This window comes from Streptomyces sp. NPDC111606 (assembly GCF_055656945.1).
Window position 1 is genome coordinate 226,662 of record NZ_JBVKBY010000007.1, and the last position, 228,273, is coordinate 454,934.

Here is a 228,273-nt window from a genome sequence, read left to right on the forward strand (position 1 = left end):
GTGGTGCAAGCAGGTGATCGATGTGCTGGGGCAGATCGCGGCGGCGTCTCCTGCGGAGGGCTCAACCGTGGCCAAGAATGCGCGTAAGGCTGTGGACGGGCTGCTGCGGGGGGTTGTTGCCTACTCGTCGGTGGGGTGACGCGCTCGCCGAGCGGGCGCGGGTGCGTTTCTGGTCGCGCCCACGGGGCGCGGGGCCGCACATCGATGCGGACCCGCGCCCCTGAGCGGCATGTACGCGTCGTCTCTCAAGAGGTGCTGGTAAGGACGACCAGTTGCCGGGTCGCTCGCGTCATCGCCACATAGCGGTCCACCGCTCCCTCGATCCCTTCGCCGAAGTCCTCCGGGTCCACCAGGACGACCAGGTCGAACTCCAGACCCTTCGACAGCTCCGGGGTCAGTGAGCGGACGCGGTCCGTCGAGTGGAATGCCGGCGCGCCGATGACGCAGGCGGTGCCCTCGGCGTGGGCGGCGAGCCAGGTGTCGAGGATCGCGTCCAGGTCCGAAGCCGAGCCGTGTACGACCGGGGCGCCGCCACTGCGGATGGACGTCGGCACATTGGCGTCCGGGAGCGCCGCCCGGATGACCGGCTCGGCCTCCGCCATGATCTCTTCCGGTGTCCGGTAGTTGAGGCTCAGGGAAGCCAGGTCGATCCGGTCGAGACCGATCCGCTTGAGCCGTTCCTGCCACGACTCCGTGAACCCGTGCCTGGCCTGGGCGCGATCGCCGACGATGGTGAAGCTCCGGGACGGGCAACGCAGCAGCAGCATCTGCCATTCCGCGTCGGTGAGTTCCTGGGCCTCGTCCACGACGACGTGTGCGAACGGGCCGGCGAGCAGGTCCGGGTCGGCCGTGGCGATCTCGGACTCGTCGACGAGGCTGACCTGGGCGTCCTCACCGCGCAGCATCCTCACCAGGCCCATGCCGTCGTCGCCGTCGTCGCCGGAGTTGGCCACGGCCTCGATCAGGTTGTCGACGACCTGGGTCATGCGCTCGCGCTGGGCGGCGATGACGGCCGTGTGCCGGCGCTTGCTCCGTGCCGCCTCCGGGTCGCCGAGGCGCTGCCGGGCCGCGTCCAGGAGCGGCAGGTCGGACACCGTCCAGGCCTGGGCGTCCGCGCGCTGCAGCTTCTGCACCTCGTCGCGGCTCAGCCAGGGAGCGCACAGCCGCAGGTAGGCGGGGACCGACCACAGGTCGGAGACGAGGTCGGCCGCTTCGAGCAGGGGCCAGGCGCGGTTGAAGGCCGCCAGCAGTTCCCTGTTCCGCCTCAGCGACCTGCGGACCAGGTCGGCCGAGACGGCCGCGTCGTCACCGGAGGCGTCGCCCTCGTGCTTGTCCGCCAGGATCGTGAGCAGTTCCTCCCAGACCTGCTCGCGCGCCTCGTTGTGCGGAGTACCGGGCTCCGCCGCCTCGAACGCCACGGCCCAGTCGTTGGCGCTCAGCCAGATGTCGGACCAGTGGGTCGTGACCGTCATGCCCTTCGTGGGCGGCTCCTCGTAGAACCGCACGCCCTTCTCGAGCGCCTTCACCAGGTCCGCGGACGACTTCAGGCGGGCCACCTCCGGGTCGGTCTCGACGGTTGCCGCGGCTCCCTCGGCGACGAGGTCACGCAGGATGCAGGTCTGCACGCCCTCCTCGCCGAGGCTGGGAAGGACGTCGGAGACGTAGTCCAGGTAAGGCCGGTGCGGACCGACGAACAGCACGCCGCCCCGGCGGTGACCGAGTCGGGGGTCGGAGTACAGGAGGTAGGCGGAGCGGTGCAGGGCGACGACGGTCTTCCCCGTGCCCGGGCCGCCGTCGACGACGAGGGCGCCGCGCGAGCCCGCGCGGATGATGGCGTCCTGGTCGGCCTGGATGGTGCCGAGCACGTCCCGCATCCGTGGCGACCGGTCGCTGCCGAGGCTGGCGATGAAGGCGGACTGGTCGTCGAGCGAGGCATGGTGCCCCGCGAACCCGTCCGGGGTGAACACCTCGTCCCAGTAGTCGCTGATCCGGCCGCGGGTCCAGCGGTACCTGCGGCGGCTCGCCAGGCCCATCGGGTCGGCGTGGGTGGCTCCGAAGAACGGCTCGGCCGCCGGGGAGCGCCAGTCGAGCAGCAGCCGCCGGCCCGTGCTGTCGGTCAGGCCGAGCCGCCCCACGTACACGGGCTCGGAGTCGTCGGCGCCGACCATGTGACCGAGGCACAGGTCCAGGCCGAAGCGGTGCAGGGTGCGCAGGCGGGCGGTGAGCCGGTGGATCTCCGTGTCCCGGTCCATGGCATCCCGGCCCATGCCGCCGGGTGCCCTGCGCGCGGCGTCGAGGCGGTCGGTCAGCTCGGCGATCGTCTCCTCGAGGCACCGTGCGATGGCCGCGAAGTGCTGCTCGTCGGCTGCGATCAGCTTCGGGTCGGCCTTGGGGGAGAGACGGTCGGGAAGGTCGAACGCGCTGGTGGTCAGGTGTGTCATGGCAGTTGCTCCGAATGTGCGGTCGATGGCGACCATCGCGCGGCGAAAGGCGGCGCCTGGGAAGAACACGCGTGGTTCACGCGGACACGGGCGGCCAGGGTCAGCCAACCATGTCGAGCAGCAGCTTCGCGGCCACGTCCGCCCCGTCGGTGGGGATCGTCGCCGCCACGGCGGCCGCGCCGGCGCGGGTCTCGGCGGTCAGGGCCGTTTCGAGTACGGCCGACAGGGACTCGAAGGTCGGCGTCGGACCGTCGTGTGCCGTGCCGATGCCCAGGTCGGCCACGCGGCCCGCCCAGTAGGGCTGGTCGGCCAGCTGGGGCACCACGACCTGAGGCGCGCCGACCCGGGCGGCCGTGGACGTCGTACCCGCGCCGCCGTGGTGCATGACGGCGGCAACGCGGCGGAAGAGCGCCTGGTGGTTGGCCTCGCCCACGGCGAAGCAGTCGTCCTGGTCGTCGATCAGGGCCAGATCGGCCCAGCCGCGGGAGACGAGGATACGGCGGCCCTGCGCGCGAACCGCCTCGATGGCCACCTGGGCGGCGTCCGCCGCGGCATGCATGGGCATGCTGCCGAAGCCCACGTACACCGGCGCGGTGCCGGCGTCCAGGAACGCCTCCAGGTCGGCCGGGAGCGGACGGACGTCGGGCAGGACCCAGGCGCCGGTCTGGACGACGTCGAGGCCCGGCATCTCGTGCAACGGGTCCAGGACCGCATCCGTCGCCACCCAGGGGCTGTCGCCGAAGACGTGGTCGCGGACGTCGTCCACCGGCGGCAGGCCGTTCGACGCCCGGTTCGTGTTGAGCGCCTCCCGGAACAACTCGTTGATGCTCTGGGCGTCCAGGTCCCACAGCACCCGGTTGTCGGTCACCTCCGGGGGGAACGGACGGCCCCGGTACGCCAGCGGCCGACGGTTCGGCGACGGCAGGGTGAGCTGCTGGAAGGTCACGGGCACGGAGCGGATGCCCAGCTTCTCGGCCACCGACCGCGCACCTGCCGCGGCCGGCATCATGCCGGTCGCCACCAGCAGATCGCAGCCCTCGGCCGCCGCGGTGACCGCCTCGAACTGGGCGGCGATCACCTGGGCCGCGCGCTCGGGCATCGACGGCGGCGGCACCGCTTGCGTCAGCTCACGGGCCGACGGTCCGACCGGGACCATCGCCACGCCGACCTCGGCCAACCGCCGCGCGAAGTCCTCGTCCGGCGGCGCGCACACCCGCACCTCGGCGCCGAGTTCCCGCAGGGGCACCGTGAGTGCCGCGAGCGGTTCGACATCTCCGCGCGACCCATAGGTCGACAACAACACACGCACTACGTGACTCCCCGTTTCCGCAGGTCTTGGCCTTAGGCGGGAGATTCTGCGGCACGAGGGGGGCCTTGCCGCAAGCCCCCCGATGCGTTATAAGTTGATAGTGGCAAGGAGAGCGTTACGTCCTTGCCCTTCGTGTTTTCAGGGGTCGTTCGTGTGCTCCGTCGCGGTCGCCCCTGAGATACGCCCGCCAGCCGCCGTACGATGTGATGTCCTCGGCGCCCGCGAGAGCCGCGGGCTCGCACAGGAACCCCGGGACGTGGCTGCCGTCCGCCAGTTCCACGCGCCCCAGGGCCATCGGCCGGGGCAGGTCGGCGAGGAGCCGGCCGAGCCCCTCCGCCGGGAGCCGCCACACCTCCGCCTCGATCGCCGCCCCGCCCTCGTCGGGGCCGGCGCCCTGACCGACATGGACCAGGCCCGGCTTGGGCGGGGACGTGGGCAGCGCGTGCAACCGGTAGACGGGGGCCGTGGCGATCGTACGGTCGAAACGGCCGCCCAGGGCGAGAAGCTGCGAGTTCAGGGGCTGGCCGGTGAGGTGCGCCCCGACCACCGCGAGGCGGACCTCGGGCCGGAGCAGGCCGGCGATCCGGGCCAGCCGGTCGTCCGTGAAAGCGGCGCCGAGCAGCATCACGCCGAAGGGCAGGCCGTTCACCTCACCGGCCGGGACGGCGACCGCCGCCAGGTCGAACAGGTTCGTGGAGTTGGTGAAGCGGCCCAGCCGGGCGTTGGCGCCGAGCGGGTCGGCGGCCACCTCGGCGAGGGTCGGGTGGCCTGGTGCGGTGGGGATCAACAGGGCGTCGGCGTCGGCGAGTTCGGCCTCGGCGCGGGTGCGCAGGGCGGCGAGCCGGTCCTGGTCGGCGAAGAGCCGGTGGGCCGGGATGTCGCGGGCGCGGGTGATGATGCCGGCGACGGTGGGATCGAGGGCCGTGTCACCCTCAGCCATCGCCTTGTCGACAAAGCTCCCCACGGCCGTGTAGCGCTCGGCGACGAAGGCGCCCTCGTACAGCATCGCGGCGGCCTCGGTGAAGGGGGTGAGGTCGAGGGGGCGGATGTCGGCGCCCGCGGTTGCGAGCTGCCGTACGGCTGCCTCGTAGGCCTCGGCCCAGCCCTCGTCCAGTTCACCGAGCTGATGCGTCGGCGGGACCGCGATGCGCCAGGGCCCCGGCGCCCGCCCGGGGAGCGCGGGCAGGGCGCGGGCGGGCGGGGACGCCATGAACGACAGTGCCTGCTCGGCTTCCGGAAGGGTGCGCGCGAACACCGTCACGCAGTCGATCGACGCGCAGGCCGGGACGACGCCCGTCGTCGGCACCAGGCCCCGGGTGGGCTTGAGGCCGACGATGCCGTTGAAGGCGGCCGGGACCCGGCCCGAGCCGGCCGTGTCCGTGCCGAGCGCGAAGTCGACGATCCCGAGTGCCACCGCGACGGCCGAGCCGGAGCTGGAGCCGCCGCTGATCCTGGCCGGGTCATGGGCGCACCGGACGGCACCGTGGGGGGAGCGGGTGCCGACCAGGCCCGTCGCGAACTGGTCGAGGTTGGTGGTGCCGAGCACGATCGCACCGGCCGCGCGCAGCCGGGCGACGACCGGCGCGTCGGCCTCGGGGGAGTAGGCGTACGAAGGGCAGCCCGCCGTCGTCGGGAGGCCGGCGACGTCGATGTTGCCCTTGGCGGCGAACAGGCGCCCCGCGAGCGGGAGTCTCTCCCCACCGGTCACCCGCTCGTCGATCCGCCGGGCCTCGGCCTCCACTTCCTCCTGCGGGCGCAGGTCGATCCAGATCTCGGGGCGGTCCGTGGCCTCGATGCGGGCGTAGGCCGCGCGGACGCGGAAGAGAGTGGTGGACATGCGGTGCTCCTCGGCTTTCGACTCACCTGTCTGCGAGCTCGGTTGACGGGTCGCTTCCTCGGGCGGGCGCGAGGACGACCAGAGCCGTTCCCGCCTCCACCTGGTCCCCGGGTCCGGCCAGGATCTCGGCGACCACGCCGGCGACCGGCGCGTGCACCCTGGACTCCATCTTCATCGCCTCCAGGGCGAGCAGCGGCTGTCCGGCCGTCACCTCGTCACCCGGCCGGACGTTCACCTGCCAGACGGACGCCGCGAACTCGGCCTCGACGAGCCGGCCGCCGACCGGGACGGTCACCTCGGCCTGGGGTGCGGCGGGCGCGACGGCCGCATCGGCCCGCGCGAACTCGCCGGCCGCCTCCCACGCGTCCCGCTCCGCCGCGAAGGCCGTTTGCTGCCGGGCCCTGAACTCGGCGATCGACTCGGCGTGCTCGTCCAGGAAGGCCCGGTACTCGGCGAGCGAGAACGTGCCCTCCTCGACGCGCGGCACGAACCGCCCGGACGTGAGATCCGCCCGCAGCTCCAGAAGTTCCTCGGCGCCCACCGGGTACCACCTGATCCGGTCGAAGAACCGCAGCAGCCAGGGCGACCCCGGCTCGAACGCCCCGCGCTGCTGCCACCCCGACCACACCTGGGTCGTACGGCCCACGAACTGATAGCCGCCGGGCCCCTCCATGCCGTAGACGCACAGGTAGGCCCCGCCGATGCCGACCGAGTTCTCCGCCGTCCAGGTGCGTGCCGGGTTGTACTTGGTGGTCACCAGACGGTGGCGGGGGTCCAGCGGGGTCGCCACGGGGGCGCCCAGGTACACGTCGCCCAGCCCCAGGACCAGGTACTCCGCGTCGAAGACCGTGCGGTACACGTCCTCGACCGACGCCAGGCCGTTGACGCGGCGGATGAACTCGATGTTCCACGGGCACCAGGGCGCGTCGTCGCGCACCCCCGCCATGTAGCGGGCGATCGCCTCGCGGGTGGCCGGGTCGTCCCAGGAGAGGGGGAGATGGACGGTGCGGGAGGGGACCACGAGCTCGTCCGTGGGCGGCAGGGCGGCGACCATCTCCCTTACCCCGGCGAGGAGTTCATGCTGCGGCAGCCGGTTCGGATCCGTACGGATCTGGAGCGAGCGGATGCCCGGGGTCAGGTCGGCGATGCCGTCCCGGCCCGCCCCGGCCACCGTCTCCATCAGCGCGTGGACGCGCATGCGCAGGGACAGGTCCAGCTGCATCGGCCCGAACTCGACCAGCAGATTGTCGTCACCGCTGCGGCGGTACGTCACGTCGCCGTCGCGGGCGAGGATGCCGCCGTCCACGAGGGCCGGGCGGGGCGCGCCGGCCACGTCCACCGGCAGGAAGCGCACGGTGTCGCCCGGGCGCAGCTGGCCCAGCTTCCAGCGCTGGGTGCTGATCACGGTCGCCGGGCACACGAACCCGCCCAGCGACGGGCCGTCCGGGCCGAGCAGCACCGGCATGTCGCCGGTGTAGTCGACGGCTCCGACGGAGTACGGCGTGTCATGGATGTTGGACGGATGCAGGCCCGCCTCACCGCCGTCGGTGCGCGCCCAGCGAGGCCTTGGGCCGACGAGCCGGATGCCGGTCCGCGCGGAGTTGAAGTGCACCTTCCAGTCGGCGGCGTAGAAGTCGCGGATGTCGTCCTCGGTGAAGAACTCCGGCGCGGCGTGCGGCCCTTCGACGGCGGCCACCTGCCATACGGAGCCGAACGACGGGCGGTCCGGCACGGGAACCGGGGACCCCTCGGTGACCGCCCCGCCGTGCAGTACGTCGCCCGTCCGCAGCGTGCGTCCGCCGTGGCCGCCGAAGCGCCCGAGCGTGAAGGTGCTCGCGCTGCCCAGGAAAGCCGGGACGTCGAGACCGCCCGCGACGAGGACGTACGTCCGCAGACCGTGCTCGGCCGGCGCCCCGACCTCCAGTACGGCTCCGGCCGGCACCGTCACCGGCTCCCACTGCTCCGACGCCGTACCGTCGACGGTGACCGTGGCCGGGGCGCCCGTCACGCACACGGTGGTGGAATGCGTGAACCTCAACGCCGGTCCCTGGAGCGTGCATTCGAGCCCCGGGGTGCCCTCGGGGTTGCCCAGCGCCCGGTTGCCTAGCCGGAAGGACAGGTCGTCCATCGGGCCACTGGGCGGAACGCCGACCTGCCAGTAGCCGGTGCGGCCCGGCCAGTCCTGCACGGTGGTGAGGGTGCCGCCGGCGACGACCTCGATGCGGGGCGTCGGGTCGGCGACGGTGGCGAGGGTCGCCGTCGAGTGGGTGGCCTCGCGGAAACGGCGGTCGGCGAGTGCCGCGCGCACCAGACCGAGGTTCGTCTCGATGCCGTCGACCCGGGTGCGGGCCAGCGCCTCGTCCAGCCGGCGCAGCGCGTGCGCGCGGTCGGGGCCGTACGCGATGATCTTCGCGAGCATCGGGTCGTACGACGTCGTCACCTCGGTGCCCGTCTCGACCCAGCCGTCGACCCGCACCCCGCTCGGGAACTCCACCCGCGTCAGCAGGCCCGCGCCGGGCCGGTGCTCGCGCGCCGGGTCCTCGGCGTAGAGGCGGGCCTCGACGGCGTGGCCGCGCGGGGTGCCCGGGTTGCGGACGACGTCCCGCTCGCCGCGTGCCAGGCGCAGCATCCAGGCGACCAGGTCGACGCCGTAGATCTCCTCGGTGACCGGGTGCTCCACCTGGAGGCGGGTGTTGACCTCGAGGAAGTACGCCTCCTCGCGGGCGGCGTCGTACACGAACTCGACGGTTCCGGCGGAGCGGTAGCCGACAGAGGCGCACAAGGCATGGGCGCGGGAGGCCAGTTGATCGCGCAGGAGGGCCGGGAGGCTTGGTGCCGGGGCCTCCTCCACCACCTTCTGGTTGCGGCGCTGCAGCGTGCAGTCCCGGTCGCCGAAGGTCACCACCGCGCCCGCGCCGTCGCCGAAGACCTGGACCTCGATGTGGCGGGCTTGCTCGACGAGCCGTTCCAGGAAGACACCGGCCGAGGAGAAGGAGGCGGCGGCGACACGCTGGACGCGCTCCCAGGAATCGGTCAGTTCATCGGCGGAGCGACATGCCGACATGCCGATTCCGCCACCGCCTCCGGTTGCCTTGAGCATGACGGGATAGCCGATGACCTGGGCCTCCTGGAGTGCCTCGGCGAGCGACCCGAGCAGGCCCGTCCCCGGTGCCGGCGGTACGCCCGCCGCCTCGGCCGCCGCCCGCGCCGTGTGCTTGGCTCCGAACAGCTCCAGCTGCTCGGGCGTCGGGCCGACGAACACGATCCCGGCGTCCTCGCAGCGCCGGGCGAACGCCGCGTCCTCCGACAGGAAGCCGTACCCGGGGTGGATCGCCCCGGCCCCGCTGTCCTTGGCCGCCTTCAGGATCAGGTCGGCGTCGAGGTACGACTCCTTCGCGGGCGCGGGGCCGAGCCGTACGGCCCGGTCGGCGAGCCGGACGTGGGGCGCGGACCGGTCGGCGTCGGAGTACACCGCCACTGTCCTGAGGCCCAGTTCGTGTGCCGTGCGGATGATCCGGACCGCTATTTCGCCCCGGTTGGCGACCAGCAGCGTGTCGAAGCTCATGCGCTGCCCGCCTCGGTGACCGTCATCTGCACGGACGTCGGCTCGAATCCGTTGCAGGGGTTGTTGATCTGAGGGCAGTTGGAGACCAGCACCAGGACGTCGCGCTCGGCGCGCAGGGTCAGGGACAGGCCGGGTGCCGAGATGCCGTCGACAATGCCGAGGGTGCCGTCCTTCTCGACCGGCACGTTCATGTACCAGTTGATGTTGGAGACGAGGTCGCGCTTGCCGAGGCCGTGCCTGGCCCCCTCGGCGAGGAAGTTGTCCACACAGGCGTGCTGCCCCCAGGTGTGGTGGCCGTACCGGAGCGTGTTCGACTCCTTGGAGCAGGCGCCGCCGACCGTGTCGTGGCGGCCCACGTCGTCCGCGACGACCGTCATCAGCGGGGTGTGCTCGTTCGACATCAGCACACTGCCCGTGGTCAGGAAGATGCTCCCCTGGGCGTGGATGGTGTCGGGGGCGCTGTAGCGGACCGATGTGTCGTGGGCGTCGTGGACGAGGAAGTCGACGGCCTGGTTGCCGTGCAGGTCGGTGACGGTGAGCGTCTCGCCGGCGCGGACGACGTGCGACCAGGCGGCGCGGGCGGCAACGACGGCCTTCATGCGAGCCCCCTCGCGGCGAGGAACCCGGCGGTGTTGAGGAAGGCGCGGCGGCCCTCGGGCGTGGCGTCCCACAGGGGGTCGCCGGGCGCGGTCGCCCCGGCCCGCCAGGCGAGGACCTCCAGCGCGGTGCTGACGTACTCGGCGCGGGGATCGACCGGATGCGGCACGTTGGCGATCAGCACGGTCACGTCCTGCTCGGCACGCAGGGTCACGCTCGCGCCGGGTCCGGCCGAGCCGGTGAAGTCCAGGGTGCCGTCCTCGCGGACCTCCACGCCCTGGAAGAAGGACAGCGAGGGCGGCAGATCCCGGGGCTCCAGGCCGTTCTTCGCGGCGGCCAGCTTGAACAGTTCGCGGCCGGCGGGGGAGGGGGACTGCGGGGTGCCGTCGCCGTACCGCGAGGTGTTGCGTACCAGCGTGGAGGTGCCGCACAGGGCGTCGTGCCGGCCGGAGGTGTCGGCGATGACGGAGGCGAGGATGCGGCCCTGGTCGGAGAGCAGCAGGCGGCCCTCGCCGAGGTAGGCGTTCCACTGCACCTTCACCGTGTCGGCGACGTTCAGCCGCTCCCAGGGGCGGTCGGCCACGAACAGCAGCAGATGCGCGCAGCCGTCACCGCGCATGTCGGTCAGCCGCAGCTCGGTGCCGCGGGCGAGCACCCGGTGCGTGTAGTTGCCGCCCGCCACCGTCTCGGCCCACACCAGGTGGCCCGCCTCGCAGGGCGGGTCCGGCCAGTCGGTGGCCGGGACGACGGGCATCGCCTCGGCGCGGGCCCCTTCCTGGGCACGGGCATGGTCACGGGCTCCGTACGTGGTCGCTATCGCCATTCGCGGGACCTCCGGCTCGGGAGTGGGCCTGCGGGTTCATTTCTGTCGCGCGACAGAAATTAGGAGTCGGGCGGGTCGCCGGCGTTGCCCGGGTGTTGCCGGTCGGTTACCGAGCCCTCACGGAGACCCGCCCCGGGCGCCCGCGCCGCGCCGGAAGATCTCCTGGCCGGGGCCGTGTGCGAGGATCGAACGCATGGGAACAGTGGGTGGACCGGCGGGTCGCCGGGTCGGCAGGCCGCGGGCCGCGCAGCGGCCGGACAGCGGCCTCTCGCCCCGCGAGGAACTGCTGGCCGCCGCCGCGGAGTTGTTCACCACCCGGGGCTACGCCGCCACCACCACCCGTGCCGTCGCCGAGCGGGCGGGCATGCGGCAGGCGTCGATGTACCACTACGTCTCCGGCAAGGAGGAGCTCCTCGCCGAGCTCCTGGAATCCACGGTCACGCCCTCGCTCACGTACGCCCGTGAGCTCCTCGCCGACGATTCGGTCCCGGCCGAGGACCGGCTGTGGGAGCTGTGCCGCACGGACGTGGAGCTGCTGTGCGGCGGACCGCACAACCTCGGCGGGCTCTACCTGCTGCCCGAGGTGCGCGCCGAACGGTTCGCCGGCTTCCACGCCGTGCGCGCGGAACTCAAGGACGCCTACCGTCAGTTGCTCGACGCCACGGCCGCGGGCGGCGCACTCGCCAAGAGTGAGCTGGAGCTGCGTACGGATCTGCTGTTCGGTCTGATCGAGGGCGTCATCCTCGTGCACCGGTCCGATCCGGAGCGCCCGGTATCGGTGTTCGCCGAGGCCACGGCCGACGCGGCGCTGCGTATCGCCGGGATCTGAACCAGCCGCCGACCGGCGACCGGAACCCGACCTTCACCCGTCACGGTGAGTACTCTTCGCACACGCGTACGCAGTGACGCACCGTGTACGAATGTAATCCGAGCGTATAAATGGAGCCGAGCGTACTACCGCCGCGCGCCCCGTTTCAGGCGCTTGCTGAATATGACACAGCGATGATCCGGTCGGACTAAGCTCGCCCGCAGCGCACCGAGTTGAGGTGTAATCGTGCGCTTGTTCCCAAACATGCAGAAGATTCCGACATACCCATGACGTACCCCACTGCAAGCTCCCCCTACACCCACCCGATTCGTTTCAGAGGGCCCACATGGTGAGCGTTCAATCCCCGCCCAGACGCCGTGAACTGCCTTATGCGCGCGCACTGTTGCTCCCGGCGATACTGATGGCCGCGGCGACCGGAGCAGCCGTCGCCGTGGTGGCTGAACCGGCACGGACGGCCGTCGGTGTGAGCGGTGCCGTTGCCATGCTGCTGGTGCTGGCAGCCGTGGCCGAAGCGGTGCGCCGCGGTCGCACCCTGCGGGACGTGCGGGCCGAGCACGACCGTCACACTGCGTACCTGGAACGGCGTATCGCCTCCCACGACGAGGAGATGAAGCGCCTCGCCACGGAGATCACGCCCGCCGCGATCTACCGGCTGCGCTGCGACCATTCACCCCATGAGGTGATTCGCGACCTCGCCCTGATCGACCCCTCCTACGCCCAACTCCCACCCGCACAGGTGGAGTTGGTGAAGTCGATGCTCAACATCGTCGACCGCGAGGAAGCCCTGCGCGACTCCGCCCAGCGGTCCTTCGTCAACATCGCCCGCCGCGTCCAGTCGATCGTCCACCAGCAGTCCGAGGAACTCCGGGAGATGGAGGAGGACCACGGCCGCAACCCCGAGGTCTTCGACGACCTCCTGCGCATCGACCACGGCACCATGCTGATCGGCCGGCTCGCCGACTCCATCTCCGTGCTCGGCGGCGGCCGCCCCGGCCGGCAGTGGCCCAACCCCGTCCAGCTCTACAGCGTGCTGCGCGGCGCCATGTCCCGGATCCTGGAGTACCGCCGCATCAAGCTGGACTCCATCGTCGCGGTCAACGTGCGCGGTATCTCCGTCGAGCCGGTCATCCACGCCGCGGCCGAACTCCTCGACAACGCCACCCGGTACTCGCCGCCGCAGACCGAGGTGCACGTCACCGCCACCGAGGTGCAGACCGGCATCGCGATCGAGATCGAGGACGCGGGCGTCAGCCTCAGCGAGGAGGCCCGCGCCCGGGTCGAGAACATGCTGGAGCGCGCCAAGGAGGGCAGCGACCTCCAGGAGCTCGGCGAGTCCCCGCGGCTGGGTCTCGCCGTCGTGGGCCGTCTGTGCACGGCGTTCAACATGCAGGTCTCCCTGCGCACTTCCGCGTACGGCGGTGTCCGCGCGGTCCTCATCATCCCGCGCGAGATGCTGACCACCGACCCGGCACCCGGCTACGCCCACGGCATCGGCGCCGCCGCCGCGCCCGATCTCAGCCCCGGCGCCGTCGAAGGCCCCAAGCGCAGCGCCAAGAAGCGGCGGCCCACCAGCCCGAAGATCCCGGCCACGGTCGCCATGGAGGACGACGTCCCCGTGGTCACCGAGTGGACCGCCAACGGGCTGCCGCAGCGCCGCAGCCGGGTCAAGACCCCGCTCAGCAAGCGGATCGCCGAGCAGGCGGCCATCGAACAGGCCGAACGGGAGGGCAGGCCGACGATCTGGTCGACGGCCAAGCCGGAACCCGAGCCCGAGCCCGAGCCGGCGGTGGACGAGCCCGCGCCCGGTGCGTGGGTCGAGGCCTTCTGGAACGGACTCAAGGACAAGCCCGACCCCTACACACTCCAGCCGCGAACCCAGCCGGGCCGACCGGCCCGTGCCGAGGCCGACGACGAGGGGGACCTCAAGTGATCCAGCAGCGCGCCAACTTCGACTGGATGCTCAAGGAGCTCCACGACGGCGTACCGGGCATCGAGATGATCGTGGTGCTCTCCGCGGACGGACTGCGCATCGCCCGCTACGGCGGCGACCCCGACACCGCCGACCGCGTCGCCGCGGCCTGTGCCGGCCTGCAGAGCCTGGCGACCGCCGTCGCCACGGAGATCCCCAACAGCGACGGCAAGATGAAGATGGTCCTCATCGAGATCAACGGCGGCTACTTCTATCTCATGGCCGCCGGCGCCAACGCGTATCTCGCCGTGCTCTCCGACACGTTCGCCGAACCCGGACTGATGAGCAACCGCATGTCGGACCTCGTCAGCCGCATCGGGGCCCATCTCACCAGTCCGTCGAGGCGCAACGGGCAGACCGTATGACTCCTCCGAAACGCCAGCGGCGATTTCCCAAGGAGCCGTTGCCCCCGCCGCCACCGCCACTCCGGCCGGGTGTGAAGAAGAACCCGGAACGGCTCTTCGTGGTGGCGGGGAAGGACGGTGCCGAGCGCGCCGAGCTCGACCTGGTCACCTTAATCGTGGCGAGCGCCGTCCCATCGCCCTCCTCCGCGCCCGAGCAAACGGCGCTGCTCCGGCTCTGCACGACCCCTCTGTCCGTGGCCGAACTTTCGGCCTACCTGAATCTGCCGTTCAGCGCGATGACGGTCCTGCTCACCGACATGCTGACGGCCGACCTGGTGACGGCGCGCGCCCCCCTCGTGCGCAAGTCCGTCGCCGACCGGTCCCTTCTCGAAGCGGTGATGCATGGACTTCAAAGGCTCTGACACCATCCCCGGTCCACGGACCGAGGACCAGCTGCCGCACACGGCCGAGGCCGCGGTCAAGATCGTGATCGTGGGCGGCTTCGGGGTCGGCAAGACGACGATGGTCGGCTCTGTCAGCGAGATCAGGCCGCTGACGACCGAGGAGACCATGACGCAGGCCGGCATCGGTGTCGACGACAACTTCGGCTCGGACACCAAGACGGCCACGACGGTCGCGATGGACTTCGGCCGCATCAGCATCACCGACCAGCTCGTGCTGTATCTCTTCGGCACCCCTGGCCAGGAGCGCTTCTGGTTCCTGTGGAACGGGCTGTTCGAGGGCGCGCTGGGCGCGGTCGTGCTGATCGACACCCGTCGGCTGGAAGTCAGTTTCGACGTGATAGGGCGTCTCGAGGAGCGCGGCGTGCCGTTCGTCGTCGCCGTCAACTCCTTCCCCGACGGGCCCCGTTATCCCGTCGACGACCTGCGTGCGGCCCTCGACCTGGACCCGGAGATCCCCATCGTCGAGTGCGACGTACGCCGCCGGGCCTCCAGCCGTGACGTCCTGATGACCCTGATGCGCTTCCTGCACTCGCTCGCCATGTCGGGCGCGCTCAGGTAGACCCGTCCGCCGGATCGATCCCACCCCCGTGCATCCGGCGACCCCTGCGACCCCCTGCATCCGCATCCGCCCTGACTCCCCTGACACCGGATCCACTTCGGAGCGACCCCTGTGATGCCTGAATCCCATTCCACGACCGGTACGCACGACTCCCTGTCCACTCCGCCGCCCGGCTGCCCCGCCCACGGACTCGGACTGGGCCCCGGCGGACTGCACCGGCTCCACGAGGCGGCGGACCTGAGCGAGCTGTACGAGCAACTGCGCGAGCAGCACGGCGAGGTGGCGCCCGTACTCCTCCACGACGACGTGCCGATGTGGGTGGTCCTCGGCCACACCGAGAACCTGCACATGGTGCGCACGCCCTCGCAGTTCTGCCGCGACAGCCGCATCTGGAGCCCGCTCCTGGACGGCCAGGTCAAGCCCGACCACCCGCTGATGCCGCACATCGCCTGGCAGCCGATCTGCTCCCACGCAGAAGGCGACGAACACCTGCGGCTGCGCAGCGCGGTCACCGGCGCCATGTCCACCATCGACCACCGCGGTATGCGCCGGCACATCAACCGCTCCACGCAGCGACTCGTCAACCGGTTCTGCGAGGAGGGCCGCGCCGACCTGGTCAGCCAGTTCGCCGAGCACCTCCCGATGGCCGTGATGTGCGAGATCCTCGGCATGCCCGACGAGTACAACGACCGAATCGTCGAGGCCGCCCGCGACATGCTCAAGGGCACCGAGACCGCGATCGCCAGCAACGCGTACATCATGGACGCGCTGATGCGGCTCACGGCCAAGCGCCGGGCCCAGCCGGAGGAGGACTTCGCGACCCACCTCATCAACCACCCGGCGCGGCTCACCGACGACGAGATCGGCCAGCACCTGAGGGTCGTGCTCATCGCGGCCTACGAGGCCACCACCAACCTCCTCGCCAACGTGCTGCGCGTGGTCCTCACCGACCCGCGCTTCCGCGCCCAGCTCAGCGGCGGTCAGATGACGGTTCCCCAGGCGGTCGAGCAGTCCCTGTGGGACGAGCCGCCGTTCAGCACCGTCTTCGCCTACTTCGCCAAGCAGGACACCGAGCTCGGCGGCCAGCGCATCCGGCAGGGCGACGGGCTCCTCTTCGCCCCCGCCCCGGGCAACGTCGACCCGCGGGTACGCCCCGACCTGTCCGCCAACATGATGGGCAACCGTTCCCACCTCGCCTTCGGTGGCGGACCGCACGAGTGCCCCGGCGCGGACATCGGCCGTGCGATCGCCGAAGTCGGCGTCGACGCGCTCCTGATGCGTCTGCCCGACGTCGAACTCGACTGCGACGAGGGCGATTTGGAGTGGCGGCAGTCGATCGCCTCGGCCCACCTGGTGGAAATGCCGGCCCGCTTCGCGCCGAAGCCGCCGCAGGACATCAAGCAGCGGCCCGGTCGCGCCCCGGTCGCACCCCAGCGCCCGACCTGGCACGTGGGCACCCCGCAGGCGCAGCCGGCAGCCCAGACGGTCGCACCGCAACAGCCCGTTCCGACCCCGGAACCGGTCCGCCCGCAGGGCGCCTGGCGGCGCTTCCTGATCTGGTGGCGGGGCTACTGAGCCGACCCAGTACGCGGCTCCTCAGCCGCCCAACCGCCGTACGAGACCCAGGCCTCAAGGGACCTCGTGCTGCGGAACCGGTGTTCCGTCCCCGTGACCGGATCGGTGAACTCCAGGGCTCGCGCCAGCAGTTGGAGCGGGCGCCGGAAGTCGTCGGCCGGGACGGGGGCGGTCACCTCGGGGTAGAGCGGGTCGCCGAGGATCGGTACGCCCAGGGCGTTCATATGGACCCGCAGCTGATGCGTCTGCCCGGTGGCGGGCGCCAGCCGGTAGCGGGCCAATCCGTCGGCCCGGTGCTCGACGAGCTCGACCCCGGTGACGGCGTTCGGCTCGCCCTCGACCTCCCGGGCGGCGAGCACCCCGCGCTCCTTGAGGATGCGGCTGCGCACGGTCCGGGGCAGGGCGAGCGCGGGATCGTACGGTGCCACTGCCTCGTACTCCTTGCGCACCAGCTTGTCCCGGAACAGCGTCTGATACGCACCGCGCTCCTCGGGCCGCACCGTGAACAGGACCAGTCCGGCGGTGAGCCGGTCGAGCCGGTGCGCGGCGCCCAGCGCCGGGATGCCCAGCTCCCGGCGCAGTCGCGCCAGCGCGGTCTGGGTGACATGGCCGCCGCGCGGGGTGGTGGCGAGGAAGTGCGGCTTGTCGGCGACGACGATGTGCTCGTCGCGATGGACGACGTCCACCGCGAACGGCACCGGCACCTCCGCGGGCAGCTCCCGGTGGAACCACACGAACATCCCCGGCACATACGCCGCGTCCGGCGCCACCGCCGCCCCGTCCGCCCCGACGACCCGCCCCGCCTCGAACATCCCCGCGACGACGCCGGGCCCGGCCCCCGCGAGCCGCTCCACCAGATGCTCTCGCACGGTCGCCCAGGCCCCGTCGAAGGGCAGGCGGACCCGCACGGCGTCGATCCCGTCGCGCTGCGGCAGGGGAGAGGGCGGGGGCGGGGGACGGCGTCTCATCACGATCAAGCGTACGGCGCCGGAAAACCCGTTGGACCCGTCCGCACGGATTGGCAGGATCCCGCACATGCCCTTCCTGACCAGCCCCGTCCTGCCCGCCGGAACCCTGGCCCGCATCCCGCAGCCCACGCTCCCCACCGCTGACGGCCTGTTCCTGCGTCCATGGCGGGCCGAGGACGCGCCCGCCGTGCACGCCGCCTTCCAGGACCCGGTGATGCACCAGTGGCACGCGCGTGCCGCCGACTCCGTGGCCGAGGTCAGCGGCTGGATCGAGGAGTGGCTGACCGCCTGGACCGAGGAGCGGGCACCGCAATGGGCCGTCGTCGACGCGGGGAGCGACCGGCTGCTCGGGCGCGTGGCCCTGCGTGAGGTCCATCTCGACGACGGCACGGCCGAGGTCGCGTACTGGACCACCGCCGAGGCCCGGGGCCGGGGCGTCGCGGCACGCGCCACAACCACCCTGGCCCGCTGGGCGCTCGACGACATCGGCTTCCACCGCCTCGAACTGCTGCACGCGATCCGCAACGAGGCGTCCTGCCGTGTCGCCGGCAAGGCCGGCTTCCTGCTGGAGGGCACCAAGCGCAGCTCCGCCCTGCACAGCGACGGCTGGCACGACATGCATCTGCACGCGCGCGTTCAGGGCGACTGACCGGACGCTCCGCCGCGCGGGCCGCCGCGTCCGGCTATCCGGCCGCTTCCCCAACCGCCGCCTCCGGTACGGCCGTCGAGACCGCGCTGCGCCGGCGGTACGCCCGGAATCCCACTCCGGCGACCACTGTCACGCCCAGGAACAGCACGGTGAAGTACTGGAAGTACCAGTGCCCGCCCGCCGGGTCGTACACCGCCGCCCGCGGCCAGGCGAGGTTGACGGTCATGACGAGGCCGTACAGGAGCGCGAGGGCGTTGACCGGGACGCCCCAGCGGCCCAGGGAGAACAGGGGGTTGCCCGTCTCGTCGGTGCCGTCGGTGGTGAACCGGCCGCGCAGGCGGGCCACCAGCAGCGGGCCGGTGACCATCGCGTACGCCAGGTACAGCAGGACGATGCAGGTCGTGCCGATGGCCAGGAACGCCTCCGGCGAGGCGAAGTTGAGCAGCAGCAGGGCCGCGGCGAGGGCACCGACCACCACGGCGGGTGCGCCGGGCATGCCGGTGCGCGGATTGACCCGGGCGAGGCGGCGGGAGAAGGGGAGTTGGCCGTCGCGGGCCATCGAGAACAGCATCCGGCAGGCTGCCGTCTGGATGGCGAGGGTCGCCACGGTGATGGCCACGACCACGTCGGCCAGCAGGGCCCTGCCCACGCCGTCGCCCAGGCTGCTCGTCAGGACGTAGCTCAGGCCGTCGACCGCCAGCCGGCCGTCGGTGAGGCTGGGCGCGGCGAGCAGTCCGCCGAGGACGAGCAGGCCACCGAGCAGGCCGGCGGCGCCGAGCGCGGTGAGGATCGTGCGGGGCGCGGTGCGGCGCGGGTGGTGTGTCTCCTCGCTCATCTCACCCGCGCTGTCGAAGCCGATCAGCACGTACGCCGCCGTGAACGAGCCGACCAGCAGCGCGCCCAGCAGACCCGACTCGGCGGCGCCCGCGGTGTGGAAGGTGATGCCGGGGGTGCGCTCGGAGTGGGTCAGCAGCAGCGCGACGATCAGTACGGCGCCGATGATCTCGGCGGTCACACCGACCCGGTTGATCACCGACATCACGCGGTTGTCGAGGAGGTTCACCAGCGTGGTGAGCGTCAGCAGGACCACGCCGAGCAGGGCCGCGTTGGCCGCGCCGTCCGCCGACGTCGGTGCGGGGTCGGTGCCGATCAGCTGGAAGCCGGACCAGAGTGCGGGCAGCACCATCTGCAGGGCCAGCGCCGCCGCCGCGACCACCACGATCTGCCCGATCACCATGACCCAGCCGGCGAACCAGCCGAAGGTGACGTTCGACAGCCGTGACGACCACTGGTAGATCGCGCCCGAGATCGGATAACGCGCGGCCAGTTCCGCGAAGCAGGCGGCCACCAGCAGCTGCCCGGCGAGCACCACCGGCCAGGCCCAGAAGAAGACGGGGCCGCCGAACGCGTACCCGAACGCGAAGAACTGGAAGAGGGTCGTCAGCACGGAGATGAAGGAGAAGCCCGCCGCGAAGGAGGCGTACCGGCCGAGACTGCGGTGCAGTTCCTGCCGGTAGCCGAACGCGGCGAGGGAGCCTGTGTCGGGGTCGTGTTGCGGTGGGTCGGGGCGGATGTGGGCGGGGACGGTGCTCGTCATGGCGGCAACCTGCTTTCGCACAGCGGCGCGAGAGTTCCTGTCGGGCGACAGAAATTAGGGACGCGCTGTTTCGTCCGCATGACGTGGGCATGTCCGGGGCGGGCCCAAGTCCTCACGCCGCCGAGGGCCTTGCGATCGTCCGGGGAGGGCGCTCGCGATCCTCCGGGCAGGGCGCTCGCGCTCCTCCGGGCACGGCGAAGGGGCGGCACCTTCGAAGGTGCCGCCCCTTGGAGGTGCGCAGGCCTACGCGGCCGGTGCCGACCCCTCCTGCTCCGCCTCGATCCGCGCGTTCCAGTCCCGCTTGGAGGCCTGCCAGCCGTCCTCGTTGTGACCGAGGCGCCAGTAGCCGGAGATCGACAGGTCCTCGCGGGGCAGGCCGCCCTCGACCCGCAACAGCTGACGCAGTTCCTTCACGAAGTGCGCCTCGCCGTGCACGAACGCGTGCACCCGGCCCTCGGGGAAGTCCAGCGTGCGCACGGCCTCGACCAGGGCCTCGCCGACGGGGCGCGAGCCGCGGTGCAGCCAGATGACCTCGATGTCGGAGTCGATCTTCTGCTCCTCCTCGGGCCCGGCGATCTCCACGAAGGCGTACGCCTTGGCGCCGCCGGGCAGCGATTCGAGGGAACGGGCGATCGCGGGCAGCGCGCTCTCGTCCCCGACGAGCAGATGCCAGTCGGCCTCGGGATCGGGGGCGTAGGCGCCGCCTGGGCCCATGAAGCGCACGGTCTCGCCCGGCTGGGCGCGCATCGCCCACGGGCCGGCCAGGCCCTCGTCGCCGTGCAGCACGAAGTCCAGCGTCAGCTCACGGTGTTCGGGGTCCCACGCGCGCACCGTGTACGTCCGCGTCACCGGCCAGTGCTCGCGCGGCAGCTCCTCGCGGATGCGCTCCAGGTCGAAGGGCTCGGGGTAGCTCACGCCCGTGGGGGAGAACAGCATCTTCACGTAATGGTCGGTGCACGTGTCCGCCGCGAATTCGGCGAGCCCGTCGCCACCCAGCACCACACGCTGCATGTGCGGGGTCAGCCGTTCCGTGCGGATGACCTGCGCGCTGTGGGGCTTCCGCGGCTTGCGGGCAGGGCGTAGTGCCATCACTGGCCTCCCTCGTTCCAAGCTTAGGTTTACCTAAGTTAGCATCTCCTCCTGGCGAATGCCGCTATGAACGTTCATGAAATGGTGCATGTCGCGCACGCAGGGACCGACTTCCCCACGTCACGAGCCCCATGCGCACGTTCGGGACGCTCTGCGCGCCCCCGGTGTTCTCACGCCCCCAGGGTCACCAGCAACCGCTGCAGCGACCCGCCCAGGCCCCACCGCACCGCCAGCTCGTCCAGCCCCGCCGGATCCCGGGGCGTGCGCGGCAGCGCCGTGTCGACGTCGGGCAGCGGGACGTCGGCCGCGACCCGCACGACCGTCGGGGCGACGGCGACGTACGGCCGCGACTCGTCCAGCCGCTTGCGCTGCGAGGGCGTGAGCTTCGCGGTCCGGTCGTCGACCGCCGCCATGATCCCGGCCAGGTCGCCGAACTCGGCGAGCAGCTTCGCGGCCGTCTTCTCGCCGATCCCGGGTACGCCCGGCAGGCCGTCGCTCGGGTCGCCGCGCAGCAGCGCCAGATCGGCGTACCCGCGGCCGTCCACGCCGTACTTCTCGCGCAGCCACGCCTCGTCGGTGAGCTGGAGGGTGCCCACACCCTTGAGCGGGTACAGCACCCGGATTCCGCGCGCGTCGTCCACCAGCTGGTACAGGTCGCGGTCGCCGGTGACGATGTCGACCGGGCCCTTCGCCCGCGCGGTGAACGTGCCGATCACGTCGTCCGCCTCGTACCCCTCGACCCCCACGCGCGCGATGCCGAGGGCGTCCAGGACCTCCTCGATGACCGGCACCTGCGGCGACAGGGTGTCGGGCACCTCCTCCTCGTCCGGCCCCGCCTCGCGCTCCTCGGCCACGCGGTGCGCCTTGTAGGAGGGGATCAGATCGACCCGCCACTGGGGCCGCCAGTCGGCGTCCATGCAGGCGACCAGGGCGTCCGGACGGTGGTCCTTGACCAGGCGGTCGATGAAGTCGAGGAGCCCGCGCACGGCGTTCACCGGCGTGCCGTCCGGGGCCTTCACCGAGTCCGGGACGCCGAAGTAGGCGCGGAAGTAGAGCGAGGCGGTGTCGAGGAGCATCAGTCGTCCGGTCACGCCACGCATCATGCCGTACCGCACTGACAGTGGCCCCGACCGACAGCGGCTGTGGCCTGGACCACTTGCGCGTTTGTGTCCGGGGAAGCAGGGCAGGCGCGCTCCCGGAGTGACGTCGCTTGCGTATTCAACTGTTGCGCCCGTCACTCCCTTCCTTTGCCGTCGAGACAAGAGGTACACGTGTCATCCAGGCTTGAAGCCGAACAGCTCTACAAGGTGTTCGGGAGACGACCGGACGAGGCCGTGGCGCGGCTCCGCCAGGGAGCCGACCGGGAGGAACTGCGCGCGGACGGCACCACCGCCGCCGTCATCGACGCCTCCTTCACCGTGGAGCCGGGCCAGATCTTCGTCGTCATGGGCCTGTCCGGGTCCGGCAAGTCCACGCTGCTGCGCATGCTCAACGGGCTGCTGGAGCCGACCGCGGGGCACGTGCGCTTCGACGGCCAGGACCTGACCTCGATCAGCGACCGCGAGCTGCGCGAGGTCCGCGCGAAGAAGATCAGCATGGTCTTCCAGCACTTCGCGCTCTTCCCGCACCGCAGTGTGCTGGAGAACGCCGCCTACGGCCTGGCCGTGCAGGGCGTGCCCCGCGCCGAGCGCGAGAAGCGCGCCGGCGAGGCGCTGGCCCTGTGCGGTCTGGCCGGGTGGGAGAAGTCCTGGCCCGACGAGCTGTCCGGCGGCATGCAGCAGCGCGTGGGCCTCGCCCGCGCGCTCGCCACCGACGCCGACCTGCTCCTCATGGACGAGTCCTTCAGCGCGCTCGACCCGCTGATCCGCCGCGACATGCAGGACCAACTGCTGGAGCTGCAGCGCTCCCTGAAGAAGACGATCGTCTTCATCACCCACGACCTCAACGAGGCCATGCGCCTGGGCGACCGCATCGCCGTCATGCGCGACGGCCGCATCGTGCAGACCGGCACGGCCGAGGACATCCTCCTGCGCCCGGAGAACGACTACGTCGCCTCCTTCATCCAGGACGTCGACCGCTCCCGGGTGCTCACCGCGAGCGCCCTCATGGACACCACGGTCACCGCCGACGCCCCCCTGTGCGCCTGCGAGACCGCGACCGGCGAGACGACCTTCGCGGAGCTGTGCGCCATCAGCGCCCGGCTGTCGCACCGTGTCTCGGTCGTGGACGCGGACAACAAGGTCATAGGCGTCGTGCCGCAGCAGCGGCTGGTCGGCTTCCTCGGCGACGAGAGTGCCGATCCCACGCCCTGCGACACCCCGGACGGGAAGGTGGCCGCTCGTGCCTAGGCTGAATCTCGGTGACTGGGTCGACTCCGGCGTGGACTGGCTCGTCACCCACATGTCCTGGCTCTTCGACGCGATCAAAGCGGTCGTCGAGGGCATGTACAACGCCGTCAACGCCGTCCTGACCGCCCCCGAACCCCTGCTCCTCGCGGGCATCCTCGCCGTGCTGGCCTGGTGGCTGCGCGGCCTCGTCCCGGGCGTCCTGGCCTTCGCCGGCTTCGCACTGGTCGACTCGCTCGAACTGTGGGACCGGGCCATGTCGACGCTGGCCCTGGTGCTGGTCGCGACCGTGATCGCCCTGGTCGTCTCGATCCCGCTGGGCATCTGGGCGGCCCGCTCCAAGGCGGTCAGCGCCGCCGTACGGCCCGTCCTGGACCTGCTCCAGACGATGCCGTCGATGGTGCTGCTGATCCCGGCCATCCTCTTCTTCGGCCTGGGCACCGCCGCCGGCGTCATCGCCACCCTGATCTTCGCGCTCGCGCCCGGCGTCCGCATGACCGAGCTCGGCATCCGCCAGGTGGACGCGGAACTGGTCGAGGCCGCCGAGGCGTTCGGCACCGCGCCGCGCGACACCCTGCTGCGGGTACAGCTGCCGCTCGCCCTGCCGACCATCATGGCCGGCATCAACCAGGTGATCATGCTGAGCCTGTCGATGGTCGTCATCGCCGGCATGGTCGGCACCGGCGGCCTCGGCGGCGCGGTCAACGAGGCCATCGGCCAGCTCGACATCGGCTTCGGCTTCGAGGCGGGCGTCGGCATCGTCGTCCTCGCCATCTACCTGGACCGCATCACCGGCGCGCTCGGCGCCCAGATCTCCCCGCTCGGCCGCCGTGCCGCCGCCAAGGCCCGCGCCGCGGGCGGCGTCAAGGTCTGGAACCACCGGCCCCGCCCGGTCGTCGCCGTCGCCGGCGTCGCCGTCCTGGCCCTCGTCGCGGGTGGCCTGGGCGTCTTCGGCCCCTCCGCGGGCACCGCGGAGGCCTCTGCCACGAACGTCGGCAAGGGCAAGGAGATCAAGCTCGGCTACATCCCCTGGGACGAGGGCATCGCCTCCACGTTCCTGTGGAAGGAGATGCTGGAGCGCCGCGGCTTCGAGGCCACCACCAGCCAGTACTCCGCGGGCCCCCTCTACACGGGCCTCGCCACCGGTCAGATCGACTTCGAGACGGACTCCTGGCTGCCCACCACGCACGCCGAGTACTGGAAGAAGTACGGCAAGCAGCTCGAGGACCTCGGCTCCTGGTACGGCCCCACCTCCCTCGAGCTCAGCGTCCCGTCGTACGTCAAGGGCGTCGACTCCATGGAGGACCTCAAGAACAACGCCTCCAAGTTCAAGGGCAAGATCATCGGCATCGAGCCGAGCGCCGGAATGATGGGCATGCTCAAGGACAAGGTCCTCAAGGAGTACGGCCTGGAGGACTCCTACGAGGTCGTCGACGGCTCGACGCCCGCGATGCTGGCCGAGCTCAAGCGCGCGTACGCCAAGAAGGAGCCGATCGCCGTCACGCTCTGGTCGCCGCACTGGGCGTACAGCGACTACGACCTGACGAAGCTCAAGGACCCCAAGGGTGCCTGGGGCAAGGGCGACGGCGTGCACACGCTCGCCCGCAAGGGCTTCGCCCATGACAACCCCGAGGTCGCCGAGTGGCTGAAGAACTTCTCCATGACGGAGAAGCAGCTCACCGGCCTGGAGTCGCAGATCACCAAGGCCGGCAAGGGCAAGGAGCAGGACGCCGTCCGCTCCTGGCTGAAGCAGAACCCGGGCCTGGTGGACAAGTGGGCTCCGGTCGCCGGGTCGCAGAAGAGCCAGGCGGCCGGGTGACCTGACAGCCCCGGACCGCCGCCCGAGGGGTGGGTCCCGCCGTACGTCTTCCCCTGCGTACGACGGACCCACCCCTCGCGGCATGCGGGCCCGCAGAGGCACCTGGCATGCCTACGAAAAGGATCCGGCCAACCACGCAGCGCTACCCCGCCACCCGAGCCCGGCCTTGCCAACTCCGCGCCGCCGGCACCGACTTCAAGGCCGGTCCGCCACCCCCGCATCACCCCGCTGACCAGGCACTCCACCCATAGGAGACGAGGGAACACAGGGGGGCGCCGACGCATTGAACAGAACAGCAGCTCTCGCGTGCTGAGCGGGAGTCAGGGGCGGGACAGGGGTACCCGGTGCATCGGGGGAGCCGATCCGCTGGCGCGAACCGGTGGGTCGTACTCCCCCCGATGTGTCGTCGATGTGACAGGCGCATGAAACGGTTTGCCGAACATGCGTAGGGTGCAGAGAACCCAACAGAAGGTGTGCGCCGGGCGGCGGGTGCGAGGACCCTGGACCGACGAGCGAAGGAGGGAGCCGGAGCGATGGGCGACCACAAAGAACAGCCCCTTCGAGTGGGCGCGGCCGTGCGTCGGCGCCGTCGCGCGCTCGAGCTCACCCTCGCCGTCGTGGCCGAGCGCAGCGGCCTGTCGGTGCCTTTCCTGAGCCAGGTCGAGAACGACCGGGCACGCCCCAGCAGAAGCTCCCTCGAGAAGGTCGCCGACGCGTTGCGTACGACCGCCGTCGAACTCCTCGCCGCGGCCGACCCGGCATGCAGTGTCGACGTGGTACGGGCCGATGTGAGCGAGTGGGGGCCCGACCCCCGGGTGCGTTCCCTGGTGCGGGGTCACCACCAGATGCACGCCTCGGAGTTCACCGGCGACCATGACGCGGGCCGTGAATTCCAGTACCGCAACGACCAGTTGATGTACGTCGCCGACGGCGCCGTCGAGATCGAGGCGGAGGGCCGCGCGTACCGCCTCGGCCGCGGCGACACCCTGTACCTCACCGGCGGGGTGCGCCACCGCTGGCGGGCGACCGTGCCGGACACGCGCGTGGTCGTCGTCGCGGTGGCCGAACACATCGAGGCGGTCCGGGACCGGCCGGGGCGCTGATGCGCGTCGTCTCCCTGGTGCCGTCGCTCACCGAGGCCGTCGCCACCTCGGCCGCCCCCGGCGTCCTCGTCGGCGCCACGGACTGGTGCAGCCACCCCGCCGGCCTGGACGTCACCCGCGTCGGCGGCACCAAGAACCCCGGGGTCGACCGCATCGTCGCCCTTGCCCCCGACCTCGTGATCGCCAACGAGGAGGAGAACCGCGCGCCCGACCTCGCCGCCCTGCGCGCGGCCGGCATCGAGGTCCTGGTGACCGAGGTGCGGGACGTGCCGCAGGCCTTCGGCGAGCTGGCACGGGTCCTGGCGGCATGTGGAGTGGGGACACGCCCACGATGGCTGGACGAGGCCGAGCAGTCCTGGACGTCACTTCCGCCCCCGGACCGCCGTACGACGGCCGTCGTCCCGATCTGGCGGCGCCCCTGGATGGTGCTGGGCCGCGACACCTTCGCGGGCGACGTCCTGGCCCGCCTGGGCGTGGACCACCTGTACGCGGCGCACGAGGGCCGCTACCCGCGCATCCCCCTGGACGACCTGCGCGCAGCGGCCCCCGACGTCGTCGTCCTCCCCGACGAGCCGTACCTCTTCACGGCCGACGACGGCCCGGAGGCCTTTCCCGGCCTGCCCTGCGCACTCGTCAGCGGACGGCACCTGACGTGGTACGGCCCGTCACTGGCCGACGCACCACGAGTGCTGTCCGGGGCCCTGCGAGCAGCACGCCGCTGAGCAGACCGCGCGCGGTGCACACGAAGGCCACGGCCCAGGCGCCGACGAGTACGAAGTACAGCCCGACGGCGAGCCCCTCGTACACGACGAGCCCGGTGTGCCTGCCCAGTGCCTCGGCGCCGGTCACGCAGGTGCCGACCGGGAAGGTGAACGCCCACCAGGTCATCGCGAAGCCCATGCCGTGCCGCCGGGCGCGTACGACATGGGCGGTGGCGAGCCCGAACCACAGCAGGGCGAAGCCCATGACGGGGACGCCGTACAGGACGGCGAGAATGCCGAAACCCTCGCTGTACGGCTCCGGGACCACGCCCGGGGCGATGTCCGCGAAGATGCCGACGGCGGTGGTGGACTGCCCGAGGGGACCCAGCACCAGGAACAGCGTCGGAGTGAGGACGAGGGGCAGGGGACCGCCCGTGATCAGCCGCGCGAAGACGATCGGCAGCATCAGCAGGGTGGCGAGCAGACTGAGCCCGAACATCGCGAAGCAGGCCAGCAGCAGCGTCTCGCGGGCCTGCCCGGCCGGCAGATGCGGCACGAGCAGCGGCCCGAGTGCGGCGGACACCATGGGCGCGACGAGCGGCAGCAGCCACACGGGCGTGGCCTGCGAGGGCTCGATGCGATGGCGTACGGCCATCAGATACGGCACGGCGATCGCGGCCGCCAGCCCGATGACCGTACCGGCGCCGAACAGCACGGCGTCGAGCGCGACGGCTGCCCCGGTCCCGATCCAGTCCCGCCCGACGGTGATCGCACCGCCGCCGACGGCCAGCAGGGCCATGGCGAGGCAGCCGTAGAAGGGTGCCGTGGCCGGGTCGAGGAGGTGGGCGCGGGCCTGGTCACGGTGGTGGGTCCAGTGCAGGGCGCGGGCCGCGAGCAGGGTGGCGAGGAGGATCAGGGAGAGCGCCCAGACGGCTGTGCAGACGGTACGCAGACCGGGGACCTGGACCGGCAGTCCGGCTCCGGCGGTGGCGACGGCGGCGGTGCCCATGACGGCGGCGTACCAATGGGGTCCGAGATGACGGACAGCGGTGACCATGTGCTCAGCGTCGCGCGCTGTGTGGTCCACGACCAGGGAGTTTGGCTCTATGAGCACATAAACTGGGCTTATGACAGAGGCGGCGGAGGGGCAGTTTCGCGCGGGAACCCTGGCGCATCGCGTTCCGGATCTCGGTGCGCTGGAGTTGCTGCTGGCGGTGGCGCGGCTCGGAAGTCTCGGTGGGGCGGCGCGTGAGCTGGGGATCACCCAGCCGGCGGCGAGCAGCCGGATCCGGTCGATGGAACGCCAGCTGGGGGTGGCGCTGGTGGACCGGTCGCCGAGAGGGTCCCGGCTCACGGACGCCGGGGCGCTGGTGACGGACTGGGCGCGGCGCATCGTGGAGGCCGCGGAGGCGTTCGACGTGGGGGCGCAGGCGTTGCGGGACCGGCGGGACTCGCGGCTGCGGGTGGCCGCCAGCATGACGATCGCGGAGTACCTGCTGCCGGGATGGCTCCTCGCCCTGCGCGCGCAGCTCCCCGACACCGCGGTGTCCCTGCTCGCCGGGAACTCGGCGGCCGTCGCGGAGCGGCTGCTGGCCGACGAGGCGGACCTGGGGTTCGTGGAGGGGCTCACCGTCCCCTCCGGGCTGGACTCCGTCGTCATCGCCCACGACAACCTGATCGTGGTGACGGCGCCGGGTCATGCCTGGGCCCGGCGGCGACGCCCGCTGGAGGCGTCCGAGCTTGCGGTGACTCCGCTGATCCTCCGCGAGAAGGGTTCCGGCACGCGGCAGGTCCTCGACGTGGCGCTGGGCGGGTTGGCCCGGCCGCTGATCGAGCTGTCCTCGACGACTGCGGTCAAGGCTGCGGCGGTGAGCGGGGCGGGGCCTGCGGTGTTGAGCGAGCTCGCGGTGGGTGAGGAGCTCTCGATGCGGCGGCTGGTGAGTGTGCCGGTGGCGGGTGTGTCCCTGGCGCGGGACCTGCGAGCGGTGTGGCCGACGGGGCATCGGCCGGCGGGGCCGGCGAGGGAGTTGCTGTCGCTGACTCGGGGGTAGTTCTTCGCCCCCGGCGCCTCGTACCTGGGGGCTGCCGCCCCCAGACCTCCGCTTCGGCCTGAACGGTCTCGTCCTCGAACGCCGGACGGGCTGGACCGGCTGAACCGGCGCGGAAGTTCAACCGTCCCCGCGTCACGCACCACCCGCAGCCGCCGCCACCAACCCCCCCATCACCCGCACGTCCACCCCCATCTCCGGATGCCACTGCACCCCCAACACCCACCCGGCCGCCGACGGCAGTTCCACCGCCTCCACCGTTCCGTCCTCCGCATACGCCGACGCGACGAGCCCCGCGCCCAGCCGATCCACGGCCTGGTGGTGATACGCCGGCACCGACGTCTCCTCCGGCACAACGCCGCCGTACAGAGTCCCCGGCACCGGCTTGACGGTATGGCTGCCGAAGACGCCCACGACCTCCGCATGCCCGTCGAGGTGCTGAACCAGCGTGCCCCCGAGAGCGACGTTGAGGAGCTGCATCCCCCGGCAGATCCCCAGCAGCGGAACCCCCTCCGCGAGCGCAGCGTCGATGAGGGCCAGCTCCCAGGCGTCCCGCTCCCGCGCCGGCGGCCCGGTGCGGGGATGCGGCTCGGCCCCGTACCGCACCGGCTCGACGTCCGGCCCGCCCGCGATGACCAGTCCGTCAAGGCGGGCCACAGCGGCCGCGGCGTGGGCCGGGTCGTCCGGTGGCAGCATCGCGGCCAGTCCGCCCGCCCGCTGCACCAGCCGCGGATAGCCGGCCGGCAGGAGCGCCGCCTCCAGCTCCCACACGCCCCAGCGCGCACCGGACTCCAGATAGGTGCTGACCCCGATCAACGGCCTGCCCACGATGCTCGTACTCCTTCACAGCGAATTCACAGCGAAGCGTTCAGTCCCGTGCCAACTCTGCCTCGGCCGCCGCCAGCGCCGCGAACTCCTCCTCCGGCGCCTTCGCCACCAGCCGCTTACGGCTGTAGAGACCGAAGTACCCGACGGCCACCACGTACACCGCCAGCGCGATCAGGGCCGCCGTCACGTCCACCAGGAACGTCGCCACCAGCGCCGCGCAGGCCAGGACCAGGGCGACCGACGACGTCAGCACCCCGCCCGGTGTGCGGTACGGCCGTGCCAGCTCCGGCTCCCTGCGGCGCAGCACGATGTGTGACAGGGACATCAGCGCGTAGGAGATGGTCGCGCCGAACACCGCGATGTTCAGCATCCGCGCGCCGTCACCCGACACCGCCGCCAGCAGGAAGCCGATCGTGCCGGGCACCAGCAGGCCCAGGTACGGCGCCTTGCGGCGGCTGGTCAGGGAGAGGAAGCGGGGGAGGTAGCCCGCGCGGGACAGGGCGAACAGCTGGCGCGAGCCCGCGTAGATGAGAGAGAAGAACGACGCCACCAGGCCCGCCAGGCCCGCGTAGTTCACGATGCGGCTCAGCGTCGTCGCCTCGCCGTCCGGCTGGAGCGCCTCGACCAGCGGGTTGCCCGCCTCCTGGATCGCCGCGGAGCCACGTGCGCCGGCCGCCGCGAAGAAGGTCACCACGGCCAGCACCACCAGGATGGCCATCGACCAGCGGATCGCCTTCGGCAGCGTACGGGCCGGCTCCTTGGTCTCCTCGGCGGCCAGCGGCACCCCCTCGACGCCCAGGAAGAACCACATCCCGAAGGGGAACGCCGCCCAGATGCCGAGCAGCCCGAAAGGTAGCCAGGAGCTGGACCCCGCGGCCGAGGCGTCGACCGGGATGTCGTCGAGCGAGCCGAAGGAGAAGTGGGGCAGCGCCGCCAGCGCGAACACGATCAGGGCGAGCACCGCGATCCCGGTGACGACGAAGCTGAAGCGCAGCGCCTCGCCGACGCCCCAGAGATGGATGCCGAGGAAGATCGCGAAGCAGACCAGGTACATCGGCCAGCCGGACTCCAGGCCGAACAGGCCCAGCGATTCGACGTAGTCGCCGATGAAGATGACGATGGCGGCGGGCGCGAGGACGTACTCGATGAGGATGGCCGTGCCGGTCAGGAAGCCGCCCCACGGGCCCAGGGCACGGCGGGCGAAGCCGTAGCCGCCGCCCGCCGTCGGCAGGATCGAGGACAGTTCGGCGAGGGCGAAGACCATGCACGCGTACATCGCGCCCATGAGCACCATGGCGATCGCCAGGCCGCCGAAGCCGCCTTCCGCCAGGCCGAAGTTCCAGCCGGAGTAGTCGCCGGAGACGACGTACGCGACGCCGAGACCGGTCAGCAGCACCCAGCCGGCGCTGCCGCGGCGCAGTGCTCTGCGCTTGAGATAGTCGTCCGCCTCAGCGGCGGCGGGTGTGCTTGTGGATTCGAGGGACATGGCCAACTCCCCACGTGCGGTGGACACCGGTGCAGTTCCGGGCACGGTGGGGTCGACCGGGCTCCGGCTCAATGGAATGGATGCATACCTTTGCGGTGTCGGCCGCTCAAAGGCAATACCCTTGCGTTAATCGCCTGTAAATCCACTCGTCGGCGGGCGTGGCCGCGCTCAGCCCAGGAAGCCGCGCAGCAGCGCCGCCGTCCCCCCGCAGTGCTCGCGCATGATCTCCCGCGCGCATTCGGCGTTCCCCTCGATCACGGCCTCCACCAGGGCGGTGTGCTGGCGCTGGGAGTGCTCCAGATTGCGGACGAGAAGCGGAATGCAGTCGAGCAGATCGTTGACCGTCGCGCGTACGGCCGCGTACTGGGCGGTGAGGGTGGGGGAGCCGGACAGCTCGGCGAGCGTGAGGTGCAGCAGCGTGTCCAGGCGGCGGTACTCGGCGAGCGGGGCGTCGTGCGTGCGGGTCAGGGCCGCGCGGAGCCGGTCGGCCTGCTCGTCGTCCAGCCCGTGCGCCGCGCAGAGGCCGGCCGCGCCCACCTCCAGGACCTCGCGGAAGCGCAGCGTGTCCTCGACGTCGACGTCCTTCAGGCGGCGGCGCAGCTCCTCCTCGCCCGGTGTCACCGGCCGCGGCAGCACGAACGTTCCGCCGTAGCGCCCGCGCCGCGACTCCACCAGCCCCTGGTCCTGGAGCACCTTCAGCACCTCGCGCAGCGTCACCCGGCTGATCCCCAGCCGGTCCGCCAGCTCGCGCTCCGCGGGCAGCCGTTCGCCGCCCGGCACCAGGCCGAGCCGGACCACCTGGAGGATCTGCTCCAGGGCCTCCTCGAAGCCGTTGCCGGCCCGCACCGGCCGCAGGACCGACGTCAGCCGGTCGTCGGCCCCGGGCGCCCCGTGCTCCGTGTCCGCCTGCGACATGTGGCCGTACCCCCTTCCCAAGCAATGGTCATCAGCAATACCTTATGGCTCCCGGCTGACCGAAGTAGCCGAATGGAGGCTCTCCCGTGGCAGACCGCACACCCCCGCTGAGCGTCGAGGAGCTGCACGCCCTCGTCGCGAGCGGTGAGATCGACACTGTCGTCCTGGCCTTCCCCGATATGCAAGGGCGGCTCCAGGGCAAGCGGTTCGCCGCCCGCTTCTTCCTCGACGAGGTCCTCCACCACGGCACCGAGGGCTGCAACTACCTCCTCGCCGTCGACACCGAGATGAACACCGTCGACGGCTACGAGATGTCGTCCTGGGACCGCGGCTACGGCGACTTCGCCATGCACCCCGACCTGGCCACGCTCCGCCGCGTCCCCTGGAACGCCGGCACGGCCATGCTCGTCGCCGACCTCGCCTGGAGCGACGGCTCGCCGGTGGTCGCCGCGCCCCGCCAGATCCTGCGCCGCCAGCTGGAGCGCCTCGCCGAGCACGGGTACACCGCCAAGGTGGGTACCGAGCTGGAGTTCATCGTCTTCAAGGACACCTACGAGCAGGCCTGGGACGCGGGCTACAGAGGGCTCACGCCGGCGAACCAGTACAACATCGACTACTCGGTGCTGGGGACGGGCCGGATCGAGCCCCTGCTGCGTCGCATCCGCAACGAAATGGCGGGCGCCGGCCTTGTCGTCGAGTCCGCCAAGGGCGAGTGCAACCCCGGCCAGCACGAGATCGCGTTCAAGTACGACGACGCCTTGGTCACCTGTGACCAGCACGCGATCTACAAGACCGGCACCAAGGAGATCGCCGCCCAGGAGGGCGTCTCGATCACCTTCATGGCCAAGTACAACGAGCGCGAGGGCAACTCCTGCCACATCCACCTCTCCCTCGCGGACACGGCCGGCAACAACGCCATGCCCGGGGACGGCGAGGGCGGCATGTCGGACGTCATGCGCCACTTCCTCGCCGGGCAGCTCGCCGCGCTGCGGGACTTCTCCCTGCTGTACGCGCCCCACATCAACTCCTACAAGCGGTTCCAGCCCGGCTCCTTCGCCCCGACCGCGGTCGCCTGGGGCTACGACAACCGCACCTGCTCCCTGCGCGTCGTCGGCCACGGCCGCTCGATGCGCTTCGAGAACCGGCTGCCCGGCGGGGACGTCAACCCGCACCTCGCCGTGGCCGGCCTGGTCGCGGCCGGCCTGTACGGCATAGAGCAGAAGCTGGAGCTGCCCGAGCCCTGTCCCGGCAACGCCTACTCCGCCGACTTCGAGCACGTCCCCACGACCCTGCGCGAGGCCGCCGAGCTCTGGGAGACCAGCCCGATCGCCAAGGCCGCCTTCGGCGACGAAGTCGTCGCGCACTACCGCAACATGGCGCGCGTCGAGCTGGACGCCTTCGACGCCGCGGTCACCGACTGGGAGCTGCGCCGCTCCTTCGAACGCATGTGAGGCCCTCCTTGTCCGACCAGCTTCAGGTACTCAATCCGGCCACCGAAGAGGTCATCGCGACCATCCCGGCCGCCACCGCGGCCGACGTGGACGCCGCCGTCGTACGGGCCACGAAGGCACAGTCCGCATGGGCCGCCCTCGCGCCCGGCGAACGCGCCCGGCTGCTGCGCCGGTTCGCCGTCACGGTCGACGAACACCTCGAAGAGCTGGCCCGGCTGGAGGTCCGCGAGGCCGGGCACACCGTCGGCAACGCCCGCTGGGAAGCGGGCAACGTCCGCGATCTGCTCGACTACGCCGCCGGGGGAGTGGAGCGGCTGACCGGACAGCAGATCCCGGTTCCCGGCGGGCTGAACGTGACGATCCTCGAACCGCTCGGCGTCGTGGGCGTCATCGCGCCCTGGAACTTCCCGATGCCGATCGCGGCCTGGGGCACCGCCCCGGCGCTGGCGGCCGGCAACGCGGTCATCCTCAAGCCCGCCGAGACGACCCCCCTGACCGCACTGCGCCTGGCCGAACTCGCCCTGGAGGCAGGCCTTCCCGAGGGCCTCTTCCAGGTCCTGCCCGGCCACGGGCCCGTCGCGGGCAACGCCCTCGTCGAGCACCCGGGCGTCGCGAAGATCGTCTTCACCGGGTCGACGGCCGTGGGCAAACAGGTGCTGGCAAAGGGCTCGGCCCTGCTCAAGCGCGTCACTCTCGAACTCGGCGGCAAGAGCCCCAACATCGTCTTCGCCGACGCCGACCTCGAAGCCGCCGCGGCCGCCGCCCCCATGTCCTTCCTCGACAACTCCGGCCAGGACTGCTGCGCCCGCACCCGCATCCTCGTCCAGCGCTCCGCCTACGACCGCTTCCTGGAACTGCTGGGCCCCGCGATCGAGGCGGTGACCGTCGGCGACCCGGCCGACGAGAAGACCGACATGGGCCCGCTGATCTCCAGGGTCCAGCTGGAGCGGGTGCGTGCGTACGTCGACGAGGGCGCCGACGGCATCCGAGGCAAGGCCCCCGAGGGCCCGGGCTTCTGGTTCCCGCCCACCGTCCTCACCGGCGTCGACCCGCACGCGCGCGTGGCCGTCGAGGAGGTCTTCGGTCCCGTGGCCGTCGTCCTCCCCTTCGAGGACGAGGCGGAGGCGGTGACCCTCGCCAACGCCACCGACTACGGCCTGTCCGGCTCCATCTGGACCCGCGACGTCGGCCGCGCCCTGCGCGTCTCCCAGGCGGTCCGGGCCGGCAACCTGTCCGTCAACTCCCACTCCAGCGTCCGCTACTGGACCCCCTTCGGCGGCTTCAAACAGTCCGGCATCGGCCGCGAGCTGGGCCCGGACGCCCTGACCGCCTTCACCGAGACCAAGAACGTCTTCATCAGCACGGAGGGCCACGCACAGTGACTCAGGCACAGCCTCAGGCTCAGGAGAACATCTGCCGTCGGCTGGTCGGCCGCACGGCCGTCATCACCGGCGCCGGCAGCGGCATCGGCCTCGCCACCGCCCGCCGGCTCGCCTCCGAGGGCGCCCACGTCGTCTGCGGTGACGTCGACGAGCAGCGCGGCAAGGCGGCCGCGGAGGAGGTCGGCGGAACCTTCGTGAAGGTCGACGTCACCGACCCCGAGCAGGTCGAGGCGCTGTTCAGGACGGCGTACGACACCTACGGCAGCGTCGACATCGCCTTCAACAACGCCGGTATCTCGCCGCCCGACGACGACTCCATCCTGGAGACCGGCCTGGACGCCTGGAAGCGCGTCCAGGAGGTCAACCTCACCTCCGTCTACCTGTGCTGCAAGGCCGCCATCCCCTACATGCGGCAGCAGGGCAAGGGCTCCATCATCAACACGGCGTCCTTCGTGGCGAGGATGGGTGCCGCCACCTCCCAGATCTCGTACACGGCCTCCAAGGGCGGCGTCCTCGCCATGTCCCGCGAGCTGGGCGTCCAGTTCGCCCGCGACGGCATCCGGGTCAACGCCCTGTGCCCGGGACCGGTCAACACCCCGCTCCTGCAGGAGCTGTTCGCCAAGGACCCCGAGCGCGCCGCGCGCCGGCTCGTCCACATCCCGGTCGGCCGTTTCGCCGACGCCGAGGAGATCGCCGCCGCCGTGGCCTTCCTGGCCAGCGACGACTCCTCGTTCGTGAACGCCACCGACTTCCTGGTCGACGGCGGAATCTCCGGGGCGTACGTCACACCGCTGTAGGCACCCGACGGACAACCCCGGCGGTGCGCCCGGGCGGCGGTCCAAAGCCGTCGCCCGCACCGCCGCCGGGGCGGTCCGGCTCACAGGAAGGTGTGCCCCTCACCCCGATACGTCGGCACGGTCCCCGTCACCGTGTCGCCCTCGACGAGATGCAGCGTGTCGAACCGCTCGCACAGCTCACCGGCCTTGGCGTGCCGGAACCACACCTTGTCGCCGAGCAGGAGATCGTCGGCGGGGGAGCCGAGCAGCGGCGTCTGCACCTCGCCGGGCCCCTCCTGAGGGTCGTACCGCAGGCCCTCCGGCAGATACGGCACCGGCAGCCGGTCGCTCCCCGCCGCACCCGAGGCCGGGTAGCCGCCGCCGAGGACGGTCACCACCCCGACCCCCGGCCGGCGCACGACGGGCTGGGCGAACAGCGCGGCCGGTCGCCCGCTGAAGGACGTGTAGTTGTCGAACAGCCGCGGTACGTAAAGCCCCGACCCGGCCCCGATCTCCGTGACGCAGTCCTCGGCGGCCGTGAACTGCACACTGCCGGTCCCGCCGCCGTTGACGAACTCCAGCCCCGGGGCCACGGCCCGGACGGCCCGCACCACCTCGGCGCGCCGCTCGGCGAGTTCCCGGCGGGCGGCGGCCTGCATCAGCCGTACGCCACGCGACCGCAGCGGCCGCCCCGCCAGGGCGTCCCCGACCCCGGCGACGTGCCCCTCGTACGCCATGATCCCGACCACGTCGAAGCCCGGCCGCCGGGCGACGGCACGGGCCATGTCGGCGACCTGGGCGGGGGAGTGCAGCGGCGAACGCCGGGCGCCGACGCGCACCCGGCCGCCGAACAGCTTCAGCGAGGTGTCCAACTCCAGACAGACCCGCACCACTTCCTGCCCGCCGTCCCGGGCCTCGTCGATGAGCCGCAGCTGAGCCGGGTCGTCGATCATCACGGTGACGGCGGAGGCGAGCTTGGGATCACCCGTCAGCTCGGCGAACCCGGCGCGGTCGGCGGACGGATAGGCCAGCAGGACATCGTCGAACCCGGAGCGGGCCAGCCACAGGGACTCGGCGAGGGTGAAGGACATCACACCCGCGAAGCCGTCCCTCGCGAGGACGCGTTCGAGCAGGGCCCGGCAGCGTACGGACTTGCTGGCGACCCTGATCGGCTTCCCGCCGGCCCGGCGGAGCAAATCGTCGGCGTTGGCGTCGAAGGCGTCCAGGTCCACGATCGCGAGAGGGGCGTCGAGATGGGCGGTGGCCCGGTCGTAACGGGCCCGGTCGGCGGCGCGCGCAGTCATGAACGAAGCCTGCCATGCAGGATTACCGCAGGGTAGGGGGATGTTCCGGGCAGATGCACACGGGGTCCCGGACTGGTTCCCGTTCGCCCAGGATCAACCCGTAGAGTGACGCGCACGCATGTGGGGAACACCCCCGGCCGCACGGCACGCCGGGATGACGCTCCATCTGTGCGGGTATGCGTGCCTGGTCGGACGAGTCCGCGCCGGGCCAGGCACAGGGAAAAAGGCACGACGGTCCCGCGTACCAGGACGGGCCCGGACACGAGGAAACGGGGGGTGCATGAGCACGGAAGCACGGCGTGCCCCCATCCCTCCGCCCCCCTCGACACCGCCGCCGCCCGCCACCCCGCCCCGCCCGTCGACCCCGCCGAGACCCGCGGAGCCACCGACGTCCGCAGACACACAGGGTGAGCAGCAGGACGGCGGCCCCGCCGCCTCCGGCGCGCAGCCCCTCCAGACCCCGAGCACCGTTGCGACGGCCCCGCCGCCCCGGGCCTCGGCACGCTTCCCGGACACCCCGCCGACGGCCGGACGCCGGGAAAGCGGCGGAACGCCGCACCGCGAGAGCGCGCCCGGCGACACCCCGCCCCGCGCGCCCGAGCGTCCCGCCCCGCCCCGCGCGCCCGAGCGTCCCGCCCCGCCCCGCCGCACGGCGGCCCCCGCGGAAACGGCGGCGGAGACCACCTTCAGACTCCGCCCGATCCGAACGACCCCGCCCGCATCGCCGGAGCAGGGCAACCGTCCGTACGCCGAACGCCCCCAGCCGACCGAGCCTCCGCAGGCGGGCTCCGGCCGGGCACAGGGTTCTGCGGGCACGTCCCCGCACTCGGCCACCGCCGCCACGCAGGGCCCCGGGCCCATGCCCCCGCACGCGGCTCCCAGCCCCGCGCAGAGTTCCGTCGGCATGCCCCCCAAGCCCGCCACCCGTCCCGGATCCACCCCCGGCGAGCCCCCTCGCCGCGCCGCTTCCGTCCCGCTGCCCCCGCAGCGTCCCGCACACCGGCCCTCGGCAGGAGACGGGTCGGAGGCACGTGGATACGCGGCCTCGGCCCCCGCCGGGTCCTCGCCCGGCACCCAGCACTCCACGCACACCGGCCCCGTCACGAACGGTCACGGGTCCGCCGCGTTCCCGCCGGACCCCTCCCTCTCCTGGAGTGCCCCGATGGCGCCGGGCGGGACCCCGGGGACCGGGCGGCCGGTCGTGTCGTTCGGGCAGCCCGAGGGGTACGACGAGCAGGCGCGACCGCGGCCCCTGGGGCTGCGGATCCGGCCGCGGGTCGCCGTGGCGGCCGCCTGTGTCGTGCTGGGACTGGGTCTCATCGGCGGGGCGGTGACCGGGAGTTGGCTGATCGGCGACTCCGGGGACGGCGGCACAAAGGACACCTTCGCCGCGGCCGGAAGCCTCTGGCACAGCGTTCCCGTCGACCAGCTGTTCCCGCCCACCGTGATCGGGCGGGGCGCCGGTCCCGGTGGCGCCGACCGGACCTGGACGCGGATCGCGGTGGCTCCCGACACGGGCTGCGCGAAAGCCTTCGACCCGCTCCTGCGCAAGGCCCTGTCCACCGTCGGCTGCGAGCGCCTCCTGCGCGCCACCTACATCGACGCCACCCAGAGCTACGTCACGACGGTCGGCCTGCTCTTCACCACGGCCGACGCCACCGCCATGCGCTCGCTCGACACCCGCTTCACCAAAGAGGGCCTCGACCGCCGTACGGACCTGATGCCCCGCTCCTACGCCGCGAAGGGCACCCCGGCCGCCGGATTCGGCGACGAACAGCGTGCCTCCTGGACCGTCTCCGTCCTCACCGACGCCCCCGTCGTCGTCTACGCCGTCTCCGGCTGGGCCGACGACCGCACCGTCGACGAGCCCGAGCCCGCCAGGCAGGCCATGGAGTCCGGCGACACCACGGCCGTCGCCCAGGCCGGCCTCGGCCACGAGGCACAGGGTCTCGCCGACCGCGTCGAACGCTCCCTGCGCAAGAACGTCGGCACGTCCACGGAGCAGCCGTCATGAACACCGGCGACAACGCCGGTACGAGCACCGGTACGAGGACCGACATGAGCACCGGCATGAACAGTGCGGCGGCCGGGGCCGTGACCAGGACTGTGAAGACCTTCCTGACCCGCCGGACCGGCTCCCTCGCCGTCCTCCTCGGCGCCTGCCTCGCCGTCCTGCCTCCGACCGCCGCGCACGCCGACTCCATACGAGCCCAGCAGTGGGCCCTGGACGCCATGCACACCGAGGAGGCCTGGCAGACCACCAAGGGCAAGGGCATCACTGTCGCCGTCCTCGACACCGGCGTCGAGGCCGACCACCCCGACCTGGCCGGCAACGTCCTCGAGGGCAAGGACATGGTCGGCTTCGGAGCCGAGCGCGGCGACCGCGCCTGGGCCCGGCACGGCACCGCGATGGCCGGCATCATCGCCGGGCACGGACACGGGGCGGGCAACGGCGACGGCGTCATGGGCATCGCGCCCGAGGCCGCCATCCTCCCCGTCCGCGTCATCCTGGAGGACGGCGACCCCGCCCGCGCCAAGGCCCGCAGCAGCCGCGGCAACGCCCTCGCCGAAGGCATCCGCTGGGCCGCCGACCACGGCGCCGACGTCATCAACCTCTCCCTCGGAGACGACTCCAAGTCCGCCCACCCCGAGGCCGGCGAGGACGAGGCCGTCCAGTACGCCCTGAAGAAGGGCTCCGTCGTCGTCGCCTCGGCGGGCAACGGCGGCGAGAAGGGCGACCACATCTCCTACCCGGCCGCCTACCCGGGCGTCATCGCCGCCACCGCCGTCGACAAGTTCGGCACCCGCGCCTCCTTCTCCACCCGCCGCTGGTACGCCACCGTCAGCGCCCCCGGCGTCAACGTCGTCATCGCGGACCCCGACCACAAGTACTACGAGGGCTGGGGCACGAGCGCCGCGGCCGCCTTCGTCTCCGGAGCCGTGGCCCTGGTCAAGGCCGCCCACCCCGGCCTGACCCCGGCCCAGATCAAGAAGCTCCTCGAGGACACGGCACGCAACGCCCCCGCCGACGGCCGCGACGACTCCCGCGGCTACGGCTTCATAGACCCGGCCGCCGCCATCAAGGAGGCCTCCCGCATGGAGCGGAAGAAGCTTCAGCCGGCGGCGTACGGCGAGGAGTACTTCGGCTCGGGTCCCGACGCCTCCGAGTCGGGGGACGACGCGTCGAGCTGGACGGCCCCGCTGGCGGGCGGCGCCGGCGGCCTGCTGCTGGTCTCGGCGGTCGTGGTGTGGCGCGGCCGACGCGGACGCCGCGACTTCTAGCCGAAACACCGACACCGCCGCCCCGGCCGCCGCCTCGACCAGCGAAATCCCCTTCGCCTTCGTCGAGTTGCCGTCGGACAGCACCGCCACCAGATACGCGCGGCCGTCCACCGTCACCCGCCCGATGCTGTTGACGTCCCACAGCCCGGTGGCGGTGCGCGGCAGCCAGCCGTTCTTCAACGCCCACGCGGAGCCGTCCGCCACGGCCGACACCCCCCACTGCTGGTCGACGGCGATGTCCCCCATCAGCTCCCGCAGATATGCCCGCGAAGCCTCGTTCAGCTCCGAGTCCTCCCCGAACACCTGCTGCAACAGCCGGAGTTGATCGTCGGCGATGGTCTGCGTCAGCCCCCACAGCATCCCGTCACCGCCCTCGGTCCCGGTGAGCCCGAGCCGCTCGTTCGCGGCGTCCAGCCCCTGTGCCTCCCCGATCGCCCGCCACAGCTCCGATGCGGAGGCGTTGTCGCTCTTCTCGATCATCGCGGTCGCGTACGACTTCTCAGCCGCCGTCAGCTGCCGCCCCGCGTCCTGCGCCTGGAGCAGCAGCGCCGCCAGAATGTCGACCTTGACGATGCTTGCCGTGTCGAAGGCACCGTCCCCGTACGAAGCGCTCTCACCGGACGTCATGTCCAGCACCGCCACCGACACCTGGACGCCTTCGGGGACGTCCACCGCCTCCATGGCCGTCGCCAGCAGCCCGTCGAAGTCCACCGTCGGCTGCGCCGCAGGTTTCACCGAAGCCTCCTCGCTCGCCGACGGCGTCGCGGCCGACGATACGGCGCTCGTGCCGGAGTGTGCCCGCGCCTGCACGTACACGGTCCCGGTGGCTGTGGCACCCACAACGGCGATCGTGGCGAGGGCGCCGTACAGCAGCGAGCGGCGGCCGCGGCGGGCTCTGGAGGACTCCATCCCGCGATCGTCGAGGCGGCGACTGTGCGGGCCGTTAGACGGACGTTAGATGTGTGTCAGGGAAGACTGAGAATCCGGTGAGGGCGTCACAGCGAGGTTTCCGGGGCCGCACAAGCGCAGCAGCATCCCCCCGATAGGGTCGGTGACCGTGGCGAACAAGAACATTCCCGACTCCGGCTTCTCCGACGACGACGGCACCGCCGACCCCCGGCTGAGCGCCGCCCTCGCCGACTGGGCCGCGGACCGCGCCGCAGAGGGCCCGGTCCTGGAGGCCCTGAAGGACGCGCGGCTGCTCGTCCCCGTCGTGGCCGTGCTCGGCGAGGTCGAGGAGGACGAGAACGGGCTGCGCCGCGAGAAGACCAGTGACATGGCCGTGCCGACGCTGAAGGCCGGCGAGCGCACCGCCCTGCCCGCCTTCACCTCCACCGAGTCGCTCGCCCGCTGGGACCCGGCGGCCCGGCCCGTCGCCGTACCCCTGCGCCAGGCCCTGCAGGCCGCGGCGCACGAGAAGGCGGACACGATCGTGCTGGACATGGCCGGCCCGGTGCCGTTCGAACTGTCGGGGCGCTCGCTGCTGGCGCTCGCCGAGGGCCGTACGACGACCGACCCGCTCACCGACCCGGCCGTCCTGGCGGCCGTGCGTGCCGCCGTCGCCGCCGAGCCCGCCGTCCTGCGTGCCCACCTCGGCCCGGGGCAGGCCGACGGCACCCTGGCCCTCGTACTGGATCCGTCCGTACCCCCGGCCCAGGCCGCGCGGGCGGTGGCGGAGCGCCTCGCCGGCGACGCAACACTGAGGGCCCGCCTGGTGCACGGCCTCGACCTGGCACTGCTGCCGGCCGAGGCGACGCCACCGGGCGAGCCCTTGTTCGTACGCGGATGAGGCGGACGGACCCGCCGCCGGGCTAGCCGTAGATCGGGCCGGTGTACTTCTCGCCCGGGCCCTGGCCCGGCTCGTCCGGGACGATCGACGCCTCGCGGAAGGCCAGCTGCAGCGACTTCAGACCGTCGCGCAGCGGCGCCGCGTGGAACGAGCTGATCTCGGTCGCGCTCGCGTCCAGCAGACCGGCGAGGGCGTGCACCAGCTTGCGTGCCTCGTCCAGGTCCTTGTAGCTGTCGCCCTCCTCGGTCAGACCGAGCTTCACGGCGGCGGCGCTCATCAGGTTGACGGCGACCGTCACGATCACCTCGACCGCCGGGACCTCGGCGATGTCGCGGGTCATCTCGTTGAAGTCGGGCTGCTCGGCGGAGCCGGAGGGGGAGGTCTCACTCATGCCTGACACGATAGGTGCCGTGGCGGCCAGGCCCCCAGTTGGCCTCGGTTAGCCCTTCCCTTCCGGAGCTGCTAACCTTGTGTGACGACCGGCTGGACGACCCATGAGCAGTAAGGGTGTCCGGCCCACAAGTGGAGGCTCCGATCTCCCACCTGATCGTCCCCAGGGACGGCGGGTCACCCCGGTCAGGCGGCCACCATCGTTCCGTACGGACGATGGAGTCGCCCGAATGTGCGCCCCGCGGCCATCGCGGCGGTGCTCCGGTAGTGCTTAGGAGCCCCGCCTGTGATCGTCCGGGGCATTTTTTGTGCTTCGGCGCGGTTAGGTCTGTCTAACAGAGACATACGCGGCTGTCCGCCAGACCGCCGTGTGGTGCTAACCGAGGAGGATCCATCAGCGCCGAGCCCCGCATCAACGACCGGATTCGCGTTCCCGAGGTGCGACTTGTCGGTCCCAGTGGCGAGCAGGTGGGCATTGTCCCGCTGGCCAAGGCACTGGAGCTTGCGCAGGAGTACGACCTGGACCTGGTCGAGGTCGCGGCGAACGCCCGTCCGCCCGTGTGCAAGCTCATGGACTACGGGAAGTTCAAGTACGAGTCGGCCATGAAGGCCCGTGAGGCGCGCAAGAACCAGGCGCACACGGTCATCAAGGAGATGAAGCTCCGGCCGAAGATCGACCCGCACGACTATGACACCAAGAAGGGTCACGTCGTCCGGTTCCTCAAGCAGGGCGACAAGGTCAAGATCACGATCATGTTCCGTGGTCGCGAGCAGTCCCGGCCCGAGCTGGGCTACCGACTGCTGCAGCGGCTCGCGACGGACGTCGAGGACCTCGGGTTCGTGGAGTCGAACCCGAAGCAGGACGGCCGCAACATGATCATGGTTCTCGGTCCGCACAAGAAGAAGACCGAGGCGATGGCCGAGGCCCGCCAGGCTCAGGAAGCCCGCAAGGCAGACGCGAAGGCCAACCCCGGCAAGTCGCAGAACGCTGCGGAGTCCGAGGACGCCGCGGAGTCCGAGGACGCCGTGGATACCGAGGCACCTGCCGAGGCTTCCGCCGAGGCGTGATCCCGGGGGACGCGAGTCCCCAGGACGTAACCGATACAACAGCGACGTTCCACCGTGCCCGGTTTCACGACCGGGCACCGGAACGCCACCGACGAGGAGAGAACGGCGCTATGCCGAAGAACAAGTCGCACAGCGGTGCCAGCAAGCGCTTCAAGATCACCGGCTCCGGCAAGGTGCTCCGTGAGCGTGCCGGCAAGCGCCACCTGCTCGAGCACAAGTCGTCCCGCGTGACGCGCCGCCTGACCGGCAACGCCGAGATGGCCCCGGGCGACGCCGCGAAGATCAAGAAGCTTCTCGGCAAGTGACATCGCGGCGCGGAACGACTTCGCGCCTGATCTCTGACCGGGACCCAATCGATACCGGGTCGTGTGAGTCCAACCGCGGCCCCGCTACAAGGAGTTAAAAAGTGGCACGCGTCAAGCGGGCAGTGAACGCCCACAAGAAGCGCCGGGCGATCCTCGAGCAGGCCTCCGGCTACCGCGGTCAGCGTTCGCGCCTGTACCGCAAGGCCAAGGAGCAGGTCACCCACTCGCTGGTCTACAACTACAACGACCGCAAGAAGCGCAAGGGTGACTTCCGCCAGCTGTGGATCCAGCGCATCAACGCCGCTGCCCGCGCCAACGGCATCACGTACAACCGCTTCATCCAGGGTCTGAAGGCCGCCAACGTCGAGGTCGACCGCAAGATCCTCGCCGAGCTGGCCGTCAACGACGCGAACGCGTTCGCCGCGCTCGTCGAGGTCGCCCAGAAGGCGCTGCCGTCGGACGTCAACGCCCCCAAGGCGGCCTGACGACGACGCTCGGCCCAGCCGAAGTGACTGAGGGACCCGCAGGCCGAGAAGGTCTGCGGGTTCCGCTGTGTCCGCGAACCTCAGAACTCCAAGGTGAACCCATGCCCCCCGCCACCCCTGAGCTGATCTCCCCCCGCTCCCCCCGGGTCCTGGCCGCCCGGCGGCTGGCCAAGCGGAACTTCCGGGGCAAGGAGCGGCTGTTCCTCGCGGAGGGGCCGCAGGCCGTGCGGGAGGCGGCCGGGCACCACGGCACGCTGATCGAGCTGTTCGCCACGCTCGACGCCGCCGAGCGGTACGCCGACATCGTGGGGGAGGCCCGGGACGCGGGCGCCCGTGTCCACCTCGCCTCCGAGCAGGTCATCGCGGACGTCTCGACCACCGTCACGCCTCAGGGGCTCGTCGGTGTCTGCCGGTTCATCGACACCCCCTTCGAGGAGATCCTCGCCGCCCGGCCCAAGCTCGTCGCCGTGCTCGCGAACGTACGGGACCCCGGGAACGCCGGGACCGTGCTGCGGTGCGCCGACGCCGCCGGCGCCGAGGCGGTCGTCCTCACCGACGCGTCCGTCGATCTCTACAACCCCAAGGCCGTACGAGCCTCCGTCGGATCGCTGTTCCACCTTCCCGTCGCCGTCGGCGTGCCCGTCGAGCGGGCCGTGGCCGGGCTCAAGGACGCAGGCGTGCGGATCCTCGCCGCCGACGGGGCCGGTACGGACGATCTCGACGACGAGCTCGACAAGGGCAGCATGGGCGGGCCGACCGCCTGGGTGTTCGGGAACGAGGCCTGGGGGCTTCCGGAGGAGACGCGGGCGCTGGCCGACGCCGTCGTGCGCGTCCCGATCCACGGGAAGGCCGAGAGTCTGAACCTCGCGACCGCCGCAGCCGTATGTCTCTACGCATCGGCCCGTGCACAGCGCGCCTCCGCAGGGTGCCGCACCGTCACCGAAGGCTAGTAGGGTGACCAGTTCGGGGGCCCCTCAGCCGTCGTGAGAGGTGGGGTACGGGGATGAGTGTCGGCACGAGCAGCGCACCGGGGGCACGTGAGGTGCGGCGGCCGTCCGCGTCCCGGCCCGGTGATCTCGCCGAGCTCGGTATCGATCCCGACGACCTGCCCGACGGCCTTGTCGTCGCCGACGAGCACGGGCACGTCATCTGCTTCAACGCCGCCGCCGAGCGCATCACGGCCGTCCGCGCCGCCGACGCCCTCGGGCAGCGGCTGGAGAAGGCGCTGCCGTTAGAGGACCTGGAGGGGCGGCGCTGGTGGCAGCTGACGGATCCGTACGGCGGGCTCGCCATTCGCCGTCGGCAGCCCGAGCGCAATCTCCTCCTGCCCGGCGGTCGGGAGGTGCTCGTCTCGGTGCGGTACGTGCGTGGCGAGCCGACCGGGCCCGTCCGCCGCATCGTCGTCTCCCTGCGTGACACCGAGGCCCGCCGCCGCACCGAGCGCAGTCACGCGGAGCTGATCGCCACCGTCGCGCACGAACTGCGCTCGCCGCTCACCTCCGTCAAGGGCTTCACGGCCACGCTCCTGGCCAAGTGGGCACGGTTCACCGACGACCAGAAGCGGCTGATGCTGGAGACCGTCGACGCCGACGCCGACCGGGTCACCCGGCTCATCGCCGAGCTGCTCGACATCTCCCGCATCGACTCCGGCCGCCTCGAGGTGCGCCGCCAGCCCGTCGACATAGGCGCGGCCGTCGGGCGGCACATCCAGGCGTACGTCGCCGCCGGCCAGCCCGCCGACCGGTTCCTGCTGCGCGTCGAGCAGCCGCTGCCCGCCCTGTGGGCCGACCCCGACAAGATCGACCAGGTGCTCAGCAACCTCATCGAAAATGCCGTGCGGCACGGCGACGGAACGGTCACCATTGACATCACGGCCACGGCGTCCCCCCGCGAGGGCGAGGACACCGGCACGTCGGTCACGGTGAGCGACGAGGGGCCCGGCATCCCGGAGGAGTCCATGAACCGCGTCTTCACCCGCTTCTGGCGGGGTAGCAAGCGCGGCGGCACGGGCCTCGGGCTCTACATCGTCAAGGGCATCGTCGAAGCTCACGGTGGCGCCATTGAGGTCGGCCGCGCCCCCGGCGGTGGCGCGCAGTTCCGATTTACGTTGCCCGTGGCGGCACCGGCGTATCTCACCTGAGATCCCGCCCCGGCCCCACGGGCGCATTCGCATTCCTCAACCCCGTTAGACTCGGCCTTTGGCACCTTTGTGTCCCAAAAACCGTGACGATCTGTCCACGAGTCGGTACGGGGACCTTCAGCCAGCCAATCGGAAGCACGGGAAGAGATGTCGGCACCGAATAAGTCGTACGACCCTGTCGAGGTCGAGGCGTTGAAACCGGAAGAGATCGAGCGCATGCGGGACGAGGCGCTCGCCGCCTTCGCCGCCGCGGACTCCCTCGACGCGCTCCAGGAGGCCAAGGTCGCCCACACCGGCGGCACGTCCCCGCTGGCGCTCGCCAACCGCGAGATCGGCGCCCTGCCCCCGCAGGCGAAGGCCGAGGCCGGCAAGCGCGTCGGCCAGGCCCGCGGCGCCGTGAACAAGGCGCTCGCCGGCCGTCAGGCCGAGCTGGAGGCAGAGCGGGACCAGCGCGTGCTGGTCGAGGAGGCAGTGGACGTCACGCTGCCCCACGACCGCGTACCGGCCGGCGCCCGCCACCCGCTCACCACGCTCTCGGAGCGCATCGAGGACGTCTTCGTGGCCATGGGCTACGAGGTCGCCGAGGGCCCCCAGGTAGAGGCCGAGTGGTTCAACTTCGACGCCCTCAACATCGGCCCGGACCATCCGGCGCGCGGCGAGGCCGACACGTTCTTCGTGCAGGGCCCCGACGGCGGCACCGAGTCCGGCGTCGTGCTGCGCACGCACACCTCGCCCGTCCAGATCCGCTCGCTGCTGGACCGTGAGCTGCCGGTGTACGTGATCTGCCCCGGCGTGGTCTACCGCACCGACGAGCTGGACGCCACGCACACCCCGGTCTTCCGCCAGGTCGAGCTGCTGGCCGTGGACGAGGGCCTGACCATGGCCGACCTCAAGGGCACCATGGACCACATGGTCCAGGCCCTGTTCGGCGAGGGCATGAAGACCCGGCTCAGGCCGAACTTCTTCCCGTTCACCGAGCCGTCCGCCGAGATGGACATGGTCTGCTACGTCTGCCGCGGCGAGTCCGTCGGCAACCCCGACCGGCCCTGCCGTACCTGCTCCTCCGAGGGCTGGATCGAGCTCGGCGGCTGCGGCATGGTCAACCCGCGGGTGCTGAAGGCCTGCGGCGTCGACCCGGAGAAGTACAGCGGCTTCGCCTTCGGGTTCGGCATCGAGCGGATGCTGATGTTCCGCCACAACGTCGAAGACATGCGAGACATGGTCGAGGGTGACGTCCGGTTCACCCGGCCGTTCGGGATGGAGATCTGATGCGGGTCCCGCTTTCTTGGCTGCGGGAGTACGTCGACCTGCCGGCGACGGAAACCGGCCGCGACGTCCAGGAGAAGCTCGTCTCGGCCGGCCTGGAGGTCGAGACCGTCGAGCATCTCGGCGCCGACCTCAAGGGCCCGCTCGTCGTCGGCCAGGTGCTGACCATCGAGGAACTGACGGAGTTCAAGAAGCCGATCCGCTTCTGCACCGTCGACGTCGGCCAGGCCAACGGCACCGGTGAGCCGCAGGAGATCGTCTGCGGTGCACGGAACTTCCAGGTCGGCGACAAGGTCGTGGTCGTCCTCCCCGGCGCCACACTGCCGGGTGGCTTCTCCATCTCCGCGCGCAAGACCTACGGCAAGACGTCCCACGGCATGATCTGCTCCAGCGACGAACTGGGCATGGGCGACGACGGCACCAAGGGCATCATCGTGCTGCCGCCGGAGACCGAGGTCGGCAAGGACGCCATCGAGCTGCTGGAACTGGTCGACGAGGTCCTGGACATCGCCGTCACCGCCAACCGCGGCGACTGCCTGTCCATCCGCGGCGTCGCCCGCGAGGCCGCCATCGGCTACGGCCTCCCGCTGCGTGACCCGGCCCTCATCGACGTGCCCGGCCCGAACGCCTACGGCTACCCGGTGCAGGTCTCCGACCCGATCGGCTGCGACCGCTTCACCGCCCGCACGGTGACCGGCCTGAGCCCCGAGGCGCGCTCCCCGATCTGGCTGCAGCGCCGCCTGCAGAAGGTCGGCATGCGCCCGATCTCGCTCGCCGTCGACATCACCAACTACGTGATGATGGAGCTCGGCCAGCCGCTGCACGCCTACGACCGCAACCTGGTCCAGGGCACCATCGGTGTGCGCCGGGCGCAGGAGGGCGAGAAGCTCGTCACCCTCGACGGCACCGAGCGCAAGCTGCACGCCGAGGACCTGGTCATCACCGACGAGCGCGGCCCGATCGGCCTCGCGGGCGTCATGGGCGGCGCCAACACCGAGATCGCCGACCACGACGATCTGGAGAACGCGTCGACCGAGGTCGTCATCGAGGCCGCCCACTTCGACCAGGTGTCGATCGCGCGCACGGCCCGCCGCCACAAGCTGTCCTCCGAGGCGTCCCGCCGCTTCGAGCGTGGCGTCGACCCGGCTGCCGCGGCGGCCGCCGCCCAGCGCACCGTCGACCTGCTGGTGCTGCTCGCGGGCGGCACCGCCGAGGGCGGTGTCACCGAGGTCGTCACGCCGTCCGCGCCGCACACCATCACCGTCCCGGCCAACCACCCGGACAAGGTCGCGGGCGTCGAGTACGGCCGCGAGACGGTCGTACGCCGGCTCCAGCAGATCGGCTGCGACGTTTACGGGCAGGACGAGCTGATCGTCACCGTGCCGTCCTGGCGACCCGACCTGCTGGAGTCGAACGACCTGGCCGAAGAGGTCATCCGCCTGGAGGGCTACGAGAACCTGCCCTCCACGCTGCCCAAGCCTCCGTCCGGCCGTGGCCTGACCCACCGTCAGCGGCTGCACCGCCGGGTCGGCCGCGTGCTGGCCGGCGCGGGCTACGTCGAGGCGCCGAACTACCCCTTCGTCAGCGAGCAGGTCTTCGACCAGCTCGGCCTGGCGGCCGACGATCCGGCCCGCCGCGTCGTGAAGCTGGTCAACCCGCTCAACGACGAGGAGCCCGCGCTGCGCACGTCGCTGCTGCCGGGTCTGCTCGGTGCGCTGCGCCGCAACGACGGCCGCGGTTCGCACGATCTGGCCCTGTTCGAGACGGGCCTGGTCTTCCAGCCGCGTGAGGAGCAGCGCGTCGCCGGGCACCTGCCGGTCGACCGCCGCCCGACCGACGAGGAGATCGCCGCGCTGAACGCCGTGCTGCCCGAGCAGCCCCGGCACGTGGCAGTCGTCCTCGCCGGTGCGCGCGAGCGGGCCGGCTGGTGGGGCAAGGGCCGTCCGGCCGACTGGGCCGACGCGGTGGAGGCGGCGCGTGCCGTCGCCCTCGAAGCGGGCGCCGAACTGACCGTGCGGGCCGGGCAGTACGGGCCGTGGCACCCGGGCCGGTGCGCCGAGCTGGCGATCACCGTCGACGGTGCGCAGCGGGTTGTCGGTCACGCCGGTGAGCTGCACCCGAGGGTGCTCAAGGCCCTACACCTTCCCGCGCGAACCTGCGCGATGGAGCTGGACCTGGACGCGCTGGAGCAGGTCGGGGACGGTACGCCGCAGGCGCCGGGCATCTCCACGTTCCCGGTCGCCACGCAGGATGTCGCCCTCGTCGTCGACAAGCCGGTGCCGGCCGCGGAGGTCGAGGCCGCGCTGCGTGAGGGGGCGGGCGTACTTCTCGAGGGGATCCGGCTGTTCGACGTGTACGTCAATGACGAGCAGCTCGGTGACGGGAAGAAGTCGCTGGCGTACGCGTTGCGCTTCCGCGCGGGGGACCGGACGCTGACCGTCGATGAGGCGTCGGCTGCCCGGGACGCCGCGGTGGCCCTCGCGGGCGAGCGGACGGGTGCGGTGCTCCGGAGTTAGTTCGCCCAAGGGGCGGGGGCTGCGGTGGTTCGGCGGCTGCGGCACAGTTGTGCCTGGTCGCGCAGTTCCCCGCGCCCCTGTCGGGGCGCGTTGCGGTCACCTCACTCAAAAGGGTGACTTCTCTGGGTGATCTGGTACTTCCGGGTCCTCTGTCGACAGAATCGGACCGGCCTTTCGGGGTCGGTCCGTCTGCGTTGTCAGGGCCTATTGGGGGGCCATCGGCATGTTCCGCATCAAGGGTCGGATTCCCCGCAAGGTGCTTGCGTGGGGGCTGCCCACCGCCTGGGGCGCGATGGCCATCACGTACAAGCTGACCTGCCCGCTCGCCCAGCAGGACAGCCTCGGTGCCCGGGTCGTCACCAGTGCCGTCTTCTTCGCCGTGGGTACGGGGCTGATCGTGCACGTCCGCCAGGCCCTGCTGCGTGAGCTCCGACAGGTGCGCAAGGTCGCCGGTGCCGCGCAGAGCGCGCTGCTGCGGCCGCTGCCCGCGCGCATCGACGGGCTGGACGTGGCCGCCGCCCAGCTCTCCGCGGATCGCAGCGCCTGTGTCGGCGGTGACCTGTACGAGGTGATCGCCACCGAACACGGCGTACGGGCGGTGATGGGCGACGTCCGAGGCCATGGCATCACCGCCATCGGCACCGTGGCGGCGGTCCTCGGCAGCTTCCGCGAGGCCGTCCACGACGAACCCGACCTGGGCCGGGTGCTGCACAGACTGGACCGGGCCCTGGCCCGCCATGTGCGCGAGAGGTGCCGGGATCCGGACAGTCCGGCCGCCGAGGAGTTCGTCACCGTACTGCTGCTGGAGATCGGGCAGGACGGCGAGATCACCGTTCTCAACTGCGGTCATCCCTGGCCCTACTTGCTGAGCGGCGGGACCGTCGAACCCCTCGCCCGAGCCGACCCCCTGCCACCCCTGGGCCTGTTCCCGCTTCCGCCCGAACCGACGCCCCTGACCTGCGGTTCACTCCTGCCCGGCGACTCGCTCGTCCTGTACACGGACGGTGTCGAGGACGCGAGGGACGCGAGAGGCCGGTTCTTCTCGCTCCAGGCGGCGCTCATCGACGTCGTGCGCAATCACACCATCACCCCGCAATCGGTCCTGCGCACACTCTTTGCAGCCCTCCTTCGCCACACGAGAGGAAGGCACGCAGACGACATAGCGCTACTGGTCCTACGGAACGACAGAACCCGCGTGCAGTGCAGCGCCCCGATAGGGGCGCGGGGAACTGCGCGACCAGCCACAACCAACCCGCAGCCGACCAACCATCTTCAGTGCAACGGCCCTTAGCCGCCCGGCGTAGCCAGCGCGGCGCCGGGGTCGCCATCCGCCCAGCCACGGAGTGTCGGGCAGGCAGCTGGGCGGACGGCGCGGATGCGGGCCGCCGCACTGTACGAGGGGGAGCCGGCGGCCCGGCCGGCCTCTTGCGAGGCATTTCAGTCAACCGGTCGGAAACTCTCCGCAACAGCGCGCGCACACTACGGATTCGCGTACTCCGTTCACACCCCGTGTGAAGCGGTTCGCACTACTCTGACGACACCGAGCCACCCGGGGGGCATTCATGCAGCCCAACACTTTGCTCGACGCGATCCTGGACGAGGCGGGGGTCTCGCACGCGGGGCTGGCCGCACACGTGAACCAGGCGGGGCGGGCGCGCGGGCTTGCGCTGAGATACGAACACACCGCCGTCGCGCGGTGGTTGAAGGGACAGCGGCCACGCGGCCAGGTGCCCGACCTGATCTGCGAGGTGCTCGCCGCCCGGCTGCACCGTACCGTCACGCTCGACGACATCGGCCTCGGCGTGCCCGGCGAGCAGTCCGCCACGCACACCACCTCGCTGTCCGGCTTCGTCGAGCGGGCCACCGCCCTGTGGCGCTCCGACGAGCAGCAGCGGCCCCACATACTGGGCGCCCCGGCGGTCACCGGCACGCCCGCCGTCATGCCCGTGTGGGAGTGGGAGAACCCGCCCGAGGACGTGGACGTCTCGCGCGGCGGCCGGCACCGGGTCACCCCCGCCGACCTGGAGATGCTGCGCTCCGCCCGTACGCACTACGAGCAGATGTACCGCAAGGCGGGCGGCATGGCGACCCGCACCCGGATCGTCGGCTTCCTCAACGCCGAGGCCGCCCCGCTGCTGCGCGGCAGCTACACCGACGCGACGGGGCGTCAGCTGCACCGGGCGACGGGCGGGTTGGTGGCCATCGCGGGCATCTGCGCCTACGACTCCGACGCGCACGGGCTCGCCCAGCGGTACTTCCATCAGGCGCTGCGGCTCGCAAAGGCCAGCGGGGACCGGGGACTCGGCGCATATGTGATCGCGCTGCTGGTCAACCAGGCGCTGTTCATGCGGGAGTTCCGGCAGGCCGTCGCCTTCGCGGAGGCCGCCCTGCGGGCCGCCGGCAAGCACATCACCCCGGCGCTCGCCTCCGACCTGTACGCGATGCAGGCGAAGGCGTACGCCCACCTCGGTGACGGCACGAGCGCCCTGTCCTGCATACGGCGTGCCGAGCAGGCCGCAGATCGCATCCGGCGCGGATACGAACCCGACGAGACCGGCTATGTCCAGCCGGGGCTGGTCAACGTCCAGGTGGCGGAGGCGCTGCTCAGTCTCGGGGAGCTGGCGGCCGCGGGGGAGCATGCCGCGGCCGCCGTCGACAATCCCGCGCACGACCGGGGCCGGGTGCACCGGCTGGCCATGCTCAGCACGATCGAGCTGCGCCAGGGCAACGCCGACAAGGCGGTGGCCATCGCCGTGCAGATGGCCGAGCAGGCCCGGGGAATGGAGTCCCAGCGCCTGCGCGACAGACTCCGGGCGGTGCGCGAACACCTGGTGCGCAACGGTTGTGCGGGCACTGCCGAGGCGGCCGAACTCATCGACGGAGCACTGCGCGTACCGCTGTAGCCCGGCCACGACGGGGCACCCGAGCACCGACACTTCATAGTCCCTGCTGCGATATTGCCACTTACTCGACGGAAGGTGGCAGAACCGTGCAGTGGACGAAACAGAGCGAACAAACTGTGTATGAAAACCGCTGGTTCACCGTCAACCTGGCAGACGTGGAACTGCCGGACGGTCGGCACCTGGACCACTTCCTGATACGGATGCGGCCGGTCGCCGTGGCCACGGTGGTCAACGAGGCGGGCGAAGTCCTCCTCCTGTGGCGCCATCGCTTCATCACCGACAGCTGGGGGTGGGAACTCGCGGCAGGCGTCGTCGAGGACGGCGAGGACATCGTCCGCGCGGCCGCCAGGGAGCTCGAGGAGGAGACCGGCTGGCGGCCGGGACCCCTGCACCACCTCATGAGCGTGGAGCCCTCCAACGGGCTCACCGACGCCCGGCACCACATCTATTGGGCCGACCATGGCGAGTATGTCGGGCATCCCGTGGACGACTTCGAGTCGGACCGCCGGGAATGGGTTCCTCTCAAGCTCGTCCCCGACATGATCGCCCGGGGGGAGGTCCCGGCCGCCAACATGGCGGCCGCGTTACTGATGCTGCACCATCTCAGGCTCGGCCAGGACGTCCTGCCCTGATCGACGTCCCGCGGCCTGGAGCTAGTGCCCCACCGCCTGCCAGATCGTCACGACGAGGGCACCCACGGCGGTGAGGGCGGCGACCGCGGGCAGCGGCCAGCGCGCGTGCTCCAGTGTGTGGATCCGGGTGTTCAGCTCGTCGAGTTCCTTGGCGGTCTCCTCGGTGCGGTGCGTGAGCAGAGCCAGCCCGCCCTCCACACGGGCGTAGGCGACGTCGAGGCGACGTCGTAACTCTGCGAGTTCCCCTTGTACGACGGGATGCTCGGGATCGACGGTCACTTGTCCGCTCCTTTCCGTAGTCATCTCACATCCCTTGCATGCGCAGGGAAAGTGAACTCGCCTGGTGGGCACGTGGGGAGAGTGTGCGAGGGGCATATGCGAGCCCGGAGCGCACACGGTGTGTGAATGACGCGGGCCCGGCACCTTCTCGGTGCCGGGCCCGTGCGCTTGGCCGGAATCTGACCGTCCGTAATCAGCCGTAGGTGTAGAAGCCGGAGCCCGACTTACGGCCCAGCCGACCGGCGTCCACCATGCGCTGCAGCAGCGGGGGAGCGGCGTACAGCGGCTCCTTGAACTCGTCGTACATGCTGTCCGCCACCGAGGCGACCGTGTCCAGGCCGATGAGGTCGGACAGCTTCAGCGGGCCCATGGGGTGGGCGCAGCCGAGCTCCATGCCGTTGTCGATGTCCTCGCGGCTGGCGATGCCCGACTCGAACATCCGGATCGCGGAGAGGAGGTAGGGGATCAGCAGCGCGTTCACGACGAAGCCGGACCGGTCCTGGGCGCGGATGGCGTGCTTGCCCAGCAGCTTCTCGGCGAACGACTGGGCGCGGGCGATCGTGCCCTCGGAGGTGGTGAGCGCCGGGATCAGCTCGACGAGCTGCTGCACCGGGGCCGGGTTGAAGAAGTGGATGCCGATGACCTGGTCGGCGCGCGAGGTGGCGACCGCCAGCTTCACCAGCGGGATCGAGGAGGTGTTGGAGGCCAGGATCGCGTCCGGCCGGGTCACGACCTGGTCGAGCACCTGGAAGATCTCCGTCTTCACCTGCTCGCTCTCGACCACGGCCTCGATCACCAGGTCACGGTCGGCGAACTCGCCGAGGTCGGTGGTGAAGGACAGCCGCGCCTGCGTGGCGTCCCGCTCCTCCTCGGTGATCTTGCCGCGCTCGGCGGCCTTGGCCAGGGAACTGAACAGCCGGGTACGGCCGAACTCCAGGGCCTCGCCGGTGGTCTCGGCGACCCTCACGTCCAGGCCGGCGCGGGCGCACACCTCGGCGATGCCCGCTCCCATCTGGCCGCAGCCCACCACGCCGACGCGTGCAATATCTCCGGAGATGCCGGTCACATCGTCCCCTTCGCTGATCCACGACTGCGGCAGGTCCGCCGTTGTTCGACGCCTGCTCCAAACCTGCACGTTACCTTCGGCGCAGCTTGATCGATCGTTCGGGTGCCTCATGAAAGGCTGACGCGGGGCCGGTCCTCAGGTGCGGACCGGTCGCGGGGTGGGCCCTTGACCACGGCACACGGAGGTACGAAGAGATGCTGCACCGGAAGTCACGGATGTCACGACGGGCTTTCTCGGTGACCGCCCTGGCGGCACTCGTGGCGTCAGGAAGCGCGATGGCGGCAGGGTCCGCCACGGCGGGCGGAAAGGACCGGTCCCGGCGACAGGCGACTCGGGAGATGCGCGGCGTGTGGGTGGCGACCGTGGCGAACCGGGACTGGCCCTCCAAGCAGGGTCTGAGCGCCGACAGGCAGCGCGCCGAGCTGATCACCCACCTGGACACCGCGGTGGAGCGCCGGCTGAACACGGTGATCCTCCAGGTGCGGCCCACGGCCGACGCCCTGTGGCCGTCGCCGTACGAGCCCTGGTCGCAGGTCCTCGCCGGCACCCAGGGCGAGGACCCCGGCTGGGATCCGCTGGGCACGGCCGTCGAGGAGGCGCACGCCCGCGGTCTTCAGCTGCACGCCTGGTTCAACCCGTATCGCATCGCCAACCACACGGACCTCGGCAGGCTGGCCGAGTCGCACCCCGCCCGCGCGCACGAGGACTGGGTGGTGACGTACGGCGGCAAGCTCTACTACAACCCGGGCCTGCCCGACGTCCGTGACTTCGTGCAGCGGGCCATGCTCGACGCGGTGGAGAGGTACCCCATCGACGGGGTCCACTTCGACGACTACTTCTACCCCTATCCGGTGGCCGGCCAGAGCTTCGACGACGACGAGGCCTACGACCGCTACGGCGGCGGCTTCACGGTCCGGGCCGACTGGCGGCGGGACAACATCGACAAGCTGGTCCTGGAGATGGCGGACGCCATCAGGCGGATCCGGCCCACCACCCAGTTCGGCATCAGCCCGTTCGGTGTGTGGCGCAACGCCGTCACCGACCCGCTCGGCTCCGACACCCGGGGCGGTGTGGAGACGTACGACGACCTGTACGCGGACACCCGCAAGTGGGTCCGGGAGGGCTGGATCGACTACATCTGCCCGCAGCTGTACTGGAACATCGGCTTCGTGGCCGCCGACTACGCCAAGCTCGTGCCCTGGTGGGCCGAGGTGGCGCGGGGCAGCCGGACGAAGCTGTACGTGGGAGAGGCGCTCTACAAGGCCGGTGATCCGGCGCAGCCCGCGGCCTGGCAGGACCCGGCCGAGCTGTCCCGGCATCTGACGCTGGCCAAGGGGCACGCGGAGGTGGCCGGGCATGTGTACTTCGCCGCGAAGGAGGTGGCGGCGGACCGGATCGGGGCCATGGAAAGGGTCGTCGCCGACCACTACGGGCAGCCGGCGATTTCCCCGCGCTGATCTGATCGCCGGGCTACTTCATCGTGTTCCTGTGACGGATCTCGGTGTCGGGGCCGGGGGAGCACAGACCCTCGTGCCCGTCCTCGAAACGGACGCGGTACGGGGGATTGCCCTCGTGGCCCAGGATCTCGACGATCTCGCCGACCTTGTCGTGTTGCCCGACCACCCTGCCGTGCTGGACAAGCTGGTCGCCCACGGTTGCACGCATCTGTTGGGCCTCCTCACCAGGTGCGGGAGCAGCGGTCCGTGGCCTTGAGTCTACGGCGTGGAGCGGTGGTTGGAGGTGGGTCGTACGGCCCGCTCAGCCACGCGCCCGCTGGGTCACGGCGATGCAGACCAGCACCGCCGCGGCCGTCAGCGGGGCGGCCACTGTCAGGTGCTCGCCCAGCAGCAGCACCGACCACACCAGTGTGAGCAGGGGCTGGGCCAACTGCAACTGGCTGGCCTTCGGGATGCCGACGGCCGCCATGCCGCGGTACCAGACGACCATGCCCAGGAACTGCGAGCCCGCCGCGACCCACAGCAGCCCGGTCACGCCGTGCCAGCTCAGGTGCACGGGTTCGTACGACAGCGCGACCGTGGCGACCGGGACCGTCAGCGGCAGGCACAGCACCAGCGCCCAGCCGATCACCTGCCAGCCCGGCATGACCCGGGCCAGCCGGCCGCCCTCGGTGTAGCCGGCCGCGCACACCAGCAGCGCCGCGAAGAGGTACAGGTCGGCCGTGGTCAGGGCGCCTCCGCTCTGCTGCACGGTGAAGGCGACCACCGCGGCCGCGCCCGCCAGCGCCGCCGTCCAGAAGGTGCGCGAGGGACGGGTGCCGACGCGCAGGGCGGAGAACAGGGCCGTGGTCAGCGGGAGCAGACCGACCACGACGGCGGCGTGCGCGGTGGTGGAGGTCTGCAGGGCCAGCGTGGTGAGCAGGGGGAAGCCGAGGACCACTCCGGCGGCGACCACCGCCAGTCCCGCCCAGTGCCGGCGGGCGGGCAGCGGCACGCGCAGCGCCAGCAGACAGACCCCCGCGATCAGCGCGGCCAGCAAGCTGCGCACGGCGACCAGCGACCAGGGGCCGAAGCTCTCCAGGCCCCAGGCGGTGGCGGGGAAGGTGAGGGAGAAGGCCGCGACCCCCAGGGCGGCCTGGAGGGTGCCTCCGACGGCCGTCGCGGCCGGGGCGACCGGCATGGCCTTGCCACCGGTCACTGCTATCGAGCTCGGGGCGGTAGCGCTATTCTTGATCCTCATGCAAGAGCGTAGCAGTGTCGGTGAACTGGCGGATCAGCTGCGGCGGGAACTGAACCGCTACTCTCCAGGTGGAAAGCTGCCGTCGAGCCGGGCTCTCGTCGAGCGCTATCGGGTGAGCCCGGTGACCGTCTCCCGGGCCCTCGCGCAGCTGGCCGCCGAGGGGCTCGTGGTGACCCGGCCCGGCGCCGGAGCCTTCCGTGCCGAGGCGCACGCCCCGACCGCCGCGGCGGGGGACACCTCCTGGCAGGAGGTGACGCTCAGCGCGGACGCCGCCGCGGAACTCGTACCGCGCTCGGTGGACGCCTCCGGGGTACTGGCCTCGCTCACCGCGCCGCCGCCCGGTGTGATCGAGTTCAACGGCGGCTATCTGCACCAGTCGTTGCAGCCGGAGCGGGCCATGGCCGCCGCGCTGTCCCGGGCGGGCCGACGGCCCGGGGCGTGGGGGAGGCCGCCCATGGAGGGGCTGCCGGAGCTGCGGGAGTGGTTCGCGCGCAGCATCGGCGGGCCGGGCGGCGCCGTCACCGCCGCCGAGGTGCTGATCACCTCCGGCGGCCAGTCGGCCCTGACGACCGCGCTCCGGGCGCTCGCGCCGCCGGGTGCACCGGTGCTGGTGGAGTCGCCCACCTACCCGGGCATGCTGGCGATCGCCCGCGCGGCCGGACTGCGCCCGGTTCCCGTCCCGGTCGACGCCGACGGCGTACGGCCCTCCCTGCTCGCCGACGCCTTCCGGGCGACCGGCGCCCGCGTCTTCGTCTGCCAGCCGCTGTTCCAGAACCCGACCGGCGCGCTGCTCGCCCCCGACCGGCGCGGCGAGGTGCTCCGCGTCGCACGCGAGGCCGGTGCCTTCGTCGTGGAGGACGACTTCGTGCGACGGCTCGTGCACGAGGACGCGGGGCCGCTGCCGCGTCCGCTGGCCGCCGAGGACCCCGACGGCGTCGTCGTCCACGTCTGCTCGCTGACCAAGGCCACCTCGCCCAGCTTCCGGGTGAGCGCGCTCGCCGCCCGCGGCCCGGTGCTGGAGCGGCTGCGCGCCATCCAGGTCGTGGACACCTTCTTCGTACCGCGACCGTTGCAGGAGGCGGCACTGGAACTGGTCGGCTCGCCCGCCTGGCCGCGCCATCTGCGGGCGATCTCCGCCGAGTTGAAGACCCGCCGCGACACGATGACGGCCGCCCTGCGCCTCGACCTCCCCGAACTCGCCCTCCCGCACATCCCGTCCGGCGGCTACCACCTCTGGCTCCGTCTGCCCGACGGCACGGGGGGCTCCTCCCAGGCTTTCGGCTCCGGGGGAGAGTCCGCCCTGACCTCCGCCGCCCTGCGCTCGGGCGTCGCGATCACCCCGGGCCGCCCGTACTTCAGCGCGGAGCCTTCGGCCGGGCACCTGCGGTTGAGCTTCGCGGCGGTGGCGGGAGCGGGGGAGATCACGGAGGGGGTGCGGCGGCTCCGTATGGCTTGGGACGAGGTGTTCTAGTGGCGGGGCGGCGGTGCGAGGCCGCACACGAACCGGTCGCAGCCGTCCCTGGGCAACGCCCCGCCCACCGGGGAAAACCGCTCGACGCCGGCGTCCCGGCCTGCGAATCTCGCCGCATGACCGACACCCCGCCCCTCGCCGAGGGCTACGAGATCTCCATCGACGCCGACCGCATAGACGCCGAGCGCGTGCACCGGTGGCTGTCCACCGACGCCTACTGGGCGATGGGGAGGGAGCGGGAGAAGCTGGACCGGGCGATCGAGGGTTCGCTGAACTTCGGGGTCTATGCAACGGTTTCGGGGGAGCAGGTGGCGTATGCCCGGGTCGTCACCGACCGGGCGACCTTCGCGTGGCTCTGCGACGTGTACGTCGACCGTTCGGTGCGCGGCAAGGGGGTCGGGACGGCGCTCGTCGGGGCCGTACGCGAGCAGGTGCGGTCGTACGGGGTGAAGCGGATGCTGCTCGCCACGCACGACGCGCACGGGGTCTACGAGAAGCACGGGTTCGCGCCGCTGGAGAAGCCGGACCAGTGGATGGCGCTCTACTTCTAGCTTGGCGCTCTACTTCTGGCTTCGGGCGTGCGTCCTCCCGGGGTCAGGGCGTCGTGCTTGAACTTTCCAACTGATCGCTTTCCGGGGACATGTCCGTCTGATCCTGACCTCGCAGTAAAGCCTTGCCAACCCTCGGTGACTGCTGCCCAACCTCTCTTGACCTGCGCACTTTCGCGACACACCATCGCCGCATGTCGCTTCGGGTCACGTTCGTCGCCGCCGCGCGCAGCTCCCCGCTGCTCGCCGAGCGCTTCCAGGACGACCGGCCGCTGGACCAGGCCGGCTGGGACGAGGTGCAGCTCGCCGCGCGCGACCTGCTGCCACTGGCGGCGGCCGAGCTGCGCTACTGCTCGCCGACCCCGCGCAGCCGCGTCACCGGCGACGCCCTGGGCTACGCACCGCTGGTGCAACTCGCCCTGCGCGACTGCGACATGGGCCGCTGGCGTGGGCTCACGCTGGGCGAGGCGATGGCCCGCGAGCCGGACGCGGTGGATGCCTGGCTGGCGGACCCGCGGGGCACACCGCACGGCGGCGAGTCGCTGCTCGCGTTCATCGCCCGGGTCGGCCACTGGCTCGACACCCGGCCCGTGGAGGATGGCGGTCGTATCGTCGCCGTGGCCGAGCCGTCCGTGATCCGTGCCGCTCTGGTGTACGCGCTGAAGGCGCCGCCGTCGACGTACTGGAACATCGACGTACGTCCCCTGTCGACGACCACCGTCACCGGCCGGGCCGGGCGTTGGTACCTCCGCCTCGAGGGAGCGCCGGTTCAGTCCTCGCGGGTGTAGTCGGTGGTGAGGACCAGGTCCTTGGCGGGGCCGCGCACCCGCCACACCGACCGCCAGCGGTCCTCGGCGAGGACGGTGAACTCGCCCCGGTAGAGGTCGGCCGAGCAGGGGTGGTCCGCGATGTGCCGCCCGGACGTCAGATCGAGGTCGTGGAAGGGGCGGCCGTCGGCGAACCGCACGTCCGCCGTGCCCCGTGCGGTGCCCGGCAGAAAGCGCAGCGTCCGCTCGGCGGTCCTCGGGACGCCCTGCCAGGCGAAGGTGCCGGACTCGTGATGCAGGAGCCCGCCACCCTCCAGCGGGCCGAAAACCGTCGTACCGGAGAACGCCCCCTCGTCCCCGTTCGCCAGATCCCGTACGGAACGGACGACTCGCCAGCTCCCGGCGAGATACGCCAGCACATCCGGAACCGGCCAGAACTCGCCCATCCCGCCCTCACTTCCGACACTTTCGATACCGCGCGACCCGTTGACGCCCCGGATCCCCCTCCCTATCTTGCCGTTCGAAGTGTTGATCAGCGTCTGATATTTCGAACATCGAGCCGCGGAGTATCCATGCCACGCACCCCGAGCCGCTGGAGATTCGGCGTCGCTGCCACCGCCTTCCTGGCGGCAGCCGCCCTGGTCCCGGCGCCTGCCCACGCCGAGGACGTCACCGACTACGCCATCACCGTCGACCCGACCGCCCAGGGCGCGAAGATCGACGACACGATGTACGGCGTCTTCTTCGAGGACATCAACCGGGCCGCGGACGGCGGTCTGTACGCCGAGCTCGTGCAGAACCGGTCCTTCGAGTACTCCACCGCCGACAACGGCTCCTACACCCCGCTCACCTCCTGGACGGTCGCCGGCACCGCCGAGGTCGTGAACGACTCCGGCCGGCTCAGCGAGCGCAACCGCAACTACCTGTCCCTGGGCGCCGGTTCGTCCGTCACGAACACCGGCTACAACACCGGCATCCGGGTCGAGCAGGGCAAGAGGTACGACTTCTCGGTGTGGGCGCGCGCCGAGAGCGGCAGCACCGTGAGTGTGGGCCTCGAGGACGCCGTCGGCGCGCTGGCGACCGCCCGCCAGGTGGCGGTGAAGGGCGGCTGGGCGCAGTACCGGGCCACGTTCACCGCGACCCGCACCAGCAACCGCGGCCGTCTCGCCGTCGCCGCCGCGGACTCTGCGGCCCTCGACATGGTGTCGCTGTTCCCGCGCGACACCTACAGGAACCAGGCGAACGGCCTGCGCAAGGACCTCGCGGAGAAGATCGCCGCGCTGCACCCGGGATTCGTGCGCTTCCCCGGCGGCTGTCTGGTCAACACCGGCTCCATGGAGGACTACAGCGAGGCCTCCGGCTGGCAGCGCAAGCGCTCCTACCAGTGGAAGGACACCGTCGGCCCGGTCGAGCAGCGTGCGACCAACGCCAACTTCTGGGGCTACAACCAGAGTTACGGCCTCGGCTACTACGAGTACTTCCGCTTCTCCGAGGACATCGGCGCCATGCCGCTGCCCGTCGTCCCGGCCCTCGTGACCGGCTGCGGCCAGAACAAGGCCGTCGACGACGAGGCGCTGCTGAAGCGGCACATCCAGGACGCCCTCGACCTCATCGAGTTCGCCAAGGGCCCGGCGACCTCGAAGTGGGGCAAGGTGCGCGCCGAGATGGGCCACCCCAAGCCGTTCCGCCTCACGCACATCGAGGTCGGCAACGAGGAGAACCTTCCGAACGAGTTCTTCGCGCGGTTCCAGCAGTTCCGTGCCGCGATCGAGGCCGAGTACCCGGACATCACCGTCGTCTCCAACTCCGGCCCGGACGACAGCGGCACGACCTTCGACACCGCCTGGAAGCTGAACCGCGAGGCGAACGTCGGGATGGTCGACGAGCACTACTACAACAGCCCCAACTGGTTCCTGCAGAACAACGACCGCTACGACTCCTACGACCGCAGCGGCCCGAAGGTCTTCCTCGGTGAGTACGCCTCCCAGGGCAACGCCTGGAAGAACAGCCTCTCCGAAGCCGCGTTCATGACCGGCCTGGAGCGCAACGCGGACGTCGTCAAGCTCGCCTCGTACGCCCCGCTGCTCGCCAACGAGGACTACGTCCAGTGGCGGCCGGACCTGGTCTGGTTCAACAACCGCGCCTCCTGGAACTCGACGAACTACGAGGTCCAGAAGCTGTTCATGACCAACGTCGGCGACCGGGTCGTCCCCTCGAGGGCGACCACCACGCCGGACGTCAGCGGCCCGATCGCCGGTGCCGTCGGCCTGTCGACGTGGGCGACCAGTGCCGCGTACGACGACGTGAAGGTCACGGCGGCGGACGGCTCGACGCTGCTGAGCGACGACTTCTCCGGCGACGCCTCGAAGTGGACGCACTCGGGCGCCGGCAGCTGGAGTGTCCAGGACGGTCAGTACGTGCAGACCGACGTGGCCGCCGAGAACACCATGGTGTCGGCCGGCGACCCGGCCTGGCACGACTACGACCTGCATGTGAAGGCCACCAAGAAGTCCGGCAAGGAGGGCTTCCTCGTCGCCTTCGGCGTCAAGGACACCGGCAACTACTACTGGTGGAACCTGGGCGGCTGGAACAACACCCAGTCCGCGATCGAGCAGGCCGTGGACGGCGGCAAGGGCACGCTGATGACGAAGGCCGGGTCGATCGAGACGGGCCGTGCCTACGACATCGACATCAAGGTGCGCGGCCGCCAGGTCACCCTCCATCTCGACGGCAAGGAGTGGGGCAGCTTCACCGACGACAAGCCGGCCGAGCCGTTCCGCCAGGTCGTCACCAAGGACGCCCGCACCGGCGACCTGATCGTCAAGGTCGTCAACGCCCGGTCGGCCCCCGCTCGCACGGCGATCGACCTGGGCGGCGCCGAGGTCGCCGCCCAGGCCCGGGTCACCACCCTGGCCGCCGACCAGGACGCGGTGAACACCGAGACGGACGCCCCGGTCACGCCCGTGACGTCCACGTTCGCGGGGGTCGCCGACGAGTTCACGTACACCTTCCCGGCGAACTCCGTGACGTTCCTGAGGATCAAGCAGAGGTGACCGAGTGCGTCAGCTGCCGGCGGTCCATCCCGGGACCGTCGGCAGTACCTGCTCGGCGACCCGCAGCAGCACGGCGTCGTCCGGCACCATGCCGTCCGAACGCCACAGGGTCACGTCGTAGGAGCCGCCGCTGTCCTTCGCGTCCTGGGCCACCATGACGGAACGCAGCGGGACGCCGGTGCCGCTCTCGGCGTCGCCTCCGTCGAGGCGGAAGTTGATCCTGATGGTGCGGTTCGAGTACAGGACCGCCGGACGGCCCAGCACCGTGCGCTGCGTCTCGTCCCATCCCAGTACGTCATAGGAAGCGGTCACGGGGAGGTCGTCGTAGGTGGCCGACAGCGTCACGGTGTAGGTGTCGAACTCGACCTCCGCGGTGGGCATCGGGATGTCCTTGCCGCCTTCGAGTCCGGCGGCGCCGTCGTTGCCGAAGGCGGTCTTCGCGGTCTCGGTCGGTGTGCCCAGCAACTCGGCGAGATCGGGACGCAGCAGTGCCTCGCACAGCTGCTTCCCCGTCACCCGCCCGGTCGACTTGCCGGGTTCCTCGTCGGAGCACGTGGCAGCCGGGGGGCCACTGTTCCCGGATGTCGCCTCGGACACCCACAGACCGGCGGCGATCGCCGCGAACAGCGCCACGGCCGCGACGGCCTGCCCCCACGCGTTGTGTCCGTTCTCCGGCGTGCCGATCTTTTCGGCCATGTGCCCCCACCTGCCGTGATCCCCTGATGTTCGCCGGGGGACACTAGCTCATGGGCATGTCCTGGACAAAGCCGGTTTTCCCGGCGTGCTCCGGGGGCGGGGCGCGGTGAAGGGTGATTGCATAAACCTGCGGCAAAACGTATAGTCATGCCATCTAGGAGGAGGAGTCCATGGCGGTACGTGCGGCAGTGGCCGGAGCGAGTGGGTACGCGGGCGGGGAACTGCTGCGTCTGCTCCTGGCGCACCCCGAGGTCGAGATAGGGACCCTGACCGGGCACTCGAACGCGGGTCAGCGGCTCGGTGCGCTGCAACCGCACCTGCTGCCCCTCGCCGACCGCGTCCTCCAGGAGACCACCCCCGAGGTCCTCGCCGGGCATGACGTCGTCTTCCTGGCGCTGCCGCACGGCCAGTCCGCCGCCGTCGCCGAGCAGCTCGGCCCGGATGTGCTGGTCGTCGACATGGGCGCCGACTTCCGGCTGAAGGACGCGGGCGACTGGGAGTCGTTCTACGGCTCCCCGCACGCCGGCACCTGGCCGTACGGCCTCCCCGAGCTGCCGGGCGGCCGCGCCGCGCTGGAGGGGGCCAAGCGCATCGCGGTACCCGGCTGCTACCCGACCGCCGCCTCGCTCGCCCTCTTCCCGGCCTACGCCGCCGGCCTCGCCGAGCCCGAGGCCGTGATCGTCGCCGCCTCCGGCACGTCCGGCGCGGGCAAGGCGCCCAAGCCCCACCTGCTGGGCAGCGAGGTCATGGGCTCCATGTCGCCGTACGGCGTTGGCGGCGGGCACCGGCACACGCCCGAGATGATCCAGAACCTCAGCGCGGCGGCGGGGGAGCGGGTCTCCGTCTCCTTCACACCGACCCTCGCCCCGATGCCCCGCGGCATCCTCGCCACGTGCACGGCGAAGGCGACGGACGGGGTGACCGGCGAGTCCGTCCGCGCCGCCTACGACAAGGCCCTCGCCGACGAGCCCTTCGTCCACCTCCTCCCCGAGGGGCAGTGGCCCGCCACGGCGTCCGTCTACGGTTCGAACGCCGTTCAGGTGCAGGTCGCATTCGACGCCGCCGCGAACCGCATCATCGCGATCAGCGCCATCGACAACCTGACCAAGGGCACGGCCGGTGGTGCCGTCCAGAGCATGAACATCGCCCTCGGGTTTCACGAGAACACCGGGCTTTCCACGATCGGAGTCGCACCGTGAGCGTCACGGCCGCAAAGGGATTCACGGCGGCGGGCATCGCCGCCGGGATCAAGGAGAACGGCAACCCGGACCTGGCCCTCGTGGTCAACACCGGGCCCCGCCGTGCCGCCGCCGGTGTCTTCACCTCCAACCGTGTGAAGGCAGCGCCGGTGCTGTGGTCCGAGCAGGTACTGAAGAGCGGCGCGGTGTCCGCCGTCGTCCTCAACTCCGGTGGCGCCAACGCCTGTACGGGCCCCAAGGGCTTCCAGGACACCCACGCCACCGCCGAGAAGGTCGCCGAGGTGCTCGGCCGGGGCGCCATCGAGGTCGCCGTCTGCTCGACGGGTCTGATCGGCGTCCTGCTGCCCATGGACAAGCTGCTCCCCGGCGTCGAGACCGCCGCCGACCAGCTCTCCGAGCACGGCGGCGAGAAGGCGGCCATCGCCATCAAGACCACCGACACCGTCCACAAGACGTCCGTCGTGACCAAGGACGGCTGGACCGTCGGCGGGATGGCCAAGGGCGCCGGCATGCTCGCCCCGGGCCTGGCCACCATGCTCGTCGTCCTGACCACCGACGCCGTCCTCGACAGCGACGTACTGGACAGGGCGCTCCGGGCGGCGACGCGCACGACCTTCGACCGTGTCGACTCCGACGGCTGCATGTCCACCAACGACACGGTGCTGCTGCTCGCCTCCGGGGCGGCCGACGTCACCCCGGAGTACGAGGAGTTCGCCGAGGCCGTACGGACCGTCTGTGACGACCTCGGTCAGCAGCTGATCCGGGACGCCGAGGGCGCCAGCAAGGACATCAAGGTCGAGGTCGTCAACGCCGCGACCGAGGACGACGCCGTCGAGGTGGGCCGCTCCATCGCCCGCAACAACCTGCTCAAGTGCGCCCTCCACGGCGAGGACCCCAACTGGGGCCGCGTCCTGTCCGCGATCGGCACGACGGCCGCGGCCTTCGAGCCCGACCAGCTGAACGTCGCCATCAACGGCGTCTGGGTGTGCAAGAACGGCGGCGTCGGCGAGGACCGCGAGAAGGTCGACATGCGCTACCGCGAGGTGCACATCGTCGCCGACCTCGCCGCCGGGTCCGAGACCGCCACCATCTGGACCAACGACCTCACCGCCGACTACGTCCACGAGAACAGCGCCTACTCCTCATGAGCAATCCACCCGCGCGCAAGCACACCGCGCTCCCCAAGGCCCAGATCCTCATCGAGGCGCTGCCCTGGCTGGTCCGGCACAACGGCAAGACCGTCGTCATCAAGTTCGGCGGCAACGCCATGGTCGACGAGGACCTGAAGGCCGCCTTCGCCCAGGACGTCGTCTTCCTGCACCACGCCGGCCTCAAGCCGGTCGTCGTGCACGGCGGCGGCCCGCAGATCAGCGCCGCCCTCGACAAGCACGGCATCGTCAGCGAGTTCAAGGCGGGGCTCCGGGTGACCACCGAGGACGCCATGGACGTCGTACGGATGGTGCTGGCCGGACAGGTCCAGCGGGAACTGGTCGGGCTGCTCAACCAGCACGGCCCGCTGGCCGTCGGCCTGACCGGCGAGGACGCGCACACCATCACCGCCACCCGGCACCAGCCCGAGATCGACGGCGAGCTCGTCGACATCGGACGGGTCGGCGAGATCACCGACATCGATACGGGCGCGATCGAGGCCCTGCTGGCCGACGGCCGGATCCCGGTCGTCTCGTCGATCGCCCGAAGCCAGGACGACGGACATGTCTACAACGTCAATGCTGATACGGCGGCTGCGGCACTCGCTGCTGCGCTGGGCGCCGAAACCCTCATGGTCCTCACCGACGTCGAGGGCCTCTACGAGGACTGGCCCCACTCCGACGAGGTGATCAGCCGCCTCACCGCTTCCCAACTGGAGAAGCTGCTGCCGGAGTTGTCCTCCGGCATGGTGCCGAAGATGGAGGGCTGCCTGCACGCGGTCCGGGGCGGCGTGACCACCGCCCGCGTCATCGACGGCCGGGTCCAGCACTCGATCCTGCTGGAGATCTTCACCGACGAGGGCATCGGCACGATGGTCGTGCCGGACGCCGAAGAGGGGGATGCCGAATGACCGGCAATCAGGAGCTCACCCAGCGCTGGCAGGGCTCGCTCATGAACAACTACGGCACCCCGCGGCTGCCCCTCGTCCGCGGTGCGGGCCTCAAGGTCTGGGACACCGAGGGCCGGCAGTACCTCGACTTCGTCGGCGGCATCGCCACCAACGCGCTCGGCCACGCCCACCCCGCGATCGCGGAGGCGGTGAGCAAGCAGGTCGCCTCCCTCGGCCACATCTCCAACCTCTTCATGGCCGAGCCGACCGTCGCCCTCGCCGAGCGGCTGCTCCAGCTCTTCGGCCGGGACGGCAAGGTCTTCTTCTGCAACTCCGGCGCCGAGGCCAACGAGGCCGCGTTCAAGATCGGCCGGCTGACCGGGCGGACCCACATGGTCGCCACCGACGGCGGCTTCCACGGCCGGACCATGGGCGCCCTCGCGCTCACCGGCCAGCCCGCCAAGCAGGAGCCCTTCCTGCCGCTGCCCGGCGATGTCACGCACGTGCCGTACGGGGACGCGCAGGCATTGGCCGCCGCGGTCACCGAGGAGACCGCGCTTGTGATCATCGAGCCGGTCCAGGGCGAGAACGGGGTCGTCGTGCCGCCCGCCGGCTACCTCAGGGCGGCCCGGGCCATCACGGCCGCGACCGGCTCGCTGCTGGTGCTGGACGAGGTCCAGACCGGCGTCGGGCGGTCGGGGCACTGGTTCGCGTACCAGGCCCACGAGGGTGTGCTGCCCGACGTGGTCACCCTGGCCAAGCAGCTCGGCGGCGGGCTGCCGCTGGGCGCGACGGTCGCCTTCGGGCGGGCCGCGGAGCTGCTGCAGCCCGGCCAGCACGGGACGACCTTCGGCGGGAACCCGGTCGCGTGTGCCGCGGGTCTTGCCGTGCTGGACACCATCGCGAACGAAGGGTTGCTGGAGAACGTCAAGCGGCAGAGCGAGAAGTTGCGGGACGGGATCGAGGCGCTTGGCCACCCGTTGATCGGTTATGTCCGGGGCGCGGGACTGCTCCTGGGTATCGTGCTCACCGAGCCGCACGCCGCCAAGGTGCAGCAGGTGGCTCAGGACGCCGGTTTCCTGGTGAACGCGCCCGCCCCCGATGTCGTACGGCTCATGCCGCCGCTGAACCTCGGGGACGATGAAGTGGAGGCGCTTCTTCAGGCCCTTCCCGGCATCCTGGACCAAGCCAACGGGGACGGATCCGGAGAATGAGACGACGATGAGTCAGGCGCAGGACCACGGGCACAACGAGGCGAACGGGGCCGTCGGGCCTGCCGTGCCGCAGACCCGCACCGCACGCCACCGCCGGATCGTGGACATCCTCAACCGGCAGCCCGTGCGCTCGCAGAGTCAGCTGGCGAAGCTGCTGTCGGACGACGGGCTGAGCGTCACTCAGGCGACGCTCTCCCGGGATCTGGACGAGCTCAACGCGGTGAAGATCCGCAACAACGACGGTGACCTGATCTACGCGGTGCCGAGCGAGGGGGGCTTTCGCACCCCTCGGGCACCGCTCGGGGAGTCGGCGAAGGAGGAGCGGATGCGGCGGTTGTCGCAGGAGCTGCTCATCTCCGCGGAGGCCTCTGCGAATCTCGTGGTCCTGCGTACCCCTCCGGGGGCTGCGCAGTTCCTGGCATCGGCCATCGATCAGGCCGAGTTGCAGGACATCCTGGGGACGATCGCCGGTGACGATACGTTGATGCTGATCAGCCGGAACCCCACGGGGGGTCAGGCCCTGGCCGATCACTTGCTGAGGTTGGCTCAGAACGGCCACTGAGCGGGGGCGGTGGGTCCCCCGCGCCCCCTGGCATCTCGACTCACCCGAGTCGAGATGCGAGGCCTCCCGTGCATCTCACCTCGTCGCCCGCCGTGATCAGCAGGGCCTCCACGTCGGGCAGCGACTCCAGCCAGCGCAGGCCCTGCCGCGAACCCATCGCGAACGCCGCCGTCGCCCAGCAGTCCGCCCAGGTCAGGCTCGGTGCCACCACCGTCACCGCCACCAGGTCCGTCACCGCTGAGCGGCCCGTGCGGGGGTCGACGATGTGGTCGCCCCGTTCTGCCGTGCCGGAGGTGGCGACCGCCAGTTCGGACGTGCCGGCGGCCGAGATGACTGCTGCCAGGCCGCCGGGGCGGAGCGGGTCGGAGACGCCCACCCGCCAGGGGCGCTGAGGGCCCGGCACGCCCAGCAGCTGGACGTCGCCGCCGCCGTTGAGGCTGACGCCCGTCACGCCGGGGACCCCGGCGAGGTGGCGGGCCGCGCGTTCGGCGGACCAGCCCTTGACGATGCCGGTCGGGTCGAGGCGGCCCTCGTACCTCGTGCTGAACCAGCCCTCGCTGAGCCGTTCCGCCTCGGCGCCCAGCTCCAGCACCGCGGCGACCTCCGGATCACACTCCTCGACGGTCAGCTCACCGCGCGCCAGCCGGGAGATCTGGCTGTCGTCGCGGTAGGTGCTGAACACCTCGTCGACCCGGTGCAGTCCGGCGACCGCCTCTCCCAGCGCCGCCTGCACGGCATCGGGGTCCCCGCCGCGGACGTCGAAGGAGAAGACCGTCCCCATGACCTCCTCCGCATGACGCACCGCGGCGGGAGCTTGTGTCGGTTCCACCACCGTGTCAGCCACCGGCCTGGTCCAGAGCGGACTGCAGGGATTCCTTGTAGCCGGCACTGGTGTAGGTGGCTCCGGAGACGGCGTCGATGTCGGCGGTTCCGGTGGCGACGGCGGCTTGGTTGAGTTTGGGTACGGCGTTGGCGGTGACCTGGTCGCTTTGGCCGCCCTTGGGTGCCTGGACCGCTTCGGCCTTGGTGATCTTCCCGCCGGCGACCGTGACACGGACCTGGACCGCGCCGTACTGGGTCTGGGAGACGCTGCCGGTGACCGTGCGGGCCTGAGCGGCGCCGCCACCCGAACCCTCGGAGCCGGCGCCCTGCGACGAGCCGGAGCTCGCCTGCGCCTTGTCCAGGGCCGACTGGAGGGATTCCTTGTAGCCGGCACTGGTGTAGGTGGCACCGGAGACGGCGTCGATGTCGGCGGTTCCGGTGGCGACGGCGGCTTGGTTGAGTTTGGGTACGGCGTTGGCGGTGACCTGGTCGCTTTGGCCGCCCTTGGGTGCCTGGACCGCCTCGGCCTTGGTGATCTTCCCGCCGGCGACCGTGACACGGACCTGGACCGCGCCGTACTGGGTCTGGACGGCGTCGCCGGTGACGGTGGCGGCCTGGGCGGAGCCGCCCGAACCCTGGGAGCCGGCGCTCGCGTTCGCCTTGTCGATCGCCGACTGGACGGACTTCTTGTAGCCGGCGCTGGTGTACGTCGCCCCGGACACGGCGTCGACGTTCGCGCTCTGCGCGGTGACCACCGCCTGGTTGAGCTTGGGTACGGCGTTCGCGGTGATCTGGTCGCTTTGGCCGCCCTTGGGTGCCTGGACCGCCTCGGCCTTGGTGATCTTTCCGTTGGCCACGGTCAGCCGCACCTGCACGGCCCCGTACTGGGTCTGCGCCGCGTCACCGGTGACCGTGCCGGACGCCGCCTGGGCGCCGCCCTGGGCCGAGGCCGCCGGCGGTGCGCCGACGCCCGCCGCCTGCGCGGAGCCCGGGTCGGTCGCGGGCTTCAGCGACAGCAGCAGCACGATCCCGGACACGGTGGCGGCGCCGGCCAGCACAACGCGGCGGATCGGGTGACTCTTCCTCATGGCTTCTACAGCTCCTGAAGTCTTGAAGTCTCGAAGTCCCGTCGCTCACATCTCGAACGACTCGTGATGGATGCGGCGGGCGGGCACACCCGCGCCGCGTAGTGCTTCGTAGACGGACTGCGCGAAGCCGGCCGGCCCGCACATGAACACGTCGTGCTGGTCGATGTCGGGCAGCTTCTGCTGCAACCGCTCGGCCGAGATGTCGGGCCGCTCCCCGTCCGGGCTGTTGACCGCGTACATCAGCCGGGCACCCCGCTCGTCGGCGATCTTGGAGAGCTCGTCCCACAGCGCCAGGTCCTGGGTGCTGTTGGCCCGGTAGAGCAGGGTGATGTCGCCGGACGCGCCCGGCAGCGTCTCGAACAGGGCCCGCATCGGGGTGATGCCGACCCCGCCGGCGACCAGCAGCACCTTGCCGCGGCTGCGTCGCTGGGCGGTCAGCGCGCCGTACGGCCCCTCGGCCCACACCTTGGTGCCGGGCTTCAGGTCACGCAGCCGCGACGTGTGGTCGCCGATCGCCTTGACCGTGATCCGCAGCATGTCGGGGCGGGGCGCCGCCGACAGCGAGTACGGGTGGGAGCTGAACCGCATCCCGGGCGCCTTGAACCGCCACCGGAAGAACTGCCCGGCCTCCGCCCCGATCCGGTGCAGCTTGCGCCCGCCGATCAGCACGGACACGATGCCCGGCGTCTCCTCGATGACCGCCTCGATGTACATCCGGTGCCGCACGTTGAGGCGGATCGGCGTGAGGATCCGGTACCAGACCACCAGCGCGGTGACCACGCCGTACAGCCCGTACCAGAAGGTCTTCGCGGTCGGCTCGACGGCGAACTCGTTGCCGGTGGAGATCTGGTGCCAGAACGTCAGGAACACCGCCGCGTACGTCAGCAGGTGCACGTGGTACCAGGTGTCGTACGGGATGCGGCGGCGGATGCCCCCGATCGAGATGAACGCGATGAAGAACAGCAGCCCCGTGCCGATCGCCGCCTTGCCCATGTCCGGCAGCGTGTTGACCGAGTCGATCGTCTGCTGGACGACGTCGCCGAGCGTCTTGCCGGCCTGGAGCGCGTATCCCCACATGATGAGGAAGACGTGCGCGATGACCAGACAGATGGTGTAGCGCCCGCTCATCGCGTGCCAGCGCGCGACCCGGTCCGAGCCCACGCGTCGCTCCAGCGCGGGCACCCGGGCCATCTGGAGCACCACGAGCGCCATCAGGTAGCCGGCGAGCAGGCCGGTGATCCGGCCCGCGGCGATGATCTTGGCCGTGTTGTCCGCGAGGGACGGCGTGTTGTCCCACCACAACCACAGCACCGCCGCCGCGCCCGCCCATAGGGCGATCACCAGAGGGACGGCCGGGGAGCGGCGCGGGCGGATGCGGCGCATCGTCTGGCGGCGAGCGGCACGGCCGCCTGCGAGCGTGGTGGTCACGGTTCCTCCGGGGACGGGAGCAAGGGGGTGGTGATGGGCGTGGTCCCTTGGCCCAGAGGTACGTGCGGGGAGGTCGGTGTGTTCAGTGGTGCTTTCTCAGTAACGGGTGATCGCCGTGGCCCCGCTCGCCGTCCCGATCGCGATGTGCGGCTTCCGTCCCGGATCGGCCCACTTGAGGATCCGCTTCATGGCCGCCTCGGACACCGACACACAACCGGCCGTCGCCGTGCGCCCCTTCACATGGAGGAAGATGCCGGCGCCGCGGCCCTTCACGGGGCGCTCGTAGTTGAAGGCGATGACGAGCGCGTGGGCGTACAGCGCGCCGTAGGAGACCAGGTGCTCGGACTCGGCGGCACGGCAGTCGCGGGCCAGCGGTTCGCTCCAGCGGTTGTAGGCGCGGGAGTCGTTGTCCTGGCACCACCAGGAGTCCTGGTGCACCCGCCGGTACTTGTACGCCGTGCCGCGCGGCGCCGCCTTGATGCCGAAGGCGTACGGCAGCCCGTACAGCCCCGTCGGTGTCGTGTTCGTGCCCTGCTTGCGGCCGGTCCCCTCGACGAGCCCCTTCGCCCCGAAACGGGCCGGCGCCGAACCGGCCTGCACCCACGTCCCGCCGACCCGGTCCCACCAGGTGAGCGTGCCCGACGTCGAGCCCTTCCTCGGCGCCACGGCGGTGATCAGCTGGGTGCCGCCACCGGTGTCGGCCATGCGTGCGGGCAGCGGTTTCGGCGTTCCGGCGCCGGGGGCGGCGCCGAGCACGAGGAGGGACGCGGACGCGAGGGCTACGGCACCGGGGCGCATGGCTCAGACGCTAGAGGGCGGGAGCGGCAACGGCAGCCCGGGTAGGCCATCCAGGCTGGTCGCGATGTACTCCTTCTTGCTGAAGTACGCGCTCAGCGAGTCGTCGTCCTCCCGCGCGAACCGCTTGCCGTGCAGGTCGCGGTCCTCGTCGTACGTCATCAGGGGCACCGCGTACCCGCAAGAGTCGCGAATGACGTCGGCCCGGACCACGATGATGGCGCGCAGCCCGTGCAGGGACGGGTCGATGTCGGGAAAGTGCCCGAGCAGCTCCTTGAACCGCGGGTCGTCGCGGAAGACGGCGTCACCGCGGCCGTGGACACGGACGATGTTCGGCGGGCCCTGGAAGGCGCACCACATCAGGGTGATCCGCCCGTTCTCCCGCAGATGCGCGACGGTCTCGGCGTTGGAGCCGGCGAAGTCGAGGTAGGCGACGGTCAGTTCGTCGAGGATCGCGAAGGAACCCTTGAGCCCCTTGGGGGAGAGGTTGACCGTGCCGTCGCCGGACAGCGGAGCGGTCGCGGTGAAGAAGAGGGGCTGCTCCTCGATGAAGGTCCGCAGCCTGCCGTCTATGCGTTCGTAAGTTTTTCCCACGTCAACCGAGTATGGACGCGGGTCGTTCGCCTGTCTAAGGAATTGCGGGGTCCATTTGAAGTCACCATGGCCGCCCCGGCCGGCGTGCCAACGGGGCGGCCATGGCTGCCTGTCACGTCAGCGGGTGAGTGTGCAGGCGGCGAATGCCTCCAGCCCCTCGGGCTTTGCGGCCGTGCGGCCGATGGCGGTCTCGATGCGGTTGAGGGCGGCGACGCGCTTGTCCTCGAGGGGGCCGAGGATGGCGTTCTGGACGAAGTTGGGGCCGCCCTGGCCGACGGTGTCGACGAGGCGCTGGTTGGCTTCCTGGATCTGGGTCTGGAGCTGGGCGAGGTTGCGGTCGACCTCGGCCTGCGCCGATGCCGGGACCGCGGGCAGCTCGCCGGTCACGTCCGGGCAGCTGATCGTGCCGACGCCGGCGGCCCCTGCCTCGCCCGCGGCACCGCCGCCCTCCTCGCCCGCAGCACCGCCGGCCTCCTCCGTGGCGGCACCGCCCGGGGTGGCCCCGGCCTCGTCGCCGGCGCCGGCCTCCGCGCCCGCCCCGGCGTCCTCGCCTGCGCCCGCTTCCGCACCGGCGCCGGCCTCCTCGCCCGCGCCCGCACCGCCCTCGGCGTTGAGCGTGCAGGCGGCGAATGCCTCCAGCCCCTCGGGTTTCGCGGCCGTGCGGCCGATGGCGGTCTCGATGCGGTTGAGGGCGGCGACGCGCTTGTCCTCGAGGGGGCCGAGGATGGCGTTCTGGACGAAGTTGGGGCCGCCCTGGCCGACGGTGTCGACGAGGCGCTGGTTGGCTTCCTGGATCTGGGTCTGGAGCTGGGCGAGGTTGCGGTCGACCTCGGCCTGCGCGGACGCCGGGACCGCGGGCAGCTCACCGGTCACGTCCGGGCACGAGATGGTGCCGGGGCCGGCCAGCGTCCGGGCGTTCGTGCCGGCGCTCTTCGAGGACGATGTCGTCTCCCCGGCCAGGGCGAAACCGGCGATCACCGTGCCGGACAGCGCCACCGCGGCGGCGCCGCCGACGAACGCGACGCGACGCTTGTTGTACTTCGGAAGAGCCCTGGACATGCGGATGCCTCACTCGGGTTCGGGGGTGTCTTCTTCTTTACAAACGCGGCGCCTGCGTTCGGCGAGAGGTACGGGTAAGCGGTTTCCCGCGTTCAACGGGCGGCCAAAATTCCCGCCCACGCCGACCGGGATTGACGAATCATGCAGGGCTCTGCATACTCATGCAACAGCCTGTCGTCGAGCATTCCCGCTCAGCGTCCGTCGCGGGCATAGCCTGACGTCGACCCGGCGCAACGCCGACCAACCCTCCCTAGGAGCAACGCAAGTGAGCAGCAACAGCGGTGACGTCCGGCTCTGGGGCGGCCGTTTCGCCGACGGTCCCGCCGAGGCACTGGCCAAGCTGTCCGCATCCGTCCACTTCGACTGGCGGCTGGCGCCGTACGACATCGCCGGTTCGCGTGCCCACGCGCGCGTGCTGCACAAGGCGGGGCTGCTCACGCAGGACGAGCTGACGCGGATGATCGCCGGGCTGGACCAGCTCGAGGCGGACGTGGCCGACGGCTCCTTCGTGGGCACGATCGCCGACGAGGACGTCCACACCGCCCTGGAGCGCGGCCTGCTGGAGCGCCTCGGCCCGGACCTGGGCGGCAAGCTGCGCGCCGGCCGGTCGAGGAACGACCAGGTGGCGACGCTGTTCCGGATGTATCTGCGCGACCACGCCCGCATCGTCGGCGGCCTGATCGCCGATCTCCAGGACGCTCTGGTCGGCCTCGCCGAGGCCCACCCCGACGTGGCGATGCCCGGCCGCACCCACCTGCAGCACGCCCAGCCGGTGCTCTTCGCCCACCACGTGCTGGCCCACGTCCAGTCCCTGTCCCGGGACGCCGAGCGGCTGCGCCAGTGGGACGAGCGGACGGCGGTCTCGCCGTACGGCTCGGGCGCCCTGGCGGGCTCGTCCCTCGGCCTGGACCCGGAGGCGGTGGCGAAGGACCTCGGCTTCGAGCACGGGTCCTCCGCCAACTCGATCGACGGCACGGCCTCCCGTGACTTCGTCGCCGAGTTCGCCTTCATCACCGCGATGATCGGCGTGAACCTCTCCCGGATCGCCGAGGAGATCATCATCTGGAACACGAAGGAGTTCTCCTTCGTGACCCTGCACGACGCGTTCTCCACGGGCTCGTCGATCATGCCGCAGAAGAAGAACCCGGACATCGCGGAGCTGGCGCGCGGCAAGAGCGGCCGCCTGATCGGCAACCTGACGGGTCTGCTGGCCACGCTCAAGGCCCTGCCCCTCGCCTACAACCGCGACCTCCAGGAGGACAAGGAGCCCGTCTTCGACTCCTGCGACCAGCTGGAGGTCCTGCTCCCCGCCTTCACCGGCATGATGGCCACCCTCACCGTCAACCGCGAGCGCATGGAGGAACTGGCTCCGGCCGGCTTCTCCCTCGCCACGGACATCGCCGAGTGGCTGGTCAAGCAGGGCGTCCCGTTCCGCGTCGCCCACGAGGTCGCCGGCGAGTGCGTCAAGGTCGCCGAGGCCGAGGGCAAGGAACTCGACGGCCTGACGGACGACCAGTTCGCGAAGATCTCCGCCCACCTCACACCGGACGTGCGCTCGGTGCTGAACGTGCCGGGCGCCCTGGCTTCCAGGAACGGCCGTGGGGGCACCGCCCCGAGCGCGGTGGCGATCCAGCTGGCCGAGGTGAAGCAGGACGTGGCGGCCCAGCACGAGTGGGCGACGGCCAAAGACAAGCGGTAGAGGACACCCTGAAGGGGCGGGGCCGTATCGATTTGCGGCTCCGCCGTGCGGGCGCGACAGGCCACGACGACTCCGCACCCGCCCAGGAGCCGCACCACCCGAGCTCCTGGGCGCCCCGTTCAGCAAGTGCAGCGTCATCGCGGGTTACGTTGTTCGGAAGCCGTACCGGACCCGACCGAACGGAGCCCGCGATGCCCTTCGCCCGACTGGCCACAGCAACAACCCCCACCTGCCACATCGGACTGGGCCTCGCCGCCGTCGGCCGCCCCGGCTACATCAACCTCGGCAGAGAGACCGACCTTGGGGAGAACCGCAGTGCCGAGGCGCTGCGCACCCGCACCCACGAACTTCTCGACGCCGCCTACGCCCAGGGCGTCCGCTACTTCGACGCGGCCCGCTCCTACGGCCGTTCCGAGGAGTTCCTGGCCGACTGGCTGAACGCCCGTCCCGCATTCGACGACATCGTCGTGGGCAGCAAATGGGGCTACACGTACACCGCCGACTGGACCACCGACGCCGAGCAGCACGAGGTCAAGGACCACGGCCTCGAGACGTACGAACGGCAGCGCGCCGAGACCGACGCCCTCCTCGGCAACCGGCTCGACCTCTACCAGATCCATTCGGTGACCCCGGACAGCCCTGCCCTCACCGACAAGGACCTGCACGCCAGGCTGGCCGAAGCCGCCGCCCAGGGCCTCACCGTCGGCTTCTCCACCAGCGGCCCCGCCCAGGCCGAGGCGATCCGCGCCGCCCTCGCCGTGACGGTCGACGGCGAGCCGCTCTTCCGTACCGTCCAGTCGACGTACAACGCCCTGGAGACCTCGGCCGAACCCGCCCTCGCCGAGGCCCATGACGCCGGGCTCACAGTGATCGTCAAGGAGGGCATGGCCAACGGGCGGCTCGCGGACCCGTATGCGCCCGACGCGCTGAAGGCCGTGGCCGAGGAGACGTCCCTCGGGTGTGACGCCGTCGCCCTGGCGCTGATCCTGCGCCGACCCTGGGCCGGCGTGGTCCTCTCCGGAGCCGCGACGACCGTACAGCTCGCGTCCAATCTGCACGCCGCCGTCGTGGATCTCGACGACGGTCAGCTGGAGAAGCTGGCCGCGCTGGTGGAGGAGCCGGGCGCGTACTGGGAGCGGCGCGGGCAGCTGCCCTGGCACTGAGACCCTCTGCGAGCAGGCGGCCATGAGCTTCGCATGCCTTGAATGAGACAATGATGTCTCACATGGGTTATGGTTGTCTCATGGCCGTCGATCGTGACCACGTACTCCGCAGTGCTGCCGCACTGCTGACCCGCAAATCCACCGCGACCATGGACGAGGTCGCCAAGGCCGCCGGGATCAGCCGCGCCACACTGCACCGGCAGTTCGCCGGGCGCGACGCGCTCGTCCGGGCGCTGGAGTCGCTCGGCATCGCGGAGTGCGAGGCCGCGGTGGACTCGGCGCGGCTGGACGAGGGGCCGGCCGGTGACGCCGTACGACGTCTCGTCCGCGGGATCGAGCCCGCAGCCGGGCTCCTCGCCTTCCTCTACACCGAGAACCAGCTGTTCGAGGGCGAGGAGGTGAACGAGGGCTGGTCGCGGATCGACGGCCGTATCGCCGCGCTGTTCCGGCGCGGACAGGACAACGGCGAGTTCCGGATCGACCTCACACCCACGTGGCTCACCGAGGCTCTGTTCGGCCTGCTCGCCTCCGGCGCCTGGGTCGTGCAGAGCGGCAAGGTCGCGCCCAACGACTTCCACCACATGATCGTCGAGCTGTTGCTCGGCGGCGCGCTCAGAAGAGAGGAATCATGACCAGCACCCTGCAGTCGGCGACCAAGACCGAGGCGGTGACCAAGCGCCCCGGCCGTTGGCTCGCGCTGTCCGTCCTCGTCCTCGCCGTGCTGCTGGTGGCCGTGGACGCGACCGTCCTCGGCCTCGCGACCCCCTACATCAGCGAGGACCTGAAGCCTTCCGGCACCCAGCTGCTGTGGATAGGCGACGTCTACTCCTTCGTCATCGCAGGCCTGCTGGTGTCGATGGGCAGCCTCGGCGACCGAATAGGCCGCAAGCGGATCCTGCTCGTCGGCGCAACGGCGTTCGGCGCGGTGTCCGTGCTCAACGCCTATGCGACGACGCCGGAGATGATGATCGTCGCCCGGGCCCTGCTCGGTGTCGCCGGCGCCACGCTGATGCCGGCCACGCTCGCCCTGATCCGCAACCTCTTCCACGACCCGCGCGAACGCAGCCTCGCCATCGGCATCTGGGGCGCGACCGCCTCCGCCGGTACGGCCGTCGGCCCGATCGTCGGTGGCTTCCTGCTCGAACACTTCTGGTGGGGCTCGGTCTTCCTGATCAACCTGCCCGTGATGGCCGTCCTCGTGGTCGTCGGCATCAAGCTGCTGCCCGAGTCGCGCAACCCGAACCCCGGTCCGTGGGACATGATCAGCGTCGTCCTGTCCCTCGTCGGCATGATCGGTGTCGTGTACGCCGTCAAGGAGGCGGCCGCGGTCGGCTTCACCTGGGTGATGGTCGCCGCGGGCCTGCTGGGCGCCGCCGCGCTGTACGGCTTCGTGCGCCGCCAGCTCACCCTGCCCGCCCCGCTGCTGGACATGCGACTGTTCCGTCACCGCGGCTTCAGCGGCGCGGTGCTGGCCGACCTGCTGACCATCCTCGGCCTGTCCGGCCTGGTGTTCTTCCTCTCCCAGTTCCTGCAACTCGTACAGGGCAGGGGCCCGTTCGAGGCGGGCCTCGCCGAGCTGCCCGCCGCGATCGGCGCGGTCGTCGCCGGCCTGATCGCCGGTCGCGTGGCCCGCCGCTACTCGGTACGGGCCGTCGTCTCCGGCGGCCTCGCGGCCATCGGCCTCGCCCTGGCCGCACTCACGGTCATCGACCGTTCGACCGGCTACCCGCTGCTGGGCGCCGCCCTGCTGGTGGTCGGCGTCGGCGCGGGCTTCTCCTTCACGGTGACGTCGGACGTGATCCTCTCCAGCGTTCCGAAGGAGCAGGCGGGCGCGGCGTCGGCGGTGTCGGAGACGGCGTACGAGTTGGGTGCCGCTCTGGGTATCGCGGTGCTGGGCTCGATCGTGACGGGCGTCTACCGCGACTTCACGGGTCCGGCGGGCACTCCGACGGAGGCGCACGAGTCACTGGGTGGTGCGGTGGAAGCGGCGGCGGGAATGCCGGCGCAGACGTCCGAGGTGATGCTGGACGCCGCCCGGAGTTCCTTCGTCGACGGTCTCGCCCTCGCGGCGGGAGCCGGAGCGGCCGTACTGCTCGCTGCGGCGGTGGCAGCGTGGTTCCTGCTCCGCGGCCAGCGGCTGGACAACGCCGCCTGAGGCCTTGAGCGACCGACCTTCCCCGCGCCCTTCAGGGCGCGGGGCTGTGTCTGAATCACGGCTCCACCGCACGGGCGCGCATCCGAAGGCAGTCCGCGGCCTCCTCGGTGTTCGGGCCGCCGTACCTCGGATGTGCCTGGCGTCGTCGTCCCTTCAGGGGCGCGGGGAACTGCGCGACCAGCCACATCGGACCCGCACTCCGAGAACGACCCGCGGCCTCCTCGGTGTCCGGGCCGCCGTACCACGGATGTGCCTGGCGTCGTCGTCCCTTCAGGGGCGCGGGGAACTGCGCGACCAGCCACATCGGACCCGCACCCCGAGAACGACCCGCGGCCCCCTCGACCCCCGGCCCGCCGAACCAGCGGAGCTACGCCGCTTCCTTGGCCTTGCTCGCGTACATGTCCACGTACTCCTGCCCGGACAGCCGCATGACCTCCGCCATCACGGAGTCGGTCACCGCGCGCAGCACGTACCGGTCCCGGTCCATCCCCTCGTACCGCGAGAACTCCATCGCCTCGCCGAAGCGGACCGTGACCTTGCGCGGCCGGGGCATCCCCGCCCCACCCGGCTGGATCTTGTCCGTGCCGATCATCGCGAACGGGACGACCGGCGCGCCGGTCATCAGCGTCAGGCGCGCGATGCCGGTGCGCCCCCGGTACAGCCGTCCGTCGGGAGAGCGCGTGCCCTCGGGGTAGATCCCGAAGACATTGCCCTCCTCCAGGATCCGGCGCCCGGTCATCAGCGCGGCCACGCCGCCACGGCCGCCGTCACGGTCGACGGGGATCATGCCGACGCCGGTGAAGAACCAGGCCATCAGCCTGCCCTTGAGCCCCTTGCCGGTGACGTACTCGTCCTTGCCGATGAACAGGACCTGACGGTCGCAGACCAGCGGCAGGATCATCGAGTCGATGAACGTGAGGTGGTTGCCGGCCAGGATGACCGGACCGTCGCCCGGGATGTGCTCCGCGCCCTCCACCTGTGGGCGGAACATCAGGCGCATGATCGGTCCGAGCACTGCCTTGATGAGCGCGAAGCGGGACAACGGGCCCTCCGGTGTCAAGGGATTCGGTATAAGTCTGTGCAGGTGAGGACGATACTCGCGGTTCCCCGGGTCCCGCACATCGGGTGGGCCGACTTCACCTACGCCTTACGCACTGTTGACGCACGTTTACCTGCGGTGGCACGCCGAGAACGGCACGTAACGCGTTCGCCATGATGTGACGGACATCGCCCCGAGGGCCTACCGGACGCGTTCCCCGGACAGCCGTAGGCATTCCGACGGGCCGTCACCTCACCGTTCCGGTACGACATTCAGCATCACCCGCGAGTTCCGCCGCAGGTCTCCCATCCGTCATGGACACGCACCTACGATCGGCCCGCACTGAAATGGGCGGACGGTCAGGAGGGCCCTCATGGGAACCCAGGAGAACGAGCAGACGGGCGTCACCGGACGGCGGATGCTTCTCGGCGCGGCTGTGCTCGGCGCGGGCGGAGCGGTCCTCGGGCTGTCCGGTACGGCGAGAGCGGCCGAGGCACGGCATGGCGGCTCGGGCGGCGGCCTGAAGAGCCTGCCCAAGCCGACGATCATCGGCCACCGTGGTGCCAGCGGCTACCGGCCCGAGCACACCCTCGGCTCCTACCAGCTGGCCCTCGACATGGGCGCCGACATCATCGAGGCGGGCGACCTGGTGCCCACCAAGGACGGCCACCTCGTCTGCCGGCACGAGCCGGAGATCGGCGGCACGACCGACGTCGCGAACCATCCCGAGTTCGCCGACCGCAAGAAGACGAAGTCCCTCGACGGTGTCGCCACCACCGGCTGGTTCACCGAGGACTTCACGCTCGCCGAGCTGAAGACCCTGCGCGCGATCGAGCGCATCCCGGCCAACCGCCCGCACAACACCCTCTACAACGGCCGCTGGGAGATCCCCACCTTCGAAGAGGTCCTGAGGTGGCAGGACGAGCAGAGCCGCAAGCGCGGCAAGCAGGTCTGGATCTACCCCGAGCTCAAGCACCCCACCTACTTCCGCAAGCAGGGCCTCGCCCTGGAGGAGCGGGTCGCCAAGGTGCTGCACAAGTACGGCAAGGACCGGCGGAACTCGCCCGTCATCCTCCAGTCCTTCGAGCCGACCAGCATCCAGCGGCTGAACAAGCTCGTCGACAACCCGCTGGTCGTCCTGCTCTCCGGTGCGGCCACCCGCCCCTGGGACTTCGTCGAGACGGGTGACCCGCGCACGGTCGCCGACCTGGTCAAGCCGGCCGGCCTCAGGGAGATCGCCTCCTACGCCCAGGGCATCGGCCCCACCCTGGACCTGGTCATCCCGAAGGACGCGAACGGCAACCTCACCCAGCCCACCACGCTGGTCGCCGACGCGCACAAGGTCGGGCTGATCCTGCACCCCTACACGATGCGCAACGAGAACCCCTTCCTGCCGACGAGCTTCCGCAAGGGCACCGACGCGGACGCCTACGGTGACGTCTTCGGCGCCTACCGGACGTACTTCGCGACGGGCATCGACGGCGTCTTCACCGACAACCCCGACACGGGCCTGCTGGCCCGCGAGGACTTCGTCAACGGCTGAGACCCGCGCCCCGGTTGGGGTGACTGTCGGCCGCCCGGGCAACCCTGCGCCCGGGCGGCCGCGTCGTGCCGCATATGACGGACGACCTGGTTGCCGCCCTGCGCCCGCTGCTCCTCGCGGAGGCCTTTGCCGAGGCACCTGCCTCCGGAGCGGAGCCGGGCGACCTGGAACAGGCGGTCTGGCTCCGCCTCCTGGAACGCCTCGACTCCGACGGTCCGCCCGTTGACCCGCCGGGCTGGCTGCGCAGGGCGGTCCGCGCCGAGGCCCGCCGAAGCCGCCGTACGACAAGCCATGAACGGCCGTACGAGCACGAGCCCGCCGCCGACACCGACCGCCACGACCCCGAGCACCTCGCCCTCGCGGCCGCCCGCCACCGCGCCCTGCGCGACGCGGTGCGCCGCCTCCCCGGCCGGTGCCCCCGTCTCGTCGAGGCCCTGCTCTCCCCGAACGACCTGACATACCGGGAAATCGCGGGGGAGTTGGGTATCTCACAGGGCAGTCTCGGCCCGGAACGTTCCAGATGCCTGGGATGTCTGCGTCGAATGCTCACGCCGGAGGTTGCGGCCCGCGGAGCGCGGGGATAGGAGTGAGGGACGACAGGCGATCAGGTGAGCGGGAGGCGTGCGCACATGGGCATGAGCGTGACCATCTCGGCGGCGACCGAGCAGGACGCGGAGCAGATCTTCAGGCTGCAGTACCTGTGCTTCCAGAGCGAGGCGGCGCTGTACGGCAACTACCGCATCGACCCGCTCGTCCAGACACTGGACTCGGTCCGTGCGGAGGTCGCCGCGGACTGCGTCTTTGTGGCACGTCTCGGCGAGGAGGTGGTCGGCTCCGTCCGCGGCAGCGTCACCGAGGACGGCGCGGCGGCCATCGGCAAGCTCTGCGTCCACCCGCGCCTCCAGGGCCACGGCATCGGTGCCCGCCTCCTGCGCGCCGCGGAAGCCGACCTGACCGAACAGCGCGGCGCCAAGAGGTTCCGCCTGGAGGCCGGCCACCGCAGCGAGGGCAACCTGCGCCTGTACCGCAAGGTGGGCTACGAGGCGGTGGGCACGTCGAAGGGGGCGGACGGGGTCCCGATGGTCGTCCTGGAGAAGCAGGCGGGCGCGTACGCAACGACAGCGTGACCGGTCACGACGGGCAGTCGGCCGCCTGACACCTCAGGCGGCATCCCCGTGAGGCGCCCGCTTCCGCAGCCAATACAGCGCGGACAGCGGCAAGAGCACGGGAATGAACAAGTACCCCATGCCGAAGTCGGACCACACGGTCGCGTCGGGAAACGCCGACGGCTCGACGAGGGTCCACGTGCCTACGACCAGCACGCCCACCAGTTCGGCCGCGCAGCAGATCCGCGCTGCCTTGCGGGCCGTCTCGCCGCCGCGTACGAGCGTGTACGTGATGAAGCCGTACACCACGCCCGCCACTGCCGACAACGAATAGGCGAGCGGCGCCCGGTCGAACTCGGTCGCGATCTGGTACGCCGACCGCGACACGGCGCCGACCACCATCACGCCGTACAGCCACACCAGCACGATCCCGGGCCCGCTGATCAGCCGTGCCCTGCCGGGCTTCTCCTGCGTCACGGCCACCTCAGCCTCCCCAGATGTCATAGAGCCGCACCTCGAGCACGGCCAGCACCACGCCGCCCGCGGCGACCGTCACCGACCCCCACTTGCTCCGCTCGGCCAGCGACATGAACCCGGCGGCCGGGATGCACGCGAACGAGCCCAGCAGATAGGCCACGAAGATCGTCGTGCCCTGCTCCGGCTCCTCGCCCCGCGCCAGCAGCACGATCCCGATCACCAGCTGCACCAGGGCCAGCAGCGTCACCACGGCCATGCCGATGAAGTGCCAGTCCTTCGTCGGCTGATCACGGTACGCCGCCCAACCGCACCACGCGGCGAGCAGCAGCGCGGCGACCCCGGTCACCAGCGTCAGGGCATCAAACATGTGGCGAGCCTATTACGGGCCAAAAGGCCTGATGCGCCCGGCCCCGGTGCCTGACCCGGGCGGTCGGCCGGCGGCGGTCAGCAGGCCGGTTCGTCGGCGACGAGCCCACCGCTCACGCACCTCGACGATCGCGTACTGATCGACGCCCGAGGCCGTCTCCGGCGAGCTCCGGCGGCCCCGTAGGGTCTAGACCATGACGATCCACGCACGCGCTCTCCTGTTCGACAACGACGGCACCCTGGTCTCCTCCCTCGACTCAGTGGACCGCTGCTGGACCAGGTGGGCCGGTGAGTACGGGATCACGGCCGAGGAGTTCGGGCGGGTGGAGCTGCACGGCCGGCCGGCCGTGGAGATAGCCGCCGACCTGCTGCCCGCCGACGTCGTGCCGGAGGCCCTCGCGCGGATCGAGGCGCTGGAGGTGGAGGACGTGCCCAACGGCGGCGTCCACCTGCTGCCCGGCACCAAGGACTTCCTCGACTCGCTGCCCGCCGACCGCTGGGCGGTCGTCACCTCCGCCACCCGGCGCCTCGCCGAGGCCCGCCTCGACGCCGTCGGCATCCTGCCCAAGACCCTGATCGCCGCCGACGACATCACGCGCGGCAAGCCCGACCCCGAGCCCTACCTCCTCGCCGCCCGGCAGCTGGGCGTCGACCCCGCGCACTGCGTGGTCTTCGAGGACGCCCCCGCCGGTCTGGCGGCCGGTCGCGCCGCCGGAATGACCACCGTGGCGTTCACCACAACCCACCAGGCCCACGAGCTCGACGCCGACTACGTGGTGAAGGACCTGTCGGCCCTGTCCGCCCTGGTCACCGACACCGGAGTCGAGATCTCCGTACGCGGCTGAGAGCTGTCCGCCGCTGTCCAGTATGCGGACAGCGGCGGTCGGTAAGGACCGTACGTCTGGTTTACTGATCGCATGACCACGACGAGCTGCCGCACCCTTGCGACCGAGGCGACCCTTGCGCCCGGTGCTCGTTGTATGTGTCGAATGTGCGCCTTCTAGAGGGCCCCTGCACCATCTGAGCCTCGCGCCCCGAAGCGAGAGCCCGCTCATGTCCGCCCGTACGCCCCACGTACGTGACTGAGCCGCGCCCCACGCACACGTCTGCCCCCGGTTCCACCGCGTTCGCGGGAAACCGTGCTGCGTTCCGGCCGCCTTCGACCACGAATGCCCCGTGTTCGGTGCCCACGATGCGCCGTGCACTCGACAGTGACGGAAACCCAGTGATCACCACATCGGGCCTGACCAAGGTCTATCGCTCGCGCGGCCGTGAGGTCACCGCCCTGGACGGCGTCGACCTGCACGTCCGCGAAGGCGAGGTCTACGGCGTCATCGGCCAGTCCGGCGCCGGCAAGTCCTCCCTCATCCGCTGCATCAACCTGCTGGAGCGCCCCACCGCCGGCACGGTGTCCGTCGCCGGGCAGGACCTGACGGCCCTGGCGGGACGCGGTCCCCGGGCCGGCCGGGAACTGCGCCGGGCGCGCAGCCGTATCGGCATGGTCTTCCAGCACTTCAACCTGCTGTCCTCGCGGACGGTCCAGGACAACGTCGAGCTGCCGCTCGAAATCCTCGGCGCGTCCGGCAAGGACCGCTCCCGCAAGGCACTCGAACTGCTCGACCTGGTGGGTCTCGCGGACAAGGCCAAGGCCTATCCCGCCCAGCTCTCCGGCGGCCAGAAGCAGCGCGTCGGCATCGCCCGCGCCCTGGCCGGCGACCCCAAGGTGCTGCTCTCCGACGAGGCCACCAGCGCCCTCGACCCGGAGACCACCCGCTCCATCCTCCAGCTGCTGCGCGACCTGAACCGGCAGCTGGGCCTGACCGTCCTGCTCATCACCCACGAGATGGACGTCGTGAAGTCGATCTGCGACTCGGCCGCACTCATGGAGAACGGCCGTGTCGTGGAGTCCGGCACGGTCAGCGAGCTGCTCGCGACCCCCGGCTCCGAACTGGCCTCCGCGCTCTTCCCCGTGGGCGGCGAGGCATCCGCCGACGACCGCACCGTCGTCGACGTGACCTTCCAGGGTGAGGCCGCCACCCAGCCGGTCATCTCGCAGCTCTCGCGCACGTACAACATCGACATCTCGATCCTCGGCGCCGCCATCGACACCGTCGGCGGGCTCCAGGTCGGCCGGATGCGCATCGAACTTCCCGGCCGCTACGAGGACAACGTCGTGCCGATCGGCTTCCTGCGCGAACAGGGCCTGCAGATCGACGTCGTCGGCCAAGAGGCCCGGCAGCCCGTCTCCGCGCTGGTGAAGGAAGGTGCCAAGTGACCTGGTCGGAGATGCAGCCCCTGCTGGAGCAGGCGTGTTGGGACACCCTCTACATGGTCGGCTGGTCCACCCTCATCGCGGTCGTCGGCGGCCTCCCGCTCGGCATCCTGCTCGTCCTCACCGACAAGGGCGGCCTGCTGCAGAACGTCGTCGCCAACAAGGTCATCGGGCAGATCGTGAACGTCGCCCGCTCGATGCCGTTCATCATCCTGATGGTCGCGCTGATGGGCTTCACCCGCTCGATCACCGGCACGACCATCGGCCGCGAGGCCGCCATCGTGCCGCTCGCGATCGGGGCGATCCCCTTCTTCGCCCGCCTCGTCGAGACGGCTGTCCGCGAAGTGGACGGCGGGCTCGTCGAGGCCGTGCAGTCGATGGGCGGCAACACCTGGACCGTCGTCCGCAAGGTCCTCGTACCCGAGTCCCTGCCCTCGCTCATCGCCAGCACGACGACCACGATCGTCGCCCTCATCGGCTACTCGGCCATGGCCGGCACGGTCGGCGCCGGCGGCCTCGGCGACATCGCCATCCGCTACGGCTACCAGCGCTTCGAGACCGAACTGATGTGGCTGACCGTCGGGATCCTCGCCGTCGTCATCTCCCTCATCCAGTTCGCCGGCGACTACACCGCCCGCTCCCTGCACCGCCGGGGCGGCCACTCCGGCGCGGCGCCCAAACTCCGCCTGCTCAAGGCCTCCACGGCCACGAGCAAGACCGTCTGAACCCCCCGGACGGGCACCCAGAACTCCCCGAACACCCAAGTCGGGGTCGCACCACCCATAAGGAAAGGCACTTTTCGTGCGTAACACCGCCAAGATCACCACTGCTGTCCTCGCCGCCGGAGCCCTCACCCTCGGGCTCTCCGCCTGCGGCTCGGACAAGGACTCCGGTTCCGACGCGAGCGCCCCGCTGAAGGTCGCCGCCACGCCGACCCCGCAGGGCGAGATCCTCACCTACATCAAGGAAAACCTCGCCGAGAAGGCGGGCCTCGAGCTCGAGGTCCGGGAGTTCACCGACTACGTGACGCCGAACACGGCCGTCCAGCAGGGTGAGGTTGACGCCAACTACTTCCAGCACCAGCCGTACCTGGACGACTTCAACAAGAAGAACGGCACCGACATCGTCGCCGTGCCGAACGCCACCGTGCACCTGGAGCCGCTCGGGGTGTACTCCCAGGGCGTCAAGAAGCTCACGGACCTCAAGAAGGGCGCCACGGTCGCCCTGCCGAACGACACCACCAACGAGGCCCGCGCGCTCAAGCTCCTGGAAGCAAACGGCGTCATCAAGCTGAAGGCCGGCGTCGGCTACGACGCGACCCCCAAGGACGTCGCCTCCAACCCCAGGAACCTGAACTTCAAGGAGTTGGAGGCGGCCCAGCTGCCGCGCTCCCTCGGCGACGTCGACGCCGCCGTCATCAACGGCAACTACGCGCTGGAGGCCGACCTCAGCCCGGCCGAGGACGCCATCGCCGCCGAGTCGCCCAAGGACAACCCGTACGGCAACTTCCTCGCGGTGAAGAAGGGCAACGAGGACGACCCGCGCGTGCAGAAGCTCGCGAAGCTGCTCACCTCGCCCGAGGTGAAGAAGTTCATCGAGGACAAGTACGACGGCGCGGTCGTCGCGGCCTTCTGATGAGCATCGTGAAGCGCCGACGTCCTGTACTGCTCACGGCCGCGCTCGCGGGGTCCCTCACCGTCGGCCTCACCGCCTGCGGCTCGGGCTCCGGCGGCGGTGCCGACGACACCCTGGTCGTCGGCGCCACCGCCGTCCCGGCCGGCGAGGTCCTGACCTACGTCAAGGACGATCTCGCCGCGAAGGCCGGGCTGAAGCTGGAGATCAGGGAGTTCACGGACTACGTCCTGCCGAACACCGCCCTCCAGGAAGGCTCGCTGGACGCGAACCTCTACCAGAACGAGCCCTACCTGGACGAGTTCAACAAGTCCAAGGGGACCGACCTGGTCCCGGTGGTCAAGGCCTATCTGCCGCCCATGGGCGTCTACTCGAACAAGGTCACCGACGTCACGAAGCTCGCCGACGGAGCCACCGTCGCCGTGCCGAACGACACCACCAACGAGGGCCGCGCCCTGAAGCTGCTCGCCTCCAAGGGCGTCATCACGCTCAAGGAGGGCGCGGGCACGGACGCGTCCCCGGCGGACATCGCCGCCAACCCCCGGCACCTGAAGTTCCAGGAGCTGGAACCCGCCCAGCTGCCCCGCTCGCTCGACGACGTGGCCGTGGCGGTGATCAACAACAACTACGCGCAGGACGCCGGCCTCAGCCCCACCGAGGACGCCATCCTCCTGGAGTCGGCGAAGGGCAACCCCTACGCCAACCTGCTGGCCGTGAAGAAGGGCAACGAGCACGACCCCCGGGTCGAGAAGCTCGCGAAGCTCCTCGCCTCGTCCGAGGTGAAGAAGTTCATCGAGGACAAGTACAAGGGCTCGGTCCTGCCGGTCACTTCGGGCTGACGGGGCGTAAACGGCGTATCGCCACGCACGGGGTCCACTCCTTCACTTGGTGGGGGTGCCCCCACGCCTTTAGGGCAGTGGGGGAGGACCCCGTGGTGCAGTTCAGTGCTTTCATGCTGCATGCTGGGCAGTTCAGCAGGCCCTGAAGGTTTTTCCGAAGGTTACGGAGTGGCGCATGACTAGCACCTTCCCCAACATCTCCATCAGCACGGAGCGGTTGGTGCTGCGTCCCTTCGAAGACCTGGACATCCAGTCGTTGGCCGAGATGATGAACGACGAACTGGTCACCGCCTGGACCTCCGTGCCGCAGCCCTACACCGAGGCCGACGCCCGCGCCTGGATCGCCGAACTCGCCCCCGCCGAACGCACCGAGGGACACGGCATCGTCTTCGCCGTCTCCGAGTTCCTCACCCAGCGTCTCGTCGGCGTCGTCCGCCTGCAGAACACCGACTGGCGGGTCCGCTCCAGCGAGATCTCCTACGTCGTCGCCCCCTGGGCGCGCGGCGAGGGCTACGCCTGCGAAGCGGCCCTGGCCACCGCGCAGTGGCTCTTCCACGACCAGAAGTTCGAACGGCTGGAACTGCGCACCCCCGCGGACAACACCGCCTCCCAGCAGGTGGCGCAGAAGATCGGCTGTATCAGCGAGGGCGTACTGCGCGGCGCCTGGATAGCGCGCGCCAGGACCGACAGCGGCGAATGGATCGACGTCCGCACGGACCTCATCGTCTGGAGCCTGCTGCCCGAGGACCTGGAAGGCGTCGGCGATCAGCCGGCCGACGGCTTCACCTCGTTCGGTGACTGGAACTGACGGGTAGCGAACACACGGGCACCCGGAGTGCCCGCGACGCGACCAGGTACCCTCACGGAGCCTGCCCCTCGGGCTGCCCGACGACTACCTGCGCAAACCCTGGAGAGAGACGACGATGGCCGACCGGGTCACGGTGATCGGCTGGGACGGCTCGCCGCTGACCGCCGCGGCACGCTCGGCCCTCGGTGCCGCCACGCTGGTGGCCGGTGCCGCCCACCACCTGGCGCTGCCCGAGGTGCCGCCCGCCGCAGAGCGCATCCGCCTCGGCAGCGTCGCCCTCGCCGCCCGCCGGATCGCCGGCCACCGCGGCACCGCGGTCGTGCTCGCCGACGGCGACCCCGGCTTCTTCGGAGTCGTACGGACCCTGCGCGCGCCCGAGTTCGGCCTGGAGGTCGAGGTCGTCCCCGCCGTCTCCTCCGTCGCCGCCGCCTTCGCCCGGGCCGGCATGCCCTGGGACGACGCACAGGTGGTCGTCGCACACCCCCGCACCCTGCGCCGCGCGGTCAATGTGTGCCGCGCCCACACCAAGGTCGCCGTCCTCACCTCACCCGGCGCGGGCCCCGCCGAACTCGGCCTCCTCCTCGAAGGCGTCCACCGCACCTTCGTCATCTGCGAGGAACTGGGCACCGACCGCGAACAGGTCACCGTCGTCACCTCCGACAAGGCCGCCGACCACACCTGGCGCGACCCGAACGTCGTGATCGTCATCGGCGGCAAGGTGGCCGCCGTGGAGGGCGGCGGGTGGATCGCCGGCCGCGACCCCTCCGCCGCGCCGCGCGGCTGGACGCTGCCCGCCGAGGCCTACGGCGGTCTCATGGGCGAAGGCGAGCTGGAGCCGCTCCGCTCGGCCCAACTCGTCCGGCTCGGCCCCCGCGTCGGCGACCTCGTGTGGGACATCGGCTGCGGCAGCGGCGCCTTCGCCACCGAGGCGGCGCGGGCCGGCGCCGCCGTCATCGCCGTCGACCGCGACCCGCACGCCTGCGAGCGCACCGAGGCCAACGCCCGCGGGTTCGGGGTCCAGCTCCAGATCGTCCACGGCAGGGCCCCACATGTGCTGGAGAACCTCCCCGAGCCGGACGTCGTCCGCATCGGAGGCGGGGGAGCGGCCGTCGTCTCCGCCGTCGCCGACCGGCACCCGCAGCGCATCGTCACGCACGCCGCCACCCGCGACGAAGCCGAACTCATCGGCCGCGACCTCACCCAGCACGGCTACGACGTGGAGTGCGCCCTCCTGCAGTCCGTGCAACTCGACACGCGTGCCTGGACGGAGCGGGAGCGGACGGTCGCGTTCCTGCTCACCGGAGATCTGGGGCGGCGCGAAGCGCCTCGTTGAGGAGCGGCGGTCGGGCGACGGGCGGGCACTGACCGACCGCACAGTGTAATCGCGTAGCCCTCCCCGTGATCCGGTTGTCGTACCGCGCGCGGTAGGCTGGCCGATCGTTGTACCGCACTCGGTCGCCCGGCGCTTCGTCGGTCAATGTCCGGAAAAACGCTCCCCATTTGGGGTGGGTGTGGTACGGCGAAACCGGAGGACGCGCAACGTGGCGCAGTCCACAGCGGCCTGTCGCGGATCAACCTGTCGCGACGGTCGATCGGCCACGACAATGCCACTCAATGGCTTTGTCGCCTTTTTTGGGCGGGTCGCTCGTGCCGCTGGGCACGCACGCTCGTTCTTCACTACGGGGGCGGTCGGTGCGCCGTCCCCGGTGAGCTGGTCGTGGAAGCACTAACCGATGGGCGAGGGGTACGCATGACCGACACCGGCCAGGTCCCGGGCGAGGGACTGCCGGAGAGCGCAGGCATGGTGGAGCAGCCGGGCGCCCCCGCGGCGCACGGTACGTACACCTACCTCTCCGAGACCACTGCCGAGGACGAAGACCTACTGCTGCCCGGCTCCCAGGGCGCCTGGGGCACAGAGGTCACCCCGCCCGCGCCGGAGCCGGTCCTCGAGGCCATGCACGAGCCGGGCGCGCACGAGATGTCCGGCCGCGACAGCGGTTCGGTCGACGTCAGTGCCGTCCGACTGCCGGCCCCGTCGGCGCCGATTCCGCCGATCACCCCCCGCCGCCCGCTGCACCTCGGTCCGCCCATCCCCGACGCCTCCGCCAGCCCGGTTCGCTCGCTGGCCGACCGCGGCGCCGTCGGCATCCCTGCCCGCCAGGCCGGCCCCGAGTACCTGGACGTCCCGCAGCACCGTGAGGCGTCGGCCCCACAGCCGGCGGCCGCCTGGGGCACGTCCGCCGAGGCCGCCATGCAGGTGGGCACCGAGGCAGCGGCTGCCGAAACGGTTGTTCCGACCGGACAGCAGGTGGCCACGGAGGGCAGCCTCGAGGCGGGTGCCGTCCAAGAGGCCGAGATCGGCGCGCCTGCTCCACTGGAAGCGGCGTACGACGCCCAGGAGCCGTCGGGTGACGATCCCGCGTCGGCTGCCGGTGCGGTGCATGGCCAGGACGCCGATCAGGCGCCGGTGACCGGGTTCGCTCCTGGGGCCGAGGAGAGCGCGGCGGCGCCCGCTCCCGAGGCCGACCAGGTTGCGGGCGGGTACGCGGACGATGGTGAGGCTGTGGTGGACGGGGCCGCTTCCGGTGCCGCCGAGGTCGCAGCTCCTGCGGCTGCGGTGGATACCCCTGCCACGGATGTCCCGGTGAGCGAGGTCGACCCGGGTGCCGGACAGGCGCCGGGGGACCTGCCTGCCGATGCGGCCGTCGACGGCCCTCCGCAGATGGCCCCCGCGACCGCTGGTGACGCCGGGCACGGTCCCGAGATGCACGCGGCTGAGGCTGGGCCGCTTCCTGAGCAGACGGGCCCCGAAGCCGTGCAGCTTCCTGAGCAGGCGGTCCCCGAGGCTGGTCTGCTTCCCGAGCGGACGATCCCTGAAGCTGCGCCGCTTCCCGAGCAGACGGGCCCCGAAGCCGTGCAGCTTCCTGAGCAGGCGGCTCCTGAAGCTGCGCCGCTTCCCGAGCAGGCGGTCCCTGAGGCTGCCCCGCTTCCCGAGGCGCCGGCTCCCGAAGGCACCCCGATCCCCGACGCCCCTGCCGCTGAAGCCGTCCAGGTCCCTGACGCCCCCGCTACGGAAGCCGCCCCGCTTCTCGACGCTCCCGCGCCCGAGGCCCCCGTGCAGATCGCCGAGCCCGCAGTACCCGATGCGGCCCAGTTCCCGGAAGCCGCCCAGTTCCCGGACGCTCTCCAGGCTCACCAGGTCTCCGCCCCCGCCGACCCTGAGCCGACCCCTGAGGCCGTCCCGGCCCCGGTCGCTCTCGATGCGGCGCATGGAGCCGAGCTCGCCGAGGCCGAGAACCTCGCGCCGATCATGCAGCCCACGGACGCCGTCACCGCGCCCGCCGACGACGCCTTGGCCGCCGTAGTCTCCGAACCGGCTCCGGAACTCGCGGACGCCGGGCAGACGTACCCGCAGCAGTCGGCGCAGGAGCCGCAGCACGCCGCTCTGGTGGACGCCGAAGCGGAAGCACAGGCCGTGACCGGGAGCGCGCCCGCCGTCGACGCGGAAGCCCCGGCGGCGGACCTGGCGGCCGTCGTTCCCCCGGTGGCACAGTTCCCGGACGCCCAGCAGGCCCCGGATCTCACCGCCGAGCGCGCACCGGCCCTCCAGCCACTCGCCGCAGTCGCCGCCACGGCCGCCGCGCCGCAGCCTGCCGTGGCCCAGCCCGTCCCGGCCGAGGCGTCGGAGCACTTCGTCGCCGAGCCCGCCGGCCCGCAGCTCCGGTCACCGGCCGCACAGGCCCCCGAGGAGCCCGCGGAGTCCGGTGAGGCCGACGCCCCGGCCTTCGTCCAGAGCGGTATCGCCCAGGAGCCCGCGCCGGACCAGCCGCTGGGCCAGTTCGTCCCGGTCGAGGGATCGGTGCCCACCACCCCGCACCTCGCCCCGACCCCGCCGCAGCCGCTCGTCCTCCCCACGGAGGAGGCACCGGCCGCCGTCGCCGAGGTTCCGGCACCCCGCGACGGCGACCCCGAACTCGTACAGCACGCGGAGGACCTGGACACCCGGGCCGCCGACCAGGAAGACCCCGGAGAAGAGAGCACGGCGTCCGTGGAAGAAGCACCCCAGTCCACCGGCCCGGCCGCGCCCGCCTACGACGACGCCGAACGCGCGGCCGTCCTCAAGGTCATGCGCGAGCGCCGCGACATCCGCAACGGCTTCCGCAGCGACCCCATCCCGCACGAGGTGCTGCTCCGCGTCCTGGAGGCCGCCCACACGGCGCCCTCCGTCGGGCACTCGCAGCCCTGGGACTTCGTCGTCATCCGCTCGGCCGACACCCGGCGGACCATGCACGAGCTGGCCATGCGCCAGCGCGAGGCGTACGCCAAGTCGCTGCCCAAGGGCCGGGCGAAGCAGTTCAAGGAACTGAAGATCGAGGCCATCCTCGACACCCCGGTGAACATCGTCGTCACCGCCGACCCGACCCGCGGCGGCCGCCACACCCTCGGCCGGCACACCCAGCCGCAGATGGCGCCGTACTCCGCCGCGCTCGCGGTCGAGAACCTCTGGCTCGCCGCCCGCGCCGAGGGCCTCGGCGTCGGCTGGGTCAGCTTCTTCGACGAGCGCGAGATGGTCCGCGCCCTCGGCCTGCCCGAGCACCTGGAGGTCATCGCCTACCTGTGCGTCGGATACGTCGACGAGTTCCCGGACGAGCCCGAGCTGCTGCAGGCCGGCTGGTCCAAGCGCCGCCCGCTGTCCTGGGTCGTGCACGAGGAGACGTACGGCCGTCGCGCCCTGCCCGGCGAGGAGCCGCACGACCTGCTCGCCGAAACCGTCGCCCAGATCCGCCCGCTGGACGCCAAGGCGCTCGGCGAGGCCTGGGAACGGCAGAAGCGCATGACCAAGCCGGCCGGCGCACTCGGCATGCTGGAGATCATCTCCGCGCAGCTGTCCGGGCTGTCCCGCCAGTGCCCGCCGCCGATCCCGGAGCCCGCGGCCGTCGCGATCTTCGCCGGCGACCACGGTGTGCACGCCCAGGGCGTCACCCCCTGGCCGCAGGAGGTGACGGCCCAGATGGTCGCCAACTTCCTCGGCGGCGGCGCGGTCTGCAACGCCTTCGCCGGCCAGGTGGGCGCGGAGGTGTGCATCGTCGACGTGGGCGTCGCCGCAGACCTGCCCGCCACCCCCGGCCTGCTGCCCCGCAAGGTCCGCGCGGGCACGTCCGACATGACGACCGGCCCCGCGATGTCCCGCGAGGAGGCCAAGCAGGCCATCGAGGTGGGCATCGAGACGGCCCGCGACCTGGTGGCGGCCGGCAACAAGGCGCTGCTGACGGGCGAGATGGGCATCGCCAACACGACCGCCTCGGCCGCCCTGATCTCCGTCTTCACCGGAGCCGACCCGGCCGAGGTCACCGGCCGCGGCACCGGCATCAACGACGAGACCCTCGCCCGCAAGACCGAGGTCGTCCGCCGCGCCCTGGAACTCCACCAGCCCGACCCGGCGGACCCCATCGGCGTCCTGGCGGCGATCGGCGGCTTCGAACACGCCGCGCTGGTCGGCCTCCTGCTGGGCGGCGCCTCCCTGCGTACGCCGGTGATCCTGGACGGGGTCAGCGCCGGCGCCGCCGCCCTGGTCGCCCGCGCCATCGCCCCCGAGGTCCTCGCGGCCTGCATCGCCGGCCACCGCAGCGCGGAGCCCGGCCACGTGGCCGCCCTCAACAAACTGGGCCTGCGCCCCCTGGTCGACCTCGACCTGCGCCTGGGCGAGGGCACCGGCGCCCTGCTGGCCCTCCCGCTGGTCCAGAGCACGGCGAGGGCGATGCACGAGGTGGCGACGTTCGACTCGGCCGGGGTGACCGAGAAGTAGACGTCCCGGAAGGGGATCCGGCCAGGGTGGCCGCGGGGTCCGCGTCGGTCCGCCGTGGGTCTGTGGGCAGCCGTTGCGGGTCTGTGGGCACTCGCTCCGCAGGGCGGAACGGGTGGGCACAGACCCGCGCACCCGCACCCGGCACCGAAGCTCAGCCACCGGACACCTGACCGGCCGACCCCACCCACCCCGTAAAATCCGCACGTCAGGGCCACCGCACCGCCGTAAAGAGGAGCCGCACCCTCATGGCCGAACACCCCGCCTACCCCGTAGGCCTCCGCCTCACCGGCCGCAAAGTGGTCGTCCTCGGCGGCGGCCAGGTGGCCCAGCGCCGCCTTCCGGCCCTCATCGCGGCGGGCGCGGACATCCACCTCGTGTCCCCGGACGCGACCCCCTCCGTCGAAGCCATGGCCGACGCGGGCGAGATCACCTGGCAGCAGCGTCCCTACGAGGACGGCGACCTCGCCGACGCCTGGTACGCCCTCATCGCCACCAGCGACGACGACGCCAACACCCGCGCCTCCGCCGAAGCGGAGCGCCACCGCGTCTGGTGCGTCCGCTCCGACGACGCCGACGCCGCCACCGCCTGGACCCCGGCCACGGGAACCAGCGAGGGCGTCACGGTCGCGGTCCTCACCACCGACGCGCGCGGCCGCGACCCGCGGCACACCGCCGCGATCCGCGACGCGGTCGTCGAGGGCCTGCGCGACGGCACCCTCGTCGCCCCGCACCACCGCACCCGTACGGCCGGAGTCGCCCTCGTCGGCGGCGGACCCGGCGACCCGGACCTGATCACCGTGCGCGGCCGCCGCCTGCTCGCCGAGGCCGACGTGGTCATCACCGACCACCTGGGCCCGCGCGACCTGCTCGCGGAGCTGCCGTCGAGCGTCGAGGTGATCGACGCGGCGAAGCTGCCGTACGGCAGGTTCATGGCCCAGGAGGCCATCAACAACGCGCTGATCGAGCACGCCAAGCAGGGCAAGTCGGTCGTACGCCTCAAGGGCGGCGACCCCTTCGTCTACGGCCGTGGCATGGAGGAGGTCCAGGCGCTGGCCGAGGCCGGCGTCCCCTGCACGGTCGTGCCCGGCATCTCCAGCTCGATCTCGGTGCCGGGTGCCGCCGGCATCCCGGTCACCCACCGGGGCGTCGCCCACGAGTTCACCGTGGTCAGCGGCCACATCGCCCCCGACGACGAGCGCTCCCTGGTCGACTGGCCGTCCCTCGCCAAGCTGACCGGCACGCTGGTGATCCTGATGGGCGTCGCCACGATCGGGAAGGTCGCCGAGACCCTCATCGCCCACGGCAAGTCCCCGGACACGCCCGTCGCCCTGGTCCAGGAGGGCACGACGGCCGCCCAGCGCCGGGTGAACGCGACCCTCGCGACCGCCGCCGACACGGTGCTCGCCCACGAGGTCAAGCCGCCGGCGGTCATCGTCATCGGCGACGTCGTGAACGTGGGACCGAGCGGACCGACCCCTTCCGCGTAACCGCGGGTAACCCAACCCGTACCGAACCGTTGGCACCACACCCAGGACAAGGCAGTATCACCCTGTGGCCGATCTCATCACCGTCGATGACCCCGCCGACCCCCGCCTGAGCGACTACACGGGCCTGACCGACGTCGAACTGCGCCGCAAGCGCGAGCCGGCCGAGGGCCTGTTCATCGCCGAGGGCGAGAAGGTCATCAGACGGGCCAAGGAAGCCGGCTACGAGATGCGGTCGATGCTGCTCTCGGCCAAGTGGGTCGACGTCATGCGCGACGTCATCGACGAACTCCCGGCCCCGGTGTACGCGGTCAGCCCCGACCTCGCCGAGCAGGTCACCGGCTACCACGTGCACCGCGGCGCGCTCGCCTCCATGCAGCGCAAACCGCTCCCGACGGCCACCGAACTCCTCCAGTCCGCCCGCCGCGTGGTGGTCATGGAGTCGGTCAACGACCACACCAACATCGGCGCCATCTTCCGCTCCGCGGCAGCCCTCGGCATGGACGCGGTGCTGCTCTCCCCGGACAGCGCCGACCCGCTGTACCGCCGTAGCGTCAAGGTCTCCATGGGCGCGGTCTTCTCGGTGCCGTACGCACGTCTCGACACCTGGCCCAAGGGCCTCGAAACGGTCCGCGAGGCGGGCTTCACCCTCCTCGCCCTCACGCCCGACGAGAAGGCCAAGACCCTCGACGAGGCCGCCCCGCACCGGATGGACCGGGTCGCCCTGATGCTCGGCGCCGAGGGCGACGGCCTCTCCACCCAGGCCCTGGTCGCCGCCGACGAATGGGTCCGCATCCCGATGTCCCACGGCGTTGACTCCCTCAACGTCGGCGCGGCGGCCGCGGTCGCCTTCTACGCGGTGGCCTCGGGCCGCCCGCAGATCTAGGCCGTACGGCGATGGCGCAGCGGGAGGCGATCGTCGCGGTCCTTCTCCGGGCCGACCGCGTCCTCGCCATCCGCCGCGGCCCGGCCGTCGCACGCCCCGGCTACTGGCAACCCCTCAGCGGCAAGATCGAGCCGGGGGAGACCCAGCGCGAGGCCGTCGTCCGAGAGGTCCGCGAGGAGGTCGGCCTCAGCGTCGTACCCCAGGCCAAGGTCTGGGAGTCCGAGACGGACGACGGCCGCTTCCGTCTCCACTGGTGGACGGCGAACGCCGAGACCGGCGACGTCGTCCCCGACCCCGGCGAGGTCGCCGAGGCCCGCTGGGTCACACCGGAGGAGTTCCTGTCCCTGGACCCGGTCTTCGACGGCGACCGGGAGTTCTTCGAACGGATCCTGCCGGCCCTGTGAGACCCCTTCCGCCTGGGCCCGCCGCCTAGTCGCGGATCGCGAACGTCGACTCGTACCGCTGGGACATCAGGTCGTCCCCGTCCATCGGCGTGTAGCCGGGTTCCACCTGCTCCTGCTGCTGCTCGTGCTGCGGCCGTACGACGTCCCCGTCACCGCCGAGCCCGCGGTCCGGGCCCTGGCAACCCTGCGCCGCCGCGATGCCGAGCGCCACGAGCAGGGTCACCACGACGAACACGAACAGCCGCTGCCGCAGCAACTGCGGGTTGGCGGGCCGCCGACCGGTACCCGTCCGCGGCGCCGGACGGCCTGCGCCGTTGCGCGGTGCGGGCCGGCCGCTGCCGCCCGAGCGTGGGGCGTTGCGCGAGGCGGGGATCGGCCGGGGTCCGGGCCGGGACGAGGCCGTACCGCCGGGCAGGGCGCTGCCGCCCCGCGACGGCACACCGTCGCGCGCGGGACCCGGACCTCGGGAAGCGCCGTTGCCGCGCGGGACGGCGGCGCCGCGCGGCGGGGGAGTGCCCTGTGGGCGGCGCTGGAGACGCTGCTGTTCCGGGTACGTGCCGGCGAGCCGCCCGGTCGGCCGGTCCGCCTCTCCGGAACGCGGCGCGGGCGGCCGTACGTCCGCGAGCCCCTGTGCCTCCCGGGCCGCGATCTCCTTCAGACGCAGCGACAACTGCAGCGTGCTGGGCCGCTCCTCCGGTGCCTTCGCCAGACAGGCCCGCACCAACGGAGCGAGCGCGTCCGGTACGCCGTGCAGCTGGGGCTCCTCGTGGACGACGCGGTACAGCATCACCTCGGAGCTGCCGTGTCCGAAGGGTGAGTCACCCATGGACGCGTAGGCGAGGGTGGCGCCGAGGGAGAAGACGTCCGTGGCCGGCGTGACGGCGGCGCCGCGCACCTGCTCCGGGGCGAGGAAGCCGGGGGAGCCCACCGCGGTGCCGACGTGCGTGAGGGTCGAGGCCCCCGTCGCCCACGCGATGCCGAAGTCGATGATCCGCGGCCCCTTGGGGGACAGCAGGATGTTGGAGGGCTTGAGATCCCGGTGGACGACACCGGCCTCGTGGACGGCGACCAGGCCCTCGGACAGGGCGGCCCCGACGGCGGCGACGTCCGCCGCGCCGAGCGCCCCCTCGTCGACGACCTTGTCGTGCAGGGAGGGCCCGGGCACGTACTGCGTGGCGAACCACGGCCGATCCGCCTCGAGGTCCGCGGCCACGAGCCGGGCCGTACAGCCACCGCGAATCCGCCGTGCCGCCGACACCTCACGCGCGAACCGCGAGCGGAACTCCTGATCCTCCGCCAGATCGGGCCGGATCACCTTGAGCGCGACCCGCTGCCCCTTCTTGTCGGAGCCCAGGTAGACGACGCCCATTCCGCCCGCGCCGAGCCGTCTGTGAAGCCTGAACGAGCCGACGACGCGCGGGTCCTCGCGCCTCAGGCGCATCATCGCCATGTTCATCCCCGCTGCCCGGTCCGTCTGACGAGCCACAGCTTACGTTTCCACGGGCCGCCGTGCGCAGAGGCCGCGCCCTCTCGGGGCGATGGATTGTCAGTGGTGGATGGGAGACTTGAAGGGTGGTCAGGGGGCTGGCGAGCATGGCGACTTCGCCCTGCAATGTCCCCCAACCACCCATCGCAGAAGGGGGATTGGGCCCGTGAAGGGTGATCGCGTGGAGATAGTCGTGGATGCGGGGGACACGACCCCCACGTACGAGGTGGTGGCGAGCAGGGCGGGCCGCCGGGTGGAGACGGCGGTGCGGCGAGGTGTAGTGGAAGTGAGCGAAGTCACCCGAAGCGGGACTGTCGTGCGTACGGCGCGCTTCATGGCGAACCGGGTTCTCGCGCTGGTCGAGCAGCCTGTGCCGCGCGAGGACAGCTCGGAGAAACCGGTGTAGACCGGGCGTCCCCTCGGGGAAGACCCCGAGACCTAGGACTTCGTCTCCACCCAGGGGAGTACTTCCCAGGTCATGGCTCATCCTCCGGGAGGCCCGCCAATCGGTACGAGGGCATGACGCCCGGCGTGGCCCGGCCGCCTAGATTTGAGGTCAAGCGGCGGGTGCAGCACTCGTCCCCCGAGGTCAGACACCCGCCGCTGCCAACGACAACTGACACAGGTCAGGAGAGGGACCATGGCCCAGACGGCACCGCGGACACTGATCCGCCCGCAGCAGCGCCCGCTGTTGCGCCCCCGTCGCCAGGGCCGTCGCCACCCCTTGGTGGCGACGCTCATGGCCCTTCCCCTGGCGGTCCTGCTCCTGGTCGTCTTCGACGGCTGGGAGACAGTGGCCACTCAGGCGTCGTCCGTGGGCGTGATGCTGGGGCGCTGAGCGGCGACCCCAGGCCCGGAAGAGCGGTCCGGGCGGGGACATCCACCCATGAAACCCCGTGGGGACGGGGGTGCGGCGGACGGCAAAAATGCCGGCGCAGCTGGGGAGCTGCGCCGGCATTGCTTTTTCCTGCGCCGGCAACGTCCGGTCGTAGGCGACCGTGTGCTTCACGGCCGGAGGATCTTCACCTCACCTGTCGACGCCGGTCCGGGCCTGCCGGCCCGTCCGGGGTTCGAGGGCGATGCTGGTGCCATCCCAGCCCTCACCCACCCGCTGGGGGCTGTGCGCCTATCGGCGGTGTCTCTCGTCGCTGGTCCTGGCATTCCAGCCTGTCCGGTGTTCGGGACGATGCTGGTGCCATCCGTTCGAGGCTGTGCGCCTGTCGCCGATGCCTCTCGGCGCCGGTCCCGGCATTCCAGCCCGTCCGGCGTTTGAGGACGAGGCCGTTCAGGCCGACAGCGGGGGTCTGGGGGCGGCAGCCCCCAGGAGCCGGGGTCGAAGGGGCAGAGCCCCTTCAAGGACGGGAAGGGTAGGGGCGGCGGGGGCGAGACACTTCCCGGGACGCGCCCGGCACCCGGTCCAGGCCGACGAGCACCCCCCAACCAACCCGCGCCGCCACCGACGTACTCTCGGCCCAGCCTCCCCCGCACACAAGGGACCCCAGTGACCCCGAACCCCCTCCTACCCGCCCTCACCGCACACGCCGAAGCCACGGCACACACACGCCCCCACCCCTGTCCCTGCGGAGCAACCGTCACGCTCGCCGACCGCCCCGACGCCACCGTCGTCCGCCACGCCGACACCGTCGCCAAGGCCCACGCCCCGGACATCACCCCCACCGAACTCACCCCCCGCCTCACCACAGCCGCCAACCTCCCCGGCATACTCCTGGCCCCCCTCACCCTCATACCCGCCGACCTGCACGGCCGACTGGTCACCTTCTGGCCCTACGGCACCCCCGTCGACCCCGGCGACCCCGACGCGGCCCCCTGGGAGGCGGCAGCCACCCTCCTCGCCCGTCTCCACCGAACCCCGACCGAGGCCTCCGCCCCGCTGCCTCCCATGCGCGGCCCAGCCAAAGCCGCCCACGCCGTGGACCGGCTCCGCAAAGCCGAGGGCAGCACCCTCACCGCCGGCACCGTCGCCGTCCTCCGCGCCTGGGACACCCTCCCCGCCTGGGCCCGCGCGAAGGCCCCGCAGCCCGACACCGGCACCCTCTGCCACGGCGACCTTCACCTCGGCCAACTCGTCCGCCACCCGGCCCCGGACGGCCCTTGGCTGCTCATAGACGTCGACGACCTCGGCGTGGGCGTGCCGGCCTGGGACCTCGGCCGGCCGGCCGCCTGGTACGCCTGCGGGCTGCTGTCGCCCGAAGAGTGGGAGCGATTCCTGTCCGCGTACCGCGCCGCAGGCGGAACGGCCGTCCCCGCGGAGGGGGACCCCTGGCCCGCCCTGGACATCCCGGCCCGCGCCCTCACCGTGCAGACCGCCGCAAGGGCGATCACCAAGGCCCTGGCCGAGGGCCGCGCCCTGGACGAGGTCGAGCAGTCCCTCGTGGACGCCTGTGCCCGAATGGCTTCCGTCCCCCATGAGTTGACCCGGGATTACGCAAAGTAGGGTGCAACCGACCGCAGCCGGACAGAGTCTGTTCTGGCGATACGCGAAGCAGGATCGACCGGCGAGGAGTTGAGCCGACCATGCAGTGTCCGAAGTGCCGAGCCCCGATGCACACGTACAACCGCAACGGCGTCCAGATCGAGCAGTGCAGCGGTTGCCGCGGCATCTTTCTCGACTACGGCGAGCTGGAGTCGCTGACGCGCCTGGAGTCCCAGTGGTCCCAGCCGGCCCCGCCGCCTCCGGCCGCCCCGCAGGCCTACCCGGCCCCCGCCCCTCAGGCCCCGGCCTGGGGCGCCCCGCACGGTGGTCACCACGGCGGCCACGGCGGTCACTACGGCCACAAGCGTCACAAGAGCTTCGGCCACATGCTGTTCTCCAGCTGAGCCGCACCAGCACGAAGAAGCCCCCGGTCATCGACCGGGGGCTTCGGTGTGTGGACGATACTGGGATTGAACCAGTGACCTCTTCCGTGTCAGGGAAGCGCTCTCCCGCTGAGCTAATCGTCCTCGGGACCGTGATCGACCAAACATGCCTGAAGATCACGAACTTACTGCGTGCGCGATACTGGGATTGAACCAGTGACCTCTTCCGTGTCAGGGAAGCGCTCTCCCGCTGAGCTAATCGCGCGGGGGATCCGAAGATCCAGTGGACGATACTGGGATTGAACCAGTGACCTCTTCCGTGTCAGGGAAGCGCTCTCCCGCTGAGCTAATCGTCCTTGGAGGTGGAGACGGGATTTGAACCCGTGTAGACGGCTTTGCAGGCCGTTGCCTCGCCTCTCGGCCACTCCACCAGGAGTGTAGGGGGTCGGGAAGATCCCCTATTCCTTCGAGCGGACGACGAGGCTCGAACTCGCGACCTCAACCTTGGCAAGGTTGCGCTCTACCAACTGAGCTACGTCCGCTTGTCGTTTCGTTCCGCTCCCGCGGCCCGGCGACGAGTTGAACTCTAGCGGATTCCGGGGCCAGCACAAAAACGCGTTTGTGCAGCGTGCTGCGCTGCGCCTGCTCAGGGACCTGCCGACGGGTCCCGAAGGACATGGCCAGGTCACGCGCAGGACACCCGCCATAGACTCGACTGCGTGCCCGACCTCCCTCCCCTCGCCCGCTTCGGCGATCGCGTGGCCACCGGCCTCCTCGATGTGACCAACGACCCAGCGGCCCTGGACTCCAGTGGTTTCTGGGCCGTCTGCGCCGACTTCGAGGGTGGTCTGACCTGCGCCCGCTTCCGGGACGTACGAGAGGAACCCGTGCCCGCGCCGGTGCCGGGGAAGTGGCTCGGTCCGGCTGCCGGTGACTGGACGTCCTCGCTCGACCGCTCCGCGTACACGGCGGGCGTACGGCGCATCCGCGAGCACATAGCGGCCGGCGAGGTCTATCAGGCGAATCTGTGCCGTGTCCTGAGCGCGCCGATCGGGCCAGACGCCGATGTGGACGACCTGACGGCCCTGCTGGCCCGCGGCAACCCGGCGCCGTACGCAGGAACGATCCGGCTGCCGGGGCACGGGGTTGAGATAGCCACCGCGTCTCCCGAGCTCTTCGTGCGCCGCGACGGGCGTGTTGTCGAGTCCGGGCCGATCAAGGGCACCGGGCGGACCGAGGCGGACCTGCTGGAGAAGGACTACGCCGAGAACGTGATGATCGTGGACCTGGTGCGCAACGACATCGGTCGCGTGTGCGCCACCGGGACGGTGACCGTGCCCGATCTGTGCGCCGTCGAGAAGCACCCGGGGCTTGTCCATCTGGTGTCCACCGTCCGCGGTGAGCTGGGCGCCGGGGTCGGCTGGTCCGAGCTGCTCGGCGCCGCTTTCCCGCCCGGCTCGGTCACCGGTGCGCCCAAGTCGAGCGCGCTGCGGATCATCGACGCGTTGGAGACGGCGCCCCGGGGCCCGTACTGCGGTGGCATCGGGTGGGTCGACGCCGACCGCGGGACCGGCGAGCTGGCCGTCGGGATCCGTACCTTCTGGATCGACCGGGCCGAATGCGTGCTGCGGTTCGGTACCGGCGCGGGGATCACCTGGGGGTCGGACCCCGAGGGGGAGTGGCGGGAGACCGAGCTGAAGGCGTCCCGGCTGCTCGCGGTAGCGTCGGGGGCGTACGAGGTGAGTGGAGAGGGACTGCAATCGTGAGGATCTGGCTGGACGGCGGGCTGCAGGACATGGAGTCCGCCCGTGTCTCCGTCTTCGATCACGGGCTGACCGTGGGCGACGGCATTTTCGAGACGGTGAAGGCGGTGGACGGCCGTCCGTTCGCGCTGACCCGGCACCTCGACCGGCTGACGCGCTCGGCGCGCGGTCTCGGTCTGCCCGACCCCGACCACGACGAGGTGCGCCGTGCCTGCGCCGCCGTCCTGGAGGCCAACCCGATGCCGCTCGGCCGGCTCCGCATCACCTACACCGGCGGTCACGGCCCCCTCGGCTCCGACCGCGGCGAGCACGGACCGACCCTCGTCGTCGCCGTCGGGGAGACCACCCGGCGCCCCGACTCCACGGCGGTCATCACCGTGCCCTGGACCCGCAACGAGCGCGGCGCGCTGACCGGCCTGAAGACGACCTCGTACGCCGAGAACGTCGTCGCCTTGGCCCGCGCCCACCAACACGGCGCCTCCGAGGCCCTGTTCGCCAACACGGTCGGGCAGCTCTGCGAGGGCACCGGGTCGAATGTCTTCGTCGTCCTGGACGGCGAGATCCACACCCCGCCGATCGCCTCGGGCTGCCTCGCGGGCATCACGCGCGTGTTGGCGGTCGAGTGGACCGGCGCGAAGGAGACGGACCTGCCGCTGGACGTCCTCGAGCGGGCCGACGAGGTCTTCCTCACCTCCACCCTGAGGGACGTGCAGGCCGTGCACCGCGTCGACGACCGTGAACTGCCGGGCGCATCCGGGCCGGTGACCGCCAAGGCGATGCGGATCTTCGCGGAGCGGTCGGGCGACGACCTGGATCCGTAGGGGCAAGGGGCACGTGGAGAAAATGGGCTGCCGTGAGCCGGTGCGGTGGGTAGAACACCCCTGATGACCACGACCCTGCGGCCGACCGAGCCGCTTCAGCACAACGAGGACGGGACCCGTTCGCGCCGCTTTCAGGTGTGTGTGAACGGCCGCCCCGTGGGCGCACTTCACCTCGGCACGCATCCCGTCTTCGGCGGCACGGTCGCCCTGATATCGGAGCTGCGCGTCGAGGAACCGGACCGGCGCCGCGGCCGGGGCACGGTGGCCGCCCTCGCCGCGGAGGAGGTGGCGCGCGGCTGGGGCTGCCGGCGCATCGAGGTGACGGTCCCCGGTGCCGCCGGACCGGCGCTGCGCCTCGCCACGGCGCTCGGCTACGTCGTACGCAATCGCGGCATGGAGAAGGCGCTCGGCGACACTGCGCCCGATCTGCCCCGGGGCAGCCGGGCGCGACCCATGACGGAGGCCGAGTACGGGCCCTGGGCGGACAAGAGCTTCGAGGAATACTTCCGCAGCTGGGTCGAGCGCGGGGTCCCGGAGGCCGCGGCCCGGGCCAAGGCCGAGCGGGACCACGCCGAACTGCTGCCGGGCGGTGTGCGCACGCCGGGTGCGGTCCTGAGCGTCCTCGAGCACGAGGGAACTCCGGTGGGCACGCTGTGGGTGGTGGCGCAGGATGACCGCGCGTACGTCTACGACGTGGAGACCGACCCGGCCCATCGGGGCAGGGGACACGGGCGCACGCTGATGCTGCTGGCCGAGGCCCAGGCGATCGCCGCGGGGCACCGGGTCATCGGCCTCAACGTCTTCGCGGACAACGCCCCCGCCGAGCGGCTCTACGAGTCACTCGGCTACGAGACGACGCGGTACGCCCTGTTCAAGACGCTGCTGTAGCCGTCGGCCGGGCCGAAGGCCCCGGACACGTCAGGCGCTCGGCCCGGCCAGCAGCCGGTCCGCGATCTCCTCGATACGCTCGCGCAGCCCTTCCTGGCTCTTGCCGCCGTCGAGGCGCTCGCCGTCGATCACATACGTCGGAGTGCCGGTCACGCCGATCGCCTTGCCCTCGGCCTGGTCGGCGTCGACGATCAGGATGTGCCGGCCGTCGACCAGCGCGGTGTCGAACTCCTCGGTGTCCAGGCCGAGTTCCCCGGCCACCTCGACCAGGAAGGGTTCACCCTTACGGCCCAGCTCCTCGACCCGGCCCAGCACGGCCTCCACGTACGGCCACCCCTGCCCCTGCTCGAAAGCCTCCTCGGCGGCCTGCGCGCCGGCGAACGCGTGCTTGTGCTTCTCCAGCGGGAAGTGCCGCAGCCGCAGCTCCAGCCGGTCGCCGTAGCGGGCGCGCAGGGCACGGAGATCGTCCAGGGAGCTGCGGCAGTCGGGGCACTGCAGCTCGCACCAGACGTCGAGGACGGGGGCGGTGGGGCGGGCGGGGGAGGAGTCGCTCATGGCTCCAGTCTCCCAGCAGCGGCGCGGGCGACCCAATCCGACCGGGTTCTTCACGGGACGAGGGCCCTGACGCGGACCCGGGCCGTTCCACCGCGACCGGGACCTGCGGAGGAGATGACCCGGAGATGTCCCTGATGTCGGGCCCAGGCATGGCCGGGCGGGGTTGCCACGGTGCAGGATGGAAGGGACGAAGTGCCCTGACCGACTCAGCCTGCCCTGGAGGACCGGATGATTGCCGAGACCGTCTGTTCCGCCGTCGCCGCGGCCGGCCTGGGCATCGCGGCGGTCACGGCGTACCGCAAGCGTTTCCTCGCTGCCACGCGCATCGCCGCGTACTCGCTGGTGCCCCTGGGGCTGGTGATGACCGGTGTCGTCGAATGGCTGGCGGACACCGCCTTCAGCCCCACCGCCTGGGCGGGCTTCGGGGTCCTCGGCGTCGCCTGGGTGCTGTTCGCGAGCAGCCGTGCGGTGGAGCGCCGCCGTGGCGGCACCCGCAAGGAGCGCAAGGAAGCCAAGGCCGGCGCACCGCGCGAGGCGGTGGCCCCGGCGGCCTCGGCACCCTCGCTGGGTGCGGGATCCCGTCAGTCGACCCGGCCCGCGACCTCACCCCGGGCGGAGGCCTCGGAAGATTTCAGCGACATCGAGGCGATCCTCAAGAAGCACGGCATCTGACGCCCGCACGCAGGGCTGAAACGACACAGTGGGTCGCCGCCCGGCCGTAAGTGATCATCACTCGAACCGGACATCGAGGAATTCGGCGAACTCCCGCTCATCCCGGGCGTGTTGATCGCGCGACGAGGGACAACTACGTCATCATCGCCGCGAGATGCTGGACACGACACAAAGCGAGGCCGCGCCACCTCAGGACGAGCCCCGCGGGTGCCTCTTCGCCCTTTCCCAGCCACCGCTGATGATCTTCCTTGCGGTGATCGGGTGTCTGCTGCTCATGGCTGCGCTGCACGATCTGCTGCTGCTCTGAGCCGTACCCGCGGCCCCCGGCGCCACCCGCCGGGGCCCGCGTCGACACCGGCATCTCGGCGACCGCTCAGCCCGCCGCTTCCTTGCGGCGAGCCCGGTAGGCGGCCACATGCAGACGGTTTCCGCAGGTGCGGCTGTCGCAGTAGCGCCGCGAACGGTTGCGGGAGAGGTCCACGAAGGCGTGCCGGCAGTCCGGCGCCTCACAGCGCCGCAGCCGCTCCTGCTCGCCCGCCACCACGAAGAACGCCAGCGCCATGCCGCAGTCGGCCGCCAGGTGGTCGGCGATGGAGGCGCCGGGGGCGAAGTAGTGCACATGCCAGTCGTAGCCGTCGTGGTCCGTGAGCCGGGGGGTGGTTCCGGCGGCGGCGATCAGCTCGTTGATCAGCCCGGCGGCGGTCCGCGCGTCGGGCTCCGCGAAGATCTCGGCGAACCGCCCGCGCACCTTGCGCACCGCGGACAGATCGAACTCCGAGAGGACACCGACATCACTGATTTCGTTCCTTCGTACGAAATCGGCGAGCGCCGCGACGTCCGGCAGTGCGTCCGGAGTCTCGTCGCCCTCCGGTGCGGTGTTCACCAGATCCACCACGGCATCGAGCGCACACCGGGTGTCGTGGGTGATCAGCACATTTCGCTCCCTGGCCTGAGGTCGGGCGGGGCGCCCGCCGATGCTGGCCGATGGTAGTGGCTCGCAGCGCCCACAGACCGGCCACGACCGTACGTGGCTTCGAATACAACGCCGTAGGGGCGCCGACCGTTCCCATCCGGGCCGACCCGGACGGGAACCGTCGGCGTGTACTCACAGTGACCGACACGGCCGCCCTCCCCGAGCGCGCCTACGCCGCCCCCGCGGAGCGGAGGCGGCGCTGACGTGTGCCCTATGCGGTTGTCTTGGCCCGAGCCGTCTCCCCGAGTCGACGGCGCCGGGCGGCTTGCGGGGGCCTCGGCCTAGCTTTCCGCCAGGATGTGCGAGAGCTCCTGATCGAGATCGAAATGCCGATGCTCCGTACCGGGGGGCACCGCGGCATCAGTTCGCTTCAGGAAGGACTCCAGGGCCCGTGCAGGGGCCTCGAGCAGGGCCTCGCCCTCCGGAGAGCTCAGGGCGATGCAGACGACGCCCTGACCATGACTGCGCGACGGCCAGACGCGGACGTCGCCGGTGCCGGTGGGCCGATGCAGCCCCTCCGCAAGGAGGTCACGGGCGAACACCCACTCGACGGTCTCTTCGGCTCCGGTGTGGAAGGTGGCGTGCACGGCGTAGGGGTCGGCCGTGTCGTACCGCAGGCCTGCGGGGACAGGCAGGGAGGACTCGCTCGACACAACGAGGCGCAGGTGCAGCTCGCAGCTGACCGTGGTGTTCATAAGCGCCAGGGCCTTTCGCTCAGTGTGCGCTCGGGGATTCGCACGTCGGCGAAATCGACATGCCACCTACGGTGCCGTTGTAAACCCCTCTGAGTGTTTTGCGTGTGTTTACGTAACTCTTCCGGCCGAGAACCCGTTCGCGAGGTACGACCATTCCGGTGACTGGTTTCCGTCCGGTAGGGTTTGGCCGTATGAATACGGGGAGTAACGAGCCGGGCGAAGTTGCCATGGCTACCGACGAGACCGAAGTGGACGGTGTGAAGGGCGACAGCGAGCAGGGGCTCGGCTCACGAGCGCCGGAGTTCGTCAAGGCGCGTAGAGCGCTGCATCTGAGCTGGCAGGTGGGCGTCTTCGTCATCGGCCTGGCGATAGTCGTCACAGGCATCATCCTGCTGCCTTTGCCCGGTCCGGGCTGGGTGGTCATCTTCGGGGGCATGGCGGTCTGGGCGACCGAGTTCGTCTGGGCCCAGCTAGTGCTGCGCTGGACCAAGCGCAAGGTCACCGAGGCGGCCCAGCGGGCCCTCGACCCGAAGGTGCGCCGTCGCAACATCATCCTGACGACGATCGGCTTGGTGATCGTGGGTGTGCTGCTCGGGATCTACCTGTGGAAGTTCGGCATAGTGATGCCCTGGAAGATCAAGGATCAGTGATCCGCGAGGGGGTGCGGACGACGGCCGGTGCGGGTTCGCACTGGTCACTCGCACCCCCTGACATGGGGTAATGTTCTTCCTGCATCCGGGCGATTAGCTCAGTGGGAGAGCGCTTCGTTCACACCGAAGAGGTCACTGGTTCGAACCCAGTATCGCCCACCCGGATCCGGCGGCCCGCCTGCGACTGCGCAGGCGGGCCGCCGTCGTTGCCGGCCGACGCGCGCCATGCGCGGCTCGGCAGGGCGTCCCCCGCGTGATCGGCAGGGGCGTCCCCCCGCGTGAGGCGACATCCCGTCAACTCGACCGTGGCCATGCGACCTTCGGCCGGCCGAGACGGACGTACGGTGGCCGACTCGTCGTTCGATGTCTCGATCTCACGCCTCTGACCTGCGTCGACGCGCGACCGATCCGGCCAACTCGCCTCCATGTGCCGCCGTCCCGCCCCGCATGCCGCCAAGAAATTCCTGTCCGAATCATTGACGCACCCCGAGGCCCTCCGTAACTTGTGCCAGCAAGCGCTTACTTGAAACGATTCATGCAGGCGGCAGCGACGCTGCGGGGAGGCTCGACGGTGAGAACCAGCAGGAATGTTGAGAGGCGTACGATCCTGAAGGCGGCCGGCGCCACGGCGGCCACACTTGGGCTGGCCGCGACGACGGGCTGCGGTGGGGACGGAGGGGCCTCCGCCGACGGGACGGTGACGATCCGTTACGCGTGGTGGGGTGCCGAGGACCGCGCCGAGCGCATCAACAAGACCATTGAGCTGTTCCACAAGAAGTACCCGAAGATCAAGGTCAAGACGGACTTTCAGCCGTACACCGACTTCTGGAAGAAGTTCAACACCCAGGCCTCCGGGGGGAATCCGCCGGACGTGTTCCAGAATGCCATCGGCTTCCTGCGCAAATACGACGCTAAGAATGTGCTGCTCGATCTCAATGAGCAGGTCGAGGCCGGCAATCTGTCGATGGCAGGCTTCCGCGCGGGACTGGAGAAGTTCGGCGAGATCGACGGAAAGCTCCTGGGGGTTCCCGTCGGGTCCAACTCGATGGCCCTGGTCATCGACAAGCCCGTCTACACCAAGGCGGGCGTGAAGCCGGAACAGGGCTGGACCTGGGACGACTTCGACGCGGCGATGAAGAAGATCCGCGACAGGGCGGGACGCGCCGGCGACAGCGGCATGTACGGCGTCATGTACCTCTACGACCTCTACCTCCGCCAGAACGGCAAGGCGTTCTTCACCGAGGACGGACTCGGCTTCACCGAGGCGGATCTGACGGACTGGTGGACCAAGGCCGAGAAGGGCGTGCAGGAGGGCGTCTACGCCGACGCCAAGAAGGTCGCCCAGATCAAGCCCAAGTCGGCCGTCTCCGCCGAGCTCGCCGGCGGCGAGTTCACCTGGGACAACTTCACGGTCCGCTACACGTCCGAGGGCAAGAGCGAGTACGGCCTCGCTCCCATCCCGACCACGGACGGCAAGAAGACCGGCCAGTACCTGGGCTCCTTGATGCTCAGTGCTTCCAGGCGCACCGAGCACCCGAAGGAGGTCGCCCAGTTCATCGACTTCATGGTCCACGACCCCGAGGTCGCCAAGATCATGGGCTACGACCGCGGTGTGCCCGCCACGCAGGCCCAGTTCGACGCGTTCCAGCCGACGGACGAGGTCAACAAGGGGATCGCCGCCTACGAGACCTCCCTCGTCGAGGCGGGCGTCCTGGAGCCCATCACCCCGCACCCGAACGGCGCGGACATCTGCGAGGCGGCGTTCCTGCGCATCGCCGAAGAGCTCGCGCTGGGCAAGCGGTCGGTGGACGAGGCCGTCAAGCAGTTCTTCACCGAGTCGAAGACGGCTCTCGTCGGCTGATGGGAACCGCCGTGACACACGCCCCTGCGGTGGAGGGCCCGGCCAAGGGCTCCGAGCCGCGGCACGGGCCGGTGCAGCCCCGGCGTCCCGCCGCCCTCAAGCGGCGGGTCCGCCGGGAGAACCTGGCCGGCTATCTCTTCATGTCCCCCTGGATCGCCGGGTTCCTGCTGCTCACGGCAGGCCCGATGATCGCCTCGCTCTACTTCGCCTTCACCGACTACAACCTGTTCGACGCGCCGAAGTGGATCGGCCTCGACAACTTCTCCGAGATGTTCGGCGACCCACGCTGGCGGCACTCGGTGCAGGTGACGCTCTGGTACGTCGTCGTCGGCACGCCGCTCAAGCTGCTCGCGGCCCTCGGCGTGGCGCTCCTGTTGGCCCAGAAGCGGCGCGGGCAGGCCTTCTACCGGGCCGCCTTCTACGCCCCGTCGCTGATCGGCGCGAGCGTCTCCGTCGCGATCGTCTGGAAGGCGATCTTCTCCGACGGCGCGATCGTCGACCGGACGCAGAAGATCTTCGGGATCGACGTCGGTGGCTGGACGGGCGATCCGGACCTGATCATCTACAGCCTGGTGGCGCTCACCGTCTGGCAGTTCGGCGCCCCCATGGTCATCTTCCTCGCCGGCCTCAAGCAGGTTCCGCGCGAGCTGTACGAGGCGGCCGAGGTCGACGGGGCGGGCAAGCTGCGGCGGTTCTGGAACATCACCCTGCCGATGATCTCCCCGGTCCTCTTCTTCAACGTCCTGCTGGAGACCATCCACTCCTTCCAGATCTTCAGCTCGGCCTACATCGTCGGCGGCGGCGCCGGAGGCAACGCCTGCGGTCCGGCCGACGGCTCGATGGTCTACACCTGCTATCTGTACGTCCAGGGCTTCGAGAACAGCAGGATGGGCCTGGCCTCCGCCATGGCCTGGATGCTGCTCGTCGCGGTCGCCCTGGTGACGGCGGTGCTGTTCTGGTCCCAGAAGCGCTGGGTGCACTACGAGGAGGGCGCCTGATGAGCGCACCGGCAACCGACATCAAGCCGGCGCCCTCCGCGCGGGCCGGTGCGCTGCGCCGCCGACTGCCCGGTTCCGTCGCCTGGCACATCGGGTCCCTGCTGGTCCTCGCGGTGATCCTCTATCCGGTGATCTGGGTCGTAGGCGGCTCCTTCAAGGAGAGCGAGGACATCGTCGGAAGCCTGGACCTCTTCCCGGGCGACCCGAGCTTCTCCAACTACACCAGCCTCGCCGACGGCATCGCCGACATCTCGATCTCCACCTTCTTCCTCAACTCGCTCTTCCTCGCGGTCGGGTCGGTGATCGGGATCGTGGTGTCCTGCTCGCTGACGGCGTACGCCTTCGCGAGGATCCGGTTCGCGGGCCGGAATCTGCTGTTCACTCTGATGATCGGCACGCTCCTGCTGCCGTACCACGTCCTGCTGATCCCGCAGTACGTGCTGTTCCGCAACATGGAGATGATCAACACCTACACCCCGCTGCTGCTGGGGAAGTACCTGGCCACGGAGGCGTTCTTCGTCTTCCTCATGGTGCAGTTCATGCGGAACCTGCCCAAGGAACTCGACGAGGCCGCCCGCCTCGACGGCTGCGGGCACTTCCGGATCTACTGGTCGATCATGCTGCCGCTGTGCCGGCCTGCTCTGATCACCAGCGCGATCTTCACCTTCATCAACGCCTGGAACGACTTCATGGGTCCGCTGATCTACCTCAACGAGCCCGACAAGTACACCGTCTCCCTCGGCCTGAAGATGTTCGTCGACCAGGAGGGCATCGCGAATTACGGCGGCATGATCGCCATGTCGCTCGTCGCCCTGCTGCCGGTCCTGGCGTTCTTCCTGGCCTTCCAGCGGTATCTGATCGACGGCATGGCGACGTCCGGACTGAAGGGCTGAGGGGGCGGTCACGATGGCCCAAGCTCGGGTGAAGGCTCGTACGTCACGCGGGGAGTCCGTCTTCGCCGAGAAGTTCGCCCTGTTTGCCGAGTGCCTGCTGACCGGTGTCTGGATCGCGGTCGCCTCGCTCGGCGTGGTCACCTATCCGGCCGCCCTCGCCGCCGGCTCCCGGCATCTGCATCGCCGTATCGCCCACGAGGGCGGTGGCCTGCGGGAGTTCGTCGCCGACTTCCGGGTGGCCGTACGGCGTGGGTGGGTCGTCGGGCTCGCCGGGTGGGCTGTGGCGGGCGCGGTCCGGCTGGACGTCCAGGCCGCGCGGGCCGGGATTCCCGGTGGGCCGCTCGTCGGGGCTGTCGGGGTGTTCGCGCTGATCGGTGCCGTCGTGGCCGTGCTGCGTGCCGCGGCGGCGTGGACGCCGGACGCCGGCTGGCGGGCGCCGCTCGCGGGCGCCGTGCGCCGTACCGTGCTCGACCCCGCCGGGTCCTTCCTGATCATCGGCGGACTGGCCGTCGTGGCCGCCTCCGCCTGGTTCGCCGCGCCGCTGGCGGTCCCTGTCCTGGGGGCCGTCGTGGCGGCGGCCGTCGCCGTGGAGGAGCGGTACCGGCACCGCTGAACCGACGGTGTCTCGCACCAGGTCGGCGCTCCGGGCGCCGCACCTCTCTCTGTCATGCCCCTGACCATCTGTACCTGGAAAGGAAAGGCCATGTCCCCCATCCCCCGCAGGTCCCTCCTCAAGGCGGCCGCCGTCGCCGGTGCCGCCGCCCAGTTCAGCTGGGCGCCAGGGGCGAAGGACGCGCAGGCCGCGCCCAGAGCCGCCGGCGCCGATGCCGATCCCGTGACCCTGGACTGGCTGGAGGACGGCGGTCCGGGCGCCGCCCCCGGCTCCACCGTGGGTGTGCCCTGGCCGAAGGGCGTGCACCAGGAGGACCAGACGTTCGCGCTGACGGACGCGGACGGCAAGGCCGTGCCCGTGCAGTCGTGGCCGATCGCCTACTGGCCGGACGGCTCCCTCAAGTGGACGGCCCACGCGGTCGGTTCGGGCGACGGCAAGCTCACGTTGAGCCCCGGTGAGGCCGCCGTGCCCGCCAAGAAGGTCACCGTCGACAGGAGTGGCGGCACCATCGACGTCTCGACCGGCGTCATCACAGCGAGGATCGGCAAGTCCGGCGCCACGCTGATCAAGTCGGTCACGCGCGGCTCCACCGAGATCGCCAGGAACGGCCGCCTCGTGCTGATCCGCCAGCCCGAGATCGAGGACGAGGACCAGGGCTCGGTGAAGACCGAGCGGTTCGAGGGCGCCATCTCCGAGGTCACCGTCGAGCAGGAGGGCCCCGTCCGCGCGGTCGTCCGCATCGACGGCAAGCACCGCAAGGGCGGCCGGAGTTGGCTCCCGTTCTCCCTCCGCCTCTACTTCTACGCCGGCGCCGACTCCTTCCGCATGGTGCACACCATCACCTACGACGGCACCCAGGAGCCCGGCAAGGCGAGCGGCGACTTCATCCGCGGCCTCGGCGTGCGCTTCACGGTCCCGATGCGGGACGAGTCGTACGACCGTCACATCCGCATCGGCGGCGAGGGCACCGGCATGCTCCGTGAGGCCGTCAAGGGCATCACCGGGCTGCGCCGCGATCCGGGGGCGGCCGTACAGGCGGCGCAGTTCGCGGGCGAGAAGCTGCCCGACCCGTCGACCTGGGACCAGCGTGTGACGACCCGCCTGCAGTACATCCCCGAGTGGGGCGACTACACCCTCTCCCAGCTCTCCGCCGACGGCTTCACCCTTCGCAAGCGCACGAAGAAGGGCTACGGCTGGATCGGCGCGGGCGGTGGCAGGCGTGCCTCCGGCTTCGGATACGTCGGCGGCGTCAGCGGCGGGTTCTCCTTCGGGCTGCGGGACTTCTGGGAGAAGTTCCCCGCACAGCTCGACATCCGCGACGCGCACACCGACGCGGCCGAGGTCACCCTGTGGCTCTGGTCGCCCGAGGCACAGCCCATGGACCTGCGCTTCTACCACGACGGCATGGGTCAGGACACCTACCCCGAGCAGCTCGAAGGCCTCAACATCACCTACGAGGACTACGAGCCCGAGTTCGGCACCCCCTACGGCATCGCCCGCACCTCGGAACTCCTGTTCTGGGCCAACGAGTCGACGCCCTCAGCCGAGGTCCTGGCCCAACAGGTGGAGGCCGTACGGGTGTTGCCGCAGCTCGCCGCCCCGCCCGCGCAGCTCATCAAGGCCAAGGTCTTCGGGCCGGGCCTGTACTCCGAGCCGGACCGTTCCACGCCCGCCAAGGCAAAGATCGAGGACCACCTCGACTTCCTCTTCACCTACTACAAGGACCAGGTGGAGATGCGCCGTTGGTACGGCTTCTGGGACTACGGCGACATCATGCACACCTACGACACCGTCAGACACCAGTGGCGGTACGACATCGGTGGCTACGCCTGGGACAACTCCGAACTCTCGCCCGACCTGTGGCTGTGGTTCGCGTATCTCAGGAGCGGGCGCGCGGACATCTTCCGGTTCGCCGAGGCCATGACCCGGCACACCGGTGAGGTCGACGTCTACCACCTCGGCGAATGGGCGGGCCTCGGCACCCGGCACGGCGTGCAGCACTACGCCGACAGCGCCAAGCAGCAGCGCATCGCCAACACCACGTACCGCCGCTACTACTACTTCCTCACCGGGGACGAACGCGTCGGCGACCTCATGCACGCCAACGTCGACTCCGACGAGACCTTCCTCGTGCTCGACCCGATCCGCAAGATCCGCACCGAGCCGTACACCCCCGACCGGCACGCGCTGTCGATCGGCTTCGGCACCGACTGGAGCGGGCTGGTGTCGGCCTGGCTGACGGAGTGGGAACGCAAGGGCCCCAAGTGGGAGAAGGCCAAGGCGCGGGTCCTGTCCACCATGGAGACGATCGCCGCGCAGCCCAACGGCTTCGTGCAGGGCAGCGGTCTCTACGACCTCGACACGGGCAGGTTCGCCGTCGCCGACAAGCCCGTCGTCGGTGTCTCCCACCTCTCCGCGGTCTTCGGGCTCAACGAACTGTGCGCCGAGCTCATCGACCTCGTCGACATGCCGACGTTCGACGAGGCGTACTTCGACTACTGCCGCTACTTCAACGCGACGAAGACCGAGCAGGCGGCACGCTACGGCTCCCACTTCGGCTCCCTGCTGTTGTTCCAGGGGCACTCGCGGCTGGACGCGTACGCGGCCGTGCGGACGGGGGATGCGAAGCTGGCCGCCCGTGCGTGGGAGAAGTTCTACGGCTCAGACGGGTACAAGGAGTCGGCGCCGTGGAAGACGGAGGAGCTGAGCGGGCCGGCTGCCTTGGTTCCGGGGAGTGAGGCCGCTTGGGTCTCGACGAACGACACGGCGTTGTACGGGCTTGCGGCCATCGAGAACCTGGCGCTGCTCGGGGACAGGATGCCGTAACGGTTCGTGGGGAACTGCGCGACCCGCTGTGGCTGGTCGCGCAGTTCCCCGCGCCCCTGGGTGGGCTTCAGTGCATGTTGCCCACGAAGTCCCGCATCCTTCGAGCGTCCCTGAGGCGTTGCTCGTACGTCGCTCCTATGGCCAGGAGCAGGAGGCCGGCCAGGGCCGGCGGTACCCAGCGGGGGAGGGCGTCGGTCACCTGGGCGATGTACGGGGCGAGTTCGTGCAGGGCGTCCAGGGCCAGCACCGCGCCGCCGAGGAGGAGCGGTGCCTGGAGGTGGTGGCGGGCGCCGAGCAGGGTGACGGCCAGAGCCGCCAGGCCGAGGAGCAGGGGGCGCGTCCACTGCAGGTCGCCCCAGGCCGCGAGGAGGCTCGGCACGAGGGTGGCGGCGAGTCCGGGGCCGTACGCCGTCCAGGACGAAGTCTGCGGATCGCGGCGCCTGCGCAGGGCGCCGACCAGCAGGGCAGGGACGGTGACCGGCAGCGTGTACGCCTCGGGCGTCCCGACGTCCCAGGCCGCCAGGCGCACCCACGTGGCCAGCACGAACAGCGCGGCGGAGACGTAGCCCACGGACCGGCGTTCCGGGCGGATCGCCGTACCGGCGGTGATCACACCGCACAGCGCCAGCACCAGGGCCAGCATCGGCAGGTCGGCCGGGGCTGCCGCCAGCGCGACGGCGAGCAGCGCGGCGAGCGCACCCGTCACCTCGACCGGCACCGTGGCCCGGGCGTCACCGAGCCGTGCCGCGAGCAGAGCCGCCGCCACCGGGACCGCCAGGACCAGCAGGGCCACGTACTGCGCCTGCCAGCCGGCCGAGGCCCCCGCCGCACAGGCCAGCCCGGCGGCGTACGCGAGCCCGGCCGGGGCCGTGACCGCAGTGAGGTGCGTCTTCCAGGAGGCCGCCGCGAAGAGCGCCGTCAGCACGGCGAGCACGGTGAGGGTCGCGGCCTCGGTGGTCAGCGCGAGGAAGGCGAGGGGGAGGGAGGTGAGGAGGGCGAGGACCGTGGCGGTCGTGCGAGGGGCGGGGACGCCGATGGGAGTGGCCATAGCGGCTGCGGGCTCTGCCGCGGCGGTTGTGGCGGGTTCCTCCGGCGAGGTCGCCGACGGCTCCTGCGCCATCTCCGGCTGTTCGGACGGTCGTATCCACGCGGCCGCCGCGAGGGCGCCGGCCGTGGTGATCGCGAGGGCCACCAGGCCCACGGCGTAGGGGACTTCGAGCACGGCGGGCAGGACCAGCGCCGTCGCCCATGCCAGGACCAGCACGCCGGTCAGGGATCGGGTCCGCCACGCGGTGTCGCGTGCCGCGAGGAGCAGTACGGCGGCGACCATGGCCAGGACGACCGGCACCGTCTCCGTGTGCGGGGGCCAAGGAGCGTCGACCGCCATCGCCTGCCGCGCATCGCCGGGCGCCCCGGACCACACCTGCTCCACCCAGGCCACCGGACCCACGAGCGCGATCGCCACCAGCGGCAGCGTCCACAGGAGGGCGAGTCCCTGTACGGCGGCGGAGGCCCGCGTGAGCCCGTCGCGCAGCGCCTGCGGCAGCCGGTCCGCCCGGACCGCCGCGAGCAGGGCGATCCCGCACGCCAGATACACCGGAACCGTCCAAGCCTCCGGCAGCACGGGGCGGGCGGTGCCGCCGAGCGCGGCGACCGTGAGGAGGCCGGCGGCGACGGAGAGGCCGAGCGCCTGCTTCGCGGCGGCCTCCTGCCATGCCGCCGCGACCGCGATGCCCGCGGCCAAGAGGAGGAGCGCCGCCGCACGGGCGGCGGCGCTCGGGCCGGTGGCCGTCAAGGACAGCCAGCCGGCGGCCCACACGCCCCAGGCGCCCATGCCGTACGCACCGATCACCGCGGTGATCCGCACGGACCCGGCAGGCACCCGGAGCGCCACACCCGCGTCGAACCCGGCCGTCACCAGCACGGCGGCCGTGATCCCGAACAGGCTCGCGTCGGCCGCCACCGCCCACAGGGTGAGCGGGAGTTGGGCGGCGAGCAGAGCGGCGGGCAGGGGCAGACGCAGCTCGGAGGTGCGCGGCAGCAGGCCGTACCCCGTCCACAGGGCCGCCAGCACGGCCGAGGCGGCCGCGAGGTAGCCGGTGGCGTCCACGCCGGCCAGCCCGACCTCGTGCAGCGCGTAGGCGTCGAGCACCGTCAGCACGAGCCCGAGGCCCGCCACCGACTCGGCCGTCGACCGCAGCCCGCGCTTCAGCAGCGGCACCGGCGCGGCGAGCACCGCCACCGTGACCGCGCCGAGCACCAGGGCCCGCCCGGCGATCCCCATGTGACCCCAACTGACCAGCGTGAACGCCATCGCGGCGATCGTCAGCAGGACACCGCCCAGCACCAGCAGGACGTTCTGCACCCGGGGCGCCGAGGCCTCGGGGCGGGGCGGGGCGAGAGGCGCCGGAGCGGACCGGGGCGCCGCCGCTTGCAGCGCGGTGACCAGCCAGGCTCGGCGGTGCAGCAACTGGGCCCGGCGGGCGTCCAGTTGGCGCAGCTCGAGGTCGAGGAGCCGCAACTCCTCGGCCGGGGGCGGAAAGTGCGTCATGGCAGGAGTGTGGTCCGCGTCATGCCGCAGGGCATGAGTGCGCATACTCAGTCCGTACTCAGATACGGCGGAAACCCTCTGGCGGGGGCAGACTCGGCCCATGGACTGGAGCCACTACCGCTTCCGCACCCTGTGGGCCCTGCCCGCGGCACCCGACACCGTCTGCGAAGCGCTCGAACAGGCCGAGCACTACCCCCGCTGGTGGCCCCAGGTGCGCGAGGTGAACCGGATCGACGACACCAGCGGCGTGATCACGATCCGCTCCGTCCTCCCGTACGACCTGACCTTCACCGCGCGCGAGGTGCGTCGGGACCGCGGGGCGGGGGTGCTCGAGATCGCCATGTCCGGCGACCTCGACGGCTGGGCGTGTTGGACCGTCACCGTGGGTCCGGACGGCAGCGGGACCCTCGCGCGCTACGACCAGGTCGTCGATGTCAACAAGCTGCTGCTGAGGCGTCTCGCCGTACCCGGGCGGCCCCTCTTCCGCGCCAACCACTGGCTGATGATGCGCTCCGGACGGCGGGGTCTGGCGGCTCACTTGGCCCGCGGCCATCAAGCGGTTTGAAGGAAACGCGCGGGGACCTGTATTGTTCAGTCCGTTCCCGGGCGATTAGCTCAGTGGGAGAGCGCTTCGTTCACACCGAAGAGGTCACTGGTTCGAACCCAGTATCGCCCACCGGGAAAGGCCGGTCCGCCACAGCGGACCGGCTTTTTTGTGCGCCTTGCCTCCTATGCGGCCGCCGGCAGATCCGGGCGCAGTGGCCACGCCGGGTCCACCGCCTCGTCGCTGCCGCTGCGGGCGAACCACGCCTGCAGCCCACGTGCCTGTGCCGCGTGCCACACCGCCTGCAGTGTGTGCAGCTCGGCGGGGGACAGGCGCTCCAGGCGGGCGGCGAAGCGGCGCCCCACCGCCCGTACGACCTCCAGTGAGGCCAGAGCGTCGGCCGCCGCGTCGTGCGCGCCGTCCAGTGTGACGCCGTAATGCGCACACAGGTCGGTCAGGGTGCGGCGGCCCTTGCGATAGCGGTCCAGATGCTTGTCCAGGACGCGCGGATCGAGCACCAGCAAGGGCATCGTCTCGAACCAGTGGTCCAGCGAGGAGGCGCGATGACGGCGCAACTCGCGGTCCAGCAGCGTCAGATCGAAAGGCGCGTTCATCACCACGATCGGCCTGGCCGTCGCGGCCTGACCGGCCAACTCCTCGGCTATCTCCTGCATCACCGGCGCCGGCCAGCGGCCGTTGCGCTGGAGATGCTCCTCCGTCAGTCCGTGTACCGCCGTCGCCGCTTCCGGCACCGGGACACCCGGGTTCACCAGCCACTGGGTCACCCGCGGCCGGGTACCCGGGGCGTCCTGGACGACGACGGCCGCCGAAACGATCCGGTCGGTCTCGACGTCCACGCCTGTCGTCTCCGTGTCGAATGCCGCCAGCGGCCCCTCATACCAGCACGCCATACCTACACAACCCCTCGTTCACCCACGGCAGCTGACGTACCGTCTTCTGCCCGTTTGGTGATACCCGGGCTGTTTGCGGCGTACGCCGGGAGGACACAACAGGAGTGCGGGTCTTTGCAGTTCAGGGGCCCGCTACGGGGATTCACCTGGCGTGGAAGGCTGTTGGTCATGGCGATAGCGCAGCCCGAGCGGGGCGGGCTGCTGCCCGAACTCACGGGCCCCCGTCGCGGTTCACTCGCCACCACCGCCTGCATGGAGACACTGCAGGTGGGCTATCTGCACGCCGTCGCGGCGGCGGCCGGGTGTTCGCTGTCGCAGCCCTTTCCGGACAACGGCATCGACTGGCACGTCAGCCACAGCGCGCCCGGCCACACGGTCGACGACGAGGTCACCATAAAGGTGCAGCTCAAAGCCACTTACCAGATCGCGCCGAACCCGCCCGCCCGTCTCCCACCACCACCCTCAGCGGAGGGGGCTGCGCCCCCGCCCCCGCAGCTCCGCCGGTTCTTCTCCTTCACGCTCGACAACGACCACCTGGCGAAGCTCGCCCGCACCCCGGTCTCGGTGCACAAGATCCTCGTCGTGATGCTCGTTCCGCGCACCCAGGACGACTGGCTGCGTGCCAGTCACGACCGGCTCGACCTGCGGCACTGCTGCTACTGGGTCAACCTCGCCGGCCACGCGATCACCGGCCGGCGCCGTACGACCGTGCGGATACCGACCTCACGCATCTTCGACGACCGGGCGCTCTGCGAGATCATGACGCGGGTCGGTACGGGAGGCAGACCATGACACATCGCCCCCTGGAGGAGCCGGTACGGCCAGTCAGGCCGCACCCGGTCCACGCGTCCTGGGACCGTCCCCCCGAGCCCGGCGACGTGGACCCCGCCGTGCTCAGCGCCCTGCTGCACCGGCACGGCTGGCAGCGGCGCGGAGGAGCGGCGGGACGCTACGGCCGCTGGACCCCGCCGGGACCGGGCGGCAACGGCACGAGCCTGCTCGTCCCCGAGTCCCGCGCCTTCCCCGACAGCGACGACCTGCTCGGCGAGGCGCTCGACGCGCTCTCCCGCAGCGGCACGCCCGCCGCGCGCGAGGTGCTGGTCGGGCTCGCCGTGCCCAGCGACGAGGTCCGCTGGTGGCGGGACGCGCCGAGCGGGCCGGCCGGCGCCGCGCCCTGGACCGTCGAGGAGGAACTGCGCACCGCCGCCCGCCAGATGCTCCTCGCCGCGGCGCTCGCCACGCGTGCGCGTGCCGGCTACTACGGCGCCCGGCACCGCCGCTCGGCCGCCGCGATGCTGGAGAGTGTCTTCGTCGGCTCCGCGGCCGGCGGCAGCCACCTCGCCGCCTTCGTGCCCGTCGGCGCGGGCCGCCCGCTCGCCGTACGTCTCCACCAGGCCCTGTACGCCGCTCGCGAGGCCATCGACTACCAGCGGGCCACCGGCGGCATGGACGCCTTCGACGGCGCCGTCGAGGCAGGCGTCAGCCGCGAGCTCACCGAAGCCCTGATCGCCCTCGTCCGCGGTACGGAGGGGGCACGCATCGCCGTCGAGTGGGCGCCCGCGACCGGGGTGCCCGAGGACTGCGCGGGCGGAGTCGAGCCGGTCGAGTTCTCGCCGGGCGACCTGCCCGTGCTGCGTGAGGCCGGGGCCCGCTACCTGCGCGAGGAACCCTCGGTGCCGGTCCGGATCACGGGCGCGGTCGTACGGATGCGCCGGTCGGGAACGCGCGGCGAGGGCACCGTACGGCTGCGCGTCATCGCGGGCGCCGAGATACCGCACATCCGGCTGACCCTGGACGAGGAGTCGTACCGCATCGCCGGCCACGCCCACCTGGTCGGGCTGCCGGTGCGGGTGCACGGGCGCCTGGAGAGCCGAGGCGGCTTCCGCAAGATCACCGGGGCCTCCGACGTCGTACCCGTACAGGTGGACGAGGCCGAACGGGACCGGCTGATGAAGTCCCTCCAGGAGGACCTGGACTTCTTCGAGGAGGCCTGCGGCGGGGAGGACGCCGGGGACTGAGGGATGCCCGCCCGGGACTGAAGGTGACCGTTTCGCGGTCGGCCCTCCGAGGTCGGTACGATCGCGTAATGCGCGCGCTCCTGGTATGGCGCCGCATTCCACCTTCAGTCAGGAGAGACCGGTGTCAGACGTCCGTGTGATCATCCAACGCGATTCCGAGCGGGAAGAACGCGTGGTGACGACGGGCACTACGGCGGCCGACCTCTTCGCCGGCGAGCGCTCGATCATCGCCGCGCGCGTGGGCGGCGAACTCAAGGACCTGTCGTACGTGCTCGCCGACGGCGAGGAGGTCGAGGGCGTCGAGATCTCCTCCGAGGACGGTCTGAACATCCTGCGCCACTCCACCGCGCACGTGCTGGCGCAGGCGGTGCAGGAGCTCTTCCCCGAGGCCAAGCTGGGCATCGGCCCGCCGGTCAAGGACGGCTTCTACTACGACTTCGACGTCGAGAAGCCGTTCACGCCCGAGGATCTCAAGGCCATCGAGAAGAAGATGCAGGAGATCCAGAAGCGCGGGCAGAAGTTCGCCCGTCGCGTCGTCACCGACGAGGCCGCCCGCGAGGAGCTCGCCGCCGAGCCCTACAAGCTGGAGCTGATCGGCCTCAAGGGCTCCGCCTCCTCCGACGACGGCGCGGACGTCGAGGTCGGCGCCGGTGAGCTGACGATCTACGACAACCTGGACGCGAAGACCGGCGACCTGTGCTGGAAGGACCTCTGCCGCGGTCCCCACCTGCCGTCGACCCGCGCGATCCCGGCGTTCAAGCTGATGCGCAACGCGGCCGCCTACTGGCGCGGCAGCCAGAAGAACCCGATGCTCCAGCGCATCTACGGCACCGCCTGGCCGACCAAGGACGAGCTCAAGGGTTACCTCGATTTCCTCGCCGAGGCCGAGAAGCGCGACCACCGCAAGCTGGGCAACGAACTCGACCTGTTCTCGATCCCCGAGCAGATCGGCTCCGGCCTCGCGGTCTTCCACCCCAAGGGCGGCATCGTCCGCCGCGTGATGGAGGACTACTCGCGCCGCCGCCACGAGGAAGAGGGCTACGAGTTCGTCTACACCCCGCACGCGACGAAGGGGAAGCTCTTCGAGACGTCCGGGCACCTGGACTGGTACGCCGAGGGCATGTACCCGCCCATGCAGCTCGACGAGGGCGTGGACTACTACCTCAAGCCCATGAACTGCCCGATGCACAACCTGATCTTCGACGCGCGCGGCCGTTCCTACCGTGAACTGCCGCTGCGCCTCTTCGAGTTCGGGACCGTGTACCGGTACGAGAAGTCGGGTGTCGTGCACGGCCTCACCCGCGCGCGTGGCTTCACGCAGGACGACGCGCACATCTACTGCACCCGTGAGCAGATGTCGGAGGAGCTCGACAAGACGCTCACCTTCGTCCTCGGCCTGCTGCGCGACTACGGCCTGACCGACTTCTACCTGGAGCTGTCCACCAAGGACCCGGAGAAGTTCGTCGGCTCGGACGAGGTCTGGGAGGAGGCGACCGAGACGCTGCGTCAGGTCGCCGAGAAGCAGGGGCTGCCCCTGGTCCCGGACCCGGGTGGCGCCGCCTTCTACGGGCCCAAGATCTCCGTCCAGACCAAGGACGCGATCGGCCGTACCTGGCAGATGTCGACCATCCAGCTCGACTTCAACCTGCCGGAGCGCTTCGACCTGGAGTACACCGGTCCGGACGGCGCGAAGCAGCGCCCGGTCATGATCCACCGCGCGTTGTTCGGCTCGATCGAGCGGTTCTTCGCGGTGCTCCTGGAGCACTACGCGGGCGCCTTCCCGGCGTGGCTGGCCCCGGTCCAGGCCCTCGGCATCCCGATCGGCGACGGGCACGTCGACTATCTGGAGAAGTTCGCCGCGGCGGCCAAGAAGAAGGGCCTGCGGGTCGAGGTCGACTCCTCCTCGGACCGTATGCAGAAGAAGATCCGCAACGCCCAGAAGCAGAAGGTGCCCTTCATGGTCATCGCGGGCGACGAGGACATGGCCAACAACGCCGTCTCCTTCCGCTACCGCGACGGCTCGCAGGAGAACGGCATCCCGTTCGACGAGGCCATCGCGAAGATCGCGCAGGTCGTCGAGGAGCGGGCGCAGGTCTGATCCGGCCGACCACGATCACGAGGCCCCCGGGAGCTCAGCTCTCCGGGGGCTTCGTGTCGCTCTCGCGCGAGAAGATCTGCAGCAGCCAGGAGGAGAACGATCCCGTCACGGCGCCGAGCAGCGCCAGCCCGCCGGCCATCATCGCGATCGCGATCGACCGGCCACGCGTGGTCACCGGGGTGATGTCCCCGTATCCGACCGTGGTGAGGGTCGCTGCGGCCCACCACAGCGCGTCCCCGAACGTCCGCATGGTGGCGCCCGGCGCTCCGCGTTCGGCCTGGTAGACCGCCAGGGAACCGGCGAAGCCGAGCAGCAGGGTCGCCAGGCTCGCGTAGGCGATCACGCGGGCGTGCAGGGAGAGCCGGGGTTCTCCCTGCCGGTGCTGGATGACGTCGTAGAGCGGAACGATCCGCAGCGGCCGCAGCAGCGGCAGGACGACCACCACGGTGTGCAGGAAGTGGGTCCTGGCGAAGCGCAGGAAGCGCCCCCCGAAGAGCCGCCAGCGCACGGCGTAGTCCACGGCGAACAGCAGCCAGAGCGCAATCATCGTGTAAAGGCACACGTCCTTCCAGAAGGACGGCATGCTCACCGCGAGGACACGGGCGGCATAGGCGGCCAGGAAGACCAGCGACGCCAAGAACAACGGAATCTCGGTGCGCTGCTCCCAGCGGGTGTAAGGGCTGTCGTCGTCCACTGGGCCAGCTTGGCCGGTGGCCGCCCTCCCGTCGCCCCGGCGACACGCCACGAACGGACGACGCAATATGCTGCACGCATGACGAGTGAGCCGGAGCAGCAGTGGGGAGTGGGGATCCAGGACGCGTTCCAGCGCCTGTGGACGCCCCATCGGATGGCCTACATCCAGGGTGAGAACAAGCCGACCGGTCCCGGCGCGGACGACGGCTGCCCCTTCTGCTCGATCCCGGCCAAATCCGACGAGGACGGGCTGGTCGTCAAGCGCGGCGAGCAGGTGTACGCGGTCCTCAACCTCTACCCGTACAACGGCGGCCACCTGATGGTCGTGCCCTACCGCCACGTCGCCGACTACACCGACCTCACCGAGCCGGAGACCGTCGAGCTGGCCGCCCTGACCAAGCAGGCGATGACGGCCCTGCGGACCGCTTCCGGGGCCCACGGTTTCAACATCGGCATGAACCAGGGCACGGTCGCCGGCGCCGGCATCGCGGCCCACCTCCACCAGCACATCGTCCCGCGCTGGGGCGGCGACACGAACTTCATGCCCGTGGTGGGCCACACGCGGGTGCTGCCACAGCTGCTGGCGGACACCCGGAAGATGCTGGCGGAGGCCTGGCCGGCAGTTTGACGCTTGGGCCGACGGTGCCGATCGACCAGCCCGTCCGGCGCTCGAGGACGAGGCCATTGAGGCCGAAGGGGGTCTGAGGGCGCAGCCCCCAGGGCTGTCACCCAGACCCACCTCGCGGCTCAACCGCCGGAGGCCTACGCGTCGTAGACGTCGGCCTTCCTCGGCATCGGGTCCTGTACCGCCGTGCTCAGGAACGCCGACCGTGAACCGAACTTGTCGGTGTCCACGCCGTTCTCGTCGAGCACCTTGATCGCCGCGGCATGCACCACGCGCAGCACCGGCGTGGCCGCGCGCAGCGCGTCGTCGGCCATGAACCGGTGCCGCCAGGGCTGGTCCGCCCACGCGTGCCGCAGCCCGAACGGCTCGGGCAGCCCCATCGTCCCGCCGAGCCAGTTCAGCAGCGGCGGATACCAGGAGATCGGGGCCCGCACCGCCAGCCGTACCACCTCGTCGGGGTTGACCAGCGGAAGCTTCACCTTGCGGGTCTCCCACGGCTTGAACGACTTGGTGACCTCCTTGGTCGGCGCCTCGGGCTTCTCCTGGAAGAGCCCGTTCACCGGACCGAGGGCATGACCGGTCACCTCGATGCGCAATGTCTCGTGCAGGACGGTCACCGTGATCAGCATGGTGATGATCAACTGCCCGTCCCAGAGTGTCCACTGGACGCCCAGGTAGTGCCGGTCACCGCTGCCGAACTGCTGCTTGTTGCAGATGTCCTGTATCGCGTGCGTCTTGACCTGGTACGCCTCGACGTCCGTGCCCTCCGGGCGGGACACCGCCTTCGCGCCCTCCGCGATCGGCGTGACGACCCAGTGCCGTATCGAAGGCTTGGGGAAACCACCGGTGTTCAGCGGACCGCGCTCCAGCATGCGCAGCTGGTCGTGGATCGAGCGGATGACGTCCCAGCTGCGGAACGGGTGGATCTCCCGCGTGGAGTCCGCGGCCACCAGGTCCTCCGCCAGCTGCCAGCTGCCCCAGCGTGTGCCCATGCCGAGTATCCCCTTGGGCCCGGCGTAGAACACGGAGTTGGACTGCTGCTCGGCGCTCAGCTTGGCCAGCGACTGGCGCAGCTGCTCGGCCTGGGTCTCGGTGGGGCTGGTCGGCACCGCCTCCGGCACCTTCGCGCCGACGCTGCTGCCGGCCAGCAGGCTGTCCCAGCGCTCCCGCAGATCCCTCGCGGTGCGCTCGCAGACCTGCTTGGCCCAGAACCAGCCGACCACGGGCATGAGGACCGAGGCCCGCGCATACCAGGCCCAGAAGCCGGTGAACGGCATGCGCAGCAGGAAGAGCACGGCGAGCGCGCCCACCGCCACGAGCAGCACGGAGGCGAGGGCGCCGCCGCGCTTCTCGTCCCGCTTGACGATGGTGGTGCGCAGCGTGAAGACCAGCAGCCACACCAAAAGGCCGGGCAGGAACAGCACACCGCAGATCACGGTGATGGCGCTGAGCATCCGGTCCCGCGCCTTGCGGATGTTGTTCGCGGCCAGACAGTGCTCGACGACGACCTGCGGCTCGGTGCCGAAGGACTGGATCAGGGGCTTGCGGCCGCTGCCGAGCATGCGGTCGACCACGGCCCGTGAGAAGGCCTCACCGAGGTTGGGACGGAAGATCCTCGCCCAGCCGCGGCCCGCCTTGATGTCGGTCTTGTGCCACTCGTTGTCGGCCTTCTTGATGTCCTCGTACGGATTGTCCCGATAGGCCGCCGAGGCCAGCGCGAACGTCGCCGTCTGGCCCTCACCTGCCGTGCGCGGCACCTGCGGACCGAAGATGTCCGCGTAACCGCTCTCAACGGTCATTCCCGCCCCCGATCGCCGCAGTGTCGCTTCTGCGGCCTTCCCGACTTCCGTACTTCGCACACCTGTTGATCAATGATCAGCGTATCCTCCGGCACTGACATTCGTCGGCGGACGGCCGAAGCCGCCCGCCGACGCGGAGGGGAGCGTTCCGCACAGGCCACTTGGTGGCGCCGGGCGCCAACTACGAGGCGTCGCGCGCCTCTTCACGAATCCTTTCCGCGATCTGCGCCGGCATCGGTTCGTGCCGCGCGTACGCACGGTTGAAGCGTGCGGTGCCGTGCGACAGCGAGCGGAGATCGACGGCGTACCGCCCGATCTCGATCTCGGGCACCTCGGCCTTGATGAGGGTGCGGCTGCCGTTGGTCTGCTCGGTGCCGAGGACACGGCCGCGCCGCCCGGACAGGTCGCTCATCACGGCGCCGACGTAGTCGTCACCGACCAGGACGGACACCTCGGCCACCGGCTCCAGCAGATGGATCTTCGCGTCGGCCGCGGCCTCGCGCAGCGCGAGCGCGCCGGCCGTCTGGAAGGCGGCGTCGGAGGAGTCCACCGAGTGCGCCTTGCCGTCGAGCAGCGTGATCCGGACGTCGACGAGCGGGTGACCGGCCGCAACTCCCCTGGCCGCCTGGGCCCTTACGCCCTTCTCGACCGAGGGGATGAACTGCCGCGGCACCGCGCCGCCGACGACCTTGTCCACGAACTCGATTCCCGAACCGCCCGGCAGGGGCTCCACCTCGATCTCGCAGATCGCGTACTGCCCGTGCCCGCCGGACTGCTTCACATGCCGGCCGCGGCCCGCCGACTTGCCCGCGAACGTCTCCCGCAGGGAGACCATGTGGGGTACGACGTCGACCTGGACGCCGTAGCGGTTGCGCAGCCGTTCGAGTGCGACGTCCGCGTGCGCCTCGCCCAGACACCACAGCACGACCTGGTGGGTGGCCTGGTTCTGTTCCAGTCGCATGGTCGGGTCCTCGGCGACCAGCCGGGACAGGCCCTGCGAGAGTTTGTCCTCATCCGCCTTGCTGTGTGCCTGGATGGCGAGCGGCAGCAGCGGGTCGGGCATCTGCCAGGGCTCCATCAGGAGCGGATCGTCCTTGGCCGACAGCGTGTCGCCGGTCTCCGCGCGGCTCAGCTTCGCCACGCACGCGAGGTCACCGGCGATGCAGTGGCTGAGCGTGCGCTGCTGTTTGCCGAACGGCGCCGACAGGGCGCCGATGCGCTCGTCGACGTCGTGGTCCTCGTGGCCGCGGTCCTCCAGGCCGTGCCCGGAGACGTGCACCGTCTCGTCGGGGCGCAGGGTGCCGGAGAAGACCCGTACCAGCGAGATCCGGCCGACGTACGGGTCGGACGCGGTCTTCACGACCTCCGCGACCAGCGGCCCGTCCGGGTCGCACACCTTCAGTGCGCGCGGTTTGCCGCCGACCGTGGTGACCGCGGGCGCCTCCCGCTCCAGCGGGGTCGGGAACCCGCGCGTGACCAGCTCCAGCACCTCGATGGTGCCGAGCCCCTGCCGGGCGCCGTCGGTCGCGGGCGCGGCGGCCAGGACGGGATGGAAGGCTCCGCGCGCGACGGCCCGTTCCAGGTCCTCGATCAGCGTCTTGACGTCGACCTGCTCGCCGCCGAGATACCGGTCCATCAGGGTCTCGTCCTCCGACTCGGAGATGATCCCCTCGATCAGCCGGTTGCGGGCCTCCTCGATCTGCGGCAACTGGTCCTCGCCCGGCTCGGACTCCTTGCGCTCCCCGGAGGCGTAGTCGAACAGCTGCTGCGACAGCAGCCCGATCAGTCCGGTCACGGGCGCGTGCCCGTCGGGTGCCTGCGGGCCGTGCAGCGGCAGATACAGCGGGAGCACGGCGTCGGGGTCGTCCCCGCCGAAGGCCTCCGCGCAAATCCGCGTCATCTCCTCGTAGTCGGCCCGCGCGGACTCCAGGTGCGTGACGACGATCGCGCGCGGCATGCCGACGGCCGCGCACTCCTCCCACACCATGCGGGTCGAGCCGTCCACACCGTCCGAGGCCGAGACAACGAAAAGGGCCGCGTCCGCCGCTCGCAGACCGGCCCTGAGTTCCCCGACGAAGTCGGCGTATCCGGGGGTGTCCAGAAGGTTGACCTTGATGCCGTCCCATTCGACCGGCACCAGGGAGAGCTGTACCGAGCGTTGCTGCCGGTGCTCGATCTCGTCGTAGTCCGAGACGGTGCCGCCGTCCTCGACGCGGCCCGCCCGGTTCACCGCCCCCGCTGTGAGCGCGAGGGCTTCCACCAAGGTGGTCTTGCCCGATCCGGAGTGGCCGACCAGTACCACATTCCGTACGGACGCGGGGTGGTCGGCCGCTGTAGCCCTGCCGGCGGCTCCGGGGTGTGCGTTCGCCTTGTCGCCCATGATCTTGCCTCCCGTGCACGGTGAGGTCACTGTGGGCGCGGACATACCTTTCCGCGTGCGAGGCGGCTCCGGTGACGCCCGCGGTCCTTCGAGCTTTCCACTCCCGTCACGGTGCGTCCATACGGCGGACGCGATCGCGCCACCCGGCACCGGTGGACCTGCCCGCCGGACCCGGGTACGAGTGCCCGGCGGTCGCACTCACGCGCGCGTGACTACGATGGGCCAGCCGGTGGCCAGCAGGGGCCGCGGCGCCACACCGACCCTCGGGAAGGCCATGCTGAACAAGTACGCGCGTGCTTTCTTCACGCGTGTTCTCACACCGTTCGCCGCGTTTTTGATCCGGCGGGGCGTCAGCCCGGACACGGTCACGCTCATCGGCACCGCCGGTGTGGTCGCGGGCGCGCTGGTCTTCTACCCCATGGGCGAGTTCTTCTGGGGGACGGTCGTGATCACGCTCTTCGTGTTCTCCGACCTCGTCGACGGCAACATGGCCCGCCAGCTCGGCCGCTCCAGCCGCTGGGGTGCCTTCCTGGACTCCACGCTCGACCGGGTCGCCGACGGCGCGATCTTCGGCGGCTTCATCCTCTGGTACGCCGGTGGGGGCGACGACCTCGTCCTGTGCGCCGTCTCGATCTTCTGCCTGGCCAGCGGCCAGGTGGTGTCGTACACCAAGGCGCGCGGCGAGTCGATCGGACTGCCGGTCGCCGTCAACGGTCTCGTCGAGCGCGCCGAGCGCCTGGTGATCTCGCTGGTCGCGGCCGGCTTCGCGGGCCTGCACAAGTTCGGGGTACCGGGCATCCAGTACCTGCTGCCCGTCGCCCTGTGGATCGTCGCCGTCGGCAGCCTCGTCACGCTGATCCAGCGGGTCGTCACCGTCCGCCGCGAATCCGCCGAGGCGGAGGCCGCCGCGGACGCGCAGGACAAGGCGCAGGGAGCCTCCCAAGGGAGCGAGGCCGCGAAGTGAGCGCCCAGGACCGCCTCACGGACGCGCTGTACGGACTCGGCTGGGGCACCGTCAAGAAGCTCCCCGAGGCGGTGGCGGTACGGCTCGGCCGCACCATCGCCGACCTCGTCTGGAAGCAGCGGGGCAAGGGCGTCCAGCGGCTGGAGAGCAACTACGCGCGCGTGGTGCCCGACGCGACACCCGAGCGCCTCGCCGAGCTCTCGCGCGCGGGCATGCGGTCGTACCTGCGCTACTGGATGGAGTCCTTCCGGCTGCCCGCCTGGAGCGCCGAACGCGTCAAGGGCGGCTTCGACGTCAAGGACGTCCACTACCTGACCGACGGCCTGGCCGCCGGCAAGGGCGTGATACTCGCGCTGCCGCACCTGGCCAACTGGGACCTCGCCGGCGCCTGGGTCACCACCAAGCTCGAAACGCCCTTCACGACGGTTGCCGAGCGCCTGAAGCCCGAGACGCTCTACGACCGCTTCGTCGCCTATCGCGAGGGCCTCGGCATGGAGGTCCTGCCGCACAGCGGCGGCACCGCCTTCGGCATGCTGGCCCGCAGGCTGCGCGACGGCGGCCTGGTCTGCCTGGTCGCCGACCGCGACCTGTCCGCGTCCGGCGTCGAGGTCGACTTCTTCGGCGACACGGCCCGGATGCCCGCCGGCCCGGCGCTGCTGGCCCAGCAGACCGGGGCGCTCCTGCTGCCCGTCACGCTCTGGTACGACGACTCGCCCGTCATGCAGGGGCGGATCCATCCCCCGATCGAGGTACCCGAGACAGGTACCCGGACCGAGAAGACGTCTGTCATGACACAGGCGCTGGCCGACGCCTTCGCCACGGGGATCGCCGAACATCCGGAGGACTGGCACATGCTCCAGCGCTTGTGGCTCGCCGACCTGGAACCACGACCGGCCGACGGCCCGGCAGGAGAGCGTCCGTGAGGATCGGCATCGTCTGCCCGTACTCCTGGGACGTCCCGGGCGGCGTCCAGTTCCACATCCGCGACCTCGCCGAGTACTTCATCCGGCTCGGCCACGAGGTGTCCGTCCTGGCCCCGGCCGACGACGACACCCCGCTCCCGCCGTACGCCGTCTCGGCGGGCCGCGCGGTGCCGGTCCCGTACAACGGCTCGGTCGCCCGCCTTAACTTCGGTTTCCTCTCGGCGGCCCGGGTGCGCCGCTGGCTGCACGACGGCGCCTTCGACGTCATCCACATCCACGAGCCGACCTCGCCGTCCCTCGGCCTGCTGGCCTGCTGGGCGGCCCAGGGCCCGATCGTGGCCACCTTCCACACGTCCAACCCGCGCTCGCGGGCGATGATCGCCGCGTACGCCATCCTCCAGGCGGCCCTGGAGAAGATCAGCGCCCGGATCGCGGTGAGCGAGTACGCCCGGCGCACGCTGGTGGAACACCTCGGCGGCGACGCTGTCGTCATCCCCAACGGCGTCGATGTCGACTTCTTCGCCAAGGCCGAGCCCAACCCCGACTGGCAGGGCGACACGATCGGCTTCATCGGCCGCATCGACGAGCCCCGCAAGGGCCTGCCGGTCCTGATGAGGGCCCTGCCGAAGATCCTCGCCGCCCGCCCGCAGACCAGGCTCCTGGTGGCGGGCCGCGGGGACGAGGAGGAGGCGGTGGAGTCCCTGCCCGCCGAACTCCGCTCCCGCGTCGAGTTCCTCGGCATGATCAGCGACCGGGACAAGGCCCGCCTCCTGCGCAGCGTCGACCTGTACGTCGCTCCCAACACCGGCGGCGAGAGCTTCGGGATCATCCTGGTCGAGGCGATGTCGGCAGGCGCCCCCGTCCTCGCCTCGGACCTGGACGCCTTCGCCCAGGTGCTCGACCAGGGCGGGGCGGGCGAACTCTTCACCAACGAGGACGCGGACGCCCTGGCCGAGGCGGCGGTACGCCTCCTGGAGGACCCGGTCCGCCGGGCCGAGCTCCGCAAGCGGGGGAGCGTGCACGTACGCCGCTTCGACTGGTCGACCGTGGGGGCGGACATCCTGTCGGTATACGAGACGGTGACGGCGGGCGCGGCGGCGGTGGCCGCGGACGAGCGGACCGGGAGCGGTGGGGCCGGTGGGCTGCGGGCTCGGTTGGGGTTGGCGCGGGACTGAGGGCGAGTGAGCGCCGAGTTGTTTCAGGCTCCGGTCCCGGCAATTCAGCGCGTCCGGCGTTTGAGGACTAGGCCCATCAGGGCCGAAGCGGGGGTCCGGAGGCGGCAGCCCCCGGCGACGGTCGCACCGACACCCCGCACCAACACCGACGCCCCGCACGACACCCTGCTCAACCGGCGGAGCTAATGTGCCGCCCGTGACCGCAACTCTGATCTGGATCCTCGTAGTCCTCGTGGCGATCGGCCTCTACCTGAGCTGGACGGCAGGTCGCCTGGACCGGCTGCACGCCAGGATCGACGCGGCCCGCGCCGCACTCGACGCGCAACTGCTGCGCCGCGCCTCGGTGGCCCAGGAACTGGCCACCTCCGGTGTGCTGGATCCGGCCGCGTCGATCGTCCTGTACGAGGCCGCACATGCCGCCCGGCAGGCCGAGGAGGAGCAGCGGGAGGTCGCCGAGAGCGAACTGAGCCAGGCGCTGCGAGCCGTGTTCGCCGAGCCCCCGCAGGTGGAGGCCGTACGGGAGGCGCCCGGGGGCGAGGAAGCGGCCCGCGAGCTGACGGAGGCGGTCCGCCGGGTACCGATGGCCCGCCGCTTCCACAACGACGCCGTACGGGCGGCCAGGGCGCTGCGGCGCCACCGCAAGGTCCGCCTGTTCCGCCTGGCGGGCCACGCCCCCTTCCCGCTGGCCTTCGAGATGGACGACGAGCCCCCGGTGGCCCTGGCGGACCGGCCCGCCTAGGACGCGCCGAAGTCGGGGATCGTGAGGGAACCGTCGGCGGCGAGCGGGAAACCGGGGTTGTGCGCGATCTCCCACGCATGGCCGTCGGGGTCGACGAAGGCGCCGGAGTAGAAGCCGACGGCATTGGTGGCCGCTGGCTTGGTGACCGTCGCCCCGGCCCGTTCCGCGGCCGCGAGCAGCTCGTCGACCTCGGCGTCGGAGCGTACGTTGTGGGCCAGGGCGATCCCGCCGAAGCCGCCTGCCGTGCCTGCCGCGCTGTCGGTCAGCCCGCAGTCCAGCGCCAGCTTGTCGCGGCCCCACAGCACCAGGGCCAGCCCGCCCGCCTGGAAAAAGACGGTCTCCTCGACCTCCTGGCCCCGCCAGCCCAGGGCCGCGTAGAAGGCACGGGAGCGCGCCACATCGGAGACTCCCAGCGTGACCAGGCTGATGCGCTGTTCCATGGGATGGACACTAACGTGGCACGGACAGGGCGGCGCCCCGGCAGGCAAAACGATCCACCGCCTCACCATTGGCCCTTGAAGTGGCCCGTACACCTCACGTTTCCTCGATGCTTGCAGTAACCCTCTTTCACACAGCGAGGTCAACCCGTGTCCATCTCCGAAAACCAGGCCCCCGAGACCGGCACCGCACGCGTGAAGCGCGGCATGGCCGAGCAGCTCAAGGGCGGCGTGATCATGGACGTCGTCACGCCGGAGCAGGCGAAGATCGCCGAGGACGCGGGCGCCGTCGCCGTCATGGCCCTCGAGCGGGTCCCCGCCGACATCCGCAAGGACGGCGGCGTGGCCCGGATGTCCGACCCGGACATGATCGAGGGCATCATCGACGCCGTCTCGATCCCGGTCATGGCCAAGTCCCGCATCGGCCACTTCGTCGAGGCCCAGGTGCTGCAGTCCCTCGGCGTCGACTACATCGACGAGTCCGAGGTCCTCACCCCGGCCGACGAGGTCAACCACTCCGACAAGTTCGCCTTCACCACCCCGTTCGTCTGTGGTGCCACCAACCTCGGTGAGGCCCTGCGCCGCATCGCCGAGGGCGCGGCCATGATCCGCTCCAAGGGCGAGGCCGGCACCGGCAACGTCGTCGAGGCCGTCCGCCACCTGCGCCAGATCAAGAACGAGATCGCCAAGCTGCGCGGCTTCGACAACAACGAGCTGTACGCCGCCGCCAAGGACCTGCGTGCCCCGTACGAGCTGGTCAAGGAAGTCTCCGAGCTCGGCAAGCTCCCGGTGGTGCTGTTCTCCGCCGGTGGCGTGGCCACCCCGGCCGACGCCGCGCTGATGCGCCAGCTCGGCGCCGAGGGCGTTTTCGTCGGCTCCGGCATCTTCAAGTCGGGCGACCCGGCCAAGCGCGCCGCCGCCATCGTCAAGGCGACCACCTTCTTCGACGACCCGAAGATCATCGCGGACGCGTCCCGCAACCTCGGCGAGGCCATGGTCGGCATCAACTGCGACACCCTCCCCGAGACCGAGCGCTACGCCAACCGCGGCTGGTAAGGCACCACATCCCATGAGCAACACCCCCGTCATAGGCGTCCTGGCCCTGCAGGGCGACGTACGGGAGCACCTCATCGCCCTGGCCGCGGCAGACGTCGTGGCCAGGCCGGTGCGGCGCCCCGAAGAGCTCGCCGAGGTGGACGGCCTCGTCATCCCCGGCGGCGAGTCCACGACCATCTCCAAGCTGGCCGTCCTCTTCGGCGTGATGGAGCCCCTGCGCGCGCGTGTGCGGGGCGGCATGCCCGTCTACGGCACCTGCGCCGGCATGATCATGCTCGCCGACAAAATCCTCGACCCGCGCTCCGGACAGGAGACGATCGGCGGCATCGACATGATCGTGCGCCGCAACGCCTTCGGACGGCAGAACGAGTCCTTCGAAGCGGCGGTCGACGTCCAGGGCATCGCGGGCGATCCTGTGGAGGGCGTCTTCATCCGCGCCCCCTGGGTCGAGTCCGTGGGTGCCGAGGCCGAAGTCCTCGCCGAGCACGACGGCCACATCGTCGCGGTCCGCCAGGGCAACGCGCTCGCCACTTCGTTCCACCCGGAACTGACCGGCGACCACCGCGTGCACGGCCTGTTCGTCGACATGGTGCGCGCGAACCGGACAGCCGAGTCCTTGTAGGATCTCTGGCGTTCGTTCAAAGATGGGTTACGCGAAGGAGACAGGCAGATGTCCGGCCACTCTAAATGGGCTACGACGAAGCACAAGAAGGCCGTGATTGACGCCAAGCGCGGCAAGCTCTTCGCGAAGCTGATCAAGAACATCGAGGTCGCGGCCCGCATGGGTGGCGTTGACATCGAGGGCAACCCGACGCTGTACGACGCCATCCAGAAGGCGAAGAAGCAGTCGGTTCCGAACAAGAACATCGACTCCGCGGTCAAGCGTGGCGGCGGTCTCGAGGCCGGTGGCGCCGACTACGAGACGATCATGTACGAGGGCTACGGCCCGAACGGCGTCGCCGTGCTCATCGAGTGCCTGACGGACAACCGCAACCGCGCCGCCTCCGACGTCCGCGTCGCCATGACCCGCAACGGCGGCAACATGGCCGACCCGGGTTCGGTGTCGTACATGTTCAGCCGCAAGGGCGTCGTCATCGTCCCCAAGGGCGAGCTGTCCGAGGACGACGTCCTCGGCGCCGTCCTGGACGCCGGCGCCGAGGAGGTCAACGACCTCGGTGAGTCCTTCGAGGTCATCAGCGAGGCCACCGACCTGGTCGCGGTCCGCACCGCCCTTCAGGAGGCCGGCATCGACTACGACTCCGCCGACTCCAGCTTCGTGCCCTCCGTCCAGGTCGAGCTGGACGAGGAGGGCGCCAAGAAGATCTTCAAGCTGATCGACGCGCTCGAGGACAGCGACGACGTGCAGAACGTCTTCGCCAACTTCGATGTCAGCGACGAGATCATGGAGAAGGTCGACGCATAACGCTGCCGCGAGCTGAACGGGCTCAACGGGCCGACGGGGCACACCCGTCGGCCCGTCGCTTTGCCGGGAGTTGCTGCCCGGCGTTGTCGGTGGCACCCGATAGCCTGCACAAACAGGCGATCGATGGGAGGGGCGCGGTGCGCGTACTGGGGGTGGACCCGGGGCTGACCCGATGCGGAGTCGGCGTGGTCGAGGGCGTCGCCGGACGCCCGCTCACCATGGTCGGCGTCGGCGTCGTACGGACGCCCGTGGACGCCGAGTTGGGACACCGCCTCGTCGCCATCGAGCAGGGCATCGAGCAGTGGCTGGACGAGTACCGGCCCGAAGTCGTCGCCGTGGAGCGGGTGTTCAGCCAGCACAACGTCCGTACGGTGATGGGCACCGCCCAGGCCAGCGCCGTCGCCATGCTGTGCGCCGCCCGCCGCGGCATCCCCGTCGCGCTGCACACCCCCAGCGAGGTCAAGGCCGCCGTCACCGGCAGCGGTCGCGCCGACAAGGCCCAGGTCGGTGCCATGGTCACCCGCCTGCTGCGGCTCAGCGCCCCGCCCAAGCCCGCCGACGCCGCCGACGCCCTCGCGCTCGCCATCTGCCACATCTGGCGCGCCCCCGCGCAGAACCGACTCCAGCAGGCCGTCGCCCTGCATACAGCCAAAGCACCGAAAGGCCGTACGGCATGATCGCCTTCGTCAGTGGCACTGTGGCCGCACTCGCTCCGGACGCCGCGGTCGTCGAGGTGGGCGGAGTCGGCATGGCCGTCCAGTGCACGCCGAACACCCTGTCCACCCTGCGCCTCGGCAAGCCCGCAAAGCTGCACACCTCGCTGGTGGTCCGGGAGGACTCCCTCACGCTGTACGGCTTCGCGGACGACGACGAACGGCAGACGTTCGAGCTGCTCCAGACCGCGAGCGGAGTGGGCCCGCGCCTGGCCCAGGCGATGCTGGCGGTGCACTCGCCCGACGCGCTGCGCCGAGCCGTCGCGACCGCCGACGAGAAGTCACTCACCGCCGTCCCCGGCATCGGCAAGAAGGGCGCCCAGAAGCTGCTGCTGGAGCTGAAGGACCGCCTGGGCGAGCCCATCGGCGCGCCTGCGGTGGGCGCCCCGGTCACCCAGGGCTGGCGCGACCAGCTGCACGCCGCCCTGATCGGCCTCGGGTACGCGACGCGTGAGGCGGACGAGGCGGTCGCCGCGGTGGCTCCGCAGGCCGAGGCCGCCGAGGGCACGCCCCAGGTGGGGCAGCTGCTGAAGGCCGCGCTTCAGACCCTGAACAGAGCCCGCTGAATCGAGCGACGCCCCGGAAGGGCCCGAAGGCGCCGTTCCGGGGACGCCCTGATGCTCGTACGATCCACCCGACCGCGACAGCGACCGCGAGGCACACTTCATGAACTGGGACGACACCACCGACACCCCCGCCCCCGAGCGGCTCGTCGGTGCGTCCGCCGACCGTGAGGACCAGGCCGTAGAGGCCGCGCTGCGCCCGAAGGACCTGGACGAGTTCATCGGCCAGGAGAAGGTCCGCGAACAGCTCGACCTCGTGCTGCGCGCCGCACGCGCGCGTGGCGCCACCGCCGACCACGTGCTGCTCTCCGGCGCCCCCGGCCTCGGCAAGACCACCCTCTCGATGATCATCGCGGCCGAGATGGGCGCCCCCATCCGCATCACCAGCGGCCCCGCCATCCAGCACGCCGGCGATCTCGCCGCGATCCTCTCCTCCCTGCAGGAGGGCGAGGTCCTCTTCCTCGACGAGATCCACCGCATGTCCCGGCCCGCCGAGGAGATGCTGTACATGGCGATGGAGGACTTCCGCGTCGACGTCATCGTCGGCAAGGGGCCGGGTGCCACCGCCATCCCGCTGGAGCTGCCCCCGTTCACCCTGGTCGGCGCCACCACGCGCGCGGGCCTGCTGCCGCCCCCGCTGCGCGACCGCTTCGGCTTCACCGCGCACATGGAGTTCTACGAGCCCGTCGAGCTGGAGCGCGTCATCCACCGCTCGGCCAACCTCCTCGAGGTGGAGATCGACGCCGACGGCGCCGCCGAGGTCGCCGGCCGCTCCCGCGGCACACCCCGTATCGCCAACCGCCTGCTGCGCCGGGTCCGCGACTACGCCCAGGTCAAGGCCGACGGGATCATCACGAGGGACATCGCCGCGGCCGCCCTCGCCGTCTACGAGGTCGACGAGCGCGGGCTGGACCGCCTCGACCGCGGCGTCCTGGAGGCCCTGCTGAAACTGTTCGGCGGTGGCCCGGTCGGCCTGTCCACGCTCGCCGTCGCGGTGGGGGAGGAGCGCGAGACGGTCGAGGAGGTCGCCGAACCCTTCCTCGTAAGGGAGGGCCTGCTCGCCCGCACCCCGCGCGGCCGGGTCGCCACCCCGGCGGCATGGGCGCATCTCGGCCTCACCCCGCCGGGCTCGCACATTGGGGGAAACGGACAACAGGACCTGTTCGGGACGTGACGGCCCGGTCACGGCGAGCACAGTGGCCGGAGCAGGAACCCCAGTGCCATGCTGAGCGTTGTTCCATGCGCGGAGACTCGCTTAGACTCCGCCGATGCCGCCTATGTCGGCGGCACACATACCCCCAACCATCAGGCCGCTCACCATCGCGGTCGTGTGAAGGAAGTTCCGACCCGTGAGTCTCGTGACCCTCCTCCCGTTCATCGTGCTCATCGGGGCCATGTTCCTGATGACCCGGTCGGCCAAGAAGAAGCAGCAGCAGGCCGCCAACATGCGGAACCAGATGCAGCCCGGATCCGGCGTCCGCACCATCGGTGGGATGTACGCCACCGTCAAGGAGGTCAGCGAAGACACGGTCCTCGTTGACGCCGGCCCGGGCGTGGAGCTTCTCTTCGCCAAGAACGCGATCGGTGCCGTCCTCTCCGACGACGAGTACAACCGCATCGTGCACGGCATCGAGCACGACCTGAAGTCCGACGTCGTCCCGGACGACGCCTCCTCCCTCACCGAGGCCGACGAGCCCGCCGCTGCCGCCGCCTCCGACGAGAAGTCCGTCGACCTTGGTAAGAAGGACGCGAAGGACGAGAAGGACGCGAAGGACGAGGTCGAGGAGCCGTCCGACGCCATGGCCGCCGAGGCGAAGACGGACGACGAGCCGAAGAAGACCGAGGGCGACACCGACGCGAAGTAGCGATGCTCCGGGGCGCGCGGGCCACGCCTGCGCGCCCCCGCGCATGCTGAGCTCGCACGGGATCCCGACACCATGTCATGGCCGCCCGCCTGTTGATCCGGAGCGAGGCGGCCCGAGAGGGAGTACGAGAAGGTGGCAGCACCTAAGAAGGGCCGGAACGCGAGCGCCCAGAGCAAGCCAGGGCGCTCGCTGGCCCTCATCCTGATCGCCATCGCGGCGCTCACCGGAGGGATGTTCGCCTCGGGGCACACCACTCCGCGACTCGGTATCGACCTGGCCGGCGGCACGAGCATCACGCTTCGCGCGGTCGCCGAGCCCGGCCAGGAATCCGCGATCAACAAGACCAACATGGACACCGCGGTCGAGATCATGGAGCGCCGTGTCAATGGTCTTGGTGTCTCGGAGTCCGAGGTTCAGACCCAGGGCGACAAGAACATCATCGTCAACATCCCCAAGGGCACGAACTCCAAGGAAGCCCGGGCCCAGGTAGGCACCACCGCCAAGCTGTACTTCCGGCCGGTCGTCGCCACGGAGGTGTCGGGTGGCGGTGCGACCCCCACCCCCTCACCGAGCGCCTCCAGCAGCGCGTCGGGTGACTCCACCGAGAAGGCGACCTCCTCGGCCTCCCCCTCCGGGTCCACCAGCCCCTCGGCGAGCTCCACCACGCAGGGCCGCGCGGTCACCGACGCCCTGAAGGCCGACCCGACGCCGTCCACGAGTGCCTCCGCCAGCGGCTCCCCGTCCGCTAGCAGCACCCCCTCCGGCGACGCCTCGACCAGCAAGCTCGAAGCTCAGTACGCCGCGCTGGACTGCTCGAAGAAGGCGGCCCGCGCCAAGGCCGGTGACGGCGCCAAGCCCACCGACCCCACCGTCGCCTGCGGTCAGAACTCGCAGGGCCAGTGGCAGAAGTACATCCTCGGCCCCGCCGAGGTCGACGGCACGGACGTCAAGAGCGCCGAGGCCGTCTTCCAGACGACGACCGGCGCCGGCTGGACCGTGAACATGAAGTTCACGGGCGAGGGCAGCAAGAAGTTCGCCGCCACCACCGGCAAGCTGGCCAAGAACCAGTCCCCGCAGAACCAGTTCGCCATCGTGCTGGACGGTGAGGTCGTCTCCGACCCGTTCGTCCGCGAAGCCCTGACGGGTGGCAGCGCCGAGATCTCCGGCAACTTCAACCAGGAATCGGCGCAGAGCCTCGCCAACATGCTGTCGTACGGCGCCCTGCCGCTGTCCTTCCAGGAGGACAGCGTCACCACGGTGACCGCCGCGCTCGGTGGTGAGCAGCTGAAGGCCGGCCTGATCGCCGGTGCGATCGGTCTCGCCCTGGTCGTCATCTACCTGCTGGTCTACTACCGCGGCCTGTCGCTGATCGCGATCCTCTCGCTGCTGATCTCCGCGGTCCTGACCTACACGATCATGTCGCTGCTCGGCCCGACCATCGGCTTCGCGCTGAACCTGCCGGCCGTCTGCGGTGCCATCGTCGCCATCGGCATCACAGCGGACTCGTTCATCGTGTACTTCGAACGCGTCCGGGACGAGATCCGCGAGGGCCGCTCGCTGCGGCCCGCCGTCGAGCGTGCCTGGCCGCGCGCCCGGCGCACCATCCTGGTCTCCGACTTCGTTTCGTTCCTCGCCGCCGCGGTGCTCTTCATCGTGACCGTCGGCAAGGTCCAGGGCTTCGCGTTCACGCTCGGCCTCACCACCCTGCTCGACGTGGTCGTCGTGTTCCTGTTCACCAAGCCGCTGCTGACGCTCATGGCCCGCAGCAAGTTCTTCTCCAGTGGCCACAGCTGGTCCGGTCTCGACCCCAAGCGACTGGGCGCCAAGCCGCCGCTGCGCCGTAACCGCCGTCCCGCCCACCCCGCCGGCCCTGTCGACCCGAAGGAGGCGTGAGTATGTCGAAGCTCGGCAACCTCGGCGCCCGACTGCACCGTGGCGAGGTCGGCTACGACTTCGTCGGCAACCGCAAGCTCTGGTACGGCCTCTCGATCCTGATCACCATCACGGCCATCGTCGGCCTGGCGGTGCGCGGCCTGAACATGGGCATCGAGTTCCAGGGCGGGGCCGTCTTCAACACCCCGAAGACCAGTGTCTCGGTGTCCCAGGCCCAGGAGTACGCGGAAGAGGCGTCCGGCCACGACGCGATCGTCCAGAAGCTCGGCGACGGCGACGAGTCCACGCTGCGCATCCAGGTCGCGGGCATCGACACCACGCAGGCCAACAAGGTCTCGGCGGAGCTGGCGGAGAAGCTCGGCGTCGAGGAGAGCGACGTCACCGGCGAGCTGGTCGGCCCCAGCTGGGGTGAGCAGATCGCCAACAAGGCCTGGCAGGGCCTCGGGATCTTCCTGGTCCTTGTGGTGATCTATCTGGCGATCGCGTTCGAGTGGCGTATGGCACTCGCGGCGTTCGTCGCGCTGATCCACGACATCACGATCACGGTCGGCATCTACGCCCTCGTCGGATTCGAGGTCACACCGGGCACGGTGATCGGTCTGCTGACGATCCTCGGTTACTCGCTCTACGACACGGTCGTCGTCTTCGACAGCCTCAAGGAGCAGACGAAGGACATCACGAAACAGACCCGCTGGACCTACAGCGACATCGCGAACCGCTCGATCAACAGCACCCTGGTCCGCTCCGTCAACACCACCGTGGTCGCGCTGCTGCCGGTGGGGGGCCTGCTGTTCATCGGTGGCGGGTTCCTCGGCGCGGGCATGCTCAACGACATCTCGCTGTCGCTGTTCGTCGGTCTCGCCGCCGGTGCGTACTCCTCGATCTTCATCGCCACGCCGCTCGTCGCCGACCTCAAGGAGCGCGAGCCGCAGATGAAGGCCCTGAGGAAGCGCGTCCTCGCCAAGCGGGCACAGTCCGCGCAGGGCGAGTCCCCGGACGCCCCGGCCGGCGACGAGCTGCTGGACGACGAGCCCGAGGACGCCACCCCCGCGGTGGTCGGGCCGCGCAACCAGCCCTCGTCCCGCAACCGGGGCCGTGGCCGACCCTCGGGGAAGCGGCGATGACGGACATCAAAGAGCTGCTGCTCAGCCGTATCCGTGACGTGGCGGACTACCCGGAGCCGGGCGTGACGTTCAAGGACATCACCCCGCTCCTGGCGGACCCGGCGGCGTTCACGGCGCTCACCGACGCGCTGGCCGAGATCGCCGGGAACACCGGTGCCACGAAGATCGTCGGCCTGGAGGCCCGCGGTTTCATCCTCGGAGCTCCGGTCGCCGTCCGCGCGGGCGTCGGCTTCATCCCCGTACGCAAGGCCGGCAAGCTCCCCGGAGCGACCCTCAGCCAGGCGTACGACCTGGAGTACGGCTCCGCGGAGATCGAGGTCCACGCCGAGGACCTGGCTGCCGGTGATCGTGTCCTCGTCATCGACGACGTCCTCGCGACGGGCGGCACCGCGGAGGCCTCGGTCCAGCTGATCCGCCGGGCCGGCGCCGAGGTGGCCGGCCTGGCCGTCCTCATGGAACTCGGCTTCCTCGGCGGCCGAGCCCGCCTGGAACCGACCCTGGCCGGCGCTCCACTGGAGTCACTGCTGACGGTCTGATCCGAGGAACCTCCACAGCAGCACCGGATGCCGCGCACCTGCACGACAGGGGCGCGGCATCCGGTATGCCGGGCCCAGCAGCCGCCCGCCCCGACCCCCCTCCGCCGGTGGCGTGAAACCCCCGCTGCCCGATGCATGCGGGTCGTGCGGGAGAGGCGTACGCGACCCCCGTGGCAGGCCTGTGCAACCCCCGCGCCACCGTCCGGACACCGTCCTGACCGGCCCCGCGGAATCCGGCGGCAGCCTCTTGCGTTTCTCCGGTAGACGGTCCTCACATCCGGCTGCAGGCGATCCCGGGGCGCAGGATCGCTACCATGGGGTCTCCGGAGCCTGACCGGGGGACCCGGATCGCGCACGAGGAGCCCTCTTGCCAGACGAGGCCCAGCACCTGACCGCCGCCAAGCCCGAGTCCGCCTCGGCGCCCGCGGCGAAGCCCGCGCCGAACGCGTCACACGCGAAGAACGACGCGCGAGGGCCGGTCGAGCATGCCCAGTCCGCGCCCGTCGACAAGCCGGCCGAGCAGACGCGACCCAAGCCCGCCCCGCCCGAGCGCCCGGCACCGGCAGTGCGCCCGAACACCGGCCAGCCCGCCCGCACCGGCTCCTCCAACCGCGTCCGTGCCCGCCTCGCCCGTCTCGGCGTCCAGCGCTCCAACCCGTACAACCCGGTGCTGGAGCCGCTGCTGCGCATAGTGCGCAGCAATGACCCGAAGATCGAGACCGCCACGCTCCGCCAGATCGAGAAGGCCTACCAGGTCGCCGAGCGCTGGCACCGCGGCCAGAAGCGCAAGAGCGGCGACCCGTACATCACGCACCCCCTCGCCGTCACCACCATCCTCGCCGAGCTGGGTATGGATCCGGCCACCCTGATGGCGGGCCTGCTGCACGACACCGTCGAGGACACCGAGTACGGCCTCGACCAGCTCCGCCGTGACTTCGGCGACTCCGTGGCTCTGCTCGTAGACGGTGTCACCAAGCTCGACAAGGTCAAGTTCGGCGAGGCCGCGCAGGCCGAGACCGTGCGCAAGATGGTCGTGGCGATGGCCAAGGACCCCCGCGTCCTGGTCATCAAGCTCGCCGACCGCCTGCACAACATGCGCACCATGCGTTACCTCAAGCGCGAGAAGCAGGAGAAGAAGGCGCGCGAGACGCTCGAGATCTACGCGCCGCTCGCTCACCGCCTCGGCATGAACACCATCAAGTGGGAACTGGAGGACCTCGCCTTCGCGATCCTCTACCCCAAGATGTACGACGAGATCGTACGGCTGGTGGCCGAGCGGGCACCGAAGCGTGACGAGTATCTGGCCATAGTGACCGACGAGGTCCAGCAGGACCTGCGGGCCGCCCGCATCAAGGCGACCGTCACCGGCCGCCCGAAGCACTACTACAGCGTTTACCAGAAGATGATTGTCCGCGGCCGCGACTTCGCGGAGATCTACGACCTCGTGGGGATTCGTGTACTTGTCGACACGGTCCGCGACTGTTACGCCGCCCTCGGCACCGTGCACGCGCGATGGAATCCGGTCCCCGGCCGGTTCAAGGACTACATCGCGATGCCCAAGTTCAACATGTACCAATCGCTGCACACGACGGTCATCGGCCCCAACGGCAAGCCGGTCGAACTCCAGATCCGTACGTTCGACATGCACCGCCGCGCCGAGTACGGCATCGCCGCGCACTGGAAGTACAAGCAGGAAGCCGTCGCCGGCGCCTCCAAGGTGCGCTCCGACGCGCCCAAGTCGTCCGGCAAGGGCAAGGACGACCACCTCAACGACATGGCGTGGCTGCGACAGCTCCTGGACTGGCAGAAGGAGACCGAGGACCCGGGCGAGTTCCTGGAGTCCCTGCGCTTCGACCTGTCCCGCAACGAGGTCTTCGTCTTCACTCCGAAGGGCGACGTCATAGCGCTCCCCGCGGGCGCCACCCCGGTCGACTTCGCGTACGCGGTCCACACCGAGGTCGGCCACCGCACCATAGGAGCGCGGGTCAACGGCAGGCTCGTACCGCTCGAATCCACCCTGGACAACGGCGACTTGGTGGAGGTCTTCACCTCCAAGGCAGCCGGCGCGGGCCCCTCCCGCGACTGGCTCGGCTTCGTGAAGTCGCCACGCGCCCGCAACAAGATCCGGGCCTGGTTCTCCAAGGAGCGCCGCGACGAGGCGATCGAGCAGGGCAAGGACGCCATCGTCCGGGCGATGCGCAAGCAGAACCTGCCGATCCAGCGCATCCTGACCGGCGACTCGCTCGTCACGCTCGCCCACGAGATGCGCTATGCGGACATCTCCGCGCTGTACGCGGCGATCGGCGAGGGCCATGTCTCCGCACAGAACATCGTGCAGAAGCTCGTCCAGGCCCTCGGCGGCGAGGAAGCCGCCACCGAGGAGATCGACGAGACGGTCCCGCCGGCCCGCGGCCGCAGCCGCAAGCGCCGCTCCAGCGCCGATCCGGGCGTGATCGTCAAGGGCGTCGAGGACGTCTGGGTCAAGCTGGCCCGCTGCTGTACGCCCGTACCCGGCGATCCGATCATCGGCTTCGTCACGCGCGGTAGCGGAGTATCGGTTCACCGCAGCGACTGCGTGAACGTGGAGTCACTGTCCCGCGAGCCCGAGCGCATCCTCGAGGTCGAGTGGGCGCCCACCCAGTCCTCGGTCTTCCTGGTCGCCATCCAGGTCGAGGCCCTGGACCGCTCCCGGCTCCTCTCGGACGTCACGCGCGTCCTGTCCGACCAGCACGTCAACATCCTCTCCGCGGCCGTCCAGACCTCCCGCGACCGCGTCGCCACGTCCCGCTTCACCTTCGAGATGGGCGACCCGAAGCACCTCGGGCACGTCCTGAAGGCGGTCAGGGGCGTCGAGGGCGTCTACGACGTGTACCGGGTGACTTCGGCGCGCAACCGGTCGTAGACCGCCGTACAGGAACGAGGAAACCGCCGTACAGGAACGAAAGAAGGGGCTCCCCGCGGGGAGCCCCTTCTCGCTTGAACCGACCGGTGTCAGCCGCCGAACTCGTGAAGACCCTTCAGCGCCTGGTCCAGCAGTGCCTGGCGGCCCTCCAGCTCACGCTCCAGCTTGTCGGCCTTGGCGTTGTTGCCCTGGGCGCGGGCCTGCTCGATCTGGCCCCTCAGCTTGTCCACGGCCGCCTGGAGCTGACCGGTCAGCCCCTCGGCACGCGCGCGTGCCTCCGGGTTGGTCCGGCGCCACTCGTTCTCCTCGGCGTCCTGGATGGCCCGCTCGACGGCGTGCATCCGGCCCTCGACCTTCGGGCGGGCGTCGCGCGGCACATGCCCGATGGCCTCCCAGCGCTCGTTGATCGAGCGGAAGGCGGCACGCGTGCCCTTCAAGTCGCCGATCGGCAGAAGCTTCTCGGCCTCCTCGGCCAGCTCCTCCTTCAGCTTCAGGTTCTCGGACTGCTCGGCGTCCCGCTCGGCGAAGACCGAGCTACGGGCGGCGAAGAAGATGTCCTGGGCGCCGCGGAAGCGGTTCCACAGGTCGTCCTCGTGCTCGCGCTGGGCGCGGCCCGCGGCCTTCCACTCCGACATCAGGTCGCGGTAGCGCGCCGCCGTCGGACCCCAGTCGGTCGACCCGGACAGCGACTCGGCCTCGGCGACCAGCCGCTCCTTGGTCTTGCGGGCCTCCTCGCGCTGCGCGTCCAGCTGCGCGAAGTGCGCCTTGCGGCGCTTGGAGAACGCCGACCGGGCGTGCGAGAAGCGGTGCCACAGCTCGTCGTCCGACTTGCGGTCGAGCCGCGGCAGACCCTTCCAGGTGTCCACCAGGGCACGCAGCCGCTCACCGGCGGCCCGCCACTGATCGGACTGCGCCAGCTCCTCGGCCTCGGTGACCAGCGCCTCCTTGGAGTGCCGGGCCTCGTCGGACTGCTTCGCCCGCTGCTGCTTGCGCTCCTCGCGGCGCTTGTCGACCGTCTCGACCAGCTTGTCCAGCCGGGTCTTCAGAGCGTCGAGATCGCCGACCGCGTGATGGGCGTCGACCTGCTCACGGATGTGGTCGATCGCGGTCTGCGCGTCCTTCGCCGACAGGTCGGTGGTCTTTACTCGCTTCTCGAGGAGGCCGATCTCGACAACCAGGCCCTCGTACTTGCGCTCGAAATAGGCCAGCGCCTCTTCAGGAGTGCCTGCCTGCCAAGAGCCGACAACCTGCTCGCCGTCGGCCGTACGCACGTACACGGTCCCCGTCTCGTCGACGCGGCCCCACGGGTCGCTGCTCACAGCGCCTCCTCCACATGATGCCTGCGAGGGGCTTGTGTTCCCCCGGGCATCGTCCACAGTTTCGTCACGGCCAACATAGGCGACCGGCGGGTTGCCTGTCCGCATCCCGCGCGACCGAAATTTCGCAGTTGAGCGGTCAGGATTTCGTGATCGTCGCCTTGTTGATCACGACCGTCGCATTGGGTGCGGTGTTGCCGGTCGTGGGGTCGGCGGGCTGGGCTCCGGCCTCCGCGATCTTCTTGAGAACCTTCATCCCGGCCTCGGACACGGTACCGAACGGTGTGTAGTCGGGCGGCAGCTGACTGTCCTGGTAGACGAGGAAGAACTGGCTGCCTCCAGTGTTGCGTCCCTCCTTCGTCTGTGCGTTGTACTGGTTGGCCATCGCGACCGTGCCCGCCGGGTACACACCGCCCTTGAGGCTCTTGTCCTTGAGGTTCTCGTCCGGAATCGTGTATCCCGGTCCGCCCATTCCGGTGCCCTGCGGGTCGCCGCACTGCAGGACGTAGATACCGCTGTCGGTCAGCCGGTGGCACTTGGAGTGGTCGAAGTAGCCCTTGCCCGCGAGGAAGTCGAACGAGTTCACGGTGTGCGGGGCGGCCGACGCCTTCAGTGCGATGTCTATGTCACCGCACGTCGTCGCGAGCTTCATCGTGTACTTCGCCGACTTGTCGACGGTCAGCTCCGGCTCCTTCTTCCAGGTCGCCGTCTTGACCTTGCCCGCCGCGGGCTTCTCGCACGGGTCCGGGGCCTTGCTGGTCGGAGTGGGGCTGACCTCCGCGCCCGCGTTCTCCTTCTTGGTGCCGTCGTCCTTGAGTACCCCGGTCGTGTACAGCGCGAGGCTGCCGATGACGACCACTCCGAGCACCGACGCGATCACCGAGTTGCGCATCCGCGTCTTGCGTCGGGCGGACGTGCGCCGCTGCTGCTGTCGCAAGAACTTCTCCCGGGCGAGCTGACGCCGCCGCTGTTCCTGGCTGACCACCGGGTTTTCTCCTCATGCGTCGTGGGTGTCGACCGGTACGCGCGCGTCCGGTGAGCCGACTGCCTGCGTGTGCCCCGTACCGTATATGGGTTCGCTGAGGAATCGGCAGCGCCGGTAGGCTCTGACGTCAGGCGGAGCCCGCCGACAAACCACCCGTGTCCACACAAACGAAGGACGATCGTGCTCATTGCCGGGTTCCCCGCCGGGGCCTGGGGGACGAACTGCTATCTCGTCGCCCCCGCCGCCGGTGAGGAGTGCGTGATCATCGACCCGGGCCACGAGGCGGCCCCAGGAGTCGAGGAAGCGCTGAAGAAGCATCGGCTCAAGCCCGTCGCCGTCGTCCTCACCCACGGCCACCTCGACCACGTGGCGTCGGTCGTCCCCGTGTGCGGTGCGCACGACGTGCCGGCCTGGATCCACCCCGAGGACCGGTACATGATGAGCGACCCCGAGAAGGCGCTCGGCCGGTCCATCGGCATGCAGCTGATGGGCGAGTTGACCGTCGGGGAGCCGGACGACGTCAAGGAGCTGACCGACGGCGCGAAGCTGGCGCTGGCGGGGATGGAGCTCACCGTTGCGCACGCGCCCGGCCATACCAAGGGGTCGGTGACCTTCGGCCTGCCCGAGGCGGCGGACATCCCGCCGATCCTGTTCTCGGGCGACCTCCTGTTCGCCGGCTCCATCGGACGCACCGACCTGCCCGGCGGTGACATGGCCGAGATCCTCGACTCGCTGGCCCGCGTGTGCCTGCCGCTCGACGACTCGACCGTGGTGCTGTCCGGCCACGGCCCCCAGACGACCATCGGCCAGGAGCGCGCCACCAACCCCTATCTGCGGCAGGTGGCCGCCGGCCCGGGAGCCCCCGAGGCTCCCCGACGAGGAATGTGACGAGAGACTTCCGTGAGCACGTTTCAAGCACCCAAGGGCACGTACGACCTGATCCCGCCGGACTCCGCCAGGTATCTGGCCGTCCGCGAGGCGATCGCGGCTCCCCTGCGCAACTCCGGCTACGGCTACATCGAGACGCCCGGCTTCGAGAGCGTCGAGCTGTTCGCACGCGGCGTGGGCGAGTCCACCGACATCGTGACCAAGGAGATGTACGCCTTCGAGACCAAGGGTGGCGACAAGCTCGCCCTGCGCCCCGAGGGCACGGCCTCGGTCCTGCGTGCGGCTCTGGAGGCCAACCTGCACAAGGCGGGCAACCTCCCGGTCAAGCTCTGGTACTCCGGCTCCTATTACCGCTACGAGCGCCCCCAGAAGGGCCGTTACAGGCACTTCTCCCAGGTGGGCGCCGAGGCGCTCGGTGCCGAGGACCCGGCGCTGGACGCCGAGTTGATCATCCTGGCCGACCAGGCCTACCGCTCGCTGGGTCTGAGCAACTTCCGCATCCTGCTCAACAGCCTGGGCGACCAGGAGTGCCGTCCGGTCTACCGGGCCGCGCTCCAGGACTTCCTGCGCGGCCTCGACCTGGACGAGGACACCCTGCGCCGGGCGGAGATCAACCCGCTGCGTGTCCTGGACGACAAGCGCGAGTCGGTCCAGAAGCAGCTCGGGGACGCCCCGCTGCTGCGCGACTACCTCTGCGACGCCTGCAAGGCGTACCACGAGGAGGTCCGCGAGCTGATCACCGCGGCCGGCGTCGCCTTCGAGGACGACCCGAAGCTGGTGCGCGGTCTGGACTACTACACGCGTACGACGTTCGAGTTCGTCCACGACGGTCTGGGTTCCCAGTCCGCGGTGGGCGGCGGCGGCCGCTACGACGGACTGTCCGAGATGATCGGTGGTCCCGCGCTGCCGTCCGTCGGCTGGGCGCTCGGCGTCGACCGCACGGTGCTCGCCCTGGAGGCGGAGGGCGTGGAGCTCCAACTCCCGTCGTCCACCAGCGTGTTCGCGGTACCACTCGGCGAGGAGGCCCGCCGGGTGCTGTTCGCCAAGGTCACCGAGCTGCGCAAGGTCGGCATCGCGGCGGACTTCTCGTACGGCAACAAGGGCCTCAAGGGCGCGATGAAGAACGCCAACCGCAGTGGCGCCCGGTACACGATCGTCGCCGGCGAGCGTGACCTCGCCGAGGGCGTCGTCCAGCTCAAGGACATGGAGTCCGGCGAGCAGGCGGCCGTCGGCGTCAACGAGATCGTGGCCGAACTGGAAGCCCGACTGGGCTGAGTTCGGACAGGTTCGGAAAGGGCGGGCACCCCTTCGGTGCCCGCCCTTCTGGTGTCCTGAACCGTGTGCCTCGGGACGGTCGCGCGTATTTCCTTATCCTCAGCGAACGGTGGGAAGGCGTGCGTGTACGGCACAATGTGCCCTGTCCGGAGAAACTCCAAGTCTCAAGTGACGGAATCGGCGTGATGAGCAAGACGACAGTCAAAGACGTCTCCACCGAGCCCGAGTCGGAGCGTGCCGAGGCGTCCCCCGGTTCGGCGGGCAGCAGCCGTGCGTTCGCCCTGATGCTGGTGATCACCGGCGCTGCCGGCGTGCTTGCCGCGTGGGTCATCACGATCGACAAGTTCAAGATCCTCGAGGCGAAGGTCGAGGGGAAGTCCTTCACGCCCGGCTGCAGCCTGAACCCGATCGTCTCCTGCGGCAGCATCATGGAGAGCAAGCAGGCGGCCGTCTTCGGGTTCCCCAACCCCATGCTCGGACTGGTCTGTTACGGCATGGTCATCTGCGTCGGTATGAGCCTGCTCACCCGCGCCCGCTTCCCGCGCTGGTACTGGCTGACCTTCAACTTCGGCACGCTCTTCGGCGTCGTCTTCTGCACCTGGCTGATGTACCAGTCGCTGTACAACATCAACGCGCTGTGCCTGTGGTGCTCGCTCGCCTGGGCCGCGACGATCACGATGTTCTGGTACGTGACCTCCTTCAACGTCCGCAACGGCTTCCTGCCCGCGCCGCGCCCGCTGAAGAACTTCCTCGCCGAGTTCACCTGGGTGCTCCCGGTGACGCACTGCGGTGTCATCGTCATGCTGATCCTGACCCGCTGGGGCAGCCAGCTCTGGGCCGCCTGACCCGCTCCGGCGTCGATGTCAGTGCGGTGATTTAGGGTTTCCCACGTGGAGCCCGACCTGTTCACCGCCGCCGCCGAAGAACGCCAGGAGAAGGACCCAGCCGGAAGTCCCCTGGCGGTGCGCATGCGCCCGCGCACCCTGGACGAGGTCGTGGGCCAGCAGCACCTGCTGAAACCGGGCTCGCCCCTGCGCAGACTCGTCGGCGAGTCCGGCGGCGGCCCCGCCGGACCGTCCTCGGTGATCCTCTGGGGCCCGCCCGGCACCGGCAAGACGACCCTGGCGTACGTGGTCTCCAAGGCCACCAACAAGCGCTTCGTCGAGCTCTCCGCCATCACCGCCGGGGTGAAGGAGGTCCGCGCGGTCATCGAGGGCGCACGTCGTGCCACCGGCGGCTTCGGCAAGGAGACCGTCCTCTTCCTCGACGAGATCCACCGCTTCAGCAAGGCCCAGCAGGACTCCCTCCTCCCGGCCGTCGAGAACCGCTGGGTGACCCTGATCGCGGCGACCACCGAGAACCCGTACTTCTCGATCATCTCCCCGCTGCTGTCCCGCTCCCTCCTGCTCACCCTCGAACCCCTCACCGACGACGACGTCAGAGGCCTGCTGAAGCGGGCACTGAGCGACGAGCGGGGCCTGAGCGACGCCGTCGGGCTCCCCGAGGACACCGAGGAGCACCTGCTGCGCATCGCCGGCGGCGACGCCCGCCGCGCCCTGACCGCCCTGGAGGCGGCAGCCGGGGCGGCGCTCGACAAGGGCGAGCCGCAGATCGGCCTCCAGACGCTGGAGGAGACGGTCGACCGCGCGGCGGTGAAGTACGACCGTGACGGCGACCAGCACTACGACGTGGCCAGCGCCCTCATCAAGTCCATCCGCGGCTCCGACGTCGACGCCGCCCTGCACTACCTGGCCCGGATGATCGAGGCCGGCGAGGACCCCCGCTTCATCGCCCGCCGCCTGATGATCTCCGCCAGCGAGGACATCGGCCTGGCCGACCCGAACGCCCTGCCGATCGCGGTCGCCGCCGCCCAGGCCGTCGCCATGATCGGCTTCCCGGAGGCCGCCCTCACCCTCAGCCACGCCACCATCGCCCTCGCCCTCGCGCCCAAGTCCAACGCCGCGACCACCGCGATCGGCGCCGCCATGGACGACGTACGCAAGGGCATGGCGGGACCGGTGCCGCCCCACCTGCGCGACGGGCACTACAAGGGCGCCGCCAAGCTCGGACATGCCCAGGGGTACGTCTATCCGCACGACCTTTCCGAGGGCATCGCCGAGCAGCAGTACGCCCCGGACGCCCTCAAGGACCGCGAGTACTACACCCCGACCCGGCACGGCGCCGAGGCGCGGTACGCGGACGCGGTGGAGTGGACCAGGAAACACCTCGGTCGGAAGCGGTCCTGAGCACCCTGTAGAATTCGTCGGAGTGCTGTGTCCCGTGCAGTCAGAACGGGACGGTCAGCCGGAGCCCGGTCCTCCTCGGAAGGCCGGCTCCAGGAGCGTCGCGCACCGTCGATTCGGTGTCGCGGGCAGCCCACCACCACTCGTCGCACGACGAGACCGGTCGGTGGGCCACTCGCGTGCTGCACGTATGTGCCCAGACCAGGGGAGCGGCTGCCCGACAGGTCCTCGGACCTCAAGGGTTTCCCCGGCTGCGGATGCGACCTCCCTCAACCCTGACAAGCCGAGAACAAGGAAATGAGAAGCAGTGGCGAATCAGTCCCGCCCCAAGGTCAAGAAGTCGCGTGCCCTCGGCATTGCGCTGACCCCGAAGGCCGTCAAGTACTTCGAGGCCCGTCCCTACCCGCCGGGTGAGCACGGCCGTGGCCGCAAGCAGAACTCGGACTACAAGGTCCGTCTGCTGGAGAAGCAGCGTCTGCGTGCGCAGTACGACGTGTCCGAGCGCCAGCTCGTCCGCGCCTACGAGCGTGCCTCCAAGGTTCAGGGCAAGACCGGTGAGGCCCTGATCATCGAGCTCGAGCGTCGTCTCGACGCCCTGGTGCTGCGTTCGGGCATCGCCCGCACCATCTACCAGGCCCGTCAGATGGTCGTTCACGGCCACATCGAGGTCAACGGCCAGAAGGTCGACAAGCCGTCCTTCCGCGTCAAGCCCGACGACGTCGTGATGGTCCGTGAGCGCAGCCGTGAGAAGACCCTCTTCTCGATCGCCCGCGAGGGTGGCTTCGCTCCCGACGGTGAGACCCCGCGCTACCTCCAGGTGAACCTCAAGGCCCTGGCGTTCCGCCTGGACCGTGAGCCGAACCGCAAGGAGATCCCGGTGATCTGCGACGAGCAGCTCGTCGTCGAGTACTACGCCCGTTGATCCTTCAGCGGTCGTAGGACTTCTGCGCCTCAGCCCGTCGTCTCCCCGCCCTTCCGGGTGGGGGAGGCGGCGGGCTTTCGCATGGTCGCGCTCGCCGTGACATGCCGTACCGGACCTCGCGGCGACGGAACGGCATCCGACGGAAAACGCCCCAGTGCCCGGCGCACCGCCTCCTCCCGGCCGAGCGCCGCCCCCTGCCGTACGCACTCCTCGTACCGCTCGTCGCCGAGCCGTTCCCGAGCGGCCGTCTCGCACAGCTCGTGCGGCGCGTTGAAGCATGCCGAGCCGAACAGCGGCAGCCCCACCGACGGCCACATCCCCGCCGCGGCGCCCTGCAGCACCGCGGCCTCCACGGGATCGCCCTCCGCGCCGGTGACCAGGGCCAGCAGCTCCACCGCCAGCACCGAGCCGAGCAGGTCGTGGAAGGCGTGGGCGCTGCCGAGGCAGTCCGTCAGCAGCGAGCGGGCGCCGGGCAGGTCGCCGTCGGCCCAAGCGGCGTACGCCAGGACGTACAGCGCATAGGAGCGCGCCCAGCGCTCGCCGTGGTCCTCGCACACCTGGCGGACGTCCCCGCACAGCCGTACCGCGTCCGGCAGATCGCCCTGGAAGGCCCGCGTCATCGCCAGCTCCACCTGACCCATCAGCACATTGCTGTTGAGCTCGCCGATCTCCTGATAGCGGCCGAGGGCCGAGCGCAGCAGGGCTTCGGCACGCTCCATGTCGTCCGAGAGCAGGGCCAGACAGCCGGTGCGGTGCTCGGCGTACGCCACCGCCGTGGGGTCGGCGGCACGTTCCGCCTCCTCACGGCACTCCGACAGCACCCCGAGGGCGGGCACCGTGTCGCCCTGCAGGATCGCCACATAGCCGAGCACCCACAGGGCCTTCAGCCGGGACTGCTCATGCCCGGAGTCCAGCGCCACGGCCTGCTCCAGCCAGTGCCGCCCCTCCGACAGCCGGCCGCAGCCGACCCAGTAGAACCACAGGGAGCCCGCGAGGTACTGGCCCAGATGCGCGTCGTCCGGCTCGCTCAGGCAGTGGTCCAGGGCCCGCCGCAGATTCGGCAGCTCCGCCTCGATCCGCGCCGCCACCTCGTCCTGCCGAGGTGAGAACCACTCCAGCTCGCACCAGGTCGTCAGCCCCAGATACCAGTCGCGGTGACGGCGCCGCAGCCGGACCGCGTCCCCGGTCGCCGCCAGCCAGTCGGCGCCGTACGCCCGGATCGTGTCCAGCATGCGGTAGCGCACGCCGGCCGGCGTCTCCTCGCGCGTGACCACGGACTGCGCGAGCAGCTGGGAGAGCACCTCGAGGATGTCGTCGGCGTGCAGGCCCTGGCCGCCGCACACGTACTCGACGGCCTCCAGGTCGAACCGGCCCGCGAACACCGACAGCCGCGCCCACAGCAACCGTTCCTCGGGCGTGCACAGTTCATGGCTCCAGCCGACCGCGGTACGCAGCGTCCGATGGCGCGGCAACCCGTCCCGCCCGCCGCCGGTCAGCAGCCGGAACCGGTCGTCGAGCCGCTCCAGCACCTGCCTCGGGGACAGCATCCGCAGCCGTCCGGCGGCCAGCTCGATCGCCAGCGGGATCCCGTCCAGGCGACGGCACACCTCTCGTACGTCCGCGTCCTCCCGTACGACCACTCCGGGCTGCGCCGCCCGGTCCACGAGCAGTTCCACCGCCTCGTCCTCGCCCAGCGGCGCCAGCGGAAACAGCAGCTCGCCCGTCACGCCCAGCGGTCTGCGTCCCACGGCGAGCACCCGCAGGCCCGGCAGCCGGCGCAGCAGCCCGCTCACCAGTTCCGCGCAGGTGTCCACGAGGTGCTCGAACCCGTCAAGGATCAGCAGGAGTTGACGGTCGGCGAGATGGGCCAGCAGTGTCTCGTGGGGCAGGCGGGTCGTGTGGTCCGTCAGCTCCAGCGTCTCCACGACCGCGTGGTCGACGAACTCCGGGTCGCGTACCGACGCCAGGTCCACATGCCACACACCGTCGCGGGGTGTGCACCGCGAGGCCGCGCGCGCCGCCAGCCGTGACTTTCCGACGCCGCCCGCCCCCGTCACCGTCACCAGCCGCACGGTGCCGAGCGCCTCGGTCAGCCCGGTGAGTTCGGCCGAACGGCCCACGAACGTGCTGAGGTCCAGGGGCGGACCGACGGACTCGGGGGAGGGGGTGCGCTGTTGATCCCGCATGGAATACGGAGCGTACTGAAGCGTGTTCGGTCCGTACAATCGCCTCTCGCGACTCGGCTCCGCGCGGGGCGGTAATCCGGTGTGGAGCGGCATCCCCGGCGCGATAGGCTCGGTGCACGACTTTTTCGATGTAGACCGATGCAGAGGCACGTTTCAGGGAGCGGGTGCACACAGTGTCCGGTGGAGAGGTGGCCGGGATCCTGGTGGCCGTCTTCTGGGCGATCCTGGTCTCCTTCCTCGCCGTTGCGCTGGCGAGGCTGGCCCAGACGCTCAAGGCGACCACCAAGCTCGTCGCGGATGTGACCGACCAGGCCGTCCCGCTCCTGGCAGAGGCCTCCACGGCGGTGCGCTCCGCGCAGACCCAGATCGACCGGGTCGACGCGATCGCCACCGACGTCCAGGAGGTCACGTCGAACGCCTCGGCACTGTCGACCACCGTCGCCTCCACCTTCGGCGGCCCCCTGGTCAAGGTCGCGGCCTTCGGCTACGGCGTCCGCCGTGCCCTCGGCGGCCGCAAGGACGACGCGCCCGCCAAGGCGTCCCGCCGTACCGTCATCGTGGGCCGCACGGTTCCGGCCTCGCGACGGTCCAAGCGAAACCTCCGCGGAAAGAGGGACTGAGACCCAGCATGTTCCGCCGTACGTTCTGGTTCACCACGGGCGTCGCCGCCGGTGTGTGGGCCACCACCAAGGTCAATCGGAAGCTGAAGCAGCTGACCCCCGAGAGCCTCGCCGCGTCCGCGGCGAACAAGGCGATCGAGGCCGGTCACCGGCTCAAGGACCGCGCGGTGGGCTTCGCCCTCGACGTCCGGGACAACATGGCCCAGCGGGAGGAGGAACTGGGCGACGCACTGGGCATCAACGCCCCCGTCGACCAAGAACTCCCCGCACCCCGGCGGTACGCCGCCATCGAGAACCGCAATGACCCGAAGTACGTCGACAGGACGACGTACTCGTACAACCGAAACGAGGACCACTGATGGAGTCGGCCGAGATTCGCCGCCGCTGGCTGAGCTTCTTCGAGGAGCGCGGGCACACCGTCGTCCCTTCGGCGTCGCTCATCGCGGACGACCCGACTCTGCTCCTCGTCCCGGCCGGCATGGTGCCCTTCAAGCCCTACTTCCTGGGGGAGGTCAAGCCCCCCTTCGACCGCGCCACCAGCGTGCAGAAGTGCGTGCGCACGCCGGACATCGAAGAGGTCGGCAAGACCACCCGGCACGGCACCTTCTTCCAGATGTGCGGCAACTTCTCCTTCGGCGACTACTTCAAGGAAGGCGCCATCAAGTACGCCTGGGAGCTGCTCACCAGCCCCCAGGACAAGGGTGGTTACGGCCTGGAGCCGGAGAAGCTCTGGATCACCGTCTACAAGGACGACGACGAGGCCGAGCGCATCTGGCACGACGTCGTCGGCGTGCCGAAGGAGCGCATCCAGCGCCTCGGCATGAAGGACAACTACTGGTCGATGGGCGTCCCCGGACCCTGCGGCCCCTGTTCCGAGATCAACTACGACCGCGGCCCCGAGTTCGGTGTCGAGGGCGGCCCCGCCGTCAACGACGAGCGGTACGTGGAGATCTGGAACCTCGTCTTCATGCAGTACGAGCGCGGCGAGGGCATCGGCAAGGACAACTTCGAGATCCTCGGCGACCTCCCGAGCCAGAACATCGACACGGGCCTCGGCCTCGAGCGACTCGCCATGATTCTGCAGGGCGTGCAGAACATGTACGAGATCGACACCTCCATGGCCGTCATCAGGAAGGCCACCGAGCTGACGGGTGTGGCCTACGGCGACGCCCACGACTCGGACGTCTCCCTGCGCGTGGTCACCGACCACATGCGCACGTCCGTGATGCTCATCGGCGACGGTGTCACCCCCGGCAACGAGGGCCGCGGTTACGTCCTGCGCCGCATCATGCGCCGGGCCATCCGCAACATGCGTCTGCTCGGCGCCACCGGTCCGGTCGTCAAGGACCTGGTCGACGTCGTCATCGGCATGATGGGCCAGCAGTACCCGGAGCTGGTCACCGACCGCGAGCGCATCGAGAAGGTCGCCCTCGCCGAGGAGAACGCCTTCCTCAAGACGCTGAAGGCCGGCACCAGCATCCTCGACACGGCCGTCACCGACACCAAGGCCGCGGGTTCCACCGTGCTGGCCGGCGACAAGGCCTTCCTGCTCCACGACACCTGGGGCTTCCCGATCGACCTCACCCTGGAGATGGCCGCCGAGCAGGGGCTGTCCGTGGACGAGGACGGCTTCCGCCGCCTGATGAAGGAGCAGCGGGAGCGCGCCAAGGCCGACGCCCAGGCCAAGAAGACCGGCCACGCCGGCGCCGGCGCCTACCGGGAGATCGCCGACAAGGTCGGCGAGACCGACTTCATCGGCTACAGCGACACCGAGGGCGAGTCCACCATCGTCGGCATCCTCGTCGACGGCGCCTCGTCGCCGGCCGCCACCGAGGGCGACGAGGTCGAGATCGTCCTCGACCGCACCCCGTTCTACGCCGAGGGCGGCGGCCAGATCGGCGACACCGGCCGGATCAAGGTCGACACCGGTGCCGTGATCGAGATCCGCGACTGCCAGAAGCCGGTCCCGGGCGTCTACGTCCACAAGGGCGTCGTCCAGGTCGGTGAGGTCACCGTCGGAGCCAAGGCCCACGCCTCGATCGACCACCGCCGCCGTACGGCCATCGCCCGCGCCCACTCGGCCACGCACCTCACCCACCAGGCCCTGCGTGACGCCCTCGGCCCGACGGCCGCCCAGGCCGGTTCCGAGAACCAGCCCGGCCGCTTCCGCTTCGACTTCGGTTCCCCGTCCGCCGTGCCGACGGCCGTGATGACCGACGTCGAGCAGAAGATCAACGAGGTGCTCGCCCGCGACCTGGACGTGCACGCCGAGGTCATGGGCATCGACGACGCCAAGAAGCAGGGCGCCATCGCCGAGTTCGGCGAGAAGTACGGCGAGCGGGTGCGCGTCGTGACCATCGGCGACTTCTCCAAGGAGCTGTGCGGCGGCACACACGTGCACAACACCGCCCAGCTGGGTCTGGTGAAGCTGCTCGGCGAGTCGTCCATCGGCTCCGGTGTGCGCCGTATCGAGGCCCTCGTCGGCGTGGACGCCTACAACTTCCTCGCCCGGGAGCACACGGTCGTCGCCCAGCTCCAGGAGCTGATCAAGGGTCGCCCGGAGGAGCTCCCGGAGAAGGTCTCCGCCATGCTCGGGAAGCTGAAGGACGCCGAGAAGGAGATCGAGAAGTTCCGCGCCGAGAAGGTCCTGCAGGCCGCCGCCGGTCTCGCCGAGTCCGCCAAGGACGTCCGCGGCGTCGCCGTCGTCACCGGCCAGGTCCCGGACGGCACCACGGCCGACGACCTGCGCAAGCTGGTCCTCGACGTACGCGGCCGCATCCAGGGCGGACGTGCCGCCGTGGTCGCGCTGTTCACGGTCAACAACGGCAAGCCGCTCACGGTCATCGCCACCAACGAGGCCGCCCGCGAGCGCGGCCTCAAGGCCGGCGACCTGGTCCGTACGGCCGCCAAGACCCTCGGCGGCGGAGGCGGCGGCAAGCCGGACGTCGCCCAGGGCGGCGGCCAGAACCCGGCCGCCGTCGGCGAGGCCGTCGACGCCGTCGAGCGGCTCGTGGCGGAAACGGCCAAGTGAGCGACGACACACAGCCGAGCGGTGACGGCCGGGGCATGCGCCGCGGCCGTCGCCTGGCCATCGACGTCGGGGACGCACGTATCGGGGTCGCCTCCTGTGACCCCGACGGGATCCTCGCCACCCCGGTGGAGACGGTCCCGGGCCGGGACATCCCGGCAGCTCACCGGCGCCTGAAGCAACTCGTCGAGGAGTACGAGCCGATCGAGGTCGTCGTCGGTCTCCCGCGCTCCCTCAAGGGGGGCGAGGGTCCGGCCGCGGTCAAGGTCAGGGGCTTCACCCAGGAACTGGCACGCATGATCGCGCCCGTTCCGGTCAGGCTGGTGGATGAGCGGATGACGACCGTGACTGCCAGTCAGGGGCTGCGTGCCTCCGGCGTGAAGTCGAAGAAGGGCCGGTCGGTGATCGATCAGGCGGCCGCTGTGATCATCCTCCAGCAGGCGCTCGAATCCGAACGGGTGTCAGGTAAAGCACCGGGAGAGAGCGTCGAAGTGGTTATCTGATCGCGATACGGTAACGTTCCGCGCGATGCGCCGGTGTTCGAACAGCCGGCGCACAAAGAGAGGCGGGACGGGATCCGGATCGTCAGCAGCCGCGTGACCGCCGCCTCGCGGCTCTAGGGGATCGATGACTGAGTATGGCCGGGGCCAAGGCTCCGAACCGTGGCATCCGGAGGACCCGTTGTACGGGGACGGCGGATGGGAAGGGCAGCAGCAGGCCCAGTCGGGTCAGCAGGCTGCCTACGGCGGCCAGCCGCAGCACTATCCGCAGCAGCAGCCGCAGCCGCAGCACTACGGCGACTGGGGCACCGGCCAGCATGCCGCGTACGGCCAGCAACAGCAGTACGGGCAGCAGGGACAGCAGTACCCGCAGCAGTACGACCAGCAGCAGTACGCGGGTCACGGGCAGCAGGCGTACGACAACAACGGCTGGGCCACCGGCTCCCACCCGCAGGTCCAGTACCCCGACCCGGGGGACCCCTACGGGCAGCAGACCGGGGCGTACGGCGGCGACCAGCACGACTACTACGGCACGCCCGACGCGTATCCGCCGCCGGAGCCGCCGAGCCGTCGGCAGGCCGAACCGGAGCCACCCGAGACCGACTGGGATCCCGGACCTGACCAGGGCGAACACGCCTTCTTCGCGGGTGGCGACGACCAGGACGACGACGACTTCGACGACGAGTCGGGCGGCGGCCGGGGGCGCGGTGACCGCCGGGGCGGGCGGGGTGGTGGGAAGCCCAAGAAACGCCGCAGCGGCATGGCCTGTCTGGTGGTCGTGCTGGTCTTCGGCGCGGGTGTGGCCGGAGCCGGATATTTCGGGTACCAGTTCTACCAGGATCGTTTCGGCGACGCTCCGGACTTCGCGGGTGACGGCACGAGCGAGACCGTGAGCGTCGAGATCCCCAAGGGCGCGTTCGGGTCCGATATCGGTCAGAAGCTGAAGGCGGCCGGCGTCGTGAAGAGCGTCGACGCTTTTGTCGCCGCCCAGCAGGAGAATCCCGACGGGGACAAGATCCAGGCCGGCGCCTATCTGCTGAAGAAACAGATGTCCGCAGAGAGCGCCGTCGAGATGATGCTCAGTCCCGACAGCCAGAACAACGTTCTGGTCAGGCCGGGCGAGCGCAATTTGAGCGTCTACAAGGCGATCGACGAACAGCTCGAATTGTCGTCCGGAACCACCAAGAAGGTCGCCGAGGAGAAATACAAGACCTTCGGACTTCCGAGCTGGGCGAACAGCGACAGCGAGATCAAGGATCCGCTGGAGGGCTTCCTCTACCCCGGCACCTATGCCGCCGCAAAGGGCATGAAGCCGGAGGCGGTGCTGAAGGAAATGGTGTCCCAGGCCGCCGACAAGTACGAGGCGCTCGACCTGGAGGCCAAGGCCAAGGCTCTCAAGCTGGACAGCCCGCTGCAGGTCATCACGGTTGCCAGCCTCGTCCAGGCCGAGGGCAAGACGAACGACGACTACCGCAAGATGGCGGAGGTGGTCTACAACCGCCTCGATCTCGCGAACCCTGAGACCTACGGTGCCCTGCAGTTCGACTCGACCTTCAATTATCTGAAGGGTCAGAGCAACATCGACATCAGCGAGTCGGAGATCAAGAGCAACAAGGACCCGTACAACACGTACACGCAGAAGGGCCTGCCGCCCGGTCCGATCGACAACCCGGGCGAGGGTGCGCTGACGGGGACGCTGAATCCGACGAACCAGGGTTGGTACTACTTCGTGGCGACCGACGGCGTGAACAAGACAGAGTTCGCCAAGACCCACGACGATTTCCTGAAGCTCAAGGACAAGTTCAATGAGAGCAGGGGCAACTGACGCCCGCCGGGCGGCCGTGCTCGGTTCGCCCATCGCCCACTCCCTCTCCCCGGTGCTGCACCGGGCCGCCTACGCGGAGCTGGGGCTGACGGGCTGGTCGTACGACCGGTTCGAGATCGACGAGGCCGCGCTGCCCGGATTCGTCGCGGAACTGGGGCCGGAGTGGGCCGGGTTGTCATTGACCATGCCGCTCAAGCGGGCCGTCATCCCGCTGCTCGACGAGGTCACGGAGACGGCGGTCTCGGTCGAGGCGGTCAACACGGTCGTCATCAACGAGGACGGCCGCCTGATCGGCGACAACACCGACATCCCCGGCATGGTCGCCGCGCTCCGGGAGCACGGCATCGAACAGGTCGACTCGGCGGCCATCCTCGGCGCGGGCGCGACGGCGTCCTCCGCGCTGGCCGCACTCGCGCGCATCTGCACCGGCGAGGTGGTGGCGTACGTACGCAGCGAGGTCCGCGCCGCCGAGATGCGGCAGTGGGGCGAGCGGCTCGACGTCGAGATCCGTACGGCGGACTGGGCCGAGGCGGACCGGGCGCTGCACGCGCCGCTGGTGATCGCGACCACCCCGGCCGGCGCGACGGACGCCCTCGCCGCCGCCGTACCCGAGCGCCCGGGCACCCTGTTCGACGTGCTCTACGACCCCTGGCCGACCGCCCTCGCGGCGCGCTGGTCGATGTACGGCGGCGCTGTCGTCAGCGGGCTCGACCTGCTGGTGCATCAGGCGGTGCTGCAGGTGGAGCAGATGACGGGCCGCGTCCCGGCGCCTCTTGAGGCCATGCGAAAAGCGGGCGAGCGCGCTCTCGCGAACCGCTAGGATCCGCTGGGTTCCGCAGGGGGCGGAGCGGTTCAGGGGGAGTACAAGCAGTGTTCACTGGTGTGCCGCTGGCGTCCGGTAAGGGCGAAATATTCGAGATCGTCCTGCAGTTCATGCCGGACTGGGTGCAGATCCCCGTGCTCGTGCTGATCGTGCTGCTCGTCGTCGGGTCGTGGGTCTTCAAGCTGAAGCGCAAGATCGACCGTCGGCGTGCGAGGCGCCAGGGACAGGCCGTTCAGGTGGCGGTTCAGCACGGGCAGGGGCGGGGCGCCGACTATCTGGGCCCGTACGCTCCGCAGCAGCGGGCGCAGGAGCCTCAGCAGCCGAGCGGTGCCGATTTCCTCGGCGCGTACGCCCCTCAGCAGCCCCGGGGCAACCGTCCCGTGTGATCCCTGTCGCTGTCCGGTGCCGTCCGCCGTCCGTCCGTCTGGTGGACCGGCGGCCGGGCACCGGCCCGGGACGTGGGAGGATCGAAGGTGGCGGGCCGGGGCCGCGCACCTGGTCACGCCGTCGACGTACGCGACGACGCGCGTACGCAGGGCAGTACCAGGGCGCGAGCACTGAGGAGCACCGTTGAGCAGGTTGCGCTGGCTGACCGCGGGGGAGTCCCACGGTCCCGCACTCGTGGCGACGCTGGAGGGCCTTCCCGCCGGCGTGCCGATCACCACGGAGATGGTGGCGGACCACCTGGCCCGGCGCCGGCTCGGTTATGGACGCGGTGCGCGCATGAAGTTCGAGCGCGACGAGGTCACGTTCATCGGTGGCGTCCGGCACGGTCTGACGCTGGGTTCCCCGGTCGCGATCATGGTGGGCAACACCGAGTGGCCGAAGTGGGAGCAGGTCATGTCGGCCGACCCGATCGACCCCGAGATCCTCGCCGGCCTCGCCCGCAATGCGCCGCTGACCCGCCCGCGCCCCGGCCACGCCGACCTCGCGGGCATGCAGAAGTACGGCTTCGACGAGGCCCGGCCCATCCTGGAGCGTGCCTCCGCCCGTGAGACGGCGGCGCGGGTGGCGCTGGGCGCGGTCGCCCGGTCGTACCTGAAGGAGACGGCCGGCATCGAGATCGTCAGCCATGTCGTGGAGCTGGCCGCCGCGAAGGCGCCGCAGGGTGTGTACCCGACGCCGGCCGACGTCGAGAAGCTGGACGCGGACCCGGTGCGCTGCCTGGACGCGGACGCGTCGAAGGCGATGGTCGCGGAGATCGACCAGGCCCACAAGGACGGCGACACCCTGGGTGGTGTGGTCGAGATCCTGGCTTACGGCGTCCCCGTCGGCCTGGGTTCGCACGTGCACTGGGACCGCAAGCTGGACGCCCGTCTCGCCGGCGCGCTCATGGGCATCCAGGCGATCAAGGGCGTCGAGCTCGGCGACGGCTTCGAGCTGGCGCGGGTGCCCGGCTCCAAGGCGCACGACGAGATCGTGAACACTCCCGAGGGCATCCGCCGTGTCTCCGGCCGTTCCGGCGGCACCGAGGGCGGCCTCACCACGGGCGAGCTGCTGCGGGTCCGCGCCGCGATGAAGCCGATCGCGACCGTGCCGCGCGCCCTGCAGACCGTGGACGTGACCACGGGTGAGGCGACGCAGGCTCACCACCAGCGCTCGGACGTGTCCGCGGTTCCGGCCGCCGGCATCGTCGCCGAGGCCATGGTGGCGCTCGTCCTCGCGGACGCGGTGGCGGAGAAGTTCGGCGGCGACTCCGTGACCGAGACCCGCCGCAACGTGACCTCGTACCTCGACAACCTGGCCATCCGGTGAGCGCAGCACCCGTGGTCGTCCTCGTCGGCCCGATGGGCGTGGGCAAGTCCACCGTCGGACAGATGCTGGCCGACCGGCTGGGCGTGGTCTACCGCGACACCGACGACGACATCGTCGCCGAGCAGGGCCGGACCATCGCAGAGATCTTCGTCGACGAGGGCGAGCCCGCCTTCCGGGCGATCGAGAAGCAGGCGGTGCACCGGGCGCTCGCCGAGCACGACGGGGTCCTCGCCCTAGGCGGCGGAGCGATCCTCGACGCGGACACGCGTGCGCTGCTCGCCGGGCAGCGAGTGGCGTACCTGTCGATGGACGTCGAGGAAGCGGTCAAGCGCACCGGCCTCAACGCCGCCCGCCCGCTGCTCGCGGTCAACCCGCGCAAGCAGTGGCGCGAGCTGATGGAGGCCCGTCGCCATCTGTACGAGGGGGTGGCCACGGCGGTCGTGGCCACCGACGGCCGTACACCCGAAGAAGTGACCCAAGCGGCCCTGGACGCACTGGAGTTGAAGGACGTATGAGTGAGGCAGTGACGCGGATCCAGGTCGGCGGCACCGCGGGCAGCGAACCGTATGAGGTCCTGGTGGGCCGTCAACTCCTGGGCGAGCTCGGCGGGTTGATCGGTGAGAAGGCCAAGCGGGTCGCCGTCATCCATCCGGAGGCGCTGGCCGGGACCGGTGACGCGCTGCGGGCCGACCTGGTCGAGCAGGGCTATGACGCGGTCGCCATCCAGGTGCCGAACGCGGAGGAGGCCAAGACCGCCGAGGTCGCCGCCTACTGCTGGAAGGCGCTGGGTCAGTCCGGATTCACCCGCTCCGACGTCATCGTCGGCGTCGGCGGCGGCGCGACCACCGACCTCGCCGGGTTCGTGGCCGCGAGCTGGCTGCGCGGGGTGCGCTGGATCGCCGTACCGACCACCGTGCTCGCCATGGTCGACGCGGCCGTAGGTGGGAAGACCGGCATCAACACCGCCGAGGGCAAGAACCTCGTCGGCGCCTTCCACCCGCCGGTCGGTGTGCTGTGCGACCTGGCCGCGCTGGAGTCCCTCCCGGTCAACGACTACGTGTCCGGGCTCGCCGAGATCATCAAGGCCGGTTTCATCGCCGACCCGGCGATCCTGGAGCTCATCGAGTCCGACCCCGAGGCCGCCCGCACTCCGACCGGCCCGCACACCGCCGAGCTGATCGAGCGCTCCATCCGGGTCAAGGCCGAAGTCGTCTCCTCGGACCTGAGGGAGTCCGGCCTGCGGGAGATCCTCAACTACGGCCACACCCTCGGCCACGCCATCGAGAAGAACGAGCGCTACAAGTGGCGGCACGGCGCCGCGGTCTCCGTCGGCATGCACTTCGCCGCCGAACTCGGCCGTCTCGCCGGGCGGTTGGACGACGCGACGGCCGACCGGCACCGCACGATCCTCGAAGCGGTCGGCCTGCCGCTGCACTACCGCTACGACCAGTGGCCCAAGCTGCTGGAGAACATGAAGGTCGACAAGAAGTCCCGCGGTGACCTGCTGCGCTTCATCGTGCTGGACGGCCTGGCCAAGCCGACCGTCATGGAGGGACCGGACCCGGCCGTGCTGCTCGCCGCGTACGGCGAAGTCGGCCAGTAAGTCCCCGGAAGCGCGCTTCCGTCCGATTCGCCTGTGGCGATGGGCACTTCGGGCCGCCCCCGGCCGTTCACCAAACGACGGCCGGGGGCGGTACCGTTCGGTAGCGAGCGGGTTGTGCCCGCTGCCAGCGTCAATGGCCATGGAAGACGAGACGGAGTGGCACCGGATGCAGCACGCAGTGGGTTCTCCGCTGCCGCCGCCCCACCAGTCGGGGAACGGCTGGTCGCCGGCCGCACAACACCCGGGTCCGCATCACCCGGGCACGCACCAGGGACCCGCCCCGCACCAGGGCTCCGCCCCGCACCAGGGCTCCGCCCCAGTGCCGCCGCCACCCCCGGCACCGGGCTTCACACCCCCTGGAGGTCCTTCGGGACCGGTCCCGCCCGCGCCGCAGCACACCCAGGTCCCGCCGCCGCCCGCGCCCGAGACCACGGGCCACGTCCCGCTCCCGCCCGGCGGCCCGGTCGGCATGCCGAGCGCCCCGCCCGCCACCGCGACCCCGGACCCGGCGGCCACCACCCTCGCCGTACTGCTCATCGGCCCGGCCGGCGCCGGCAAGACGAGCGTCGCCAAGTACTGGGCGGACCACCGCCGCGTCCCCACGGCCCACATCAGCCTCGATGACGTCCGCGAATGGGTCCGCTCGGGCTTCGCCGACCCCCAGTCCGGGTGGAACGACAACTCCGAGGCCCAGTACCGCCTGGCCCGCCGCACCTGCGGCTTCGCCGCGCGGAACTTCCTGGCCAACGGCATCTCGTGCATCCTCGACGACGCGGTCTTCCCCGACCGCCCGGTGGTCGGCCTCGGCGGCTGGAAGCGCCACGTCGGCCCCGGCCTCCTCCCCGTCGTGCTGCTCCCGGGCCTGGAGATCGTCCTGGAGCGCAACGCCGAACGCACGGGCAACCGCCGCCTCACCGACGAGGAGGTGGCCCGCATCCACGGCCGCATGGCCGGCTGGTACGGCTCAGGCCTCCCGATCATCGACAACTCCCAGCTCGACGTCCCCCAGACAGCCCAGATCCTGGACGACGTACTGGCAAGATCAATAGCCAGCCCCCCGACCTGGTAACCAGCGCGACCGCAGCCGCCTGAGGGGCGCGGAAAGCTGGGGCCCCCGGGACGGGTAATCAACGTGATTGGACCCACCCAGGGGGCGCGGGGAACTGCGCGACCAGCCCCCACCGGCCCCGCAGACGGCACACAGCCTCAGGCGGCCCCCGGGGGAACCGGTAACCAACGGGACCGAACCCACCTAAGGGGCGCGGGGAACTGCGCGACCAGCCCCCACCGGCCCCGCAGACGGCACACAACCTCAGGCGGCCCCCGGGGGAACCGGTAACCAACGGGACCGAACCCACCTAAGGGGCGCGGGGAACTGCGCGACCACCCCCCACCGGCCCCGCGCACGGCAAACGACCGCCAGCCGCACCCCCGCCCCCGAACAGCACCCGACCCCACCCCCACATTCCAGACACCGCCCACTCAGACGCCCCCAACCGGCGCCAAACCGGCGGAGCTCATACGCTCGGGTCATGTCAGAGGTGTACGCCACCCGCCGCTCCAGGCTGAGGGACCGCTGCCAGGCCAGCGGCAGCGCCACCGCGCTGATCTCCCGCCCCGCCAACGTCCGCTACCTCGCGGGCGCCGCCCCGCAGGGCTCCGTGCTGCTCCTCGGCAAGACCGAAGACCTGCTCGTGTGCACCGGCCCGCCCGACGACCGCCCCACGGAGGGCCGCCCCGACGAGGCACTGCGGATCCATTCGCTCCCCGGCCCCGGAGGCGACCCCGCAGTCGCCGCGGCCGACCTCGCCGCGGCGCAGGGAGGAGTCTGCCTCGCCGTGGAGGAACACCACCTCACCGTGGCCCGCCACCGAGCCATCCGCTCGGTCGTTCCGCGCCTGCGCCTCGCCGACCTCGGCGGAGCCGTGGAACAGCTCAGGGTCGTCAAGGACGAGGAAGAGATCTCCTGCCTCCGGATCGGCGCGGAGATCGCCGACCAGGCCCTCGGGGAACTGCTCGAATCCATCCTCGTCGGCCGCACCGAACGCCACCTCGCCCTAGAACTCGAACGACGCCTCGTCGATCACGGCGCAGACGGCCCCGCCTTCGCCACCTCCGTGGCCACCGGCCCGAACGCCGGTCGTCGCGCTCATCGGCCCACCGACCGCCGCGTGGAGGAGGGCGATTTCCTCTCCGTCTGCCTCGGTGCGACGTATCGCGGATACCGCTGCGAGATCGGCCGTACGTTCGTGATCGGTACGTCCCCCGCCGACTGGCAGATCGAGCTGTACGACCTCGTCTTCGCCGCTCAGCGCGCCGGACGGGAGAGTCTGGTGCCCGGCGCCGCCTATCGTGACGTGGACCGCGCGGCACGGCAGGTGCTGGACTCCGCGGGGTACGCGCAGGGCCTTCCGGCGCTGACGGGACACGGCGTGGGACTCGAAATCGACGAGGACCCGCAGCTGGCTCCCGCAGCCATGGGTAAACTGGACGCTTGCGTGCCGGTCACCGTCGAACCGGGGGTCCACCTCCCGGGCCGGGGCGGCGTCCGGATCGATGACACGCTCGTCGTTCGCCCCGAGGCGGACGGCGGACCCGAGCTACTCACCATCACGACCAAGGAGCTGCTCGCCCTCTAGGCAGTGGCGTGCCCCGGGGTCGTCCACGTCAGTCCAGGAGATTCCGCAACCGTGGCTTCCACGAACGACCTCAAGAACGGCCTGGTGCTCAAGCTCGAAGGCGGCCAGCTCTGGTCCGTCGTCGAGTTCCAGCATGTCAAGCCCGGCAAGGGCCCGGCCTTCGTGCGCACCAAGCTCAAGAACGTGCTCTCCGGCAAGGTCGTCGACAAGACGTTCAACGCCGGCGTCAAGGTCGAGACGGCCACTGTCGACAAGCGCGACATGCAGTTCTCCTACATGGACGGCGAGTACTTCGTCTTCATGGACATGGAGACCTACGACCAGCTCATGGTCGACCGCAAGGCCGTCGGCGACGCCGCCAACTTCCTGATCGAGGGCTTCACGGCCACCGTCGCGCAGCACGAGGGCGAGGTGCTCTTCGTCGAGCTGCCGGCCGCCGTCGAGCTCGTCATCCAGGAGACCGAGCCGGGCGTCCAGGGCGACCGCTCCACCGGCGGCACCAAGCCCGCCACCCTGGAGACCGGTCACCAGATCAACGTGCCGCTCTTCATCACCACCGGCGAGAAGATCAAGGTCGACACCCGCACGAGCGACTACCTCGGCCGGGTGAACAGCTAAATTGGCTGCCCGCAACACGGCCCGCAAGCGCGCCTTTCAGATCCTCTTCGAGGGTGACCAGCGCGGCGCCGACGTCCTGACGGTCCTCGCGGACTGGATCCGGCTCTCGCGGACCGACACCCGGCAGCCGCCGGTGAGCGAGTACACGATGCAGCTGATCGAGGGCTACGCGGCGCACGCGAAGCGGATCGACGAGCTGATCGCGCAGTACTCCGTCGGCTGGACGCTCGACCGGATGCCGGTCGTGGACCGCAACATCCTGCGCCTCGGCGCGTACGAGCTGATCTGGGTCGATGAGACCCCGGACGCGGTCGTGATCGACGAGATGGTGCAGGTGGCCAAGGAGTTCTCCACGGACGAGTCACCCTCGTTCGTCAACGGCCTGCTCGGCCGACTCAAGGAGCTGAAGCCCTCGCTGCGCCGTGAGGAAGCGTAAGGGTTTCGACCGAAGACGCCGAAGGGCCCGCAGCATCCTCGCTGCGGGCCCTTCGGCGTCCCAGTGCCACTGCGCCCCTTCAGGCCCGCAGAACGCCGCCGGGGTGGCCGGAACCGCAAAGTTCCGGCCACCCCGGCGGCACGTTTCTTCTCAAGGGGCCCAACCCGTGGAGCGCTCAGCTCTCCTCGGCGTGGGAGACCGCGCGACGCGCGTCCGCGTCCAGCACGCCCCAGCTGATCAGCTGCTCGGTGAGGACCGAGGGGGACTGGTCGTAGATGACGGCGAGTGTGCGCAGGTCGTCCTGGCGGATCGACAGCACCTTGCCGTTGTAGTCACCGCGCTGCGACTGGATCGTCGCTGCGTACCGCTGCAGGGGGCCCGCCTTCTCGGCCGGGACGTGGGCAAGGCGCTCCAGGTCCAGGACCAGCTTCGGCGGCGGCTCGGCGGCTCCGCCCGGCGTGGTGCCCGGGAGCAGCTCCTGCACCGGAACGCCGTAGAAATCCGCCAGCTCGGCGAGGCGCTGCACGGTTACGGCGCGGTCTCCGCGCTCGTACGAACCGACCACGACGGCCTTCCAGCGTCCCTGGGACTTCTCCTCGACACCGTGGAGGGAAAGGCCCTGCTGGGTGCGGATGGCCCGGAGCTTGGCCCCGAGCTGTTTGGCGTATTCGCTGGACATATAGCTCCCCGGCACTGGGTCGACGCGACGTGGCTTGGGTTCCATGCCGCGCGGTTGGTAACTCACTGTGAGGTTACGCAGCGTTACTCTGGCCCGTCAAGCCGAATGGTCCACACCGACGCTTCCGTGCTATCGGTGGCCGATTGGGCCAAGTGGGTGACAGGGGGTGCCTCACCGGCCTGCTACGGTGGACGACGTAAACCAGACGTCCTTTAAGGTCCGTCCCGTGAGGCGGAGAAGGAGGTCCCTTTCGTATGGACAGGCAACAGGACACGCAAGCGTCCGATGCCCGGCCCGTTCTCGAAGGCCCTGACATCGCGCGGGTGTTGACCCGCATCGCCCACGAGATCGTCGAACGCGCCAAGGGCGCCGACGACGTGGTGCTCCTCGGCATTCCGACCCGAGGTGTCTTCCTCGCCCAGCGGCTCGCCGCCAAGCTCGAGGAGATCACCGACCGGAAGATCCCGGTCGGTTCGCTCGACATCACGATGTACCGCGACGACCTGCGCATGCACCCGCCGCGCGCGCTGGCCCGCACGGACATCCCCGGTGACGGCATCGACGGCCGGCTGGTCGTCCTCGTCGACGACGTCCTCTTCTCCGGCCGCACCATCCGCGCCGCCCTGGACGCTCTGAACGACATCGGGCGCCCCCGCGCGGTGCAGCTCGCGGTGCTCGTCGACCGAGGCCATCGCGAACTGCCCATCCGCGCCGACTACGTCGGCAAGAACATCCCCACGTCGCTGCGGGAGACGGTCAAGGTCCAGCTCGCCGAGGAGGACGGTCGCGACACCGTGCTGCTCGGTGCCAAGCAGACCTCCCAGTAGCGCGCACGGCGTACGCCGCTGTCGTACGCCCGCTCAGTGCGCCCTTGCGCGCACCCGTCTGCCCCGCCGGGCCCTGCGGGGGACATCCCCCGGACACCTCGGATCCTGACTTAACTGCCTTACGGAGCCTGACAGATGCAGCGTCATCTCATCTCGGCCGCCGACCTCACCCGCGACGACGCCGTCCTGATCCTCGACACCGCCGAGGAGATGGCCCGGGTCGCCGACCGGCCGATCAAGAAGCTGCCGACCCTGCGCGGCCGCACCGTCGTGAACCTCTTCTTCGAGGACTCCACACGCACGCGTATCTCCTTCGAGGCTGCCGAGAAGCGGCTGTCGGCGGACGTGATCAACTTCACCGCCAAGGGATCCAGCGTGTCCAAGGGCGAGTCCCTGAAGGACACCGCCCAGACCCTGGAGGCCATGGGCGTCGACGCCGTCGTCATCCGGCACGGCGCCTCCGGGGCGCCCTACCGCCTCGCCAACTCCGGCTGGATCGACGCCGCCGTCATCAACGCCGGCGACGGCACCCACCAGCACCCCACCCAGGCCCTGCTGGACGCCTTCACCATGCGCCGCCGGCTGGTCGGCCGGGACGCCGGGATCGGACAGGACCTCGACGGCAAGCGCATCACGCTCGTCGGTGACGTCCTGCACAGCCGGGTCGCCCGCTCCAACGTCGACCTGCTGCACACGCTCGGTGCCGAGGTCACCCTCGTCGCCCCGCCGACCCTGGTGCCGGTCGGCGTCGAGACCTGGCCCTGCGAGGTGTCGTACGACCTCGACAGCACGCTGCCCAAGACCGACGCGGTGATGATGCTGCGCGTCCAGCGCGAGCGCATGAACGCCGCCTTCTTCCCGACCGAGCGCGAGTACTCGCGGCGCTACGGCCTCGACGGCGACCGCATGGCGCGGATGCCCGAGCACGCGATCGTGATGCACCCCGGCCCGATGGTGCGCGGCATGGAGATCACTGCCGAGGTCGCCGATTCCGAGCGCTGCACCGCCATCGAGCAGGTCGCAAACGGAGTCTCCATCCGGATGGCCGTTCTGTACCTGCTGCTCGGCGGAAACGAGCCCGCCGCCGCCCACACCCGTACTGAGGAGAAGTAAGACAGATGAGCAAGATCCTTATCCGTGGTGCGAAGGTGCTCGGCGGCGAGCCGCAGGACGTCCTGATCGACGGCGGGACCATCGCCGAGGTGGGCGTCGGTCTGAGCGCCGAGGGCGCCGAGGGCGCCGAGGTCATCGAGGCCGCCGGCAAGGTGCTCCTGCCGGGGCTCGTGGACCTGCACACCCACCTGCGCGAGCCCGGACGCGAGGACTCCGAGACCGTGCTGACCGGCACGCGCGCGGCTGCCTCCGGCGGTTTCACGGCCGTCTTCGCCATGGCCAACACCTTCCCGGTCGCCGACACCGCCGGCGTGGTCGAGCAGGTCTACCGGCTCGGCCAGGAGGGCGGCTACTGCGACGTGCAGCCCATCGGCGCCGTCACCGTCGGCCTGGAGGGCAGGAAGCTCGCCGAGCTGGGCGCCATGCACGAGTCGGCCGCCGGTGTCACCGTCTTCTCGGACGACGGCAAGTGCGTCGACGACGCCGTGATCATGCGGCGGGCCCTGGAGTACGTGAAGGCCTTCGGCGGCGTCGTCGCCCAGCACGCGCAGGAGCCGCGGCTGACCGAGGGCGCCCAGATGAACGAGGGCGTCGTCTCCGCGGAGCTGGGGCTCGGCGGCTGGCCCGCGGTGGCCGAAGAATCGATCATCGCCCGGGATGTCCTGCTCGCCGAGCACGTCGGCTCCCGCGTCCACATCTGCCACCTGTCGACCGCCGGGTCCGTCGAGATCGTGCGCTGGGCCAAGTCCCGCGGCATCGACGTCACCGCCGAGGTCACCCCGCACCACCTCCTCCTCACCGACGAGCTGGTCCGCAGCTACAACCCGGTCTACAAGGTGAACCCGCCGCTGCGCACCGAGCGTGACGTGCTCGCGCTGCGCGAGGCGCTCGCAGACGGCACCATCGACATCGTCGCCACCGACCACGCCCCGCACCCGCACGAGGACAAGGACTGCGAGTGGGCCGCGGCCGCCATGGGCATGGTCGGCCTGGAGACCGCGTTGTCAGTGGTGCAGGAGACCATGGTGGACACCGGGCTCCTCACCTGGGCCGGGGTCGCCGAGCGCATGTCCTTCAAGCCCGCGCAGATCGGGCAGGCGAAGGGGCACGGACGTCCCGTCTCGGCTGGTGAGCCCGCCAACCTCACGCTCGTCGACACGGAATACCGTGGGTCCGTGGACCCCGCGGGCTTCGCCTCGCGCAGCCGCAACACTCCGTACTCGGGGCGTGAGCTGCCGGGCCGTGTGACGCACACGTGGCTCCGGGGCAAGGCCACGCTCGTCGACGGGAAGCTCACGTGACACCTGCAACACTGCTCGCAGCCGGAACCGGACTCGCGGCCGAACAGAAGTCGGCCGACGTGACCGACTGGGCCGCCCGCATCGGCTGGGTCGTCGGACTCGCCCTCTTCGTCGCGCTCGTCTACTGGCTGATGCGCGAGGGCTGGAAGTGGCGCGGCACGCTCCAGGGCGACCTGCCCGAGCTGCCCAGCGCGCCGGACGACCCCGGCCCGGCGAGACTGAGCATGAGCGGCCGCTACCACGGCTCGACCACCGCCGGTCAGTGGCTGGACCGCATCGTGGCGCACGGCCTCGGCACCCGCAGCCGGGTCCAGCTCACCCTCACGGAGGCGGGACTGGACGTCGTACGCCCCGGCGCGGCCGACTTCTTCGTCCCGGTCGCGCAGCTGCGCGAGGCCCGGCTCGACAAGGGCATCGCCGGCAAGGTCCTGACCGAGGGCGGACTGCTCGTCGTGACCTGGGCGCACGGCGAACGGCTGATCGACTCCGGCTTCCGCTCGGACCACGCGGCGGAGCACAACGAGTGGGTCGACGTCATTAACTCCATGATCAACACCAACAGCACGGAAGGCGCCGAACGATGACGACCTCCATCCAGGGGACCGCCTCGCAGAGGCACAAGGCGGCTCCCGCCGTACTCGTCCTGGAGGACGGCCGCATGTTCCGCGGTCGCGCCTACGGGGCCGTGGGGGTGACCTTCGGCGAGGCCGTGTTCTCCACCGGCATGACCGGCTACCAGGAGACCCTCACCGACCCGTCGTACCACCGTCAGGTCGTCGTGATGACCGCCCCGCACGTCGGCAACACCGGCGTCAACGACGAGGACCCCGAGTCGAAGCAGATCTGGGTGGCCGGCTACGTCGTGCGCGACCCCGCGCGCGTGCCGTCCAACTGGCGCTCCCGGCGCTCGCTGGACGACGAGCTGCGCCACCAGGGCGTCGTCGGGATCTCCGGCATCGACACCCGCGCGCTGACCCGCCACCTGCGCGAGCGCGGCGCCATGCGCGTCGGCATCTTCTCCGGCAACGCCCTGCCCGACGAGGGCGTCATGCTCGCCGAAGTGCGCCAGGCGCCCGAGATGAAGGGCGCGAACCTCTCCGCCGAGGTCGCCACCAAGGAGGCGTACGTCGTCCCCGCGATCGGCGAGAAGAAGTTCACCGTCGCCGCCGTCGACCTGGGCATCAAGGGCATGACCCCGCACCGGATGGCCGAGCGCGGCATCGAGGTGCACGTGCTGCCCGCGACGGCGACCGCCGAGGACGTCTTCGCGGTGAACCCGGACGGCGTGTTCTTCTCCAACGGCCCCGGCGACCCGGCCACCGCCGACCACCCGGTCTCCGTGATGCAGGCGGTCCTGGAGCGCGGCACCCCGCTGTTCGGCATCTGCTTCGGCAACCAGATCCTGGGCCGTGCCCTCGGCTTCGGCACCTACAAGCTGAAGTACGGCCACCGCGGCATCAACCAGCCGGTGCAGGACCGTACGACCGGCAAGGTCGAGGTCACCGCGCACAACCACGGCTTCGCCGTGGATGCCCCGCTCGACAAGGTCTCCGAGACCCCCTACGGCCGCGCCGAGGTCTCCCACGTCTGCCTCAACGACAACGTGGTGGAGGGTCTCCACCTCCTCGACAAGCCGGCCTTCAGCGTCCAGTACCACCCCGAAGCGGCGGCCGGCCCGCACGACGCCGCCTACCTGTTCGACCGCTTCGTATCCCTGATGGAGGGCCAGCGTGCCTAAGCGCACCGATATCCAGTCCGTCCTGGTCATCGGCTCCGGCCCGATCGTCATCGGCCAGGCCGCCGAGTTCGACTACTCCGGCACCCAGGCGTGCCGCATCCTGCGCGCCGAGGGCCTGCGGGTCATCCTCGTCAACTCCAACCCGGCGACGATCATGACCGACCCGGAGATCGCCGACGCCACCTACGTCGAGCCGATCACCCCCGAGTTCGTCGAGAAGATCATCGCCAAGGAGCGGCCGGACGCGCTGCTGCCCACCCTGGGCGGCCAGACGGCCCTCAACACGGCGATCTCGCTGCACGAGTCCGGCACCCTCGAGAAGTATGGCGTCGAGCTGATCGGTGCCAACGTCGAGGCCATCAACAAGGGCGAGGACCGCGACCTCTTCAAGGACGTCGTCGAGGCCGTACGCGCCAAGATCGGGCACGGCGAGTCCGCCCGCTCGGTCATCTGCCACTCCATGGACGACGTCCTCGCGGGCGTCGACACGCTCGGTGGCTACCCGGTCGTGGTCCGCCCCTCCTTCACCATGGGCGGCGCCGGCTCCGGCTTCGCGCACGACGAGGAGGAACTGCGCCGCATCGCCGGCCAGGGCCTGACCCTGTCTCCCACCACCGAGGTGCTCCTGGAGGAGTCCATCCTCGGCTGGAAGGAGTACGAGCTGGAGCTGATGCGCGACAAGCACGACAACGTCGTGGTCGTCTGCTCCATCGAGAACTTCGACCCGATGGGTGTGCACACCGGTGACTCGATCACCGTCGCGCCCGCGATGACGCTGACCGACCGCGAGTACCAGACCCTGCGTGACATCGGCATCGCCGTCATCCGCGAGGTCGGCGTCGACACCGGCGGCTGCAACATCCAGTTCGCGGTGAACCCCGAGGACGGCCGCGTCATCGTCATCGAGATGAACCCGCGCGTGTCGCGTTCCTCGGCTCTCGCCTCCAAGGCGACCGGCTTCCCGATCGCCAAGATCGCGGCCAAGCTGGCCGTCGGCTACACGCTCGACGAGATCCCGAACGACATCACGCGGGAGACCCCGGCCTCCTTCGAGCCGACGCTCGACTACGTGGTCGTGAAGGCTCCGCGCTTCGCCTTCGAGAAGTTCCCGCAGGCCGACTCCACGCTGACCACCACCATGAAGTCGGTCGGCGAGGCCATGGCCATCGGCCGCAACTTCACCGAGGCCTTCCAGAAGGCGCTGCGCTCGCTGGAGAAGAAGGGCAGCCAGTTCACCTTCGTCGGCGAGCCCGGCGACAAGATCGCGCTGCTCGAAGAGGCGGTCCGCCCGACCGACGGCCGTATCAACGCCGTCATGCAGGCCATCCGCGCGGGCGCCACGCCCGAGGAGGTCTTCGAGTACACGAAGATCGACCCCTGGTTCGTCGACCAGCTCTTCCTCATCAAGGAGATCGCCGACGAGCTCGCCGAGGCCCCGGAGCTGACTCCGGACCTGCTGGCCGGGGCCAAGCGGCACGGCTTCTCCGACCTGCAGATCGCCGAGATCCGCGGGCTGCGCGAGGACATCGTGCGCGAGGTGCGGCACGCGCTGGGCATCCGCCCGGTCTACAAGACCGTCGACACCTGCGCCGCCGAGTTCGCCGCGAGGACGCCGTACTTCTACTCCTCCTACGACGAGGAGACCGAGGTCGCGCCGCGCGAGAAGCCGGCCGTCATCATCCTGGGCTCCGGCCCCAACCGCATCGGCCAGGGCATCGAGTTCGACTACTCCTGCGTCCACGCCTCCTTCGCGCTGAGCGACGCCGGGTACGAGACCGTGATGGTCAACTGCAACCCCGAGACCGTCTCCACGGACTACGACACCTCCGACCGCCTGTACTTCGAGCCGCTGACGCTTGAGGACGTGCTGGAGATCGTCCACGCCGAGCAGGAGGCCGGGCCGGTGGCGGGTGTCGTCGTGCAGCTCGGCGGCCAGACCCCGCTGGGGCTGTCGCAGGCCCTGAAGGACAACGGCGTGCCGATCGTCGGCACGTCCCCGGAGGCCATCCACGCCGCCGAGGACCGCGGGGCCTTCGGGCGCGTCCTCGCCGAGGCGGGCCTGCCGGCTCCCAAGCACGGCACCGCCACCACCTTCGCCGGCGCCAAGGCCATCGCGGACGAGATCGGCTACCCGGTCCTGGTGCGGCCGTCGTACGTCCTCGGCGGGCGCGGCATGGAGATCGTCTACGACGAGACCCGGCTGGAGTCCTACATCGCCGAGTCGACCGAGATCAGCCCCTCGCGGCCGGTCCTCGTCGACCGGTTCCTGGACGACGCGATCGAGATCGACGTCGACGCGCTCTACGACGGCGAGGAGCTCTACCTCGGCGGCGTCATGGAGCACATCGAGGAGGCCGGCATCCACTCCGGCGACTCGGCGTGCGCGCTGCCGCCGATCACGCTGGGCGGCTTCGACATCAAGCGCCTGCGGGCCTCCACCGAGGCCATCGCCAAGGGCGTCGGCGTGCGCGGCCTGATCAACATCCAGTTCGCGATGGCCGGCGACATCCTGTACGTCCTCGAAGCCAACCCGCGCGCGTCCCGTACGGTCCCCTTCACCTCGAAGGCGACCGCGGTGCCGCTGGCGAAGGCCGCCGCCCGGATCTCGCTCGGCGCGACCATCGCCGAACTGCGGGCCGAGGGCCTGCTTCCGGCGACCGGCGACGGCGGCGAGCTGCCGCTCGACGCGCCGATCTCCGTCAAGGAGGCCGTCATGCCGTGGTCGCGCTTCCGCGACATCCACGGCCGCGGCGTCGACACCGTCCTCGGCCCGGAGATGCGCTCCACCGGCGAGGTCATGGGCATCGACTCCGTCTTCGGCACGGCGTACGCCAAGTCGCAGGCGGGCGCATACGGCCCGCTGCCCACCAAGGGCCGCGCCTTCATCTCCGTCGCCAACCGCGACAAGCGCTCGATGATCTTCCCGGCGCGCGAACTGGTCGCTCACGGCTTCGAACTGCTCGCCACGTCCGGCACGGCCGAGGTGCTCAAGCGCAACGGCATCAACGCCACGGTCGTGCGCAAGCAGTCCGAGGGCATCGGCCCGAACGGCGAGAAGACCATCGTCCAGCTCATCCACGACGGCGAGGTCGACCTCATCGTCAACACGCCGTACGGCACCGGCGGCCGCCTCGACGGCTACGACATCCGTACGGCGGCCGTGGCGCGGTCGGTTCCGTGCCTGACGACGGTTCAGGCGCTCGCCGCCGCCGTCCAGGGCATCGACGCCCTCAACCACGGTGACGTGGGCGTCCGTTCACTCCAGGAACACGCGGAACACCTGACCGCGGCCCGCGACTAGCAGCCGACGAGGGGGACACCGGAAACGGTGTCCCCCTCGTCATGAGGACACCATGTACAAGATCTTCTTCAACCTCGTCTTCAAACGAATGGACCCCGAGAAGGCCCACTACCTGGCCTTCCGCTGGATCCGCCTCGCCGTCCGCATCCCCGTACTGCGCACGTTCGTCGCCGCCGCCCTCGCGCCCCGCCACAAGGAACTGCGCACAGAGGCCTTCGGGCTGCGGATGCACGGCCCCTTCGGGCTCGCCGCCGGCTTCGACAAGAACGCCGTCGCCATCGACGGGATGTCGATGCTCGGCTTCGACCACGTCGAGATCGGCACGGTCACGGGCGAGGCGCAGGCCGGCAACCCCAAGAAGCGGCTGTTCCGCCTCGTGAAGGACCGGGCGCTGATCAACCGCATGGGCTTCAACAACGAGGGCTCGCTGGCCGTCGCGGCTCGCCTGGCCTCCCGTACGCCCGTCTTCGGGACCGTCGTGGGCGTCAACATCGGCAAGACCAAGGTCGTCCCGGAGTCGGAGGCCGTCGGTGACTACGTGAAGTCGACCGAGCGGCTGGCGCAGTACGCCGACTATCTGGTGGTCAATGTCTCCTCGCCCAACACGCCCGGCCTGCGCAACCTGCAGGCCACCGAGGCGCTGCGGCCCCTCCTGGCCGCCGTCCGCGAGGCAGCCGACCGCACGGTGACCACCCGTCGAGTGCCGCTGCTGGTGAAGATCGCGCCGGACCTCGCCGACGAGGACGTCGACGCGGTCGCCGACCTGGCCGTCGAGCTCGGCCTGGACGGGATCATCGCCACGAACACCACCATCGCGCGCGAGGGTCTCGGTTTGAAATCCGAACCCTCACTGGTCAAGGAGGCCGGCGGTCTCTCGGGAGCACCCCTGAAGGCGCGCTCCCTGGAGGTGCTGCGGCGCCTGTACGCGCGTGTGGGCGACCGGATCACCCTCGTGGGCGTCGGGGGCATCGAGAACGCCGAGGACGCCTGGCAGCGGATCCTGGCGGGCGCCACGCTGGTCCAGGGGTACAGCGCCTTCATCTACGAGGGACCCTTCTGGGTCCGCGCCATCCACAAGGGCCTCGCCGCACGCCTCCGTACCAGCCCGTACGACACCCTCGCCGACGCGGTCGGCGCCGACGTCAGGAAGGCAAGGAAGACGGCATGAGTGCTCTGGAACCCTTTGGCGCACGTCTGCGCCGGGCCATGGACGAGCGTGGCCCCCTGTGCGTCGGCATCGACCCGCACGCCTCGCTGCTCGCCGAGTGGGGCCTGAACGACGACGTGGCCGGCCTGGAGCGGTTCAGCCGTACGGTCGTCGAGGCGATGGCCGACCGGGTCGCCGTGCTCAAGCCGCAGAGCGCGTTCTTCGAGCGGTTCGGGTCGCGTGGCATCGCCGTCCTGGAGAAGTCGGTCGAGGAGGCGCGGGACGCCGGGGCGCTGGTGCTGATGGACGCCAAGCGAGGCGACATCGGCTCGACCATGGCCGCGTACGCCGAGTCCTTCCTCCGTAAGGACTCCCCGCTGTTCTCGGACGCGCTGACCGTCTCGCCGTACCTCGGCTACGGCTCCCTGTCGCCGGCCGTGGCGCTGGCCCGGGAGAGCGGCACCGGTCTCTTCGTGCTCGCCCTGACCTCGAACCCGGAGGGCGGCGAGGTCCAGCACGCGGTCCGCGCGGACGGCCGCAATGTCGGCGCGACGATGCTCGCGCACCTGACTGCCGAGAACACGGGGGAGGAGCCCATGGGTTCCTTCGGCGCGGTCGTCGGCGCCACGCTCGGTGACCTCTCGTCGTACGACCTCGACATCAACGGTCCGCTTCTCGCGCCCGGCATCGGCGCGCAGGGTGCCACTCCGGCGGATCTTCCCCGGGTCTTCGGGGCCGCGGCGCGCAATGTCGTCCCGAACGTCAGCCGGGGCGTGCTGCGGCACGGGCCCGACGTCGTCGCGCTGCGTGACGCCGCGTCACGCTTCGCCGAAGAGGTCACGGTCGCTGTGTCGGGTGCCTGACCGCCGTCAGGGGTGTTCGACCCGCTCGCGCGAGTCCTCCGATGAGTGGCCCTGGCCGACTTGAGTCTGAATACATCCTCAAATCCGGGGCATTATGTCCTAAATGTCCGGCCTGACGGAGGCTGACCAGGACTTTTCCGCTGTTCTCGCTGACTCTGGCGGACTTGGCCGCTAGTCTCCGACGAGTGGGAGCACCTCCCACGCTCCCAAAGCAGTGGGGGAGAACGGGCAGCGTGTTGCTCGTGCCTCCCCAGGTGTGGGGCGACTAGGTTCCTCACCGGTCCGTATCCGACAGTTCAACATCCGAGGTGACGTAGGCGTGGCTCTTCCGCCCCTTACCCCTGAACAGCGCGCAGCCGCGCTCGAAAAGGCCGCCGCGGCTCGCCGGGAGCGGGCCGAGGTCAAGAATCGACTCAAGCACTCCGGCGCCTCCCTTCACGAGGTCATCAAGCAGGGCCAGGAGAACGACGTCATCGGAAAGATGAAGGTCTCCGCCCTGCTCGAGTCCCTGCCCGGCGTGGGCAAGGTCCGCGCCAAGCAGATCATGGAGCGACTCGGCATCTCCGAGAGCCGCCGCGTGCGTGGCCTCGGCTCGAACCAGATCGCATCCCTGGAGCGTGAGTTCGGCAGCACGGGCTCCTGATCCCGGCACATGGGACCGGGAGTCCCGGGCACTCCGGGATTGCTGGAATAATCGCTGCATGAGTGAACGTCCGCGGCTGACCGTGCTCTCCGGCCCCTCCGGGGTCGGCAAGAGCACGGTCGTCGCCCATATGCGCAAGGAACACCCCGAGGTCTGGCTCTCGGTGTCGGCGACGACCCGCAAGCCCCGCCCCGGCGAGCAGCACGGAGTCCACTACTTCTTCGTCACCGACGAAGAGATGGACAAGCTGATCGCCAACGGCGAGCTGCTGGAGTGGGCCGAGTTCGCCGGCAACCGCTACGGCACGCCGCGTGCGGCAGTGCTGGAGCGGCTGGAGGCGGGTGAGCCCGTTCTCCTGGAGATCGACCTTCAGGGCGCCCGGCAGGTCAGTGAGTCGATGGCCGACGCCCAGCTGGTGTTCCTGGCTCCCCCCTCCTGGGAGGAGCTCGTACGCAGGCTCACCGGACGTGGCACCGAGCCGCCCGAGGTGATCGCACGCCGCCTGGACGCGGCGAAGGTCGAGCTGGCGGCCGAGCCGGAGTTCGATGTGACCTTGGTCAACACCTCCGTCGAGGACGTGGCGCGTGAGCTGCTAGCCTTGGTGGACGTTGTGTGATCGTGACTGCTCATGCTGAGTGATCACATCGACTGATTCTTTCCCATCCATCGGAAGGTAGAGCGTGTCCTCTTCCATCTCCGCGCCCGAGGGCATCATCAACCCGCCGATCGACGAGCTCCTCGAGGCAACCGACTCGAAGTACAGCCTCGTGATCTACGCGGCCAAGCGGGCCCGCCAGATCAACGCGTACTACTCGCAGCTCGGCGAGGGCCTCCTCGAGTACGTCGGTCCGCTTGTGGACACGCACGTCCACGAGAAGCCGCTGTCGATCGCCCTGCGCGAGATCAACGCGGGTCTGCTGACGTCCGAGGCCGTCGAGGGCCCGGCGCAGTAAGTAATATCTGCAGCTTGCAGAAGGCTTTTCCACAGGCCCGGCAGCGCGTCTGCCGGGCCTGTGGTGTGTCATGGATGTCGTACGTTTTCCGAGGTCCGGGGAGAGACGGTGGACAAGCCGAAGGTCGTTCTGGGGGTCAGCGGCGGCATCGCCGCGTACAAGGCCTGCGAGCTGCTGCGCAGACTCACCGAGTCCGGACATGACGTCCGGGTCGTGCCCACCGCCTCGGCGCTGCACTTCGTCGGCGCCGCCACCTGGTCCGCCCTGTCCGGCAAGCCCGTCGCGACCGAGGTCTGGGACGACGTCCACGAGGTCCCGCACGTCCGCATCGGCCAGCAGGCCGACCTGGTGGTCGTCGCCCCGGCCACGGCCGACACGCTCGCGAAGGCCGCGCACGGCCTCGCCGACGACCTGCTGACCAACACCCTGCTCACCGCCCGCTGCCCGGTGGTCTTCGCCCCCGCCATGCACACCGAGATGTGGGAGCACGCGGCCACCCAGGAGAACGTGGCGACGCTTCGCCGGCGCGGCGCGATCGTCATCGAGCCCGCCGTCGGCCGCCTCACCGGCGTCGACACCGGCAAGGGCCGGCTGCCGGAGCCCGCGGAGATCTTCGAGGTCTGCCGCCGGGTGCTCGCCCGGGGCGTCACCGAGCCCGACCTCGCCGGACGGCACGTCGTCGTCAGCGCCGGCGGTACCCGCGAGCCCCTCGACCCGGTCCGCTTCCTCGGCAACCGCTCCTCCGGCAAGCAGGGCTACGCTCTCGCCCGCACCGCCGCCGCCCGGGGCGCCCGGGTGACGCTGATCGCCGCCAACACCGGGCTGGCCGACCCGGCGGGCGTGGACGTCGTCCAGGTCGGCACGGCCGTACAGCTGCGAGAGGCGGTCCTCAAGGCGTCCGCGGACGCCGACACGGTCGTGATGGCGGCCGCGGTCGCGGACTTCCGTCCTGCGTCGTACGCCACCGGAAAGATCAAGAAGAAGGACGACCACGAGCCGGACCCGATCGTCCTGGTGCGGAATCCGGACATCCTCGCGGAGATCTCGACCGACCGCGCCCGCCCCGGCCAGGTGATCGTCGGCTTCGCCGCCGAGACGGACGACGTGCTGGCCAACGGCCGCAAAAAGCTGGAGCGCAAGGGGTGCGACCTTCTCGTGGTGAACGAGGTGGGCGAGCGCAAGACCTTCGGCTCCGAGGAGAACGAGGCGGTCGTCCTGGGCGCCGACGGCAGCGAGACGCCCGTGCCGTACGGGCCCAAGGAAGCCCTGGCCGAAACCGTGTGGGACCTGGTGGCGCGCCGGTTGGGCACACATGGTTGATGCGCTGCGGACTTCCCTCCGCCAGCGCCCGATTCGGGTGTGGCGCCCCTGGCCAAGGGCACATGACATTGGGCAGAATGCCCGTGCCGCAGGTCACAGCCCTCCCGAGAGGCGAGACAGGGGGTCCGTGGCCGAACGCGACAGATAAACTGTCCTCGGACGACGCCGGGCGCAGCCCCCGTCCCGTCCAACAATGATCAGCCAGCAGCCGCTGCAACCCCAGGGAGCGTTGTGTCCCGTCGCCTGTTCACCTCGGAGTCTGTGACCGAGGGTCACCCCGACAAGATCGCTGACCAGATCAGCGACACCATTCTTGACGCGCTTCTGCGCGAGGACCCGTCGTCCCGGGTCGCCGTCGAAACCCTGATCACGACCGGCCTGGTGCACGTGGCCGGAGAGGTCACGACCAAGACGTACGCGGACATCGCGACGCTGGTCCGCAACAAGGTCCTCGAGATCGGCTACGACTCCTCGAAGAAGGGCTTCGACGGCGCCTCCTGCGGCATCTCGGTCTCGATCGGCTCACAGTCGCCGGACATCGCGCAGGGCGTCGACACGGCGTACGAGTCCCGTGTCGAGGGCGACGAGGACGAGCTGGACCGCCAGGGCGCCGGCGACCAGGGCCTGATGTTCGGCTACGCGACGGACGAGACGCCCACGCTGATGCCGCTGCCCATCTTCCTGGCGCACCGCCTGTCCAAGCGCCTCTCCGAGGTCCGCAAGAACGGCACGATCCCCTACCTGCGCCCGGACGGCAAGACGCAGGTCACCATCGAGTACGACGGCGACAAGGCGGTCCGTCTGGACACCGTGGTCGTCTCCTCGCAGCACGCGAGCGACATCGACCTGGACTCCCTCCTCGCGCCCGACATCCGGGAGTTCGTGGTCGAGCCCGAGCTGAAGGCCCTGCTCGACGACGGCATCAAGCTCGACACCGAGAACTACCGCCTTCTGGTGAACCCCACCGGCCGCTTCGAGATCGGCGGCCCGATGGGTGACGCGGGTCTGACCGGCCGGAAGATCATCATCGACACGTACGGCGGCATGGCCCGCCACGGTGGCGGCGCGTTCTCCGGCAAGGACCCGTCCAAGGTGGACCGCTCGGCGGCGTACGCGATGCGCTGGGTCGCCAAGAACGTGGTCGCTGCCGGCCTGGCCTCCCGCTGCGAGGTGCAGGTGGCGTACGCGATCGGCAAGGCCGAGCCCGTCGGTCTCTTCGTCGAGACCTTCGGCACGGCCAAGATCGAGACCGAGAAGATCGAGAAGGCCATCGACGCGGTCTTCGACCTGCGTCCGGCCGCGATCATCCGCGACCTGGACCTGCTCCGCCCGATCTACGCCCAGACCGCCGCCTACGGCCACTTCGGCCGTGAGCTGCCGGAGTTCACCTGGGAGCGGACGGACCGGGTGGACGCGCTGCGCAAGGCAGTGGGTCTGTAAGGTCCGGCTCCACGGGTTTGTTCGAGGCCCGGCGTCCCTGGTGGGGCGCCGGGCCTCGGTGTACCCGCGCTCGTGGGGGAACTCGGGCTCCGGCGGTTGTCAGTGGCGTTTGGTAGGAATGCAGGCGTGAGCAGCGAGAACGAGACCGGTGACGGCGGGGCCGAGGGGGCGTCGCCCGAGCAGCTCGCGCTCATCCGGGACACCGTGCGCAAGGCGCAGGTCCCGAGGGCCAAGCCGCGGACCTGGCGAGGGGCCGCGCTGGCCAGGGAACTGCCCGTGGCGCGGGTGCTGGTCGACAAGGGTGTGCTGCATCTCGATCGGTACTTCGACTACGCCGTGCCGGAGGAGCTGGACGCCGACGCGCAGCCCGGGGTCCGGGTGCGGGTGCGGTTCGGAGCCGGGCGGCACCGGGTGCGTGAGGGGCGGCGTGAGGGCGGGGGGCTCATCGACGGCTTCCTCGTCGAGCGGCTTGCCGAGTCCGACTACTCCGGGCCGCTGGCGGCACTCGCGCAGGTCGTCTCGCCTGAGCGGGTGCTGAGCGAGGAACTGCTCGGGCTCGCGCGGGCCGTGGCCGACCGGTATGCCGGAGGGCTCGCCGATGTGCTGCAGCTGGCCGTGCCGCCGCGCAGTGCGCGGGCCGAGCAGCGGCCCTCACCGGAGCCGCTCCCGCCGCCTGACAGGCCCGAGGCGGGGTCCTGGGGGCGGTACGAGCGAGGGGCCGCGTTCCTGGAGTCCCTGGCCTCCGGGGGCGCGCCGCGTGCCGTGTGGAACGCTCTGCCCGGCCCCGAGTGGAGCGAGGAGTTGGCCCGGGCCGTCGCGGCGACGCTCGCCTCCGGGCGCGGGGCGCTCGTCGTGGTGCCGGACGGGCGAGCTGTTGCCCGGGTCGACGCTGCCCTGACCTCGCTGATGGGCGAGGGCCGGCATGCGGTGCTGACCGCCGATGCCGGGCCCGAGAAGCGGTACCGGGAGTGGCTGGCCGTGCGGCGCGGGAGCGTCAGGGCGGTCGTGGGGACGCGGGCCGCCATGTTCGCGCCCGTGCAGGACCTCGGGCTGGTCGCCCTCTGGGACGACGGCGACGACAGCCACAGCGAGCAGCACGCCCCGCAGCCTCATGCGCGTGAAGTGCTGTTGCTCCGGGCCGCGCAGGACAAGTGCGGTTTTCTGCTGGGGAGTTGGAGCTGCACGGTCGAGGCCGCCCAGCTCGTGGAGAGCGGCTGGGCCCGGCCGCTGGTCGCCACCCGGGAGCAGGTGCGGGGCGTGGCTCCGCTCGTACGGACCGTGGGGGACGGGGATCTCGCGCGGGACGAGGCCGCTCGGGCCGCTCGGCTGCCCACGCTCGCCTGGCAGGCGGTGCGGGAGGGGCTGCGGCAGGGGCCGGTCCTCGTGCAGGTGCCGCGGCGCGGGTACGTGCCGCGGATGGCCTGCGCCAACTGCCGGGCTCCCGCCCGGTGCCGGCACTGCGCCGGGCCGCTGGAGGCGCAGGGCTCCGGGGCCGAGCTGCGGTGTGGGTGGTGCGGGCGTGACGAAGGGGCCTGGCACTGTCCGGAGTGCGGTGCGTTCCGGCTGCGGGCTCAGGTGGTGGGGGCGCGGCGGACCGCCGAGGAGCTGGGGCGGGCCTTTCCCGCGGTGCCGGTGCGGACCTCCGGGCGTGAGCATGTGCTGGACACCGTGCCGGGCACGCCCTCGCTGGTCGTGAGCACGCCGGGGGCGGAGCCCGTCGCCGAGGGCGGGTATGCGGCGGCGCTGCTGCTGGACGGCTGGGCCATGCTCGGGCGCCCTGATCTGCGGGCGGGGGAGGACGCACTGCGGCGGTGGGTTGCCGCCGCTGCGCTGGTACGGCCGCAGGGCGCCGGGGGGACCGTGGTCGTGGTCGCCGAGCCCACGCTGCGGCCCGTGCAGGCACTGGTGCGGTGGGACCCCGTCGGGCATGCGGTGCGGGAACTCGGCGAGCGGGCCGAGCTGGGGTTTCCGCCGGTGTCCCGGATGGCCTCCGTGGCCGGGCCGGGAGAGGCGGTGGCCGAGTTCCTCCGGACCGCCGAACTGCCGCCGGAGGCCGAGGTGTTGGGTCCCGTGCCGGTGCCCGTCACCGCGGTTGGGCGCCCGCGGCGCGTAGGGGGTCCCCCGCCCGGGGAGCACTGGGACCGGGTGCTGATCCGGGTTCCGCCGGGAAGCGGGGCGGCGTTGGCGTCCGCGCTGAAGGCCGCGCAGGCGGCGCGGATGGCGCGCGGGGCTGGGGAGATTGCGGTGCGGGTGCGGATCGATCCGCCTGATATCGGGTGACGTTGGTGCTGCCTGGTGCTGCCTGGTGCTGCCTGGTGCTGCCTGGTGCTTAGCGGTGCCGTGCAGGGCTTGGTCAGGCTGGGCAGGAATGCCTCTGCCCTCCCTAGTGCGCATCGGGAGGGCAGAGCGAGGTGGGGGCAGCCGCGGTGTCAGCCGTTGCGAGGGCCGGGGAACACCGTGGGCCTGGCCTCGTCGCGCAGGCCGGGGCTGCCTGCCGTCGGCTGCGTCGGCATGGAACGGGCCGCGGGAACCGTCGGCACCGGGGGGAGAGCGGTGGTGACATTCACCGTCCGGCTGCCCGCCGGCTCGGTCGTCCGCTCGGCCTCGGCCGCCGCCTGGGTGGCGGCGCGGCGCGCGCCGTAGCGTCGGTGGACCGCCTGCTTGGTGACGCCGAGGGCGGAACCCACCGCGTCCCACGAGAAGCCGAGTGAGCGGTCGAAGTCCACGGCTGCCGTGACCAGGGTTTCGACGCTGTCCCGCAGCTCCTGGGCGAGACGGACCGTCGGGGCGGGGGCGCGTCCGTAGACGACGAAGCCCGTGGAGGGGCCGGAGCGGCGCGGGCGGTAGACGTTGCCCAGTTGGGCGGTGAGCGTGCGCAGTGCGTCCACCTGCCGGCGGACCCGCTCGATGTCCCGCACCAGCAAGTGCAGGCTGGCCCGAGCCTGGGCGTCGTGGGTTGCGTGGTCGGCCATGAACAAGCCTCTCGAACCGGCGTTGAAAAGGAAGGGGCCGCGGATACGGCGGGTGCGGCCCGTTGTGGTCAACTCTTTCTTGACCAACGCGGGAGCGGTCCGCGGGTCACGCAGTGGGGGCGTATGGGCATATGCCTACGCCCCTGGGTGGGGGTACGCGCCTCGATGTCCGGACCTCCGGCCCTGGGTGCCTGCCCGTCCCTCCCGGCCGTGGTGAATTCCTTCGTGGTGCCGCCGACGTGAGCCCTCCTCGCACCCGCACATAGACTTGTGTGTTGCCCCAACCAACCTCGTCCGAGAGGCCCGTGCCCACCCATGAAGCTTGTCTTCGCCGGTACCCCCGAGGTCGCCGTTCCCGCTCTGGACGCTCTGATCGCCTCCGGGCGGCACGAGGTGGCCGCCGTCGTGACGCGGCCCGACGCGCACGCCGGTCGGGGACGCAGGATGGTGGCGAGCCCGGTGGCCGAGCGGGCCGAGGAGGCGGGCATCGAGGTGCTCAAGCCCGTCAAGCCGCGCGACCCCGAGTTCCTGGAGCGGCTCCGGGAGATCGCACCCGACTGCTGCCCCGTCGTCGCCTACGGCGCCCTGCTGCCGCGCGTCGCCCTCGACATCCCGGCCCACGGCTGGGTCAACCTGCACTTCTCGCTGCTGCCGGCCTGGCGCGGGGCCGCGCCGGTGCAGCACTCCATCATGGCCGGCGACGAGATCACCGGGGCCTCCACCTTCCTGATCGAGGAGGGGCTCGACTCCGGGCCGGTCTACGGCACCGTGACCGAGGAGATCCGGACCACCGACACCAGCGGCGACCTGCTGACCCGGCTGGCCTTCGCGGGCTCCGGGCTGCTCGCGGCGACCATGGACGGGATCGAGGACGGCACGCTGAAGGCCGTACCGCAGCCTGCCGACGGGGTCACCCTCGCTCCCAAGGTCAACGTCGAGGACGCCCACATCGACTGGGCCGCTCCCTCCCTGCGCGTCGACCGCGTCGTGCGCGGGTGCACTCCCGCGCCGGGTGCCTGGACCACCTTCCGCGGCGAGCGGCTCAAGCTCATCCAGGTGCAGCCGGTGCCCGGGCGGGACGATCTCGCGCCCGGTGCGCTCTCCGTCGGCAAGAACAACGTGTACGTCGGGACCGGGTCGTACGCCGTCGAGCTGCTGTGGGTGCAGGCTCAGGGCAAGAAGCCGATGCGGGCCGCGGACTGGGCGCGGGGCGTGCGGATCGGGGACGGGGAGAGCGTCGGGGCGTAACCGGCCCTACGCCGGGCCGGCGGTGCGACGTAGGCTGGTCGGTACATCTCATCCAGCAATCCGGAGCACCTTTTTCGTGAGCGACACCTCCCGTCGGCCCCGCAAACCCGGCAAGCCCTACCGACGGCCCAAGAAAGACCCCGTCCGCGTCCTCGCCTTCGAGGCACTGCGCGCCGTGGACGAGCGGGACGCGTACGCCAACCTCGTACTGCCGCCGCTGCTGCGCAAGGCGCGCGAGCAGGGCGACTTCGACGGGCGGGACGCCGCGCTCGCGACCGAGCTGGTGTACGGGACGCTGCGGCGGCAGGGGACGTACGACGCCGTGATCGCCGCCTGTGTGGACCGGCCGCTGCGCGAGGTCGACCCGCCCGTGCTCGATGTGCTCAGCCTGGGCGTGCATCAGCTGCTGGGGACGCGGATTCCCACGCATGCGGCCGTGTCGGCGTCCGTCGAGCTCGCCCGGGTCGTCCTCGGTGACGGGCGCGCGAAGTTCGTGAACGCCGTCCTGCGGAAGGTCGCGCAGGACGACCTCGACGGGTGGATCCAGCGGGTCGCGCCGCCGTACGACGACGATCCCGAGGAACACCTCGCCGTCGTGCACTCGCATCCGCGGTGGGTCGTCTCGGCGCTGTGGGACTCGCTCGGTGGCGGGCGGGCCGGGATCGAGCGGTTGCTGGAGGCCGACAACGAGCGGCCCGAGGTGACGCTTGTCGCGCGGCCGGGGCGGGCCACGACCGAGGAACTCCTCGGTGAGGAGGCCGCGGTGCCGGGGCGTTGGTCGCCCTATGCCGTGCGGCTGGCCGAGGGCGGGGAGCCGGGGGCCATCGAGGCCGTGCGGGAAGGCCGGGCGGGGGTGCAGGACGAGGGATCTCAGCTCGTTGCGCTTGCCCTGGCCAACGCGCCGTTGGAAGGGCCCGACGAGAAGTGGCTCGACGGGTGTGCCGGGCCCGGGGGCAAGGCGGCGCTGCTCGGGGCGTTGGCCGCCGAGCGAGGGGCCACGCTGCTGGCCTCCGAGAAGCAGCCGCATCGCGCCGGGCTCGTGGCCAAGGCGCTTGCCGGGAATCCTGGGCCGTATCAGGTCATCGCCGCCGATGGGACGCGGCCGGCCTGGCGGGCGGGGAGCTTCGACCGGGTGCTGGTGGATGTGCCGTGTACGGGGCTGGGGGCGTTGCGGCGGCGGCCGGAGGCTCGGTGGCGGCGACGGGTGGAGGACCTGGAGGGGTTTGCGCCGCTGCAGCGGGGGTTGCTGCGGGCGGCGTTGGACTCCGTGCGGGTGGGGGGTGTCGTCGGGTACGCCACGTGTTCGCCGCATCTTGCCGAGACTCGGGCTGTCGTGGACGACGTGCTGAAGCACGGGGGCGGGGGCGAACTGGTCGATGCGCGGCCCTTGCTGCCGGGGGTGCCGGAGTTGGGGGAGGGGCCTGATGTGCAGTTGTGGCCTCATGTGCATGGGACCGATGCGATGTATCTGGCGCTGATTCGGCGGGTGTGATGCGTCCCCGCCGCCCCTGACCCTTCCCGTCCTTGAAGGGGCTCTGTCCCTTCCACCCCGATCCCTGGGGCCTGCCGCCCCCAGACCCCCGCTGTCGGCCTGAACGGCCTCGTCCTCAAACGCCGGACGGGCTGAATTACCAGGACCGGCGTTGCAAGGGGCCGCTGTACGCACCCCCCGCTCAGCGGCCCCTCCCCGCCACGCCTTCCTCCGGCTCCCGTACCGCCGGAGCGCCCCCGTCCTCACGTGCCAGGCGGTGTGGCCACCACACCTTGGGGCCGACGTCCAGGAACAGGGACGTCACCAGGACCGAGCGGACGATGAAGGTGTCCAGGAGTACGCCCAGGGCCACCGCGAAGCCGATTTCGGCGAAGGCGACCATGGGGAGGGTGCCCAGGGCTGCGAATGTGCCGGCGAGGACCAGGCCGGCCGAGGTGATGACGGCGCCTGTGGCGGCGAGGCCGGTGATCACGCCGGGGCGGGTGCCCTGGTGGGTTGCCTCCTCGCGGATGCGGGTGGTGAGGAAGATGTTGTAGTCGATGCCGAGCGCCACCAGGAAGACGAAGACGAACAGCGGGAAGTCGGTCGACTCCCCGGCGTAGTCGAAGATGTGGCGGAAGGTGAGCGCGCTGAGGCCCAGGGCTGCCGCGAAGGACAGGATCACCGTGCCGATCAGCAGGAGCGGGGCGATCAGGGCGCGCAGCAGGGCACAGAGGATCAGGAGCACGACCAGCAGGACCAGCGGGATGATCAGGATGTTGTCGTGCGTCGTCGCCTTGTCCATGTCCAGGAGGGCCGCCGTACCGCCGCCCACTTGGGCGTCGGCGTCCGGCACCGCGTGGACGGCGTCGCGGACCCGCTCGACGGTCTGTTTCGCGGCCTCGCTGTCGGCGGGAGCGGTCATCGTCGCTTCGAAGAGGACCTTGCCTTCGAACGACGGTTTTGTGCCTGGTGGCAGGCCCAGTGAGGTCGGGACGACGCCCTGTGTCTCCGCCACCGCGCGGCCCACCTCCACGGCCTGGGCCTGGTTGCTGACGATGACCAGCGGGTCGCCGCTGCCGGCCGGGAAGTAGCGCGCCGAGATCTCCTGGCCGGTGATCGAGTCCGGCTTGTCGGTGAATGCGTCGGCGTTGCTCAGCCCCTCGGCGCGCAGTTGGATCAGGCCGAGGGAGCAGACCGCGAGGGCGATCCCCGTGACGACCCAGACCATGCGCGGGCGATGGGCGATACGGCGGCCCATGCGGGCCCAGATGCCCCGCTTGTCCGGGTTCTCGGTGCCCAGGTGCGGGATCACCGGCCAGAAGATCCAGCGGCCGAAGATCACCAGGAGCGCGGGGAACAGGGACATCATCGCGAGCAGGGCCACCGCCACGCCGATCGCGGCCACCGGGCCGAGGCCTCTCGTGGAGTTCATCTCCGCCGCCAGCAGCACCAGCATGCTCAGCACGACGGTCGCACCGGACGCGATCACCGCCGGGCCGGCGCGGTGCAGGGCAAGGGCCATCGCCTCGTGGCGGTCCTCGTGACGGCGCAGTTCCTCCCGGTAGCGGGCGACGAGCAGGAGTGCGTAGTCCGTGCCCGCGCCGAACACCAGGACCGTGAGGATGCCCGCGCTCTGCCCGTTGACGGTCAGGCCCGCGTGTTCCGCCAGGAGATAGATCAGGGCCTGCGCGGTGAACAGGGCGACGATCACGGCGATGAGAGGGACCAGGAGCAGGGTGGGACTGCGGTAGGTGAGCAGGAGCATGACGATGACGACCACCATCGCCGAGAACAGCAGCGTGGAGTCGATGCCCTCGAAGGCCTCGGAGAAGTCCGCGGAAGTGCCGCCCGGGCCCGTGATGTGCACCGACAGCCCGCCGCCGCCCTCCCCGACGACGTCCTTGATGGAGTCCACGGCGGGTGCGATGCGCTCCCAGCCCTTCTCGTCCATCGTGATCGGGACCTGGACCTGGGCCGCGCGCGGGTCCAGCTCGCGGTCGAAGACCGGGCCCCGGGTCTCGGCGCCGCGGATGCCGTGGTCGGTGAGCTGCTTGAGCTGCGCCACGTCCTCGGTGATCGCCGCACGGTCCTGTGCCGTCAGGCCGCCGTCGCGGGCATAGATGACGACCGCCGGGATCTGCTCCGGCCTGAAGTCCTCGGAGATCTCCAGGACTTGGGTGGATTCGGCGGACCCGGGCAGCCAGGAGGCAGCGTCGTTGTCCTGCGCGTCGGTCAGCTTCTGCGCGAACGGTGCTGTCAGGAACAGCACCGCCAGCCACAGAACGAGCACCACCCACTTGGCGCGTCGCCCGCAGACCAGATGGGCGACGCCCCGCTGTCCCGAAGGGGACTGCCCCTTCTCCTGGGTCTGAGTCATGGCCACCCCCGCAGCTCTCCGTGGAGCCGGTCGGCCGCCCAGCATGGCATGCGCGAACCGGACACAACATCCGATGAACGTCTTAGGTCTGTACTGGCGCGAACATTCGTGCTCCGGCATGGCAGTCTTGGGTCATGGCCGCGCAGATCAACCCCAGCATCCTGTCCGCCGACTTCGCCCGCCTCGCGGACGAGGCAAAGGCGGTCGAGGGAGCCGACTACCTCCACGTCGACGTCATGGACAACCATTTCGTCCCGAACCTCACGCTCGGCGTGCCGGTCGTAGAGTCCCTGGCCCGCGCGACGGACACTCCGCTGGACTGCCATCTGATGATCGAGGCCCCCGATCGGTGGGCGCCCCAGTACGTCGAAGCGGGGGCCTCCTCCGTCACCTTCCATGTCGAGGCCGCCGCGGCACCGGTACGGCTCGCCCGGGAGATCCGGGCCAAGGGCGCCCGTGCCTCCATGGCGCTCAGGCCCGCGACGCCGATCGAGCCGTATGAGGATCTGCTCCCCGAGCTCGACATGCTGCTGATCATGACGGTCGAGCCGGGCTTCGGTGGTCAGGCGTTTCTCGACATCATGCTTCCGAAGATTCGCCGCACCCGCGAGTTGATCAGCAAGCACGGCCTCGATCTGTGGCTCCAGGTCGACGGCGGTGTCTCGGCCTCGACGATCGAGCGGTGTGCGGAGGCGGGCGCGGACGTCTTCGTCGCCGGTTCGGCGGTGTACGGGGCCGATGACCCGGCCGCGGCGGTCCGTGCGCTGCGCGCGCAGGCGGAGGCGGTGACGCAGTCGGCGGCCTGGGCATGCGACCACTGAGCCAAGGGAACGTGAACGGCGCCCATCAGGGCGGATCAAGAGCGCCGGATCTGCAAGGATGAACGGCGAATCCAGAGTGTGAACAGCAGTGAGGAGATCGCCGTGTCGGGTATGTCGGCGGGCCGGTCAGCCATGCGGATGGGACCCGCTGAGCTGGTGCAGGCGGCGGCCATGGCCCGCCGCTTCTACCTCGAGGGCAAATCCAAGATCCAGATCGCCGAGGAGTTCGGCGTCAGCCGCTTCAAGGTGGCCCGGGTCCTGGAGACCGCTCTCGAACGGGATCTGGTGCGCATCGAGATCCGCGTACCGGCCGAGCTGGACGCCGATCGCTCGGACGCGCTGCGCGCCCGGTACGGCCTTCGGCACGCCGTCGTGGTCGAGTCCCCGGCCGAGGCCGAGGAGTCGCCCGACCCCGAGAACCTGGGAGAGGTGGCCGCCGACCTGCTCGGCGAGCTCGTGAACGAAGGTGATGTGCTGGGCCTGGCCTGGGGTCGGTCCACCATCCACATGGCTGCGGCCCTGGACCGGCTGCCGCCCTGCACGGTGGTGCAGTTGACGGGCGTGTACGACGCCGGGACCGCCGAGCGCGGTTCGGTCGAGGCGGTGCGCCGCGCCGCCCAGGTGTCCGGCGGCGACGCCCACCCCATCTACGCGCCGATGCTGCTGCCGGACGCGGCCACCGCGGCGGCACTGCGGCACCAGACCGGAATCGCCCGGGCCTTCGAGTACTTCGACAAGGTTACGGTCGCCTGCGTCTCCATCGGCTCCTGGGAGCCGGGAATCTCGACGGTGCACGACATGCTCAGCGACGAGGAGCGGGCCCACTACGCCTCGCTCGGCGTCGCCGCCGAGATGTCCGCGCACCTCTTCGACTCCGAGGGACGCCGGGTCGGCCGGGACCTGGGGGAGCGGTGCATCACGGTCAAGGCCGACCAGCTCCGCCGTATCCCGGAGGTCGTCGCCATCGCGGGCGGGCAGCGCAAGGGGCCGGCGATCGACGCGGTGCTGCGCTCCGGGCTCGTCACCAGCCTGGTGACGGACACGTCGGCGGCGGACTATCTGATGACGGCCGGTCCGACGCCGAAGCCGACGCTCAACAGGACGGATCCGGACGGACACTGACGGTATGTCAGCAGGGGGGTGGCCCGAAGGCCGCCCCCCCCTCGTTCATGGGCCGCATCGACGTCATCGGCTTCATCAATTTCATCGACGATCACTACGACCTTGGCGGTACTGAGATGACGGAGCTCGTCGTCCCGCTGGACCTCGACGGGATCACGGACAAGGCCGGCCTGATGGACCGCTGCGCCCGTGCCCTGGACCTGCCCGACTGGTTCGGCCGCAACTGGGACGCGCTCGCCGACTCCCTCTCCGACCACACCGTCTGGCCGGCGGGTGCCGTGGAGCAGGGGCTGCTGGTCGTCGTACGGAACTGGCGGGCGTACGCGAAGGCGCGGCCCGACGAGTGGGAGATCGCTCAGGACGTGTTTTCCGAGGCGGTGGACCGGACGCAGGCGCTCACGGTCGTGCTCGCTCTTGGAGGATCCTCCTAGGGGGTGTCTGACCTGCTTGGATGATGCGACCGTGCATCGCATTCCGGTCAGCATGGGACAATGAAGTACGTGCTCTTCCCCCTGGCTGACCTGTCCGGGGGCCACCTCTGATCGACTGGGATGTGCAGCACGTGCGTTTCCTCAATGACATCCAGCCCGCGTACGACCTGACGTACGACGACGTTTTCATGGTCCCCAGCCGCAGCGCGGTGGGCTCGCGGCAGGGCGTGGACCTCAGCTCCCCGGACGGCACGGGCACCACCATCCCGCTGGTCGTCGCCAACATGACCGCCATCGCCGGCCGCCGCATGGCCGAGACGATGGCCCGGCGCGGCGGCCTGGTGGTCATCCCGCAGGACATCCCGATCGAGGTCGTCACCGAGGTCGTCTCCTGGGTGAAGAGCCGCCACCACGTCCTCGACACCCCGATCGTGCTGGCTCCGCACCAGACCGTCGCCGACGCGCTGGCCCTGCTGCCCAAGCGCGCGCACAACGCCGGCGTGGTCGTCGACGACGACTTCAAGCCGATCGGCGTGGTCACCGACTCCGACCTGTCCGGCGTGGACCGCTTCACGCAGCTCGAAGTGGTCATGTCCCGGGACCTGCTGCTCCTCGACGCGGACCAGGACCCGCGCGAGGCCTTCAACACCCTCGACCACCACAACCGGCGCTACGCCCCCGCCGTCGACGCCGAGGGCCGTCTCGCGGGCATCCTCACCCGCAAGGGCGCCCTGCGCGCCACGCTGTACACGCCGGCCGTCGACGCCAACGGCAAGCTGCGCATAGCGGCCGCCGTCGGCATCAACGGTGACGTGGCGGGCAAGGCCAAGCAGCTGCTCGACGCGGGCGTCGACACGCTCGTCATCGACACGGCGCACGGCCACCAGGAGTCGATGATCGCCGCGGTCCGGACCGTGCGGGCGCTCGACCCGCAGGTGCCGATCGTGGCCGGCAACATCGTGGCCGCCGAGGGTGTGCGGGACCTGATCGAGGCCGGCGCGGACATCATCAAGGTCGGTGTCGGCCCCGGCGCGATGTGCACGACCCGCATGATGACCGGCGTCGGCCGGCCGCAGTTCTCCGCGGTCCTGGAGTGCGCCGCCGAGGCGAAGAAGTACGGCAAGCACGTCTGGGCCGACGGTGGCGTCCGGCACCCGCGCGATGTCGCCATGGCGCTGGCCGCCGGTGCGTCCAACGTGATGGTCGGGTCCTGGTTCGCGGGGACGTTCGAGTCGCCGGGCGACCTCCAGCAGGACGCGAACGGCCGCCTCTACAAGGAGTCGTTCGGCATGGCCTCCGCGCGGGCCGTGGCCAACCGTACGTCCGACGAGTCGTCGTACGACCGGGCCCGCAAGGCGCTGTTCGAGGAGGGCATCTCCACCTCGCGCATGTTCCTCGACCCGACCCGGCCGGGCGTGGAGGACCTGATCGACTCGATCATCGCGGGCGTGCGGTCGTCCTGCACCTACGCCGGCGCCGGCTCCCTGGAGGAGTTCGCCGAGAAGGCGGTCGTCGGCATCCAGAGCGCGGCCGGTTACGCGGAGGGCAAGCCGCTGCACGCCAGCTGGAGCTGACGTCTCAACGCCCTTGAGTACGGCCCTCGTTGTCCCCCATGCCGGGAGAACGGGGGCCGTTTCGCGTGCGGTCTCCCGCCGAACAGCTCGGGTTCAGCTGGACTTGGCGGCAGCGGGTGGTCGGTGGCTTGTCGCGCCCGCCCGGCGGAGCCGCAGATCGATACAGCCCCGCGCCCCTGGGGACGTCCGCTGTGCGCGGCGCGGCATGAGCAGGCAGGCCCCTGCGTGTTCCTGGTCAAGGTCCTCCGAAGCCCTCCAGGAGGACCTCCGCGCAACGGTCCGAAGCCCCGCTGCAACGAACACCCACCCAGCCCCCAGACACGCAATGATCTTGCGGGTATGCGCAAGGTTGCTGCATTTCACCAGCAACGCCGATCCTCGTAGGCTGTCGCCTCGTACGTGGCGTGGCAGGGACCCCGCTCGGTGGGTCCCTGCTCGAAGGGTGCCGCCCGTCCCTGCCGCCCGACCGGCAGCGATAAGGAGCCAGCGCGTGCTCGACCAAGGCGCACCCCCGCAGAACCCAAGCCAGACCGCCGCCCCCGCGTCCCTCGGCGTCGGCGCGCGCCTGATGCGTCGCAAGCCCGTGGAACACCTGGTCGCGGAGAGTGGCCAGGGTGAGGGAGGGTCCCTGCGGCGCTCTCTCGGCATGTGGCAGCTGACCATGATCAGCATCGGTGCCACTCTCGGTACCGGCATCTTCGTCGTCCTCGGCGACGCCGTCCCGGAGGCCGGTCCCGCGGTCACCCTGGCCTTCGTGATCGCCGGCCTCACGGCGTTGTTCTCGGCCCTGTCGTACGCCGAGCTGGCGGGCAGCATCCCGGTCGCCGGCTCCTCGTACTCGTATGCGTACGCAACGATGGGTGAGCTGGTCGCCTGGGTCTGCGGCTGGTGTCTGGTGCTGGAGTACGGCGTGTCGGTGGCCGCCGTCGCCGTCGGCTGGGGCGAGTACCTCAACGAGCTGCTCGACGGGACCATAGGCGTCACCATCCCGTCGGTGCTGTCCTCGGCGCCCGGTGAGGGCGGGATCATCAACCTGCCGGCGCTGATCGTCGTCATGCTGGCGATGGTGTTCCTGCTCGGCGGCGTCCGCGAGTCCGCCCGCGCCAACACGATCATGGTCGCCGTCAAGATCGCCGCGCTGGTGCTGTTCTGCACGGTCGGCTTCATGGGCTTCAAGTCGGGCAACTACGAGGACTTCATGCCGCTCGGCATGGCCGGCGTGAGCGCCGCGGGTGCGACGCTCTTCTTCTCGTACATCGGTTTCGACGCCGCCTCCACCGCCGGAGAGGAGGCCAAGGACCCCAAGCGGGACCTGCCGCGGGCCATCATGCTGTCGCTGATCATCGTGACCGCGCTGTACGTGCTCGTCGCGGGTGTCGCCGTCGGTGCCTGGCACTGGACCAAGTTCGAGGGCTCCAGCGCCTCCCTCGCCGCGATCATGAACGACGTCAGCGGCCAGTCCTTCTGGGGCACCCTGCTCGCGCTCGGCGCGGTCATCTCCATCGCGAGCGTCGTGCTCACCGTGCTCTACGGCCAGACCCGTGTCCTGTTCGCGATGTCCCGTGACGGCCTGGTGCCGAAGGCGTTCGGCAAGGTCCACAAGAAGACCGGCGCCCCGCGCATCAACACGGTCATCGTGTCCCTCTTCTGCGGTGCGCTCGCCGCCCTCATCCCGCTGGGCAAGCTCGTCGACGCCACCAGCATCGGCACGCTGTTCGCCTTCGCCCTGGTCAACATCGCGGTGATCGTCCTGCGCTACCGGCGCCCGGAGCTCGAGCGCACGTTCAGGGTGCCGTTCGGGCCGGTGCTGCCGGTGCTGGGCTTCCTGTTCTGCGCATACAACATGTTCAGCCTGGACACCGTGACCTGGGTGGTCTTCGGGTTCTGGATGGCGGCGGGTCTCGTGTTCTACTTCGTGTACGGCTATCGCCGTTCCCGTCTTGCGACACCAGAAGTGAAGTGAACGACCCGCAGTGCTGAACGATCTCGACGAACGCATCGTGCACGCCCTCGCCGAGGACGCCCGCCGCTCCTACGCGGACATCGGGCACCTGGTCGGCCTGTCCGCGCCCGCCGTGAAGCGGCGCGTGGACCGGCTGCGCGCCACCGGAGCGATCACCGGATTCACCGTACGGGTGGATCCGTCGGCCCTCGGCTGGGAGACCGAGGGGTTCGTCGAGATCTACTGCCGGCACAACACCTCGCCGGACACCATCCGGCGAGGGCTGGAGCGGTACCAGGAGGTCGTGGCCGCCTCCACGGTCACCGGGGACGCCGACGCCGTGGTGCAGGTGTTCGCCTCGGACATGCGGCACTTCGAGCGGGTGCTTGAGCGGATTGCCGGGGAACCGTTCGTGGAGCGGACCAAGTCCGTGCTGGTGCTGTCGCCCTTGTTGCGGCGGTTTTCGTCCGGGTCGCCCACGTAGTCCTTCGGGCGCGGGCCGGTGGGGGCCGTTCGCGCAGTTCCCCGCGCCCCTGAGCGGCGTTCCTGCGGACCTTCTTCAGCATGTGCCGTATGACCAGTGCGTGGGCGCCCGTGGCGATGACCAGCCGCCTGTAGAGGGCGCCCCCGCGGCCGGGGAAGTCGGCCCTCGTCTCGGCCCGCAGACGGGTATGGCCCTCCGCCGGCACGTCCAGGTGGAAGAGCAGGGCGTACGTCGAGAACGGGTGGTGGCCCACGTAGGCCAGTTCCTTGCCCGGGACCGACACCGCCACGCGGAAGCCCTGGGAGCCGTTCATCAAGGCGCCCAGTTCATGCCAGACGGCGTCGGTGGTCGCCTCGACGGTCGTCGTGTGCTCGTCGACGAACGGCAGGGCGGGGATGTCGGTCGCGTCCATGGGGGAAGTCTCGCCCGGTCGCCCGCGGCCGGGCCTCCTCCGGCAGGCGGAGCCGGGTAGCCGTTCGGGGGAGAGGTCAGTCCGCCGTCTTGCGCGCCAGCGCGTTGTTGTCGATCGAGTTGTGCACGCTGAAGCTCACCGCGTCCGAGCGGTAGCGGTCGTCCGACCATTCGACCGGGCGGCCCTCGCGGGTCGTCGTCACGCGCCGCACCCGGAGCAGGGGGCTCGTACGGCGGATGCCCAGCAACTCGGCGTCCTGGGCGCCCGCTGACACCGCGTCGATGACGTGCTCGCCGTAGGCGAAGACCAACCCCGTGTCGTCGTACAGACGTTGCGTGACTGAGGGGCAGTCGGGCTCTATGGCCTCGACGGCCGGGGAGATCCAGTCCGCGTAGACCGTGCGCTCCAGCAGTACCGGTTCGCCGTCCAGGCCGCGCACCCGAAGCACGTGCAACACCGGGGTGCCGGAGGGCAGTTGAAGGCGTACGGCGTCCTCCTTCGTCGCCGGGCGGTACTCCTGGACGACCACGTGGCCGGTCGCCTCCCGGCCCATCGCATGCGCCCACTGGGCGAAGCTGCGCAGCTCGGCGAAGCTCTGGCTGCGGCGGCTGGCCAGGACCACGCGACGGGCGCCCTGGCGTGAGCCGATGAGTCCCTCGGCGGTCAGCGCGGCGACGGCCTGCCGGATCGTGCCGCGGGAGACGCCGTACCGGGCCGCGAGGTCCGTCTCGGCGGGCAGCAGGCTGCCGACCGTGTACTCCTCGTGGTCGATCGCGCGGCGCAGCTCGTCGGCGATCTCCTCGTGTCGCGCCGTCATGCTTCCCCTCTGAGTCGGTTGCTGTGCACAGAGTGACCAGCGTAAACGAGATCCGGCGGTGCTCCGTGCCGGCCGGGACTGTGCACGAAGCATGGGGTCAGGGTTTCACCGGCGTTCACTTTCGGGACATCGAGACCGGGCGTACTGAGGCCAACTTGTTCAGACAAGTTGGCCCGTTGGGGCCTCCTCCACCCTCGCGCGTCCCCTGGAGAAACCGTGTCCGTTTCCCTGCCGAGAACGGCTGCCCGCAGCGGCGCCCTCGCCGTCGTCGCCGCGCTCACCCTCAGCGCCTGCGGCGCCGCTCCCGACAACGCGTCCACCTCCGCCGACGGCAAGAGCGCCGCCACCGCCACCTCCGCCGAGGAGTTCGGCGGCATCGAGAAGCTGGTCGAGGCGGCCAAGAAGGAGGGCACGCTGCATGCCATCGCGCTGCCCCGCGACTGGGCCAACTACGGCGCCCTCATCGACGGCTTCCAGAAGAAGTACGGCATCAAGGTCGAGGTGGAGAACCCCGACGGCTCCAGCCAGGACGAGATCAACGCCGTGACCTCGCGCAAGGGGCAGGACCGCGCCCCCGACGTGCTCGACCTCGGCAGTTCCTTCGCGATCAGCGCCGCCCAGCAGGGGCTGCTGGCGCCGTACAAGGTGGAGGCCTTCGCCGACATCCCCGAGGGCCAGAAGGACGCGCAGGCCCGCTGGTTCAACGACTACGGCGGCTACATCTCCATCGGCTGCGACGCGAAGCGCGTCAAGGAGTGCCCGAAGACCTTCGCCGACCTGCTGAAGCCGCAGTACAAGGGCCAGGTCGCCCTCAACGGCAACCCCACCAAGTCCGGCTCGGCCTTCGGCGGCGTCTACGCGGCGGCGCTCGCGAACGGCGGCTCCTTCGACGACATCCAGCCCGGCCTCGACTTCTTCGCCAAGCTGAAGAAGAACGGCAACTACACGCCCGTCGAGTCGACCCCGGCCACCGTCGAGAAGGGCGAGACGCCCATCAGCATCGACTGGGACTACCTCAACGCCGGCTACGCCGAGGAGTTCAAGTCCAAGGGTGTCGACTGGCAGGTGTCGGTGCCGAGCGACGGCCAGTTCTCGCAGTACTACTCCCAGGCCATCAACAAGGACGCCCCGCATCCCGCGGCCGCCCGACTGTGGCAGGAGTACCTCTACAGCGCCGAGGGCCAGAACCTGTGGCTGAAGGGCTACGCCCGACCGGCCCTGATGACCGCCATGGAGAAGGCCGGCACCCTCGACAAGACGGCCGCGGCCAAGCTGCCCGAGGTCGAAGGGACGCCGTCCTTCCCGACCGAGGACCAGCAGAGCAAGGCCAAGACGGTTCTCGGCCAGGGCTGGGCGAAGGCCGTCTCCGGATGACGGCCACCCTCACCGGGGTCGACACGGCGCCCGCCGCTGCGCGCAAGCGGCGGCGCCGTGCCCTCGGCGGCTCGCTCGCCGTCGTCCCGCTGCTCGTCTTCACCGCGCTCGCCTTCGGGCTGCCCGCCCTGGCCATGCTGGACGGCGCCTTCACCGTCAAGGACCCGGCCACGGGGGCGACTTCGTACAGCGCCGACAACCTGACGAACTCGCTCCAGGGCGCGTACCTCACGGCCCTGCTCGGCAGCGTCAAGCTGTCCGCCGTCTCCGCGGCACTCGGCGCCCTGCTCGGGCTGCCGCTCGCCCAGGCCGTGGTGACCTCCCGCTTCCGCGCCCTGCGCGAGGCGGTGCTCACCGCGTCCGGGGTGCTCGCCAACTTCGGCGGCGTCCCGCTGGCCTTCGCCTTCGTCGCCACCCTCGGCAACGCCGGTGTGCTGACCCGCCACCTGGGCCTCACGGACAAGGGCTGGGACCTCTACAGCTTCTGGGGCCTGGTCCTCGTCTACCTGTACTTCCTGATCCCGCTGATGGTCCTCACCATCACCCCGGCCCTGGACGGCCTGCGCTCCCAGTGGCGCGAGGCCGCGCAGAACAACGGCGCCACGGCCGTGCAGTACTGGCGGCACGTGGCCCTGCCCGTGCTGCTGCCCACACTCCTCGGCGGGTTCGTCCTGCTCTTCGGCAGCGCCTTCGCCGCGTACGCCACCGCCGCCGCGATGGTGGGCAGTTCCGTCCCGCTGGTCACCCTCCAGATCGCCGACGCCCTCTCCGGCAACGTCCTGGTCGGCCAGGAGAACGTGGCGCTCGCCCTCAGCCTCGACATGGTCCTGGTCGCCGGCCTGGTCATGGCGGTGTATCTGCCCCTGCAACGACGGAGCGCGCGATGGCTCGCCTGAACCTGTGGCGGTGGGGCGTGCTCGGCGTCGCCGGACTGTACTTCCTGGTGCCGCTCGCGGCGTCGGTGGTCTTCACGGTCGACGTGCCCGGACAGGGTCTTACCTTCGACGCCTACACCCAGATCTTCTCCACCGAAGGATTCGCCTCCAGCCTGCTGCTCTCGCTGGAGCTGGCCCTCGCCACCATCGCCGTCGTCCTGCTGCTGATGGTGCCCGCCATGGTCGCGCTGCGGCTCGGCGCGCCCCGGCTGCGGCCGGTCGTCGAGATCGTGTGCTCCCTGCCGCTGGTCGTGCCACCGATCGCGTTCGTCGCCGGGATCGGGACGGTGCTGAAGTGGGGGCCGGAGCACCTGTCGCGGACCCCGCTGTTCCAGACGTTCGTCGCGATCCAGAACCCCGACTTCCCGTTCGTACTCGTCCTCGCCTACGTCGTGATGGCGCTGCCGTTCGTGTACCGGGCCCTGGACGCCGGGCTGCGCGCCATCGACGTGCCCACCCTCGTGGAGGCCGCCCGCAGCTGCGGGGCGAGCTGGCCGCAGGCGCTGGTACAGGCCGTCCTGCCCAACCTGCGCGGCGCCCTGCTCAACGCCTCCTTCCTCACCCTCGCCCTGGTCCTCGGCGAGTTCACCGTGGCCCAGTTGCTCGGCTTCCAGCCCTTCGCCGTGTGGATCGTGAACGTCAGCGGCTCGCAGGCCCAGCTGTCCGTCGCCGTGTCCGTGCTCAGCCTGCTCGTGACCTGGGTGCTGCTCCTCGTGCTCGCCGGCTTCGGCGGCCGTACCCGTACTACCTCCCGGGGATGAACCATGACCGTGCTTGACAAGACAGCGCCTGAAAAGGCAGCGGCGCAGGCCGCCACCGTCGAATTCCGGGGACTGCGCCGGGAGTTCGGCACCACCGTGGCCCTCGACGGGCTCGACCTGACCGTCCGGCCGGGTGAACTCCTCGCCCTGCTCGGCCCGTCCGGCTGCGGCAAGACCACCGCGCTGCGCATGCTCGCCGGCTTCGAGCATCCCGACTCCGGCGAGGTGCTGGTGGACGGCGACGACGTCACCGGCATCCCCGCGCATCGCCGGGACGCCGGGATGGTCTTCCAGTCGTACAGCCTCTTTCCGCATCTGAACGCCCTCGACAACGTGGCCTTCGGGCTGCGCATGCGCAAGGTGCGCACCGCCGAACGGCGTGCCCGTGCCGCCGAGTTGCTGGAGCTGGTCGGCCTCGCCGACAAGGGCGAGCGGTACCCGCACCAGCTCTCCGGCGGCCAGCAGCAGCGCATCGCCCTGGCGCGGGCCCTCGCCCTGCGCCCGCGCGTCCTGCTGCTGGACGAGCCGCTGTCGGCGCTCGACGCCAAGGTGCGGCTGACGCTGCGCGAGGAGATCCGACGGCTCCAGCGGGAGCTGGGCATCACCACGCTGTTCGTCACCCACGACCAGGAGGAGGCCCTGTCCATGGCCGACCGGGTCGCGGTCATGCGCTCCGGACGCCTCGAACAGTGCGCCGCCCCGGCCGAGTTGTACGGCCGCCCCGCCACCGCCTTCGTCGCCGAGTTCGTCGGCACGATGAGCCGCATTCCGGGCCGGCTCGTCGAGGACGGTGTCGAGGTCCTGGGCCGGCGGCTGCCTGTCGACGGCGACGTGCCCTCGGTGTCCGACGTCGACGTGCTGGTGCGACCCGAAGCGGTCACGGTGCGCGCCGACGACACGGCCGACGCGCGCGTGGTCGCCACGGCGTTCCTGGGCGCCACCACCCGGCTGACCGTACGGCTCGCCGACGGCACCGAGGTCAAGGCCGACCTGCCGGCCCACGAGACCGCCGCGCTCGGCGCCGGAGCCGCGGTCGGCGTGTCGCTGCCGGAACGACCGGTGCTGGTGGCCGAAGGCAACCGCTGATCGCCGGCCCCCTCGAACAAGAACCGAACAAAGAACCCCTTGATCCCCCCCCACGCACGAAAGAGACAACGACCGTGACTCAACTCCCGCTCCAGGCCGTCCTGTTCGACATGGACGGCACGCTCGTCGACACCGAGCGACTGTGGTGGGAGGCGGTGGAGCACGTCGCCGGGCGGGCCCTGACCGAGGCTGACGAGGCGCAGGTGCTCGGCCGGCCCGTCGAGTACACCGCCGACTGGCTGGCCGCCGCCACCGGCGCCCCGGCCGCCGACCTCGCCGACGCGCTGCACCGCGAGTTCGCCGACCGCGTCCGCGCCGGCATCGTCCCCCGCCCCGGCGCGCTCGATCTGCTCGACGCCCTGGCCCGCGAGGGCGTCCCCACGGCCCTGGTCACGGCGTCGCCCCGCGCGGTAGCCGACACCGTTCTCGAAGCCCTCGGCGTGAGCCGCTTCGCGGTCTCCGTCACCGCCGACGACACGGACCGCACCAAGCCCGCCCCCGACCCGTACCTCGCCGCCTGCCGGGCCCTCGGTGTCGACCCGAGGGCCTGCGTCGCCGTCGAGGACACCCGCACCGGCGTCAGCTCCGCCGAGGCGGCCGGCTGCACGGTGCTCGCGGTGCCCTCGCTGGCCCCGATCGAGCCGGCACCCGGACGGACCGTCCTCGCCAGCCTGGAGGAGGTCACCCCCGAGCGCCTGCGCAGTCTCCGCGGGGCCCACGCCCTGCCGACGGACGAACTGCGCGTCATGAGCTGGAACCTCTGGCACGGCGGCACCAAGGTCCGCGACCACCTGGCCAAGCAGCTCAAGGTCATCGCCGAGACCGGCGTGGACGTGGTCGGCCTCCAGGAGACCCACGGCACGGCCGCCCAGGAACTCGCCGCCGCCCTCGGCTGGTACCACCACCGGGCGGGCGAGAACCTCGGCATCATCAGCCGCCACCCGGTCACCGCCCGCTTCGGCGACCCGGACGTCGGCTTCTACGGGGCGGCCGGGGTCCGGATCGAAGTGGGGGACCGGCAGGTCGACCTCTGGACGGCCCACCTCGACTACACCCCCTACGGCCCGTACGAGTCCGCCTTCGACGGGCTGGACGCGGCCGAGCTGATCGCCCATGAGCAGGTGCGGCTCGCGCAGATGCGGGACATCCTGCACCGGATCGCGGAGACGGCCGACCCCGCCGTGCCCGTCGTCCTCGTCGGCGACTTCAACAGCCCCTCCCACCTGGACCGGCCGGACGTGCAATGGCCGGTGTCGAAGGCGGCCGAGGCGGCGGGGCTGCGCGACTCCTACCGCGAGGCGCATCCCGACCCGATCGCCCACCCCGGGCACACCTGGTCGCCGATCCACGCCGTGCACGAGGACGGCAGTGGACGCCCGGAGCCACAGGACCGGATCGATTTCGTGCTGCACCGGGGGCTGCGCGTGCTCGACGCCCGGACCTACGTAAGCGGCCACCCGCGCCCCTGGCCGGACGTCGAGCACAACGAGTGGCCCTCCGACCACGCGGCCGTGGTCACCACTTTCTCCCTGCGCGAGTGAGCCGGCACCGCCTACCATCGGTGTCATGACCTGGCGACATTGATCCACCAGCCGTGCCTCCCGAGGGCCACCTCGGCCGCCGTACCTCCGGCGTCCGAACTGTCCCTGCGGGAAGGCCTCATGACACTCTCACCTGCGCGTGTGCCCGCCGCCGGTGTCCGGCGGCTCACGACCACGCTGTACGGCTACTCGTTCCTGGACGACTTCGTCCTGCTCTACCCGGTGTACGCGCTGCTGTTCGCCGACACCGGCATGTCGCTCTGGCAGATCTCCTCCCTGTTCGCCCTGTGGTCGATCACCGGCGTGGTGCTGGAGGTCCCCTCCGGCGCCTGGGCCGACGCCGTCTCGCGGCGCCGGCTGCTGTGGATCGGTCCGCTGCTCACGGCCGTCGGATTCGGACTGTGGGTGGCCGTCCCGTCGTACTGGGCCTTCGCGGTCGGCTTCGTCCTGTGGGGCGCCGGCGGAGCGCTCGGCTCCGGTGCGCTGGAGGCGCTGGTGTACGACGAGCTGGATCACCTCGGCGCCGCCGACCGGTACGCCCGGGTCATGGGCAGGTCCCGGGCCGCGCGACTGCTGGGCACCGTCGCCTCCACCGGCCTCGCGGGGCCCGTCTTCGCCCAGGGCGGCTACACGGCCGTCGGCGCCGCGAGCTTCCTGGCCTGTGTGCTGACCGCCCTCACCGCGACCCGGTTCCCGGAGCACCGGGTGCGGCCGGAGACCGGGGCTGACAGCTGGGCGACGACCCTGCGGACCGGACTCGCCCAGGTCCGCAGGGACCGTTCGGTGCGTGGTGCCCTGCTCCTGCTCCCGGCCGTGGCCGCGGTATGGGGCGCCCTCGACGAGTACACCCCGCTGCTGGTCCGGGAGATCGGCTTCGCCGAGGCGACCGTCCCCTACCTGATCATGCTGATCTGGGCGGGCGTCACCGCCGGCAGCCTCCTGGCCGGACCCGCCGAACGTCTCGGCACGAGGGGGCTCGCGGCGCTGCTCGCGGGCGCGGCGCTCGCCCTGGCCGCCGGCGCCGGGGCCCGCTCACTGGCCGGTATCGCGCTGTTGAGCCTCGCCTTTGCCGGGTTCCAGCTGGCGGAGGTGCTCGCCGACGTCCGCCTCCAGCACCGTATCGACGAGTCCCGACGGGCCACCCTCACCTCCGTGGCGAGCCTGGGCACGGAGCTCGCCACGGTCGCCACGTTCGGCGTGTACGCGCTGCTCGGCACGGGCGCCGCGCACAGCACGGTCTTCGCGGTGCTCGCGGTTCCCTACCTGGTGACGGCGCTGGCGCTGGCTAGAAGTCGGGCTTCCACGGCACGACCGTGAAGTCGCCCGTCCCCTTCTTGACCTTCTCGAAGGGGGCGGAGCTCACGCACTTGGGCAGCTCCTTCGTCTCGACGGGGTTGCCCGTGGAGGCCCAGCTGTAGCCGAGCCGGTCGTGGCGGCCGACGTCGTGGACGGTGACGCCGACCCGCTTGCCCTCGGCGCCCGGCAGATCGGAGGAGGTGATGACCCCGGAGACGACGGCCACCTTCCCGCCGGTCAGCAGACAGTCGACCTTCGCCTTCGCCCGGGCGCCCTCGCCGTTCAGGTAGTGGCTGAACTCGAAGGTGCCGGTGGCCTTCGTCGGGTCGGCGTTGTCCTTCGCCGACAGATGCGCGTCGAAGGTGAAGGTGATGTCGTCCCCGGCCGAGCGGTACAGCTTGGCCGTGCCGGTGAGCGCGGCGGCCTCGCGCTGCCGCGGCGCGTCGTCGGAGGCGGTGGCGGCCGAGGCCGCTCCGGCGCTGAGCAGGAGTGCGCAGCCGAGCACAACGATCTTCGCAGGGCGGTTCATCATGGTCCTTTCCGCAGGTCAAGCCAGGTCGAGTGGACGGTCCCCACTCTCCCGGCGCCGCGCCCGCGCCACATCGCGCCCGGGACGGGACCTCGTCTCCGCCGTCCGGCGGGGAAGACCGGCGGGGCCTGCGCTGCCGGGAGGACCGGGACTACGACCGGGGTCGCGCAACGAATCTCCGCCGGCCCGCTTGAGCACGCAACAAACCGCTCGCCGACGCGCAACGGCTCCTTCTTGTCCGCCCTGGTCGGCCGCCCGTACCGTCTACGTGGCCCCTATACGGCCCCCAACCCCCTTCCGCCCGGTGAGGACCACGCATGCGCACCGCCCTGCTCCAGAGCTCCGGCCGCCCCGGCTCGACCGTCGAGAACCTCAAGGTCCTCGACGAGGCCGCGGGCCGCGCCGCCGCAGCGGGCGCCGGGCTGCTGGTCACGCCGGAGATGTTCCTCACCGGGTACGCGATCGGCGACGACATCGCCCGCCTCGCCGAGCCCGCCGACGGCGACTGCGCGGACGCGATCGCCGAGATCGCGACACAGCACGGCCTGGCGATCGCCTACGGCTACCCCGAGCGGGACGGCGACGCCGTCTTCAACTCCGCCCAGCTGATCTCCGCCGACGGCACCCGGCTCGCCGACTACCGCAAGACCCACCTCTTCGGCTGCTTCGAGCGCGACCACTTCACGCCGGGCGACCGGCAGGTCGTCCAGGCCGAGATCGACGGCCTCCGCGTCGGCATCCTGATCTGCTACGACGTCGAGTTCCCGGAGAACGTCCGCGCCCACGCCCTCGCCGGCACCGACCTGCTGGTCGTGCCGACCGCGCAGATGCACCCGTTCCAGTTCGTCGCCGAATCGATGATCCCGGTGCGCGCCTTCGAGAACCAGATGTACGTCGCGTACGTCAACCGGGTCGGCCGGGAAGGGGAGTTCGAGTTCGTCGGCCTCTCCACCCTCGCCGGCCCCGACGGGGTCGCCCGTACCCGCGCCGGCCGCGGTGCGGAACTCGTCCTCGCCGACGTCGACCCCGCCTTCCTCGCCGCCTCGCGCGAGGCGAACCCGTATCTGACCGACCGCCGCCCCGGCCTCTACGGGTCGCTCGTCTGAACCTCCCCCCGCTTCCCCTCGCAGTCGCAGTCGCAAGGAGTCCGTACCCCATGACGTCCACGGTGCCCAACGCCGTCCAGCACGCCGACGAGCAGCAGCCGCCGATCACCATGTTCGGCCCGGACTTCCCGTACGCCTACGACGACTTCCTCGCCCACCCGGCGGGGCTCGGCCAGATACCCGCGACCGAGCACGGCACCGAGGTCGCCGTCATCGGCGGCGGCCTGTCCGGCATCGTGGCCGCGTACGAGCTGATGAAGATGGGCCTCAAGCCCGTCGTGTACGAGGCCGACGAGATCGGCGGCCGGCTGCGCACCGTCGGCTTCGACGGCGCCGGCACCGAGGGGCTCACGGCGGAGATGGGCGCGATGCGCTTCCCGCCGTCCTCCACGGCGCTCCAGCACTACATCGACCTCGTGGGCCTGAAGACCAGCCCCTTCCCGAACCCGCTCGCCGAGGCCACCCCGTCGACCGTCGTCGACCTCAAGGGCGAGTCGCACTACGCCGAAACGGTCGAGGACCTCCCGCAGGTCTACCGGGACGTCGCCGCGGCCTGGAACAAGTGCCTCGAAGAGGGCGCCGACTTCACCGACATGAACCGCGCGATGCGGGAGCGGGACGTGCCGCGCATCCGCGAGATCTGGGCGCAGCTCGTCGAGAAGCTCGACAACCAGACGTTCTACGGCTTCCTCTGCGACTCCGAGGCCTTCAAGTCCTTCCGGCACCGCGAGATCTTCGGCCAGGTCGGCTTCGGCACCGGCGGCTGGGACACCGACTTCCCGAACTCCATCCTGGAGATCCTGCGGGTCGTCTACACCGAGGCCGACGACCACCACCGCGGCATCGTCGGCGGCTCCCAGCAGCTGCCGCTGCGCATCTGGGAGCGCGAGCCGGAGAAGATCGTCCACTGGCCCTACGGGACCTCGCTCGCCACGCTCCACGGCAACGGCACGCCCCGCCCGGCCGTGACCCGGCTGCACCGCACCGCCGGCAACCGGATCACCGTGACGGACGCGAACGGCGACATCCGTACGTACCAGGCGGCGATCTTCACCGCGCAGTCCTGGATGCTGCTGTCGAAGATCGCCTGCGACGACTCGCTCTTCCCGATCGACCACTGGACCGCGATCGAGCGCACCCACTACATGGAGTCCTCGAAGCTCTTCGTGCCCGTCGACCGGCCGTTCTGGCTGGACAAGGACGAAGAAACCGGCCGGGACGTCATGTCGATGACCCTGACGGACCGGATGACGCGCGGGACCTACCTGCTCGACGACGGTCCGGACAAGCCCGCCGTCATCTGCCTCTCCTACACCTGGTGCGACGACAGCCTGAAGTGGCTGCCGCTGTCCGCGAGCGAGCGGATGGAGGTCATGCTGAAGTCGCTCGGCGAGATCTACCCGAAGGTCGACATCCGGAAGCACATCATCGGCAACCCGGTGACCGTCTCCTGGGAGAACGAGCCCTACTTCATGGGCGCGTTCAAGGCCAACCTGCCGGGCCACTACCGCTACCAGCGCCGCCTGTTCACGCACTTCATGCAGGACCGGCTGCCCGAGGACAAGCGGGGCATCTTCCTCGCCGGCGACGACATCTCCTGGACGGCCGGCTGGGCCGAGGGCGCCGTCCAGACCGCGCTGAACGCGGTCTGGGGCGTCATGCACCACTTCGGCGGCGCGACCGACGGCTCGAACCCCGGGCCGGGCGACGTCTACGACGAGATCGCGCCGGTAGAGCTGCCGGAGGACTAGATCCCGGCGGCCCGCGCCTTCTCGTACACCTCCGCGGCGACGTCCTTGAGCTCCTGGGCGTCGCGCAGAGTGGTCTGCAGGTCGAGGAGGACCTCGTCCACGCCGACCTCGGCGTACGCCGCGAGGTCCGTCACGATCTGGTCGGCGCTGCCTTGGAAGGGCTGGCGGTCGTCACCGTCGTAGGCCTTGGCCGAGTACGCGGCATTCACCCGTGGCACCCGCTCGATCGGCACCGTGCGGCCGCGTTCGGCGGCGATGTCCTGGATCTGCTGCCACGCTGCGGCGTACCCCTGCACGTCCATGGCGACCGGGAGCCAGCCGTCGCCGTGGTCCACGACCCGCGTCAGGGCCTTCCCGCCTCCCGCGGCCACGAGGATCGGGATCGGCCGCACGGGCTTGGGGCCCACCACGGCCGCGTCGATCTTCGTGATCCGGCCCTCGTAGGACACCGGGTCCGGGCCCCACACCGCCCGGCAGACGTCGATCACCTCGTCCAGCACCCGGCCGCGCTCCTCGATCGGCCGCACCGACGCCGCGGCGAACTCGTCGGTCGACCAGCCCGTGCCCAGGCCGGCGACCACCCGGCCACCGCTCGCCGCGTCCAGCGTGGCCAGGGCCTTGGCCAGCTGGAACGGTCCGTGCAGCGGCGCGACCACGATGCCCGTGCCCAACCGGACCCGCTCGGTGACCGCCGCGGCCAGCGTGAGCGTGACCAGCGGATGGGACATCCCGCGGTAGTAGTCCGGCCAGGGCAGCCCAGGGACGCCGTACAGGCCCTGGGTCGGGGACTCGGGGACCAGCAGCCGCTCGTAGACCCACAGGCTGTCGTAGCCGATCTGCTCGGCCGCGCGCGCCACGTCCGTCACGTCCTTGGCGAGGTCGTACTGCCGGAGCTGGGGAAGACCGAGTCCGAGACGGATGGCCATGACGGGATACTCCTTCACGATCGGCGGCCCCCACCGGCCAACGTACTGCGAGCACGGGGAACTGCCACTCGGGGACCGGTCAGTCCGGCAGTGGCGTGAGAAGCATGCGTCCGGCGAACCCCACCGCCGCGTCCAGCCGCTCGGTGAACTCCCCGGCGAGGTCCGGCAGCCGGCGCAGCGCCCACAGCGCCCGCGCCGCCGACCATGTGGCGTCCCGGGCCCGCTCCAGGCTCCAGGAGCCGAGCAGATGGGTGAGCGGGTCGGCGATCTGGAGCAGGTCGGGACCCGGCATCAGCTCTTCGCGGATGTGCTCCTCCAGCGAGACGAGGAGATCACCCACCCGGTCGAACTCGTCCTCCAGCTCGGCGGGTTCGCAGCCGAGGCTACGACAGGCGTCCACCACGGCGAGCGCCAGATCGTGGCCGATGTGCGCATTGATGCCCGCCAGCGCGAACTGCAGCGGTCGTACGCCGGGATGCCTGCGCATCTGGAACAGCGGCCGCCAGCACGCGGGCGGGCGCCCCTCCTGCTCGGCCCTGTCCACCGCCGCGAGATACCGCTCCGCGAACCGCACGTCCAGCGTGATCGCGGCCCGCGCGTCGGTGAACCGGCCGCCGTCGATGTGCCGGTCGACGGTCTCCGTGACGGCGAGGTAGACGCGGTTGAAGATCGCGACTCCGTCCCGTTCGGGCAGGGCCGCTTCGAGGGCGCGCATACGGGAGATGACCGCGTCCACGGGCGTGGTGAATTGTTCGCATTGCGCCATGGGGGCAGAGTCCCAGCTTTAGGCTGACGACAGTGTCGGCGGGCCCGGCGCTTCCCCAGAACGGGGGAACGCGCTCGCCGTGGCGGAGGGGGAGCAGGACCGTGTCAGGCTTACGTGCCCAGCGACTGGCCGCACGCAGGTCCGAGCGCAGGAGGGCGGTCCGGCGCCATGCCATGGTCGTGGCGGCCTCGGTCGTGGTCGCCGTCGGCACGGTGACCGGCATGCTGTCCGCGCTGGACGACAGAGGCCGTACCGACCAGGCCGGGCCACCCGAGGTGACCCGCTCACCGAGCCTGGAACCCCTGCCGCTCGTGCCCTCGCCCTCCCCGTCGGTCACGAAGTCCCCTTCGCCGACGTCCGCTTCACCGACGCCGAAGAAGAAGCCCGCCCCCCAGAGCCCCACGCCCTCGCCGCCCAGGACCGAGAGGAAGCAGCAGCCCGCCGTGGTGTCCGCCCGCCTCTACCGCCACCCCGACTCCCAGGTCCTCGACTGGGTCCGCGACAACGCCGGCGACCCGCGCCACGCCGTCATCGCGTCCCGGATCGCCGCCCAGCCGGCCGCGGTGTGGTTCGCCGACTTCACGCCCGACACCATCACCGCCCGGGTCCGCGCGGTCACTTCCGGCGGGTCCGCGCTGGGGCGGGTGCCGGTGGTCGTGCCGTACGCCATCCCGGGCCGTGACTGCGGCGGGTACTCCGAGGGCGGGGCGCCCGGCCTCGACGCCTACGACGCCTGGATCGACAGGTTCGCCGCGGGGCTTGGCGCCGGCGACGTCATCGTCATCCTGGAGCCCGACTCCGTCGCCCAGTCCGAGTGCCTCTCCGCCGGCGAACGCGCCGACCGCTTCGCCTCGTTGGCCCGCGCGGGCCGCGTCTTCAAGGCGGCGAACCCCAGGGCGCGCGTCTACTACGACGCCGGGCACTCCGGCTGGAACGCGCCCGGCAAGCAGGCCGGGTGGCTGAGGGAGGCCGGCGCCGCCTCGGCCGCGTCCTCCGACGGGATCTTCAGCAACGTCTCCAACTTCCACGCCACGACCGACGAGATCGCCTACGACCGACAGGTCCTCGACGCCCTCGACGGCCCCGCGAGCCTCGGTGCCGTCATCGACACCAGCCGCAACGGCGCCGGCGCCCCGGCCGACGGGGAGTGGTGCGACCCCGCCGGCCGCAGGCTGGGCCGGGCGCCGACGCTCAGCACCGGCGAGGCGCGGATCGACGGCTATCTGTGGGTGAAGCTGCCGGGGGAGTCGGACGGCTGCAAGGGCAGGCCGGGGACCTTCACGGCGTCGTACGCCTATGACTTGGCGCGCTGAGACCCCTCGCTGGTGTCGCTCTCCTCGTCGTAGGAGGACGTGCCCTCGTCGAGCAGCGGGTGCTGTGTCCTGAGGTGGGCGGGGGCGAACGCCCGCAGCGCGTGGTAGCCGGTGATGACCACCAGCGTGCCCAGCGCGATGCCGCTGAGCTGGAAGGTGTCGGTGAACTCCAGGGTCACGTCGCCGACGCCGATGATGATGCCCGCGGCGGCCGGAACCAGGTTCAGCGGATTGCGCAGGTCCACCTCGGCGTTGATCCAGATCTGCGCGCCGAGCAGGCCGATCATGCCGTACAGGATGACGGTGATGCCGCCGAGGACGCCGCCCGGGATCGCGGCGACCACAGCGCCGAACTTGGGGCAGACGCCGAAGAGCAGCGCGAAGCCGGCGGCGGCCCAGTAGGCGGCGGTCGAGTAGACGCGGGTCGCGGCCATCACGCCGATGTTCTCGGAGTACGTGGTGTTGGGCGGGCCGCCCACCGCGGTGGAGAGCACCGAGGCGGCGCCGTCCGCGGAGATCGCGGTGCCCAGCTTGTCGTCCAGGTTGTCGCCGGTCATCTCGCCGACCGCCTTGACGTGCCCGGCGTTCTCGGCGACCAGGGCGATCACGACGGGCAGTGCCACCAGGATCGCCGACCACTGGAAGGACGGGCCGTGCAGATCGGGAAGGCCGATCCAGTCGGCCTTGGCGACGCCGGACAGGTCGAGCCGCCAGTGGTCGGTGACCTTGCCGCTCGCGTCGGCCGAGTGGATCCTGCCGAAGATGTGGTCGAAGGCCCAGGAGATGCCGTAGCCGAAGACCAGGCCCAGGAAGATCGCGATCCGGGACCAGAAACCGCGCAGGCAGACCACCGCCAGACCGGTGAACAGCATCACCAGCAGCGCCGTCCACTGGTCCTGCGGCCAGTAAGTCGAGGCCGTCACCGGGGCGAGGTTGAAGCCGATCAGCATGACGACGGCGCCCGTGACGATCGGCGGCATCGTGGCGTGGATGATCCGTGCGCCAAAGCGCTGTACGGCGAGACCGATGAGGAACAGCACGACCCCGACGACGAGGACCGCGCCGGTGACGGTCGCACTCGAACCGCCGTCGGCCCGGATGACCGCGGCGACGCCGACGAAGGAGAGGGAGCACCCGAGGTAGCTGGGCACCCGGCCGCGGGTGGCGAGCAGGAAGATGACCGTCGCGACACCGGACATCATGATCGCCAGGTTGGGGTCGAGCCCCATCAGCACCGGCGCCACGAAGGACGCGCCGAACATGGCCACCACATGCTGGGCGCCGAGCCCGACGGTGCGGGGCCAGGAGAGCCGTTCGTCGGGGCGGACCACCGCTCCGGGCGCCGGGGTGCGTCCGTCGCCGTGCAGTTTCCAGCGGACGCCGAGATCCATGGTGCGGTTTCGCTTTCGTCGTGCGTGCGGGTGACCGGACCATTGTCAGGGACGTCAGGGGCGGCGCCGACCGGGGCTGATCAGGGCCGACTCTTCCCGAACGGGGGGTTCAGGGGCGCGGGTCGGGAACTGCAGCGTCCGGGCGGCTGATCTTCGGGCGGTCGCGGTCCCCGGCGCGCAGGACGCGTGCGAAGACGACCAGTCCGGAGGACAGCACGGTGACCAGGCAGAAGGACACCATCAGGCTGGTGGCCTGGGCGATCCCGCCGATCGCGCTGGGGGCGACCAGACCCGAGGTGTACGTGATCGTCGCGACGCCCGCGATGGCCAGCGAGGGGTTGCTGCCGCTGCGGCCCGCGGCCGCGAAGCACAGCGGCACGACCACCGCGATGCCCAGACCCAGCAGCGCGAACCCGGCCATCGCCAGGGCCGGACGGTCCGACACGACGATGAGCAGGCCGCCGAGCGTGGCGAGGACGCCGCCGGACCGGACCGTGCGCACGGCGCCGTAGCGGTCCACCACCTTGTCGCCGGCCAGCCGCGCCAGCGCCATGGTCAGCGTGAAGCCGGTCGTGCAGGCCGCAGCGAGACCGGCCGAGGTGTCCAGCTGGTCCCGCAGATAGACCGCCGACCAGTCCAGGCTCGCGCCCTCCGCGAAGACCGCGCAGAACCCGACCGCGCCGATGAGCAGCGCCGACCGGGGCGGCAGTGCGAACCGGGGCGGCGGCTCCTCGTCCTCGGCGGGCTGCAGGTCGAGGACCCACCGGCAGGCCAGGATGCCGAGGATGGTGAGGGTCGCCGCGGCGAGCGCGTGGTGCAGCCGGGCGTCCGAGCCCAGGTGGGCCGCGAGCGTGCCGGCCGCCGAGCCGATCAGGGCGCCCGCGCTCCACATGCCGTGCAGACCGGACATGATCGACCGCCCGAGGCGGTTCTCGACCTCGACGCCGAGCGCGTTCATCGCCACGTCCGCCATGCCCGCCGTGGCGCCGAAGGTGAACAGGGCCAGGCACAGGGTCAGCAGATTGGGGGCGAGGGCGGGCAGGGTGAGCGCGAGCGTCCACAGGGCGATCAGTCCGCGCAGCGCGTGGCGGGCGCCGAAGCGGTGGCTGATGCTGCCCGCCACCGGCATCGCGACGGAGGCGCCGAGCGCGGGGAAGGCGAGCGCCAGCCCCAACTGGCCCGCGCTGACGCCGGCATGGTCCTGGATCCATGGCACGCGCGTCGCGAACGAGCCGGTGACGGCGCCGTGCACGGCGAACACGGACGCCACGGCATACCGGGCCCGCCTCACCTCGCGCAGGTCGTAGACCACTTCGCTCATCGTCCGGCCCCTCCCGGTGCTCGCTTCGTACCGTGCGACGCCGTAAACTATCAGGAACCCTGCCTGATAGATAGAGAATTTACGGGCCACGGCCGCCCACCGCGCACCTCGCCGATCTGGAAGGATCCCGGCATGCCCGCATCACCGAGCACCGCCCGGGCCATCAACGACCGGCTCGCCCTACGACTGCTCCAGCAGGACGGCCCGTTGACGGCAGGGCAGTTGAAGCAGCTGACCGGACTGTCCCGGCCGACCGTCGCCGACCTCGTCGAGCGCCTCACCGACGCCGGCCTGATCGCGGTGGTCGGCGAGGCCGGGGAACAGCGGCGCGGGCCGAACGCCAAGCTGTACGGCATCGTCGCCGACCGCGCCCACCTGGCAGCGCTGGACGTGCGCACCGAGGGCGTCTCCGTGGTCGTCTCCGACCTGGTCGGGGCCGTGCTCGCCGAGGCGTCGGTGCCGATCGGCGGCGACATGGCGACCGGGCCCGCGGTGGAGCAGGCGGTGGCGCTGGTGGAGCGGGTCGCCAAGGAGGCGGGCGCGGACCGGCTCCATACGGTGGGGATCGGCGCCCCGGGCCTGATCGACCCGGCGACCGGTGAGCTGCGTGACTCCACCGGCCTGCCCGCATGGCACCGCCGTCTGGTGGCGGCCCTCCAGGAACGGCTCCCCGAAGCGCGCGTCAGCGTCGAGAACGAGACCAACCTCGCCGCCCTCGCGGAACAGCGCGACGGAGCGGCCCGGGACCGGGACACGTTCGTCCTGTTGTGGCTCGGCCACGGCACCGGCGCCGCCGTGGTCCTCGACGGCGCACTGCGCCGCGGTGCCTCCGGCGGCACCGGCGAGATCGGGTTCCTGCCGGTACCGGGGACATCGGGGCCACCGTCGGCGGTGGACTGCGAGGGCGGCTTCCACTCGCTGGCCGGGTCGGCGGCGATCGTGGAGCTGGCGGGGGCGTACGGGGTGAGCGTCGAGGGGGCGTCCGTCCATGAGCCTGCGGCGGCGGGGGTGGTGAGGGCAGCGGTGGCGCCGGCCGGCGGGCGCGCTGCCGGCGCTGCCGACCGCTTCCTCGACGCCCTGGCCGAGCGCCTCGCCCTGGGTGTCGCCTCCGTCGTCGCGATCCTCGACCCCGGCTGTGTGGTCCTCGGCGGGGAGGTCGGACAGGCCGGGGGAGAACTGCTCGCCGGGCGGGTGGAGGAGCGGGTCCGGAGGATGTCGCCCCTGGCCACGGTGGTGCGATCCAGCAGCCTGGGCGGCGGCGCGGTCCTGCGCGGAGCGCTGCTCACCGCGCGGGAGGCCGCCCAGGACGACCTGTTCGCATCGCCGGACCGTTGATCTGCGCGGCCGTACGGCGCCGGTGCCGGGAGCGCGGATGGTCGCCGTGGGAGGCCGCCCAGGACGACCTGTTCGCATCGCCGGACCGTTGATCTGCGCGGCGCTACGGCGCCGGTGCCGGGAGCGCGGATGGTCGCCGTGGGAGGCCGCCCAGGACGACCTGTTCGCATCGCCGGACCGTTGATCTGCGCGGCCGTACGTCCCCCGCTCCGGACCGTCCGATCAGGGCGCCCCATCCCCACCCCCGGGACGGCCACCAGGACCCCGCCGCCCCGGGCCCACTCCCGCCGGACCCGAGGCCCTCCCCGGTGGCGTCGCCCCGACGTACCGCCCCATCCGACCGCACCCGGCAGAAGCCCGGGTCAGGAGCCCCGTCGGCCCAAGGGCCGCCCTCAGACCCCCTTCCCACCCCCGAACCGCCGCCCCAGATACTCCTCGAACGTCCCCTTCCCCACCGCGTGCTCCGGCGCCAGATGGCCGCCCGAGCGGAACCCCTCATACCCCTTGCCCCGCAGCGGCAAGCTCACCACGGCCCGCTTCCGGCCAGTCGCCTGCAGATACGCGCGGGCCAGTGAGTCAAAGGTCCGCACCTCGGGGCCGCCCATGTCCTCGACCCGGCCGGCGGGGGCGGCGACGGCCAGCTCGGCGAGGCGGTCGGCGACCTCCGCCACCTCGACAGGCTGGTCCTTCACACGGGCCGGCAGCAGCATGACGGGCAGCTTGGACACCATGCCGAGCACCCTCACCAGCAGGTCGTGGAACTGGGTCGCGCGCAGCACGGTCCAGTCGAGCCCCGACTCCTCGATCAGTTTCTCCACGGCGAGCTTGGACCTGTAGTAGCCGTACGGCACCCGGTCGACGCCCACGATCGAGATGTAGACCAGATGCCCCACCCCGGCCCTGCGTGCCGCCGCGATCAGATGCGCCGCCGCCTTCTCGTCGCCGCCGCCCTGCGAGCTCGCGCAGTGCACGACCGTGTCGACGCCCTCCATGGCCACGTCCAGGCCGGGTCCGCCCTTGCGAAGATCGACGGCGTGGGGCTGGGCGCGCCTGCTGAGCACCCGCACCTCGTGCCCGTCCGTGCGCAGCCGTTCACTGACGAGCCGGCCGAGTGTTCCGGTACCGCCGGTCACCAGGATCGTGGTCATGCTGTTGGTCCCTTCGGACGCCGGGCATCCCCGGGTGGAACGCCCCTCGTCAGCTGGGACCGAGTACCCCATCCGGAATGTGACATCGCCGGACGCGCTGTACGGCGATCCTTCTACGCCCGCACCAGCTGACGGCGTACGAAGTCCAGCTTGTCCGGGTTCACCATGGCCCACGCGTGGGCGACCAGCCCGTCCCGCACCTCGAAGGCCACCACCGAGAGCAGCGTGTCGCCCTCCCACGCGGCCAGCGCGGTGGAGCCGTTGATCTCGACCGCCGTGAACTCCACGCCCGCCAGGAACGTCCGCGTCGCACCCGCCAGGAAGCGGAACACCTTGTCCCGGCCCTCGATCGGCCGCCTGGCCGCCGAGACCTTGCCGCCGCCGTCGCTGGACCAGACGACGTCGGCCGCCAGCAGCTTCTCCAGCCCGCCGAGGTCACCGTCGCGAGCCGCCGTGAGGAACGACCTGACCAGCTCGTCCTGCCGCTCGGGAGTCGACTCGAACCGCGACCGCTGCTCACCCACCCGCTGCACCGCCCGCCGGTACAGCTGGCGGCAGTTGGCCTCGGTCAGCTCCAGCGCCTCGGCGATCTCCCGGTGGCCGTACGCGAACGCCTCGCGCAGCACGTACACGGCCCGCTCGGTCGGGGTGAGCCGCTCCAGCAGCACCAGCATCGCCATGGACACGGCGTCCCGCTGCTCGGCGGACTCCAGGGGCCCGAGCGTGCCGTCCGAGGTGACCACCGGCTCCGGCAGCCAGGGCCCGACGTACTGCTCGCGCCGGGCCCTCGCCGAGGTCAGCCGGGTGAGACACAGGTTCGTGACGACCTTGGCGAGCCAGGCGCCCGGGTACTCGATCGCCTCACGGTCTGCGCCGCTGAAGCGCAGGTACGCGTCCTGGACGGTGTCCTCGGCCTCGTCGGCGGAGCCCAGGATGCGATAGGCCAGGCCGAACAGCCGGGGGCGGTGGGTCTCGAACTCGTCGGCGATGGCGGTCGTCATGCCCCTCACCCTGCCAGAGCCGCCGGCGGCGGTTGTTGGGAGACCCGGCGGCGGGCAAGGGCCGTCGTCACCGCCGCCGGGCCGTCTGCGCGGGGCTCAGCAGGCTCCGAGGTCCTGCCACACACCCCAGTCACCGGTGGTGCCGGGCTCCTCGCCCTTGGTCCACCACTTGGCCTTCCACGAGTGCCCCTTGTGGGCCACCGTGCTGCCTCCGCCGTACTCCGTCGTGGCGTTCCAGACGGGGCCCGTGCACTCTCCACCGGAAGAGGTCGGAGTGGGGGACGGGGTTCCCGATCCCGGCTCCACGACGGTCGTCCCGCGTGCCAGGTCCCCGGCCAGCGCGTATGTCTTCCCACCGAACGTCACCGTCCAGTTCGACGGCGTCGACACGGGCAGGTAGTACACGAAGTCCAGCTCCGCCGACGCCCCCGGCGCCAATGTCTGCCAGCCCGGCAGCTTCAGCGAGACCCGGTGATGGTCGCCCTTGAGCCCGCCGACGTTGCTTCCCGTGTGGTCACTGCGGATCACCGAGGTCCCCCAGCCCGACTGGTCCTTGGCGTTCGCGGGTGCCGAGGTGCCGTAGTCGAACCGGAACTCCGTGCCGCCGGGCAGCGGCGCCGTCGAGTTGTTGGTGATCCTCAGCTTGGGGCTGATGGGGTAGTTGGAGTCGCCGAGCGGGAACTGCCCGAAGTCGACGTCGATGTCCAGCGCCTCGGTCGGGAGGTCGATCGTCGACCGCTTGGCGCCGTACGGGGAGGCCGACTTGAACTTCTCGTACATCGCGGAGGTCAGGGTCGACCCCGGCTCGTACTGGCCCTTGCCCGCGTTCCAGCCGTAGTCGCCGGCCAGTTCCCACACCATCGTGCCGCCGATGCCCCGGTCGACGACGTAGTCGGCCTTGGCGTTCACCGACTGCTCGTCCTCGGTGGACAGGAACACCTTCTTCTCGGCGTTCCACAGCCAGGGCGCGACCAGCGTGGAGTCGTACTTGTGGGCGTACGTGCCGGTCAGCCGGGTGTCGGCCGGGAAGCCGTACTTGGTGACGTAGTCCCCGACGACCCCCTTCTCCAGGTTCTTGGCGTGCCACATGGGGTTCGAACCCGCCGGTGACTCCTTGCCGTCGGTGTCGAGGTCGTGCCAGAGGTTGTCGATCCCGACGGCCCCGTCCCCGCACTTGGTCAGTCCGGAGCCCGCGGGACAGGACGTCGAGGGCGCCTTGCCCCACAGTCCGTCCGTGCCGCCCGTGACGTTCCTGAATCCCCTGGTGTAGTAGGGGAGTCCGATGTTGATCCGGCCCGCGGGCATCGAACCGCGGAAGTAGTGGTACGCCCAGTCGGTGTTCAGATAGCCGATTCCGCCGTACTGGGACGTGGAATACACGCCCGCCGCCGCGAGTTCGGCGTCCTTTCCGTCGTCGAAGAGCGAGGCATTCGGGCCGACGTACTCGTTCCAGGCACCGTGCAGGTCGTACGACATGATGTTGACGTAGTCCAGGTACTTCTGGACCTGGAACGTCTCCATGCCGCGCAGCAGATATCCGGAGGAGGGCGCCGCGACGGAGAGCAGATAGTGCCTGCCGTCCGCCGCGCCCGCGCGGTCGAGCTTCTCGCGGAGCGTCTTCATCAAGGCCGCGTAGCCCTTGACGAGGCCGGACCGGCGGGCGTTGGAGACGGACCAGTCGAACGGGTGGCCCGCGTCCTTCATGGACGTCGGATACTCGTAGTCGATGTCGACGCCGTTGAATCCGTACTTCCTGATGAACCCGACCGCCGAATCAGCGAACGTGTCGATACCGGCCTGATTGACCGAGCCGTCGGCGTTCGTGGCCATCGAGTAGAAGCCACCCGAGTTCACTCGCGTGCCGCTGTCGTCGAAATAGCCCCCGGTCTCGGCCCAACCGCCCACCGAAATCAGCGTCTTGACGTCCGGGTGCTGCTTCTTGAATTTGTTCAGCAGATTGAAGTGACCCTTGTAGGAGAACCCCGGGTCCATGTCCGCGCCGCTCACACCGGGCCAGGTCATGCCCGTCGCCGGGTTGTTCGCACTGTCCGTGCCGACGGAGATCTTGTTGCTGCCGTCGATGTGAGCGAAGGCGTAGTTGAGGTGGGTGACCTTGTCCCACGGGATGTCGGAGGCGAGATAGGCGGGTGTGCCGTCCTTGCCGGTGCGCCAGCCGGTGAAGTAGCCGATCACCCGGCGCTGGTGGTCGGCGCCCATCTTCTCCCGGCCGGCCGAGTCGTAGACCGAGCAGTACGGGACGTCGACGCCGGGGGTCCGGTAGAGGCCGTCGGGGCGGCAGGAGTCGTTGTCGGCGGCGTGCGAGACGGTCGCCGGGAGTCCGGCCAGAACCAGGCCGGCGACCGTACCCAGGGCTGCGAGCAGGGCCGGTCTCGCCCGGTTGCGTGAAAGGGACAGCAAGTCGGTTCCTCTCCACGGAAGTTGGGCAGACCCTAAAGAGGACTAGACCAGTCAGTCAATAGGTATGGACCAATAGGTGATGGGTCCATGAGGGCGACTGAATCCCGACGCCGCCTCCGGGCGGAGAAGTCCAGCCAAGCGGTCTGTGAGCCACCCCACAGAGTTCGCCCGTATGGACGCCGATCAGGCGTGGCACACTGGCTCTGTACCAGTAGCAGCGCACTCCGGGGTCGGTGAAAGTCCGAACCGGCGGTTACAGTCCGCGACCCGGTCGCCTCCAGCGGCCGGTTGACCAGGTGAAATTCCTGGACCGACGGTTAAAGTCCGGATGGGAGGCAGTGCGCGGCGGGCGGGCATTCGTGCGCGCCGCCGTACCAGTTCGTCCTTGAGGCGAGCCCTGTCCGGCGTCGCCCTCGGTGTCTCTGCTCGTACATTCTGTCGTCATCGACAGCCCCGGAGTCCGTGCCCCGATGTGGCAGGAGGACCCGGGAAGTGTTCACCGGAATCGTCGAAGAGCTGGGCCAGGTCACGGCCGTCGAGACCCTCGACGACGCCTGTCGCTTCCGACTGCGTGGCCCCGTCGTCACCGAAGGCGCGAAGCACGGCGACTCCATCGCCGTGAACGGCGTCTGCCTCACGGTCGTCGACCACGAGGGCGACGAGTTCACCGCCGACGTGATGGCCGAGACCCTCAACCGCTCCAGCCTGGGTGCCCTCACGGTCGGCTCCCGCGTCAACCTCGAACGGCCCACCGCCGTGGGCTCCCGCCTCGGCGGCCACATCGTGCAGGGCCACGTCGACGGCACCGGCGAGGTGCTGGACCGCAAGCCCTCCGAGAACTGGGAGATCGTGAAGATCTCGCTCCCCGCCGACCTCTCCCGGTACGTCGTCGAGAAGGGCTCCATCACCGTCGACGGCATCAGCCTCACCGTCGTCGACGCCGGACCCGACTACTTCACCGTCAGCCTCATCCCCACCACCCTCGACCTGACCACGCTCGGCCTCAAGCAGCCCGGCGACCCGGTCAACCTCGAGGTCGACGTCATCGCCAAGTACGTCGAGCGGATGCTGGGCGACCGGGTCTCCTCCGACCGGGCCTCCTCCGAAGGGGCGACGGCCAAGTGAACTCGCTGAACTCCGAGGCTTTCACCCTCTTCGGCCAGCACATCCTCTGGTCGGACATGGTCGGCAACCTCTTCGGCCTGGCCGCCCTCGCCCTAGGCTGGCGGCGCTCCATCTGGACCTGGCCCGTGCAGTTCCTGGCCGGCCTGATCCTCTTCGGCGCCTTCTACGGCCACCTCACCGGCAGCGCCGGCAAGCAGGCCGTCGTCATGCTCGTCGCCCTGTTCGGCTGGTGGCAGTGGCAGCGCGGCAAGGGACAGGGCGAGGACGGCCACATCGCCGTCCGGTTCGCCACCTGGCGCGAGCGCGGGGCGATGGCCGCCGCGGCCGCCGCCGGCACCGTCGCGGTGGCACTGCTCTTCAAGGCGTACCCGACCCTGTCCTGGGACCCCTGGCCCGACGCCTACATCTTCGTCGGCACCATCGTCGCCATGTACGCGCAGGCGCGCGGCATGGTCGAGTTCTGGTTCGCCTGGCTGCTCGTCGACCTGGTCGGCGTGCCCCTGAACTTCGCCAACGGCTACGCCTTCTCCGGCTTCGTCTACGTCATCTACGGCGCACTCGTCCTGTGGGGCATGCGCGACTGGTGGCTGCGCTCCCGCAAGGATGCGCGGCCCGTCCTGGAAGGAGCGCCGGCATGACCACGGCACCGATCCTGTACCGCACCGAGGACATCGAGGACCTCACGCTCGACCCCGTCGAGCAGGCCATCGCCGACATCGCGGCCGGCCGCCCGGTCGTGGTCGTCGACGACGAGGACCGCGAGAACGAGGGCGACCTCGTCATCGCCGCCGAGCACGCGACCCCCGAGATCGTCGCCTTCATGATGAGCGAGTGCCGCGGCCTGATCTGCGCCCCCATGGAGCCGGACGAACTGGACCGGCTGGAGCTCCCGCAGATGGTCCAGGACAACACCGAGTCGATGAAGACCGCGTTCACCGTCTCCGTGGACGCCACTGCCGCGCACGGCGTGACCACCGGCATCTCGGCCCCCGACCGCTCGACCACGCTCCAGCTCCTCGCGAGCGGCAAGGCTGAGCCGTCGGACCTCGTCCGCCCCGGCCACATCTTCCCGCTGCGCGCCAGGCCCGGCGGCGTCCTCGTCCGTAACGGCCACACCGAGGCCGCCGTCGACCTCGCCCGGCTCGCGGGCCTGCGCCCCGTCGGCGCCATCGTCGAGATCGCCGGCGAGGACGGCGAGATGCTGCGGCTGCCCGAGCTGGTCCCGTTCGCCCGCAAGCACGGCCTGACGATCATCTCCATCGAGGACCTCATCGCCCACCTCCGCGGTGCCGAGCTGCCGAAGCCGGCCGAACAGGAGCCGACCCGGGCCGAGCAGCGGCCGGCCCGCTCCGAGCGACCGGCCCCGGCCGAGCCGACCGTCCGCCGCGAGGCCGAGGTCCACCTGCCCACCGCCCACGGCACCTTCACGGCGTACGGCTACCGCTCCACCGTCGACGGCGTCGAGCACGTCGCCCTCGTCCACGGCGAGATCGGCGACGGCGAGGACGTCGTCGTCCGCGTCCACTCCGAATGCCTCACCGGCGACGTCTTCCACTCGCTGCGCTGCGACTGCGGGCCCCAGCTGGAGGCGGCCCTGGAGCGCATCCAGGCCGAGGGCCGGGGAATCGTCGTCTACCTGCGCGGACACGAGGGCCGGGGCATCGGGCTGATGTCCAAACTGCGCGCCTACGAACTCCAGGAGCGCGGCCGCGACACCCTCGACGCCAACCTCGAACTCGGCCTGCCCGCCGACGCCCGCGACTACGGCGCCGGCGCGCAGATCCTGGCCGACCTCGGCGTGCGCAGCGTGCGCCTGCTGACCAACAACCCCGACAAGTCGGACGCACTCCTCGGCCACGGCCTCAAAGTCACCGAGCGGGAGCCGATGCCCGTACAGGCGGGCGAGCACAACCTGACGTACCTGCGCACCAAGCGCGACCGGATGGGACACGACCTGCCCTGGCTGGACCCGGCACCCGTGGCCCCTCTGACCACCTGCACCAACCAGTAAGAGCACACCGAGGAGACCTGAGAACGTGAGCGGCAAGGGCGCACCCGAACTGTCCGTACGCAATGTGGGCGACCTGCGGGTCGCGGTCATCGCGGCGCAGTGGCACGAGAAGGTGATGGACGGTCTGGTGGACGGCGCCCTGCGCGCCCTGCACGACCTGGGAATCGACGAGCCGACCCTGCTGAGGGTCCCCGGCAGCTGGGAACTCCCGGTGGTCGCCAAGGTCCTCGCGGGCCGCGGCTACGACGCGATCGTCGCCCTCGGCGTCGTCATCCGCGGCGGCACCCCCCACTTCGAGTACGTGTGCCAGGGCGTGACCCAGGGCCTGACGCAGGTGTCCGTCGAGACCGGCGTCCCGGTCGGCTTCGGCGTGCTGACCTGCGACACCGAGGAGCAGGCCCTGGACCGAGCGGGCATCGAGGGGTCCAACGAGGACAAGGGACACGAGGCGGTGACGGCGGCCGTGGCGACGGCGGCGACCCTGCGCTCAGTATCTGAACCCTGGCGCTGACGAAAGGCACATGTGGCATAGGCTGAGCGTCACCATGTCCAATAAGACGTTCGAGGAGCTCTTCACCGAGCTCCAGCACAAGGCAGCCCACGGCGACCCCGCCACTTCCCGCACCGCCGAGCTGGTCGGCAAGGGCGTCCATGCCATCGGCAAGAAGGTCGTCGAGGAGGCCGCCGAAGTCTGGATGGCCGCCGAGTACGAGGGCAAGGAAGCGGCCGCCGAGGAGATCTCGCAGCTGCTGTACCACGTTCAGGTGATGATGGTCGCCCGCGGCATCTCCCTGGACGACGTCTACGCCCACCTCTGAGCACCACCACCCCCGCACACCGTAAGAGCGAACAAAGGAAGCCGACCTCATGCTGCGCATCGCCGTCCCCAACAAGGGTTCCCTGTCCGGCCCTGCGGCGGAGATGCTGCATGAGGCCGGCTACCAGCAGCGCCGCGAGTCCAAGGAACTGCGGATCGTCGACCCGGTGAACGAGGTCGAGTTCTTCTACCTGCGCCCGCGCGACATCGCGATCTACGTGTCCTCCGGCAAGCTCGACATCGGCATCACCGGCCGCGACCTGCTGATCGACTCCGACGCGGACGCCGAGGAGATCCTGCCGCTCGGCTTCGCACGCTCCACCTTCCGCTTCGCCGCCAAGCCGGGCACGGCGCACGGCATCGACGACCTCAAGGGCAAGACGGTCGCCACCTCCTACGAGGGCATCGTCGCCGGTCACCTGGCCGAGCAGGGCATCGACGCCTCCGTCGTCCACCTCGACGGCGCTGTCGAGACCGCCATCGAACTCGGTGTCGCCGAGGTCATCGCCGACGTCGTCGAGACCGGCACCTCCCTGCGCAACGCGGGCCTGGAGGTCTTCGGCGAGCCCATCATGAAGTCCGAGGCCGTCGTCATCCGCCGCACCGGCGCGGAC

204 protein-coding genes, 7 tRNA genes, 2 pseudogenes and 1 riboswitch (2 of these 214 running past the window's edge) are annotated in these 228,273 nt (G+C 70.8%); of the genes and pseudogenes, 151 read left to right on the top strand and 62 right to left on the bottom strand.

What is annotated here, in order from left to right:
* On the top strand, nt 1-139 hold the end of the coding sequence (locus tag ACZ7M7_RS25435) for a DEAD/DEAH box helicase (RefSeq protein ID WP_472120484.1). Its footprint begins 2,714 nt before the window's first position; 139 of the gene's 2,853 nt are visible here — the last part of the coding sequence; its start codon lies beyond the left edge, outside the window; the stop codon is at nt 137-139.
* A 106-nt stretch (nt 140-245) separates the two neighbouring features.
* Here ACZ7M7_RS25435 and helR read toward each other — a convergent pair whose 3' ends face one another.
* The 6 genes from helR to ACZ7M7_RS25465 all read right to left on the bottom strand — a co-directional run bounded on the left by helR (nt 246) and on the right by ACZ7M7_RS25465 (nt 10,572).
* Nucleotides 246-2,441, bottom strand: a complete 2,196-nt coding sequence (helR, locus tag ACZ7M7_RS25440) for an RNA polymerase recycling motor ATPase HelR (RefSeq protein WP_472120486.1) — start codon at nt 2,439-2,441, stop codon at nt 246-248.
* 100 nt (nt 2,442-2,541) lie between these two features.
* The gene (locus ACZ7M7_RS25445) at nt 2,542-3,750 is read right to left on the bottom strand and encodes a glycosyltransferase (RefSeq protein ID WP_472120488.1); all 1,209 of its coding nucleotides are present in this window, start codon (nt 3,748-3,750) and stop codon (nt 2,542-2,544) included.
* 115 nt (nt 3,751-3,865) lie between these two features.
* On the bottom strand, nt 3,866-5,587 hold the full coding sequence (gene atzF, locus ACZ7M7_RS25450) for an allophanate hydrolase (protein ID WP_472120490.1): 1,722 nt from the start codon (nt 5,585-5,587) through the stop codon (nt 3,866-3,868).
* A gap of 22 nt (nt 5,588-5,609) precedes the next feature.
* A complete protein-coding gene (locus ACZ7M7_RS25455) occupies nt 5,610-9,152 on the bottom strand; it encodes a 5-oxoprolinase/urea amidolyase family protein (RefSeq protein ID WP_472120492.1) in 3,543 nt (1,180 codons plus the stop codon).
* Nucleotides 9,149-9,751 carry an urea amidolyase associated protein UAAP2 gene (locus tag ACZ7M7_RS25460; RefSeq protein ID WP_472120494.1) on the bottom strand — a complete coding sequence of 201 codons (603 nt, stop codon included), beginning with the start codon at nt 9,749-9,751 and terminating at the stop codon, nt 9,149-9,151. The genes ACZ7M7_RS25455 and ACZ7M7_RS25460 overlap by 4 nt, the downstream gene beginning before the upstream one ends.
* On the bottom strand, nt 9,748-10,572 hold the full coding sequence (locus ACZ7M7_RS25465; RefSeq protein ID WP_472120496.1) for an urea amidolyase associated protein UAAP1: 825 nt from the start codon (nt 10,570-10,572) through the stop codon (nt 9,748-9,750). The genes ACZ7M7_RS25460 and ACZ7M7_RS25465 overlap by 4 nt, the downstream gene beginning before the upstream one ends.
* A 193-nt stretch (nt 10,573-10,765) precedes the next feature.
* Here ACZ7M7_RS25465 and ACZ7M7_RS25470 point away from each other — a divergent pair, with 193 nt between their 5' ends.
* The 6 genes from ACZ7M7_RS25470 (at nt 10,766) to ACZ7M7_RS25495 (ending at nt 16,312) form a co-directional block, all read left to right on the top strand.
* Nucleotides 10,766-11,401: a TetR/AcrR family transcriptional regulator gene (locus ACZ7M7_RS25470; protein WP_472120498.1), complete on the top strand. Its 636-nt coding sequence runs from the start codon at nt 10,766-10,768 to the stop codon at nt 11,399-11,401.
* Between the two features lie 325 nt (nt 11,402-11,726).
* A complete protein-coding gene (locus tag ACZ7M7_RS25475; protein ID WP_472120500.1) occupies nt 11,727-13,331 on the top strand; it encodes a sensor histidine kinase in 1,605 nt (534 codons plus the stop codon).
* Entirely contained in the window at nt 13,328-13,735 is a 408-nt protein-coding gene (locus tag ACZ7M7_RS25480) for a roadblock/LC7 domain-containing protein (protein WP_328428875.1), read from the top strand. Before ACZ7M7_RS25475 ends, ACZ7M7_RS25480 begins: the two co-directional genes overlap by 4 nt.
* Nucleotides 13,732-14,136, top strand: coding sequence for a DUF742 domain-containing protein (locus ACZ7M7_RS25485; RefSeq protein WP_472120503.1), 405 nt, complete (start codon nt 13,732-13,734; stop codon nt 14,134-14,136). The genes ACZ7M7_RS25480 and ACZ7M7_RS25485 overlap by 4 nt, the downstream gene beginning before the upstream one ends.
* A complete protein-coding gene (locus ACZ7M7_RS25490; protein ID WP_383607710.1) occupies nt 14,117-14,737 on the top strand; it encodes a GTP-binding protein in 621 nt (206 codons plus the stop codon). The genes ACZ7M7_RS25485 and ACZ7M7_RS25490 overlap by 20 nt, the downstream gene beginning before the upstream one ends.
* Nucleotides 14,738-14,848: 111 nt before the next feature.
* Nucleotides 14,849-16,312 (top strand): cytochrome P450, encoded by a 1,464-nt coding sequence (locus tag ACZ7M7_RS25495; protein WP_472120505.1) that lies wholly within the window; start codon nt 14,849-14,851, stop codon nt 16,310-16,312.
* On the opposite strand, the gene ACZ7M7_RS25500 is transcribed toward ACZ7M7_RS25495, so the two are convergent.
* A complete protein-coding gene (locus ACZ7M7_RS25500) occupies nt 16,306-17,280 on the bottom strand; it encodes an RluA family pseudouridine synthase (RefSeq protein WP_472120507.1) in 975 nt (324 codons plus the stop codon). The genes ACZ7M7_RS25495 and ACZ7M7_RS25500 overlap by 7 nt on opposite strands.
* Nucleotides 17,281-17,347: 67 nt before the next feature.
* Between ACZ7M7_RS25500 and ACZ7M7_RS25505 the strand changes: the two genes are divergently transcribed.
* Nucleotides 17,348-17,929, top strand: a complete 582-nt coding sequence (locus ACZ7M7_RS25505) for a GNAT family N-acetyltransferase (protein WP_472120509.1) — start codon at nt 17,348-17,350, stop codon at nt 17,927-17,929.
* A 34-nt stretch (nt 17,930-17,963) separates the two neighbouring features.
* On the opposite strand, the gene ACZ7M7_RS25510 is transcribed toward ACZ7M7_RS25505, so the two are convergent.
* From ACZ7M7_RS25510 to ACZ7M7_RS25520, 3 genes are all read right to left on the bottom strand, one after another.
* Nucleotides 17,964-19,526: an amino acid permease gene (locus ACZ7M7_RS25510; protein WP_472120511.1), complete on the bottom strand. Its 1,563-nt coding sequence runs from the start codon at nt 19,524-19,526 to the stop codon at nt 17,964-17,966.
* A 243-nt stretch (nt 19,527-19,769) separates the two neighbouring features.
* Nucleotides 19,770-20,615, bottom strand: coding sequence for a siderophore-interacting protein (locus tag ACZ7M7_RS25515; RefSeq protein ID WP_383607715.1), 846 nt, complete (start codon nt 20,613-20,615; stop codon nt 19,770-19,772).
* A gap of 170 nt (nt 20,616-20,785) precedes the next feature.
* Complete coding sequence (locus ACZ7M7_RS25520; protein ID WP_383607948.1) at nt 20,786-21,715, bottom strand: 5'-3' exonuclease; 930 nt, start codon at nt 21,713-21,715, stop codon at nt 20,786-20,788.
* A gap of 171 nt (nt 21,716-21,886) precedes the next feature.
* On the opposite strand from ACZ7M7_RS25520, the gene ACZ7M7_RS25525 reads away from it, so the two are divergent.
* The 4 genes from ACZ7M7_RS25525 to ACZ7M7_RS25540 all read left to right on the top strand — a co-directional run bounded on the left by ACZ7M7_RS25525 (nt 21,887) and on the right by ACZ7M7_RS25540 (nt 26,604).
* The gene (locus ACZ7M7_RS25525; RefSeq protein WP_383607716.1) at nt 21,887-22,963 is read left to right on the top strand and encodes a quaternary amine ABC transporter ATP-binding protein; all 1,077 of its coding nucleotides are present in this window, start codon (nt 21,887-21,889) and stop codon (nt 22,961-22,963) included.
* The gene (locus tag ACZ7M7_RS25530; protein WP_472120514.1) at nt 22,956-24,779 is read left to right on the top strand and encodes an ABC transporter permease/substrate binding protein; all 1,824 of its coding nucleotides are present in this window, start codon (nt 22,956-22,958) and stop codon (nt 24,777-24,779) included. Before ACZ7M7_RS25525 ends, ACZ7M7_RS25530 begins: the two co-directional genes overlap by 8 nt.
* A gap of 533 nt (nt 24,780-25,312) precedes the next feature.
* Nucleotides 25,313-25,882, top strand: a complete 570-nt coding sequence (locus tag ACZ7M7_RS25535; protein ID WP_383629219.1) for a helix-turn-helix domain-containing protein — start codon at nt 25,313-25,315, stop codon at nt 25,880-25,882.
* On the top strand, nt 25,882-26,604 hold the full coding sequence (locus ACZ7M7_RS25540; RefSeq protein WP_472120517.1) for a helical backbone metal receptor: 723 nt from the start codon (nt 25,882-25,884) through the stop codon (nt 26,602-26,604). The genes ACZ7M7_RS25535 and ACZ7M7_RS25540 overlap by 1 nt, the downstream gene beginning before the upstream one ends.
* Here ACZ7M7_RS25540 and ACZ7M7_RS25545 read toward each other — a convergent pair.
* A complete protein-coding gene (locus ACZ7M7_RS25545; protein ID WP_472120519.1) occupies nt 26,516-27,640 on the bottom strand; it encodes a TDT family transporter in 1,125 nt (374 codons plus the stop codon). The two genes, ACZ7M7_RS25540 and ACZ7M7_RS25545, sit on opposite strands and share 89 nt — an antisense overlap.
* 70 nt (nt 27,641-27,710) lie before the next feature.
* Here ACZ7M7_RS25545 and ACZ7M7_RS25550 point away from each other — a divergent pair, with 70 nt between their 5' ends.
* Entirely contained in the window at nt 27,711-28,634 is a 924-nt protein-coding gene (locus ACZ7M7_RS25550; protein WP_383607721.1) for a LysR family transcriptional regulator, read from the top strand.
* Between the two features lie 132 nt (nt 28,635-28,766).
* On the opposite strand, the gene ACZ7M7_RS25555 is transcribed toward ACZ7M7_RS25550, so the two are convergent.
* From ACZ7M7_RS25555 to ACZ7M7_RS25565, 3 genes are all read right to left on the bottom strand, one after another.
* A complete protein-coding gene (locus ACZ7M7_RS25555; RefSeq protein ID WP_472120784.1) occupies nt 28,767-29,462 on the bottom strand; it encodes a gamma-glutamyl-gamma-aminobutyrate hydrolase family protein in 696 nt (231 codons plus the stop codon).
* A 37-nt stretch (nt 29,463-29,499) separates the two neighbouring features.
* The gene (eat, locus tag ACZ7M7_RS25560) at nt 29,500-30,945 is read right to left on the bottom strand and encodes an ethanolamine permease (protein ID WP_383607722.1); all 1,446 of its coding nucleotides are present in this window, start codon (nt 30,943-30,945) and stop codon (nt 29,500-29,502) included.
* 168 nt (nt 30,946-31,113) lie between these two features.
* Complete coding sequence (locus tag ACZ7M7_RS25565) at nt 31,114-31,860, bottom strand: FadR/GntR family transcriptional regulator (protein ID WP_369269952.1); 747 nt, start codon at nt 31,858-31,860, stop codon at nt 31,114-31,116.
* A gap of 86 nt (nt 31,861-31,946) precedes the next feature.
* Here ACZ7M7_RS25565 and ACZ7M7_RS25570 point away from each other — a divergent pair, with 86 nt between their 5' ends.
* From ACZ7M7_RS25570 to ACZ7M7_RS25580, 3 genes are read left to right on the top strand one after another with little or no spacing between them, the layout of a single operon-like run.
* Entirely contained in the window at nt 31,947-33,311 is a 1,365-nt protein-coding gene (locus ACZ7M7_RS25570) for a glutamine synthetase family protein (RefSeq protein ID WP_472120522.1), read from the top strand.
* A gap of 8 nt (nt 33,312-33,319) precedes the next feature.
* Nucleotides 33,320-34,693, top strand: a complete 1,374-nt coding sequence (locus ACZ7M7_RS25575) for an aldehyde dehydrogenase family protein (RefSeq protein ID WP_472120524.1) — start codon at nt 33,320-33,322, stop codon at nt 34,691-34,693.
* Nucleotides 34,690-35,490, top strand: coding sequence for a 3-oxoacyl-ACP reductase (locus ACZ7M7_RS25580; RefSeq protein ID WP_369269949.1), 801 nt, complete (start codon nt 34,690-34,692; stop codon nt 35,488-35,490). The genes ACZ7M7_RS25575 and ACZ7M7_RS25580 overlap by 4 nt, the downstream gene beginning before the upstream one ends.
* An 80-nt stretch (nt 35,491-35,570) precedes the next feature.
* Here the strand turns inward: ACZ7M7_RS25580 and ACZ7M7_RS25585 are convergent, their stop codons facing one another.
* Nucleotides 35,571-36,773, bottom strand: a complete 1,203-nt coding sequence (locus ACZ7M7_RS25585) for an amino acid deaminase/aldolase (RefSeq protein WP_472120526.1) — start codon at nt 36,771-36,773, stop codon at nt 35,571-35,573.
* A 280-nt stretch (nt 36,774-37,053) separates the two neighbouring features.
* Between ACZ7M7_RS25585 and ACZ7M7_RS25590 the strand changes: the two genes are divergently transcribed.
* Nucleotides 37,054-38,787 (top strand): hypothetical protein, encoded by a 1,734-nt coding sequence (locus ACZ7M7_RS25590; protein WP_472120528.1) that lies wholly within the window; start codon nt 37,054-37,056, stop codon nt 38,785-38,787.
* Nucleotides 38,788-38,843: 56 nt separating this feature from the next.
* The gene (gene mycP, locus ACZ7M7_RS25595) at nt 38,844-40,055 is read left to right on the top strand and encodes a type VII secretion-associated serine protease mycosin (protein WP_451171683.1); all 1,212 of its coding nucleotides are present in this window, start codon (nt 38,844-38,846) and stop codon (nt 40,053-40,055) included.
* Between the two features lie 3 nt (nt 40,056-40,058).
* On the opposite strand, the pseudogene ACZ7M7_RS25600 reads toward mycP, so the two are convergent.
* Nucleotides 40,059-40,964: pseudogene (locus tag ACZ7M7_RS25600) on the bottom strand (serine hydrolase); the annotation flags it as partial.
* Nucleotides 40,965-41,112: 148 nt separating this feature from the next.
* Between ACZ7M7_RS25600 and ACZ7M7_RS25605 the strand changes: the two are divergent.
* Nucleotides 41,113-41,844: an SseB family protein gene (locus ACZ7M7_RS25605; protein WP_472120530.1), complete on the top strand. Its 732-nt coding sequence runs from the start codon at nt 41,113-41,115 to the stop codon at nt 41,842-41,844.
* A gap of 22 nt (nt 41,845-41,866) precedes the next feature.
* Here ACZ7M7_RS25605 and ACZ7M7_RS25610 read toward each other — a convergent pair whose 3' ends face one another.
* A complete protein-coding gene (locus ACZ7M7_RS25610; RefSeq protein ID WP_383607729.1) occupies nt 41,867-42,235 on the bottom strand; it encodes a DUF1844 domain-containing protein in 369 nt (122 codons plus the stop codon).
* A gap of 367 nt (nt 42,236-42,602) precedes the next feature.
* On the opposite strand from ACZ7M7_RS25610, the pseudogene infC reads away from it, so the two are divergent.
* The 10 genes and pseudogenes from infC to ACZ7M7_RS25660 all read left to right on the top strand — a co-directional run bounded on the left by infC (nt 42,603) and on the right by ACZ7M7_RS25660 (nt 53,549).
* Nucleotides 42,603-43,302 (top strand): annotated as a pseudogene (gene infC, locus ACZ7M7_RS25615) (translation initiation factor IF-3).
* A 110-nt stretch (nt 43,303-43,412) separates the two neighbouring features.
* Nucleotides 43,413-43,607, top strand: coding sequence for a 50S ribosomal protein L35 (rpmI, locus tag ACZ7M7_RS25620; RefSeq protein WP_003977225.1), 195 nt, complete (start codon nt 43,413-43,415; stop codon nt 43,605-43,607).
* Nucleotides 43,608-43,708: 101 nt separating this feature from the next.
* Nucleotides 43,709-44,092, top strand: coding sequence for a 50S ribosomal protein L20 (rplT, locus tag ACZ7M7_RS25625; protein WP_006141703.1), 384 nt, complete (start codon nt 43,709-43,711; stop codon nt 44,090-44,092).
* A gap of 101 nt (nt 44,093-44,193) precedes the next feature.
* The gene (locus ACZ7M7_RS25630) at nt 44,194-45,042 is read left to right on the top strand and encodes a TrmH family RNA methyltransferase (RefSeq protein ID WP_472120533.1); all 849 of its coding nucleotides are present in this window, start codon (nt 44,194-44,196) and stop codon (nt 45,040-45,042) included.
* 53 nt (nt 45,043-45,095) lie between these two features.
* Complete coding sequence (locus ACZ7M7_RS25635) at nt 45,096-46,232, top strand: sensor histidine kinase (protein WP_472120535.1); 1,137 nt, start codon at nt 45,096-45,098, stop codon at nt 46,230-46,232.
* Between the two features lie 147 nt (nt 46,233-46,379).
* A complete protein-coding gene (gene pheS / locus ACZ7M7_RS25640; RefSeq protein ID WP_383607732.1) occupies nt 46,380-47,501 on the top strand; it encodes a phenylalanine--tRNA ligase subunit alpha in 1,122 nt (373 codons plus the stop codon).
* Nucleotides 47,501-50,014 (top strand): phenylalanine--tRNA ligase subunit beta, encoded by a 2,514-nt coding sequence (gene pheT / locus ACZ7M7_RS25645; RefSeq protein WP_383629227.1) that lies wholly within the window; start codon nt 47,501-47,503, stop codon nt 50,012-50,014. The genes pheS and pheT overlap by 1 nt, the downstream gene beginning before the upstream one ends.
* A 223-nt stretch (nt 50,015-50,237) precedes the next feature.
* Nucleotides 50,238-51,305 (top strand): PP2C family protein-serine/threonine phosphatase, encoded by a 1,068-nt coding sequence (locus tag ACZ7M7_RS25650; RefSeq protein ID WP_472120538.1) that lies wholly within the window; start codon nt 50,238-50,240, stop codon nt 51,303-51,305.
* A 271-nt stretch (nt 51,306-51,576) separates the two neighbouring features.
* Entirely contained in the window at nt 51,577-52,917 is a 1,341-nt protein-coding gene (locus tag ACZ7M7_RS25655; protein WP_383629229.1) for a transcriptional regulator, read from the top strand.
* Nucleotides 52,918-53,003: 86 nt separating this feature from the next.
* Nucleotides 53,004-53,549 carry an NUDIX hydrolase gene (locus ACZ7M7_RS25660; protein ID WP_472120540.1) on the top strand — a complete coding sequence of 182 codons (546 nt, stop codon included), beginning with the start codon at nt 53,004-53,006 and terminating at the stop codon, nt 53,547-53,549.
* 21 nt (nt 53,550-53,570) lie between these two features.
* On the opposite strand, the gene ACZ7M7_RS25665 is transcribed toward ACZ7M7_RS25660, so the two are convergent.
* Nucleotides 53,571-53,828: a hypothetical protein gene (locus ACZ7M7_RS25665; protein ID WP_472120542.1), complete on the bottom strand. Its 258-nt coding sequence runs from the start codon at nt 53,826-53,828 to the stop codon at nt 53,571-53,573.
* A gap of 193 nt (nt 53,829-54,021) precedes the next feature.
* Entirely contained in the window at nt 54,022-54,894 is an 873-nt protein-coding gene (locus ACZ7M7_RS25670) for a 3-hydroxybutyryl-CoA dehydrogenase (protein WP_383607738.1), read from the bottom strand.
* Nucleotides 54,895-55,109: 215 nt separating this feature from the next.
* Between ACZ7M7_RS25670 and ACZ7M7_RS25675 the strand changes: the two genes are divergently transcribed.
* Entirely contained in the window at nt 55,110-56,351 is a 1,242-nt protein-coding gene (locus ACZ7M7_RS25675; RefSeq protein ID WP_472120544.1) for a glycoside hydrolase family 10-like protein, read from the top strand.
* Nucleotides 56,352-56,364: 13 nt separating this feature from the next.
* Here ACZ7M7_RS25675 and ACZ7M7_RS25680 read toward each other — a convergent pair whose 3' ends face one another.
* Together ACZ7M7_RS25680 and ACZ7M7_RS25685 are read right to left on the bottom strand one after the other, a co-directional pair.
* Complete coding sequence (locus ACZ7M7_RS25680; RefSeq protein ID WP_328882804.1) at nt 56,365-56,559, bottom strand: DUF1918 domain-containing protein; 195 nt, start codon at nt 56,557-56,559, stop codon at nt 56,365-56,367.
* Nucleotides 56,560-56,652: 93 nt separating this feature from the next.
* On the bottom strand, nt 56,653-57,591 hold the full coding sequence (locus tag ACZ7M7_RS25685; protein WP_472120546.1) for a DMT family transporter: 939 nt from the start codon (nt 57,589-57,591) through the stop codon (nt 56,653-56,655).
* Between ACZ7M7_RS25685 and ACZ7M7_RS25690 the strand changes: the two genes are divergently transcribed.
* The 3 genes from ACZ7M7_RS25690 (at nt 57,590) to ACZ7M7_RS25700 (ending at nt 60,398) form a co-directional block, all read left to right on the top strand.
* A complete protein-coding gene (locus ACZ7M7_RS25690) occupies nt 57,590-59,062 on the top strand; it encodes an aminotransferase-like domain-containing protein (protein WP_472120548.1) in 1,473 nt (490 codons plus the stop codon). The two genes, ACZ7M7_RS25685 and ACZ7M7_RS25690, sit on opposite strands and share 2 nt — an antisense overlap.
* A 116-nt stretch (nt 59,063-59,178) precedes the next feature.
* Nucleotides 59,179-59,613: a GNAT family N-acetyltransferase gene (locus tag ACZ7M7_RS25695; protein WP_472120550.1), complete on the top strand. Its 435-nt coding sequence runs from the start codon at nt 59,179-59,181 to the stop codon at nt 59,611-59,613.
* Nucleotides 59,614-59,804: 191 nt separating this feature from the next.
* Complete coding sequence (locus tag ACZ7M7_RS25700; RefSeq protein WP_472120552.1) at nt 59,805-60,398, top strand: histidine phosphatase family protein; 594 nt, start codon at nt 59,805-59,807, stop codon at nt 60,396-60,398.
* On the opposite strand, the gene ACZ7M7_RS25705 is transcribed toward ACZ7M7_RS25700, so the two are convergent.
* On the bottom strand, nt 60,380-60,823 hold the full coding sequence (locus ACZ7M7_RS25705) for a DUF6314 family protein (RefSeq protein ID WP_472120554.1): 444 nt from the start codon (nt 60,821-60,823) through the stop codon (nt 60,380-60,382). The genes ACZ7M7_RS25700 and ACZ7M7_RS25705 overlap by 19 nt on opposite strands.
* A gap of 126 nt (nt 60,824-60,949) precedes the next feature.
* Here ACZ7M7_RS25705 and ACZ7M7_RS25710 point away from each other — a divergent pair, with 126 nt between their 5' ends.
* A complete protein-coding gene (locus tag ACZ7M7_RS25710; RefSeq protein ID WP_472120556.1) occupies nt 60,950-63,430 on the top strand; it encodes an alpha-L-arabinofuranosidase C-terminal domain-containing protein in 2,481 nt (826 codons plus the stop codon).
* A 9-nt stretch (nt 63,431-63,439) separates the two neighbouring features.
* On the opposite strand, the gene ACZ7M7_RS25715 is transcribed toward ACZ7M7_RS25710, so the two are convergent.
* Complete coding sequence (locus tag ACZ7M7_RS25715; protein WP_472120558.1) at nt 63,440-64,126, bottom strand: DUF6215 domain-containing protein; 687 nt, start codon at nt 64,124-64,126, stop codon at nt 63,440-63,442.
* Nucleotides 64,127-64,296: 170 nt separating this feature from the next.
* Here ACZ7M7_RS25715 and argC point away from each other — a divergent pair, with 170 nt between their 5' ends.
* The 5 genes from argC to ACZ7M7_RS25740 are packed head-to-tail and all read left to right on the top strand — an operon-like array spanning nt 64,297 to nt 69,139.
* A complete protein-coding gene (gene argC / locus ACZ7M7_RS25720; protein ID WP_472120560.1) occupies nt 64,297-65,325 on the top strand; it encodes an N-acetyl-gamma-glutamyl-phosphate reductase in 1,029 nt (342 codons plus the stop codon).
* Entirely contained in the window at nt 65,322-66,473 is a 1,152-nt protein-coding gene (gene argJ, locus ACZ7M7_RS25725) for a bifunctional glutamate N-acetyltransferase/amino-acid acetyltransferase ArgJ (protein ID WP_383607756.1), read from the top strand. The genes argC and argJ overlap by 4 nt, the downstream gene beginning before the upstream one ends.
* Nucleotides 66,470-67,384 (top strand): acetylglutamate kinase, encoded by a 915-nt coding sequence (argB, locus tag ACZ7M7_RS25730; protein ID WP_369269927.1) that lies wholly within the window; start codon nt 66,470-66,472, stop codon nt 67,382-67,384. Before argJ ends, argB begins: the two co-directional genes overlap by 4 nt.
* Nucleotides 67,381-68,577 carry an acetylornithine transaminase gene (locus tag ACZ7M7_RS25735; protein WP_472120562.1) on the top strand — a complete coding sequence of 399 codons (1,197 nt, stop codon included), beginning with the start codon at nt 67,381-67,383 and terminating at the stop codon, nt 68,575-68,577. The genes argB and ACZ7M7_RS25735 overlap by 4 nt, the downstream gene beginning before the upstream one ends.
* Nucleotides 68,578-68,584: 7 nt before the next feature.
* Nucleotides 68,585-69,139 (top strand): arginine repressor, encoded by a 555-nt coding sequence (locus ACZ7M7_RS25740; protein WP_383607760.1) that lies wholly within the window; start codon nt 68,585-68,587, stop codon nt 69,137-69,139.
* 40 nt (nt 69,140-69,179) lie between these two features.
* Here ACZ7M7_RS25740 and ACZ7M7_RS25745 read toward each other — a convergent pair whose 3' ends face one another.
* The 6 genes from ACZ7M7_RS25745 to ACZ7M7_RS25770 all read right to left on the bottom strand — a co-directional run bounded on the left by ACZ7M7_RS25745 (nt 69,180) and on the right by ACZ7M7_RS25770 (nt 74,925).
* A complete protein-coding gene (locus ACZ7M7_RS25745) occupies nt 69,180-69,920 on the bottom strand; it encodes an FAD:protein FMN transferase (protein WP_472120564.1) in 741 nt (246 codons plus the stop codon).
* Nucleotides 69,921-69,975: 55 nt separating this feature from the next.
* Complete coding sequence (locus tag ACZ7M7_RS25750) at nt 69,976-71,049, bottom strand: FMN-binding protein (RefSeq protein WP_472120566.1); 1,074 nt, start codon at nt 71,047-71,049, stop codon at nt 69,976-69,978.
* 45 nt (nt 71,050-71,094) lie between these two features.
* The gene (locus tag ACZ7M7_RS25755; protein WP_472120568.1) at nt 71,095-72,477 is read right to left on the bottom strand and encodes a ferredoxin reductase family protein; all 1,383 of its coding nucleotides are present in this window, start codon (nt 72,475-72,477) and stop codon (nt 71,095-71,097) included.
* Between the two features lie 96 nt (nt 72,478-72,573).
* Nucleotides 72,574-73,275 (bottom strand): L,D-transpeptidase family protein, encoded by a 702-nt coding sequence (locus ACZ7M7_RS25760; protein ID WP_472120570.1) that lies wholly within the window; start codon nt 73,273-73,275, stop codon nt 72,574-72,576.
* Between the two features lie 3 nt (nt 73,276-73,278).
* Nucleotides 73,279-73,866, bottom strand: coding sequence for a pyridoxamine 5'-phosphate oxidase family protein (locus tag ACZ7M7_RS25765; RefSeq protein WP_362381115.1), 588 nt, complete (start codon nt 73,864-73,866; stop codon nt 73,279-73,281).
* 117 nt (nt 73,867-73,983) lie between these two features.
* A complete protein-coding gene (locus ACZ7M7_RS25770) occupies nt 73,984-74,925 on the bottom strand; it encodes a hypothetical protein (protein WP_472120572.1) in 942 nt (313 codons plus the stop codon).
* A gap of 265 nt (nt 74,926-75,190) precedes the next feature.
* Here ACZ7M7_RS25770 and argH point away from each other — a divergent pair, with 265 nt between their 5' ends.
* From argH to ACZ7M7_RS25790, 4 genes are all read left to right on the top strand, one after another.
* On the top strand, nt 75,191-76,624 hold the full coding sequence (gene argH, locus ACZ7M7_RS25775) for an argininosuccinate lyase (RefSeq protein WP_451171572.1): 1,434 nt from the start codon (nt 75,191-75,193) through the stop codon (nt 76,622-76,624).
* 191 nt (nt 76,625-76,815) lie between these two features.
* Complete coding sequence (locus ACZ7M7_RS25780; protein WP_383607774.1) at nt 76,816-77,787, top strand: aldo/keto reductase; 972 nt, start codon at nt 76,816-76,818, stop codon at nt 77,785-77,787.
* Between the two features lie 80 nt (nt 77,788-77,867).
* Nucleotides 77,868-78,419 carry a TetR/AcrR family transcriptional regulator gene (locus ACZ7M7_RS25785; protein WP_383607776.1) on the top strand — a complete coding sequence of 184 codons (552 nt, stop codon included), beginning with the start codon at nt 77,868-77,870 and terminating at the stop codon, nt 78,417-78,419.
* Complete coding sequence (locus ACZ7M7_RS25790; protein ID WP_472120575.1) at nt 78,416-79,942, top strand: MFS transporter; 1,527 nt, start codon at nt 78,416-78,418, stop codon at nt 79,940-79,942. Before ACZ7M7_RS25785 ends, ACZ7M7_RS25790 begins: the two co-directional genes overlap by 4 nt.
* A gap of 367 nt (nt 79,943-80,309) precedes the next feature.
* On the opposite strand, the gene ACZ7M7_RS25795 is transcribed toward ACZ7M7_RS25790, so the two are convergent.
* Nucleotides 80,310-80,984 carry a lysophospholipid acyltransferase family protein gene (locus ACZ7M7_RS25795; RefSeq protein WP_362381384.1) on the bottom strand — a complete coding sequence of 225 codons (675 nt, stop codon included), beginning with the start codon at nt 80,982-80,984 and terminating at the stop codon, nt 80,310-80,312.
* 370 nt (nt 80,985-81,354) lie between these two features.
* Between ACZ7M7_RS25795 and ACZ7M7_RS25800 the strand changes: the two genes are divergently transcribed.
* From ACZ7M7_RS25800 to ACZ7M7_RS25810, 3 genes are all read left to right on the top strand, one after another.
* Entirely contained in the window at nt 81,355-82,524 is a 1,170-nt protein-coding gene (locus ACZ7M7_RS25800; protein ID WP_383607780.1) for a glycerophosphodiester phosphodiesterase, read from the top strand.
* A gap of 74 nt (nt 82,525-82,598) precedes the next feature.
* Entirely contained in the window at nt 82,599-83,108 is a 510-nt protein-coding gene (locus ACZ7M7_RS25805) for a sigma-70 family RNA polymerase sigma factor (RefSeq protein ID WP_472120577.1), read from the top strand.
* Nucleotides 83,109-83,153: 45 nt separating this feature from the next.
* A complete protein-coding gene (locus ACZ7M7_RS25810) occupies nt 83,154-83,651 on the top strand; it encodes a GNAT family N-acetyltransferase (RefSeq protein WP_427842280.1) in 498 nt (165 codons plus the stop codon).
* Nucleotides 83,652-83,684: 33 nt separating this feature from the next.
* Here the strand turns inward: ACZ7M7_RS25810 and ACZ7M7_RS25815 are convergent, their stop codons facing one another.
* On the bottom strand, nt 83,685-84,134 hold the full coding sequence (locus tag ACZ7M7_RS25815) for a hypothetical protein (RefSeq protein ID WP_383607786.1): 450 nt from the start codon (nt 84,132-84,134) through the stop codon (nt 83,685-83,687).
* Complete coding sequence (locus ACZ7M7_RS25820) at nt 84,115-84,474, bottom strand: hypothetical protein (protein ID WP_383607788.1); 360 nt, start codon at nt 84,472-84,474, stop codon at nt 84,115-84,117. The genes ACZ7M7_RS25815 and ACZ7M7_RS25820 overlap by 20 nt, the downstream gene beginning before the upstream one ends.
* A gap of 193 nt (nt 84,475-84,667) precedes the next feature.
* Here ACZ7M7_RS25820 and ACZ7M7_RS25825 point away from each other — a divergent pair, with 193 nt between their 5' ends.
* From ACZ7M7_RS25825 to ACZ7M7_RS25875, 11 genes are all read left to right on the top strand, one after another.
* A complete protein-coding gene (locus tag ACZ7M7_RS25825) occupies nt 84,668-85,318 on the top strand; it encodes an HAD-IA family hydrolase (RefSeq protein WP_383607790.1) in 651 nt (216 codons plus the stop codon).
* 380 nt (nt 85,319-85,698) lie between these two features.
* Entirely contained in the window at nt 85,699-86,748 is a 1,050-nt protein-coding gene (locus ACZ7M7_RS25830) for a methionine ABC transporter ATP-binding protein (RefSeq protein WP_472120580.1), read from the top strand.
* Nucleotides 86,745-87,470 (top strand): methionine ABC transporter permease, encoded by a 726-nt coding sequence (locus tag ACZ7M7_RS25835; RefSeq protein WP_427841930.1) that lies wholly within the window; start codon nt 86,745-86,747, stop codon nt 87,468-87,470. Before ACZ7M7_RS25830 ends, ACZ7M7_RS25835 begins: the two co-directional genes overlap by 4 nt.
* A 76-nt stretch (nt 87,471-87,546) precedes the next feature.
* Nucleotides 87,547-88,380, top strand: coding sequence for a MetQ/NlpA family ABC transporter substrate-binding protein (locus ACZ7M7_RS25840; protein WP_383607796.1), 834 nt, complete (start codon nt 87,547-87,549; stop codon nt 88,378-88,380).
* Nucleotides 88,381-88,388: 8 nt separating this feature from the next.
* Entirely contained in the window at nt 88,389-89,216 is an 828-nt protein-coding gene (locus ACZ7M7_RS25845; protein ID WP_383607798.1) for a MetQ/NlpA family ABC transporter substrate-binding protein, read from the top strand.
* A gap of 175 nt (nt 89,217-89,391) precedes the next feature.
* Entirely contained in the window at nt 89,392-90,024 is a 633-nt protein-coding gene (locus ACZ7M7_RS25850) for a GNAT family N-acetyltransferase (protein ID WP_383607800.1), read from the top strand.
* Between the two features lie 115 nt (nt 90,025-90,139).
* A complete protein-coding gene (cbiE, locus tag ACZ7M7_RS25855; protein WP_383607802.1) occupies nt 90,140-91,357 on the top strand; it encodes a precorrin-6y C5,15-methyltransferase (decarboxylating) subunit CbiE in 1,218 nt (405 codons plus the stop codon).
* A 417-nt stretch (nt 91,358-91,774) separates the two neighbouring features.
* The gene (cobT, locus tag ACZ7M7_RS25860) at nt 91,775-95,830 is read left to right on the top strand and encodes a nicotinate-nucleotide--dimethylbenzimidazole phosphoribosyltransferase (protein WP_472120583.1); all 4,056 of its coding nucleotides are present in this window, start codon (nt 91,775-91,777) and stop codon (nt 95,828-95,830) included.
* A 245-nt stretch (nt 95,831-96,075) separates the two neighbouring features.
* Complete coding sequence (gene cobA / locus ACZ7M7_RS25865; RefSeq protein ID WP_383607806.1) at nt 96,076-97,317, top strand: uroporphyrinogen-III C-methyltransferase; 1,242 nt, start codon at nt 96,076-96,078, stop codon at nt 97,315-97,317.
* A gap of 64 nt (nt 97,318-97,381) precedes the next feature.
* On the top strand, nt 97,382-98,200 hold the full coding sequence (locus ACZ7M7_RS25870) for a TrmH family RNA methyltransferase (protein ID WP_383607808.1): 819 nt from the start codon (nt 97,382-97,384) through the stop codon (nt 98,198-98,200).
* Between the two features lie 11 nt (nt 98,201-98,211).
* Nucleotides 98,212-98,604, top strand: a complete 393-nt coding sequence (locus ACZ7M7_RS25875) for an NUDIX domain-containing protein (protein ID WP_451171544.1) — start codon at nt 98,212-98,214, stop codon at nt 98,602-98,604.
* 25 nt (nt 98,605-98,629) lie between these two features.
* Here the strand turns inward: ACZ7M7_RS25875 and ACZ7M7_RS25880 are convergent, their stop codons facing one another.
* Nucleotides 98,630-100,060 (bottom strand): serine/threonine-protein kinase, encoded by a 1,431-nt coding sequence (locus ACZ7M7_RS25880; protein WP_451171680.1) that lies wholly within the window; start codon nt 100,058-100,060, stop codon nt 98,630-98,632.
* A gap of 196 nt (nt 100,061-100,256) precedes the next feature.
* Between ACZ7M7_RS25880 and ACZ7M7_RS25885 the strand changes: the two genes are divergently transcribed.
* The 4 genes from ACZ7M7_RS25885 to ACZ7M7_RS25900 all read left to right on the top strand — a co-directional run bounded on the left by ACZ7M7_RS25885 (nt 100,257) and on the right by ACZ7M7_RS25900 (nt 102,928).
* Nucleotides 100,257-100,496 (top strand): hypothetical protein, encoded by a 240-nt coding sequence (locus ACZ7M7_RS25885; RefSeq protein WP_472120586.1) that lies wholly within the window; start codon nt 100,257-100,259, stop codon nt 100,494-100,496.
* A 234-nt stretch (nt 100,497-100,730) separates the two neighbouring features.
* A complete protein-coding gene (locus ACZ7M7_RS25890; RefSeq protein WP_383607811.1) occupies nt 100,731-100,928 on the top strand; it encodes a hypothetical protein in 198 nt (65 codons plus the stop codon).
* Nucleotides 100,929-101,591: 663 nt separating this feature from the next.
* A complete protein-coding gene (locus tag ACZ7M7_RS25895; protein ID WP_472120588.1) occupies nt 101,592-102,545 on the top strand; it encodes a phosphotransferase in 954 nt (317 codons plus the stop codon).
* A gap of 80 nt (nt 102,546-102,625) precedes the next feature.
* Nucleotides 102,626-102,928: a TFIIB-type zinc ribbon-containing protein gene (locus ACZ7M7_RS25900; RefSeq protein WP_383607814.1), complete on the top strand. Its 303-nt coding sequence runs from the start codon at nt 102,626-102,628 to the stop codon at nt 102,926-102,928.
* A gap of 51 nt (nt 102,929-102,979) precedes the next feature.
* On the opposite strand, the gene ACZ7M7_RS25905 is transcribed toward ACZ7M7_RS25900, so the two are convergent.
* The 5 genes from ACZ7M7_RS25905 to ACZ7M7_RS25925 all read right to left on the bottom strand — a co-directional run bounded on the left by ACZ7M7_RS25905 (nt 102,980) and on the right by ACZ7M7_RS25925 (nt 103,449).
* A tRNA-Val gene (locus tag ACZ7M7_RS25905) sits at nt 102,980-103,051 on the bottom strand.
* Nucleotides 103,052-103,100: 49 nt separating this feature from the next.
* Nucleotides 103,101-103,172: transfer RNA gene (locus ACZ7M7_RS25910), tRNA-Val, on the bottom strand.
* Between the two features lie 19 nt (nt 103,173-103,191).
* A tRNA-Val gene (locus ACZ7M7_RS25915) sits at nt 103,192-103,263 on the bottom strand.
* Nucleotide 103,264: 1 nt separating this feature from the next.
* Nucleotides 103,265-103,338 (bottom strand) — tRNA-Cys (locus tag ACZ7M7_RS25920).
* 38 nt (nt 103,339-103,376) lie between these two features.
* Nucleotides 103,377-103,449: transfer RNA gene (locus ACZ7M7_RS25925), tRNA-Gly, on the bottom strand.
* Nucleotides 103,450-103,626: 177 nt separating this feature from the next.
* On the opposite strand from ACZ7M7_RS25925, the gene ACZ7M7_RS25930 reads away from it, so the two are divergent.
* The 3 genes from ACZ7M7_RS25930 (at nt 103,627) to ACZ7M7_RS25940 (ending at nt 106,379) form a co-directional block, all read left to right on the top strand.
* The gene (locus ACZ7M7_RS25930; protein WP_383607816.1) at nt 103,627-104,673 is read left to right on the top strand and encodes a chorismate-binding protein; all 1,047 of its coding nucleotides are present in this window, start codon (nt 103,627-103,629) and stop codon (nt 104,671-104,673) included.
* The gene (locus tag ACZ7M7_RS25935) at nt 104,670-105,491 is read left to right on the top strand and encodes an aminotransferase class IV (protein ID WP_472120590.1); all 822 of its coding nucleotides are present in this window, start codon (nt 104,670-104,672) and stop codon (nt 105,489-105,491) included. Before ACZ7M7_RS25930 ends, ACZ7M7_RS25935 begins: the two co-directional genes overlap by 4 nt.
* A gap of 63 nt (nt 105,492-105,554) precedes the next feature.
* The gene (locus tag ACZ7M7_RS25940; RefSeq protein WP_472120592.1) at nt 105,555-106,379 is read left to right on the top strand and encodes a GNAT family N-acetyltransferase; all 825 of its coding nucleotides are present in this window, start codon (nt 105,555-105,557) and stop codon (nt 106,377-106,379) included.
* 30 nt (nt 106,380-106,409) lie between these two features.
* Here ACZ7M7_RS25940 and ACZ7M7_RS25945 read toward each other — a convergent pair whose 3' ends face one another.
* On the bottom strand, nt 106,410-106,934 hold the full coding sequence (locus ACZ7M7_RS25945; protein WP_472120594.1) for a DsbA family protein: 525 nt from the start codon (nt 106,932-106,934) through the stop codon (nt 106,410-106,412).
* 228 nt (nt 106,935-107,162) lie between these two features.
* Here ACZ7M7_RS25945 and ACZ7M7_RS25950 point away from each other — a divergent pair, with 228 nt between their 5' ends.
* Nucleotides 107,163-107,606: a hypothetical protein gene (locus ACZ7M7_RS25950; protein ID WP_472120596.1), complete on the top strand. Its 444-nt coding sequence runs from the start codon at nt 107,163-107,165 to the stop codon at nt 107,604-107,606.
* Nucleotides 107,607-107,760: 154 nt separating this feature from the next.
* Nucleotides 107,761-107,913, top strand: a complete 153-nt coding sequence (locus ACZ7M7_RS25955; RefSeq protein WP_004002639.1) for a hypothetical protein — start codon at nt 107,761-107,763, stop codon at nt 107,911-107,913.
* Between the two features lie 66 nt (nt 107,914-107,979).
* Here the strand turns inward: ACZ7M7_RS25955 and ACZ7M7_RS25960 are convergent, their stop codons facing one another.
* Together ACZ7M7_RS25960 and ACZ7M7_RS25965 are read right to left on the bottom strand one after the other, a co-directional pair.
* Entirely contained in the window at nt 107,980-108,540 is a 561-nt protein-coding gene (locus ACZ7M7_RS25960; protein ID WP_383607826.1) for a CGNR zinc finger domain-containing protein, read from the bottom strand.
* A gap of 320 nt (nt 108,541-108,860) precedes the next feature.
* Nucleotides 108,861-109,274: an SsgA family sporulation/cell division regulator gene (locus ACZ7M7_RS25965; RefSeq protein WP_004002642.1), complete on the bottom strand. Its 414-nt coding sequence runs from the start codon at nt 109,272-109,274 to the stop codon at nt 108,861-108,863.
* 191 nt (nt 109,275-109,465) lie between these two features.
* On the opposite strand from ACZ7M7_RS25965, the gene ACZ7M7_RS25970 reads away from it, so the two are divergent.
* The 7 genes from ACZ7M7_RS25970 to ACZ7M7_RS26000 all read left to right on the top strand — a co-directional run bounded on the left by ACZ7M7_RS25970 (nt 109,466) and on the right by ACZ7M7_RS26000 (nt 117,115).
* Entirely contained in the window at nt 109,466-109,924 is a 459-nt protein-coding gene (locus ACZ7M7_RS25970) for a TIGR02611 family protein (RefSeq protein ID WP_383607827.1), read from the top strand.
* 87 nt (nt 109,925-110,011) lie between these two features.
* Nucleotides 110,012-110,083: transfer RNA gene (locus ACZ7M7_RS25975), tRNA-Val, on the top strand.
* Nucleotides 110,084-110,495: 412 nt separating this feature from the next.
* The gene (locus ACZ7M7_RS25980; protein WP_427841943.1) at nt 110,496-111,785 is read left to right on the top strand and encodes an ABC transporter substrate-binding protein; all 1,290 of its coding nucleotides are present in this window, start codon (nt 110,496-110,498) and stop codon (nt 111,783-111,785) included.
* Nucleotides 111,785-112,783, top strand: a complete 999-nt coding sequence (locus ACZ7M7_RS25985; RefSeq protein WP_472120598.1) for a carbohydrate ABC transporter permease — start codon at nt 111,785-111,787, stop codon at nt 112,781-112,783. Before ACZ7M7_RS25980 ends, ACZ7M7_RS25985 begins: the two co-directional genes overlap by 1 nt.
* The gene (locus tag ACZ7M7_RS25990) at nt 112,783-113,676 is read left to right on the top strand and encodes a carbohydrate ABC transporter permease (protein ID WP_383607833.1); all 894 of its coding nucleotides are present in this window, start codon (nt 112,783-112,785) and stop codon (nt 113,674-113,676) included. Before ACZ7M7_RS25985 ends, ACZ7M7_RS25990 begins: the two co-directional genes overlap by 1 nt.
* Before the next feature lie 13 nt (nt 113,677-113,689).
* Entirely contained in the window at nt 113,690-114,289 is a 600-nt protein-coding gene (locus tag ACZ7M7_RS25995; protein ID WP_472120600.1) for a hypothetical protein, read from the top strand.
* 90 nt (nt 114,290-114,379) lie between these two features.
* Entirely contained in the window at nt 114,380-117,115 is a 2,736-nt protein-coding gene (locus ACZ7M7_RS26000; protein ID WP_472120602.1) for an exo-rhamnogalacturonan lyase family protein, read from the top strand.
* 67 nt (nt 117,116-117,182) lie between these two features.
* On the opposite strand, the gene ACZ7M7_RS26005 is transcribed toward ACZ7M7_RS26000, so the two are convergent.
* Nucleotides 117,183-119,666 carry an SCO7613 C-terminal domain-containing membrane protein gene (locus ACZ7M7_RS26005; RefSeq protein ID WP_472120604.1) on the bottom strand — a complete coding sequence of 828 codons (2,484 nt, stop codon included), beginning with the start codon at nt 119,664-119,666 and terminating at the stop codon, nt 117,183-117,185.
* 100 nt (nt 119,667-119,766) lie between these two features.
* On the opposite strand from ACZ7M7_RS26005, the gene ACZ7M7_RS26010 reads away from it, so the two are divergent.
* Together ACZ7M7_RS26010 and ACZ7M7_RS26015 are read left to right on the top strand one after the other, a co-directional pair.
* Complete coding sequence (locus ACZ7M7_RS26010; RefSeq protein WP_472120606.1) at nt 119,767-120,231, top strand: SRPBCC family protein; 465 nt, start codon at nt 119,767-119,769, stop codon at nt 120,229-120,231.
* 39 nt (nt 120,232-120,270) lie between these two features.
* A tRNA-Val gene (locus ACZ7M7_RS26015) sits at nt 120,271-120,342 on the top strand.
* A 53-nt stretch (nt 120,343-120,395) separates the two neighbouring features.
* On the opposite strand, the gene ACZ7M7_RS26020 is transcribed toward ACZ7M7_RS26015, so the two are convergent.
* Nucleotides 120,396-121,121, bottom strand: a complete 726-nt coding sequence (locus tag ACZ7M7_RS26020) for a 3'-5' exonuclease (protein ID WP_383629250.1) — start codon at nt 121,119-121,121, stop codon at nt 120,396-120,398.
* A 168-nt stretch (nt 121,122-121,289) separates the two neighbouring features.
* Here ACZ7M7_RS26020 and ACZ7M7_RS26025 point away from each other — a divergent pair, with 168 nt between their 5' ends.
* The 3 genes from ACZ7M7_RS26025 (at nt 121,290) to thrS (ending at nt 125,237) form a co-directional block, all read left to right on the top strand.
* Entirely contained in the window at nt 121,290-121,913 is a 624-nt protein-coding gene (locus ACZ7M7_RS26025; RefSeq protein ID WP_472120608.1) for a DUF4365 domain-containing protein, read from the top strand.
* Nucleotides 121,910-123,139 (top strand): hypothetical protein, encoded by a 1,230-nt coding sequence (locus ACZ7M7_RS26030; RefSeq protein WP_427841950.1) that lies wholly within the window; start codon nt 121,910-121,912, stop codon nt 123,137-123,139. The genes ACZ7M7_RS26025 and ACZ7M7_RS26030 overlap by 4 nt, the downstream gene beginning before the upstream one ends.
* 121 nt (nt 123,140-123,260) lie before the next feature.
* The gene (gene thrS / locus ACZ7M7_RS26035) at nt 123,261-125,237 is read left to right on the top strand and encodes a threonine--tRNA ligase (RefSeq protein WP_472120610.1); all 1,977 of its coding nucleotides are present in this window, start codon (nt 123,261-123,263) and stop codon (nt 125,235-125,237) included.
* A 34-nt stretch (nt 125,238-125,271) separates the two neighbouring features.
* On the opposite strand, the gene ACZ7M7_RS26040 is transcribed toward thrS, so the two are convergent.
* A complete protein-coding gene (locus tag ACZ7M7_RS26040; RefSeq protein ID WP_383607850.1) occupies nt 125,272-125,931 on the bottom strand; it encodes a potassium channel family protein in 660 nt (219 codons plus the stop codon).
* 78 nt (nt 125,932-126,009) lie between these two features.
* Here ACZ7M7_RS26040 and ACZ7M7_RS26045 point away from each other — a divergent pair, with 78 nt between their 5' ends.
* Nucleotides 126,010-126,558, top strand: coding sequence for an HIT family protein (locus ACZ7M7_RS26045; RefSeq protein WP_427841953.1), 549 nt, complete (start codon nt 126,010-126,012; stop codon nt 126,556-126,558).
* Between the two features lie 134 nt (nt 126,559-126,692).
* Here ACZ7M7_RS26045 and ACZ7M7_RS26050 read toward each other — a convergent pair whose 3' ends face one another.
* A complete protein-coding gene (locus ACZ7M7_RS26050) occupies nt 126,693-128,354 on the bottom strand; it encodes a hypothetical protein (protein WP_383629251.1) in 1,662 nt (553 codons plus the stop codon).
* A gap of 181 nt (nt 128,355-128,535) precedes the next feature.
* Nucleotides 128,536-130,734, bottom strand: a complete 2,199-nt coding sequence (locus ACZ7M7_RS26055) for an elongation factor G-like protein EF-G2 (RefSeq protein WP_472120613.1) — start codon at nt 130,732-130,734, stop codon at nt 128,536-128,538.
* Between the two features lie 217 nt (nt 130,735-130,951).
* Here ACZ7M7_RS26055 and pgsA point away from each other — a divergent pair, with 217 nt between their 5' ends.
* The 4 genes from pgsA (at nt 130,952) to ACZ7M7_RS26075 (ending at nt 134,535) form a co-directional block, all read left to right on the top strand.
* A complete protein-coding gene (gene pgsA, locus ACZ7M7_RS26060) occupies nt 130,952-131,698 on the top strand; it encodes a phosphatidylinositol phosphate synthase (protein ID WP_383607957.1) in 747 nt (248 codons plus the stop codon).
* Nucleotides 131,695-132,621, top strand: a complete 927-nt coding sequence (locus ACZ7M7_RS26065; RefSeq protein WP_472120615.1) for a phosphatidylinositol mannoside acyltransferase — start codon at nt 131,695-131,697, stop codon at nt 132,619-132,621. The genes pgsA and ACZ7M7_RS26065 overlap by 4 nt, the downstream gene beginning before the upstream one ends.
* Nucleotides 132,618-133,796 (top strand): glycosyltransferase family 4 protein, encoded by a 1,179-nt coding sequence (locus ACZ7M7_RS26070; RefSeq protein ID WP_472120617.1) that lies wholly within the window; start codon nt 132,618-132,620, stop codon nt 133,794-133,796. The genes ACZ7M7_RS26065 and ACZ7M7_RS26070 overlap by 4 nt, the downstream gene beginning before the upstream one ends.
* A gap of 196 nt (nt 133,797-133,992) precedes the next feature.
* Complete coding sequence (locus ACZ7M7_RS26075; RefSeq protein ID WP_383607861.1) at nt 133,993-134,535, top strand: LemA family protein; 543 nt, start codon at nt 133,993-133,995, stop codon at nt 134,533-134,535.
* Here ACZ7M7_RS26075 and ACZ7M7_RS26080 read toward each other — a convergent pair.
* On the bottom strand, nt 134,532-134,975 hold the full coding sequence (locus ACZ7M7_RS26080; RefSeq protein ID WP_472120619.1) for a VOC family protein: 444 nt from the start codon (nt 134,973-134,975) through the stop codon (nt 134,532-134,534). The two genes, ACZ7M7_RS26075 and ACZ7M7_RS26080, sit on opposite strands and share 4 nt — an antisense overlap.
* A 147-nt stretch (nt 134,976-135,122) precedes the next feature.
* Between ACZ7M7_RS26080 and pdxS the strand changes: the two genes are divergently transcribed.
* From pdxS to relA, 11 genes are all read left to right on the top strand, one after another.
* Entirely contained in the window at nt 135,123-136,028 is a 906-nt protein-coding gene (gene pdxS / locus ACZ7M7_RS26085; protein ID WP_328428971.1) for a pyridoxal 5'-phosphate synthase lyase subunit PdxS, read from the top strand.
* Nucleotides 136,029-136,041: 13 nt separating this feature from the next.
* The gene (pdxT, locus tag ACZ7M7_RS26090) at nt 136,042-136,650 is read left to right on the top strand and encodes a pyridoxal 5'-phosphate synthase glutaminase subunit PdxT (protein ID WP_383607865.1); all 609 of its coding nucleotides are present in this window, start codon (nt 136,042-136,044) and stop codon (nt 136,648-136,650) included.
* Nucleotides 136,651-136,698: 48 nt separating this feature from the next.
* Entirely contained in the window at nt 136,699-137,451 is a 753-nt protein-coding gene (locus ACZ7M7_RS26095; RefSeq protein WP_383607867.1) for a YebC/PmpR family DNA-binding transcriptional regulator, read from the top strand.
* Nucleotides 137,452-137,588: 137 nt separating this feature from the next.
* Nucleotides 137,589-138,128 (top strand): crossover junction endodeoxyribonuclease RuvC, encoded by a 540-nt coding sequence (gene ruvC, locus ACZ7M7_RS26100; protein ID WP_472120622.1) that lies wholly within the window; start codon nt 137,589-137,591, stop codon nt 138,126-138,128.
* Nucleotides 138,125-138,730: a Holliday junction branch migration protein RuvA gene (gene ruvA, locus ACZ7M7_RS26105; RefSeq protein ID WP_328882876.1), complete on the top strand. Its 606-nt coding sequence runs from the start codon at nt 138,125-138,127 to the stop codon at nt 138,728-138,730. Before ruvC ends, ruvA begins: the two co-directional genes overlap by 4 nt.
* Nucleotides 138,731-138,830: 100 nt before the next feature.
* Nucleotides 138,831-139,901 (top strand): Holliday junction branch migration DNA helicase RuvB, encoded by a 1,071-nt coding sequence (ruvB, locus tag ACZ7M7_RS26110; RefSeq protein WP_472120624.1) that lies wholly within the window; start codon nt 138,831-138,833, stop codon nt 139,899-139,901.
* Between the two features lie 175 nt (nt 139,902-140,076).
* Nucleotides 140,077-140,592 (top strand): preprotein translocase subunit YajC, encoded by a 516-nt coding sequence (gene yajC, locus ACZ7M7_RS26115; RefSeq protein WP_472120626.1) that lies wholly within the window; start codon nt 140,077-140,079, stop codon nt 140,590-140,592.
* Nucleotides 140,593-140,724: 132 nt separating this feature from the next.
* Nucleotides 140,725-142,485 carry a protein translocase subunit SecD gene (secD, locus tag ACZ7M7_RS26120; protein ID WP_472120628.1) on the top strand — a complete coding sequence of 587 codons (1,761 nt, stop codon included), beginning with the start codon at nt 140,725-140,727 and terminating at the stop codon, nt 142,483-142,485.
* A 2-nt stretch (nt 142,486-142,487) separates the two neighbouring features.
* Nucleotides 142,488-143,609: a protein translocase subunit SecF gene (gene secF, locus ACZ7M7_RS26125; protein WP_472120787.1), complete on the top strand. Its 1,122-nt coding sequence runs from the start codon at nt 142,488-142,490 to the stop codon at nt 143,607-143,609.
* A complete protein-coding gene (locus ACZ7M7_RS26130; protein WP_383629255.1) occupies nt 143,606-144,145 on the top strand; it encodes an adenine phosphoribosyltransferase in 540 nt (179 codons plus the stop codon). Before secF ends, ACZ7M7_RS26130 begins: the two co-directional genes overlap by 4 nt.
* A gap of 367 nt (nt 144,146-144,512) precedes the next feature.
* The gene (gene relA, locus ACZ7M7_RS26135; protein WP_472120630.1) at nt 144,513-147,047 is read left to right on the top strand and encodes a GTP pyrophosphokinase; all 2,535 of its coding nucleotides are present in this window, start codon (nt 144,513-144,515) and stop codon (nt 147,045-147,047) included.
* 89 nt (nt 147,048-147,136) lie between these two features.
* Here relA and ACZ7M7_RS26140 read toward each other — a convergent pair whose 3' ends face one another.
* Together ACZ7M7_RS26140 and ACZ7M7_RS26145 are read right to left on the bottom strand one after the other, a co-directional pair.
* Entirely contained in the window at nt 147,137-148,366 is a 1,230-nt protein-coding gene (locus ACZ7M7_RS26140; protein ID WP_383607882.1) for a DUF349 domain-containing protein, read from the bottom strand.
* 136 nt (nt 148,367-148,502) lie between these two features.
* A complete protein-coding gene (locus tag ACZ7M7_RS26145) occupies nt 148,503-149,348 on the bottom strand; it encodes a peptidylprolyl isomerase (RefSeq protein ID WP_472120632.1) in 846 nt (281 codons plus the stop codon).
* A gap of 180 nt (nt 149,349-149,528) precedes the next feature.
* Between ACZ7M7_RS26145 and ACZ7M7_RS26150 the strand changes: the two genes are divergently transcribed.
* The 5 genes from ACZ7M7_RS26150 to rpsD all read left to right on the top strand — a co-directional run bounded on the left by ACZ7M7_RS26150 (nt 149,529) and on the right by rpsD (nt 154,676).
* Entirely contained in the window at nt 149,529-150,236 is a 708-nt protein-coding gene (locus tag ACZ7M7_RS26150; RefSeq protein WP_328428983.1) for an MBL fold metallo-hydrolase, read from the top strand.
* A gap of 12 nt (nt 150,237-150,248) precedes the next feature.
* A complete protein-coding gene (gene hisS / locus ACZ7M7_RS26155; RefSeq protein WP_383607886.1) occupies nt 150,249-151,511 on the top strand; it encodes a histidine--tRNA ligase in 1,263 nt (420 codons plus the stop codon).
* 185 nt (nt 151,512-151,696) lie between these two features.
* A complete protein-coding gene (locus ACZ7M7_RS26160; protein WP_383607888.1) occupies nt 151,697-152,356 on the top strand; it encodes a vitamin K epoxide reductase family protein in 660 nt (219 codons plus the stop codon).
* 45 nt (nt 152,357-152,401) lie between these two features.
* The gene (locus tag ACZ7M7_RS26165; protein WP_383607890.1) at nt 152,402-153,757 is read left to right on the top strand and encodes a replication-associated recombination protein A; all 1,356 of its coding nucleotides are present in this window, start codon (nt 152,402-152,404) and stop codon (nt 153,755-153,757) included.
* A gap of 304 nt (nt 153,758-154,061) precedes the next feature.
* Nucleotides 154,062-154,676 carry a 30S ribosomal protein S4 gene (gene rpsD / locus ACZ7M7_RS26170; RefSeq protein ID WP_019758012.1) on the top strand — a complete coding sequence of 205 codons (615 nt, stop codon included), beginning with the start codon at nt 154,062-154,064 and terminating at the stop codon, nt 154,674-154,676.
* A gap of 29 nt (nt 154,677-154,705) precedes the next feature.
* Here the strand turns inward: rpsD and ACZ7M7_RS26175 are convergent, their stop codons facing one another.
* Nucleotides 154,706-156,862: an ATP-binding protein gene (locus tag ACZ7M7_RS26175; RefSeq protein ID WP_472120635.1), complete on the bottom strand. Its 2,157-nt coding sequence runs from the start codon at nt 156,860-156,862 to the stop codon at nt 154,706-154,708.
* A 164-nt stretch (nt 156,863-157,026) separates the two neighbouring features.
* Between ACZ7M7_RS26175 and ACZ7M7_RS26180 the strand changes: the two genes are divergently transcribed.
* The 14 genes from ACZ7M7_RS26180 (at nt 157,027) to nusB (ending at nt 170,709) form a co-directional block, all read left to right on the top strand.
* Complete coding sequence (locus ACZ7M7_RS26180) at nt 157,027-157,482, top strand: DUF948 domain-containing protein (protein ID WP_472120637.1); 456 nt, start codon at nt 157,027-157,029, stop codon at nt 157,480-157,482.
* An 8-nt stretch (nt 157,483-157,490) separates the two neighbouring features.
* Nucleotides 157,491-157,841, top strand: a complete 351-nt coding sequence (locus tag ACZ7M7_RS26185; RefSeq protein WP_383607896.1) for a hypothetical protein — start codon at nt 157,491-157,493, stop codon at nt 157,839-157,841.
* Nucleotides 157,841-160,513: an alanine--tRNA ligase gene (gene alaS / locus ACZ7M7_RS26190; protein ID WP_472120639.1), complete on the top strand. Its 2,673-nt coding sequence runs from the start codon at nt 157,841-157,843 to the stop codon at nt 160,511-160,513. Before ACZ7M7_RS26185 ends, alaS begins: the two co-directional genes overlap by 1 nt.
* Nucleotides 160,514-160,548: 35 nt before the next feature.
* Nucleotides 160,549-161,013, top strand: a complete 465-nt coding sequence (ruvX, locus tag ACZ7M7_RS26195; RefSeq protein WP_093909088.1) for a Holliday junction resolvase RuvX — start codon at nt 160,549-160,551, stop codon at nt 161,011-161,013.
* 124 nt (nt 161,014-161,137) lie between these two features.
* The gene (mltG, locus tag ACZ7M7_RS26200) at nt 161,138-162,835 is read left to right on the top strand and encodes an endolytic transglycosylase MltG (protein ID WP_472120641.1); all 1,698 of its coding nucleotides are present in this window, start codon (nt 161,138-161,140) and stop codon (nt 162,833-162,835) included.
* On the top strand, nt 162,816-163,655 hold the full coding sequence (locus ACZ7M7_RS26205) for a shikimate dehydrogenase (RefSeq protein ID WP_472120643.1): 840 nt from the start codon (nt 162,816-162,818) through the stop codon (nt 163,653-163,655). Before mltG ends, ACZ7M7_RS26205 begins: the two co-directional genes overlap by 20 nt.
* Nucleotides 163,656-163,705: 50 nt before the next feature.
* A complete protein-coding gene (locus ACZ7M7_RS26210) occupies nt 163,706-164,044 on the top strand; it encodes a hypothetical protein (protein ID WP_472120645.1) in 339 nt (112 codons plus the stop codon).
* 184 nt (nt 164,045-164,228) lie between these two features.
* Nucleotides 164,229-165,413 (top strand): chorismate synthase, encoded by a 1,185-nt coding sequence (gene aroC, locus ACZ7M7_RS26215; RefSeq protein ID WP_362381212.1) that lies wholly within the window; start codon nt 164,229-164,231, stop codon nt 165,411-165,413.
* A gap of 32 nt (nt 165,414-165,445) precedes the next feature.
* Nucleotides 165,446-165,928: a shikimate kinase gene (locus tag ACZ7M7_RS26220; RefSeq protein WP_383607962.1), complete on the top strand. Its 483-nt coding sequence runs from the start codon at nt 165,446-165,448 to the stop codon at nt 165,926-165,928.
* On the top strand, nt 165,925-167,016 hold the full coding sequence (gene aroB, locus ACZ7M7_RS26225) for a 3-dehydroquinate synthase (protein ID WP_383607906.1): 1,092 nt from the start codon (nt 165,925-165,927) through the stop codon (nt 167,014-167,016). Before ACZ7M7_RS26220 ends, aroB begins: the two co-directional genes overlap by 4 nt.
* 166 nt (nt 167,017-167,182) lie before the next feature.
* On the top strand, nt 167,183-168,085 hold the full coding sequence (locus ACZ7M7_RS26230; RefSeq protein WP_472120789.1) for a Pro-rich N-terminal domain-containing protein: 903 nt from the start codon (nt 167,183-167,185) through the stop codon (nt 168,083-168,085).
* A 463-nt stretch (nt 168,086-168,548) separates the two neighbouring features.
* Nucleotides 168,549-169,655, top strand: a complete 1,107-nt coding sequence (locus ACZ7M7_RS26235; protein ID WP_383607908.1) for an aminopeptidase P family protein — start codon at nt 168,549-168,551, stop codon at nt 169,653-169,655.
* A gap of 51 nt (nt 169,656-169,706) precedes the next feature.
* Entirely contained in the window at nt 169,707-170,273 is a 567-nt protein-coding gene (gene efp / locus ACZ7M7_RS26240) for an elongation factor P (RefSeq protein WP_328428997.1), read from the top strand.
* A gap of 1 nt (nt 170,274) precedes the next feature.
* The gene (nusB, locus tag ACZ7M7_RS26245; RefSeq protein WP_383607910.1) at nt 170,275-170,709 is read left to right on the top strand and encodes a transcription antitermination factor NusB; all 435 of its coding nucleotides are present in this window, start codon (nt 170,275-170,277) and stop codon (nt 170,707-170,709) included.
* A 175-nt stretch (nt 170,710-170,884) separates the two neighbouring features.
* Here the strand turns inward: nusB and bldD are convergent, their stop codons facing one another.
* Nucleotides 170,885-171,388, bottom strand: a complete 504-nt coding sequence (gene bldD, locus ACZ7M7_RS26250) for a transcriptional regulator BldD (protein WP_004002691.1) — start codon at nt 171,386-171,388, stop codon at nt 170,885-170,887.
* Between the two features lie 254 nt (nt 171,389-171,642).
* On the opposite strand from bldD, the gene pyrR reads away from it, so the two are divergent.
* From pyrR to ACZ7M7_RS26320, 14 genes are all read left to right on the top strand, one after another.
* Complete coding sequence (gene pyrR, locus ACZ7M7_RS26255) at nt 171,643-172,215, top strand: bifunctional pyr operon transcriptional regulator/uracil phosphoribosyltransferase PyrR (protein WP_383607913.1); 573 nt, start codon at nt 171,643-171,645, stop codon at nt 172,213-172,215.
* 135 nt (nt 172,216-172,350) lie between these two features.
* Complete coding sequence (locus tag ACZ7M7_RS26260; RefSeq protein WP_383607915.1) at nt 172,351-173,328, top strand: aspartate carbamoyltransferase catalytic subunit; 978 nt, start codon at nt 172,351-172,353, stop codon at nt 173,326-173,328.
* A 5-nt stretch (nt 173,329-173,333) separates the two neighbouring features.
* Nucleotides 173,334-174,629, top strand: a complete 1,296-nt coding sequence (locus ACZ7M7_RS26265) for a dihydroorotase (RefSeq protein WP_472120649.1) — start codon at nt 173,334-173,336, stop codon at nt 174,627-174,629.
* Nucleotides 174,626-175,213, top strand: a complete 588-nt coding sequence (locus tag ACZ7M7_RS26270) for a PH-like domain-containing protein (RefSeq protein WP_472120651.1) — start codon at nt 174,626-174,628, stop codon at nt 175,211-175,213. The genes ACZ7M7_RS26265 and ACZ7M7_RS26270 overlap by 4 nt, the downstream gene beginning before the upstream one ends.
* Nucleotides 175,210-176,367: a glutamine-hydrolyzing carbamoyl-phosphate synthase small subunit gene (carA, locus tag ACZ7M7_RS26275; protein ID WP_383607920.1), complete on the top strand. Its 1,158-nt coding sequence runs from the start codon at nt 175,210-175,212 to the stop codon at nt 176,365-176,367. Before ACZ7M7_RS26270 ends, carA begins: the two co-directional genes overlap by 4 nt.
* Nucleotides 176,360-179,668, top strand: a complete 3,309-nt coding sequence (carB, locus tag ACZ7M7_RS26280) for a carbamoyl-phosphate synthase large subunit (protein WP_472120654.1) — start codon at nt 176,360-176,362, stop codon at nt 179,666-179,668. Before carA ends, carB begins: the two co-directional genes overlap by 8 nt.
* Nucleotides 179,669-179,720: 52 nt before the next feature.
* Entirely contained in the window at nt 179,721-180,836 is a 1,116-nt protein-coding gene (locus tag ACZ7M7_RS26285; protein WP_472120656.1) for a quinone-dependent dihydroorotate dehydrogenase, read from the top strand.
* Nucleotides 180,833-181,678 carry an orotidine-5'-phosphate decarboxylase gene (gene pyrF, locus ACZ7M7_RS26290; RefSeq protein WP_472120658.1) on the top strand — a complete coding sequence of 282 codons (846 nt, stop codon included), beginning with the start codon at nt 180,833-180,835 and terminating at the stop codon, nt 181,676-181,678. Before ACZ7M7_RS26285 ends, pyrF begins: the two co-directional genes overlap by 4 nt.
* Nucleotides 181,679-181,997: 319 nt before the next feature.
* Entirely contained in the window at nt 181,998-182,321 is a 324-nt protein-coding gene (locus ACZ7M7_RS26295) for an integration host factor (RefSeq protein WP_003977346.1), read from the top strand.
* The gene (gene gmk, locus ACZ7M7_RS26300; RefSeq protein ID WP_472120660.1) at nt 182,296-182,937 is read left to right on the top strand and encodes a guanylate kinase; all 642 of its coding nucleotides are present in this window, start codon (nt 182,296-182,298) and stop codon (nt 182,935-182,937) included. The genes ACZ7M7_RS26295 and gmk overlap by 26 nt, the downstream gene beginning before the upstream one ends.
* Before the next feature lie 64 nt (nt 182,938-183,001).
* A complete protein-coding gene (gene rpoZ, locus ACZ7M7_RS26305; protein ID WP_003988945.1) occupies nt 183,002-183,274 on the top strand; it encodes a DNA-directed RNA polymerase subunit omega in 273 nt (90 codons plus the stop codon).
* Nucleotides 183,275-183,382: 108 nt separating this feature from the next.
* A complete protein-coding gene (gene coaBC / locus ACZ7M7_RS26310; RefSeq protein ID WP_472120662.1) occupies nt 183,383-184,594 on the top strand; it encodes a bifunctional phosphopantothenoylcysteine decarboxylase/phosphopantothenate--cysteine ligase CoaBC in 1,212 nt (403 codons plus the stop codon).
* A 231-nt stretch (nt 184,595-184,825) separates the two neighbouring features.
* Entirely contained in the window at nt 184,826-186,034 is a 1,209-nt protein-coding gene (gene metK / locus ACZ7M7_RS26315; RefSeq protein WP_383607932.1) for a methionine adenosyltransferase, read from the top strand.
* A 126-nt stretch (nt 186,035-186,160) separates the two neighbouring features.
* Nucleotides 186,161-188,314, top strand: a complete 2,154-nt coding sequence (locus tag ACZ7M7_RS26320; protein WP_472120665.1) for a primosomal protein N' — start codon at nt 186,161-186,163, stop codon at nt 188,312-188,314.
* A gap of 149 nt (nt 188,315-188,463) precedes the next feature.
* Here ACZ7M7_RS26320 and ACZ7M7_RS26325 read toward each other — a convergent pair whose 3' ends face one another.
* Nucleotides 188,464-189,006, bottom strand: a complete 543-nt coding sequence (locus tag ACZ7M7_RS26325; protein WP_363041129.1) for a hypothetical protein — start codon at nt 189,004-189,006, stop codon at nt 188,464-188,466.
* Nucleotides 189,007-189,321: 315 nt separating this feature from the next.
* On the opposite strand from ACZ7M7_RS26325, the gene fmt reads away from it, so the two are divergent.
* Nucleotides 189,322-190,254: a methionyl-tRNA formyltransferase gene (fmt, locus tag ACZ7M7_RS26330; protein ID WP_383607936.1), complete on the top strand. Its 933-nt coding sequence runs from the start codon at nt 189,322-189,324 to the stop codon at nt 190,252-190,254.
* Nucleotides 190,255-190,330: 76 nt separating this feature from the next.
* A complete protein-coding gene (locus ACZ7M7_RS26335; protein WP_472120668.1) occupies nt 190,331-191,746 on the top strand; it encodes an RsmB/NOP family class I SAM-dependent RNA methyltransferase in 1,416 nt (471 codons plus the stop codon).
* A 181-nt stretch (nt 191,747-191,927) separates the two neighbouring features.
* Here ACZ7M7_RS26335 and ACZ7M7_RS26340 read toward each other — a convergent pair whose 3' ends face one another.
* On the bottom strand, nt 191,928-194,105 hold the full coding sequence (locus tag ACZ7M7_RS26340) for an MMPL family transporter (protein ID WP_472120670.1): 2,178 nt from the start codon (nt 194,103-194,105) through the stop codon (nt 191,928-191,930).
* Nucleotides 194,106-194,239: 134 nt separating this feature from the next.
* Between ACZ7M7_RS26340 and rpe the strand changes: the two genes are divergently transcribed.
* The 6 genes from rpe (at nt 194,240) to ACZ7M7_RS26370 (ending at nt 200,479) form a co-directional block, all read left to right on the top strand.
* Nucleotides 194,240-194,926: a ribulose-phosphate 3-epimerase gene (gene rpe / locus ACZ7M7_RS26345; protein WP_472120672.1), complete on the top strand. Its 687-nt coding sequence runs from the start codon at nt 194,240-194,242 to the stop codon at nt 194,924-194,926.
* Nucleotides 194,927-195,004: 78 nt separating this feature from the next.
* Nucleotides 195,005-196,048, top strand: a complete 1,044-nt coding sequence (locus ACZ7M7_RS26350; protein WP_472120674.1) for a sugar-binding transcriptional regulator — start codon at nt 195,005-195,007, stop codon at nt 196,046-196,048.
* A gap of 116 nt (nt 196,049-196,164) precedes the next feature.
* The gene (locus ACZ7M7_RS26355) at nt 196,165-196,479 is read left to right on the top strand and encodes a barstar family protein (protein WP_383613094.1); all 315 of its coding nucleotides are present in this window, start codon (nt 196,165-196,167) and stop codon (nt 196,477-196,479) included.
* A gap of 131 nt (nt 196,480-196,610) precedes the next feature.
* Complete coding sequence (locus tag ACZ7M7_RS26360; protein WP_383613068.1) at nt 196,611-198,053, top strand: GuaB1 family IMP dehydrogenase-related protein; 1,443 nt, start codon at nt 196,611-196,613, stop codon at nt 198,051-198,053.
* Between the two features lie 490 nt (nt 198,054-198,543).
* Nucleotides 198,544-200,016, top strand: a complete 1,473-nt coding sequence (locus ACZ7M7_RS26365; RefSeq protein ID WP_472120676.1) for an amino acid permease — start codon at nt 198,544-198,546, stop codon at nt 200,014-200,016.
* A 10-nt stretch (nt 200,017-200,026) separates the two neighbouring features.
* A complete protein-coding gene (locus ACZ7M7_RS26370; RefSeq protein WP_053192400.1) occupies nt 200,027-200,479 on the top strand; it encodes an Lrp/AsnC family transcriptional regulator in 453 nt (150 codons plus the stop codon).
* 488 nt (nt 200,480-200,967) lie between these two features.
* On the opposite strand, the gene ACZ7M7_RS26375 is transcribed toward ACZ7M7_RS26370, so the two are convergent.
* A complete protein-coding gene (locus ACZ7M7_RS26375; protein WP_383613062.1) occupies nt 200,968-201,708 on the bottom strand; it encodes a GntR family transcriptional regulator in 741 nt (246 codons plus the stop codon).
* A 216-nt stretch (nt 201,709-201,924) separates the two neighbouring features.
* Here ACZ7M7_RS26375 and ACZ7M7_RS26380 point away from each other — a divergent pair, with 216 nt between their 5' ends.
* The 6 genes from ACZ7M7_RS26380 (at nt 201,925) to ACZ7M7_RS26405 (ending at nt 208,722) form a co-directional block, all read left to right on the top strand.
* Complete coding sequence (locus tag ACZ7M7_RS26380) at nt 201,925-203,082, top strand: ABC transporter substrate-binding protein (RefSeq protein ID WP_472120679.1); 1,158 nt, start codon at nt 201,925-201,927, stop codon at nt 203,080-203,082.
* Nucleotides 203,079-203,978 (top strand): ABC transporter permease, encoded by a 900-nt coding sequence (locus tag ACZ7M7_RS26385; RefSeq protein ID WP_383613056.1) that lies wholly within the window; start codon nt 203,079-203,081, stop codon nt 203,976-203,978. Before ACZ7M7_RS26380 ends, ACZ7M7_RS26385 begins: the two co-directional genes overlap by 4 nt.
* Nucleotides 203,966-204,778: an ABC transporter permease gene (locus tag ACZ7M7_RS26390; protein ID WP_472120681.1), complete on the top strand. Its 813-nt coding sequence runs from the start codon at nt 203,966-203,968 to the stop codon at nt 204,776-204,778. Before ACZ7M7_RS26385 ends, ACZ7M7_RS26390 begins: the two co-directional genes overlap by 13 nt.
* Before the next feature lie 3 nt (nt 204,779-204,781).
* Complete coding sequence (locus ACZ7M7_RS26395) at nt 204,782-205,864, top strand: ABC transporter ATP-binding protein (protein WP_472120683.1); 1,083 nt, start codon at nt 204,782-204,784, stop codon at nt 205,862-205,864.
* A 74-nt stretch (nt 205,865-205,938) separates the two neighbouring features.
* On the top strand, nt 205,939-207,405 hold the full coding sequence (locus ACZ7M7_RS26400; protein WP_472120685.1) for an HAD-IA family hydrolase: 1,467 nt from the start codon (nt 205,939-205,941) through the stop codon (nt 207,403-207,405).
* 120 nt (nt 207,406-207,525) lie between these two features.
* A complete protein-coding gene (locus tag ACZ7M7_RS26405; RefSeq protein WP_472120687.1) occupies nt 207,526-208,722 on the top strand; it encodes an MFS transporter in 1,197 nt (398 codons plus the stop codon).
* On the opposite strand, the gene ACZ7M7_RS26410 is transcribed toward ACZ7M7_RS26405, so the two are convergent.
* On the bottom strand, nt 208,691-209,230 hold the full coding sequence (locus ACZ7M7_RS26410) for a Repetin (RefSeq protein ID WP_472120791.1): 540 nt from the start codon (nt 209,228-209,230) through the stop codon (nt 208,691-208,693). The genes ACZ7M7_RS26405 and ACZ7M7_RS26410 overlap by 32 nt on opposite strands.
* Nucleotides 209,231-209,547: 317 nt before the next feature.
* Here ACZ7M7_RS26410 and ACZ7M7_RS26415 point away from each other — a divergent pair, with 317 nt between their 5' ends.
* Together ACZ7M7_RS26415 and ACZ7M7_RS26420 are read left to right on the top strand one after the other, a co-directional pair.
* A complete protein-coding gene (locus ACZ7M7_RS26415) occupies nt 209,548-210,336 on the top strand; it encodes a carbon-nitrogen hydrolase family protein (RefSeq protein ID WP_383613042.1) in 789 nt (262 codons plus the stop codon).
* Nucleotides 210,337-210,386: 50 nt separating this feature from the next.
* A complete protein-coding gene (locus ACZ7M7_RS26420) occupies nt 210,387-212,087 on the top strand; it encodes a flavin monoamine oxidase family protein (RefSeq protein WP_472120689.1) in 1,701 nt (566 codons plus the stop codon).
* Here ACZ7M7_RS26420 and ACZ7M7_RS26425 read toward each other — a convergent pair.
* Together ACZ7M7_RS26425 and ACZ7M7_RS26430 are read right to left on the bottom strand one after the other, a co-directional pair.
* Nucleotides 212,084-213,013 (bottom strand): LLM class F420-dependent oxidoreductase, encoded by a 930-nt coding sequence (locus ACZ7M7_RS26425; protein ID WP_383631579.1) that lies wholly within the window; start codon nt 213,011-213,013, stop codon nt 212,084-212,086. The genes ACZ7M7_RS26420 and ACZ7M7_RS26425 overlap by 4 nt on opposite strands.
* Before the next feature lie 79 nt (nt 213,014-213,092).
* Entirely contained in the window at nt 213,093-213,779 is a 687-nt protein-coding gene (locus tag ACZ7M7_RS26430; protein WP_383631582.1) for a DUF5995 family protein, read from the bottom strand.
* A gap of 173 nt (nt 213,780-213,952) precedes the next feature.
* Here ACZ7M7_RS26430 and ACZ7M7_RS26435 point away from each other — a divergent pair, with 173 nt between their 5' ends.
* Complete coding sequence (locus tag ACZ7M7_RS26435; RefSeq protein ID WP_472120793.1) at nt 213,953-215,092, top strand: glycoside hydrolase family 6 protein; 1,140 nt, start codon at nt 213,953-213,955, stop codon at nt 215,090-215,092.
* Here ACZ7M7_RS26435 and ACZ7M7_RS26440 read toward each other — a convergent pair.
* Both ACZ7M7_RS26440 and ACZ7M7_RS26445 read right to left on the bottom strand, forming a co-directional pair.
* A complete protein-coding gene (locus ACZ7M7_RS26440; protein WP_383631585.1) occupies nt 215,074-216,483 on the bottom strand; it encodes a uracil-xanthine permease family protein in 1,410 nt (469 codons plus the stop codon). The two genes, ACZ7M7_RS26435 and ACZ7M7_RS26440, sit on opposite strands and share 19 nt — an antisense overlap.
* 109 nt (nt 216,484-216,592) lie before the next feature.
* Nucleotides 216,593-217,804 (bottom strand): MFS transporter, encoded by a 1,212-nt coding sequence (locus tag ACZ7M7_RS26445; protein ID WP_472120692.1) that lies wholly within the window; start codon nt 217,802-217,804, stop codon nt 216,593-216,595.
* A gap of 132 nt (nt 217,805-217,936) precedes the next feature.
* On the opposite strand from ACZ7M7_RS26445, the gene ACZ7M7_RS26450 reads away from it, so the two are divergent.
* Nucleotides 217,937-219,139 carry an ROK family transcriptional regulator gene (locus ACZ7M7_RS26450; RefSeq protein ID WP_472120694.1) on the top strand — a complete coding sequence of 401 codons (1,203 nt, stop codon included), beginning with the start codon at nt 217,937-217,939 and terminating at the stop codon, nt 219,137-219,139.
* 392 nt (nt 219,140-219,531) lie between these two features.
* Here the strand turns inward: ACZ7M7_RS26450 and ACZ7M7_RS26455 are convergent, their stop codons facing one another.
* The 3 genes from ACZ7M7_RS26455 to ACZ7M7_RS26465 form a co-directional block, all read right to left on the bottom strand.
* Nucleotides 219,532-220,287, bottom strand: coding sequence for an SDR family oxidoreductase (locus tag ACZ7M7_RS26455; RefSeq protein ID WP_472120696.1), 756 nt, complete (start codon nt 220,285-220,287; stop codon nt 219,532-219,534).
* A 113-nt stretch (nt 220,288-220,400) separates the two neighbouring features.
* Nucleotides 220,401-221,288: an RNA polymerase sigma-70 factor gene (locus ACZ7M7_RS26460; RefSeq protein ID WP_427842003.1), complete on the bottom strand. Its 888-nt coding sequence runs from the start codon at nt 221,286-221,288 to the stop codon at nt 220,401-220,403.
* A gap of 96 nt (nt 221,289-221,384) precedes the next feature.
* Nucleotides 221,385-223,706 carry a chitinase C-terminal domain-containing protein gene (locus ACZ7M7_RS26465; RefSeq protein ID WP_472120698.1) on the bottom strand — a complete coding sequence of 774 codons (2,322 nt, stop codon included), beginning with the start codon at nt 223,704-223,706 and terminating at the stop codon, nt 221,385-221,387.
* Between the two features lie 215 nt (nt 223,707-223,921).
* Nucleotides 223,922-224,052: riboswitch (FMN riboswitch) on the top strand.
* 146 nt (nt 224,053-224,198) lie between these two features.
* On the opposite strand from ACZ7M7_RS26465, the gene ACZ7M7_RS26470 reads away from it, so the two are divergent.
* The 6 genes in view from ACZ7M7_RS26470 to hisG are tightly spaced (at most 49 nt apart) and all read left to right on the top strand, a layout consistent with a single transcriptional unit that may run on beyond the window.
* Nucleotides 224,199-224,831, top strand: coding sequence for a riboflavin synthase (locus ACZ7M7_RS26470; protein ID WP_383631600.1), 633 nt, complete (start codon nt 224,199-224,201; stop codon nt 224,829-224,831).
* Entirely contained in the window at nt 224,828-225,469 is a 642-nt protein-coding gene (locus tag ACZ7M7_RS26475) for a nicotinamide mononucleotide transporter family protein (protein WP_215122669.1), read from the top strand. Before ACZ7M7_RS26470 ends, ACZ7M7_RS26475 begins: the two co-directional genes overlap by 4 nt.
* A complete protein-coding gene (locus ACZ7M7_RS26480) occupies nt 225,466-226,842 on the top strand; it encodes a bifunctional 3,4-dihydroxy-2-butanone-4-phosphate synthase/GTP cyclohydrolase II (protein ID WP_472120701.1) in 1,377 nt (458 codons plus the stop codon). The genes ACZ7M7_RS26475 and ACZ7M7_RS26480 overlap by 4 nt, the downstream gene beginning before the upstream one ends.
* Before the next feature lie 25 nt (nt 226,843-226,867).
* On the top strand, nt 226,868-227,353 hold the full coding sequence (gene ribH, locus ACZ7M7_RS26485; protein ID WP_003988915.1) for a 6,7-dimethyl-8-ribityllumazine synthase: 486 nt from the start codon (nt 226,868-226,870) through the stop codon (nt 227,351-227,353).
* A gap of 34 nt (nt 227,354-227,387) precedes the next feature.
* A complete protein-coding gene (locus ACZ7M7_RS26490; RefSeq protein WP_030946750.1) occupies nt 227,388-227,660 on the top strand; it encodes a phosphoribosyl-ATP diphosphatase in 273 nt (90 codons plus the stop codon).
* A gap of 49 nt (nt 227,661-227,709) precedes the next feature.
* Nucleotides 227,710-228,273 carry the 5' portion of an ATP phosphoribosyltransferase gene (gene hisG, locus ACZ7M7_RS26495; RefSeq protein ID WP_383613005.1) on the top strand. Its footprint extends 285 nt past the window's final position, so only the first 564 of its 849 coding nucleotides appear in the window; its start codon is at nt 227,710-227,712; the stop codon falls past the right edge of the window.

Excerpts from the sequence above, each read along its gene's own strand:
- ACZ7M7_RS26460 (WP_427842003.1), bottom strand. The coding sequence starts at position 221,288 with ATGACGACCGCCATCGCCGACGAGTTCGAGACCCACCGCCCCCGGCTG.
- ACZ7M7_RS25515 (WP_383607715.1), bottom strand. The coding sequence starts at position 20,615 with ATGGCACTACGCCCTGCCCGCAAGCCGCGGAAGCCCCACAGCGCGCAG.
- ACZ7M7_RS26175 (WP_472120635.1), bottom strand. The coding sequence starts at position 156,862 with ATGCGGGATCAACAGCGCACCCCCTCCCCCGAGTCCGTCGGTCCGCCC.
- ACZ7M7_RS26410 (WP_472120791.1), bottom strand. The coding sequence starts at position 209,230 with ATGAACCGCCCTGCGAAGATCGTTGTGCTCGGCTGCGCACTCCTGCTC.
- ACZ7M7_RS26205 (WP_472120643.1), top strand. The coding sequence starts at position 162,816 with ATGAGAGCAGGGGCAACTGACGCCCGCCGGGCGGCCGTGCTCGGTTCG.
- pyrR (WP_383607913.1), top strand. The coding sequence starts at position 171,643 with ATGGACAGGCAACAGGACACGCAAGCGTCCGATGCCCGGCCCGTTCTC.
- ACZ7M7_RS25815 (WP_383607786.1), bottom strand. The coding sequence starts at position 84,134 with ATGACATCTGGGGAGGCTGAGGTGGCCGTGACGCAGGAGAAGCCCGGC.
- ACZ7M7_RS26455 (WP_472120696.1), bottom strand. The coding sequence starts at position 220,287 with ATGACCACGATCCTGGTGACCGGCGGTACCGGAACACTCGGCCGGCTC.
- ACZ7M7_RS26435 (WP_472120793.1), top strand. The coding sequence starts at position 213,953 with ATGGTCGTGGCGGCCTCGGTCGTGGTCGCCGTCGGCACGGTGACCGGC.
- ACZ7M7_RS26405 (WP_472120687.1), top strand. The coding sequence starts at position 207,526 with ATGACACTCTCACCTGCGCGTGTGCCCGCCGCCGGTGTCCGGCGGCTC.
- ACZ7M7_RS25650 (WP_472120538.1), top strand. The coding sequence starts at position 50,238 with ATGTTCCGCATCAAGGGTCGGATTCCCCGCAAGGTGCTTGCGTGGGGG.
- fmt (WP_383607936.1), top strand. The coding sequence starts at position 189,322 with ATGAAGCTTGTCTTCGCCGGTACCCCCGAGGTCGCCGTTCCCGCTCTG.
- ACZ7M7_RS25740 (WP_383607760.1), top strand. The coding sequence starts at position 68,585 with ATGAGTCAGGCGCAGGACCACGGGCACAACGAGGCGAACGGGGCCGTC.
- pheT (WP_383629227.1), top strand. The coding sequence starts at position 47,501 with ATGCGGGTCCCGCTTTCTTGGCTGCGGGAGTACGTCGACCTGCCGGCG.
- ACZ7M7_RS25900 (WP_383607814.1), top strand. The coding sequence starts at position 102,626 with ATGCAGTGTCCGAAGTGCCGAGCCCCGATGCACACGTACAACCGCAAC.
- ACZ7M7_RS26265 (WP_472120649.1), top strand. The coding sequence starts at position 173,334 with ATGAGCAAGATCCTTATCCGTGGTGCGAAGGTGCTCGGCGGCGAGCCG.
- rpe (WP_472120672.1), top strand. The coding sequence starts at position 194,240 with ATGGCCGCGCAGATCAACCCCAGCATCCTGTCCGCCGACTTCGCCCGC.
- ACZ7M7_RS25705 (WP_472120554.1), bottom strand. The coding sequence starts at position 60,823 with ATGGGCGAGTTCTGGCCGGTTCCGGATGTGCTGGCGTATCTCGCCGGG.
- ACZ7M7_RS26050 (WP_383629251.1), bottom strand. The coding sequence starts at position 128,354 with ATGACCGTTGAGAGCGGTTACGCGGACATCTTCGGTCCGCAGGTGCCG.
- eat (WP_383607722.1), bottom strand. The coding sequence starts at position 30,945 with ATGTCCCTCGAATCCACAAGCACACCCGCCGCCGCTGAGGCGGACGAC.
- argC (WP_472120560.1), top strand. The coding sequence starts at position 64,297 with ATGGCGGTACGTGCGGCAGTGGCCGGAGCGAGTGGGTACGCGGGCGGG.
- ACZ7M7_RS26415 (WP_383613042.1), top strand. The coding sequence starts at position 209,548 with ATGCGCACCGCCCTGCTCCAGAGCTCCGGCCGCCCCGGCTCGACCGTC.
- ACZ7M7_RS26325 (WP_363041129.1), bottom strand. The coding sequence starts at position 189,006 with ATGGCCGACCACGCAACCCACGACGCCCAGGCTCGGGCCAGCCTGCAC.
- ACZ7M7_RS25680 (WP_328882804.1), bottom strand. The coding sequence starts at position 56,559 with ATGCGTGCAACCGTGGGCGACCAGCTTGTCCAGCACGGCAGGGTGGTC.
- ACZ7M7_RS26005 (WP_472120604.1), bottom strand. The coding sequence starts at position 119,666 with ATGACGCACTTTCCGCCCCCGGCCGAGGAGTTGCGGCTCCTCGACCTC.
- aroB (WP_383607906.1), top strand. The coding sequence starts at position 165,925 with ATGAGTGAGGCAGTGACGCGGATCCAGGTCGGCGGCACCGCGGGCAGC.
- pyrF (WP_472120658.1), top strand. The coding sequence starts at position 180,833 with ATGAGTGCTCTGGAACCCTTTGGCGCACGTCTGCGCCGGGCCATGGAC.
- ACZ7M7_RS25505 (WP_472120509.1), top strand. The coding sequence starts at position 17,348 with ATGCCCTTCCTGACCAGCCCCGTCCTGCCCGCCGGAACCCTGGCCCGC.
- ACZ7M7_RS25510 (WP_472120511.1), bottom strand. The coding sequence starts at position 19,526 with ATGACGAGCACCGTCCCCGCCCACATCCGCCCCGACCCACCGCAACAC.
- ACZ7M7_RS25490 (WP_383607710.1), top strand. The coding sequence starts at position 14,117 with ATGGACTTCAAAGGCTCTGACACCATCCCCGGTCCACGGACCGAGGAC.
- ACZ7M7_RS25675 (WP_472120544.1), top strand. The coding sequence starts at position 55,110 with ATGTCACGACGGGCTTTCTCGGTGACCGCCCTGGCGGCACTCGTGGCG.
- ACZ7M7_RS25735 (WP_472120562.1), top strand. The coding sequence starts at position 67,381 with ATGACCGGCAATCAGGAGCTCACCCAGCGCTGGCAGGGCTCGCTCATG.
- ACZ7M7_RS25950 (WP_472120596.1), top strand. The coding sequence starts at position 107,163 with ATGATTGCCGAGACCGTCTGTTCCGCCGTCGCCGCGGCCGGCCTGGGC.
- ACZ7M7_RS25770 (WP_472120572.1), bottom strand. The coding sequence starts at position 74,925 with ATGTCCAGGGCTCTTCCGAAGTACAACAAGCGTCGCGTCGCGTTCGTC.
- argB (WP_369269927.1), top strand. The coding sequence starts at position 66,470 with ATGAGCAATCCACCCGCGCGCAAGCACACCGCGCTCCCCAAGGCCCAG.
- ACZ7M7_RS25690 (WP_472120548.1), top strand. The coding sequence starts at position 57,590 with ATGCAAGAGCGTAGCAGTGTCGGTGAACTGGCGGATCAGCTGCGGCGG.
- ACZ7M7_RS25945 (WP_472120594.1), bottom strand. The coding sequence starts at position 106,934 with ATGAGCGACTCCTCCCCCGCCCGCCCCACCGCCCCCGTCCTCGACGTC.
- ACZ7M7_RS26395 (WP_472120683.1), top strand. The coding sequence starts at position 204,782 with ATGACCGTGCTTGACAAGACAGCGCCTGAAAAGGCAGCGGCGCAGGCC.
- ACZ7M7_RS25685 (WP_472120546.1), bottom strand. The coding sequence starts at position 57,591 with ATGAGGATCAAGAATAGCGCTACCGCCCCGAGCTCGATAGCAGTGACC.
- ACZ7M7_RS25695 (WP_472120550.1), top strand. The coding sequence starts at position 59,179 with ATGACCGACACCCCGCCCCTCGCCGAGGGCTACGAGATCTCCATCGAC.
- helR (WP_472120486.1), bottom strand. The coding sequence starts at position 2,441 with ATGACACACCTGACCACCAGCGCGTTCGACCTTCCCGACCGTCTCTCC.
- ACZ7M7_RS25790 (WP_472120575.1), top strand. The coding sequence starts at position 78,416 with ATGACCAGCACCCTGCAGTCGGCGACCAAGACCGAGGCGGTGACCAAG.
- ACZ7M7_RS26020 (WP_383629250.1), bottom strand. The coding sequence starts at position 121,121 with ATGGCGTGCTGGTATGAGGGGCCGCTGGCGGCATTCGACACGGAGACG.
- ACZ7M7_RS26025 (WP_472120608.1), top strand. The coding sequence starts at position 121,290 with ATGGCGATAGCGCAGCCCGAGCGGGGCGGGCTGCTGCCCGAACTCACG.
- ACZ7M7_RS26375 (WP_383613062.1), bottom strand. The coding sequence starts at position 201,708 with ATGACGGCGCGACACGAGGAGATCGCCGACGAGCTGCGCCGCGCGATC.
- ACZ7M7_RS26420 (WP_472120689.1), top strand. The coding sequence starts at position 210,387 with ATGACGTCCACGGTGCCCAACGCCGTCCAGCACGCCGACGAGCAGCAG.
- carA (WP_383607920.1), top strand. The coding sequence starts at position 175,210 with ATGACGACCTCCATCCAGGGGACCGCCTCGCAGAGGCACAAGGCGGCT.
- rpmI (WP_003977225.1), top strand. The coding sequence starts at position 43,413 with ATGCCGAAGAACAAGTCGCACAGCGGTGCCAGCAAGCGCTTCAAGATC.
- cbiE (WP_383607802.1), top strand. The coding sequence starts at position 90,140 with ATGGCCGACCGGGTCACGGTGATCGGCTGGGACGGCTCGCCGCTGACC.
- ACZ7M7_RS25810 (WP_427842280.1), top strand. The coding sequence starts at position 83,154 with ATGGGCATGAGCGTGACCATCTCGGCGGCGACCGAGCAGGACGCGGAG.
- pdxT (WP_383607865.1), top strand. The coding sequence starts at position 136,042 with ATGAGCAACACCCCCGTCATAGGCGTCCTGGCCCTGCAGGGCGACGTA.
- atzF (WP_472120490.1), bottom strand. The coding sequence starts at position 5,587 with ATGTCCACCACTCTCTTCCGCGTCCGCGCGGCCTACGCCCGCATCGAG.
- ACZ7M7_RS25820 (WP_383607788.1), bottom strand. The coding sequence starts at position 84,474 with ATGTTTGATGCCCTGACGCTGGTGACCGGGGTCGCCGCGCTGCTGCTC.
- ACZ7M7_RS25745 (WP_472120564.1), bottom strand. The coding sequence starts at position 69,920 with ATGGGGACGGTCTTCTCCTTCGACGTCCGCGGCGGGGACCCCGATGCC.
- ACZ7M7_RS25995 (WP_472120600.1), top strand. The coding sequence starts at position 113,690 with ATGGCCCAAGCTCGGGTGAAGGCTCGTACGTCACGCGGGGAGTCCGTC.
- ACZ7M7_RS25655 (WP_383629229.1), top strand. The coding sequence starts at position 51,577 with ATGCAGCCCAACACTTTGCTCGACGCGATCCTGGACGAGGCGGGGGTC.
- ACZ7M7_RS25635 (WP_472120535.1), top strand. The coding sequence starts at position 45,096 with ATGAGTGTCGGCACGAGCAGCGCACCGGGGGCACGTGAGGTGCGGCGG.
- ACZ7M7_RS25550 (WP_383607721.1), top strand. The coding sequence starts at position 27,711 with ATGACAGAGGCGGCGGAGGGGCAGTTTCGCGCGGGAACCCTGGCGCAT.
- ACZ7M7_RS25520 (WP_383607948.1), bottom strand. The coding sequence starts at position 21,715 with ATGCGTGGCGTGACCGGACGACTGATGCTCCTCGACACCGCCTCGCTC.
- ACZ7M7_RS26340 (WP_472120670.1), bottom strand. The coding sequence starts at position 194,105 with ATGACTCAGACCCAGGAGAAGGGGCAGTCCCCTTCGGGACAGCGGGGC.
- ACZ7M7_RS25805 (WP_472120577.1), top strand. The coding sequence starts at position 82,599 with ATGACGGACGACCTGGTTGCCGCCCTGCGCCCGCTGCTCCTCGCGGAG.
- ACZ7M7_RS25610 (WP_383607729.1), bottom strand. The coding sequence starts at position 42,235 with ATGAGTGAGACCTCCCCCTCCGGCTCCGCCGAGCAGCCCGACTTCAAC.
- ACZ7M7_RS26445 (WP_472120692.1), bottom strand. The coding sequence starts at position 217,804 with ATGAGCGAAGTGGTCTACGACCTGCGCGAGGTGAGGCGGGCCCGGTAT.
- ACZ7M7_RS26425 (WP_383631579.1), bottom strand. The coding sequence starts at position 213,013 with ATGGCCATCCGTCTCGGACTCGGTCTTCCCCAGCTCCGGCAGTACGAC.
- ACZ7M7_RS25760 (WP_472120570.1), bottom strand. The coding sequence starts at position 73,275 with ATGCGCCCCGGTGCCGTAGCCCTCGCGTCCGCGTCCCTCCTCGTGCTC.
- ACZ7M7_RS25800 (WP_383607780.1), top strand. The coding sequence starts at position 81,355 with ATGGGAACCCAGGAGAACGAGCAGACGGGCGTCACCGGACGGCGGATG.
- ACZ7M7_RS26355 (WP_383613094.1), top strand. The coding sequence starts at position 196,165 with ATGACGGAGCTCGTCGTCCCGCTGGACCTCGACGGGATCACGGACAAG.
- ACZ7M7_RS25485 (WP_472120503.1), top strand. The coding sequence starts at position 13,732 with ATGACTCCTCCGAAACGCCAGCGGCGATTTCCCAAGGAGCCGTTGCCC.
- cobT (WP_472120583.1), top strand. The coding sequence starts at position 91,775 with ATGACCGACACCGGCCAGGTCCCGGGCGAGGGACTGCCGGAGAGCGCA.
- ACZ7M7_RS26160 (WP_383607888.1), top strand. The coding sequence starts at position 151,697 with ATGAGCAAGACGACAGTCAAAGACGTCTCCACCGAGCCCGAGTCGGAG.
- ACZ7M7_RS25590 (WP_472120528.1), top strand. The coding sequence starts at position 37,054 with ATGAGCACGGAAGCACGGCGTGCCCCCATCCCTCCGCCCCCCTCGACA.
- ACZ7M7_RS25540 (WP_472120517.1), top strand. The coding sequence starts at position 25,882 with ATGCGCGTCGTCTCCCTGGTGCCGTCGCTCACCGAGGCCGTCGCCACC.
- ACZ7M7_RS26285 (WP_472120656.1), top strand. The coding sequence starts at position 179,721 with ATGTACAAGATCTTCTTCAACCTCGTCTTCAAACGAATGGACCCCGAG.
- ACZ7M7_RS25875 (WP_451171544.1), top strand. The coding sequence starts at position 98,212 with ATGGCGCAGCGGGAGGCGATCGTCGCGGTCCTTCTCCGGGCCGACCGC.
- ACZ7M7_RS25825 (WP_383607790.1), top strand. The coding sequence starts at position 84,668 with ATGACGATCCACGCACGCGCTCTCCTGTTCGACAACGACGGCACCCTG.
- ACZ7M7_RS25940 (WP_472120592.1), top strand. The coding sequence starts at position 105,555 with ATGACCACGACCCTGCGGCCGACCGAGCCGCTTCAGCACAACGAGGAC.
- ACZ7M7_RS25630 (WP_472120533.1), top strand. The coding sequence starts at position 44,194 with ATGCCCCCCGCCACCCCTGAGCTGATCTCCCCCCGCTCCCCCCGGGTC.
- ACZ7M7_RS25500 (WP_472120507.1), bottom strand. The coding sequence starts at position 17,280 with ATGAGACGCCGTCCCCCGCCCCCGCCCTCTCCCCTGCCGCAGCGCGAC.
- ACZ7M7_RS25850 (WP_383607800.1), top strand. The coding sequence starts at position 89,392 with ATGACTAGCACCTTCCCCAACATCTCCATCAGCACGGAGCGGTTGGTG.
- ACZ7M7_RS26010 (WP_472120606.1), top strand. The coding sequence starts at position 119,767 with ATGGACTGGAGCCACTACCGCTTCCGCACCCTGTGGGCCCTGCCCGCG.
- mltG (WP_472120641.1), top strand. The coding sequence starts at position 161,138 with ATGACTGAGTATGGCCGGGGCCAAGGCTCCGAACCGTGGCATCCGGAG.
- ACZ7M7_RS26490 (WP_030946750.1), top strand. The coding sequence starts at position 227,388 with ATGTCCAATAAGACGTTCGAGGAGCTCTTCACCGAGCTCCAGCACAAG.
- ACZ7M7_RS25955 (WP_004002639.1), top strand. The coding sequence starts at position 107,761 with ATGCTGGACACGACACAAAGCGAGGCCGCGCCACCTCAGGACGAGCCC.
- bldD (WP_004002691.1), bottom strand. The coding sequence starts at position 171,388 with ATGTCCAGCGAATACGCCAAACAGCTCGGGGCCAAGCTCCGGGCCATC.
- ACZ7M7_RS25585 (WP_472120526.1), bottom strand. The coding sequence starts at position 36,773 with ATGACTGCGCGCGCCGCCGACCGGGCCCGTTACGACCGGGCCACCGCC.
- ACZ7M7_RS25700 (WP_472120552.1), top strand. The coding sequence starts at position 59,805 with ATGTCGCTTCGGGTCACGTTCGTCGCCGCCGCGCGCAGCTCCCCGCTG.
- ACZ7M7_RS26430 (WP_383631582.1), bottom strand. The coding sequence starts at position 213,779 with ATGGCGCAATGCGAACAATTCACCACGCCCGTGGACGCGGTCATCTCC.
- ACZ7M7_RS26080 (WP_472120619.1), bottom strand. The coding sequence starts at position 134,975 with ATGGAACAGCGCATCAGCCTGGTCACGCTGGGAGTCTCCGATGTGGCG.
- ACZ7M7_RS26385 (WP_383613056.1), top strand. The coding sequence starts at position 203,079 with ATGACGGCCACCCTCACCGGGGTCGACACGGCGCCCGCCGCTGCGCGC.
- ACZ7M7_RS25890 (WP_383607811.1), top strand. The coding sequence starts at position 100,731 with ATGGCCCAGACGGCACCGCGGACACTGATCCGCCCGCAGCAGCGCCCG.
- ACZ7M7_RS25475 (WP_472120500.1), top strand. The coding sequence starts at position 11,727 with ATGGTGAGCGTTCAATCCCCGCCCAGACGCCGTGAACTGCCTTATGCG.
- ACZ7M7_RS25715 (WP_472120558.1), bottom strand. The coding sequence starts at position 64,126 with ATGGCCGAAAAGATCGGCACGCCGGAGAACGGACACAACGCGTGGGGG.
- ACZ7M7_RS26235 (WP_383607908.1), top strand. The coding sequence starts at position 168,549 with ATGTCAGAGGTGTACGCCACCCGCCGCTCCAGGCTGAGGGACCGCTGC.
- ACZ7M7_RS25880 (WP_451171680.1), bottom strand. The coding sequence starts at position 100,060 with ATGAACATGGCGATGATGCGCCTGAGGCGCGAGGACCCGCGCGTCGTC.
- ACZ7M7_RS26450 (WP_472120694.1), top strand. The coding sequence starts at position 217,937 with ATGCCCGCATCACCGAGCACCGCCCGGGCCATCAACGACCGGCTCGCC.
- alaS (WP_472120639.1), top strand. The coding sequence starts at position 157,841 with ATGGAGTCGGCCGAGATTCGCCGCCGCTGGCTGAGCTTCTTCGAGGAG.
- ruvX (WP_093909088.1), top strand. The coding sequence starts at position 160,549 with ATGCGCCGCGGCCGTCGCCTGGCCATCGACGTCGGGGACGCACGTATC.
- ACZ7M7_RS25785 (WP_383607776.1), top strand. The coding sequence starts at position 77,868 with ATGGCCGTCGATCGTGACCACGTACTCCGCAGTGCTGCCGCACTGCTG.
- ACZ7M7_RS26055 (WP_472120613.1), bottom strand. The coding sequence starts at position 130,734 with ATGGGCGACAAGGCGAACGCACACCCCGGAGCCGCCGGCAGGGCTACA.
- ACZ7M7_RS26260 (WP_383607915.1), top strand. The coding sequence starts at position 172,351 with ATGCAGCGTCATCTCATCTCGGCCGCCGACCTCACCCGCGACGACGCC.
- ACZ7M7_RS25455 (WP_472120492.1), bottom strand. The coding sequence starts at position 9,152 with ATGAGCTTCGACACGCTGCTGGTCGCCAACCGGGGCGAAATAGCGGTC.
- ACZ7M7_RS25750 (WP_472120566.1), bottom strand. The coding sequence starts at position 71,049 with ATGAGGAAGAGTCACCCGATCCGCCGCGTTGTGCTGGCCGGCGCCGCC.
- ACZ7M7_RS26030 (WP_427841950.1), top strand. The coding sequence starts at position 121,910 with ATGACACATCGCCCCCTGGAGGAGCCGGTACGGCCAGTCAGGCCGCAC.
- pgsA (WP_383607957.1), top strand. The coding sequence starts at position 130,952 with ATGGGCCAGCCGGTGGCCAGCAGGGGCCGCGGCGCCACACCGACCCTC.
- ACZ7M7_RS25990 (WP_383607833.1), top strand. The coding sequence starts at position 112,783 with ATGAGCGCACCGGCAACCGACATCAAGCCGGCGCCCTCCGCGCGGGCC.
- ACZ7M7_RS25780 (WP_383607774.1), top strand. The coding sequence starts at position 76,816 with ATGCCCTTCGCCCGACTGGCCACAGCAACAACCCCCACCTGCCACATC.
- ruvA (WP_328882876.1), top strand. The coding sequence starts at position 138,125 with ATGATCGCCTTCGTCAGTGGCACTGTGGCCGCACTCGCTCCGGACGCC.
- secF (WP_472120787.1), top strand. The coding sequence starts at position 142,488 with ATGTCGAAGCTCGGCAACCTCGGCGCCCGACTGCACCGTGGCGAGGTC.
- ACZ7M7_RS25465 (WP_472120496.1), bottom strand. The coding sequence starts at position 10,572 with ATGGCGATAGCGACCACGTACGGAGCCCGTGACCATGCCCGTGCCCAG.
- cobA (WP_383607806.1), top strand. The coding sequence starts at position 96,076 with ATGGCCGAACACCCCGCCTACCCCGTAGGCCTCCGCCTCACCGGCCGC.
- ACZ7M7_RS25710 (WP_472120556.1), top strand. The coding sequence starts at position 60,950 with ATGCCACGCACCCCGAGCCGCTGGAGATTCGGCGTCGCTGCCACCGCC.
- ACZ7M7_RS25460 (WP_472120494.1), bottom strand. The coding sequence starts at position 9,751 with ATGAAGGCCGTCGTTGCCGCCCGCGCCGCCTGGTCGCACGTCGTCCGC.
- ACZ7M7_RS26390 (WP_472120681.1), top strand. The coding sequence starts at position 203,966 with ATGGCTCGCCTGAACCTGTGGCGGTGGGGCGTGCTCGGCGTCGCCGGA.
- ACZ7M7_RS25470 (WP_472120498.1), top strand. The coding sequence starts at position 10,766 with ATGGGAACAGTGGGTGGACCGGCGGGTCGCCGGGTCGGCAGGCCGCGG.
- ACZ7M7_RS25545 (WP_472120519.1), bottom strand. The coding sequence starts at position 27,640 with ATGGTCACCGCTGTCCGTCATCTCGGACCCCATTGGTACGCCGCCGTC.
- ACZ7M7_RS25985 (WP_472120598.1), top strand. The coding sequence starts at position 111,785 with ATGGGAACCGCCGTGACACACGCCCCTGCGGTGGAGGGCCCGGCCAAG.
- ACZ7M7_RS26130 (WP_383629255.1), top strand. The coding sequence starts at position 143,606 with ATGACGGACATCAAAGAGCTGCTGCTCAGCCGTATCCGTGACGTGGCG.
- ACZ7M7_RS26045 (WP_427841953.1), top strand. The coding sequence starts at position 126,010 with ATGACGAGTGAGCCGGAGCAGCAGTGGGGAGTGGGGATCCAGGACGCG.
- ACZ7M7_RS26220 (WP_383607962.1), top strand. The coding sequence starts at position 165,446 with ATGGGCGTGGGCAAGTCCACCGTCGGACAGATGCTGGCCGACCGGCTG.
- pheS (WP_383607732.1), top strand. The coding sequence starts at position 46,380 with ATGTCGGCACCGAATAAGTCGTACGACCCTGTCGAGGTCGAGGCGTTG.
- mycP (WP_451171683.1), top strand. The coding sequence starts at position 38,844 with ATGAACAGTGCGGCGGCCGGGGCCGTGACCAGGACTGTGAAGACCTTC.
- ACZ7M7_RS26440 (WP_383631585.1), bottom strand. The coding sequence starts at position 216,483 with ATGGATCTCGGCGTCCGCTGGAAACTGCACGGCGACGGACGCACCCCG.
- ACZ7M7_RS25565 (WP_369269952.1), bottom strand. The coding sequence starts at position 31,860 with ATGTCGCAGGCGGACACGGAGCACGGGGCGCCCGGGGCCGACGACCGG.
- ACZ7M7_RS26000 (WP_472120602.1), top strand. The coding sequence starts at position 114,380 with ATGTCCCCCATCCCCCGCAGGTCCCTCCTCAAGGCGGCCGCCGTCGCC.
- ACZ7M7_RS26480 (WP_472120701.1), top strand. The coding sequence starts at position 225,466 with ATGACCACGGCACCGATCCTGTACCGCACCGAGGACATCGAGGACCTC.
- ACZ7M7_RS25965 (WP_004002642.1), bottom strand. The coding sequence starts at position 109,274 with ATGAACACCACGGTCAGCTGCGAGCTGCACCTGCGCCTCGTTGTGTCG.
- ruvB (WP_472120624.1), top strand. The coding sequence starts at position 138,831 with ATGAACTGGGACGACACCACCGACACCCCCGCCCCCGAGCGGCTCGTC.
- ACZ7M7_RS25970 (WP_383607827.1), top strand. The coding sequence starts at position 109,466 with ATGAATACGGGGAGTAACGAGCCGGGCGAAGTTGCCATGGCTACCGAC.
- ACZ7M7_RS26185 (WP_383607896.1), top strand. The coding sequence starts at position 157,491 with ATGTTCCGCCGTACGTTCTGGTTCACCACGGGCGTCGCCGCCGGTGTG.
- ACZ7M7_RS25535 (WP_383629219.1), top strand. The coding sequence starts at position 25,313 with ATGGGCGACCACAAAGAACAGCCCCTTCGAGTGGGCGCGGCCGTGCGT.
- ACZ7M7_RS26095 (WP_383607867.1), top strand. The coding sequence starts at position 136,699 with ATGTCCGGCCACTCTAAATGGGCTACGACGAAGCACAAGAAGGCCGTG.
- ACZ7M7_RS26230 (WP_472120789.1), top strand. The coding sequence starts at position 167,183 with ATGCAGCACGCAGTGGGTTCTCCGCTGCCGCCGCCCCACCAGTCGGGG.